The 230686-nt window shown below is 59.2% G+C and carries 209 protein-coding genes, 2 tRNA genes, 1 other RNA gene, 4 pseudogenes and 1 other annotated feature (1 of these 217 only partly in view); of the genes and pseudogenes, 101 read left to right on the plus strand and 115 right to left on the minus strand.

Annotated features, from left to right (window positions below):
- The 4 genes from folM to SSARUM_RS12460 all read left to right on the plus strand — a co-directional run.
- Positions 1–166, plus strand: partial view of a dihydromonapterin reductase gene (folM, locus tag SSARUM_RS12445; protein WP_060387796.1) — the 3' end only. Its footprint begins 557 nt before the window's first position; 166 of the gene's 723 nt are visible here — the last part of the coding sequence; its start codon lies off the left edge, out of view; it ends in the stop codon at positions 164–166.
- 75 nt (positions 167–241) lie between these two features.
- The gene (gene rstA, locus SSARUM_RS12450; RefSeq protein WP_033634655.1) at positions 242–967 is read left to right on the plus strand and encodes a two-component system response regulator RstA; all 726 of its coding nucleotides are present in this window, start codon (positions 242–244) and stop codon (positions 965–967) included.
- Positions 964–2268 carry a two-component system sensor histidine kinase RstB gene (rstB, locus tag SSARUM_RS12455; protein ID WP_033648428.1) on the plus strand — a complete coding sequence of 435 codons (1305 nt, stop codon included), beginning with the start codon at positions 964–966 and terminating at the stop codon, positions 2266–2268. Before rstA ends, rstB begins: the two co-directional genes overlap by 4 nt.
- 34 nt (positions 2269–2302) lie before the next feature.
- Complete coding sequence (locus SSARUM_RS12460; protein WP_060430132.1) at positions 2303–3802, plus strand: carboxypeptidase M32; 1500 nt, start codon at positions 2303–2305, stop codon at positions 3800–3802.
- Between the two features lie 169 nt (positions 3803–3971).
- On the opposite strand, the gene SSARUM_RS12465 is transcribed toward SSARUM_RS12460, so the two are convergent.
- Positions 3972–4877: an alpha/beta fold hydrolase gene (locus SSARUM_RS12465; RefSeq protein ID WP_033648430.1), complete on the minus strand. Its 906-nt coding sequence runs from the start codon at positions 4875–4877 to the stop codon at positions 3972–3974.
- Between the two features lie 185 nt (positions 4878–5062).
- Between SSARUM_RS12465 and asr the strand changes: the two genes are divergently transcribed.
- From asr to SSARUM_RS12475, 3 genes are all read left to right on the plus strand, one after another.
- On the plus strand, positions 5063–5338 hold the full coding sequence (asr, locus tag SSARUM_RS12470; RefSeq protein ID WP_033648431.1) for an acid resistance repetitive basic protein Asr: 276 nt from the start codon (positions 5063–5065) through the stop codon (positions 5336–5338).
- 85 nt (positions 5339–5423) lie between these two features.
- A complete protein-coding gene (gene ydgU, locus SSARUM_RS24665) occupies positions 5424–5504 on the plus strand; it encodes a small membrane protein YdgU (protein ID WP_455677416.1) in 81 nt (26 codons plus the stop codon).
- Between the two features lie 127 nt (positions 5505–5631).
- A complete protein-coding gene (locus SSARUM_RS12475) occupies positions 5632–6444 on the plus strand; it encodes a trypsin-like serine peptidase (RefSeq protein WP_033634660.1) in 813 nt (270 codons plus the stop codon).
- 96 nt (positions 6445–6540) lie between these two features.
- Here the strand turns inward: SSARUM_RS12475 and hrpA are convergent, their stop codons facing one another.
- Positions 6541–10428 (minus strand): ATP-dependent RNA helicase HrpA, encoded by a 3888-nt coding sequence (gene hrpA, locus SSARUM_RS12480; RefSeq protein WP_071998135.1) that lies wholly within the window; start codon positions 10426–10428, stop codon positions 6541–6543.
- Between the two features lie 269 nt (positions 10429–10697).
- On the opposite strand from hrpA, the gene azoR reads away from it, so the two are divergent.
- A complete protein-coding gene (azoR, locus tag SSARUM_RS12485) occupies positions 10698–11303 on the plus strand; it encodes an FMN-dependent NADH-azoreductase (protein WP_033634661.1) in 606 nt (201 codons plus the stop codon).
- Here the strand turns inward: azoR and SSARUM_RS24620 are convergent.
- The 5 genes from SSARUM_RS24620 to SSARUM_RS12505 all read right to left on the minus strand — a co-directional run bounded on the left by SSARUM_RS24620 (position 11300) and on the right by SSARUM_RS12505 (position 15708).
- Entirely contained in the window at positions 11300–11437 is a 138-nt protein-coding gene (locus SSARUM_RS24620) for a hypothetical protein (protein WP_107685448.1), read from the minus strand. The genes azoR and SSARUM_RS24620 overlap by 4 nt on opposite strands.
- Positions 11422–11745 carry a YdbL family probable chaperone protein gene (locus SSARUM_RS12490; protein WP_048321624.1) on the minus strand — a complete coding sequence of 108 codons (324 nt, stop codon included), beginning with the start codon at positions 11743–11745 and terminating at the stop codon, positions 11422–11424. Before SSARUM_RS12490 ends, SSARUM_RS24620 begins: the two co-directional genes overlap by 16 nt.
- 8 nt (positions 11746–11753) lie before the next feature.
- Complete coding sequence (locus SSARUM_RS12495; RefSeq protein ID WP_025302979.1) at positions 11754–11951, minus strand: YnbE family lipoprotein; 198 nt, start codon at positions 11949–11951, stop codon at positions 11754–11756.
- Positions 11948–14560, minus strand: coding sequence for a YdbH family protein (locus tag SSARUM_RS12500; RefSeq protein ID WP_049234360.1), 2613 nt, complete (start codon positions 14558–14560; stop codon positions 11948–11950). The genes SSARUM_RS12495 and SSARUM_RS12500 overlap by 4 nt, the downstream gene beginning before the upstream one ends.
- Positions 14561–14877: 317 nt before the next feature.
- The gene (locus SSARUM_RS12505; RefSeq protein WP_060426105.1) at positions 14878–15708 is read right to left on the minus strand and encodes a LysR family transcriptional regulator; all 831 of its coding nucleotides are present in this window, start codon (positions 15706–15708) and stop codon (positions 14878–14880) included.
- Positions 15709–15847: 139 nt separating this feature from the next.
- On the opposite strand from SSARUM_RS12505, the gene SSARUM_RS12510 reads away from it, so the two are divergent.
- The 3 genes from SSARUM_RS12510 (at position 15848) to hslJ (ending at position 17752) form a co-directional block, all read left to right on the plus strand.
- The gene (locus tag SSARUM_RS12510) at positions 15848–16138 is read left to right on the plus strand and encodes a putative quinol monooxygenase (RefSeq protein WP_060426103.1); all 291 of its coding nucleotides are present in this window, start codon (positions 15848–15850) and stop codon (positions 16136–16138) included.
- A 142-nt stretch (positions 16139–16280) separates the two neighbouring features.
- A complete protein-coding gene (locus SSARUM_RS12515) occupies positions 16281–17273 on the plus strand; it encodes a 2-hydroxyacid dehydrogenase (RefSeq protein WP_016927571.1) in 993 nt (330 codons plus the stop codon).
- Positions 17274–17323: 50 nt separating this feature from the next.
- Complete coding sequence (hslJ, locus tag SSARUM_RS12520) at positions 17324–17752, plus strand: heat shock protein HslJ (RefSeq protein ID WP_033653061.1); 429 nt, start codon at positions 17324–17326, stop codon at positions 17750–17752.
- A 29-nt stretch (positions 17753–17781) separates the two neighbouring features.
- Here hslJ and SSARUM_RS12525 read toward each other — a convergent pair whose 3' ends face one another.
- Both SSARUM_RS12525 and ssmE read right to left on the minus strand, forming a co-directional pair.
- Complete coding sequence (locus SSARUM_RS12525) at positions 17782–18036, minus strand: DUF333 domain-containing protein (RefSeq protein ID WP_015377999.1); 255 nt, start codon at positions 18034–18036, stop codon at positions 17782–17784.
- A 499-nt stretch (positions 18037–18535) separates the two neighbouring features.
- On the minus strand, positions 18536–18868 hold the full coding sequence (ssmE, locus tag SSARUM_RS12530) for a multidrug efflux SMR transporter SsmE (RefSeq protein ID WP_033634669.1): 333 nt from the start codon (positions 18866–18868) through the stop codon (positions 18536–18538).
- A 238-nt stretch (positions 18869–19106) separates the two neighbouring features.
- Between ssmE and nifJ the strand changes: the two genes are divergently transcribed.
- From nifJ to SSARUM_RS12545, 3 genes are all read left to right on the plus strand, one after another.
- A complete protein-coding gene (gene nifJ / locus SSARUM_RS12535) occupies positions 19107–22640 on the plus strand; it encodes a pyruvate:ferredoxin (flavodoxin) oxidoreductase (RefSeq protein WP_060430134.1) in 3534 nt (1177 codons plus the stop codon).
- Positions 22641–22866: 226 nt separating this feature from the next.
- Positions 22867–23805 carry a tRNA 2-thiocytidine(32) synthetase TtcA gene (ttcA, locus tag SSARUM_RS12540; RefSeq protein WP_033648438.1) on the plus strand — a complete coding sequence of 313 codons (939 nt, stop codon included), beginning with the start codon at positions 22867–22869 and terminating at the stop codon, positions 23803–23805.
- A 146-nt stretch (positions 23806–23951) separates the two neighbouring features.
- Positions 23952–24350, plus strand: coding sequence for a VOC family protein (locus SSARUM_RS12545; protein ID WP_033648439.1), 399 nt, complete (start codon positions 23952–23954; stop codon positions 24348–24350).
- A gap of 219 nt (positions 24351–24569) precedes the next feature.
- On the opposite strand, the gene zntB is transcribed toward SSARUM_RS12545, so the two are convergent.
- Positions 24570–25553, minus strand: a complete 984-nt coding sequence (gene zntB / locus SSARUM_RS12550) for a zinc transporter ZntB (RefSeq protein ID WP_033648440.1) — start codon at positions 25551–25553, stop codon at positions 24570–24572.
- Between the two features lie 50 nt (positions 25554–25603).
- Between zntB and SSARUM_RS12555 the strand changes: the two genes are divergently transcribed.
- From SSARUM_RS12555 to SSARUM_RS12565, 3 genes are all read left to right on the plus strand, one after another.
- Positions 25604–26413, plus strand: coding sequence for a hypothetical protein (locus SSARUM_RS12555; RefSeq protein ID WP_223181992.1), 810 nt, complete (start codon positions 25604–25606; stop codon positions 26411–26413).
- Positions 26414–26418: 5 nt separating this feature from the next.
- Entirely contained in the window at positions 26419–27456 is a 1038-nt protein-coding gene (locus tag SSARUM_RS12560) for a hypothetical protein (RefSeq protein WP_060430139.1), read from the plus strand.
- A 194-nt stretch (positions 27457–27650) separates the two neighbouring features.
- Positions 27651–27899, plus strand: a complete 249-nt coding sequence (locus SSARUM_RS12565) for a hypothetical protein (protein ID WP_033648443.1) — start codon at positions 27651–27653, stop codon at positions 27897–27899.
- Positions 27900–28057: 158 nt separating this feature from the next.
- Here SSARUM_RS12565 and SSARUM_RS12570 read toward each other — a convergent pair whose 3' ends face one another.
- Positions 28058–29692, minus strand: coding sequence for a peptide ABC transporter substrate-binding protein (locus tag SSARUM_RS12570; RefSeq protein WP_039565939.1), 1635 nt, complete (start codon positions 29690–29692; stop codon positions 28058–28060).
- A 158-nt stretch (positions 29693–29850) separates the two neighbouring features.
- Positions 29851–30201, minus strand: a complete 351-nt coding sequence (locus SSARUM_RS12575; RefSeq protein WP_015378006.1) for a hypothetical protein — start codon at positions 30199–30201, stop codon at positions 29851–29853.
- 206 nt (positions 30202–30407) lie between these two features.
- Between SSARUM_RS12575 and mpaA the strand changes: the two genes are divergently transcribed.
- The gene (gene mpaA, locus SSARUM_RS12580) at positions 30408–31115 is read left to right on the plus strand and encodes a murein tripeptide amidase MpaA (RefSeq protein WP_047567263.1); all 708 of its coding nucleotides are present in this window, start codon (positions 30408–30410) and stop codon (positions 31113–31115) included.
- Between the two features lie 3 nt (positions 31116–31118).
- Here mpaA and ycjG read toward each other — a convergent pair whose 3' ends face one another.
- Complete coding sequence (ycjG, locus tag SSARUM_RS12585; protein ID WP_033634682.1) at positions 31119–32093, minus strand: L-Ala-D/L-Glu epimerase; 975 nt, start codon at positions 32091–32093, stop codon at positions 31119–31121.
- Between the two features lie 225 nt (positions 32094–32318).
- On the opposite strand from ycjG, the gene tpx reads away from it, so the two are divergent.
- A complete protein-coding gene (tpx, locus tag SSARUM_RS12590; RefSeq protein ID WP_004930536.1) occupies positions 32319–32822 on the plus strand; it encodes a thiol peroxidase in 504 nt (167 codons plus the stop codon).
- 57 nt (positions 32823–32879) lie between these two features.
- Here the strand turns inward: tpx and tyrR are convergent, their stop codons facing one another.
- The 7 genes from tyrR to pspA form a co-directional block, all read right to left on the minus strand.
- Positions 32880–34451: a transcriptional regulator TyrR gene (tyrR, locus tag SSARUM_RS12595; RefSeq protein ID WP_033648446.1), complete on the minus strand. Its 1572-nt coding sequence runs from the start codon at positions 34449–34451 to the stop codon at positions 32880–32882.
- A 312-nt stretch (positions 34452–34763) separates the two neighbouring features.
- A complete protein-coding gene (locus tag SSARUM_RS12600) occupies positions 34764–35825 on the minus strand; it encodes a YcjF family protein (RefSeq protein WP_004930545.1) in 1062 nt (353 codons plus the stop codon).
- Positions 35822–37219: a YcjX family GTP-binding protein gene (locus SSARUM_RS12605; protein WP_033653054.1), complete on the minus strand. Its 1398-nt coding sequence runs from the start codon at positions 37217–37219 to the stop codon at positions 35822–35824. The genes SSARUM_RS12600 and SSARUM_RS12605 overlap by 4 nt, the downstream gene beginning before the upstream one ends.
- Positions 37200–37466 (minus strand): phage shock protein PspD, encoded by a 267-nt coding sequence (gene pspD / locus SSARUM_RS12610; protein ID WP_031299672.1) that lies wholly within the window; start codon positions 37464–37466, stop codon positions 37200–37202. Before pspD ends, SSARUM_RS12605 begins: the two co-directional genes overlap by 20 nt.
- Before the next feature lie 97 nt (positions 37467–37563).
- Positions 37564–37923 (minus strand): envelope stress response membrane protein PspC, encoded by a 360-nt coding sequence (gene pspC, locus SSARUM_RS12615; RefSeq protein ID WP_033643233.1) that lies wholly within the window; start codon positions 37921–37923, stop codon positions 37564–37566.
- Positions 37923–38150 (minus strand): envelope stress response membrane protein PspB, encoded by a 228-nt coding sequence (gene pspB, locus SSARUM_RS12620; protein ID WP_004930553.1) that lies wholly within the window; start codon positions 38148–38150, stop codon positions 37923–37925. The genes pspC and pspB overlap by 1 nt, the downstream gene beginning before the upstream one ends.
- A gap of 63 nt (positions 38151–38213) precedes the next feature.
- Positions 38214–38879 carry a phage shock protein PspA gene (pspA, locus tag SSARUM_RS12625; protein WP_033634686.1) on the minus strand — a complete coding sequence of 222 codons (666 nt, stop codon included), beginning with the start codon at positions 38877–38879 and terminating at the stop codon, positions 38214–38216.
- A 184-nt stretch (positions 38880–39063) separates the two neighbouring features.
- Between pspA and pspF the strand changes: the two genes are divergently transcribed.
- The gene (gene pspF / locus SSARUM_RS12630) at positions 39064–40071 is read left to right on the plus strand and encodes a phage shock protein operon transcriptional activator (RefSeq protein WP_043147532.1); all 1008 of its coding nucleotides are present in this window, start codon (positions 39064–39066) and stop codon (positions 40069–40071) included.
- Between the two features lie 193 nt (positions 40072–40264).
- Here pspF and zigA read toward each other — a convergent pair whose 3' ends face one another.
- From zigA to folE2, 3 genes are read right to left on the minus strand one after another with little or no spacing between them, the layout of a single operon-like run.
- Complete coding sequence (gene zigA / locus SSARUM_RS12635; RefSeq protein ID WP_033648451.1) at positions 40265–41452, minus strand: zinc metallochaperone GTPase ZigA; 1188 nt, start codon at positions 41450–41452, stop codon at positions 40265–40267.
- Positions 41453–41462: 10 nt separating this feature from the next.
- On the minus strand, positions 41463–42023 hold the full coding sequence (locus tag SSARUM_RS12640) for an LbetaH domain-containing protein (protein ID WP_043147533.1): 561 nt from the start codon (positions 42021–42023) through the stop codon (positions 41463–41465).
- Positions 42013–42939, minus strand: a complete 927-nt coding sequence (gene folE2, locus SSARUM_RS12645; RefSeq protein WP_060425807.1) for a GTP cyclohydrolase FolE2 — start codon at positions 42937–42939, stop codon at positions 42013–42015. Before folE2 ends, SSARUM_RS12640 begins: the two co-directional genes overlap by 11 nt.
- A gap of 204 nt (positions 42940–43143) precedes the next feature.
- Between folE2 and sapA the strand changes: the two genes are divergently transcribed.
- The 7 genes from sapA to SSARUM_RS12680 all read left to right on the plus strand — a co-directional run bounded on the left by sapA (position 43144) and on the right by SSARUM_RS12680 (position 51051).
- Complete coding sequence (gene sapA, locus SSARUM_RS12650) at positions 43144–44793, plus strand: ABC transporter substrate-binding protein SapA (protein WP_033648454.1); 1650 nt, start codon at positions 43144–43146, stop codon at positions 44791–44793.
- Complete coding sequence (sapB, locus tag SSARUM_RS12655; protein WP_004930575.1) at positions 44790–45755, plus strand: putrescine export ABC transporter permease SapB; 966 nt, start codon at positions 44790–44792, stop codon at positions 45753–45755. The genes sapA and sapB overlap by 4 nt, the downstream gene beginning before the upstream one ends.
- Complete coding sequence (sapC, locus tag SSARUM_RS12660; RefSeq protein WP_004930580.1) at positions 45742–46632, plus strand: putrescine export ABC transporter permease SapC; 891 nt, start codon at positions 45742–45744, stop codon at positions 46630–46632. Before sapB ends, sapC begins: the two co-directional genes overlap by 14 nt.
- Positions 46632–47624 carry a putrescine export ABC transporter ATP-binding protein SapD gene (sapD, locus tag SSARUM_RS12665; RefSeq protein ID WP_004930587.1) on the plus strand — a complete coding sequence of 331 codons (993 nt, stop codon included), beginning with the start codon at positions 46632–46634 and terminating at the stop codon, positions 47622–47624. The genes sapC and sapD overlap by 1 nt, the downstream gene beginning before the upstream one ends.
- A 1-nt stretch (position 47625) precedes the next feature.
- Positions 47626–48438 (plus strand): putrescine export ABC transporter ATP-binding protein SapF, encoded by an 813-nt coding sequence (gene sapF / locus SSARUM_RS12670; protein ID WP_060430141.1) that lies wholly within the window; start codon positions 47626–47628, stop codon positions 48436–48438.
- Between the two features lie 424 nt (positions 48439–48862).
- Positions 48863–50047, plus strand: coding sequence for a CMD domain-containing protein (locus SSARUM_RS12675; RefSeq protein ID WP_049196658.1), 1185 nt, complete (start codon positions 48863–48865; stop codon positions 50045–50047).
- Positions 50048–50502: 455 nt separating this feature from the next.
- Entirely contained in the window at positions 50503–51051 is a 549-nt protein-coding gene (locus tag SSARUM_RS12680; RefSeq protein WP_033648460.1) for an inclusion body family protein, read from the plus strand.
- Between the two features lie 88 nt (positions 51052–51139).
- On the opposite strand, the gene SSARUM_RS12685 is transcribed toward SSARUM_RS12680, so the two are convergent.
- Positions 51140–52045, minus strand: coding sequence for a LysR family transcriptional regulator (locus tag SSARUM_RS12685; protein ID WP_033634699.1), 906 nt, complete (start codon positions 52043–52045; stop codon positions 51140–51142).
- Positions 52046–52109: 64 nt separating this feature from the next.
- The gene (dacD, locus tag SSARUM_RS12690) at positions 52110–53279 is read right to left on the minus strand and encodes a serine-type D-Ala-D-Ala carboxypeptidase DacD (RefSeq protein ID WP_060430144.1); all 1170 of its coding nucleotides are present in this window, start codon (positions 53277–53279) and stop codon (positions 52110–52112) included.
- Between the two features lie 282 nt (positions 53280–53561).
- On the opposite strand from dacD, the gene SSARUM_RS12695 reads away from it, so the two are divergent.
- A complete protein-coding gene (locus tag SSARUM_RS12695) occupies positions 53562–55868 on the plus strand; it encodes an FdhF/YdeP family oxidoreductase (protein WP_033634701.1) in 2307 nt (768 codons plus the stop codon).
- A gap of 15 nt (positions 55869–55883) precedes the next feature.
- Here the strand turns inward: SSARUM_RS12695 and SSARUM_RS12700 are convergent, their stop codons facing one another.
- Positions 55884–56738, minus strand: coding sequence for a LysR family transcriptional regulator (locus SSARUM_RS12700; RefSeq protein ID WP_033648464.1), 855 nt, complete (start codon positions 56736–56738; stop codon positions 55884–55886).
- A 99-nt stretch (positions 56739–56837) separates the two neighbouring features.
- Here SSARUM_RS12700 and gloA point away from each other — a divergent pair, with 99 nt between their 5' ends.
- On the plus strand, positions 56838–57365 hold the full coding sequence (gloA, locus tag SSARUM_RS12705) for a lactoylglutathione lyase (RefSeq protein ID WP_004930603.1): 528 nt from the start codon (positions 56838–56840) through the stop codon (positions 57363–57365).
- A gap of 187 nt (positions 57366–57552) precedes the next feature.
- Positions 57553–59487: an exoribonuclease II gene (locus tag SSARUM_RS12710; RefSeq protein ID WP_039565908.1), complete on the plus strand. Its 1935-nt coding sequence runs from the start codon at positions 57553–57555 to the stop codon at positions 59485–59487.
- A 75-nt stretch (positions 59488–59562) separates the two neighbouring features.
- Here SSARUM_RS12710 and SSARUM_RS12715 read toward each other — a convergent pair whose 3' ends face one another.
- Both SSARUM_RS12715 and SSARUM_RS12720 read right to left on the minus strand, forming a co-directional pair.
- On the minus strand, positions 59563–60873 hold the full coding sequence (locus SSARUM_RS12715; protein WP_049212557.1) for an MFS transporter: 1311 nt from the start codon (positions 60871–60873) through the stop codon (positions 59563–59565).
- A gap of 30 nt (positions 60874–60903) precedes the next feature.
- The gene (locus tag SSARUM_RS12720) at positions 60904–62067 is read right to left on the minus strand and encodes a M20 aminoacylase family protein (protein ID WP_033648468.1); all 1164 of its coding nucleotides are present in this window, start codon (positions 62065–62067) and stop codon (positions 60904–60906) included.
- A 385-nt stretch (positions 62068–62452) separates the two neighbouring features.
- Between SSARUM_RS12720 and SSARUM_RS12725 the strand changes: the two genes are divergently transcribed.
- From SSARUM_RS12725 to SSARUM_RS12735, 3 genes are all read left to right on the plus strand, one after another.
- Positions 62453–64519, plus strand: a complete 2067-nt coding sequence (locus SSARUM_RS12725; RefSeq protein ID WP_033653036.1) for a carbon starvation CstA family protein — start codon at positions 62453–62455, stop codon at positions 64517–64519.
- 504 nt (positions 64520–65023) lie between these two features.
- Positions 65024–65635 (plus strand): hypothetical protein, encoded by a 612-nt coding sequence (locus tag SSARUM_RS12730; protein WP_043147540.1) that lies wholly within the window; start codon positions 65024–65026, stop codon positions 65633–65635.
- Entirely contained in the window at positions 65632–66096 is a 465-nt protein-coding gene (locus SSARUM_RS12735) for a surface-adhesin E family protein (RefSeq protein ID WP_049233105.1), read from the plus strand. Before SSARUM_RS12730 ends, SSARUM_RS12735 begins: the two co-directional genes overlap by 4 nt.
- A 63-nt stretch (positions 66097–66159) precedes the next feature.
- On the opposite strand, the pseudogene SSARUM_RS24670 reads toward SSARUM_RS12735, so the two are convergent.
- The 11 genes and pseudogenes from SSARUM_RS24670 to fsa form a co-directional block, all read right to left on the minus strand.
- Positions 66160–66336 (minus strand): annotated as a pseudogene (locus SSARUM_RS24670) (VENN motif pre-toxin domain-containing protein); the annotation flags it as partial.
- Between the two features lie 57 nt (positions 66337–66393).
- Positions 66394–66750, minus strand: coding sequence for an immunity 8 family protein (locus SSARUM_RS12740; RefSeq protein WP_071883814.1), 357 nt, complete (start codon positions 66748–66750; stop codon positions 66394–66396).
- A complete protein-coding gene (locus tag SSARUM_RS12745) occupies positions 66750–66980 on the minus strand; it encodes a hypothetical protein (protein WP_223181994.1) in 231 nt (76 codons plus the stop codon). Before SSARUM_RS12745 ends, SSARUM_RS12740 begins: the two co-directional genes overlap by 1 nt.
- Before the next feature lie 452 nt (positions 66981–67432).
- Positions 67433–67825 (minus strand): DUF6911 family protein, encoded by a 393-nt coding sequence (locus SSARUM_RS12750; RefSeq protein ID WP_086556926.1) that lies wholly within the window; start codon positions 67823–67825, stop codon positions 67433–67435.
- Positions 67822–68637 carry a cytidine deaminase-like fold-containing protein gene (locus SSARUM_RS24640; RefSeq protein WP_373275584.1) on the minus strand — a complete coding sequence of 272 codons (816 nt, stop codon included), beginning with the start codon at positions 68635–68637 and terminating at the stop codon, positions 67822–67824. The genes SSARUM_RS12750 and SSARUM_RS24640 overlap by 4 nt, the downstream gene beginning before the upstream one ends.
- 75 nt (positions 68638–68712) lie before the next feature.
- A pseudogene (locus tag SSARUM_RS12760) lies at positions 68713–70092 on the minus strand (VENN motif pre-toxin domain-containing protein); the annotation flags it as partial.
- A 4-nt stretch (positions 70093–70096) separates the two neighbouring features.
- A pseudogene (locus SSARUM_RS24645) lies at positions 70097–70177 on the minus strand (tyrosine-type recombinase/integrase); the annotation flags it as partial.
- Positions 70178–70218: 41 nt separating this feature from the next.
- Positions 70219–70521 (minus strand): hypothetical protein, encoded by a 303-nt coding sequence (locus tag SSARUM_RS12765; RefSeq protein ID WP_060427197.1) that lies wholly within the window; start codon positions 70519–70521, stop codon positions 70219–70221.
- Positions 70508–81394 carry a hemagglutinin repeat-containing protein gene (locus SSARUM_RS12770; protein WP_060430147.1) on the minus strand — a complete coding sequence of 3629 codons (10887 nt, stop codon included), beginning with the start codon at positions 81392–81394 and terminating at the stop codon, positions 70508–70510. Before SSARUM_RS12770 ends, SSARUM_RS12765 begins: the two co-directional genes overlap by 14 nt.
- Before the next feature lie 67 nt (positions 81395–81461).
- The gene (locus SSARUM_RS12775; RefSeq protein ID WP_223181961.1) at positions 81462–83066 is read right to left on the minus strand and encodes a ShlB/FhaC/HecB family hemolysin secretion/activation protein; all 1605 of its coding nucleotides are present in this window, start codon (positions 83064–83066) and stop codon (positions 81462–81464) included.
- A 385-nt stretch (positions 83067–83451) separates the two neighbouring features.
- A complete protein-coding gene (fsa, locus tag SSARUM_RS12780) occupies positions 83452–84117 on the minus strand; it encodes a fructose-6-phosphate aldolase (RefSeq protein WP_033647546.1) in 666 nt (221 codons plus the stop codon).
- A gap of 149 nt (positions 84118–84266) precedes the next feature.
- Between fsa and SSARUM_RS12785 the strand changes: the two genes are divergently transcribed.
- From SSARUM_RS12785 to osmB, 4 genes are all read left to right on the plus strand, one after another.
- Entirely contained in the window at positions 84267–85166 is a 900-nt protein-coding gene (locus SSARUM_RS12785) for a glycyl-radical enzyme activating protein (protein ID WP_060430149.1), read from the plus strand.
- Between the two features lie 4 nt (positions 85167–85170).
- Positions 85171–87603 carry a formate C-acetyltransferase/glycerol dehydratase family glycyl radical enzyme gene (locus tag SSARUM_RS12790; RefSeq protein WP_060430151.1) on the plus strand — a complete coding sequence of 811 codons (2433 nt, stop codon included), beginning with the start codon at positions 85171–85173 and terminating at the stop codon, positions 87601–87603.
- A gap of 50 nt (positions 87604–87653) precedes the next feature.
- Complete coding sequence (locus SSARUM_RS12795; protein ID WP_033647550.1) at positions 87654–88400, plus strand: DeoR/GlpR family DNA-binding transcription regulator; 747 nt, start codon at positions 87654–87656, stop codon at positions 88398–88400.
- Positions 88401–88671: 271 nt separating this feature from the next.
- Entirely contained in the window at positions 88672–88890 is a 219-nt protein-coding gene (gene osmB / locus SSARUM_RS12800; protein WP_004945176.1) for an osmotically-inducible lipoprotein OsmB, read from the plus strand.
- 190 nt (positions 88891–89080) lie between these two features.
- Here osmB and yciH read toward each other — a convergent pair whose 3' ends face one another.
- Together yciH and pyrF are read right to left on the minus strand one after the other, a co-directional pair.
- Positions 89081–89407 (minus strand): stress response translation initiation inhibitor YciH, encoded by a 327-nt coding sequence (yciH, locus tag SSARUM_RS12805; RefSeq protein WP_033647552.1) that lies wholly within the window; start codon positions 89405–89407, stop codon positions 89081–89083.
- A 10-nt stretch (positions 89408–89417) separates the two neighbouring features.
- Positions 89418–90146, minus strand: a complete 729-nt coding sequence (gene pyrF, locus SSARUM_RS12810) for an orotidine-5'-phosphate decarboxylase (protein WP_049212689.1) — start codon at positions 90144–90146, stop codon at positions 89418–89420.
- Between the two features lie 329 nt (positions 90147–90475).
- Between pyrF and bhsA the strand changes: the two genes are divergently transcribed.
- Both bhsA and SSARUM_RS12820 read left to right on the plus strand, forming a co-directional pair.
- Positions 90476–90736, plus strand: a complete 261-nt coding sequence (gene bhsA / locus SSARUM_RS12815) for a multiple stress resistance protein BhsA (RefSeq protein WP_033647554.1) — start codon at positions 90476–90478, stop codon at positions 90734–90736.
- A gap of 172 nt (positions 90737–90908) precedes the next feature.
- Positions 90909–91208 (plus strand): Arc family DNA-binding protein, encoded by a 300-nt coding sequence (locus tag SSARUM_RS12820; protein ID WP_048321648.1) that lies wholly within the window; start codon positions 90909–90911, stop codon positions 91206–91208.
- 58 nt (positions 91209–91266) lie between these two features.
- Here the strand turns inward: SSARUM_RS12820 and lapB are convergent, their stop codons facing one another.
- The 11 genes from lapB to SSARUM_RS12875 all read right to left on the minus strand — a co-directional run bounded on the left by lapB (position 91267) and on the right by SSARUM_RS12875 (position 102134).
- Positions 91267–92439, minus strand: coding sequence for a lipopolysaccharide assembly protein LapB (gene lapB, locus SSARUM_RS12825; RefSeq protein WP_033634721.1), 1173 nt, complete (start codon positions 92437–92439; stop codon positions 91267–91269).
- Positions 92440–92445: 6 nt separating this feature from the next.
- Positions 92446–92748 carry a LapA family protein gene (locus tag SSARUM_RS12830; RefSeq protein ID WP_004930650.1) on the minus strand — a complete coding sequence of 101 codons (303 nt, stop codon included), beginning with the start codon at positions 92746–92748 and terminating at the stop codon, positions 92446–92448.
- Between the two features lie 291 nt (positions 92749–93039).
- Complete coding sequence (locus SSARUM_RS12835) at positions 93040–93837, minus strand: SDR family oxidoreductase (RefSeq protein WP_060430158.1); 798 nt, start codon at positions 93835–93837, stop codon at positions 93040–93042.
- Positions 93834–95357, minus strand: coding sequence for an FGGY family carbohydrate kinase (locus SSARUM_RS12840; protein ID WP_039565871.1), 1524 nt, complete (start codon positions 95355–95357; stop codon positions 93834–93836). The genes SSARUM_RS12835 and SSARUM_RS12840 overlap by 4 nt, the downstream gene beginning before the upstream one ends.
- Complete coding sequence (locus SSARUM_RS12845; RefSeq protein ID WP_039565870.1) at positions 95350–96414, minus strand: ABC transporter permease; 1065 nt, start codon at positions 96412–96414, stop codon at positions 95350–95352. The genes SSARUM_RS12840 and SSARUM_RS12845 overlap by 8 nt, the downstream gene beginning before the upstream one ends.
- A 10-nt stretch (positions 96415–96424) precedes the next feature.
- Positions 96425–97924 carry a sugar ABC transporter ATP-binding protein gene (locus SSARUM_RS12850; RefSeq protein WP_060430161.1) on the minus strand — a complete coding sequence of 500 codons (1500 nt, stop codon included), beginning with the start codon at positions 97922–97924 and terminating at the stop codon, positions 96425–96427.
- A gap of 9 nt (positions 97925–97933) precedes the next feature.
- Positions 97934–98551 (minus strand): DUF2291 family protein, encoded by a 618-nt coding sequence (locus tag SSARUM_RS12855; protein WP_060430164.1) that lies wholly within the window; start codon positions 98549–98551, stop codon positions 97934–97936.
- Positions 98552–98615: 64 nt separating this feature from the next.
- Positions 98616–99548, minus strand: coding sequence for a D-ribose ABC transporter substrate-binding protein (locus SSARUM_RS12860; RefSeq protein WP_033647563.1), 933 nt, complete (start codon positions 99546–99548; stop codon positions 98616–98618).
- 63 nt (positions 99549–99611) lie between these two features.
- Positions 99612–100412, minus strand: coding sequence for a GolD/DthD family dehydrogenase (locus SSARUM_RS12865; protein WP_060430173.1), 801 nt, complete (start codon positions 100410–100412; stop codon positions 99612–99614).
- 10 nt (positions 100413–100422) lie between these two features.
- Positions 100423–101328, minus strand: a complete 906-nt coding sequence (locus SSARUM_RS12870) for a transketolase family protein (RefSeq protein ID WP_033647566.1) — start codon at positions 101326–101328, stop codon at positions 100423–100425.
- 2 nt (positions 101329–101330) lie between these two features.
- A complete protein-coding gene (locus SSARUM_RS12875) occupies positions 101331–102134 on the minus strand; it encodes a transketolase (protein ID WP_043147553.1) in 804 nt (267 codons plus the stop codon).
- A gap of 388 nt (positions 102135–102522) precedes the next feature.
- On the opposite strand from SSARUM_RS12875, the gene SSARUM_RS12880 reads away from it, so the two are divergent.
- Positions 102523–103317 (plus strand): DeoR/GlpR family DNA-binding transcription regulator, encoded by a 795-nt coding sequence (locus tag SSARUM_RS12880; protein ID WP_033647568.1) that lies wholly within the window; start codon positions 102523–102525, stop codon positions 103315–103317.
- 22 nt (positions 103318–103339) lie between these two features.
- On the opposite strand, the gene pgpB is transcribed toward SSARUM_RS12880, so the two are convergent.
- Positions 103340–104101, minus strand: a complete 762-nt coding sequence (pgpB, locus tag SSARUM_RS12885; protein ID WP_033647569.1) for a phosphatidylglycerophosphatase B — start codon at positions 104099–104101, stop codon at positions 103340–103342.
- 279 nt (positions 104102–104380) lie between these two features.
- On the opposite strand from pgpB, the gene ribA reads away from it, so the two are divergent.
- Complete coding sequence (ribA, locus tag SSARUM_RS12890; protein ID WP_019452695.1) at positions 104381–104974, plus strand: GTP cyclohydrolase II; 594 nt, start codon at positions 104381–104383, stop codon at positions 104972–104974.
- Between the two features lie 56 nt (positions 104975–105030).
- On the opposite strand, the gene acnA is transcribed toward ribA, so the two are convergent.
- From acnA to topA, 3 genes are all read right to left on the minus strand, one after another.
- The gene (gene acnA, locus SSARUM_RS12895; RefSeq protein ID WP_033634746.1) at positions 105031–107703 is read right to left on the minus strand and encodes an aconitate hydratase AcnA; all 2673 of its coding nucleotides are present in this window, start codon (positions 107701–107703) and stop codon (positions 105031–105033) included.
- 407 nt (positions 107704–108110) lie between these two features.
- Positions 108111–109085, minus strand: coding sequence for an HTH-type transcriptional regulator CysB (gene cysB / locus SSARUM_RS12900; protein ID WP_033634747.1), 975 nt, complete (start codon positions 109083–109085; stop codon positions 108111–108113).
- Between the two features lie 360 nt (positions 109086–109445).
- Positions 109446–112043 (minus strand): type I DNA topoisomerase, encoded by a 2598-nt coding sequence (gene topA / locus SSARUM_RS12905; RefSeq protein WP_039565854.1) that lies wholly within the window; start codon positions 112041–112043, stop codon positions 109446–109448.
- Positions 112044–112470: 427 nt separating this feature from the next.
- Here topA and SSARUM_RS12910 point away from each other — a divergent pair, with 427 nt between their 5' ends.
- The gene (locus tag SSARUM_RS12910; RefSeq protein ID WP_033634749.1) at positions 112471–112722 is read left to right on the plus strand and encodes a YciN family protein; all 252 of its coding nucleotides are present in this window, start codon (positions 112471–112473) and stop codon (positions 112720–112722) included.
- A gap of 51 nt (positions 112723–112773) precedes the next feature.
- On the opposite strand, the gene sohB is transcribed toward SSARUM_RS12910, so the two are convergent.
- Positions 112774–113820, minus strand: coding sequence for a protease SohB (gene sohB, locus SSARUM_RS12915; protein WP_033634750.1), 1047 nt, complete (start codon positions 113818–113820; stop codon positions 112774–112776).
- A gap of 359 nt (positions 113821–114179) precedes the next feature.
- On the opposite strand from sohB, the gene SSARUM_RS12920 reads away from it, so the two are divergent.
- Together SSARUM_RS12920 and cobO are read left to right on the plus strand one after the other, a co-directional pair.
- Positions 114180–114941, plus strand: a complete 762-nt coding sequence (locus SSARUM_RS12920; protein ID WP_033634751.1) for a YciK family oxidoreductase — start codon at positions 114180–114182, stop codon at positions 114939–114941.
- A gap of 11 nt (positions 114942–114952) precedes the next feature.
- The gene (cobO, locus tag SSARUM_RS12925) at positions 114953–115543 is read left to right on the plus strand and encodes a cob(I)yrinic acid a,c-diamide adenosyltransferase (RefSeq protein ID WP_033647573.1); all 591 of its coding nucleotides are present in this window, start codon (positions 114953–114955) and stop codon (positions 115541–115543) included.
- A 37-nt stretch (positions 115544–115580) separates the two neighbouring features.
- On the opposite strand, the gene rluB is transcribed toward cobO, so the two are convergent.
- From rluB to rnm, 5 genes are all read right to left on the minus strand, one after another.
- The gene (gene rluB / locus SSARUM_RS12930) at positions 115581–116486 is read right to left on the minus strand and encodes a 23S rRNA pseudouridine(2605) synthase RluB (RefSeq protein WP_033647574.1); all 906 of its coding nucleotides are present in this window, start codon (positions 116484–116486) and stop codon (positions 115581–115583) included.
- A 163-nt stretch (positions 116487–116649) separates the two neighbouring features.
- A complete protein-coding gene (locus SSARUM_RS12935; protein ID WP_033634754.1) occupies positions 116650–117447 on the minus strand; it encodes an alpha/beta fold hydrolase in 798 nt (265 codons plus the stop codon).
- 148 nt (positions 117448–117595) lie between these two features.
- On the minus strand, positions 117596–117955 hold the full coding sequence (locus tag SSARUM_RS12940) for a Rap1a/Tai family immunity protein (RefSeq protein ID WP_033634755.1): 360 nt from the start codon (positions 117953–117955) through the stop codon (positions 117596–117598).
- Between the two features lie 114 nt (positions 117956–118069).
- On the minus strand, positions 118070–118690 hold the full coding sequence (locus tag SSARUM_RS12945) for an L-threonylcarbamoyladenylate synthase (RefSeq protein WP_033643268.1): 621 nt from the start codon (positions 118688–118690) through the stop codon (positions 118070–118072).
- Between the two features lie 47 nt (positions 118691–118737).
- Positions 118738–119619: an RNase RNM gene (gene rnm / locus SSARUM_RS12950; RefSeq protein WP_033647575.1), complete on the minus strand. Its 882-nt coding sequence runs from the start codon at positions 119617–119619 to the stop codon at positions 118738–118740.
- 253 nt (positions 119620–119872) lie between these two features.
- Positions 119873–119976: a sequence feature (Trp leader region), on the plus strand.
- Between the two features lie 24 nt (positions 119977–120000).
- On the opposite strand from rnm, the gene SSARUM_RS12955 reads away from it, so the two are divergent.
- The 6 genes and pseudogenes from SSARUM_RS12955 (at position 120001) to SSARUM_RS12980 (ending at position 127094) form a co-directional block, all read left to right on the plus strand.
- On the plus strand, positions 120001–121563 hold the full coding sequence (locus tag SSARUM_RS12955; RefSeq protein ID WP_033647576.1) for an anthranilate synthase component 1: 1563 nt from the start codon (positions 120001–120003) through the stop codon (positions 121561–121563).
- A pseudogene (gene trpD / locus SSARUM_RS12960) lies at positions 121563–123159 on the plus strand (bifunctional anthranilate synthase glutamate amidotransferase component TrpG/anthranilate phosphoribosyltransferase TrpD). Before SSARUM_RS12955 ends, trpD begins: the two are co-directional and overlap by 1 nt.
- Before the next feature lie 3 nt (positions 123160–123162).
- Complete coding sequence (trpCF, locus tag SSARUM_RS12965) at positions 123163–124524, plus strand: bifunctional indole-3-glycerol-phosphate synthase TrpC/phosphoribosylanthranilate isomerase TrpF (protein WP_079656981.1); 1362 nt, start codon at positions 123163–123165, stop codon at positions 124522–124524.
- A 41-nt stretch (positions 124525–124565) separates the two neighbouring features.
- The gene (gene trpB / locus SSARUM_RS12970) at positions 124566–125756 is read left to right on the plus strand and encodes a tryptophan synthase subunit beta (RefSeq protein ID WP_033634762.1); all 1191 of its coding nucleotides are present in this window, start codon (positions 124566–124568) and stop codon (positions 125754–125756) included.
- Positions 125756–126562, plus strand: coding sequence for a tryptophan synthase subunit alpha (gene trpA, locus SSARUM_RS12975; RefSeq protein WP_033647582.1), 807 nt, complete (start codon positions 125756–125758; stop codon positions 126560–126562). The genes trpB and trpA overlap by 1 nt, the downstream gene beginning before the upstream one ends.
- A 217-nt stretch (positions 126563–126779) precedes the next feature.
- Positions 126780–127094, plus strand: a complete 315-nt coding sequence (locus tag SSARUM_RS12980) for a BON domain-containing protein (RefSeq protein WP_033634764.1) — start codon at positions 126780–126782, stop codon at positions 127092–127094.
- A gap of 44 nt (positions 127095–127138) precedes the next feature.
- On the opposite strand, the gene ompW is transcribed toward SSARUM_RS12980, so the two are convergent.
- A complete protein-coding gene (gene ompW, locus SSARUM_RS12985) occupies positions 127139–127771 on the minus strand; it encodes an outer membrane protein OmpW (protein ID WP_004932076.1) in 633 nt (210 codons plus the stop codon).
- 286 nt (positions 127772–128057) lie between these two features.
- Between ompW and SSARUM_RS12990 the strand changes: the two genes are divergently transcribed.
- Together SSARUM_RS12990 and SSARUM_RS12995 are read left to right on the plus strand one after the other, a co-directional pair.
- Entirely contained in the window at positions 128058–128498 is a 441-nt protein-coding gene (locus SSARUM_RS12990; RefSeq protein ID WP_033634766.1) for a YkgJ family cysteine cluster protein, read from the plus strand.
- Positions 128499–128532: 34 nt separating this feature from the next.
- Entirely contained in the window at positions 128533–129285 is a 753-nt protein-coding gene (locus SSARUM_RS12995) for a YciC family protein (protein WP_033647584.1), read from the plus strand.
- Between the two features lie 52 nt (positions 129286–129337).
- On the opposite strand, the gene SSARUM_RS13000 is transcribed toward SSARUM_RS12995, so the two are convergent.
- Positions 129338–131041: a SulP family inorganic anion transporter gene (locus SSARUM_RS13000; protein WP_033647585.1), complete on the minus strand. Its 1704-nt coding sequence runs from the start codon at positions 131039–131041 to the stop codon at positions 129338–129340.
- Positions 131042–131262: 221 nt separating this feature from the next.
- Here SSARUM_RS13000 and SSARUM_RS13005 point away from each other — a divergent pair, with 221 nt between their 5' ends.
- Both SSARUM_RS13005 and yciA read left to right on the plus strand, forming a co-directional pair.
- On the plus strand, positions 131263–131802 hold the full coding sequence (locus SSARUM_RS13005; protein WP_033647586.1) for a septation protein A: 540 nt from the start codon (positions 131263–131265) through the stop codon (positions 131800–131802).
- 76 nt (positions 131803–131878) lie between these two features.
- The gene (yciA, locus tag SSARUM_RS13010) at positions 131879–132307 is read left to right on the plus strand and encodes an acyl-CoA thioester hydrolase YciA (RefSeq protein WP_004932085.1); all 429 of its coding nucleotides are present in this window, start codon (positions 131879–131881) and stop codon (positions 132305–132307) included.
- A gap of 67 nt (positions 132308–132374) precedes the next feature.
- Here yciA and tonB read toward each other — a convergent pair whose 3' ends face one another.
- Positions 132375–133118: a TonB system transport protein TonB gene (tonB, locus tag SSARUM_RS13015; protein ID WP_016927510.1), complete on the minus strand. Its 744-nt coding sequence runs from the start codon at positions 133116–133118 to the stop codon at positions 132375–132377.
- Positions 133119–133354: 236 nt separating this feature from the next.
- A complete protein-coding gene (locus SSARUM_RS13020; RefSeq protein WP_033634769.1) occupies positions 133355–134008 on the minus strand; it encodes an epoxyqueuosine reductase QueH in 654 nt (217 codons plus the stop codon).
- Positions 134009–134183: 175 nt separating this feature from the next.
- Between SSARUM_RS13020 and SSARUM_RS13025 the strand changes: the two genes are divergently transcribed.
- Together SSARUM_RS13025 and SSARUM_RS13030 are read left to right on the plus strand one after the other, a co-directional pair.
- Complete coding sequence (locus SSARUM_RS13025; protein WP_033634770.1) at positions 134184–134480, plus strand: YciI family protein; 297 nt, start codon at positions 134184–134186, stop codon at positions 134478–134480.
- 171 nt (positions 134481–134651) lie between these two features.
- Complete coding sequence (locus SSARUM_RS13030) at positions 134652–135593, plus strand: amidohydrolase family protein (protein WP_033647587.1); 942 nt, start codon at positions 134652–134654, stop codon at positions 135591–135593.
- Between the two features lie 33 nt (positions 135594–135626).
- Here the strand turns inward: SSARUM_RS13030 and SSARUM_RS13035 are convergent, their stop codons facing one another.
- Positions 135627–136493: a LysR substrate-binding domain-containing protein gene (locus SSARUM_RS13035; protein WP_033647589.1), complete on the minus strand. Its 867-nt coding sequence runs from the start codon at positions 136491–136493 to the stop codon at positions 135627–135629.
- Between the two features lie 92 nt (positions 136494–136585).
- On the opposite strand from SSARUM_RS13035, the gene SSARUM_RS13040 reads away from it, so the two are divergent.
- Positions 136586–137542, plus strand: a complete 957-nt coding sequence (locus SSARUM_RS13040; protein WP_048321655.1) for a DMT family transporter — start codon at positions 136586–136588, stop codon at positions 137540–137542.
- Between the two features lie 17 nt (positions 137543–137559).
- On the opposite strand, the gene SSARUM_RS13045 is transcribed toward SSARUM_RS13040, so the two are convergent.
- Together SSARUM_RS13045 and SSARUM_RS13050 are read right to left on the minus strand one after the other, a co-directional pair.
- A complete protein-coding gene (locus tag SSARUM_RS13045) occupies positions 137560–138561 on the minus strand; it encodes a LacI family DNA-binding transcriptional regulator (RefSeq protein ID WP_033647592.1) in 1002 nt (333 codons plus the stop codon).
- A 70-nt stretch (positions 138562–138631) separates the two neighbouring features.
- Positions 138632–139186: a D-lyxose/D-mannose family sugar isomerase gene (locus tag SSARUM_RS13050; RefSeq protein WP_033648124.1), complete on the minus strand. Its 555-nt coding sequence runs from the start codon at positions 139184–139186 to the stop codon at positions 138632–138634.
- A 228-nt stretch (positions 139187–139414) separates the two neighbouring features.
- On the opposite strand from SSARUM_RS13050, the gene SSARUM_RS13055 reads away from it, so the two are divergent.
- The 5 genes from SSARUM_RS13055 (at position 139415) to SSARUM_RS13075 (ending at position 145568) form a co-directional block, all read left to right on the plus strand.
- The gene (locus SSARUM_RS13055) at positions 139415–140449 is read left to right on the plus strand and encodes an NAD(P)-dependent alcohol dehydrogenase (protein ID WP_033634775.1); all 1035 of its coding nucleotides are present in this window, start codon (positions 139415–139417) and stop codon (positions 140447–140449) included.
- Positions 140450–140453: 4 nt separating this feature from the next.
- A complete protein-coding gene (gene xylB, locus SSARUM_RS13060) occupies positions 140454–141971 on the plus strand; it encodes a xylulokinase (RefSeq protein ID WP_060430175.1) in 1518 nt (505 codons plus the stop codon).
- A complete protein-coding gene (locus SSARUM_RS13065; RefSeq protein ID WP_049195458.1) occupies positions 141968–143473 on the plus strand; it encodes a sugar ABC transporter ATP-binding protein in 1506 nt (501 codons plus the stop codon). Before xylB ends, SSARUM_RS13065 begins: the two co-directional genes overlap by 4 nt.
- A 76-nt stretch (positions 143474–143549) precedes the next feature.
- Positions 143550–144527 carry an ABC transporter permease gene (locus tag SSARUM_RS13070; RefSeq protein WP_369783701.1) on the plus strand — a complete coding sequence of 326 codons (978 nt, stop codon included), beginning with the start codon at positions 143550–143552 and terminating at the stop codon, positions 144525–144527.
- Between the two features lie 33 nt (positions 144528–144560).
- Positions 144561–145568 carry a substrate-binding domain-containing protein gene (locus tag SSARUM_RS13075; protein ID WP_033634778.1) on the plus strand — a complete coding sequence of 336 codons (1008 nt, stop codon included), beginning with the start codon at positions 144561–144563 and terminating at the stop codon, positions 145566–145568.
- Positions 145569–145709: 141 nt separating this feature from the next.
- On the opposite strand, the gene SSARUM_RS13080 is transcribed toward SSARUM_RS13075, so the two are convergent.
- Positions 145710–146273: a TetR/AcrR family transcriptional regulator gene (locus tag SSARUM_RS13080; RefSeq protein ID WP_049195460.1), complete on the minus strand. Its 564-nt coding sequence runs from the start codon at positions 146271–146273 to the stop codon at positions 145710–145712.
- 127 nt (positions 146274–146400) lie between these two features.
- Between SSARUM_RS13080 and smfY the strand changes: the two genes are divergently transcribed.
- Positions 146401–147873, plus strand: coding sequence for a multidrug efflux MFS transporter SmfY (gene smfY / locus SSARUM_RS13085; RefSeq protein ID WP_033634780.1), 1473 nt, complete (start codon positions 146401–146403; stop codon positions 147871–147873).
- A 200-nt stretch (positions 147874–148073) separates the two neighbouring features.
- On the plus strand, positions 148074–148565 hold the full coding sequence (locus tag SSARUM_RS13090) for a Dps family protein (RefSeq protein ID WP_039565820.1): 492 nt from the start codon (positions 148074–148076) through the stop codon (positions 148563–148565).
- Between the two features lie 45 nt (positions 148566–148610).
- On the opposite strand, the gene SSARUM_RS13095 is transcribed toward SSARUM_RS13090, so the two are convergent.
- Complete coding sequence (locus tag SSARUM_RS13095; protein WP_025159792.1) at positions 148611–148787, minus strand: YciY family protein; 177 nt, start codon at positions 148785–148787, stop codon at positions 148611–148613.
- Between the two features lie 242 nt (positions 148788–149029).
- Here SSARUM_RS13095 and cls point away from each other — a divergent pair, with 242 nt between their 5' ends.
- Positions 149030–150490, plus strand: coding sequence for a cardiolipin synthase (gene cls / locus SSARUM_RS13100; protein WP_033634781.1), 1461 nt, complete (start codon positions 149030–149032; stop codon positions 150488–150490).
- A 56-nt stretch (positions 150491–150546) separates the two neighbouring features.
- Complete coding sequence (locus SSARUM_RS13105) at positions 150547–150870, plus strand: HI1450 family dsDNA-mimic protein (protein WP_004932139.1); 324 nt, start codon at positions 150547–150549, stop codon at positions 150868–150870.
- Between the two features lie 74 nt (positions 150871–150944).
- On the opposite strand, the gene oppF is transcribed toward SSARUM_RS13105, so the two are convergent.
- The 7 genes from oppF to SSARUM_RS13140 form a co-directional block, all read right to left on the minus strand.
- Positions 150945–151946: a murein tripeptide/oligopeptide ABC transporter ATP binding protein OppF gene (oppF, locus tag SSARUM_RS13110; protein ID WP_025303071.1), complete on the minus strand. Its 1002-nt coding sequence runs from the start codon at positions 151944–151946 to the stop codon at positions 150945–150947.
- Positions 151943–152959, minus strand: a complete 1017-nt coding sequence (gene oppD / locus SSARUM_RS13115) for an ABC transporter ATP-binding protein (RefSeq protein WP_033634782.1) — start codon at positions 152957–152959, stop codon at positions 151943–151945. The genes oppF and oppD overlap by 4 nt, the downstream gene beginning before the upstream one ends.
- An 11-nt stretch (positions 152960–152970) precedes the next feature.
- The gene (oppC, locus tag SSARUM_RS13120; RefSeq protein ID WP_033634783.1) at positions 152971–153879 is read right to left on the minus strand and encodes an oligopeptide ABC transporter permease OppC; all 909 of its coding nucleotides are present in this window, start codon (positions 153877–153879) and stop codon (positions 152971–152973) included.
- Between the two features lie 14 nt (positions 153880–153893).
- Positions 153894–154814, minus strand: coding sequence for an oligopeptide ABC transporter permease OppB (gene oppB, locus SSARUM_RS13125; RefSeq protein ID WP_033654356.1), 921 nt, complete (start codon positions 154812–154814; stop codon positions 153894–153896).
- An 83-nt stretch (positions 154815–154897) separates the two neighbouring features.
- A complete protein-coding gene (gene oppA / locus SSARUM_RS13130) occupies positions 154898–156535 on the minus strand; it encodes an oligopeptide ABC transporter substrate-binding protein OppA (RefSeq protein ID WP_033634785.1) in 1638 nt (545 codons plus the stop codon).
- A gap of 149 nt (positions 156536–156684) precedes the next feature.
- Complete coding sequence (locus SSARUM_RS13135; RefSeq protein ID WP_033654358.1) at positions 156685–158322, minus strand: ABC transporter substrate-binding protein; 1638 nt, start codon at positions 158320–158322, stop codon at positions 156685–156687.
- Positions 158323–159018: 696 nt separating this feature from the next.
- Positions 159019–159663: a YchE family NAAT transporter gene (locus SSARUM_RS13140; RefSeq protein WP_015378089.1), complete on the minus strand. Its 645-nt coding sequence runs from the start codon at positions 159661–159663 to the stop codon at positions 159019–159021.
- A gap of 531 nt (positions 159664–160194) precedes the next feature.
- On the opposite strand from SSARUM_RS13140, the gene adhE reads away from it, so the two are divergent.
- Positions 160195–162867: a bifunctional acetaldehyde-CoA/alcohol dehydrogenase gene (gene adhE, locus SSARUM_RS13145; protein WP_033634787.1), complete on the plus strand. Its 2673-nt coding sequence runs from the start codon at positions 160195–160197 to the stop codon at positions 162865–162867.
- A 119-nt stretch (positions 162868–162986) separates the two neighbouring features.
- Here adhE and SSARUM_RS13150 read toward each other — a convergent pair whose 3' ends face one another.
- Positions 162987–163571 carry a thymidine kinase gene (locus tag SSARUM_RS13150; RefSeq protein ID WP_033634789.1) on the minus strand — a complete coding sequence of 195 codons (585 nt, stop codon included), beginning with the start codon at positions 163569–163571 and terminating at the stop codon, positions 162987–162989.
- A 700-nt stretch (positions 163572–164271) separates the two neighbouring features.
- Between SSARUM_RS13150 and hns the strand changes: the two genes are divergently transcribed.
- Positions 164272–164679, plus strand: a complete 408-nt coding sequence (gene hns / locus SSARUM_RS13155) for a histone-like nucleoid-structuring protein H-NS (protein ID WP_282493287.1) — start codon at positions 164272–164274, stop codon at positions 164677–164679.
- 186 nt (positions 164680–164865) lie between these two features.
- Here hns and SSARUM_RS13160 read toward each other — a convergent pair whose 3' ends face one another.
- The 5 genes from SSARUM_RS13160 to rssA all read right to left on the minus strand — a co-directional run bounded on the left by SSARUM_RS13160 (position 164866) and on the right by rssA (position 170419).
- A complete protein-coding gene (locus SSARUM_RS13160; protein ID WP_033634790.1) occupies positions 164866–165876 on the minus strand; it encodes an NAD-dependent epimerase in 1011 nt (336 codons plus the stop codon).
- 9 nt (positions 165877–165885) lie between these two features.
- On the minus strand, positions 165886–167229 hold the full coding sequence (locus SSARUM_RS13165; RefSeq protein ID WP_033634791.1) for a UDP-glucose dehydrogenase family protein: 1344 nt from the start codon (positions 167227–167229) through the stop codon (positions 165886–165888).
- A 40-nt stretch (positions 167230–167269) separates the two neighbouring features.
- The gene (gene galU / locus SSARUM_RS13170) at positions 167270–168187 is read right to left on the minus strand and encodes a UTP--glucose-1-phosphate uridylyltransferase GalU (RefSeq protein WP_033647598.1); all 918 of its coding nucleotides are present in this window, start codon (positions 168185–168187) and stop codon (positions 167270–167272) included.
- A 212-nt stretch (positions 168188–168399) separates the two neighbouring features.
- On the minus strand, positions 168400–169413 hold the full coding sequence (gene rssB, locus SSARUM_RS13175) for a two-component system response regulator RssB (protein ID WP_043147565.1): 1014 nt from the start codon (positions 169411–169413) through the stop codon (positions 168400–168402).
- 103 nt (positions 169414–169516) lie between these two features.
- A complete protein-coding gene (rssA, locus tag SSARUM_RS13180; RefSeq protein ID WP_033634795.1) occupies positions 169517–170419 on the minus strand; it encodes a patatin-like phospholipase RssA in 903 nt (300 codons plus the stop codon).
- Between the two features lie 118 nt (positions 170420–170537).
- On the opposite strand from rssA, the gene SSARUM_RS13185 reads away from it, so the two are divergent.
- From SSARUM_RS13185 to SSARUM_RS13220, 8 genes are all read left to right on the plus strand, one after another.
- Complete coding sequence (locus SSARUM_RS13185; RefSeq protein ID WP_043147567.1) at positions 170538–171002, plus strand: YchJ family protein; 465 nt, start codon at positions 170538–170540, stop codon at positions 171000–171002.
- A gap of 68 nt (positions 171003–171070) precedes the next feature.
- Positions 171071–171919 (plus strand): formyltetrahydrofolate deformylase, encoded by an 849-nt coding sequence (gene purU, locus SSARUM_RS13190; protein ID WP_016927485.1) that lies wholly within the window; start codon positions 171071–171073, stop codon positions 171917–171919.
- A gap of 175 nt (positions 171920–172094) precedes the next feature.
- Positions 172095–172179, plus strand: a tRNA-Tyr gene (locus SSARUM_RS13195).
- Between the two features lie 96 nt (positions 172180–172275).
- Positions 172276–172360: transfer RNA gene (locus SSARUM_RS13200), tRNA-Tyr, on the plus strand.
- A gap of 47 nt (positions 172361–172407) precedes the next feature.
- A non-coding RNA gene (locus SSARUM_RS13205) (RtT sRNA) lies at positions 172408–172534 on the plus strand.
- Between the two features lie 194 nt (positions 172535–172728).
- Complete coding sequence (locus SSARUM_RS13210; protein ID WP_004932190.1) at positions 172729–173301, plus strand: LOG family protein; 573 nt, start codon at positions 172729–172731, stop codon at positions 173299–173301.
- Between the two features lie 101 nt (positions 173302–173402).
- On the plus strand, positions 173403–174209 hold the full coding sequence (gene xthA / locus SSARUM_RS13215; RefSeq protein ID WP_033647602.1) for an exodeoxyribonuclease III: 807 nt from the start codon (positions 173403–173405) through the stop codon (positions 174207–174209).
- 44 nt (positions 174210–174253) lie between these two features.
- Positions 174254–174655, plus strand: coding sequence for a pyrimidine (deoxy)nucleoside triphosphate diphosphatase (locus SSARUM_RS13220; RefSeq protein ID WP_033647603.1), 402 nt, complete (start codon positions 174254–174256; stop codon positions 174653–174655).
- 21 nt (positions 174656–174676) lie between these two features.
- Here the strand turns inward: SSARUM_RS13220 and SSARUM_RS13225 are convergent, their stop codons facing one another.
- The 5 genes from SSARUM_RS13225 to SSARUM_RS13245 form a co-directional block, all read right to left on the minus strand.
- Positions 174677–174973: a YnjH family protein gene (locus SSARUM_RS13225; RefSeq protein WP_033647604.1), complete on the minus strand. Its 297-nt coding sequence runs from the start codon at positions 174971–174973 to the stop codon at positions 174677–174679.
- Positions 174970–176895, minus strand: coding sequence for a DNA topoisomerase III (locus tag SSARUM_RS13230; RefSeq protein ID WP_033647606.1), 1926 nt, complete (start codon positions 176893–176895; stop codon positions 174970–174972). Before SSARUM_RS13230 ends, SSARUM_RS13225 begins: the two co-directional genes overlap by 4 nt.
- Positions 176895–178004, minus strand: coding sequence for a tRNA 2-selenouridine(34) synthase MnmH (gene mnmH, locus SSARUM_RS13235; RefSeq protein ID WP_048321661.1), 1110 nt, complete (start codon positions 178002–178004; stop codon positions 176895–176897). The genes SSARUM_RS13230 and mnmH overlap by 1 nt, the downstream gene beginning before the upstream one ends.
- A gap of 8 nt (positions 178005–178012) precedes the next feature.
- The gene (gene selD, locus SSARUM_RS13240) at positions 178013–179056 is read right to left on the minus strand and encodes a selenide, water dikinase SelD (protein ID WP_048321662.1); all 1044 of its coding nucleotides are present in this window, start codon (positions 179054–179056) and stop codon (positions 178013–178015) included.
- Between the two features lie 157 nt (positions 179057–179213).
- Entirely contained in the window at positions 179214–179765 is a 552-nt protein-coding gene (locus SSARUM_RS13245; protein ID WP_004932204.1) for an NAD(P)H nitroreductase, read from the minus strand.
- A 160-nt stretch (positions 179766–179925) separates the two neighbouring features.
- Between SSARUM_RS13245 and sppA the strand changes: the two genes are divergently transcribed.
- The 4 genes from sppA to chiD all read left to right on the plus strand — a co-directional run bounded on the left by sppA (position 179926) and on the right by chiD (position 185057).
- Positions 179926–181782 (plus strand): signal peptide peptidase SppA, encoded by a 1857-nt coding sequence (sppA, locus tag SSARUM_RS13250; protein ID WP_060430177.1) that lies wholly within the window; start codon positions 179926–179928, stop codon positions 181780–181782.
- Positions 181783–181875: 93 nt separating this feature from the next.
- A complete protein-coding gene (gene ansA / locus SSARUM_RS13255) occupies positions 181876–182892 on the plus strand; it encodes an asparaginase (RefSeq protein ID WP_033638505.1) in 1017 nt (338 codons plus the stop codon).
- A 22-nt stretch (positions 182893–182914) separates the two neighbouring features.
- The gene (gene pncA, locus SSARUM_RS13260) at positions 182915–183547 is read left to right on the plus strand and encodes a bifunctional nicotinamidase/pyrazinamidase (RefSeq protein ID WP_033654376.1); all 633 of its coding nucleotides are present in this window, start codon (positions 182915–182917) and stop codon (positions 183545–183547) included.
- Positions 183548–183779: 232 nt separating this feature from the next.
- Complete coding sequence (gene chiD, locus SSARUM_RS13265; protein WP_060430179.1) at positions 183780–185057, plus strand: chitinase ChiD; 1278 nt, start codon at positions 183780–183782, stop codon at positions 185055–185057.
- A 46-nt stretch (positions 185058–185103) separates the two neighbouring features.
- Here the strand turns inward: chiD and SSARUM_RS13270 are convergent, their stop codons facing one another.
- Positions 185104–185376 carry a YeaC family protein gene (locus SSARUM_RS13270; RefSeq protein ID WP_033634809.1) on the minus strand — a complete coding sequence of 91 codons (273 nt, stop codon included), beginning with the start codon at positions 185374–185376 and terminating at the stop codon, positions 185104–185106.
- A gap of 63 nt (positions 185377–185439) precedes the next feature.
- Positions 185440–185853 carry a peptide-methionine (R)-S-oxide reductase MsrB gene (msrB, locus tag SSARUM_RS13275; protein ID WP_004932219.1) on the minus strand — a complete coding sequence of 138 codons (414 nt, stop codon included), beginning with the start codon at positions 185851–185853 and terminating at the stop codon, positions 185440–185442.
- 348 nt (positions 185854–186201) lie between these two features.
- On the opposite strand from msrB, the gene gapA reads away from it, so the two are divergent.
- A complete protein-coding gene (gapA, locus tag SSARUM_RS13280; RefSeq protein WP_004932222.1) occupies positions 186202–187197 on the plus strand; it encodes a glyceraldehyde-3-phosphate dehydrogenase in 996 nt (331 codons plus the stop codon).
- Between the two features lie 207 nt (positions 187198–187404).
- On the plus strand, positions 187405–188280 hold the full coding sequence (locus SSARUM_RS13285) for a D-hexose-6-phosphate mutarotase (RefSeq protein WP_033634810.1): 876 nt from the start codon (positions 187405–187407) through the stop codon (positions 188278–188280).
- Between the two features lie 94 nt (positions 188281–188374).
- Here SSARUM_RS13285 and SSARUM_RS13290 read toward each other — a convergent pair whose 3' ends face one another.
- Both SSARUM_RS13290 and SSARUM_RS13295 read right to left on the minus strand, forming a co-directional pair.
- The gene (locus SSARUM_RS13290; protein ID WP_033647613.1) at positions 188375–189139 is read right to left on the minus strand and encodes a MipA/OmpV family protein; all 765 of its coding nucleotides are present in this window, start codon (positions 189137–189139) and stop codon (positions 188375–188377) included.
- A gap of 108 nt (positions 189140–189247) precedes the next feature.
- A complete protein-coding gene (locus SSARUM_RS13295; RefSeq protein WP_154067234.1) occupies positions 189248–189523 on the minus strand; it encodes a hypothetical protein in 276 nt (91 codons plus the stop codon).
- A gap of 42 nt (positions 189524–189565) precedes the next feature.
- Here SSARUM_RS13295 and yeaG point away from each other — a divergent pair, with 42 nt between their 5' ends.
- The 5 genes from yeaG to SSARUM_RS13320 all read left to right on the plus strand — a co-directional run bounded on the left by yeaG (position 189566) and on the right by SSARUM_RS13320 (position 194781).
- A complete protein-coding gene (gene yeaG / locus SSARUM_RS13300; protein ID WP_004932230.1) occupies positions 189566–191500 on the plus strand; it encodes a protein kinase YeaG in 1935 nt (644 codons plus the stop codon).
- A 132-nt stretch (positions 191501–191632) separates the two neighbouring features.
- A complete protein-coding gene (locus SSARUM_RS13305) occupies positions 191633–192901 on the plus strand; it encodes a YeaH/YhbH family protein (RefSeq protein WP_033634813.1) in 1269 nt (422 codons plus the stop codon).
- A gap of 336 nt (positions 192902–193237) precedes the next feature.
- Positions 193238–193468 carry a hypothetical protein gene (locus tag SSARUM_RS13310; protein WP_004932237.1) on the plus strand — a complete coding sequence of 77 codons (231 nt, stop codon included), beginning with the start codon at positions 193238–193240 and terminating at the stop codon, positions 193466–193468.
- Positions 193469–193522: 54 nt separating this feature from the next.
- Positions 193523–193801, plus strand: coding sequence for a hypothetical protein (locus SSARUM_RS13315; RefSeq protein ID WP_043147572.1), 279 nt, complete (start codon positions 193523–193525; stop codon positions 193799–193801).
- An 803-nt stretch (positions 193802–194604) separates the two neighbouring features.
- The gene (locus tag SSARUM_RS13320; RefSeq protein WP_033634815.1) at positions 194605–194781 is read left to right on the plus strand and encodes a GhoT/OrtT family toxin; all 177 of its coding nucleotides are present in this window, start codon (positions 194605–194607) and stop codon (positions 194779–194781) included.
- A gap of 267 nt (positions 194782–195048) precedes the next feature.
- On the opposite strand, the gene SSARUM_RS13325 is transcribed toward SSARUM_RS13320, so the two are convergent.
- Positions 195049–195342, minus strand: a complete 294-nt coding sequence (locus tag SSARUM_RS13325) for a hypothetical protein (protein ID WP_033647615.1) — start codon at positions 195340–195342, stop codon at positions 195049–195051.
- Positions 195343–195567: 225 nt separating this feature from the next.
- On the opposite strand from SSARUM_RS13325, the gene SSARUM_RS13330 reads away from it, so the two are divergent.
- A complete protein-coding gene (locus SSARUM_RS13330) occupies positions 195568–196050 on the plus strand; it encodes a hypothetical protein (protein WP_033654383.1) in 483 nt (160 codons plus the stop codon).
- Between the two features lie 11 nt (positions 196051–196061).
- Here the strand turns inward: SSARUM_RS13330 and SSARUM_RS13335 are convergent, their stop codons facing one another.
- A complete protein-coding gene (locus SSARUM_RS13335; RefSeq protein WP_223479875.1) occupies positions 196062–196214 on the minus strand; it encodes a hypothetical protein in 153 nt (50 codons plus the stop codon).
- 141 nt (positions 196215–196355) lie between these two features.
- Here SSARUM_RS13335 and SSARUM_RS13340 point away from each other — a divergent pair, with 141 nt between their 5' ends.
- Positions 196356–196916, plus strand: a complete 561-nt coding sequence (locus tag SSARUM_RS13340; RefSeq protein WP_033634819.1) for a 3'-5' exonuclease — start codon at positions 196356–196358, stop codon at positions 196914–196916.
- Between the two features lie 77 nt (positions 196917–196993).
- Positions 196994–198187, plus strand: a complete 1194-nt coding sequence (locus SSARUM_RS13345) for a multidrug effflux MFS transporter (protein WP_033647617.1) — start codon at positions 196994–196996, stop codon at positions 198185–198187.
- Between the two features lie 8 nt (positions 198188–198195).
- On the opposite strand, the gene dadX is transcribed toward SSARUM_RS13345, so the two are convergent.
- Positions 198196–199269, minus strand: coding sequence for a catabolic alanine racemase DadX (gene dadX / locus SSARUM_RS13350; protein WP_039565782.1), 1074 nt, complete (start codon positions 199267–199269; stop codon positions 198196–198198).
- Between the two features lie 76 nt (positions 199270–199345).
- Complete coding sequence (locus SSARUM_RS13355; protein ID WP_033647620.1) at positions 199346–200650, minus strand: D-amino acid dehydrogenase; 1305 nt, start codon at positions 200648–200650, stop codon at positions 199346–199348.
- Between the two features lie 541 nt (positions 200651–201191).
- On the opposite strand from SSARUM_RS13355, the gene SSARUM_RS13360 reads away from it, so the two are divergent.
- The gene (locus tag SSARUM_RS13360) at positions 201192–201509 is read left to right on the plus strand and encodes an antibiotic biosynthesis monooxygenase family protein (RefSeq protein WP_033647621.1); all 318 of its coding nucleotides are present in this window, start codon (positions 201192–201194) and stop codon (positions 201507–201509) included.
- Positions 201510–201553: 44 nt separating this feature from the next.
- Here the strand turns inward: SSARUM_RS13360 and zinT are convergent, their stop codons facing one another.
- Positions 201554–202204 carry a metal-binding protein ZinT gene (zinT, locus tag SSARUM_RS13365; RefSeq protein ID WP_043147573.1) on the minus strand — a complete coding sequence of 217 codons (651 nt, stop codon included), beginning with the start codon at positions 202202–202204 and terminating at the stop codon, positions 201554–201556.
- Positions 202205–202501: 297 nt separating this feature from the next.
- Here zinT and SSARUM_RS13370 point away from each other — a divergent pair, with 297 nt between their 5' ends.
- On the plus strand, positions 202502–204037 hold the full coding sequence (locus tag SSARUM_RS13370) for a SpoVR family protein (RefSeq protein WP_004932268.1): 1536 nt from the start codon (positions 202502–202504) through the stop codon (positions 204035–204037).
- Between the two features lie 57 nt (positions 204038–204094).
- On the opposite strand, the gene fadR is transcribed toward SSARUM_RS13370, so the two are convergent.
- Entirely contained in the window at positions 204095–204814 is a 720-nt protein-coding gene (gene fadR, locus SSARUM_RS13375) for a fatty acid metabolism transcriptional regulator FadR (protein WP_033634827.1), read from the minus strand.
- 243 nt (positions 204815–205057) lie between these two features.
- Here fadR and nhaB point away from each other — a divergent pair, with 243 nt between their 5' ends.
- Both nhaB and dsbB read left to right on the plus strand, forming a co-directional pair.
- Positions 205058–206623, plus strand: coding sequence for a sodium/proton antiporter NhaB (nhaB, locus tag SSARUM_RS13380; protein ID WP_033634828.1), 1566 nt, complete (start codon positions 205058–205060; stop codon positions 206621–206623).
- Positions 206624–206743: 120 nt separating this feature from the next.
- Positions 206744–207274, plus strand: coding sequence for a disulfide bond formation protein DsbB (dsbB, locus tag SSARUM_RS13385; RefSeq protein WP_033634829.1), 531 nt, complete (start codon positions 206744–206746; stop codon positions 207272–207274).
- A 676-nt stretch (positions 207275–207950) separates the two neighbouring features.
- Here the strand turns inward: dsbB and SSARUM_RS13390 are convergent.
- From SSARUM_RS13390 to SSARUM_RS13405, 4 genes are all read right to left on the minus strand, one after another.
- Positions 207951–208397 (minus strand): YcgN family cysteine cluster protein, encoded by a 447-nt coding sequence (locus tag SSARUM_RS13390; protein ID WP_025159803.1) that lies wholly within the window; start codon positions 208395–208397, stop codon positions 207951–207953.
- Between the two features lie 121 nt (positions 208398–208518).
- The gene (locus tag SSARUM_RS13395; RefSeq protein WP_004932286.1) at positions 208519–209175 is read right to left on the minus strand and encodes a fumarylacetoacetate hydrolase family protein; all 657 of its coding nucleotides are present in this window, start codon (positions 209173–209175) and stop codon (positions 208519–208521) included.
- 58 nt (positions 209176–209233) lie between these two features.
- Entirely contained in the window at positions 209234–210277 is a 1044-nt protein-coding gene (locus tag SSARUM_RS13400) for a lytic murein transglycosylase (protein WP_060430181.1), read from the minus strand.
- 28 nt (positions 210278–210305) lie between these two features.
- Complete coding sequence (locus tag SSARUM_RS13405; protein WP_033634832.1) at positions 210306–210578, minus strand: YcgL domain-containing protein; 273 nt, start codon at positions 210576–210578, stop codon at positions 210306–210308.
- 136 nt (positions 210579–210714) lie between these two features.
- Here SSARUM_RS13405 and minC point away from each other — a divergent pair, with 136 nt between their 5' ends.
- From minC to minE, 3 genes are read left to right on the plus strand one after another with little or no spacing between them, the layout of a single operon-like run.
- On the plus strand, positions 210715–211410 hold the full coding sequence (gene minC, locus SSARUM_RS13410; protein ID WP_025303113.1) for a septum site-determining protein MinC: 696 nt from the start codon (positions 210715–210717) through the stop codon (positions 211408–211410).
- A gap of 25 nt (positions 211411–211435) precedes the next feature.
- Complete coding sequence (minD, locus tag SSARUM_RS13415; RefSeq protein WP_016927452.1) at positions 211436–212248, plus strand: septum site-determining protein MinD; 813 nt, start codon at positions 211436–211438, stop codon at positions 212246–212248.
- Between the two features lie 3 nt (positions 212249–212251).
- Positions 212252–212521 (plus strand): cell division topological specificity factor MinE, encoded by a 270-nt coding sequence (minE, locus tag SSARUM_RS13420; protein ID WP_004932303.1) that lies wholly within the window; start codon positions 212252–212254, stop codon positions 212519–212521.
- A gap of 237 nt (positions 212522–212758) precedes the next feature.
- Here the strand turns inward: minE and rnd are convergent, their stop codons facing one another.
- The 5 genes from rnd to SSARUM_RS13445 all read right to left on the minus strand — a co-directional run bounded on the left by rnd (position 212759) and on the right by SSARUM_RS13445 (position 219247).
- Positions 212759–213880 carry a ribonuclease D gene (gene rnd / locus SSARUM_RS13425; RefSeq protein WP_033634833.1) on the minus strand — a complete coding sequence of 374 codons (1122 nt, stop codon included), beginning with the start codon at positions 213878–213880 and terminating at the stop codon, positions 212759–212761.
- An 81-nt stretch (positions 213881–213961) separates the two neighbouring features.
- Complete coding sequence (gene fadD / locus SSARUM_RS13430) at positions 213962–215650, minus strand: long-chain-fatty-acid--CoA ligase FadD (protein ID WP_033634834.1); 1689 nt, start codon at positions 215648–215650, stop codon at positions 213962–213964.
- A gap of 208 nt (positions 215651–215858) precedes the next feature.
- The gene (locus SSARUM_RS13435; RefSeq protein ID WP_060430616.1) at positions 215859–216449 is read right to left on the minus strand and encodes a Slp family lipoprotein; all 591 of its coding nucleotides are present in this window, start codon (positions 216447–216449) and stop codon (positions 215859–215861) included.
- Positions 216450–216549: 100 nt separating this feature from the next.
- Positions 216550–217251 (minus strand): tRNA (adenosine(37)-N6)-threonylcarbamoyltransferase complex dimerization subunit type 1 TsaB, encoded by a 702-nt coding sequence (gene tsaB, locus SSARUM_RS13440; protein WP_033647628.1) that lies wholly within the window; start codon positions 217249–217251, stop codon positions 216550–216552.
- Between the two features lie 79 nt (positions 217252–217330).
- A complete protein-coding gene (locus SSARUM_RS13445) occupies positions 217331–219247 on the minus strand; it encodes an ATP-dependent DNA helicase (RefSeq protein WP_033647629.1) in 1917 nt (638 codons plus the stop codon).
- A gap of 133 nt (positions 219248–219380) precedes the next feature.
- Between SSARUM_RS13445 and SSARUM_RS13450 the strand changes: the two genes are divergently transcribed.
- Positions 219381–219725, plus strand: coding sequence for a RidA family protein (locus SSARUM_RS13450; protein ID WP_033634838.1), 345 nt, complete (start codon positions 219381–219383; stop codon positions 219723–219725).
- A 62-nt stretch (positions 219726–219787) separates the two neighbouring features.
- On the opposite strand, the gene mdtI is transcribed toward SSARUM_RS13450, so the two are convergent.
- The 4 genes from mdtI to zwf all read right to left on the minus strand — a co-directional run bounded on the left by mdtI (position 219788) and on the right by zwf (position 223295).
- Positions 219788–220117 carry a multidrug/spermidine efflux SMR transporter subunit MdtI gene (gene mdtI / locus SSARUM_RS13455; protein ID WP_033634839.1) on the minus strand — a complete coding sequence of 110 codons (330 nt, stop codon included), beginning with the start codon at positions 220115–220117 and terminating at the stop codon, positions 219788–219790.
- Positions 220104–220472, minus strand: coding sequence for a multidrug/spermidine efflux SMR transporter subunit MdtJ (mdtJ, locus tag SSARUM_RS13460; protein ID WP_033634840.1), 369 nt, complete (start codon positions 220470–220472; stop codon positions 220104–220106). The genes mdtI and mdtJ overlap by 14 nt, the downstream gene beginning before the upstream one ends.
- Positions 220473–221023: 551 nt before the next feature.
- Complete coding sequence (locus SSARUM_RS13465; RefSeq protein WP_033634842.1) at positions 221024–221665, minus strand: bifunctional 4-hydroxy-2-oxoglutarate aldolase/2-dehydro-3-deoxy-phosphogluconate aldolase; 642 nt, start codon at positions 221663–221665, stop codon at positions 221024–221026.
- 154 nt (positions 221666–221819) lie between these two features.
- On the minus strand, positions 221820–223295 hold the full coding sequence (zwf, locus tag SSARUM_RS13470) for a glucose-6-phosphate dehydrogenase (protein ID WP_033634844.1): 1476 nt from the start codon (positions 223293–223295) through the stop codon (positions 221820–221822).
- A 448-nt stretch (positions 223296–223743) separates the two neighbouring features.
- Here zwf and SSARUM_RS13475 point away from each other — a divergent pair, with 448 nt between their 5' ends.
- The 3 genes from SSARUM_RS13475 to SSARUM_RS13485 all read left to right on the plus strand — a co-directional run bounded on the left by SSARUM_RS13475 (position 223744) and on the right by SSARUM_RS13485 (position 227215).
- Positions 223744–224616, plus strand: coding sequence for a MurR/RpiR family transcriptional regulator (locus tag SSARUM_RS13475; RefSeq protein ID WP_033634845.1), 873 nt, complete (start codon positions 223744–223746; stop codon positions 224614–224616).
- A gap of 189 nt (positions 224617–224805) precedes the next feature.
- Complete coding sequence (gene pyk, locus SSARUM_RS13480; protein ID WP_019452801.1) at positions 224806–226248, plus strand: pyruvate kinase; 1443 nt, start codon at positions 224806–224808, stop codon at positions 226246–226248.
- An 85-nt stretch (positions 226249–226333) separates the two neighbouring features.
- Positions 226334–227215: a leucine-rich repeat domain-containing protein gene (locus SSARUM_RS13485; RefSeq protein ID WP_039565766.1), complete on the plus strand. Its 882-nt coding sequence runs from the start codon at positions 226334–226336 to the stop codon at positions 227213–227215.
- Positions 227216–227264: 49 nt separating this feature from the next.
- Here the strand turns inward: SSARUM_RS13485 and lpxM are convergent, their stop codons facing one another.
- The 3 genes from lpxM to znuA form a co-directional block, all read right to left on the minus strand.
- A complete protein-coding gene (gene lpxM / locus SSARUM_RS13490) occupies positions 227265–228233 on the minus strand; it encodes a lauroyl-Kdo(2)-lipid IV(A) myristoyltransferase (protein ID WP_033638507.1) in 969 nt (322 codons plus the stop codon).
- Positions 228234–228384: 151 nt separating this feature from the next.
- On the minus strand, positions 228385–229707 hold the full coding sequence (gene mepM / locus SSARUM_RS13495; protein WP_033634847.1) for a murein DD-endopeptidase MepM: 1323 nt from the start codon (positions 229705–229707) through the stop codon (positions 228385–228387).
- Positions 229708–229728: 21 nt separating this feature from the next.
- Complete coding sequence (gene znuA / locus SSARUM_RS13500) at positions 229729–230673, minus strand: zinc ABC transporter substrate-binding protein ZnuA (RefSeq protein WP_033654440.1); 945 nt, start codon at positions 230671–230673, stop codon at positions 229729–229731.
- Positions 230674–230686 lie beyond the last annotated feature (13 nt).

Raw genomic sequence — 230686 nt, forward strand, 5'->3', positions numbered from 1 at the left:
CAATCCTGGCGACGACGAGGCTTATCGCCAGCAGGCGCTGGCGAAATCGCTGATGAAGGTCGCGCCGGGCGAGAGCGAAGTGGTCAACCTGGTGAACTACCTGATGGAGAGCCGCTACGTCACCGGCCGCACCCACGGCGTCGACGGCGGCCGGCCGCTGCGCTGAGGCCAAGATCCGCATGGCGCATCGCCGCGGGCCGCGCTATGCTGAAATCCGCTTTTCTTATTAAAACACGGGCATATGCATAAAATTGTTTTTGTGGAAGACGATCCCGAAGTCGGCAAACTGATCGCCGCCTATCTGGGCAAACACGACATCGAGGTGCTGATCGAGCCGCGCGGCGACAGCGCGCAGGCGCGCATCGCGCACGAGCAACCCGATTTGGTGCTGCTGGACATCATGCTGCCCGGCAAAGACGGCATGACGCTGTGCCGCGATCTGCGCCCCACCTTCCCCGGCCCGATCGTGCTGCTCACCTCGCTCGACAGCGACATGAACCATATCCTGTCGCTGGAGATGGGCGCCAACGACTATATCCTGAAAACCACGCCGCCGGCGGTGCTGCTGGCACGCCTGCGTTTGCACCTGCGCCAACACGGCCAACAGCCGAAAGAAGAGTCGGTTCAGCCGCTCACCCAGCACAACGCGCTGCATTTCGGGCTATTGTGCATCGATCCGGTCAACCGGCAGGTCACGCTGGGCGAAGAAACTGTCACGCTGTCCACCTCGGATTTCGATCTGCTGTGGGAACTGGCGACCCACGCCGGGCAGATCATGGATCGCGAGGCGCTGCTGCAAAACCTGCGCGGCGTGAGCTACGACGGCATGGACCGCAGCATCGACGTGGCGATCTCCCGCCTGCGCCGCAAGCTGTACGACAACGCGCTGGAGCCGTTCCGCATCAAGACCGTGCGCAATAAAGGTTATCTGTTCGCCCCTAACGCCTGGGCATCGGTGCAACAATGAGAAAACTTTTCGTCCAGTTCTTCCTGTTGCTGTTCGTCTGTTTTCTAGTGATGGCGATGCTGGTCGGCCTGGTGTACAAGGTGACCGCCGAGCGCGCCGGCCGCCAGTCGATGGACGATCTGATGAAAAGTTCGCTGTACCTGATGCGCAGCGAGCTGCGCGAAATCCCGCTGAAGGACTGGAACAAGACCATCGCCACGCTGGATCTCAACCTGTCGTTCAAGCTGCATATCGAACCGCTCGGCAAACAGGAACTGAGCGAGGATCTGAAAAAGCGGCTGCGGCTGGGGGAAATCATCGCCCTCGACGATCAGTACACCTTTATGCAGCGCATTCCGCGCAGCCACTATGTGTTGGTGGTCGGCCCCATTCCTTATCTGTTCTACCTGCATCAGATGCGCCTGCTGGATCTGGTGTTGCTGGTGTTTATCGGCATGTCGCTGGCGCTGCCGGTGTTTCTGTGGATGCGGCCGCACTGGCAAGACCTGCTCAAGCTGGAAAACGCCGCCCAGCGGCTCGGCGCCGGGCATCTAGATGAACGCACCCACTTCGATCCTACCTCCAGCCTGAGCCGGCTCGGCGTGGCGTTCAACCAGATGGCCGACAACGTCAATACCCTGATCGCCAGCAAGAAACAGCTGATCGACGGCATCGCGCACGAGCTGCGCACGCCGCTGGTGCGCCTGCGCTACCGGCTTGAAATGAGCGATAACCTGTCCGACAGCGAGCAGCAGGCGCTGAACCGCGATATCGGCCAGTTGGAGTCGCTGATCGACGAGCTGCTGACCTATGCCCGTCTGGACCGTCCGCAGGTTGCGTTAAACATTGAACCCATCGATCTGCCAAAGTGGCTCGAGGACAAGGTCGATGATATCCGCCTGATCCATCAGGATCGCGACATCCAGCTCGATATCCCGCACGTCGGCGACTTCGGCGGCGTCGATCTGCGCCTGATGGAGCGCGTGCTCGACAACCTGGTCAACAACGCGCTGCGCTATTCCGAACAGCGGCTGCGCGTTGGCCTGTGGTTTGACGGCGACCTCGCCTGCTTGCAGGTCGAGGATGACGGGCCGGGTATCCCGCCGGAAGAGCGCGAACGGGTGTTTGAACCTTTCGTCCGTCTCGATCCCAGCCGCGATCGCGCTACCGGCGGCTGCGGGCTGGGGCTGGCCATCGTCCATTCCATCGCCGTCGCCCACCAAGGACAGGTGTTCGTCGAAGGCAGTTCGCTCGGCGGCGCCAGCTTCCGTTTCTGCTGGCCGGTGAAGCCGACATTCAGTTTAAAAGCCGATCTGGCGTAATGCCGCCAGACCTTCTCATTGGAGCCGAATAATAATGACATCTGCACATTCCAACACGTCTGCTTACGATCACCTGCGCGCCCTGTTCAGCCGGCTGTCGCGTTTCGGCCACCTGTCCGCCATCGCCGGTTGGGACATGCAAACCATGATGCCGCCGGGCGGCAGCAAGGCGCGCTCCGAAGCGCTGGCCGAGCTGAGCGTGCTGCAGCACCAGATTTTAACGGCACAAAGCACCGGCGCGCTGTTGGATCGCGCGCAGCAAGAGACGCTGGACGAACTCGACCGCGCCAACCTGCGCGAAATGCGCCGCCAATATGAAGACGCCGTGCTGCTGCCGGCCGCGCTGGTCGAAGCCAAATCGCTGGCCGGCGCGCGCTGCGAACACGCCTGGCGCGCCCAGCGCCCGGCCAACGACTGGGACGGCTTCGCCGAAAACCTGCGCGAAGTGGTCAAGCTCAGCCGGGAAGAAGCGCAGATCCGCGCACAGTCGGCCGGCACCAGCCGTTACGACGCCCTGCTAAACCTGTATGAACCGGGCATGCGCAGCAGCGATCTCGACCGCATCTTCGGCGATCTGAAAACCTGGCTGCCGGATCTGTTGCAGCGCGTGGTGGCCAAACAGGCTAACGAGCCCTGCCAGGCGCCGCAGGGTCCGTTCAATGTGGACACCCAGCGCCAGCTTAGCCTCAGCGTGATGAAGCTGCTCGGTTTCAACTTCGACAACGGCCGCGTCGACGTCAGCGCCCACCCGTTCTGCGGCGGCGTGCCGGAAGATGTGCGCATCACCACGCGTTACAACGAGAAAGAGTTTTTGACCGCGCTGCTCGGCATCGTGCACGAAACCGGCCACGCCCGCTACGAGCAGAACCTGCCGCGCGATCTGCTCGGCCAGCCGGTCGCCCTGGCTCGTTCCACCGCTATCCACGAATCGCAAAGCCTGCTGTTCGAAATGCAGCTGGCGCGCGGCGATGAATTCCTGAAGATCTTGCGTCCGTTGGTCACCGCGCAGTTTGGCGAACAGCCGGCGCTGGAAGAGGCCAACTTTATTCGCCTCAACCAGCGCGTTAAACCGGGCCTGATCCGCGTCGACGCCGACGAGGTGAGCTATCCTGCCCACGTCATCCTGCGCTACGAAATTGAAAAAGCGCTGATCGAAGGCGATATCGAGGTGGAAGACATTCCGGCGCTGTGGAATGAGAAGATGCAGGCTTATCTCGGCCTCGACACCATCGGCAACTACCGCAACGGCTGCATGCAGGATATTCACTGGACCGACGGCGCCTTCGGCTACTTCCCGACGTACACCCTCGGCGCGATGTACGCCGCGCAGCTGTTCCACAGCGTGCGTCAGGCCCTGCCTTCGCTGAGCGAAGATATCGCCGCCGGCAACCTGCAGCCGCTGTTCCACTGGTTGCAGCACAATATTTGGCGCCACGGCAGCCGTTTCCCGACCGAAACGCTGATCGCCAACGCGACCGGCGAAGCGCTCAACCCGCGCTACTTCCGTCAGCATTTGGAAACCCGCTACCTGTAATCTCTCCTGGCGCGGCCCCGGCCGCGCCCTTTTCCCGCCTGCATGACCGGATAATGTTTCATAGCGCGCATTCCTTGCCGACAACGCCTTGGCTACAGAGTGGCGGCTGGCTACTCACCATAAGTATGTTGTAACTAAAATAGCAAAAAACGCCGGGCTTTCCGGCCTCTCATCCCAGCGCATGACGGGCGATCATCGCCGCCAGCTGCGGCCTCAATGGCGCGGGCAGGTCATGCCCCATGCCCGGCATGATATGCAATTTGGCGTTGGCGACCGCACGGGCGATCGCAACCCCACCCGCCTTGCGCACCAGCCGGTCGCGATCGCCGTGAATAACCAGCGTCGGCGCGGCTATGCGCCGGCTATAACGACGCAGATCGCCGCTGCCGAGCAACGCGGAAAGTTGCCGCTGCATGCCTTCCGGATCCACGCCCCGCTTCAGCAACCGCGTCACCAGCGTATCCAGCTCCGCCTCCTCCGGCGGATAAAATCGGGTGCCGAGCGCGCGCAGGAAGGTTTTCATCCCCTCGTGGCGCTGCTGCAGCGTCAAATCGGCCGCAGGCCGGCGCACCAACAGCCATAGCAGCGAAGGGGCCGGCGGCGGTAACAGCGGTTGATTGGTGCTGGAGAACAAGATGCATAACGAGGCGACGCGCTGCGGGTATTCGGCGGCCAGCACCTGGGCGATCATCCCCCCCATCGAAGCGCCCAGTACGTGAGCCTGCGGAATGCGTAAATGATCGAGCAGATGCGCCGCGTCCGCCGCCATGTCCGCCAGGGTATAAGGCACCGGCGTTTGCCAACCGAGCTGGGCGCGCAACATCAGCAGCCACAACGGCTGCGTACGTTGTGCCTGCGTTTTGCCGGAAAGGCCGACGTCTCGGTTGTCATAGCGGATCACCCGAAATCCCTTGGCCACCAGGGCGCGGCAGAAGTCGTCAGGCCACAGCAAAAGCTGTGCGCCGATACCCATGATGAGCAGCAGCGGCGGGTGCGCCTCATCGCCCCAGTCCTCATAGGCCAGCGGCACCTCGCCCTGTTCGGTCACGCCACAACGAATTGATATCTCGTTCATGTTAAATCCTTTTTACCGTGCCTGGCGGTCATTATAACAGCAATCCCACTCCCCACCGCCGCCCTGTACATTAGGTTACATGCCGAAACCAATCACTCACGGAAAGGCGGACGCCGTTTGCCTACTATCATTTCAACGGCCCCGCAGTGGGGTTGATACCCAAAAGCCATATTGAGGATTCTGCGATGAAAAAAGTATTAGCTCTGGTTGTTGCCGCTGCAATGGGTCTGTCTTCCGTAGCTTTCGCTGCCGAGGCTGCCACCACCGCACCTGCGGCTAGCGCAACCACCGCCACCGCTGCGCCGGCTAAAGCCCAGGTGAAACACCACGGCAAGAAAGCCCCGGTTCAGAAAGCTCAGGCGGCCAAAAAGCATCACAAAAAAGCCGGTGCGAAAGCCCCGGCCCAAAAAGCCCAGGCGGCTAAAAAACACCACAAGAAAGCCAGCCACAAAAAGGCGTAACAACGTGAGGATCCCCTCACCGTTTCAGGCTTGACGTGTACAACACCCGGTTCGCCGGGTGTTTTTTCATCGGGGGTTCGCATTGATGCTGCGCCGCTACCTGTTCGAGATCGTTCTGACCGCCCTGATCCTTTGCGGACTGATCGCCGTCTTTTTTTACCTGTAGCCTGCCGCATCGCCGGCGGGAAATTATTGAAAAATCAATTATTGCCCATCCACACGGATGCTAAATCAGTCTATAGTTAGCATTCAGTGTGTTTATGGATGATCCGTATTTGTCAGGCAAGAGATCTATGCGCAAATCCGTTTTACTGTTGCTGTGCTCACTCCCGCTCATCGCTGCTCAGGCGGCACGTGCCGACGGCCCGTCCAAGGCCGAGCAAACGCGTCTGTTTTTCGGCAAAGATGAACGCATCAAGGTCACGGATACCACCGCCCAGCCCTGGCAGGCCATCGGCCAGGTCGAAACCGCCAGCGGCAATCTGTGTACCGCCACGCTGATCTCCCCACACCTGGCGTTGACCGCCGGCCACTGTGTGCTGGCGCCGCCGGGGCAACTGGATAAAGCCATCGCCCTGCGCTTCGTGGCGGGTGATAAATCCTGGCGGTATCAAACCGACAATATCGAAACTCTGGTCGACAGCAAGCTGGGCAAAAAGCTGAAGCCGGACGGCGATGGCTGGATCGTGCCGCCCGCCGCCGCCGCTTATGACTTTGCGCTGATCCGTCTGAAAGACAAAAAGCCGCTGCCGATCGCACCGTTGCCGCTGTGGCAAGGCGACAGCAAAGCGCTGACCCAGGCCCTGAAACAGGCCAAGCGGTTGATTACTCAGGCGGGTTACCCGGAGGATCATCTGGATGACCTCTACAGCCACCAAAACTGCAAGGTCACCGGCTGGGCCCAGCAAGGCGTACTGTCGCACCAGTGTGATACCCTGCCCGGCGACAGCGGCTCACCGCTGCTGTTGAAAACCGCCGACGGCTGGCAGTTGATCGCCATCCAAAGCTCGGCGCCGGCGGCGAAAGATCGCTACCGCGCCGATAACCGCGCCCTGGCGGTGCCCGGCATCCGCGAAGCGCTAGACGCCCTAGCGGCGGGCAAATAGCTCTCGTAACGGCGCATCAAGCGCCGTTGCTGTTTCTCTGTTCTCTGAATTTCAACTTGCGCTGCGCCGGCCGTTTGCCGGCCGGCGCGCCCGAACTTAGCCCGAAAGCTGCTCGATAGTTTGCATAATGCGCTTGTCGGAGATCGGGTACGGCGTGCCCAGCTGCTGCGCGAACAGGCTGACGCGCAGCTCTTCGATCATCCAGCGCACCGCTTTCACCTCTTCCTCCTGCTGCCGCTTTGGCGGCAGCTTGTTCAGCCACTGCTGCCACGCCTGCTGCACCTGCTCAACCCGCAGCATCTGCGCGCGATCGCGATGCGGATCGATGGCCAGTTTTTCCAATCGGCGTTCGATCGCCTGCAGGTAGCGCAGCGTGTCCGGCAGGCGTTTCCAGCCGTTGCCGGTGACGAAACCGCGGTAAACCAGGCCGCCAAGCTGGGTTTTGATGTCCGACAACGCCAGCGCCAAGGACATGTCCACCCGGCCTTTCAGCCGTTTGTTGATGTTGAAGACCGCCGTCAGGATCTGCTCAACCTGCCTGGCCACCTCGACGACCGTGTCGTTCAGCTCGGCGCGGATCTGCTCCTGCAGGCGCGCAAAGCCTTCCTCTTGCCAGACCGGGCCGCCGTGTTCGGCGATCAGCTTGTCGATACCGCACGAAATGCAATCGTCAATCAGCTCAAGCACCTTGCCGTACGGGTTGAAGTAGAGCCCCAGCTTGGCCTTGTTCGGCAGCTTTTCATGCAGGTATTTGATCGGCGAAGGAATATTCAGCAACAGCAGGCGGCGCGTGCCCTGCCACATCGCCTGTTGCTGCTCGCTTTCGCTGTCGAACAGGCGGATCGCCACGCTGTCCTTTTCATCCACCAACGCCGGGTAAGCCTTCATCGAATAGCCGCCGCGCTTCTGCTCGTAAAACGCCGGCAGTTGGCCAAAGCTCCAGACATGCAGATTGCTCTGCTCAAGCCCATCGTCGGCCACCGCCGACAGCGTCTCCTGCACCTTCTCTTTCAGCTGCAGGCGCAACGCGGCCAGGTCTTTGCCTTCGCGCAGCGTCTGATTTTTCTCGCCCACCACGCGGAAGGTCATCTTCAGGTGATCGGGTACCTGATCCCACTGCCAGTCATCACGTGACACGGTCACGCCAGTCATGCGCCGCAGCTCGCGCTCCAGCGCGTCCAGCAGCGGCAATTCCAGCGCAGTGACGCGGCCAAGGAACGCCTCGGCGTAGTTCGGCGCCGGCACGAAGTTGCGGCGCACCGGTTTCGGCAACGATTTGATCAGCGCAATCACCAGCTCGCGGCGGATGCCGGGGATCTGCCATTCGAAGCCCTGCTCCTCCACCTGGTTGAGGATCGGCAGCGGAATGTGCACCGTCACGCCGTCGGCGTCGGTGCCCGGTTCAAACTGGTAGCTCAGCCGCAGCTTGAGGTTGCCCTGATGCCAAAAGTTCGGGTAATCGAGCGCGCTGATCTTATTGGCGCCGTCCTTGATCAGCATCTCTTTTTCGAAGTTCAGCAGATCCGGCTGCTGTTTGGCCGCGCTCTTCCACCAACTGTCGAAATGACGGCCGGAAACCACGTCGTTGGGGAGACGGCGATCGTAGAAGCCGAACAGCGTTTCGTCATCCACCAGGATGTCGCGGCGGCGTGATTTATGCTCCAGCTCCTCCACTTCGGCGCGCAGCTTTTGGTTGTCGCGGAAGAAGGCGTGGCGCGTCTGCCAGTCGCCCTCCACCAGCGCATGGCGAATAAACAGCTCACGGCACAGCAGCGGATCAATGGAGCCGTAATTGACCTGGCGCGCCGCGACGATCGGCAGGCCGAACAGCGTGACCTTTTCGCTGGCCATCACCGCCCCCTGCGACTTCGACCAGTGCGGTTCGCTGTAGCTGTGTTTCACCAGGTGCTGAGCCAGCGGTTCGATCCATTCCGGTTCGATGCGCGCAGCGATACGCCCCCACAGGCGGCTGGTTTCCACCAGTTCGGCCACCATGGTCCACTTCGGCGGCTTCTTGAACAGGCCGGAGCCGGGGAAGATGGAGAAGCGGGCGTTGCGTGCGCCGGTGTATTCCTGCTTGTCCGCATCCTTCTGACCAATGTGCGACAGCAGGCCGGTCAGCAGCGCGGTGTGCACGCTGCGGTAGTCGGAAGGCGTGCTGTTGATCGGCAGCCCCAGCTCTTTCACCACCTGGCGCAGCTGGGTGTAGATATCCTGCCACTCGCGCACCCGCAGGTAGTTGAGGAAATCGTTGCGGCATAGCCGGCGGAACTGGCTGGAGGAGTTCGCTTTTTGCTGCTCCTGCAGATAATCCCACAGGTTGACGAACGCCAGGAAGTCCGAGTCCTTGTCGGCGAAGCGGCGGTGTTTTTCATCCGAGGCCTGCTGCTTGTCCATCGGGCGCTCACGCGGATCCTGAATCGACAGCGCGGCGGTGATGATCATCACCTCGCGCACGCTGCCGCTCTTCTGCGCTTCCAGCACCATGCGCGCCAGACGCGGGTCGATCGGCAACTGCGCCAGCTGGCGGCCCTGCGGCGTCAGCTGATAGTGGCCGTTGTCGGCGGTGGCGATCGCCCCCAGCTCTTCCAGCAGGCGCACGCCATCCTGAATGTTGCGCTTGTCCGGCGCCTCGACGAACGGAAACGCGGCAATGTCGCCCAGCCCCAGCGAGGTCATCTGCAGAATGACCGAAGCCAGGTTGGTGCGCAGAATTTCCGGATCGGTAAACGCCGGCCGCGACAGGAAATCCTGCTCGGAGTACAGGCGGATGCACACCCCTTCCGATACGCGGCCGCAGCGCCCTTTACGCTGGTTGGCAGAAGCCTGCGACACCGGTTCGATCGGCAGGCGCTGCACCTTGGTGCGGAAGCTGTAGCGGCTGATGCGCGCGGTGCCCGGATCGATGACGTACTTGATGCCCGGCACCGTCAGCGAGGTTTCCGCCACGTTGGTGGCCAGCACGATGCGGCGGCCGTGGTGCGACTGGAACACCCGGTTCTGCTCGCTGTTCGACAGGCGTGCATACAGCGGCAGCACCTCGGTGTGCGGCAGATTGAGGCGGTTCAGGGCGTCGGCGGTATCGCGGATCTCGCGCTCGCCGCTCATGAAGATCAGAATGTCGCCCGGCCCTTCGCGGCCAAGCTCGTCCACCGCATCGAAAATCGCCTGCAGCTGGTCGCGATCGGTATCGTCGCCGTCGTCGACCACCGGGCGGTAGCGCACCTCCACCGGGTAGGTGCGGCCGGAAACCTCGATGATTGGCGCATTGTTGAAATGGCGCGAGAAGCGCTGCGGATCGATGGTCGCCGAGGTGATGATCACCTTGAGATCCGGGCGCTTCGGCAGCAGTTCGCGCAGGTAGCCGAGAATAAAGTCGATGTTGAGGCTGCGCTCGTGCGCTTCATCGATGATCAGCGTGTCGTACTGCATCAGCAGGCGGTCCTGCTGAATTTCCGCCAGCAAGATACCGTCGGTCATCAGCTTGACCAGGGTATTTTCTCCTACCTGATCGTTGAAGCGCACCTTGTAGCCGACGCTGCCGCCGAGCGGGGTTTCCAGCTCGTCGGCGATGCGGTTGGCGACGGTGCGCGCCGCCAGGCGGCGCGGCTGGGTATGGCCGATCAGCCCTTTCACCCCGCGCCCCAGTTCCAGGCAGATCTTCGGCAGCTGGGTGGTTTTCCCCGAGCCGGTCTCCCCGGCGACAATCACCACCTGGTGATCGCGGACGGCGTTTAATATGTCCTGCTTTTTTTGGCTGACCGGCAGGCTTTCCGGATAGGTAATGCGCGGGCAAGACGCGGCGCGCGCCTGCACTTTTTGACGCGCCGCCGCGATGTCGCTTTCTACTTCGGCGGCCACCGCCAACTGGGCATCGGGATTTTTGATTTTTCGTGCGCCCTGCAGGCGACGACGCAGACGTTGTTGATCGCGGAGCATCAGCTCACCCAGTTGGGCCGGCAGTGCCTCGAGCGGAGATTTCACGTTCGGTGTTCCTTGTTTCTTCGCCGCCAAGGCCAGGCTTGGCAACGGTTTGATGTTTTTTTAGCGATTTTTTTGCTTTAGCCGCACAGCCTATCACAAACGGCTTTCTCCCCCTACTTTCGCGAGTAAAGCCTCGCCATGTCATTCAATAAAATCGAACGAAGATCTCGAAATATTGCGCTATCACTGTTGGAGGAATGTGAATAGCATGTACTCCATGCAAGGGACGCTGAGTCCTGATGTCACTGTCACAACGTAAGGAATTATCGATGAGCAACGTATTGGTTCTGAAATCAAGCATCCTGGCGACCTACTCTCAGTCTAACCAACTGGCCGATTTCTTCGTAGAGCAATGGAGCAACGCCCACAGCGGCGACACCATCACCGTGCGCGATCTGGCCGCACAGCCCATCCCGGTGCTGGACGGTGAACTGGTCGGCGCGCTGCGTCCTTCCGATGCTCCGTTGACCCCGCGTCAACAAGAAGCGCTGGCCCTGTCGGACGAGCTGATCGCCGAGCTGCAGGCCAATGACGTCATCGTGATTGCCGCGCCGATGTACAACTTCAACATCCCGACCCAGCTGAAAAACTATTTCGACCTGGTTGCCCGCGCCGGCGTGACCTTCCGTTACACCGAAAACGGTCCGGAAGGCCTGGTGAAAAACAAACGCGCGGTGATCCTGACCAGCCGCGGCGGCATTCATAAAGGCACCCCAACCGACCTGGTGGAACCTTACCTGCGTCTGTTCCTGGGCTTCATCGGCATTACCGACGTGGAGTTCGTCTTCGCGGAAGGCATCGCCTACGGCCCGGAAGTGGCGACCAAAGCACAGGAAGACGCCAAGGCGGCCCTGTCTCAGGTGGTGTCTGCCTAAGATCCTGCGCAGGGGCGCCGCGCCCCTGCCGGACAAGAAGCAAGTCCTGTCAAACCTGCACTACCCTCATAATAATCATCTATCCGTATCTCTTGGCGCGCCAGACGGCGCGCTTTTTTTATTTCTTCAGCCACTGGCCGTTGATGCCGCGCACATACTCGCCGCTCTGCGCCCGCGTCACCAGCTTCTGCCCGGCCATGCGCGCCACTTCGTCGACGGCGATATGGTTGCCGTCCGCCACTTCCTGATACTTCTCGGCGCGGCCGGCGTTGATGCGCTTCACCAGCGCCAGCGTTTCCGCGTCCTGCTTCACCGGGGCGATATAGCCGCTCAGGGTTTCGCCCACCCGCCCTTGCTGCTTCGCCTCATCCAGCGTCAACGCCATCGCCACGCCGCTGAAAAACCAGGCGGCGCCGGCCAGCCACAAATAACGTTTTTTCATGTCGGCTCCTAGAACAGACCGCTTTGGGTTTTCAGCAGGTTTTCGACGTCCTTATCCACCTTGATATGAATTTCATGCTCGATCTTGACGTTCATATTGATGGTGATCGGATCCTTCGGCGTCGCCACCTCGATGCGCGGCACGCAGCCGCTCAGCAGCGAAACGCACAGCACCGCTGCCAGCGTCGACACACTCATGATTTTCATTGTTGCTCCCCAGGTTGTGAGAGGGCCTGCTCCAGCCACTCCTGTAAATTGTCGCCGAAGCGCAAACTGCGCCACAGCTGAAACACGTTTTCCTGATGCCGATAGTTCAGGATCACCTCGCGCTTGGCGTTCTTCTGCGGGTTGATGCCGTCGATACGCGCGCTCAGCGTCAGTTCGCCCAGGTTGTCGAGATCGACCCGGGCGTGCGAACGGTTGATTTCCATGTAGCGCAGCCAGTCGATCGCCGCGCCGGTCGCCAGGTTGTTGCTGCCGATGGCGTCGGCCATGTCTTTGTCCAGCCGCAGCGTCAGGGTGCCGGCGTTGGCGATCCAGCCGTTTTGCACCAGCCATTTCGGGTGGTTCAGGAACAGCGGCAGCTCACCGTCGACGCGGCCGGACATGGCGAACTGCTTCGGCTTCAGGGCGGTAAACAGCGCGCTGAGATCGACCTTGTCCAGCTTCAGCACCGCGGCGTCATGCTGCGGCAACCGCAGCGCCGACAGGCTGATATGCCCGTTGAGCATGTCCACGCCGACGTTGCTCAACGTCAGCGGCTGCCCTTCGCTATAAGGATAGGTGCCCTGCAGATCGGCGGAAATGTTCTGCATCTCGAACAGGTTGCTGAAAGACTTGATGCGCAGCGACACCGGCTGTTTGGCCCCCAGCAGCCACTGATGCTGCTTGAACCGGTACGATAGGATAAAGTCCAGGCCGCTCATTTCGCCGTCTTTCAGCCACATGCCGCCGTTTTTCACCACCCAGTGGCCGCCGGCCTCGAAGCCCTGCTCGCGGGCGGCGGAAAACGCCGACTGCGCATAAAACTCGCCGTCGCGCAGCGTGAGATTGAGATCCGGCGCGAGCAGCGGCTGGAAGACCTTCAGCGACTGTTTCGGCCACCAGGCTTCACCGCGCAGGCGTTCGCCGTCCCAACGGCCGCGCAGCGCGATCGGCCCGATCTGCTGCGCCTGCAGTTTGCCCTGCAGCTGGAAACTGTCCGGCGAAAGGCCGTTCACCTGCAACGCCAGCACCGGCGCCGGCAGATGGCCGCCGTCGCTGAAGCTGACCTTATCCGCCGCCAGTTGCAGCTCGCCGTTGAACTGCGGGCTTTGTTCATCACGCCGCCAGCGCAGCGGCCGGTTGAGGCTCAGGCGCGGCGCGGCGACCGTCACCAAACCATACTTCAATTTATCGAAACCGGTGGAGAGCTTGTCGAGCACCAGCTCGCTGTCCTGCCAGCGCCCGCTGCCGGCGACGTCCCAGGCGGCCTGCAGCGGCGGCAACCGGCCGTTGCCCCAGTAACGCCACTGCCAGTCGCCCTTGTCCGGCCAGAAATCCTGCGCCTGGCCGTCCAGGTGCAGCTTGAAGCGCCCCCAATAGCTGTCGCTGGCGTTCAGAATCGCCTGCAGGCGGCCGGTGATACCGGCGGCGGTCACCTTCACGCCCGCCAGCGGCAAACGCGCCTCTTCCAGCGTCATTTCCGGCGTCACCTTGCCCCACAGGCGCAACAGCGCCCCTGGCTGCAGCACCAGCGTCGGGTTGAGAATGCTGCCGCCGATCACGCCCGGAATCGACGCGGTGGCGGAGAAGTCGGCCAGATTGGCCTGACCGGTCAATTGGAAGCGCAGATCGCTGTCGGTCAACCCTACCTTGCCCGGCCCGAGGGTGAGCACCGCATTGCCCTTGCCGTTGTGGCCGGCGGTGATCACGTTCAGCCGCGCGCTGATCTCCGTTTCATCCCACCCTTTGCTCCAGTCGTGCAGCGCAACGCTCAGGCCGCCGTTCAACGGCTGCCCGCTGTACGGCCAACGCCACTCGCCCTGCCTGATGCTGACCCGCTGCGGCGCGACTTCCCACGGCAGCACCGCCAGCGGCCGATCGTCGCCTTTTTCGCTTACCGTCAACACGCCCTGCCGCTGTTGCCAGCGCATGTCCAGCAATACCGGTTTTTCCAGATAGGCGGTCTGCATTTCCCCCTGCAGCGCGCCCTGCGTCGGCAGGCTGGCCAGATCCAGCGGAATGGTTATCTTGCCGGCGAGACGCAGCGGTTGCGCGCTGTTGGGCGGGACGACGGTCAGGCTCTGCAACGTCAGCTGCTGTTTTTCATCCAGCTGCGCCTCGGCGCTGAGATTCGGCCCCTGATAATGCAGGCGTTGCCCGTCAGGGCCGGAGGAAAGCTGCAGCTTGCCGGCATAACGCTGCCAGGGAACCAGCGTCAGGTCATTAATGGTGAGGTCCAGCGGCGGCAGCTGTTGCTGCAGCTGATCGAGCGCCAGCGGCGCGCTGTTGGCATCGCCGCCCGGCAGTTTTGACAAACAGGCGCTATCGACGCTGACCTTATCGCTCGACAGCTGCCAGCGGCCCTGGCGATAAGCCAACCGCGTCGGCCCGACGTTGGCCAGCAGGCAATCTTGCGCGGTGAAACGCGCCCCCGCCAGCGCCAGGCCGCCCTGGCGCCAGTGCAATTTGCCCTGCAACTCCAGGCGGCTTCCCGCCGGCAACCAATGCGATAACACGCCCGGCAGCCAGCGCGGCAAAGTTTGCCACAACGCCAGCACCAGAATTGCGCAGCCCGCCACCGTCCCTATGAATACTTTTAATCGCCTGGTCATTAAATGATTGCTTCGTTCCTGAGTTAGGCATTGGTTAAGTCTATGCCTGAATTGACAATAATGATGGCATGAATTTGACATAGGGTGAAGCTGAGCGGGGTCGCAGCGGCGATTTGCACCTTTTTGGCGCAAACGTGTGCGGAGTTGTAGATTTTCGTTACATATGCATCACATAAACAGGACAGTTTTCAGACTTTTGTTATTGTCGTTGCCATTGATGATTAATAGTCTTGCAACCATTCTAATAAAAGTTCAGCTGCTAGCTAACTGTGTACTAGAGAAGCCATTCCCCACACCCCCGTGGGGATTTTTTTGCCTTAATGCCGAATCACGGCGTCAATAAAATCGTGCAATATGCGGCTGTCGCTCGCTTTACGCCAGATAGCATAAATATCGCTGCGCATTTCATTCCCGCATTCTATGTATGCAACCTTTCGCTGCCGCGCCAGGCTTTCGGGCACAAACGCATAGCCTAATCCCGCTGTTACGCAGGCAAATATCACGTCGTAGCATTCCACCTCCAGCAGCGCGGCGGGGATGACTTGCTGCTTCTGCAGCCAGGCGTCCACCAGATGGCGATAGTGGCATTGCCGCGAATAAACATAGAGATCGCTTTTTGCCAACAACGCCGGCCGACATGCCCCGCCAATGAAGACCAAACGCTCCTGGAAAGCACGCCGGCTCTGCATCTGCGGATGTTCGATCGGCCCATCTGAAAACACCACGTCCAGCGCCCCTTTTTGCAGCTGAAACTCCAGATCCAGCGAATAACCCTGCACCACACTCAGCTGAACGCGGCGATTCTGCGCACGGTAATGGGCCAACTTTTGCGGCAAATGATGACTCAACGCGATATCCAGCGCGCCAAGCCTCAGTTCGCCCTGCACCGGATCCTGTTCAAACTGCGCTCGCGCCCGCTCCTCGACCGCCAAAAAACGCTTGGCTTTATGGTAAAGCGCCCGGCCTTCCGGCGTGAGCGACAGCCGATTGCGCTCACGCTCGAACAGCGTGACGCCGCACGCCATTTCCAGCTCTTTTAATTTCTTGGTCACGTTAGAGGGCACGCAAAACAGCCGCTCCGCCGCGGCCGTGAGACTCTCCGACTCCACCACCATGCAAAAGGTGGCTAACTGGGCACGTTTAAACATCTTAAGCCTTCACCAAAAGTGAACGATTCACGAACTTTATTTCACTTTTAGTCAGCCATCAAGTCCGTAAAATCCTCGCTGTCAGCACAATGCTGCCCCTGGAGATATCCAGTTTCATTACCGACCGAGGAAATCAATCATGATTACGCTCAACGTCTTTTTTCAGGTCAATCCGGCCAAGCGGCAAGCGTTTCTGCGCCTGCTCAACACCATGGTGCAGGAATCCAATAAAGAAACCGGCTGCTCTTTTTACCAGCTTTGGCAATGCCAGAGCGATGAGAACAGCTACGCGCTGATCGAAAACTGGGACGATAAGGCGGCGCTTTCAGCACACCAGAAAACGCCTCATTGGATCGCCTTTAACGATGTCGTTAACAGTTATTTGACCCATGATTACGATGAGCATCATTACACGGAAATCGCTCGTTAAAACCGCGTGAACCGGCCCAATGCGGGCCGGTTTCACTCCCCTGTCTGATAGAACAAGCCCCGCGCGGGACAAACTGCTAACCAATTGTCGAATTTACTAAAATCTGTTAAATTGATCACAAAATCACGGTGGAGAAACCACGATGAAATTGGCGATATACAGTACCAAACAGTATGACCGTAAATATCTCGAACTGGTGAATCAGCAGTTTGGCTATGAGCTGGAATTCTTCGACTTTTTACTCAGCAAAAAAACCGCCAAAACGGCCGCCGGTTGCAAGGCGGTGTGTATCTTCGTCAACGACGACGGCAGCCGTGAAGTGCTCGAAGAACTGGCGGCGCTGGGCGTCGAAATTCTCGCCCTGCGCTGCGCCGGTTTCAATAATGTCGATCTGGACGCCGCCAAAGAACTGGGCATCAAGGTGGTGCGCGTGCCGGCCTACTCACCGGAAGCCGTGGCGGAACACGCGGTAGGCATGATGATGTGCCTGAACCGCCGTATTCATCGCGCCTATCAACGCACCCGCGACGCCAATTTCTCGCTGGAAGGGCTGATCGGCTTTAACATGCACAACCGCACTGCCGGCGTGATCGGCACCGGTAAAATCGGCGTGGCGACGATGCGCATTCTGAAAGGCTTCGGCATGAAGCTGCTGGCTTACGACCCGTTCCCGAGCGAACAGGCGCTGGAACTGGGCGCGGAGTATGTCGACCTGAAAACGCTGTACGCGCAGTCCGACGTGATCACCCTGCACTGCCCGCTGACGCCGGAAAACCACCATCTGCTGAATGCCGACGCCTTTGCGATGATGAAAAACGGCGTGATGGTGATCAACACCAGCCGCGGCGCGCTGATCGACTCCACCGCCGCCATCGACGCGCTGAAGCAGCAGAAAATCGGCGCGCTGGGAATGGACGTTTACGAGAACGAACGCGATCTGTTCTTTGAAGACAAGTCTAACGACGTGATTCAGGACGACGTGTTCCGCCGCCTCTCGGCCTGCCACAACGTGCTGTTTACCGGCCATCAGGCCTTCCTGACCGAAGAGGCGCTGACCAGCATTTCGCAAACCACGCTGCAGAACATCAGCCAGTTGGATCGCGGCGAAGCCTGCCCGAACCAGTTGAACGCCTGAGCGTCACCTCGGGGCGCCCTTGCGGCGCCCTGTTTATTTGAGAGAACGCGATGAGAAAAACCACGGTAGCCGCCCTTGCGGCGCTGGCTTTAGCGGGGTGCAGCATGAAACCACATACGGCCGTCACGCCGGGCGATCTGCTGCATCACAACTTCGTGTTGCAGAGCGTGGATGGCGAAACGGCGAAGCCACCGGCGGGCGGCGGCCTGCTCAATCTGGAGTTCGGCGAGAACCTGCATGTCTCCGGCGCGATGTGCAACCGCTTCTTCGGCCAGGGGCAATTACGCGACGGCGTGCTGACGGTGAAACCGCTGGCCACGACGCGCAGGCTGTGCCCTGATGAACAGCGCAACCGCTGGGATCGAGTGATCGGCACCGTGCTGGAAAACGGCGCCGAAGTGACGCTAAACGCCCAGCAGCTGACGCTCAACGGCAGCGGCCACACGCTTATCTACACCCTGCGCGATTGGGTGTATTGATCCTGCGCGCCAGGCCTGGCGCCGCGGGCTTACCCGGCGCAGCTGCCCAGGCCCAGCGTGCGTTCTTCGCACTGCTTGCCGTTCGGCATCTGGCACATGCGCAGCGCTTCACCGTTCAGGTTGTGCGCGATGGTGGTGACGCCGCCGACCGCCGCGCAACCGGCGCTGGTCTGCAACGTATTGATTCTGGCACTGTTGCCCTGCTGTACTGGCTCTTCGTTATTGCTGCTGCAGGCGGCTAAAAGCAGCACGGCGCTGGCAAGCAGCCATTTTGATGTTGTCATTATCCCACTCCTGAACCCGGAACTGCGCTGTGTAAAATCGCCATTGCTGATAACGCGCGTCACTTGGCGGACACGTTTCGCTATCTTTGATGCAAACTTGTTTAATCTAGCTCGATATATAAATAATGAAAATATATTCCAGCCATTATTTGTCGTTTTTTTGCGTCGGCCGGACATTTATTTTGTTTGCAGAATATTTCCGCACCGGCGCGCGGTGCCAAACGTGACGGCGCCACCCGCTGCCAGGCCCCGGCCGCACGCAGGAAGTGATAACGTCACCGCTGCCGACCAGGAAGTTTCTCTCGCGATATCGGTATTCGTTATCTTCGCGTGCTTTCAGTGATACGGCGCATTTTTTGCTACCGGAGAGGACGATATTTGCGTCTATGCTGGCGGCGCTAAGTAATTAGCATTCCACTATTTTCAGTGAATGATGGCTGAATTCTTCAACCGGCGCGACTTGCTGTCGCGCCGGCCTTTTTTCACATTAAAATAACACTCAGTGCACCGTGGCTTTCGACAGTAAATTAATCACCAGCACGCCGGCAATAATTAATCCCATGCCGACGATCGCCGGCCAATCCAATTTTTGCTGATAAACAAATACCGCGGCGACCGACACCAGCACGATCCCCATGCCTGACCAAATCGCATACACGATGCCCAGCGGCATACTCTTGACCACCATCGACAGCCCCCAAAATGCCACGCCGTAGCCCAGCACCACCAGCAGCGACGGCCACAGGCGGGTAAAGCCCTCGGAGGCTTTCAACATGGTGGTGGCGATCACTTCCGCGACTATCGCCATCGTCAAATACATAAATGCGCTCATGATTTTCTTCTGTCAGTTTGCCGATGCGCAATTATGACGTGCCGGAAATAAATTGTCTTTAAACGGTGAAAACAATTTATTGCCGCCGGCCCCCAATCGACGAGGAAATAGGCCTTTGACGATTTGTCACCCGCCACACAAACACGATAAAGCCGCGTTCAAACCCTCTGTTAGACTTTTTTCCATTACTGCGAAAGTGCGCTTTCGCGGCTTTGAGAGCAATGAAAAGGTAACGCCGATGATAACTACAGATGGTAATAATGCAGTCGCTTCCGTGGCCTATCGCACCAACGAAGTGATTGCCATCTACCCTATCACGCCGAGTTCCACCATGGCGGAGCAGGCGGATGCCTGGTCCGGTGATGGCCGGCAAAACATCTGGGGCGATATTCCCCGGGTAGTGGAAATGCAGTCGGAAGGCGGCGCGATCGCCACCGTGCACGGCGCGTTGCAAACCGGCGCGCTGTCGACCTCGTTCACCTCATCGCAGGGTCTGCTGTTGATGATCCCGACGCTGTACAAACTGGCCGGCGAGCTGACGCCGTTTGTGCTGCACGTCGCCGCGCGCACCGTAGCCACGCACGCGCTGTCCATCTTCGGTGACCACTCGGACGTGATGGCGGTGCGCCAGACCGGCTGCGCCATGCTGTGCGCCGGCAGCGTGCAGGAGGCGCAGGACTTCGCGCTGATCTCGCAGACCGCCACCCTCAACGCGCGCGTGCCGTTTATCCATTTCTTCGACGGCTTCCGCACCTCGCACGAAATCAACAAGATCGTACCGCTCAGCGACGATACGCTGCGGCAAATGCTGCCACAGGCGGCGATCGACGCTCACCGCAGCCGGGCGCTGTCGCCGGATCATCCGGTGGTGCGCGGCACTTCCGCCAACCCGGACACCTATTTCCAGTCGCGCGAAGCCACCAACCCGTGGTATGACGCCACCGGCCAGCACGTGATCGACGCCATGGCAGCCTTCGCCGCCCTCACCGGCCGCCACTATCGGCCGTTCGACTATTACGGCCACCCGCAGGCCGAGCGCGTGGTGGTGGTGATGGGCTCCGCCGCCGGCACCTGCGAAGAGGTGATCGACACCCTGCTGACCCGCGGCGAGAAAGTCGGCGTGCTGAAGGTGCGGCTGTTCCGGCCGTTCTCCGCCAAATACCTGCTCGGCGCGCTGCCGGACAGCGTGCGCAGCGTCGCGGTGCTCGATCGCACCAAAGAACCGGGCGCGCTGGCCGAGCCGCTGTATCTGGACGTGATGACCGCGCTGGCGGAAGCCTACAGCCGGGGTGAGCGCGCCACGCTGCCGCGGGTGATCGGCGGCCGTTACGGCCTGTCGTCGAAAGAATTCGGCCCCGACTGCGCGCTGGCGGTGTTCCGCGAGCTGGCCCAGCCGCAGCCGCGCCCGCGCTTTACCGTCGGCATCTTCGATGATGTCACCGGGCTTTCGCTGCCGCTGAGCGACGAAATCCTGCCGCAGCGCGCCTCGCTGGAAGCCCTGTTCTACGGTTTGGGCAGCGACGGCTCGGTCTCGGCCACCAAGAACAACATCAAGATCATCGGCAACGCCACGCCGCTGTATGCCCAGGGCTATTTCGTCTACGACTCCAAAAAGGCCGGCGGCCTGACGGTGTCGCACCTGCGCGTCAGCGAGCAGCCGATCAACTCGGCTTACCTGGTCAGCCACGCGGACTTCATCGGCTGCCACCAGCTGCAGTTTATCGATAAGTACCAAATGGTCGAACGCCTGAAGCCCGGCGGCACCTTCCTGCTCAATACCCCTTACGGCGCCGACGAGGTCTGGTCGCGCCTGCCGCAGGAGGTTCAGGCGCTGTTGCACCAACGCCAGGCGCGTTTCTATATCATCAACGCCGCCAAGCTGGCGCGCGAATGCCGGCTCGGCGCGCGCATCAACACCGTGATGCAGATGGCGTTCTTCCACCTGACGCAGATCCTGCCGAGCGACGTGGCGCTGCAACAGCTGCAGGACGCCATCGCCCGCAGCTACAGCAGCAAGGGCCAGGAGATCGTCGAGCGCAACTGGCAGGCGCTGGGCGCCACCCGGGCCGCGCTGACCGAGATCCCGCTGCAGCCGGTCGACGTCAGCAGCCCGATGCGCCCGCCGGTGGTCTCGGACGCCGCGCCGGACTTCGTCAAAACCGTCACCGCCGCGATGCTGGCCGGGCTGGGCGATGCGCTGCCGGTTTCCGCCTTCCCACCGGACGGCACCTGGCCGGTGGGCACCACCCAATGGGAAAAGCGCAACATCGCCGAAGCGATCCCGATCTGGCAGCCCGACCTGTGTACCCAGTGCAACCACTGCGTCGCCGCCTGCCCGCACTCCGCCATTCGCGCCAAGGTGGTTCAGCCGGCGGAGATGGAGCACGCCCCCGCCTCCCTGCAGTCGCTGGATGTCAAAGCGCGCGATATGCGCGGCCAGAAATACGTGCTGCAGGTAGCGCCGGAGGATTGCACCGGCTGTAACCTGTGCGTCGAGGTCTGCCCGGCGAAAGATCGCCAGAACCCGGAGATCAAGGCCATCAACATGGCTTCGCGCCTCGATAATCTGACGGCGGAGAAAGACAACTACGACTTCTTCCTGCAGCTGCCGGAAATCGATCCGGCGCAGCTGGAGCGCATCGACATTCGCACTTCGCAGCTGATCACGCCGCTGTTCGAGTACTCCGGCGCCTGCTCCGGCTGCGGCGAAACGCCGTACATCAAGCTGTTGACCCAGCTCTATGGCGACCGCTTGCTGATCGCCAACGCCACCGGCTGCTCGTCGATCTACGGCGGCAACCTGCCGACCACGCCGTACACCACCAACGCCGAAGGGCGCGGCCCGGCGTGGGCCAACTCGCTGTTCGAAGACAACGCCGAATTCGGCCTGGGCTTCCGTTTAACGGTCGATCAACATCGCGCGCGAGTGCTGCGCCTGCTGAATGCTCTGGCGCCGCAGCTGCCGGAGCGGTTGGTCAATGCCCTGCAGATGGGCGACGTGGCGCCGGAGCCGCGCCGTAAGCAGATCGCCGAACTGCGCACGCTGTTGGCCAATCTAGAAGGCGAAGACGCGCGCCAGCTGGCGGCCGGCGCCGACTACCTGGTGGATAAATCCATCTGGCTGATCGGCGGTGACGGCTGGGCCTACGACATCGGCTTCGGCGGTTTGGATCACGTCCTCAGCCTGACGGAGAACGTCAACGTGCTGGTGCTCGACACCCAGTGCTACTCGAACACCGGCGGCCAGCAGTCGAAGGCCACGCCGCTCGGCGCGGTGACCAAGTTCGGCGAACACGGCAAGCGCAAGGCGCGCAAGGATTTGGGCGTCAGCATGATGATGTACGGCCATGTCTACGTGGCGCAGATCTCGCTGGGGGCGCAGCTCAACCAAACGGTGAAAGCGATTCAGGAGGCCGAGGCCTATCCGGGGCCGTCGCTGATCATCGCCTACAGCCCGTGCGAAGAGCACGGCTACGATCTGGCGCTCAGCCACGATCAGATGAAACAGCTGACCGCCACCGGCTTCTGGCCGCTGTACCGCTTCGATCCGCGCCGCAGCGCCGAGGGCAAGGCCGCATTGGCGCTGGATTCGCGGCCGCCGAACAGCAGCCTGTCGGAAACGCTGCTGAAAGAACAGCGTTTCCGCCGCCTGAACGCGCAGCAACCGGAAGTGGCCAGCGCGCTGTATCAGGCCGCCGAGAAAGAGCTGCAGGAGAAATACGATTTCCTCAGCCTGCTGGCCGGCAAGGCGGAAAAATCCGCCGCAGAGTAACCTCCCTCAGGGCGCGAGCGATTCGCGCCCTGTTCTTTTACCGCCGGCGTCAGCCGCAGCAAAAACCCGCTGGCATTCCTGCGCGCAATCCGTACCATACAGGCCTCGCGTCGGGCGCGTGGCAGCAGGATGATGAATAATGATCAAAAGCGGCCGGTTGAATGGTAAACTCGCGGCTACAACGCCATGCCCCTAGTGCCCCCCATTGAGAATGAGCACGATTTAAATGTCAGAAAAGCAATCCGTTAGCCAAAAAGAGCAGTACAACCTCAACAAATTGCAAAAGCGCCTGCGCCGCAACGTGGGCGAAGCGATCGCCGATTTCAATATGATTGAAGAAGGCGACCGCATCATGGTCTGCCTGTCCGGCGGTAAAGACAGCTACACCATGCTGGAGATCCTGCGCAATCTGCAGCAGAGCGCGCCGGTCAACTTCTCCCTGGTGGCGGTGAACCTCGATCAGAAGCAGCCCGGCTTCCCGGAGCATATTCTGCCCGCCTACCTGGAAAGCCTGGGGGTGGAGTACAAGATCGTCGAAGAGAACACCTACAGCATCGTTAAAGACAAGATCCCGGAAGGCAAAACCACCTGTTCACTGTGCTCGCGCCTGCGCCGCGGCATTTTGTACCGCACCGCCACCGAACTGGGCGCCACCAAGATCGCGCTGGGCCACCACCGCGACGACATTCTGCAGACGCTGTTCCTCAACATGTTCTACGGCGGCAAGATGAAAGGCATGCCGCCCAAGCTGATGAGCGACGACGGCAAGCACGTGGTGATCCGCCCGCTGGCCTACTGCCGCGAGAAAGACATCGAACGCTTCTCGATCGCCAAGGAATTCCCAATCATCCCATGCAACCTGTGCGGCTCGCAGCCTAACCTGCAGCGCCAGGTGATCGGCGATATGCTACGCGACTGGGACAAGCGTTACCCTGGCCGGTTGGAAACCATGTTCAGCGCCATGCAAAACGTGGTGCCTTCGCACCTGAGCGACATCAATCTGTTCGATTTCAAAGGCATTCACCACGGTAGCGCCGTGGTGGACGGCGGCGATTTGGCCTTCGATCGCGAAGACATCCCGATGCAGCCCGTCGGTTGGCAGCCGGAAGACTCGGACGACTCGGTGCCTGCGCCAGAGCGTTTGAACGTGCTGGAAATCAAATAAGCCCCTCTCGCCGCTTGCCCTCTGCAAGCGGCGACATTCCCCTCTCTCGACGATCTCGATCCTGTTCACAGTTTGCGCAAAATTTACTGGGCGGTGCCGTTTTTACCCTATACTGTTTATTTATACAGTCATATGGAGATCGCGCAATGAATATCACCCCCTGCCTGTCCCACGTCTCGCTGGGCTCCAACGATTTCGAGGCCGCCGCCGCCTTTTACGATCGCACGCTGGCCGCCTTGGGTTGTCGACGCGTGCTGGAGCATCCCGGTGCCATCGGTTACGGCCGCGACTACCCGGAATTTTGGCTGCAGGTGCCGATCGACGGCCAGCCGGCCTCGCCCGGCAACGGCACGCACGTCGGTTTTTTCGCCACCAGCAAGCAACAGGTGGATGAATTCCATCGCCAGGCGCTGCTGGCCGGCGCCGCCGATGAAGGCGCGCCCGGTTCGCGGCCGCACTACGGCGAGGCTTACTACGGCTGCTTTGTCCGTGATTTGGATGGGCACAAGATTGAAGCCAGCTTCTGGGATGAAAGCGCAGCCTGAAGAAAAGAGGAATGCCGAATAAAAAAATGCCGGTGATTAAACCGGCATTGTACGAATCAAATGTGCTATGCAGTAATTCAAAAATAAGAAAGTAAGACAATTATGGAGCGCAACGCCCATCGCTTGACGTTGCATTCACCTGCGAGAGAGATCATGCCCCATTTCCCCCGGCTAAATGTTGATATTGCTCAATGTTAACCGGGTTTTCGTCATTTTTGCCTACAGCCAGCGGCTGCGCTTCAGCCACCAGGCGACGCCAAGCACCAACCCGCCCAGCATCAGGCAAAACGCCGCAAAACCGAGAGGATTGCCGCCGCCCGGAATGCCGCCAAGGTTGACCCCGAACAACCCGGTCAGGAAGGTGGTAGGCAGAAATACCATCGCCAACAATGACATGGTGTAAGTGCGGCGGTTCATCGCATCGGCCATCACCGTGGTGATTTCGTCGGACAAGATGGCGGTGCGCGCGATGCTGCCGTCCAGATCGTCCAATCCCCGCCCCAGGCGATCGGCGATGTCCTGCATGCGGCGGCGATCGTCATCGCTCATCCACGGCAGACGGTCGCTGGCCAGCCGCGCGAAGACGTCGCGCTGCGGCGCCATATAGCGGCGCAGCACGATCAGCTGTTTACGGATCAGCGCCAGCTGGCCGCGCTCCGGCACCTGCTGTTCCAGCAAAGCGTCCTCCAGATCGATGATCTTGTCGTGCAGATCTTCGATAAATTCGCTGGTGTGATCGGTCAACGCATCGGAAATTTCCACCAGCCAGCTGCCGCTGTTGGTCGGCCCGGCGCCGCTTTGCAGATCGTTCACCACCTGATCGATGGAATACACCTTGCGGTGTCGGGTAGAGACAATCAGTTTATCGGTGATGTACACGCGAATGGTGACCAGCTGGTCCGGCCGGGAATTGGCGTTGAAGTTGATGCTGCGCAGGGTGATCATGGTGCCTTCGCCCTGGCGGCTGACGCGCGGCCGTGAGCTTTCGCCGGAGAGCGCTTCGCGCACCGAGTCCGGCAGCAGCGGCGTGGTGCTCAGCCATTCGGCGCTGGCCGGGTGCGCGTAATCAAGATGCAGCCAGCACGGCGCGTCGCAGGTGATCGTGTCATCCTGCTCGATCGGCGTGACGCCGCCCTTGCCGTCCAACTGGTAGGCGTAAACCGCATCGGCGATCTGCAGCTCGCTCCCCTCAATCACATCCATTCATTTATCCCCTCAGTCTTGCTTATGTTGCTGAGTCTAGCGTTAACGCCTTGGAGATCAAAGGCCAAGCTGTAACGCCAGTTTTCACGTTGTCCTATAAGCGTGGTCTATACTTCTGCCGCAAGGAACGCAAGACAGCCCGAGAGGAGACTCGCATGTTACAAATCAGCGCCGCAGATATTTTGAAAATCGTCTTACCGACCGTCATTACGCTGTTTATCGCCGTCGTCAAAACCCCTTTTCGCATTCGGCGGGAAAACCGCGATAAGCTGCTGAACCTGCTCGAATCCGTCGAGAAGCGCCAGAGCGCCCCCATACGCCTGTTGCGATTTCGCGACTATCTCGGCAATAGCAGCGCCGGCCTTACTGCGCTGCAACTGCTGCTGGCATTGCCGGACAGCGTAGCGGCGCTGGAACGTTATCGCTTCACCGGTGGCCGCCAGCAAATCTTGCGCGCCACGTCCGCGGGCTTCGTTTTGCGGCCAAGCGCCAATAACGCTTTCAAGCGTTTCCTGCTTTCGTGCCGCTATTTTTTGCTGTATTTGCTGTTCGTCACGCTGCTGGTACTGTTCCCCGCGTTGACTCAATGGGGACTGCAGCAGTCAGGGGTATTGATTACGCCCCATTCACTCAGCTATCTGCCTAATGCGCGCATCACCGACGGCTGGCAGCTGCTGTTCCCCGGCTTATTATTTATTATCATTATGTTCAGCCTGGCATACCTGACCTTCAGACAGCTGGCACGCGCGGGTAACCTCAGCTCGGAACGCGCCTTTTATCGCTACTACCAACGAGCGCGTGAGGAACAACGATGCCGGGAAGTCCTGAGACAAATGCGCACTGCGCTGCGCCGAGACTGACGAGAATGCGCCGCCTGCGGTGCATCGCAATGGCCGCCCTGCTGCTGTTCAGCCAATCGGTTCGTGCAGAGCCAGTGTTGGAGCGCCTCGCCACGCCCTATCGCGCGCCGACGGCGGCCGGTTCCCTGCCTTATTTTGTCGCTCACGCTCAATCCCCCCAGCCGCGTAGCGCACTGGTGGTGATGCACGGCCATCCACGCGACGCCGCCAGGACGTTGCAAGCGGCGATCGACGCCGCGCAGGACGCGGGAGACAGCAGCTTGCTGGTCGCCCCGCTGTTTCAGGTACCGGTAAAACTCGCCGCCCACTGCCATTCCGCCGGTCTGCCCCAGCCGCAAGACGGCGACGCCCTGTGGCGCTGCGGCTCCTGGGTCGAGGGCGGCTTGGATAATGGCGGGAAGACCGGTTCGTTCAACGCCATGGATAACCTGCTGGCCGATTTGAAACGGCGCTGGCCGTCGCTGCAGTCGATAACCGTGGCCGGTTTTTCCGCCGGCGCCCAGTTCGTGCAGCATTATGTCGGCTTTGCCCAGCCGCCACGCGGAGTGCGTCTGCGCTATGTGGTGGCCGATCCCGGCAGCTGGCTCTATTTTGATCGCCTGCGCCCTCTGCCCACCAGTTGGGGAAACTGCAGCAGTGAAGAAACCTGCCGTTTTCGCTGGCAAACGCTGGACGCCGGCCATTGTCCGCAGGCCAACCGATGGAAATACGGTCTGGAAGCGTTTCCCGCTCACCTGCAGCGCACCGCCGACGCGGCCCGCCGGCGTTACGCCGCCGCCGATATCACCTATCTGGCCGCCGCCGAGGATACCGGCGCCGCGCCGGGCGCCTACTATCGGATACTCGACAAATCCTGCGCCGCCCAGTTGCAGGGCCCCTATCGATTGCAGCGCGCCCTGGCCTACGCCGACTACGATCGGCATTACCTGGCGCCGGAGAAGCCGCATCGATTAACGATCGTTCCCGGCTGCGGGCACAACGTCGCCTGCGTATTTTCCGCCCCGGCGGCCAGGCAGGCGCTTTTCCCCATTAATGCAGACTAATAATAACGGCAATGAAATAAACCTTTGCCGACAAATCAGGCAATATCGCCGATAAAGCGCTGGCAATGCCGTTATTATTATGACTTAACATATTGCTATCATTTTTAATTCAAAATGATAATAATAAATCAACACAAAGCTGTTTCAGCGCAAATTTTAGGGGCATATACTTTTCTCACTACGAGGAGGTAGTTATGTTACGCGACCATTTAAAAATAAACGCCAGCGATACGCTGGAAAAAATCAGCAATATCCATTTGCAAAACCAGGGCCAGGAAGAGATCAGTGAGTTTGTGGTGAAAAACGCCGCCGGCCTGCAGATTGGCAAGGTCTCCGTCCACGATCGTTTCAGCACCCGACGCTCGTACCCCACCAGTTACCGCATCACTCAAACCGACATGAACGGCCGGGTGGTGGTGGATGCCATGCGGGACTGTCTATAAGCGTAACCATTCTCTGAAATAGCGAAAATACTGTGATGATGGTAACCCTGTTTATTATTAAACGGGGTTTATCGCGTGGAATAATTAATTATCTTCTTAGTTTCATCGTCGAAAAAAATAAAGCCCCCGCATTAGACGGGGGCGATAAATAAATCGACTCAGTGTTTGATGATATACATCGTCTGGCTGTAGGCCACGTCTTCCGGATTGGTGATCGGGTAGCCTTTTACCCACGGCTTGATCAGGCGGCCGTTGGTGTACTGGTAAATCGGCGCGATCGGCGCCTGATCGGCAATGATCTGCTCCATCTTGTTGTAATCGGCGGTCACCGCCGCCGGATTGGTTTCCCGCCCCGCCTGCGCCAGCAGCTTGTCATAGTCCGCGTTCTTGAACTTGGCGATGTTGCCGCTGTGGGTCGAGGTCAGCAGCGACAGGAAGGTCGACGCTTCGTTATAGTCACCTACCCAGGAGGCGCGGATCACGTCGAAATTGCCGGTGTTGCGGCTGTCGATGTAGGTTTTCCATTCCTGATTCTGCAGCTTGACGTCAATCCCCAGCTTCTTCTTCCACATCGAGGCCACGGCGATGGCGATCTTCTGGTGGCTTTCCGAGGTGTTATACAGCAGCGTCAGCTTCAGCGGGTTGTTCGGGCCGTAACCGGCCGCCTGCAGCAACGCCTTGGCCTGCGCGTCCAACTCCGCCTGTGATTGCTGTTGCAGCAAGCTCACTTCCGGTTTGAACCCGGCGGTCACGTCCGGCGTGAAGTGATAGGCCGGTTTTTCGCCGGTGCCCAGCACTTTTTCGGCAATAATCTTGCGATCGATGGCATAGGACAAGGCCTGGCGCACCCGCACGTCGTTGGTCGGCGCGCGCTGGGTGTTGAACGCGTAGTAATAGGTGCCGAGCTGATCCGGTGTGTACACCTGCCCCGGAATGTCTTTCAGCAGCTTCTGATACATGTTTTTCGGGAAGGATTCGGTGATATCGATGTCACCTGCCAGGTAACGCTTGGTGGCGTTGGATTCCTGGTTGATCGGCACGAAGGTCACTTTGGTCAGCACGGTATGCGCATGATCCCAGTAATGATCGTTAGGCGTCAGTACCAACTTCTCGTTCACCACCCGCTCCTGCAGTTTGAACGCGCCGTTGCCCACCAGATTGCCGACCTTGGTCCAGTCGTTGCCGTATTTTTCCACCACTGCCTGATTCACCGGGAACAGGCTGAAGTTGGCCGTCAGGCTGACGAAATAAGGCACCGGTTTGTCCAGCTGCACTTTTAGCGTGTAGTCGTCCGGCGCCGACACGCCCAAGCGATCGGCCGGCAATTTGCCGCTGATGATCTGCTCGGCGTTCTGGATCCCCGCCAGCTGCGCGAACCAGGCGAACGGCGACAGGTTTTTCGGCTCTACCAGCCGCTGCCAGCTGTAGACGAAGTCCTTCGCCGTGACAGGGTCACCGTTTGACCACCGCGCGTCTTTGCGCAGATGGAAGATATAAGTCTGGTTGTCGCTGGTCTGCCAACGCGTAGCCACGCCGGGGATCACTTTCCCGCTGGCGTCCTGATTGACCAGCCCTTCGAACAGATCGCGCGCCAGCTGGGCCTCCGGCAGGCCAACCGCTTTGATCGGATCGAGCGAGGCCGGTTCGTCTTTAATATGGCGCACGATTTCCTGTTTGGCCGCCAGCGCGGTGCCCGGGGGAACCTGCGCCGCCATGGCGCTGCTCATACAGGCGCCGATCGCCGCCGCGCAAAGCGCCAAACGAAAACCTCGTTGCATTTTTCTTCCCGTCATTATGATGTTCCCCCGTTAACCATCTGAATTTTTTATCATATAGCACAAGATCCGTCCGGCCTAGCGCTCACGGCCGAGAAGTTGCAAAAAGTGCGATTCAGGCGATAAAAAACCCGTGCGGCGCAGGGCGGCACGGGCGGTGTTTGCAGCAGCGACCGTCAGTCGTACAGGTGGATGCTGTTGATGCGGTAGCTGAACTCTTCGCCTTCTTCTTCATCGAACACGGTGAAAAAGCCTTTCTCGGCCAGCGGACGGGCCGAAATATCGGTTTTTTGCAGCTGGCGCGCGTCGGCGTCGTCGTAGCCGTAATCGAGGTAGAAGGCATCTTTCTGGTAATCGATATGCAGGGTGAACGGATAGTTCGATTCATCCCCGCGCCCGTCGTCGTTTTTCACCACGCCGAACCACTCCCCCTGGCGGATCTGGTTTTCAGCGTCCACGCCGCACAGCAGCGTGATGGTGTCATTTTCATTTTCGCTATAGCTGGCGATGATTCTGGCTACTGGCATGTTAAATCCTCTTGCGGGTGATTGGCTTAGCACTGCCGTTAGTATAACAACAGCGTCAGGCCAGGTGCGGTTTAATTGGCGTTTTCGCCGCCGCCGCGTCACAGATCGCGCAAACGCCGCACAATTGCGATGGGAAAGATGTCTCAAAGCGTAATACACTGAATAAAATGACAATGACTCTCGACCTTTAATCCAGGGACAACACCATGACCGAACATCGACCACGCAGTGAACGTGGCCAGTTGGCCATCGCAGGAGAGAACTACGGCAGCTCGCTGCTGGGCGCGCCGCTGCTCTATTTCCCGGCGGCGAGCAGCGGCCCGCAGACCGGGCTGATCATCGCCGGCACCCACGGCGATGAGAGCGCCGCCATCGTGACCCTGTCCTGCGCGCTGCGCAGCATCGCCCCCGAGCAGCTGCGGCACCACGTGGTGCTGGCGGTCAACCCCGACGGCTGCCAACTTGGGCTGCGCGCCAATGCCAACGGCGTCGATCTGAACCGCAACTTCCCGGCCGCCAACTGGCGCTCCGGCGACACCGTCTACCGCTGGAACAGCGCGGCGCCGGTGCGCGACGTCAAGCTCTCCACCGGCGGGCGCCCCGGTTCCGAACCGGAAACCCAGGCGCTGTGTCACCTGATCCATCGCCTGAAGCCGCACTGGGTGGTGTCGTTCCATGAGCCGCTGGCCTGCATCGAAGATCCCGCCAGCTCGCGGCTCGGCGTTTGGCTGGCGCACAAGTTCGAACTGCCGCTGGTGACCAGCGTCGGTTATGAAACGCCCGGTTCGTTCGGCAGCTGGTGCGCGGATCTGTCGCTGCCGTGCATCACCGCCGAATTCCCGCCGATCTCCGCCGATGCCGCCAGCGAGCGCTACATCGACGCGATGACCGAGCTGCTGACCTACCCGAATTAATCCTTACGGGGCGATATCGACGATCGCCCCGCATTCGAACGCTAGGCCTGGCTCGACGTCACGCGCCAGCCAGGTCGGGCCGTCCAGATCGACGAAGCGCGCCGCCGGCGCCAGCGGCAAGGCGGCGGATATCGCCCGCGACGTGCACAACATGCAGCCGAGCATGATGTCGAACCCTTGTTCGCGCGCGGCCTGCGCCAGCGCCAACGCCTCGGTCAAGCCGCCGGTTTTGTCCAGTTTGATGTTGACCATCTGATAGCGCTGCGCCAGCCGCGGCAGATCGGCGCGGGTGTGGCAGCTTTCATCGGCGCAGATCGGCAGCGGATGAATAAAGTGCTCCAGCGCGGCGTCGTCACCGGCCGGCAGCGGCTGCTCCAGCATCGCCACGCCGAGATCGGCCAGCAGCTGGCAGCGCGCCGCCAGCCCTTCCGCCTGCCAGGACTCATTGGCGTCGACGATCAGCGTCGCCTGCGGCACCGCGGCGCGGATCGCCACCAGTCGTTCGCTGATATAGTGATCGTCGAGTTTGATCTTCAGCAGCGTGGCACCCTGCCGCTCCAGTTCGCGCGCGGCGAAGGCCATCGCTTCCGGCGTGCCGATGCTGACGGTCTGCGCCATACGGATATGCGCCGGAGCCGCCACGCCGCTGCGCTGCCACAGGCTCTGCCCGTGCAGGCGGCACTCCAGATCCCACAATGCCGAATCCAGCGCGTTGCGGGCGGCGCCCGCCGGCATCTGCGCCAGCAGCTGCTCGCGGGTTATGCCTTGTGCGATCGCCGGCGCCATCTCTGCCAGCTGCGCCATCACCGATTCCTCGCTCTCGCCGTAACGCGGGTACGGCGTGCATTCACCGGTGCCGCGCACGCCCTGCTGTTCGATTTCGACCACCACCACCCGGGCTTCGGTGCGGCTGCCGCGCGCAATCACGAAGGCGGTATGCAGCGGCCAGGCTTCCGGGTAAAAACGCATGTCTCTCATAACGGCTCCTGAGCGAAAACTGCGCATTCAGCCAGGCTGATGCGCCGGTGATGTTTTATAGAACAGCCTAATATATACAACTATTTAGCAAACTTTGATATCCAATCCGCCCCGGTTGTCATAAACTGGCGCCAGGGTGTGAACCTGATGTTAAATGCCGTTGCCGGTGCGCCGTTTCATCAGGTTCATACCCTTTGTATAAACACCTGTAAAAGGAATCTAGCAATGACTCAGACAGTACATTTTCAAGGCAATCCGGTCAGCGTAGCGGGCAAACTGCCACAGCAGGGCGAACAGGCCAAGGCCTTCTCACTGGTTGCCAAAGACCTGTCAGACGTAGCGCTGAGCAGCTTCGCGGGTAAACGCAAAGTCCTGAACATCTTCCCAAGCATCGATACCGGCGTCTGCGCGACGTCGGTGCGTAAATTCAACCAGCTGGCCAGCGGCCTGGATAACACCGTGGTGCTGTGTATCTCCGCCGATCTGCCGTTCGCGCAGTCTCGCTTCTGCGGCGCGGAAGGCCTGAGCAACGTGGTCACCCTGTCCACCCTGCGCGGCGCCGAGTTCAAGCAGGCGTACGGCGTCGAAATCGCCGAAGGCCCGTTGGCGGGCCTGACCGCGCGTGCGGTCGTGGTGCTGGATGGCCAGGACAACGTGCTGTACAGCGAGCTGGTGAACGAAATCACCACCGAGCCGGACTACGACGCGGCGCTGGCTGCGCTGAAATAATAAAGCCGGCGAACGCCGGCTTTGGATACCCATTAAAGGCGCCGCAAGGCGCCTTTCTTATTCTTCGCCCTCGGCGCCGCCTTTGCGGCTGCTCAGGCCATACTCGCGCAGCTTGTTGGCGATGGCGGTATGGGAAACGCCCAGGCGCTTCGCCAGCTTGCGGGTGCTGGGATAGGTGCGATACAGACGCGTCAGCACCGAGCGCTCGAAACGCTTGCTGATGTCGTCCAGCGAGCCGTCCAGCACCTCGTCGCCCAGCGACATCTCCACCTCGAACTCCGGCAACACAATATCCTGCGGCCGCAGTTCGTAGCCTTCGGTTTGCGTCAGCGCGCGGTAGATGGCGTTTTTCAACTGGCGCACGTTGCCCGGCCAGCCGTACTTGCTGAGGAAACCGCCCAAATCGCTCGCCAGCTTGGGCCGCGCCACGCCCTGCTCATCGGCGAAGCGCGCCACGAACAGCTCGGTCAGCGGCATGATGTCCTGCGGACGTTCGCGCAGCGGCGGGATGGTGATGGTCAGCACGTTGAGGCGATAATAGAGATCTTCGCGGAATTCGCCGCGCTGCACCAGCTCGGTGAGGTTTTTCTGGGTGGCGCAGATCACGCGCACGTCGACGTGCACCTCATGCTCTTCGCCGACCCGGCGGAAGGTGCCGTCGTTGAGGAAACGCAGCAGTTTGGTCTGCATACGCGGCGACATTTCGCCGATCTCATCCAGCAGCACCGAGCCGCCGTTGGCCTGCTCGAAGAAGCCCTTCTTGCCTTCCAGCGCGTTGGGATAAGCGCCCGGCGCATGGCCGAACAGCTCGCTCTCCACCACGTCATCCGGCAGTGCGGCGCAGTTCAGCGCCAGGAACGGCTGTTTGCCGCGCGGGCTGCGCAAATGGCAGGCGCGGGCCAGAATATCCTTGCCGGTGCCGGTATCGCCGACGATCAGCAGCGGCGCATCGAGCATCGCCAACTTGCGCGCCTGCTCCAGCACGTGACGCATCTTGGCGCTTACCGCGACGATGTGGTCGAATTCGGTATCGTCGTTCACCGACAGATTTTGCAGCTGGCGGCCCATGCGCGCGGTGGACTTCAGCATCACCACCGCGCCGACCGCGGCCGGCTGCTGCTGTTCGTCTTCCAGATAGATGGGCGTGATGTCCATCAGGAAGTCCTGGCTGCGGATCACCACCCGCTCGGAGTGCGGCGCCGTATGCTCGCTCTCCAGCCAGCGGCTGAAGTTATAGCCGCCGATCAGCGCCCCGGCGGTCTGGTTGCGGATCTTGTCTTCGTTCAGGCTGAACAGCGCCTGCGCCGCCGGGTTGGCCAGCTCGACCTTGCCCTTCATGTCGATCGAGAACACCGGTTCCGGCATCGATTCCAGCAGCGCGCGCAGCGCGCGGTGCTCGCGTTCGGAAGGCATAAAGCTGACGGTGCGCACGTCGGTCACGCCGGCGATGCGGCGGATCTCCGCCATCAGCGCGCGGAAAGTATCGAACTCCAGCTGGGAGAAATTGAGGTAAATGCGGCCGATGGGATCGATCTCGATGCCACGTAAGTCAATGCTGCGCGATACCAAAAGATCGAGTAATTCTCGAGTGAGACCGAGGCGGTCTTCGCAAAATACTTCCAAACGCATCAGTGTTGGCCTTATCTCTGCAGGTGCGGGGATCGTTGACGATGATGATACTCCCTCGCACCGGGCGGTAGAAGCGATCTGTCAGCAAAAGTTGACAGAACTCTGATTTATTGCCGTGGTTGCTGATTTTAAACGCAAGCTAATAACAGCATCGGCGTCATTTTAGACTACAAACAGAGAGTTATCACAACCAGAATTAATTTTGCAGAGATTTATCACGCACTCGCAGGGGGATCGACTGTCGTCAAGTCTCGATTACGTCCGGCGTCGGCGCCGTTGAGAAAGCGGCGCTCCTGAGAGCGCCGTGCGGGATTATTTGGCCTTGCCGTCGCTCTTTTTCAGCGTGTCTTTCAACTGGCCGATCAGCTGGCTGCGGAAATCGCCAAGCTTCGGCTTTTCCCCTTCCAGCCACGGCAGCGGGCGGCACAGTTCCATCGCCTTGATGCCCAGCCGCGCGGTCAGCAAGCCGGCGCCGATGCCCTGCGCCGCGCGCGCCGACAGCCGCGCTGCCAGATCCTGCGACATCCAGTCCATGCCCACTTCGCGCACCAGCTCGGAAGCGCCGGCGAAGGCGATGTTCAACAGCACCAGCCGGAACAGACGAATGCGGCTGAAGTAGCCCAGCTCGATGCCGTACAGCGCGGCGATGCGGTTGATCAAACGGATGTTGCGCCAGGCGATAAACGCCATATCCACCAGCGCCAACGGGCTGACGGCGATCATCAGCGTCGATTCGGCGGCGGAGCGGCTGATTTCGCGCCGCGCCTGGTTGTCGAGCACCGGCTGCACCAGTTTGGCGTACAGCTCCACCACTTCACGATCGTTTTGCGTTTCATGCAGCGAGGCCTGCCAGCGCTGCAGCGCCGGATGCCCCTGATCCAGCCCGGCCTGACGCGCCAGCTTCTCGCAGAATTCGCGCCCCTGGCCCAGCCCGTGACTGTGCAACAGCTCGCGCGCCACGTCGCGCTCTTCCGCGCGCTGGCGCAGCCGATACAAACGCCGCCACTCGGTGACCACCGAACCGACGCCGGCGAACACGATCAGGCCGCCGGCCACGCCGCCGCCCATGGCGATCCAGTCCTGCTGCACCCAGGCGGTATGCACCCACTGCACGCCCTGTGCCACCACGCTGACGCCGAACAGCGCCAGGCCGGCGGTGACCATTTTGCGCCACAGGCTGCGTTTCGGTTTCAGCGCGGCGTTAATGATGCCTTCGGCGCGCCCTTCTTCCTCTTCCTGCTGCAGCTCCGGCGCAGCCGGGAAAAAGCTTTCCGCCTGTTCGGCATCGAACGCGACGCCGGCGCGCAACGCCGGCTCCTGCGGCGGCTGCAGCGGCTCGTCGAAATCGATACGCGGTTTGATCGGCTCGCTCATCGCAATTTGTCTCCCAATAAAAATTCCATCACCGCATCCAGACGGATGTGCGGCAACGGACTGTCCACGCTCATGGCGCGTGGACGAAATTCATCGAAGTGGAACCCCTGGCTCTGCCAGAACGCCGGCCCCGGCAGGCGCGCGGGCACTTCGCCGGGGAACACCGTCAGCGGCGCGCCGTCACCGAGGCGGTTGCCCTTCAGCGCCGGAATGCGTTGCCCCTGATGATCGACGATGCCGCTCTCGGTCGCCTGCACCGAGGCCAGGCCGACGCAATCCATGCTGATGCCCTCGAACGCCGCATTCTGCCACGCCTCCTGCACCAGCTGTTGCAGCAACGACACCAGATTGGCGTGCTGATCGGCGGTGATATGATCCGCCTTGGTGGCGGCAAACATCAGTTTGTCGATGGTCGGCGAGAACAAGCGGCGAAACAGCGTGCGCTTGCCGTAATGGAAGCTCTGCATCAGTTGGGTCAGCGCCAGACGCATGTCGTTGAACGCCTGCGGGCCGCTGTTGAGCGGCTGTAGACAGTCGACCAGCACGATTTGCCGATCGAAACGGACGAAATGTTCTTTGTAGAAGTTTTTGACGATCGACTGGCAATAGTAGTTGAAGCGAGCGCGCAACATGCCGATGTTGGTGTGTTTGTCGGCCTGCGCCAGCTTAGATTCGCCGATCGCGGCCACGTCGGGCCACGGGAAAAACTGCAGCGCCGGCGCGCCGGCCATGTCGCCCGGCAGCACGAAACGCCCCGGCTGAATGAAGTGCAGCCCTTCGCTTTTGCAGCGCAGCAGATAATCGGTGTAGGCCTGGGCGATCGCCGCCAGGCGGTTTTCGTCGGCCGGGGCCAGCGGATCGCAGGCTTTGCACAACTCAAGCCAGGGCTTGGCCCATTCTGCGCGTTCGCCCTGCAGCAGCCCGGCCATCTGGCGCGACCAGGCCAGGTAGTCCTGCTCGAGCATCGGCAGATCCAGCAACCATTCTCCGGGATAATCGACGATCTCCAGGTACAGCGTGGAGGTGTCTTTAAAGTGGCGCAGCAGCGAGTCGTTGGAGCGGTAGCGCAGCGCCAAACGGATTTCGCTGACGCCGCGCGTCGGCGTCGGCCAGGCCGGCGGCGTGCCGTAAAGCTGCGCCAGCCCTTCGTCATAGGTGAAACGCTGGATGCCGAGATCGCGCTGCGGGATGCGTTTGACGCCCAGCAGGCGCTCTTCGCGCGCCGGTGAAAACAGCGGCATGCGCGCGCCGCTGTGCACATGCAGCAGTTGGTTGACGAAGGCGGTGATAAAGGCGGTTTTGCCGCTGCGGCTCAGGCCGGTCACCGCCAGGCGCAGATGGCGATCCATTCCGCGGTTGACCAGCGAGGTTAACTCATTTTGCAGTCGTTTCATTGCTCTCCTTGACGTAACGCCCGAATGCCTTGTTCAGGCCTTTACGGAACAGCGGTTCCAGCACCAGCGCCAGCACGAAGCGCACCGGTTTGCGGCCGACGGTCTTCAACAGCCAGCCGGCGGCGCCCGCCGGGCCATAGTTCAATAACGCTATGATGATGACTTTAGCCAATGTCTTCAACATTGCCGCCGCTCCTCGTTTAAATCCACCCGTTCTGGCGGTGTTCGCAACATCGATTTTATTCATGACAATGCCCTCCGGCACAAGACGATTAATTTCACATTCAACGGGATAACGGCGGCGAAGATGCCCGGCCTGCGCAGGCCGGGCATCGCAAGAAGGGTTACAGCTTGCGGAAACGGCTCTGTACGCCGAAGGTATCGGACGTTACGTAGCGCTCGACCTGACGCAGCTGCTGCTCGCCGCTGCCCAACTCATATTCCAGCTGATCGAGCAGCTGGCGCGGCGTCTTCTGATGCTCGCCTTCGAAACGGCTGGCCGGCGCTTCGTCCAACACGAACACCAGCGCGATATAGGCCACCAGCGTGAAGAAAAACAGCCCGAAGAACAGCGACAGCACCACCATCACGCGGATCAGGCGCACCGGCACGTCGAAATAGTGGGCCAACCCGGCGCAGACGCCTTTCACCATGCCTTCTTCGGGAACGCGATAAAGCTTTTTACTGCCCAGCGTCATGCTCATCAGGACTGTCTCCAGTTCGGGTGTTCCGCATCAAGGATCTCTTCCAGCGCCTGAATGCGTTCACGCATGCGTTTGGCGTCTTCCGCCAGCTGCGCCAGGCGCTGCATTTCTTGCTGACTCAGCTGGATGCCGGTCTGTTGCCGATTGCTGTAATGCAGCCAAAGCCAAATCGGCGCGACAAACAGCACGAAAATTGTCAGCGGAATGGCAAGTAATAAAGCACTCATTGTTATTCCTTCTTATCGGGTCCTGGATAGGCGGCCACCTCCGACGTGTGGCCGCGGTTCGCCTTACTCTGAGCGGTTCATCTTGGCTTTCAGCGCCGCCAGCTGCTCACTGATGGCGTCGTCGGCTTTCAGCTCGGCAAACTCTTGGTCCAGCGACTTCTTTTTACCGATGCTGATGCTTTCCGCCTCGGCTTCCATATGGTCGATGCGGCGCTCGAACTGTTCGAAACGCGCCATCGCTTCATCCAGCTTGCCGCTGTCGAGCTGGCGGCGCACTTCACGGGAGGAAGACGCGGCCTGATGACGCAGCGCCAACGCCTGCTGCCGCGCACGGGTTTCGGTCAGCTTGTTTTCCAGCTCGCCGATTTCGCTCTTCATGCGCGCCAGCGTTTCTTCTACGGTCGCCACTTCTTGCGTCAGCGTGGCGATCAGATCGGCCACCTTTTGTTTTTCGATCAGCGCCGCACGGGCCAAATCTTCTTTATCTTTGCGCAGCGCCAGTTCGGCTTTTTCCTGCCAGTCGCCTACCTGGCTTTCGCCCTGCTCAATGCGACGCAGCAGCTGCTTTTTCTCCGCCAGCGCACGCGCCGACGTAGAGCGAACTTCAACCAGCGTGTCTTCCATCTCTTGGATCATCAACCGCACCAGCTTCTGCGGATCTTCCGCCTTGTCCAGCAGGGTGTTGATGTTGGCGTTCACAATGTCGGCAAAACGAGAAAAAATACCCATAATTCACTTCCTCTTGGTTCTGATGGCGTCTGAAGCGCCGCGTTAAGTCGTACAGCTTGCCTGAAGATATAATCAAAACCCGTGCCAACTTTTATATCATTGATAAATAATGGATATTATTTTTTGACTCTCTGCGTGCTTGCTGTAGAGTGATTATTTTCACCAAACATTGGCGAATTTCATCATGAACGAGCAGCCAGAGAATTTGTTGGGCGAGGCAAACGCCTTTGTCGACGTATTGGAGCAAGTCTCCCAGGTGGCAAAGCTGAACAAACCGGTGCTGGTGATCGGCGAGCGCGGTACCGGCAAGGAGCTGATCGCCCACCGCCTGCACTACCTTTCCAACCGCTGGCAAGGGCCGTTCATCTCGCTCAACTGCGCGGCGCTGAATGAAAACCTGCTGGATTCCGAACTGTTCGGCCACGAGGCCGGCGCCTTTACCGGCGCCCAAAAGCGCCATCTGGGGCGCTTCGAGCGCGCCGACGGCGGCACGCTGTTTCTCGATGAGCTGGCGACCGCGCCGATGCTGGTGCAGGAGAAGCTGCTGCGGGTGATCGAATACGGCCAGTTGGAGCGCGTGGGCGGCAGCCAGCCGCTGCGGGTGGATGTGCGCCTGGTGTGCGCCACCAACGACGATCTGCCGGCGCTGGCGGCGGCGGGCAAATTCCGCGCCGATCTTCTGGATCGGCTGGCGTTCGACGTGGTGCAGCTGCCGCCGCTGCGCCAACGGCGGCCCGATATCATGCTGTTGGCCGAGCATTTCGCCATTCAAATGTGCCGCGAGCTGGCGCTGCCGCTGTTTCCCGGCTTTACCGAGCATGCCAGGCGAACGTTGCTCGAGTATGGCTGGCCGGGCAACGTGCGTGAACTGAAAAACGTGGTCGAGCGCTCGGTTTATCGCCACGGTGACAGCGACAGCCCGCTTGACGAAATCATCATCAACCCGTTTGCGCCGCGTGAGGCGGCGCCGGTCGCGCCCGCCCCTGAAGGCGCCGGCGCGTTACCGGCGCTGCCGCTGGATTTGAAAAACTGGCAGCTGGAGCAGGAGAAGGTATTGATCGAAGCGGCGCTGCAGCAGGGGCGTTTCAATCAGCGCAAGGCGGCGCAGTTGCTGGGGCTCACCTATCATCAGCTGCGCGGCATGCTGAAAAAACATGCGCTGCTGCAAAACGGCGAAGCGGACGATGAATAACAGGCAAAAAAAAAGCCAGCACCCGAGCTGGCTTAAAAAACACTGGAAGCAATGTGAGCAATGTCGTGCCTTCCACATCAGAGCCGCAAACTGTGGCCTTCCGTGAACTGCCAGGCGATGATAATAGTTATCAGTATCGTCTGTAAAGCACTTTGTTGAGAATTTTTCTCATTTCCACACGAAGATTGCGCAATTACCACTCAGGGAACGGGTCAGCCATGTCCAGCCAGTAGTCCACGCCGGCGGCCATTTCATCGTCGCTCAGCAGGCATTCGTCCAGCAAACGCACGATCGTCGCCTGCTGCAAATGCTGGCCGATAAACACCAGCTCCTGGCGCATGTCGCCGAACGGCTCCACCCATTTTTCCTGAATGTGCGCCCGCGCTTCGGGATCCTGCGGCCAGTTCTTTTGCGGGATGGCGCGCCAAAAGGTGCCCGCCAGGCCGTAGTGGGCGATGCCGCCGGCCTGGCTCCACTGCCCGGCCTGCCGCGGCCGCGTCGCCAGCCAGAAAAAGCCTTTCGAGCGCAGCAGCTTGCCGCCGCCCCAGTCGCCGTTGATCACGCGGTAAAACTTGTCCGGCGCAAACGGCCGCCGCGCCTGATAGACGAAGCTGCTGATGCCGTAGTTTTCCGTTTCCGGCACGTGTTCGCCGCGCAGCTCTTTCAGCCAGCCGGGCGCCTGCTGCGCCTTTTCAAAGCTGAAGCTGCCGGTATTCAGCACCGCCTCCAGCGGCAGTTTGCCCGGCGCGATCGGCACAATGCGGGCATCGGGGTTCAGGCTGGCCAACAGCGCCATCACTTCGCCCTGCTGGGCTGGCGTCAACAGATCGGTCTTGCTGACCAGCATCACGTCGCAAAATTCAATTTGCTCAATCAACAGATCCGCCACGCTGCGCAGATCGTCCTCGCCCAGGCTTTGGCCGGCCTCCTGCAGGCTTTGCGCCCGTTGGTACTGCTGGATGAAATTCACCCCGTCGACCACCGTCACCAGAGTATCCAGCCGGGCGAACTGCGACAGGCTTTCCCCTTGTTCATCCTCGAAGGTAAAGGTTTCCGCCACCGGCAGCGGCTCGGAGATGCCGCTCGATTCGATCAGCAGGTAATCGAAACGCCCGTCCTGCGCCAGCTCACGCACCGATACCAGCAGGTCTTCGCGCAGCGTGCAGCAAATGCAGCCGTTGCTCATCTCCACCAGCTTCTCTTCCTGGCGATCGAGATGCACCGCATTTTCCACCAGCGCGGCGTCGATGTTTACTTCGCTCATGTCGTTGACGATCACCGCCACGCGCATGCCCTGCCGGTTGTTCAGGATGTGGTTCAGCACCGTAGTCTTGCCGGCGCCGAGAAAGCCGGAAAGCACGGTCACGGGAAGTTGTTTCATGGGAGCCTCATTAAAATTCATTGCGTAATGCCTGATAGCCGCGCACCAGTTCGACGTTGGTGGCGGCCACTTCTTCCGAAAACTGCAGCGCGCCGCGATCGACCTGGCGATAGCGCGACAGGTCGCTGTCCGGCCCTACGCGCTCGGTCGAGGGGATATAGCGGTTTTCCGGCAGCGTCACGCCGTCCACCACCGCGTTGTAACGCACCACGCAGCCGGACTGGATGTGGCAGTTGAACAGCACGCTGTTGAAACCGATAAACACCCGATCGTCGATGCGACACGGGCCGTGGACAATGGCGCGGTGGGCGATCGAGCTGTAACGGCCAATGGTGACCGCCGCCCCGCTCTTGGAGTGGATCACCACGCCGTCCTGAATATTGGAGTGCGAGCCGATGACGATCGGCTCCATGTCGCCGGTGGCGTTCAACTCGTCGGCGCGGATCACCGCATAAGGGCCGACGTAGACGAAATCTTCGACGATCACCCGGCCGCAGATAATGGCGGTGGGATCGATGTAGGCCAGCGGCGAGACCTGCGGCAGGTGGCCGCTGGGATTTTTACGCAGCATGATTTTCTCCCCGCCAGCTCAGCTCCGCCACCGCATTGTGGGCATGCAGGCTCTCCTGATGCTCGACGCGCAGCGAGAAGGCGCGGTAATCGCACTGGCTGCACAGCATGCGATACAGACGGCGCGCCGCATCTTCGCAAAACATCAGGTTCTGACCGTTGGCCAGCGCGAAGGCCTGCTCGTCGCGGCGTTTCACCAGCGTTTGTACCGGCGTGCCCAGCGCGTGTTCGATGCGGTCGATCAATTTCACCGGTTCGAACGCCCGTTCATTCTCGGGCGTCACGGTGACCCAGGCCCAACTGCGCTGGCTGTGAGGGGTGGCCGGCATTCCCTGCTCCAACAGCCACTCGCTCACCTGCCGTTGGCTGATCCGCTCCGCCGCCTGTTCAAAATCAAACTGAAACTGTTGCTGCGCCAACTGACGGCTGAGCGCCGCCGAACTCGGGCAGGTCGAGGAGTAAGGCACGCCGACGGTCAGCGCCAGCGTCAACCTGTCCGTCAGGGTGGCCTCGATGCGCAGCGGGTAAGCCTTCCAGCCGCGCTGCGGCGACAGCAACGCCGGGCGCGACAGCAGCAACTCGCCGCTGAGCGTCAGGCTGGCGCGATCGCTGTGTTCCGGCTGCGAATCCAGAAAGGCCTGCAGCGTTCGGCCGAGGCGCTGCGGCGTCAGCTCGCCCTGCGTCAATTCGTCCAGCGCCAGATACAGCCGCGACATGTGAATGCCGCGTTCGCCCGCCGCTTCGGCACGCAGGTTGATGCCGGCGTCGACCTTGGCCATCAGTGGCTTGCCGGCCAGCTCCAGCGGCAGCGCGATCCCTTGCATCCCGACCCAATCGAGCCCGACATCACTCATTTCGCCGCGCCATGCCTGAGCGTCCGGCAGCGAACGGCGTGGTGGAAGTGCAACTTCGTTCATACATCCCCTTGCGTTATTGTGACTTTGCCGGGGAACGGTATCATGATTTTGTAATGTTATAACATATCAAATAAGATTTTTTTCACGATCGCGAACGACCTGATTAATCAAGTCGCAGAAAACTCAGTGATTTTGCTCAATGGATTGGGCTGCCGGTCAGAGTGCGATACACTAACGCTATTGCTGATTAACCCATGAGCCTCTATGCGTGGTTTACCCCTTTGGATAGTGTCGTTGTGCTTTACCGGCTCCGCCCTGGCCACAACAACACCGCCCGCGCCCGCCGCGGCGCCGCTGCCGGACATTCGCCAGAGCGGCTTTGTCTATTGCGTCAGCGGCATACTGAATACCTTCAACCCGCAAATGGCCAGCAGCGGCCTGACGGTGGATACCCTGGCCGCCCAGCTGTACGATCGCCTGCTGGATGTCGATCCCTACACCTACCGGCTGATCCCCGAGCTGGCGCAAAGCTGGGAAGTGCTGGACAACGGCGCCACCTACCGCTTCCATCTGCGCAAGGACGTGCCGTTCCAGACCACCGCCTGGTTCACCCCCACCCGCAAGATGAACGCCGACGACGTAGTGTTCAGCTTCGCGCGCGTATTTGACCAAAAACACCCTTATCACGACGTCAACGGCGGCGAATACCCCTATTTCGACAGCCTGCAGTTCGGCGATTCGGTGCAGAGCGTGAGAAAGCTCGACGACTACACGGTGGAGATCCGCCTGCAGTCGCCGGACGCCTCGTTCCTGTGGCACCTGGCGACCCACTACGCGCCGGTGCTGTCCGCCGAATACGCCGACACGCTGACGCGCGAAGGCCATCAGGAGCTGATCGACCGAGAGCCGGTCGGCAGCGGCCCGTTCCTGCTCAACGAATACCGCTCGGGGCAATATATTCGCCTGGCGCGCAACGCCGCCTACTGGAAAGGCCTGCCGCGCATGCCGCAGGTGGTGATCGATCTGGGCGCCGGCGGCACCGGCCGCCTCTCCAAACTGCTGACCGGCGAGTGCGACGTGCTGGCCTATCCGGCGGCGAGCCAGCTGTCTATCCTGCGCGACGATCCGCGCCTGCGCCTGACGCTGCGCCCGGGGATGAACATCGCCTATCTGGCGTTCAACACCCGCAAGCCGCCGCTCGACAACCTCAACGTGCGCCAGGCGATCTCGCTGGCGATCAACAACCAGCGGTTGATGCAATCGATCTATTACGGCACGGCGGAAACCGCCGCCTCGATCCTGCCGCGCGCCTCCTGGGCCTACGACAACGACGCGCACGTCACCGAGTACGATCCGGCCAAATCGCGCGAAATGCTGCGGCAGGCCGGCGTCGGCCAGCTGAACCTGAAGCTGTGGGTGCCGACCGCCTCGCAGTCTTACAACCCGAGCCCGCTGAAGACCGCCGAACTGATCCAGGCCGATCTCGGCCAGGTGGGCATCAACGTCACCATTGTGCCGGTGGAAGGCCGCTTCCAGGAGGCGCGCCTGATGGAGATGAACCACGATCTGACCCTGACCGGCTGGGCCACCGACAGCAACGACCCGGACAGCTTCTTCCGGCCGCTGCTGAGCTGCGCGGCAATCCGTTCGCAAACCAACTATGCTCACTGGTGTGACCCGGGCTTCGACGAGGTGCTGCAGAACGCGCTGCTGTCGCAGCAGCTGTCTCAGCGCATCGACAACTACCGCAAGGCGCAGAAGATCCTCGAGCAGCAATTGCCGGTGCTGCCGCTGGCCTCTTCCCTGCGGCTGCAGGCCTACCGCTACGACATCAAGGGATTGGTGCTGAGCCCGTTCGGCAACGCCTCGTTCGCCGGGGTGTACCGTGAATCCGCGCCGGAGGTGAAAAAGTGATTATCTTTACCCTGCGCCGCATTCTGCTGCTGCTGATCACGCTGTTCTTCCTGACGCTGGTCAGCTTCAGCCTGAGCTATTTCACGCCGCGCGCGCCGCTGAACGGCGCCGCCCTGCTGGACGCCTATCAGTTCTACTTCGTCAGCCTGCTGCACTGGGACTTCGGCGTTTCCAGCATCAACGGCCAGGCGATCAGCGAACAGCTGCGCGAAGTGTTCCCGGCCACCATGGAACTGTGCCTGCTGGCCTTCGCCCTGGCGCTGTTTATCGGCATTCCGCTGGGCATCATCGCCGGCGTGCTGCGCGGCAAGTGGCAGGACACCGCCATCAGCACCTTCGCGCTGCTGGGCTTTTCGATGCCGGTGTTCTGGCTGGCGCTGCTGCTGATGCTGTTCTTCTCGCTGCATCTGGGCTGGCTGCCGGTATCCGGCCGTTTCGACCTGCTGTATCAGGTGAAGCCGATCACCGGTTTCGCGCTGATCGACGCCTGGCTGTCGGACTCGCCGTACCGCGCCGAGATGATCGGCAGCGCCCTGCGCCACATGATCCTGCCGATCGCCGCGCTGGCGGTGGCGCCCACCACCGAAGTGGTGCGCCTGATGCGCATCAGCACCGACGACGTGCTGAGCCAAAACTACATCAAGGCCGCCGCCACCCGCGGTCTGTCGCGCTTCACCATCATTCGCCGCCACGTGTTGCACAACGCGCTGCCGCCGATCGTGCCCAAGCTGGGGCTGCAGTTCTCCACCATGCTCACGCTGGCGATGATCACCGAAGTGGTGTTCAGCTGGCCGGGCCTCGGCCGCTGGCTGATCAACGCCATTCGCCAGCAGGACTATGCGGCGATCTCCGCCGGCGTCATGGTGGTCGGCACGCTGGTGATCACCATTAACGTCCTGGCCGATATTCTGGGTGCGGCAACCAACCCGCTGAAACATAAGGAATGGTATGCCCTTCGATAACGTATACCGCGAGAAAAAAATGCCGAGCCCGCTGCGCTACACCTGGCGGATTTTCTACGGCGACGCGCTGGCGATGATCGGTTTTTACGGGGTGATCGCCCTGCTGCTGCTGTCGCTGTTCGGCAGCCTGCTGGCGCCCTACGCGCTGGATCAGCAGTTCCTCGGCTATCAGCTGCTACCGCCGTCTTGGTCGCGCTACGGCAACGTGTCGTTCTTTCTCGGCACCGACGATCTCGGGCGCGACATCCTCAGCCGCCTGTTGACCGGCACTGCCGCCACCTTCGGCTCGGCGCTGGCGGTGACGCTGGCCGCGGCGTTCTGCGGGGTGATCCTCGGCGTGTTCGCCGGCGTCACCCACGGGCTGCGCTCGGCGGTGCTCAACCACATCCTCGATACCCTGCTGTCCATTCCCTCGCTGCTGCTGGCGATCGTGGTGGTGGCGTTTATCGGCCCCAAACTTGAACACGCCATGCTGGCGGTGTGGCTCGCCTTGCTGCCGCGCATGGTGCGCACCATCTACAGCGCGGTGCACGACGAGCTGGAGAAAGAGTACGTGGTGGCGGCGCGGCTCGACGGCGCTTCCACGCTGCAGATCCTGTGGTACGCCGTCATGCCGAACATCGCCGCGGTGCTGGTGACCGAGTTCACCCGCGCGCTGTCGATGGCCATTTTGGACATCGCCGCGCTCGGCTTCCTCGATCTCGGCGCGCAGCTGCCTTCGCCGGAATGGGGAGCGATGCTCGGCGATTCGCTCGAGCTGGTGTACGTCGCCCCCTGGACGGTGATGCTGCCCGGCGCGGCCATCCTCGTCAGCGTGCTGCTGGTTAACCTGTTAGGCGACGGTATGCGCCGCGCAATCAATGCCGGGGTGGAATAATGCCGTTACTCGATATCCGCAATCTGACGATTGAATTTATGACCGCCGAAGGGCCGGTCAAGGCGGTCGATCGCGTCAGCATGACGCTGACCGAGGGCGAGGTGCGCGGCCTGGTGGGTGAATCGGGCTCCGGCAAGAGCCTGATCGCCAAGGCCATCTGCGGCGTAACCAAAGACAACTGGCGCGTCACCGCCGACCGTTTCCGCTTCGACGACATCGATCTGCTGCAGCTGAGCCCGCGCGAGCGGCGCAGGCTGGTGGGCCACAACGTCTCGATGATTTTCCAGGAGCCGCAGTCCTGTCTCGATCCTTCCGAGAGCATCGGCCGCCAGCTGGCGCAGGCGATCCCGGGCTGGACTTATAAAGGCCACTGGTGGCAGCGCTTCAACTGGCGCAAACGCCGCGCCATCGAATTGCTGCACCGCGTCGGCATCAAGGATCACGACGACATCATGGGCAGCTTCCCGTACGAGCTGACCGAAGGCGAGTGTCAGAAAGTTATGATCGCCATCGCGCTGGCCAACCAGCCGCGCCTGCTGATCGCCGATGAGCCGACTAACGCCATGGAGCCGACCACCCAGGCGCAGATTTTCCGCCTGTTGGCGCGCCTCAATCAGAACAACAACACCACCATCCTGCTGATCAGCCATGATTTGCAGATGATGAGTAAATGGGCCGACCGGGTGAACGTACTGTACTGCGGGCAAACAGTGGAAAGCGCCCAGTGCGAAGAGCTGCTGGCGGCACCGCACCACCCTTACACCCAGGCGCTGATCCGCGCCATGCCGGATTTTGGCCGCTCGCTGCCGCACAAGAGCCGGTTGAACACGCTGCCGGGCGCCATTCCTTCGCTGGAACACCTGCCGATCGGCTGCCGTCTGGGGCCGCGCTGCCCTTACGCGCAGAAGAAGTGTATCGAAACGCCGCGCCTGCGCCCGGTCAAAAACCACTTCTTCGCCTGCCACTTCCCGCTGAACATGGAGGAGCAATAACATGGAAACGCTGTTGGAAGTGCGCAACCTGAGCAAAACCTACCGCTACCGCACCGGGCTGTTCCGCCGTCAGCACGTCGAGGCGGTGAAATCCGTCAGCTTTGCCCTGCGCGAAGGCCAGACGCTGGCGGTGATCGGCGAGAACGGCTCCGGCAAATCCACGCTGGCGAAGATGCTCTCCGGCATGGTGGAACCGACCGCCGGCGAACTGCTGATCGACGATCATCCGCTGGAATTCGGCGATTATCGCTATCGCAGCCAGCGCATTCGCATGATTTTTCAGGATCCGAGCACCTCGCTCAACCCGCGCCAGCGCATCGGCCAGCTGCTGGACGCGCCGCTGCGGCTGAACACCAGTCTGGAACCCGCCGAACGCGAGCAGCGCATCAACCAGACGCTGCGCCAGGTCGGCATGCTGCCGGATCACGCCTACTACTATCCGCACATGCTGGCTTCCGGGCAGAAACAGCGCGTCGCATTGGCGCGTGCGCTGATCCTGCAGCCGAAGGTGATCGTCGCCGATGAGGCGCTGGCCTCGCTGGACATGTCGATGCGCTCGCAAATCATCAACCTGATGCTGGAACTGCAGGAAAAACACGGTATTTCCTATATCTACGTCACTCAGCACCTCGGCATGATGAAGCATATCAGCGACCAGGTGTTGGTGATGCACGAAGGAGAAATCGTCGAACGCGGCAGCACCGCCGAGGTGTTGGCGGCGCCGCTGCACGAATTGACCAAGCGCCTTATCGCCAGCCACTTCGGCGAGGCGCTGACCGCCGACGCCTGGCGGCGCGACGGCGGCCGTTTTTGAGGCCCGTCCTGGCCTGCAATAAACCCGCTGCGGCGGGTTTTTTATTGCCGCACGCGCCTGCCGCTACGCCAGAAAACGCAAATACAAATTACATTCTTGTTATATATCCTTATATTTTATTCCTTTCAGTTATTGATTAGTCCGTAACATTATTTTATCTCGCCAGGGCGATCGGTGAGGATATCCCCTACGTTGAGCCTCTCATACGACAGGATATCGCACTGATGAACAGCCTTCGCCATCGCCGCCTCTCGCAGTTTCTGCTTACGCTGGCCGCCGGTTTCTCTGTTTACGGCCACGCGCTGTGCTGCGATGAGCTGCGCTGAATCCGCCTTTCGCCCCGCCAGCGGGCATGTTGCCTCTTTGTCCAGCCGCCGCTGCCGTACGCACCGGTGGCTGTTGCTCATGATTAAGGATTGACCCTATGGAACGACTCCGTCGACAACATAATGCCCAGTGGTATCACGAAACCCAAAGCAGCGTACGGGGCGATGCGCCGCTGGAGCCGCAGGCGGCCACCCTGCGCGATCGTTTTCTGCTGGGGCTGGGCGCCTTCGCCGACGAAGCGCTAAATGCTGCGCTCAGCGCCCGCGCCGGGGTATTCAACGCCTCGCTGGCCGGTTACCACGCGCTGTTTCCCGACCAGGTGTCGCTGTCTCGATACGTGACATTGTCACCCTACGATCGCCTCAGCACCGCGTTGACCGTCGCTCAGGTGACGGGCGTGCAATCGCTTTGTAGCCACTACGCCGCCCGCCTCGCCCCGCTGCACAGCCCGGACGCCTCCCGGGAAAGCAATATCCGTCTCGCCCAGATCACCCAATATGCCCGCCAGCTCGCCAGCCAGCCCACGCTGATTTGCCGCAGGGCGCTGCAACAGCTCGGCGACGTCGGGCTGAGCCCGGCGGATATCGTAACCTTCTCTCAGACGATCGGTTTTGTCAGCTATCAGGCGCGCGTAGTGGCGGGCGTCGCGGCGTTGGCCGGCCGCCCGGCGGTGGTGGTGCCCGGCTTCCCGAACGTCGAAGACGCCGATGGCGTCGCTTTCAGTGCCGACGAGTTGAGCTGGACTGCGCGTCTGCCGACAATCGACACGGAAGCCGCCGCCGCCGAACAGCTTGACGTGCTGGATCAGAGCCACCCGCAGGCGCGCGCCGAATCTTATTATTTGCTGTTGGCGCACGATGCCGCCGCGCTGCGCGAGCGTAACGGCGTGTTTAACGGCATCAATGCCGAAGGATACGGGTTATCGGGCCGATTGAAAGCGCTGGCGACGCTGGCGGTCTCGCGCATCAACGGCAGCCGCTACTGCGCGGCTACGGTGGCGCATGAATTGCAGGATGACGGACTGACGCAGGCGCTGTTCGCCGGGCTGCCTCAGGGGTTGGCGCATACCGACGATACGGTCAAACGCGCGGTGATCCACACAGCCACCGAGCTGACGCGCGCACCGGAGAAATTCACCCCGCAGAGCGTGCAGCCACTGTTCAACAGCGGCCTGAATCAGGCGCAGGCGCTGGAAGTGATCCTCACCGCCGCGCTCTACGCCTGGGAAAACCGCCTGCGCCAAACGCTGGGCGATGCGGAGCCGGCACAGCCGGCGCAGTGACCTATCATCGAGTTGACGGCTAATTTCGCCGTTAACTCTCTTTGATCCATTTTGGCTAAAAACTTCACCAAAAGATGAACTGATAAAGTAAAAATCCGAAAAAATAATATTTATCAGAATTATGATTCGTTTCTTCCTGCCGTTCGCGAAAATAACGACTCGTCAAAATTATGTCTGCAAACAAAGCAATAGAAAGATTGCGCCCTCGCTCAATTATGTAACCGTTCTCATCGCAGAAGCAGTAAAACAAGGTTTTAACCCTGCTAATTAATAGAGGAACACATTAACGCCTCTAACTTTTCAGCAGTGGTGGCCTTGCTGTTTAGTTTCTATGATTAAGCCGATAGCGACGTTGTGATTTCCATTTCAAATATTCACTAAAAATAAACGCTCGCCGTCAACCCCATTATTTTTTGATTTTCCATCACAGCAAAAAAATATTGTGAGGTAACCCCATGTCTGAGCAAGAACTTAAATCCAGCAACAGTATCGTTAACGTGATTGTCGTCATCGATACCGATGCCCTGATAGAAGCATTCGAGAATAACAACCCCAGTCAGGACTCCGGCAACCCAACAGGTATTGGCCATCAATACGCCTATATGGTCGTCACCTCCGATCAGGTGATCGGCGGCTCCGGCACGGCAGACCTGAACTTTAAAGCCAATGTCGGCGACGTCATTCGCTGGACCGGCACCTCAGAATCCGCCAATTTCGACGCCAGTGTGCTGATCTACGGGCTGCCGCAGTTCGGCAGCGGTACCCAGGTCTTTTCCAACCCGACCTTCAAAATGTACACCCGCAGCTCGATGATGCCGGCGCAAAATACCGTGTTCCCCGTCACCTTCACCAACCAAACCTATTGGTTCATCCAGGCGGACATCAGCAATACCGGCACGGAAAATTATTGCATCCAATTTGGCCTTTATTATCGGCCAAACGGCGGCGATCAAAAATTACTGGGTTATTTCTATTGGGATCCGACTATTACCATCAGCAATTAACCTTATTCCATCGACCGTTAGGCGCCACATGATTATGGCCCCTCGGGGCCATAATCGTTGCGGAAACATCGGGTAAACTTAAACGTCTCTATTCATTTTGCCGACGCAGCCACTCGCTGGCGGCGTCGAAGAATTTTTGCGCCAACGGCGTGGCGCGCTCCGCCATATCGACCACCACCGCCGCATGACGCGGCATGGCGCCGATGGCCACCGGACGACGCTGCAACGCCGGCATCAGTGGCGATTGCAGTTGGCCGCGCGGGAACAGCCCGCAGCCCAGGCCGACGAAAATCCCCTCCAGCAGTTGGAAGATCGAGGCCGTCTCCAGCCGTGTGTGCAGCGTCAACCCGGCGTCGCGGAAGTGTTGATCGAGATAGCGGCGGAAATAACGCGTCGGCTCGGCCAGGCACAGCGGCAAAGCGGCCACCGCTTCCAGCGGCAACGGCGTGTCGCCCACCAGCTTCGGGAAGTGTTGCGGATGAAATACCAGCTCGACGCCGGTTTCCACCAGCGGTTGCGATTGGAAATGCAGCTCCTTTAAGGTCGACAGCTCGAAAAAGCCGATGCCGATGTCGACGGTATGCGCCGTCAGCGCCTCCAGCAGCTGATCGGCGCTCAGCACCGCCAGCCGGTAATCGAGATGCGGGTAACGCTCGCTGACCGCCTTGAGCATTTCCGATACCGAGATACTGCACTGCGGCACCACGCCAAGGCGCAGCGTGCCGTGCAAGCCGTGCTTGAGCGACTCCACCTCCAGCTTCAGCCCCTGGTAAACCGAGACGATCTCACGCGCCCACGCCAGCACCCGCTCGCCTTCGGCGGTAAAACCGCCGAAATGGTTGCCGCGGTTAATCAGCGAAACACCCAGCTCTTTTTCCAGATTTTTCAATCGCATGGATAGCGTCGGCTGGCTAACGAAGCTGGCCTCCGCCGCCCGGCCGAAGTGACGTTCTCGTTCTAAATTACACAAATAAATCAGTTGTTTAATATCCATAGCGCGGCTCAATGATCGGCATTCGCACCAGTATACCACCGGGCACCGTCGTCCGCCCGGCGAGTCAGAGCTTCAGCTTCACGTAATCCACCAGGCGCGAGAACACGCCGCCCTGCGGCACCGCCTGCAGCGCCACCAGCGGCAAGGTTTTCACCACCTGGCCATTGTCGCTGATGCGGATCTCGCCAACGGTCTGCCCTTTGCCAATCGGCGCTTCCAGCCGTGCGGCATTGATCACGTACTGCGCCTTCAGCTTGTCCGCCTCGCTTTTCGGCAGGCTGAGCGACTGCTCTTGCGCGCTACCGACCGGTAACCGGTGATTCTCGCCGTACCAGACCGGCTCTTCCCCCAGGCTCTGCCCGGCGCTGAACAGGTGTACGGTGGCAAAGTCGCGCAGCCCCCAAGTCAACAGCTTACGCGCCTGCTCCTCACGCCCTTTAGCGCTTTTGCCGCCCATCACCACGGCGATCAGGCGGCGATCCCCTTCGGTGGCGGAGGCGATGATGTTGAAGCCGGCCGAGGCGGTGTGCCCGGTTTTCAGCCCATCGACGTGCAGCGTCTTATCCCACAGCAGGCCATTGCGGTTCTGCTGCGTGATGCCATTCCAGGTCAGCGACTTCTCGCTGTACATATGGTATTCCGCCGGTTCACTCATAATGATGGCGCGCGCAATCACCGCCAGATCGCCGGCGGTGGTGAACTGCCCCGGCGCATCCAGCCCGTGTACCGTTTCGAAATGGGTGTTCTGCAGGCCCAGCTGCGCGCTCTTCTCGTTCATCAGCTTGACGAAGTTGGCCTGGCTGCCCGCCACATAATCCGCCATCGCTACGCAGGCGTCGTTGCCGGAATCGATGATGATACCGCGGCTGAGATCGCGTACCGTGACCCTGTCACCTGGCTTCAGGAACATCAACGAAGATCCTTTGAACACCGGGTTGCCCTGCGCCCAGGCGTCTTTCCCCACGGTGACGACATCGTCGAGGCCAATCTTGTGCTGATCGAGCGCGTGGTCGATCACCAACCCGGTCATGAGTTTGGTCAGGCTGGCCGGGTTGCGCCGTTCGTCGGCATTGCCAGCGGCCAACACCTGGCCGGTGGTGTAATCCATCAAGACGTAAGAGGCGGCGTCTATCGCCGGCGGGGTCATGGTAGGAAAATTGGGCGTCGTTTCCGCCGCCTGCGCCGCTAAAGGCAGCAATATGCCGCCGATTACCACTGATACTGAACGCTTCACGCTGTGTTCCTCAGGCCCGCAGGCTGAATAAAATGCCAATATAATCCGCGAGATAGACTGCATGAATTCACTTTCAGACGAAACCATTACTCTTTTGCAGCGGGTGTCTTTATGCAACCATTTGTTTACGGCACTGCCCGCCGGCGATAGATGCGCTCTATGCCGCCATTGCCCCATTCGATTAGACGCCACCCCGCAGCGCCCCTAAACTTGTGACATAAATACGCAAGACGCATAAAAAAGCGTTTACTTTTTAGCTACAACCACCTGCGAAGTGTCACCATGAAATTCAAACCGTCAATCAAGCCTTATACCGGCCCGGCGGGCGGCTGGGGTTCGCTTGAAGCCACCACCCGCTTTGTCCTCGACAGTAAACAAACGCTAAAAAACATGCGCAACCTGATGCGCGTCAACAAGGCTCGCGGCTTCGACTGCCCCGGTTGCGCCTGGGGCGACGACAACCACAGCACCTTCAGCTTCTGCGAAAACGGCGCCAAAGCGGTCAGTTGGGAAGCGACGCGCAGCGCCGTGGAGCCTGAGTTCTTCGCCGCCCACAGCGTCAGCACGCTGCAGCAGCAGAGCGACTATTTCCTCGAGTATCAGGGTCGCCTCACCCATCCGATGCGCTACAACGCCGAAACCGACCACTATGAGCCTATCCATTGGCCGGATGCGCTGGCGCTGATCGCCAAGCACATCAACGGCATGGACAACCCGAACCAGATCGAGCTGTATACTTCGGGCCGCGCCAGCAACGAAGCGTCGTACCTTTATCAGCTGTTCGGCCGCATGCTCGGCACCAGCAATTTCCCCGACTGTTCCAATATGTGCCACGAGGCGAGCGGCGTTGGGCTGAAGCAGAGCATCGGCGTCGGCAAAGGCACCATCCGCATCGATGACTTCGAAAAGGCCGATGCCATCTTCGTGTTCGGTCAAAACCCCGGCACCAACCACCCGCGCATGCTGCACAGCCTGAAAAACGCCGCCCGACGCGGCGCGCGCATCGTCAGCTTCAACACCCTGCGCGAACGTGGGCTGGAAAGGTTCGCCGATCCGCAGGATCCGGTACAGATGCTGACGCCAAAATCCTCGCCGATCAGCTCTTCCTATTACCAACCGAATCTGGGCGGTGATATGGCGGCGGTGCGCGGCATGGTGAAAGCCCTGCTGGAAACCCACCGCCAGCGTCTGGCCGCCGGCGAGCCCGCCCTGTTCGACCTGGCGTTTATCGAACGGCACAGCGTTGGCGTAGAGGCTTATCTGGCGCAGGTGGACGCCACCGAGTGGCAAACCATTACCGCGCAGTCGGGCCTTAGCGAGGCGCAGTTGCGCCAGGCGGCGGCCACCTATCAGGGCGCCGAACGGGTGATCTGCACCTGGGCGATGGGCGTGACGCAGCATAAACACTCCATTGCTACGGTGCGCGAAATCACCAACCTGCAGCTGCTGTTCGGGCAACTGGGCAAACCGGGCGCCGGCCTGTGCCCGGTACGCGGCCACAGCAACGTCCAGGGTAACCGCACCATGGGGATCGACGAGAAGTCGCCCAAAGCGCTGCTCGACAGCCTGGAGCGCCACTTTAACTTTACCGCCAACCGCGCGCTGGGCCACAACACGGTGGAAGCGATCGAAGCGATGCTGCGCGGCGAAGTGAAAGTGCTGATCGCGCTGGGCGGCAACCTGGCCGCCGCGGCGCCGGACACCGAGCGCACCGCCCGCGCCCTGCGCAACTGCGATTTGACGGTGCATATCAGCACCAAGCTTAACCGCAGCCACCTGGTGACCGGCAAAGACGCGCTGATCCTGCCGACGCTCGGCCGCACCGAACTGGATATGCAGGCCAGCGGCTCGCAGTACATTACGGTCGAGGATTCGTTCAGCATGGTGCACGCCTCGGAAGGCATCGGCAAACCGCTGGCGGAGACCCAACGTTCGGAGACGGCGATCGTCTGCGGCATCGCCGACGCGGTGCTGGGCACCCAGCAGTTGGACTGGCTGGAACTGGCCGACGACTACTCGCTGATCCGCGATCATATCGCCGCCACCATTCCCGGCTTTGAGGATTTCAACCGGCGCTGCGACCAGCCCGGCGGTTTCTACCTGGGCAATGCCGCCGCCGAACTGCGCTTCGCCACGCCAAGCGGCAAGGCAGAATTCAGCGCCGCCGCGCTGCCGACCACCCTGTTCCCGCAGCTGGGCGGCGAGCAAGCGCCGTTTACCCTGCAGACGCTGCGCTCACACGATCAGTACAACACCACCATCTATGGTCTGGATGACCGTTATCGCGGCGTTTACGGCCAACGCGAAGTGTTGTTCATCCATCCGGAGGATCTGGCGGCGCTGGGCCTGCAGGATGGCGAACGGGTAGAGATTGAAACCCTGTGGAACGATGGCGTGGTGCGTAAAGTGGACGGGTTCAAGCTGGTGAGTTACGACATTCCGCGTGGCAACCTGGCGGCCTACTACCCGGAAACCAACCCGCTGGTGCCGCTGGCCAGCTTCGGCGACGGTACCGGCACGCCGACTTCGAAGTCGATTCCGGTGGTGATCCGCCGCAGCGAACAGCAACCTTCGCTGCGCATCGCCTGAAAACGCGCGCCCGGTTCACCCCGGGCGCGCCAATATCGCCAGGATGGTCTGCAACTCGTCGGACAGCTGATGCCGTCGCCAGACGAAGTACAGGTCGCTCACCCCCTCCTCACCCATTTCCACCACCTTCAGCCCCGGCGCCGGCAAGATCAGCGGCAGCAACGAACCGGGTACGCAGGCGACGCCACAACCGGCCTGCACGCAGGCCGCCATCGCGGCATAAGACTCCATTTCCAGCGTCATGCGCGGTTTCAGCCCGCGCGAGGCCAGCCAGTGATCGACCTTCAGGCGAAACGAACATTCGCGGCTGAAGGTGTAAAACTCCAGCGGCGCCAGCGTGGCGGCGTCGGGTTCCCCGGCATCGGCCGGCATCAGCAATACCAGCCGTTCGTCGAATGCCTTTTGGCTGGCCAGCAGCGGATGTTCTATCGGGCCGTCGGTGATCGCCAGATCGAGATCGCTGTCGATCAACATGCGTTCCAGCACCAGCGAGTCGCGGCTCAGCACGTTGATGTGCAGATGAGGCTGTAAACGGCGCAGCCGGGCAATGCGCGCCGGCAAATGGCTGACCAGCGAGAAATCCAGCGCCCCGAGGTTCAGCAGCCCATGTTGGTGCTCGCCGGCGAACAGCTGCTTGCTGCGCTCCGCCTGCGCCACAATGTCGCGCGCCTGCTGGTAGAACAGCCGCCCTTTGGGATTGACGTATAGCCGGTTCTTGTCGCGGAAAAACAGCTCGCCGCCCAGCGACTCCTCCAGCTCGCGCAGCCGCAGCGTGACGTTGGAAGGCACGCAGTGCAGCTCGCGCGCGGCGGCGGCGATGGTTTTATGTTCCACCACGGTGCAGAAAAACTTCAGCTGGCTCAGCTTCATCTATCATTCACTTTTAGTTAGTGTTTTAGTTAAAAACAATCACTTTAGATTAGCATCGATTTCACCTACAGTCTGCCGACACCCTGAGGAGGATCTCTGATGCCACTGAATGACCTACTGACGCTGCCCGGCGTGGCGGCCCAACCGGATGCGGTAACCGACGGTTACGTGTTCAACCACACCATGATCCGCGTGAAGGATCTGACCAAGGCGCTGGATTTCTACACCCGCGTGCTGGGCTTTACCCCGGTTTATCTGGAAACGTTCGAAGAAGCCGCCTTCACCATCTGCTACCTGACGCGCAGCCCGCGTGAACAGATCCCGCAGGACGACGACGAGCGCAAACGCTGGGCGCTGAGCCAGCCGGGCATTCTCGAGCTGACCCATAACCACGGCACCGAAAATCAGGCGGATTTCCACTATCACAACGGCAACGGCGAGCCGCGCGGCTTTGGCCACCTGTGCGTCACGGTGCCGGACGTGCGCGCCGCCTGCGAGCGGTTTGAGCGCCTCGGCGTCACCTTCCAGAAACGCCTGCATGAAGGCCGCATGAACTACGTGGCGTTCATTCGCGATCCGGACGATTACTGGATTGAAATCCTGCAGCCGACGCCGCTGCAAGACTGACGGTCACCCGCCCTCCACCCCGGCCCTCGCGCCGGGGTTTTTCATCGATAGCGTTTCGATTGACCAATCTTGCGCAAAATCGCGCGGCAACGCGGGGTTCAGTGACGTTAGGCTTGCTCGCAGCGGGTGATTCGCGTAAAACTGTCAGCCGCAAATCTTGCCACTCACAACCCATTCACTGGACGATATGTTTCAAGATAACCCGCTGCTGGCGCAGCTTAAACAGCAACTTCACTCTCAAACCCCGCGCGTTGAAGGCGTCGTGAAAGGGACTGAGAAAGGCTTTGGCTTTCTTGAAGTAGACGGTCAAAAAAGTTACTTCATTCCGCCGCCGTACATGAAGAAAGTCATGCACGGGGATCGCATTATCGCCACCCTGCACACCGAGAAAGAGCGCGAAATCGCCGAGCCGGAAACCCTGGTCGAGCCGTTCCTGTCGCGCTTTGTCGGCCGCGTGCAAAAGCGCGACGACCGTCTGTCCATCGTGCCCGATCATCCGTTGCTGAAAGAGGCGATTCCGTGCCGCCCGGTGCGTGAGTTGACCCACAACTTCCAGGCCGGCGACTGGGCGGTGGCGGAAATGCGCCGTCATCCGCTGAAAGGCGATCGCGGCTTCAACGCCGATCTGACCCAGTTTATCACCGACGGTGAAGACCATTTCGCCCCGTGGTGGGTGACGCTGGCGCGTCACAACCTGGAAAAAGAGGCGCCGGAGATGCTGGCTCTCAGCGAACCGGCCGCCGCGTCGGCGCGTGAAGATCTGACCGCGCTCGAATTCGTTACCATCGACAGCGCCAGCACCGAAGACATGGACGATGCGCTGTACGTGACCGACAACGGTGACGGTTCGCTGCAGTTGACCATCGCCATCGCCGATCCGACCGCCTACGTCGAACAAGGCAGCAAGCTGGACGATATCGCCCGCGTGCGCGCCTTCACCAACTACCTGCCTGGCTTCAACATCCCGATGTTGCCGCGCGATCTGTCGGACAACCTGTGCTCGCTGCGCCCTAACGAGCGCCGTCAGGTGCTGGCTTGCCGCGTGACCATCGCCGCCGACGGCGCGCTGGGCGAAGATATTCAGTTCTTCGCCGCCGAGATCGAATCCAAAGCCAAACTGGTGTACGACGAAGTGTCCGACTGGCTGGAAGGCATTGCCGGCTGGCAGCCGCCGAGCGACGCCATCGCACAGCAGGTAGCCCTGCTGAAACGCGTTTGCGACGCGCGCAACGCCTGGCGCCACCAACATGCGCTGGTGTTTAAAGATCGCCCGGACTACCGCTTCGTGCTGGGTGAAAAAGGCGACGTGCTGGAGATCGTTACCGAGCAGCGCCGCAGCGCTAACCGCATCGTTGAAGAGTGCATGATCGCCGCCAACGTCTGCGCCGCCATCGTGCTGCGCGATCGCCTGGGCTTCGGCGTGTACAACGTGCACACCGGTTTCGATCCTGCGCTGGTCGAGCAAGCGGTCACCGTATTGCAGGCCAACGGCGTGGAAGCCGAAGCCGACAAGCTGCTGACCCTCGACGGTTTCTGCGAACTGCGCCGCCACCTGGACGCGCAGCCGACCCAATTCCTCGACAGCCGCATCCGCCGCTTCCAGACCTTCGCGGAGATCAGCACCACGCCGGGGCCACACTTCGGTCTGGGGCTGGAGGCTTACGCCACCTGGACATCACCGATCCGTAAGTACGGCGATATGGTCAACCATCGCCTGCTGAAGGCGATCATCAACCAGCAGCCGGCGGAAAAACCGCAGGATGACGTGACGGTACAGCTGGCGGAGCGCCGCCGCCTCAACCGCATGGCGGAGCGCGACGTTGGCGACTGGCTGTACGCTCGCTTCCTGCAGGACAAGGCCGGTACCGATACCCGCTTCAACGCCGAGATCATCGACGTGACCCGCGGCGGCCTGCGCGTGCGCCTGCTGGACAACGGCGCGGTTGCCTTCATTCCGGCGCCGTTTATTCACGCGGTGCGCGACGAAATGCAGTGCAGCCAGGAAACCGGCACCGTGCAGATCAAGGGTGAAGTGGTTTACCGCCAGAGCGACACCTTGCAGGTCACCATCGCCGAAGTGCGCATGGAAACCCGCAGCGTGATCGCCCGCCCTGCGGCCTGAACGCCAACCTGAAACGGTAGCAGCGCCAAACGCCGACGGTGAAAACCGCCGGCGTTTTTTTTCGCCTCATTCCGGCTAGCGCAGCGGCTCGCCGCCGGTTTCGCGCAGCAGCGGCAGCACCGCCAGCGAAGCCAGCGTCGCCAGCATCAAATAGACGGCGGGCGCCAGCAGCGAGCCGCTCAGCGCGATCGACTGCGAGGCGATGTACTGGGCAAAACCGCCGAAGATCGCCACCCCGAGGCTGTAGACCAACGCAAACCCCAAAGCGCGAATGCGCTGCGGGAACAGCTCCGAAATCATCAGCATGGTCGGCACCGAACCGAGCGTGGTCAACCCGACCAGCAGCGCGACAATCAGCAACAGCACCGCCGGATGCGGCACCGCGCTCAGCCACCAAAACGCCGGCAGGGCCACGATCAGAATCGCGATCCGCGACCAACGGATCAGCGGCAGGCGGCCGTAACGATCGCACCAGTGCCCGACCAGCAGGCTGCCGCCGAAGGTGACAAGCCCCGCCAGCAGCATCGCGGCATAGCCGTAGGCCTGCGCCATCCCCAAGTATTTCACCGCGTAGGTGCCGAGATAATACATCGAGATGTAAGTGGCGACGGTGGCGCCGATGGTCAGCATCACGCCGAGCACCACCGCCCGCGAGTGCTTGCGCAACTGCGCGGGTGGCTCGTGCGCCCGCGGCACCGACGGCCGATCGCTCTCCAGCCCTAGACGCAGCCAGCAACCGAGCGGCGCCAGCGCCACGCCGATAAAGAAAGGAATACGCCATCCCCACTCGGCCATGGCGTTCGGCTCGCCGGAAAGCACCGGCAAGGCCGCGCTGAGCGCCAGCGCGGTGACGCCGCCAACCACGGTGGCGATGCCCTGCGTCGCCAACGACCAGCTGGAATAGAAGCCGCGCCGGTTGGGCGGCGCCGACTCCACCAGCAACGACATCGACGCCCCTACCTCGCCGCCCGCCGCCACGCCCTGGATCAGGCGCGCCGCTACCAAGGTGACGGTTCCCCAGTAGCCGGCGCTGGCGTAGGTCGGCGCAAAGCCGATCATCGCCGTGCCCAGGCTCATCAAGGAAATCGTCAGGATCATCGCCGGTTTGCGGCCGCAGCGATCGGCATAGGCGCCAATCAGAATGCCGCCCAGCGGCCGCATGAAGAAGCTGACGCCAAACGTCGCGAACGCCAACAGCAATGCCAAATGCGGATCGCTGGACGGTGGAAAGAACAATACGCTGATGTAAATAACGAAGAAGTTATAAATACCGAAGTCGAAAAACTCCAGCGCATTACCGAAAGAGGCGGCGAATATGATCTTTTTGCCGCTGGCGTTCGGAGCCGATATTATTGCCGTTTGAGTTTCAGCCGTATTTTCACTCATCATTATCTTCCCTGTTATTATTTTTCGCGTTTATTTTAAATACGCTTCCGCCAACGCTGCCCAATAATGGCTGCCGGCCGCCAGACAGCCGTCGTTAAAGTCATATCCCGGGTTATGCACCATGCAGCTGCCTTCGCCATCGCCGTTGCCGATGATCAGGTAACAGCCCTGCGGGTGCGCATCGAGCATGAAGGCGAAATCTTCGCTGCCCATCAGCGGCCGGGCGCCATAGTGCGCGCGAGCGGCGCCGAACTGCTGCTGTGCCACGCGGTGGGCGAAACGGGTTATCCCTTCGTCGTTGACCAGCACCGGCGTGCCGTTAACGTGTTCCACCACCGCGTGAGCGCCGAAGCTTGCCGCCTGCGCCTCGATCAGCGCCGGAATGCGCGCCAGCAAGGTTGCGCGCGCCTGGCGATCCAGCGAGCGCACGCTGAGCTTCATCTCCGCGCTGTCCGGGATCACGTTGGCCGCCTCACCGGCCTTGATGCTGCCGACGGTGATCACCGCCGCTTCCAGCGGATCGATATTGCGCGAGACGATGCTCTGCAGGGAAACGGTGATATGCGAGGCCACCAGCACCGGATCGATCGTCAGCTGCGGGATGGCGCCGTGGCCGCCACGCCCCTGCACCCGCACGTTGAACTGATCCATCGAGGCCATAAACGGGCCGTGCTGGAAGAAGAACTCACCGAGCGGCATGCCCGGCATGTTGTGCATGGCGAAGATGGCGTCGCAGGGGAAGCGCTCGAACAGCCCCTGTTCCACCATGCGCGCGCCGCCGTTCAGCATCTCTTCCGCCGGTTGGAAAATCAGGTGCAGCGTGCCGTTGAAGTTGCGCGTATGCGCCAGGTAACGGGCGGCGCCGAGCAGCATGGTGGTATGGCCGTCATGGCCGCAGGCGTGCATGCGGTTGGCCACGCTGCTGCTCCAGGGTTTGCCGGTGTTCTCCTCGATCGGCAAGGCATCCATATCGGCGCGCAGCCCGAGGCTTTTCACGCCGTCGCCCGCCCGCAGCGTGCCCACCACGCCGGTGCCCGCCAATCCGCGGTGCACCTCATAACCCCACGAACTCAGATAATCCGCGACCAGATCGCTGGTGCGAAACTCTTCGAAACCCAATTCGGGGTGCTGATGAATATCGTGCCGAATAGCCGTGAGCTGCGGTAAATACCCTTCGATGATTTTATTTATCATAATTACATTCCTTTCGTGATTTTATTATTTATTTGGTGAATGAATAAACCTGAGGGTGAAAATAAAGGTATAACACGGCATGAATAATTTTATTTCGGCTCGCCTCGACAGATAAAATAATAATCCGCCAGACGCCGTATCCAGATAAAAAACGACAATGATTCGCTGTACGCGCCGCGAAAATGCAGAATGAATAACTGCCCGGGATTCTGTGGGCGGCAGCCTGCGCCAACGCTGTTTCATCACTTTGTTTTTACACTAAAACCCCACCTGCTTCACATTTCTCATCCGACCTGCCGCGGTTCAGCGGCAAAACTTCTACTGTTAAAACGTCATTCCAAATAACAACGTCGATTTTTACCTCTGTACGCCAAGGAGTTGTTTCATGAAAAACATCAGGTCCGGACTTATCTGGCTGCTGGTGGCGTTGGTCGGCGCCTTCGCCTTCGCCATGCTGGCGCTCAGCCGCGGCGAACACGTCAACGCCGTCTGGCTGGTGGTCGCCGCCGTCGCCTGCTACAGCATCGCCTACCGCTTCTATAGCCGGTTCATTGCCGACAAGGTCTTTGAGCTGGACGACCGCCGTCTGACCCCGGCCGAACGCCGCAACGACGGCCTGGACTATGTGCCCACCAACAAATGGGTGCTGTTCGGCCACCACTTCGCCGCCATCGCCGGCGCCGGGCCGCTGGTGGGGCCGATTCTGGCCGCGCAGATGGGCTTCCTGCCGGGGACCATCTGGATCCTGGTCGGCGTCATGCTGGCCGGCGCGGTGCAGGATTTCCTGGTGCTGTTCATTTCCACGCGCCGCGACGGGCGTTCGCTGGGGGAAATGGCCAAGCAAGAGTTGGGCGCCTTCGCCGGGGTGATCACCATGCTCGGCGCGCTGGGGGTGATGATCATCATCCTGTCGGCGCTGGCGCTGGTGGTGGTAAAAGCGCTGGCCGACAGCCCGTGGGGGCTGTTCACCATCGCCGCCACCATCCCGATCGCGCTGTTCATGGGCATCTACATGCGTTTTATCCGGCCGGGCAAAATCGCTGAAATTTCGGTGATCGGCTTCGTGCTGATGCTGCTGGCGATCATTTACGGCGGCAACGTGGCGCAAGATCCCTACTGGGGGCCGTTCTTCACGCTGCACGGCACCACCCTGACCTGGGTGCTGGTGATCTACGGCTTCGTCGCTTCGGTGCTGCCGGTGTGGCTGCTGCTGGCGCCGCGCGACTACCTTTCCACCTTTATGAAAATCGGCGTCATCATCGGCCTGGCCATCGGCATCGTCTTCGCCATGCCGGAGATGAAAATGCCGGCGGTCTCGCGCTTCATCGACGGCAGCGGCCCGGTGTTCGCCGGCGCCCTGTTCCCGTTCCTGTTCATCACCATCGCCTGCGGCGCCATTTCCGGCTTCCACGCGCTGGTCTCCAGCGGCACCACGCCCAAGCTGGTGGAGCGCGAAAGCCACATTCGCTTTATCGGTTACGGCGCCATGTTGATGGAGTCTTTCGTCGCCATCATGGCGCTGATCTGCGCCTCGGTGCTGGATCCGGGGGTTTACTTCGCCATGAACTCACCGGCGGCGCTAATAGGCACCACGGTGGAAAATGCTTCGCAGGTCATCAACAGCTGGGGCTTTATCGTCACGCCGGAAACGCTGGCGCTGATCGCCAAAGAGGTGGGTGAGAACTCCATCCTGTCGCGCGCCGGCGGCGCCCCGACCTTCGCCGTGGGCATGGCACACATCATCAGCGAGGTGTTCAACAGCCGGGCGATGATGGCCTTCTGGTACCACTTCGCCATTCTGTTCGAAGCGCTGTTCATTCTGACCGCCGTCGACGCCGGCACCCGCGCCTGCCGCTTTATGGTGCAGGATCTGGTGGGCGTGGCGGTGCCGCAGCTGGCCAACAACCGTTCGTGGTTCGGCAACCTGGCGGGCACCACGGTGGCGGTGGCCGGCTGGGGCTTCTTCGTGTATCAGGGCGTGGTCGATCCGCTCGGCGGCATCAATACCCTGTGGCCGCTGTTCGGCATCGGCAACCAGATGCTGGCGTCAATGGCGCTGATCCTCGGCACCGTGGTGCTGTTCAAAATGAAAAAACAGCGTTACGCCTGGGTCACCATTCTGCCGACCGCCTGGCTGTTCGTCACCTCCATGACCGCCGGCTGGCAGAAGATCTTCCATGAGAAACCGAGCATCGGCTTCCTGGCGCAGGCGAAGAAATTTTCCACCGGCATCGAGCAAGGCACGATCATTGCGCCGGCCAAATCGCTGAAAGACATGGAAACCATCGTATTCAGCAACCAAATCAACGCCGCGCTGTGCGGGTTCTTTATGCTGGTGGCGGTGACCATGCTGATCGCCGCCTTCTTCGCGATCCGCCGGGCGTTGCGCTCCGAACAGCCGACGACGCATGAGGTCAGCGCCGCGCTGCGGGAGGAGACCGGCCGCGGCTGAGTCTCGCCGTTAGGAGAAACGGCCGGCCTCTTGAGCAGTGCACTGCTTAAGGGGTTGGGCCGTTACCGCGCCGGTGGGCAATATTGCGTTTACGGCGGCATCCGCCTCCGCCTCACCGATCAACGGACTGCTGCAGCTGTTTTATTTCTTGCCTGCCTAGGCTATTTCTATTTTTTGCTTTCGCTCAGTTGCGTATGGCACGACTGGCACCCGGCCATGCCGTTCGCCTGACGCTAGACCACAACGTGCAGTAAAGACACGAGATAGGAGGTAGGAGATAGGAGATAGGAGATAGGAGATAGGAGATAGGAGATAGGAGATAGGAGATAGGAGATAGGAGATTTTCAGGGACTACTCGGGAACATACATACCAGAAGCTTCGGTGCAATGGGCATTTACCGAAGTGCAAAGAAACTGAAGTATCACAAGGGTATCATTGCTGATCTTCCATTATCGTTATGTTATATTTCAGATTGTTTTAAAACGTAACATAAGGAAATGATTATGAAAAAGAGACATATGGCATGCTTGCTCTATATATTGATGGGAATTGCAGAATACGCAAACGCTAACTCAACAATTCAAGCACTCGCAAACTGCGATGCATCATTTTTTAAAGAAATACAGAATGATGGGAATTTAAAGTCGCTCATCCCTTCGTTAGATATATCCATGTTAAAAACCACCGGAAAATTATCGTTCCCGACCACATTTACATCCCCGGAAGGCATTGAGGTTAATAGTTTTATTGTTACTTATACCGACTTTGATAAATACAAAGAAATTAGCACATTTGATGTGAAAGGCCAATTCTACTATTGGGGATTTGAGTCCCTTCAATCCTTTAATGAGATTGTGAAAATTCTATCCCAGAAAATCAACCTAGTTAAAATTGGAAATATTTACACCTACAACCCAATGATACGAAACACCGTTGATGGCCAATGGATGGCTAATAACTCAGCCGTTGACGGTGTAGCACCAGAAGAGAACTCAGCAGAAAAATTGTTTATAATAGAAGACAATAAAGAGAAAGGTGTTGTGAGTATCATGTGTACATTACAAGGGAAAATTACTGACAAAGACTTATATCTTACTGGGTTATTGAAAAAATGAAAAAATACAACCAATTGATCATCACACTCTTAGGTTTCGCACTCATATCAGGTTGTAGCAGCGAAAAATCAAAAGACACATCTCCACCACCAGGGTATACCAAATTATTCCAGGGAAGCGACTCGATTACCTACCTGAAGAAAATGGACTCGTGGCATTACCAGGGCAATAGCGACATTATTCAATTTGAGATGATTATTTCATTCTTTAAAGAGGATACGGTAGTTGGTAAAAAGTTTCAATCCATAAAAGAAAAAATACTTTATGATTGCAATACCGAAAATAAGTACACAAAACTCCCCATTGGCTTCTTCTCTGACAAATATGCAACGGGAAAAGCGATTGTTCCCTACCCACTCAGTTCGAGCAGGTGGCTTATCGCAGAAAATAACAGTCTTGACGCTATTGGATGGCAAAATTATTGCGTGAAATATAAGAAGGCCATCGACGCACAAAGTTGACAATCCACTTTAATAAAAGAGGCTTATTTCGAGCCTCTTTTATGACATATATCAAACACACTAATCCTTCTCCTTGTTGAATATCGGGCTGATGCTGCCGTCGTTGGCATGTTCGGTATCCCGGTTTAGCTGCGCCACATCCTGTTGCTGTTTGTCGGTGTCACGGACTATCAGCGTTCCCTCACTGACCCCGGCTTTTGTCGTACCCTCGGCGTGCCCGCTGTTGTTGGCACCCGACAAGGTGCCGCCGGCAGTTACACATAAAAGCAACTACCCCAGCCAAGGACAGGCAACTACTTACGGATGGTAAGGCTGGTAATCTTCGAATTCCCAAGCAAAAACACGAGAGAGTTTCTGAGCAATCTCCATCCAGTCATCGCCTTCACATTGATCGATGTAATCGGTGATGGTTTTGGTTATCTCATCCAAATCGTATTTACGTACCAGCAACGTGTGACGCATCAGTTCCGGCAGCCAGTGGTGCTTGCAGAGCCATTCAGGGGTGCAGATAAAAACATCAAAATGATTGATTCCCTCCTCCCCTACTGGCCCTATACATAAATGAGCTAAAAATTGAAAACAATCATTCTGCTCAGGTTGATAGCTTGATAAATCAAACCAATCACAGCCAATACTTCTTAGAGATGCCTTCATTATTTTCCACCCAAAATGTTTAAGTGACCGTTACCAATCTTATCCATTTTTCCTGTTTCAATATTCTTTGTATAACTTTCAAAGTTGGCCTGAGTTCCTGTTGGATTTAACGAACCTGGAGTATTTGGCTTTTCTTTTGGCGAACGGTAAATTCTGGTTCCATCGGCACTTACTAACCCTGTACCATCACTCGTTGGTCGTGCCCCTTCCCCAACCCAAATTTTACCCAAGCAATCGGCTTCTTCTTTGCTGCCTGAGCCAATTAGGAGGCGCTGATACCCGCCGTGTTGGTGGCGCCTTGTGCTGCACCTCTGTCTCCCGGCTGCAAGCCGGCGGCGGCGTTTTTCGCCTCAGCAGACGCGATCACTACACTCGAGTTTACCCCGGTCCTCATGACAACTGACGTTTCAGCATCACACACTCTAGATCACCACCGTCACCGATAAGACCACCTGGCGCGAACTCTGCCAGGCCAGCCAACAGCGGCAAGATTTGGGGGCCGACCAGGCGCGAGAGAACGGCGAGCAGGTTATCGCTGGCGACTGGCTAAGTCAGCCCGGGATCACCGAGGCGGAACACCTGGAGGTCTCTGCTGCGCCCGGTGTGATCCGGTTGCGGCGGCGAGAAGTGGGAGGATTTAGAGATTAGAAGCACAACCCCGGTCAAGACCGGGGTTACTGTTTTAATTCAGAAGATCCATTGAAACATTGCCTGTATCAAAGAACTCTTTAAAGATCCTGACAACAAGATCAAAGTCCTTAGTAAGCTGCCGCTTCGGCCAGTAATTACCAAGAATCATGACATTTTCCCCAGAAGAAGAAGTTTGATCCCATATAGACCTTACATCGCTCCCAGACTCATCATATTCAAGCAAAGTCACCAGATAAAAGCCATTCTCTGCCTCAACACTGAGTCTTTCAGGCCCAACTTCTGGAGCATTAATGATCCTAATATTTACACTACCACTACTATTCTTCAAAATATTTAAAAAATCGAGCACATCGGGCCATAAAGGGGACTCATTTCTGGCATATTTCTCACCAGCCAATAGACACGAAAGTTCATAATTCATCATTTTGCCGGCCCTCGGTTCTCTATTTTTTTCATCCCTTGCTGCCAAAAAAGAACGTTACCAGTTGCTTCTTCGTATATCGTCAGTGACTTTAATCCGGCCTTTTCTGCCATAGTTCTTACATCACTCAGACAGTAGTTACATACTTCCTTACCAGCTACACTCATCGCCATTTCACGCCCTTGAGTCATTCCTTTATCAAAGGCTTGCTGAATCACACCTATTTCTGCATGAGCGGTGCCCATATTTCCATTAGGGTAATTTTTATCAGGCCTCTTATCTATCTTGGCCTGTACCACATCGTTGATAAGAGTCGGTTTATTAAAATCGGCTAACTGTGAAGGTCTAATACCTTGGTTAGTATCAGTAAACTTACTACCATCTACGTTCCCTTTCGCCACGACCTTCAGATTCGCATCAACAATCTTACCAAGCTGTTTCGCTGCCGCTGAACCAAGCACAGGAGTCAATGAGGCCGCTACAATCTTCATCCCATCATAGGTTTCGATGTAAGCCTCTGCCGTAGCCTTATCTACGCCAAGCTGCACCATGGCATAGTTCACCATCGCATCTTTCACCTGTTGCTGACTCTGCGCATCAACACTGGTGATATTCAGCAGGTTCACTATCTGGCCGTAAGCATCCGCGTATTGCTGGCTCACCTTCGAGTTATACGGCCCGGTTTCATACTCACCCTTGGCCGCGATAACCTCCAGTCTCGCCGCACCACAGGCCGCACTGGCTGCCGCACCATTTCCGCAGGCCTCTATCACCTTCTTGTCGCTGGCGATATCCTTTTCACGCAGTTCATTAATCGTCTGCTGGGCCTGCTCACGCTCTGCCGGATCTTTGCTGTTCTAGAGTTTCTGCTTCGCTAACTCAAGCTTCGTCTTTTCTTCCACACTCAGATAGTTATTCTCAACTGCATTCTTACCCGCCTGCCCGCCGGTCACGGCTCCCGCAGTATCCCCCGTCGCCAGACCGCCTGCAAGCCCTGCAGCCAACTGACTCAGCGCGCTCAGCTGCTGTTTCTCGCTTTCGCTCAGCTGCTGCGCCGTTTTGCCCGGGAACAGCTGGCCGGCAATGTAGCGCGCCGCCAGTTCACCGCCGCCCGCACCCAGCCCCCCTGCTGCGGCTGACTGGTTATTCAGCTGCGCGGTCACCGCGTCCAGCACTGCATGCGCCATCGCATTGGCGGCCATGTTGTCTTCACCGACCCGCTTCTTGATTTCCGTCGCTAGGTACGGCGAGGCGCCGCTTGCCAGCGCCCCCGCCAGGTTATTGCCTGCCAGCGCCGTCAGCGCCCCCGTCACCGCCTGCGCCGCCTTCTGCAGGTCGCTGCCGGTGCCATATTGCCGCATCGCGTTGTCGTATGCCCGCTGCATCACCGCCGCATCGGTCGTCGGTTTACCGCTCTTCTCAAGCTGCTCCCTGGCCTGCGCCAGCGCCACCGGGTCTTTCTGCGCCTTCAGCCCGGCGATATCTCCCTGCGTGCGGATGACGTCCATCGCCTGGCCGCCAATCTCCCCAATCAACTGCGCCTGCTTGAGCCGGTTTTGCTCCTTCTCCTTGTTGAATATCGGGCTGATGCTGCCGTCGTTGGCATGCTCGGTATCCCGGTTCAGCTGCGCCACATCCTGCTGCTGTTTGTCTTTGTCGCGAACTATCAGCGTACCTTCGCTGACCCCGGCCTTCGTCGTGCCCTCGGCATGCCCGCTGTTGTTGGCGCCCGACAGCATGCCGCCGGCCATGTTGGTCAGCAGGTCTTTGCCCACCGGCCCGCCGGTGCTGAAGCTGCCGCCGCTGTGCGTCGCGCTGTAGTCCGCCTGGTTGTGAATGTCCTTCCAGCCCAGCGTGCCGGTATCGAAGCGGTTCTTCTCTTTGTCCGCTTGGCTTGCAATAACGGCGCCGTCGAGCTGGGTGTGTTCTTTGACCTTGACGTCATACCCGCCCTTGCCGGCAAACAGCCCGGTCTGCTCTTTCACCGAGTCGAAGTTGCTGTGCAGCTTGTCCTTGCTGGCGCTTACGTTGGCTGAGCCGGTCATCGAGCCGAAGGTGAAGCTGCCGCCCGCGCTGGCGTTTTGCTGTTTGGCGTCATAGCGGTCGCTGTCTTGTTGGCTTTGCAGCGTCAGGTCACGGCCCACGTCGACGGTAACCTTTTCTCCGCTGGCCTGCGCGCCGGTCAGCCGGGTGTCGCGGCCGCTGGTCACCTTGAGATTACTGCCGGTATCCAGGGTAGTTTCGGTATGGGTCAGGCCGTTGCCGTTCTCATGCCAGTGCAGGTCCGTTCTCCAGTATCTGCGTCGCCATCGCGTGACGGAACAAATGGCAGCTCCCTTTGTCGATGCCTGACGCTCACGGCACCACCGCATTGGGATGCCGTGAGCCCCGCTACCTTACTTCAATGTCTTTAATAACTCATCCAGTAGTTCAGAAGCATCGTGTTTATATTCTGATTCCCAACGTGTTTGCCAGTCTGCGGGACGGCCTTCACTCTCCCATTCAGACAGAGCAAGTGCATTGATAATTTCTAGTTCAAACCATATTTTCTGATAATTATCTCTATTGTGCTCATTTTCAAATAGCTCATTTAGCTGAGGCAAATCTTCTGCGTAACTGACGAACCTCGCAAAGCTAATGACATCACTTAATGAATGAAGCGCATACTCACAGATATCATTCTTCTCATTTATCGCCATATTTAACCGTGACCACTCTACCAGATTCGTTCGTAACTACGGATACTTTACTCTCAGGATCAAAGTGTACTGTTGTTCCGCCTCGGCTAGGAGTCGATTTTCCATTTTTAATGGTATTCTCAACAACAGAAGGCGTTATTCCTCGATCCTGCATTCTGTCTAAGGCGTGCCCTGAATATTCTCGATTTCTGATCGTACCCGGCTGATTCCTTACAGGTTGATAAGATGGGTTACTTGGCTGATTCATCGGATTGCGCTTACTTCCCATTGGGAGAGTGGCAGATACTTCATCACTGGCCTTGTTAATCAGCCTGGACGCTTCAGCAACATCCCCTTTCTTCAGCGCTGTCTCTGCCGCCTTGATCGCTTTGCCCGCGGCATCACCCGCACCCGGTATAATCCCTATCGCCGCTACCAAGTAATCCAGCGCACTCTGCGCTTCCGCAAAGCTCTTGATATCCCCAACCACCGGCACAAAATCTGCACCTGTCGACAGGATATCTTTCAGTTCTTCCCGGCGCTCAGTATACATCTTCACCGAGCACGCTTCCGCGCTCATTCCGGCACAGTTTTGCTGCTTATAACGTTCGTTCTCTGCGTCGACACGTTCTTCGGCTACCTGCTGAGGTGTCTTACCCTGAGATACAGCGTCAACAAGATCACTCAGCGCGTTATTCTCCACCGCATTCTTCCCAGCCTGCCCGCCGGTCACCGCTCCCGCAGTATCCCCCGTCGCCAGCCCGCCTGCAAGCCCCGCAGCCAGTTGGCTCAGCGCGCTCAGCTGCTGTTTCTCGCTTTCGCTCAGCTGCTGCGCCGTTTTGCCCGGGAACAGCTGGCCGGCAATGTAGCGCGCCGCCAGTTCACCGCCGCCCGCACCCAGCCCCCCTGCTGCGGCTGACTGGTTATTCAGCTGCGCGGTCACCGCGCCCAGCACTGCATGCGCCATCGCATTGGCGGCCATGTTGTCTTCACCGACCCGCTTCTTGATTTCCGTCGCCAGGTACGGCGAGGCGCCGCTTGCCAGCGCCCCCGCCAGGTTATTGCCTGCCAGCGCCGTCAGCGCCCCCGTCACCGCCTGCGCCGCCTTCTGCAGGTCGCTGCCGGTGCCGTATTGCCGCATCGCGTTGTCGTATGCCCGCTGCATCACCGCCGCATCGTTCGTCGGTTTGCCGCTCTTCTCAAGCTGTTCCCTGGCCTGCGCCAGCGCCGCCGGGTCTTTCTGTGCCTTCAGCCCGGCGATATCCCCCTGCGTGCGGATGACGTCCATCGCCTGGCCGCCAATCTCGCCGATAAGCTGCGCCTGTTTGAGCCGGTTTTGCTCCTTCTCCTTGTTGAATATCGGGCTGATGCTGCCGTCGTTGGCATGCTCGGTATCCCGGTTAAGCTGCGCCACATCCTGCTGCTGTTTGCCGGTGTCGCGAACTATCAGCGTACCTTCGCTAACCCCGGCCTTTGTCGTGCCCTCGGCGTGCCCGCTGTGGTTGGCGCCCGACAGCATGCCGCCGGCCGTGTTGGTCAGCAGATCCTTGCCCACCGGCCCGCCGGTGCTGAAGCTGCCGCCGCTGTGCGTTGCGCTGTAGTCCGCCTGGTTGTGGATGTCCGTCCAGCCCAGCGTGCCGGTATCGAGGCGGTTTTTCTCCTTGTCAGCTTGGCTTGCAATCACAGCGCCGTCGAGCTGGGTGTGTTCTTTGACCTTGACGTCATACCCGCCCTTGCCGGCAAACAGCCCGGTCTGCTCTTTTACCGAGTCGAAGTTGCTGTGCAGTTTGTCCTTGCTGGCGCTAAAATTCGCCGAGCCGCTGCCGGCGCCGATCGGCACGCTGATCCCGCCGCTCATCTGGGTCTGCCTGGCATCATAGCGGTCGCTGTCCTGCTGGCTTTCCAGCGTCAGGTCACGGCCCACGTCGACGGTAACCTTTTCTCCGCTGGCCTGCGCGCCGGTCAGCCGGGTGTCGCGGCCGCTGGTCACCTTGAGATTACTGCCCGCATCCAGGGTGGTTTCGGCATGCGTCAGGCCGTTGCCGTTCTCATGCCCCTTGCCGGCATTGACGCCGGCCGAGACGCTGATGCCGTACCCGCCCGAGCCTGCGCCGATGCCGACACCGACGTTGCCGCCTTTGCTGCTGTTCTTGCCGACGGTGCTTTCGCTGTTCTGCGCCGACTGCAGGGTAATGTCCCGCGCCGCATCGAGCGACAGATCTTTGCCCGCTTTCAGCTGGCTGCCGGTGACGACGATATCGCCACTTTGCGCGTTGTGGTTCTTGCCGCTCGCCGTTATCGACAGGTTTTGCCCGGCGGTGAGCGTGCTGCCCTGCGACTGGCGGCTGTCGGTGCGGGTTTCGCTTTTCGACGATTGGCTGCCGTAGGAGGCGCTGATACCCACCGTATTGGTGGCGCCCTGCGTTGCACCTTCGTCTCCCGGCTGCAAGCCGGCAGCGGCGTTTTTCGCCTCCGCCGAGGCGGTCAGCGCATTATCCCGCTCCCAGGCCTGTGCAGCCTGCACGCCGGACAGCGCAGCCTTGGTGTTTTGCAGCGCGGTCAGGCGCCCATCGCCTTCTTTTCGCGCCTGCTGCGCCGAGCTGACGGCGGTGTTGAGCGCGCCGCCCACGGTGCCCGACAATGCCACGCTCAGGCCGCTCTGCTTCTGCTCGTAGGTCTCTTTACGCGTGCGCGCATCAACGCCGGGATCGATAGTCACGCTGTCGCCGGTAAGAGCCAGATCCTTGGCCGCCACCAGATCGGCGCCGCCGATGTGCAGTTGGTTGCCCGCCGTGACGTTGACGCTGCCCTGACTGCTGCCGACGGTGCTGACGCTTTGGCTTTGGGTCCGGCCTTTCTCGTCGATTTCGTGTTTGCTCGACTGTTTGCCAATGGTGAAGCCGATGCCGCCGCTGCCCAGCAGGCCGCTTTTTTTCTTCTCTTCCAGCCGGTAATGCGTGTCGGTCTCGGTGGCCGCGCCGATGTCGACGTTACGGCCGGCCTGCAGGTTCACGTCCTGGTCGGCGGCAATGGCCGAGCCGGTGACCGTCAGATCGTTGCCGGCGCTGACGCTGACGCTGTTGCCGCTGAGCAGGCTACCTTTCTCGCGTGTGGTGGCGTCATGCGCCACACTGTGGCTGCTGCTTTTTTTCAGGAAACCTTTTTTCTGTGACCGCTCTTCACTGAGGGCCGACTCGCGTTCGGTGGCGGTATTGAGGGTCACATCCTGCTTCGCCTGCAGGGCGATGGCGCCCTGTTCGCTGTGCAGGGCGCTTGCCGTGGCGATGATGCTGCCGTCCTGCGCTACCACCGTGACGCCGCCCTGTCCGCTGAGGGTGCTGCCCACCACGTTTTCCCGCAGGACTTCTTCGGCGCGCTCACCTCTGGTTTTCCGGCCGCGACTTTCCTCGTTGGAGACGCGATGCTCGCTGTCGGTGGTGTGGTTAAGGATCACATCATTTTTCGCCTGCAGGGCGATAGCGCCTTGGTCGCTGTGCAGGGTGCTGCCGGTAACCGTGACGTCGCCTTCACGCCCGATCACGGTCACACCCTCGCGCCCGCTGAAGGTGCTGCCGGTGCTGATTTCGCGCTCGGTTTGCTCTTCGCGATGGCTCTTGGTTTTGCCTTCGCGCTTGTTTTCGCTGTCCTGGTCCTGCGTGCGGGTACGCGCGTCTTTAATGCTCACGTCCCGTGCGCTGACGCCAATACGCCCCTCTTTACTGTCAATCTGCGCGCCTTCGGCCAACAGGCGGTTGCCCGCCACCAGGGTGACGCCCTGGTCTCCGCCGAGTGCGCTTACTGTCAGGCGCTCTTCCTGGCGGTCGTTGCTGACTGATGAAGTACGGCTGTTGGCGTCCAGGTGCGTGGTGTTGGTGGTCGTCTCGGCCCGGATGTTGATATCGCCGCCGGCCTGCACGCGGGTGCTGCCGGCGGCGCTGGCCTGGCTGCCCGTGAACGTGACGTCTCGCCCGGCATTGAGCGAGAGGTTGCCGCCAGCGTTAAGCTGACTCCCCAGAGCCTGCTGCCATTCGCCGCTGACGTGCGCCATCCGGGAGCCTGCCGCTTCCGTGCCGCCGCGGGTGCGGTTACCCATTGAACCGGAGATAACCTCAAGATCGGCGGTATGGCTGCTTTTGGCGGCGGTGATGGTCAGATCGTTACGCGCGCTCAGGCTGAGCGTATCGGTCGCATCCAGTTTCGCTCCGGTGAGCGTGATATCGGTGCCACGCAGGCGAATGTCGCCGGCGCTCATGGTCGCCTGGCGCAGCGCGTCCTGCAGGTTAGTGCTCATGGCCAGACTGTCTGCCTGCACGTCAATGCTGCCTGCCCTGACGTCGCCGCCCTGATGCAGGAACTGCCCGGCGTCAACCGTCAGGGCTTTTTCGGCAAACAGGTTGCCGGCATTGGTGATGCTGTTTGCCGAGAGTTGCAGATCACCGCCACCAATTAGCGCGCCATCGCCGGTCAGGCGCAGCGTAGCCTGTGCCAGATACACCTTCGGCACCCACACCGTTTGCGGGCCGCCTTCCGTTTGCACCGTCTCGCTCACCAGCCAGACGATATCCTGTTGCAGCGCCGCAATCTGCTCCGGCGTCAACGCCACGCCCGGCACCAGATGGAAGTCCTGGGCAACTTTGCTGCCGTTGTTCATCAGTTGCTGGTACTGCTCCATCGCATCCCAGCCCTTGACAGACGGTTTGCCGGTCAGCGCCAGCACCTGCTCGCGCACCAGACGCTGCTCGTAGAAGCCGTCCCCCAGGCGCTTATGGGCCTGCGCGGGGTCATACCCTACGCGCTCGAGCATATAATCACTGCTGATAAAGTTGTCGCGGCGGGTAAAGCGTTCATCGGTTACCACCAGGAACGGGCTGCCGATCGCCGTATGTTGACTAAACAAGCCGTTATTGGGGATGGCGGTGGCCACATTGCCCAGATGCTGTAACTGCGTCAGCGCCAGCTCAGACGGCAGCAGTGGGCGCCCCAGCGGCGAGGACGGCGTGGCGCCCGGTCTTGTCATTTGCTCGCCCGGCGCCAGCGTCGTATCGCCGTCAGGTCGGGCAGCGCCGTCTACCGTGAAGGCCAGCGGATTGCGCTCAAGCTCGGCGCGTTCGGCATCTACCGCCTTTAACGCCGCATCAAGTTGACTGATTTGCGCCTGATTGACCGTGGTGTTGGTGATGCGGGCTCCGTTGATGGTGACCGTGCCATTGCCGGTGATCAGCCCGTCAACGGTCGCCAGCGCCGTGGTTTCGTCCCGGTTGAACGTGGGGTACCAGTGATGCGTGTCCTTGTCATAATGGTCAACGATAGCCGCCTGACGCCGCTCGTTAACCGAGTAACCGCGGTTGTCCACGCTGCCGCCGCCGTCCTGCGTCAGGTTGCCGTTGGCGGTAATGACGCTGGCGTCATTGAGCAACGTTCCCGTGATGCGCAGCACCATGTTGCCGCCGGCCAGAATACGCGCGCCGATCCCCTCACTCACCAGCTTGTCGCGCGTCACCGTGCCGCTCTCGGTACGTTCGCGGAAGTTGTTGTAATCGGTGATGAACGGCGCGCTGTCGATATCGACATGCTTTTCGGGATCCCAGGTCATCACCTGCGTCCAGTCGTGCTCCCAATGGAAGCCGTTTTGATAAGGCGTCGGGATGGTCGCCAGCTGATTGCCCCCACGCGTTTCATAGAACGTCATCGCATAGCTGCCATCGGCATTCGGCTTGAGCGCCAGGTAGTTGACCCACAGGTCGGTCAATTGGCCCTTATTGTCCTTGACCCGCACCTGTGCGCGCTTGCCCGCCACATCAATGGCCAGCAGTGTGCCGTAGCGGTTGGTTTGCGCCGCCGCGTCATCCTGATAGGTCAGCTGCTGGGTGGTCGGCGCCAGGGTGCTTTTATCGGGATTGACCTTTGAACCGTAGGAGCGCCAGTAGTAGTTGTAGCGGTGCCATTTGTAGTCGCTCTTCTCGGCGTTACGCTCAATCACCAGCCCTTCGCGCAGGTTGTTCAGGCGACGCGCTTCCACGGTGGCGTCACCGTCCGCTTCGATAAAGCTGGCCCGGTTTTCAATCAGGTCATCGCTGTGCAGGTGCAGACGGTCGGCGCTGTAAATCAGCGCTCCCTCCCGGTTGGTCAGCCGCTCACCGGCCTGCACCGTCAGGCTGTGGGTCGCCGCCATCACCGCAGGCGCACCGTGGTTGTCGATAATGCGCCCGTTCACGGTGATGTCGTCGCCCATCAGCGCCGCGGCGTTGTCCAGGGTATCGACGTTCAGCGTCATGCTGTCTGCCTCAAGGCGCCCGGTGTTTTGCAAGGCTCCGGTCGTCAGCTGCAGCGTTTTGCCCACCAGCGCCGCCGGATTGGTGATGCTGGCCGCATTGAGCGCCAGCTTGCCGGGCAGCAACCAATCCGCCAGGTTGGTAAAGGCGCCGCTCAGGGAGAACATCACCGTACCGTTACTGCTGATCGTTTCGCCGGCCTGATGGGTGTAGTCCTGCTGCGCGGACAGCGTCAGCGCCTGCAGCCCCAGCAGGGTACCGTTCTGATTATCCAAGGTACGCGCATGCAAGGTAAGTTGCCCGGCGCTCTCCACGCGCCCGCCCTGGTTGAGCAGCGCCAGCGGCGAGTCGGTCCGTGACCGGTCAGTATTGATATTGAGGTTGCCGTTGGCCAGGATCCGCCCCTGGCGGTTGTCCAGCTGCGTTACCCCCGAGAGGGTCATCTGGCCGCTACTCTGCAGGCGGCCTGCGGTATTGTCGATATCACGAGAGGTGATATCGGTGCGCGTGGTGCCCAGTATCAACCCGCCATCGCGATTGTTCAGGCGCTCGGCCTGCACATCCAGTTCCGCCTGGCTGCTGAGCGTGCCCTGACCGCTGTTATCGAGCGTCCCGGCCTTGAGCGCCAGCCCGTGGGTTGACACCAATTGCCCACCCCGGTTGTTGACCTGCGCCCCCTCAAGCGTGAGCGCGTCGCCGCTGTGCACCTTGCCATGCTGATTGTTAAGCCGGTCGAGTCGGTAGGTGCCCGCCCCCTGACTGATGAGCGTACCACCGGTATTGTCCAGTTGCTTTGATGCCACCGCGATGCCGCCGCGGCTGCTGAATACGCCGCGTGTATTATTGATACCGGCGGCCGACACCTCTTGCCCGCCATTGCTGCGCACTGCACCGCCGGTATTTTCCAGCAAACCAAGAATGCGCAGCGCCACGCGTTGCTGGCCGTCTATCGTCCCACCGGCATTGTTCAGCGTTTGTGCGTCAAGTTGAAGCGCCTCGCCACTTTGCACTTTCCCATCGCGGTTATTCAGCGCATCACTCAGCGCAAGGCGTTGTTGTTTCTGGCTGTAGAGCAGCCCGCCCTGCGCATTGTCGAGTGCGCGGGCGGCGATAGTCAGCCCCTCGCCGGCCAGCCACTGACCGCCAGCGTTATTGATGCCGCCGGCGTGTTCGCCGTCTTTGGTACCCGTAACAGCAAGCTGCCCCTGCGCCGAAACCTTGCCGTTGCGATTATCGATATCCTGCTTGATGCGCAGCGCCAAGTCGTGTGCCGACTGCAGTACACCTTTAGCGTTGCCCAGCCAGTTCGCCGCAAGTTGTGCTCCCTGCAAGCTCTGCACACTGCCTTCCGTATTGTCAAAACCGCCGCTGATCGCCTGCCAGCCGCCCTGACTGCCCATCCAGCCCTGCGTGTTGACGATATCCTGTGCCTGCAACACCTGAGACGATTGACTGAAAACTCGCCCCTGGCGGTTATCCAGCTTGCCGGTGAACTGCATGTTCAGGCTATCCAGCGCGTTGATGGCGCCCTGAGCATTGAGCAGACTGGCGGCGCGCACCTGCGTGCGGCCATTGCCGGTCAAGGTGCCGTTTTGGTTATCCCAGCCCCCCGCCAGATTCAGAGAAAGCGCCTGGCCGCCCAGCACCACCCCTGCGGCGCGGTTGGTCAACTGGCCTCCCTGCAGAGACAGATCGCCGCCGCTCTGCAGGGAGCCGCCGTCATTATCGAACAGGCTGCTTGCTCCGCCGTTAACGGCAAGGGCCTGCTGCGCGGTCAGTTTGCCGGAACGGTTGAGGATATTGCCTGCGGCGTCAAGCGTCAGGCCTCCGCCGGACTGCAGCCGCCCGCCGGTATTGTCGAGCGACTGCGCGTTGGCGGTGACCTGCCGGCCACCTTGTACGGTGCCGCCCTGATTGTCCCAATCGCCATCAGTGTTGACGGCGAGTGCGCTGCCGCCTTCAAGCCAGCCGGCGGCGTTGCTCAACCCTTGCTTCGCCGTCAGGTTCGCATCCTGCCTGGCGACCACCTTGCCCTGAGCGTTATCGAGACGCTGCGCCGTTAGCGTGAGCGACTCGCCGCTGATTTCCCCCTCGCGGTTGCCAAGCACGCCCGACGCAGTGAGAGAGAGTCTCTGCCCGCCCAGCAGCTTGCCGGCCTCGTTGCGGATGTCTCGCGCTGACACCGTGGTTTGCCCATTTCCCTGCACCCTACCGTGATGATTGCTCAGCTCGCCCTCACTGCTCACCGTCAGCATCTCACCGGCGCCAAGCAGCCCCTGCGTGTTGTCCAGCCCCTGACGGGCATGCAGGTTAAGCCGTTGTCGGCCAATCACCTTGCCCTGCGTGTTGTCGAGACGGTCAGACTGCACCGTCAGCACCGTGGCACTGATTTCGCCGCCGCGGTTGGTGGCGTTGCCCGAGGTCTGCAGGGTTGATGCATGACCTGAAAGCAGCTTACCGCCGTCGTTGTTGAGATTGCTCGCCGTTGCCGTGACGGCCGTTTCGCCTTGCGCCGTGCCGCCACGGTTGTCCCAGTCGCCGGCGTGCACATTCAGCGCCTTGCCGGCGCCAATCAGGCCGCGTTGGTTATCCAGGCGGCCGGCCGTCATTTCGAGATTTCCCTGGCCGATGACCTGCCCCTGCGCGTTATCCAGCCGTTGTACCGCCAGACGCACGTCATCGCCGCTCAGGGTGCCGGACTGGTTATTCAGATCGCTACCTGCCTCAAGCGTCAGGCCGTTCCCGGCCAGCAGGTTGCCCCCGGCATTATTCACCGCGCCATCAGCATGGAGCGTGAACCCCGCCTGGGTTTTTATCGTGCCGCGCTGGTTATCGAGGCGGCCGGCGTCGAGGCGAAGAGCTGCGTTGCTGCCCATCGTGCCACCGCCATTGTCGAGCAGGCCACCCACTCGCCAGTGCTGCGCCGTTTCCCCCAACGCCACCAGGCGACCGCGCTGATTGACTAACTGACCGGCCGAAAGCCGGAGGCTCTGCGTCTCGATGGTGCCGTCACTGTTATCCAGCGCGCCTGCCAGGGTGAAACGGCTCTCACCGTCACCGGTCTGAGACCAGGTAGCCTGTTGGTTGAACAGGTTGTCAGCATCGACCGCCCAGCGCCCGGCCTTGACCTTGGCCTGCTGCGCATCCACATTTCCCTTCGTGCTCACGGCCAGCTCACCGCTGTCTACGGTGGACTGGCGCAAGGCCACGCCGCCCTCGCGGGCCGCCAGCGCGGTGCGGCCGGCCGCAACCTGCGCGCCGCTGATATCCACCCGGCGCCCGGACGCGTTGACGTTCTTTTTACCGAGCAGACTGCCACTGGCGCGGATATCGCCCTGGCTATCAAGCTGCAGATTGGCATCATGGACCAGCGTGCTTTCGGCATTACTGCCCGCCAGCAGGTGGCCGCTGCTTTGGATGCCGCGCGCGGCGTTCAGGTGCACATTCCCGGCCGCCGCCAACGTACCGGATTGCGTTAACATTCCCTCGCGACTCTGCACGGCCAGTTGGCCACCGCTATACACTTTCCCGTGCGTCTCGATGTCGCCTTTTGCCGCCAATTGAATATCGCCGCCGGCCTGGGTGGCCGCATCCGGCGCATCAGAGCGCCAACTGAGCTTGCCTTCGCTGCTCACGGTGAGCGTTTTGCCCGCCCGGACCTGTCCGCCCTGGTTACGCACGCCGACGCCGGCTTCGGTGCCGATCATGCGGATACTGCCGCTGTACATGCCGCCCATCTGCCCCATGTCGATGGCAAGCTCAGGCCTGGCACTGCCGTCATCCGAAAGCGGCGCGGCGGTTTTACCGTCCGCGCTCACGCGGTTACGACCGGCCACCAGCGTCACACCTTCTTTAGCCCAGACGCCGGCGTTGACCTCCACCGCGCGCGCCAGAATGTCGACGTACTCGGTATCATGACGGGTATCGCCGTTGAGCCCACCGCCCTCGATGCGCACCACGCCGCGCTCGACCTGGTAGCCCGCCACGCTGCCATCGGCGTTCAGTTGCGGTTTGCCGGTGGTCAGCGTCATGCGCCCAGCGTTGATGGTGCCGCAGCCGTTGCAGACAATGCCGGCGGGGTTGGCCACAATCACCTGCGCCTTGCCGCCGGCCACTTCCATAAAACCGCGCAGCTGGCTGGGATTGTTGCTGTTGACTTCGTTGAGGATGACGCGAGCCGGCGCGGAATTGGGATTGAGATTAGGGTTACCCTGGATCATCCCGGCCATCTGGGTCGCGGTCATCACCGCCGAGTTGTTGAGGATGGCGCCTTTGGCGTCGACGTCGAACTGCTGATACTGATTATGTGAAACCCCAGCCTGGTTGGGGGCGGTGATGTTGACCTGCGGCAAGCCATTCTGGGTAGTGATGACCTCCGGCCGCTGGGAAGGATTGGCACCGCCGTCCGCGACAATGCCGTCTGCCATGACGGGGCCGGCGAACATCAACAGCCCAAGCAGCCACACTGACCGACGCACGGTGACCCACAGACGACTTCCACCCGTTATTCCTGAACCGATGCGCTGCCCCGGCTCGCTGCTGCAGCTGCGGGCCAGTTCGGACACCACCCGCAACTCCCCGTGGGTGCGGCTGAAGATAAGGCGATAGCAATGTTTGTTCATAGGTCACATCCGTGAGAAAAGTCAGTCCGTTCAGATCAGCGCAGCAACGCTGCCGGTATCGCGATGTTCAGATTTCCAGATTTACGCTAAAACCCGCGGTCGCGCCGGAGGTATGGAACCCCGCAGGCTTGTAGAGCGGAACGCCGGCAAACAGGTCATAGCTGAATCGCCCCCACAGCGCGCCGCGCACGCCGAGCGCGCTGCCCGCCAATTGATGGCCAACCAAGTGGCGAGTGTTTGGGCCGTCCACCCGGCCGTAGTCGGCGGCCAGATACAATTCATGCCCGCGAGAAAACACGTTCCAGGCGATTTCATTGCGCCATAGCAGGCCCTTTTCGCCGGACAGCATCTGTTCGCCGTCAAAGCCACGCACCGTGTAACGCCCGGCAATGGCCATCCGCTCCTGCGGCGTCAGCGCATTCGGGCTCCACTGCCCCCTTACGCTGGTATACACCCGCCAGGGCTGATCGCCCCAGGAGAACGGCTGATTGATGCCCAGGTCGCCGAGCAAAATGCCGGTACGTGCGCTGCCTTCATGACGCGACTCTTCCGGGGCAGGCAGGGCATTGAATGCGCCGGTGCCGCGGCGCCAGTTGATATTGGCGTCCAGCGTAGTGGTACCGAAGTAGCTGCGCTGATTCAGCCCCAGCTCCCAGCCGGCGGTCCGACGTTTTTGCGACACAATATCAACGTCGTCCACGGCGTTAGTCGAGTGCTTGCGGTAGCCGCGCAGGTTGAGCGTTAACTTGTGCGACTGGTCGCGGTACAGCAACCGGGAGACGGTCAACTGAATGTTGTCGCTCTTGCCGCTGTAGCGCAGCACCTCATTGGCGTTGGGGATGTTCTGGTGATAGGTGTAGTCGTTGTAATTGGCCGAGAAAGCCCAATATCCCACCGGGAAAAAGTAGTTCAGCGTATGTGAACGGTTGCCGAACGGCCCGTGCTGAAACACATCCTTGCCGATGTTGGCGTAAAACAGGTCATTCTGTGCAAACGGCGCATCGATAGCCAGAGTGGCCGAACCGAGATAACGCCCGGTACTTTTGGAGCCGCTGTCGTCCAGCCCCAGGCTGAGCCGCACCGGGCGCCCTTCGTGCCAGTTGACCTGCAGGTCACTGGTTCCGTCCTCGGCGCCGGGTACGATTTTAATATCGGCATTGGCGCTGGGCACCCGCCTGAAGTTCTCCAGCCCCTGTTCGATATCGCGCAGGCTGAGAATATCGCCGCGTGAGGCCGGAATAGCGTTCCACAGCCGCCCACGCCAGGAGACCGGCTCCTCAAAGCGGATATCACCGATACGCCCCGGCTGCAGCGTGAGCGCCAACACGCCCGTGGTCAAGTCCTGCTCCTGCGCCATCACGCGTGTGGTGACATAGCCCTTGGCCAGTATGGCGTTTTGTACCTTGTTGATGGCAAGCACAATGCCCTGGCTGCCCAGACAGCGGCCCCTGGCATCCGCCGCGGCGTTCAACGCCCATTGAAAGCGATCGGCAGACTCGCCGACCAACGTTAGCCGATTGATGATGAAGCAAGGGCGTTCATCGGTTGGGTAATCGGGCAGCACAACGTCGGGACGGGAAAGGCGCGCATCGGCCTGTGGGGCATTTTGCTGTTGCAGGGCGCGTTCGCGCTCCTGCTGGCGCTGCTGTTCGCGGGCATCAATGGACGCCATTCCATCGCTGGTAGACGCCGAAGCGGAAAACAGGGGTACAACGCCGATCAATAATCCCGACAGCCCGCAGCGGATAGAATAAAGTAAAGCACGAGCAGTATCTGAATCTGAGCGCATCCTTGGCTCCTCACCGTTACTTATAGTTATTTATTTGGTCAAAATCATAAGTTAAGTAAATTAATGTAAATAAACTTACTCTGGGGCGAATTATGAGCTTCGGGGGGGAAAAATCAACAGCTTTATGGCACTGCGATTCACAAAACCATAAGGGAGGCGGCGGGCATAAGAAGAATGGCGAAACGGCGGGAGGATGACGCCATGATGCGCCATCCTTTAAAATTAATTGTCGATCGGGAGGAGAATCAGTAAACGAGACGGACAGCTATCAGCCCAGCAAATTGCTGCCGAACGCCCCCTGCCAATCCTGTTCGAATTTCTCGACCGCGGCCTGCACCGCCGGCGCGCTCAGGAACTGCTCCGCCACATCCACCGGCAGCGTGATCGCCTGGCAGCCCGCCAACAGGCATTCCAGCGCCTGGCGCGGCGTCTTGAAGCTGGCGGCCAGCACCTGCGCCGACGGCGCGTGCAGGCTCAGCAGCTGCTGCAGCTCGTGCACCATTTCGATGCCGTCGCCGCCCTGCGCGTCCACCCGATTGACGTAAGGCGCCACGTATTCCGCCCCGGCCAAGGCCGCCAGCAGCCCCTGCCCGGCGCCGTATACCGCCGTGCCCAGCGTTGGGATGGACATCGTTTTAAGCTTCTTGATCGCCGCCAGCCCCTCGGCGGTTGCGGGGATCTTGACCACCAGCCCCGGTACGCGCTGGCTGAGCAGCGCCGCCTCCGCCACCATGCGCTCCGCATCGGCCGCCATCACCTGCGCGAACAGCTTGCCGGTGCCGCCGAGGGCGTCGCGCAGCGCGGGCAGCACTTCCCAGATCGGCTTGCCTTCCTTCGCCACGATGCTTGGATTGGTGGTGACGCCGTGCAGCGGCAGAATGCGCGCCAGGCGTTTTACCGCCGTCACATCGGCGGTATCGAGATAAAGCTCCATCACGGACTCCTGTGTCATGTTCTGTGGGCGGATTCAAACTCTGATCATCATAGGGCAAAAACCCCGCCAACCTTTGACCAAAATCAATCCAACCTTCATTCGAAACACCTTTAATGGCGAAAGATTCAGCAACGCCAAACGGGTGACTCATGTTCTTCAATCTGCAGCGCTACTCGACCCATGACGGCCCCGGTATCCGCAGCGTGGTCTTTTTAAAAGGGTGCCCGCTGAGCTGCCGCTGGTGCCAGAACCCCGAAAGCCGCTCGCGCCACGCGGATCTGCTGTTTGACGAACGCCTGTGCCTGAGCGGCTGTACGCTGTGCGCCGAGCGCTGCCCGCAAGGCCTGCAGCGTGACGAGGGCGCGCTGACGCTGCGGCGCGAAGCCATCAGCGCAGACGACTATGCGGCGCTGGCCGCCGCCTGCCCGACCGGCGCGCTCAGCCTGTGCGGCAGCGCGGCCAACCTCGACGATATCATGGCCGAGGTGATGCGGGATAAGCCTTTCTACCTGCGCAGCGGCGGTGGTGTAACGCTGTCCGGCGGCGAACCCTTTATGCAGCCGGAGGTCGCGGCAGAGCTGCTGCGGCGCGGCCGCGAAGCCGGCATCCACACCGCCGTCGAATCCTGTCTGCACGTTCCGTGGCGTTACATCGCCCCTTCGTTGCCCTGGCTGGATCTGCTGTTGGCCGATCTCAAACACACCGATGAAGCGCGTTTCAAAACCTGGACCGGCGGCTCCGCCCGTCGGGTGATGAACAATTTCCGCCGGCTGGCGGCGCACGGCGTGCCAATGACCGTGCGCGTGCCGCTGATCCCCGATTTCAATGCCGATCGCCACTCTGTCCGCGCGATTGTCGACTTCGCCGCCGACGAGATCGGCGTATCGGAGATCCATTTTCTGCCGTATCACACGCTGGGCATCAACAAGTATCACCTGCTCGGCGAACCTTACCGCGCCGCCCGCACGCCGCTGGACGCGCCCGATCTGCTGGCCTTCGCCGAAGCGTACGCCGGCGCCAAAGGCCTGAGCGCCATTTTGCGAGGATAACGCCATGACTACGTTGGATTTGAAAACCCTCAGCGCCCGTATCCAGGCGCATAAGAACGCGCTGATTCACATCGTCAAACCGCCGGTGTGCACCGAACGCGCTCAGCACTATACCGAGGCCTATCAACAGCATCAGGATCGGCCGCTGCCGGTGCGCCGCGCGCTGGCGCTGGCCAACCATCTGGCGAAGCGCAGCATCTGGATCGCCAACGACGAGCTGATCGTCGGCAACCAGGCCAGCGAGCTGCGCGCCGCGCCGATCTTCCCCGAATACACCGTCGGCTGGATAGAAAACGAGATCGACCAGTTGGCCGACCGGCCGGGCGCCGGCTTCTCGGTAAGCGAAGAGAACAAGGCGATTTTGCACCGTCTTTGCCCCTGGTGGCGCGGCCAAACGGTGCAGGATCGCTGCTATGGCATGTTTACCGACGAACAGAAGGCGCTGCTGGCCACCGGCATCATCAAAGCCGAGGGCAACATGACCTCCGGCGACGCCCACCTGGCGGTCAACTTCCCGCTGCTGCTGGAACTAGGCCTCGACGGCCTGCGTGAAAAGGTGAACGCGCGCCGCAGCCGCCTGCGCCTGACCGAGTGGGAAGATCTGCATAAAGCGCAGTTTCTCAACGCCATCGACATCGTGCTGGCGGCGCTGAGCGAGCACATCCTGCGCTTCGCTCACCTGGCGCGCGACATGGCGCAGCGCGAAACCCGCGACTGGCGGCGCACCGAGCTGTTGGCTATCGCAGACAACTGCGATCTGATCGCCCATCGCCCGCCGCACACCTTCTGGCAGGCGCTGCAGCTGTGCTATTTCATCCAGCTGACGTTGCAGATCGAATCCAACGGCCATTCGGTTTCCTTCGGCCGCCTCGACCAATATCTCTATCCCTGGTATCGGCGCGACGTCGAGCTGGAGCAGAACCTGGCGCGGGAAGACGCCATCGAGCTGCTGCACAGCTGCTGGCTGAAGCTGCTGGAGGTCAACAAGATCCGCTCCGGCTCGCACTCCAAGGCCTCCGCCGGTAGCCCGCTGTACCAGAACGTCACCATCGGCGGCCAAAAACTGCTCGACGGCCGGCCGTGCGATGCGGTCAACCCGCTGTCCTACGCCATCCTCGAATCCTGCGGCCGCCTGCGCTCCACCCAACCCAACCTCAGCGTGCGTTACCACGCAGGAATGAGCGCCGATTTCCTCGACGCCTGCGTACAGGTGATCCGCTGCGGCTTCGGCATGCCGGCGTTCAACAACGACGAAATCGTCATTCCCGAGTTCATCAAGCTGGGGGTTGAACCGCAGGACGCCTACGACTATGCCGCCATCGGCTGCATCGAGACCGCCGTCGGCGGCAAATGGGGCTATCGCTGCACCGGCATGAGCTTCATCAACTTTGCCCGCGTGCTGCTGGCGGCGCTGGAACAGGGCCGCGACGCCACCTCCGGGCAGATTTTCCTGCCGCAGGAACAGGCGCTGTCCAAAGGAAACTTCGCCGATTTCGAGCAGGTGATGGCCGCCTGGGACCGACAAATCCGCTACTACACGCGCAAGTCAATTGAGATCGAATGCGTGGTGGACAGCGTGCTGGAGGAGAACGCCCACGATATTCTCTGTTCCGCGCTGGTGGATGACTGCATCGAACGCGGCAAAAGCATCAAGCAAGGCGGCGCCAAGTACGACTGGGTTTCCGGCCTGCAGGTCGGCATCGCCAACCTCGGCAACAGCCTGGCGGCGGTGCGCAAACTGGTGTTCGAACAAGGGGCGATCGGCCAGCAGCGGCTGGCGGCGGCGCTGGCCGACGACTTCGCCGGGCTGGATGGCGAACAGCTGCGCCAGCGGCTGCTCAACGCCGCGCCCAAATACGGCAACGACGTGGACGAGGTCGATCGGCTGCTGGTGCGCGCCTACCAAACCTACATCGAGGAACTGAAGCAGTATCGCAACACCCGCTTCGGCCGCGGGCCGATAGGCGGCGGCTACTACGCCGGCACCTCGTCTATCTCGGCCAACGTGCCCTTCGGCGCCGCCACCCTCGCCACCCCGGATGGGCGCAAGGCGCACCAGCCGCTGGCGGAAGGCGCCAGCCCGGCGTCCGGCACCGACCACCTGGGGCCGACCGCGGTGTTCAATTCGCTCGCCAAGTTGCCTACCGAGGCAATCCTCGGCGGCGTGCTGCTCAACCAAAAGCTGAACCCGGCGACGCTGGACAACCCGCGCGATCGGGAAAAGCTGATGCTGATGTTGCGCACCTTCTTCGAGAGCTATCGCGGCTGGCATGTGCAGTACAACATCGTGTCGCGCGAAACGCTGCTGGCGGCGAAGCAACACCCTGACCAATATCGTGATTTAGTGGTTCGCGTAGCTGGCTATTCCGCCTTCTTTACCGCATTATCCCCTGAGGCGCAGGATGATATTATTGCGCGCACAGAACATACTCTTTAAACCTTTGACTCTTAGCGGCCGCACCTTGGCGGCCGCATCATCAGGCCGATATGAATTTACGACAACAGACCATATTGCAGTTGGTTAACGATCGCCGGCGGATCAGCGTCAATGAGCTGGCGCGCGCCTCGGGCGTCTCGGAAGTCACCATCCGGCAGGATCTCAACCTGCTGGAAAAGCGCAGTTATCTGAAGCGGGTACACGGTTCCGCCGTGGCGCTGGAGAGCGACGACGTCGACGCCCGCATGATGTCCAATTTCACCCTCAAACAACGGTTGGCGCAATATGCCGCCGCGCAGGTCAACGACGGCGAAACGATATTTATCGAGAGCGGCAGCGCCAATGCCCTGCTGGCGCGCTACATCGCCGAACGCAAGCGCATTACGCTGATCACCGTCAGCCACTATATCGCCAACCTGCTGAAAGAAACCGACTGCGACGTGATTGTGCTGGGCGGCATGTACCAGAAGAAAAGCGAGACCGTGGTCGGCCCGCTTACGCGGCTGTGCATTCAGCAGGTGCATTTCAACAAGGCGTTTATCGGCATTGACGGCTTTCAGGCCGAAACCGGCTTTACCGGCCGCGACATGATGCGCGCCGACGTGGTCAGCGCGGTGCTGGCCAAGGGCGTGGAGAATATCGTGCTGACGGACTCGAGCAAGTTCGGCCAGATCCAGCCCAACCCGCTGGCGCAGACCGGCCAGATCAGCCGGGTGATCACCGATTCGCGCTTGGCGCTGGAGTATCAGCATCAGCTGAAACGCCAGGGCGTACAGGTGGAGCTGGTCAACGAATAACGCAGGTCACTGCCGCACCGCGCGGGCTACACCGCGCGCCTTCCCCTTGCGCAGCGGGATTTTAAGACTATTTACCTGTTTATCCTTCCCGAGAAACCTATACTCAGTTTCGGCGCCTTTTGGGCCGTAACTTGCTAATTATTCGGCCGTTAACAAAAAATGCCATTTTTTTATATCGATACTGTACGGGAATCAACGGCAGGCCTGATTTATGGTTAACGCCTATACTTATAGGGCACTTCCATATAGCCAATGCTAAGGAGAAGTCATTATGATGATTATCAATAAACGTTTCGCCACCGCCGCGCTGGCACTGACTCTGGCGTTTTCACTCAGCGCCTGTTCCAACATGTCCAAACGCGATCGCAACACCGCTATCGGCGCCGGCGCCGGTGCAGTCGGCGGCGCAGTGCTGACAGACGGCAGCGCGTTGGGCACGCTGGGTGGGGCTGCGGTAGGGGGCATCATCGGTCACCAGGTTGGCAAATAACCTGACCGAGAGACCTCGGCCGACAGGCTGGCAAAAGCGCCTCGGCGCTTTGACGTATTAACCAGAATAACGATGATTTCAGGTCTGTTTTACTTTAAGTCTATGGTTCTTTTACCGTTAACGGGCTAACCCCCGGCAGCAACAACCTCAAGCCATGCCGCAGTATTGCACCGCGGCATGGCGATTCACCTCAACCGCCCGCCAGTTTGACCTTCATGCCTTTGGCTTCCAGCAGCTGTTTAAGCAGATCGCGTTTATCGCCCTGGATCTCGATAATCCCGTCTTTCACCGAACCGCCGCAACCGCATTTCTTTTTCAGCTCGGCCGCCAGTTTGTCGAGCGCGGCATCATCCAGATCGACGCCGGCGATCAGGCATACCCCCTTCCCCTTGCGGCCGCTGGTCTGACGCTGGATGCGCACGATGCCGTCGCCCTTGGCGCGTTGCGGTTTAACGTCTTCCTGCTTGATGCGGCCGGTGTCCGTGGAATACACCAGGCGGCTGTTATCGTCATTCATCATTGCTTCCTCAGGCCAAAGAGGCGCGGATCGCGCGCAGCGTCGCGGCCGGATCCGCAGATTGGGTGATCGGACGCCCAATCACCATGTAGTCCACGCCGGCGGCCTGGGCCTGAACAGGGGTCATGATACGGCGCTGATCGCCCGCCGCGCTGCCTTCAGGGCGGATCCCCGGCGTAACCAGTTGGAAAGCCTGCCCGCAGGCCGCTTTCAGGCGCTGCGCTTCGTGTGCCGAACAGACCACGCCGTCCAGCCCGCAGTCGCGGGCCAGGCGCGCCAGGCGCTCGGCGTGTTCCGCCGGGCTGGCCTCGATGCCAATGCCGCGCAGGTCTTCCGCTTCCATGCTGGTGAGCACCGTCACGGCGATCAGCAGCGGCGCATCCGCTCCGTAAGGCAGCAGTGCTTCTTTAGCGGCGGTCATCATGCGCGCGCCGCCGCTGGCATGGACGTTGACCATCCAAACGCCCAGCTCGGCCGCTGCCGCAACCGCATGCGCGGTGGTATTGGGAATATCGTGGAATTTCAGGTCGAGAAACACGTCGAAACCGCGCCCGTGCAAATCGCGCACCAGCTGCGGCCCAAACAGCGTGAACATTTCTTTGCCCACTTTCAGCCGGCAGTCTTGCGGATCGATACGGTCGGCGAACGCCAGCGCAGCGTTCTTATCGGCGTAATCTAACGCCACAACGATTGGAGATGATTTTAAGTCATTGTTATTAGCGTTATTTTCAGACTTCATTTCTTCTACCTTATGTAAAATGGACATAATCAGGTACTCACCCGCGAAACTGACCGCCGCATTCTACATGCCGGGGGCCAGAAATCCCAGCCGCAGCGCGTACCGCCGCTCTGTCATGTTACCTCTCACCTTTGTCATGGCGCGTCAACAAAAGCGCGTCAGCGATAAACCACGCAGCGTAAAACGTCGTAAAGATGCGTAAATTATCAATCAAACATTTTGAACAACTTGCTCAGCATTATCAGATTTTCAAACGGCCCAGATGCTTTATTATTCACCACATCGGAAGCGAATGGCTTCCTTCCTCAATAAACAGACTGGAGTCACCTATGAAAACCATCAAATATTTTGCAGCCGCTGCCGCTATCGCACTGACCTCTTTCGCTACCTTCGCCGCTGAGCCGGTCAACAGCCAACAGGCTGACAGCCTGACCGCCACCGGCATCGTTTCCGCGGGCCATGCGACCACCCTCAGCAGCCTGGAGAAAAAACTGGCCGCTAAAGCCGATGCCCAAGGCGCCGGCAGCTACCGCATCATCTCCGCCGGCGGTAACAACATGCTGAGCGGCACCGCGATCATCTATAAATAATGTTTCCGGTACAGGGCCCGCACGCTCGGGCCCTGCCTCTGTTTCTCGCCTAAAAAACCCGCGTTTGCCTCACCCTTCTTTGTTGCAGAAATATTAAATTTTTATTACACACTAGACACCCGATCGCCAGTGGCTTAGCTTGAAGGCATCTTCCTGCAGAAAGGCTTTCAAAATGAGCGAGATATCGACACTTACCATCAAAATTCCTCTGGAACTGAAGGAAAAAATCCGCGCCGCCGCCGCTGAAAACGAATTTTCGTTGAGCGTGGAAGTATGCCAGCGCCTGGAAAACAGCTTCAACGCGCCCGCCGCCAAGGCAGAAAAGCTGGCCAAAAAGGCGGATGAACTGCACCACGGCGAGATCGACAATCAAAGCACCGAAGAAGAGGTTGAACAGCCGCTGAGCCAGAAAGAACTGAAGAAACTGCGCCAGCTGTTGAAAACCGGCGCCAAAGGCGGCAAGAAAAAGTAAGCGGCAAACGAAAAAACGGGGCGATAATCGCCCCGTTTTGTTTTGCCCCGCCGCCGCGTTATTGCCCGTCCAGACCGCGGATCGGTTTGACCGATGACCAGGCTCGGCACGACGGGCAATGCCAATAGAGCGAGTGCGCGGTGAAGCCGCATTTGTGGCAGCGGTAACGCGGCTTGGTACGAATTTGCTCGCCGACCATATCGCGCAACAGCAGCAGGCTCTCTTTCGCCCGGCCGTCTTCGGCGTCCGCCAGGTGATAATCCATCAGCCGATAAAACACGCGCATGGTCGGATGGCGCTGCAGCTGGCGGTTGATATAGACCTGGACCACGTCGCGCCCTTCGTGCTGTTCGATGATCTCGGCCAGCATCAGATCGGCGGTGGCACCGGTGTTCTCTTCCACGCAGCGTTTCAGGAATTCAACCCAGCTGTGCTGTTGTTCCGGCAGATGCGTGTAGCATTCCTGCAGCATCGGCAGCGTTTCGCTGACCAACTCTTTATCCTGGCTCAGCACGCGTTGCAGCGACTCTGCCGCTTTGGCGTAGTCGTTTTGCGCCATATAGATGCGCCCGAACATGATGGATACGCGCGCACACTGTTTATCGGCTGCGTCCGCACGTTTGAGCAGGCTCATCGCCCGATCGAGATCGTCGCTACCCATCGCCTGCAGCGCCAGTTCGCAATAGAAGTGCGCGATCTCGACGCGCTGTTTCTCTTTACCCAGCTTGACCAGCTTTTCCGCCACGTCGATCGCTTTTTGCCAATCGCTGGTGGCCTGATGGATCACCAGCAGTTGCTGCAGCGCCGATACGCGAAAATCCGCTTCGTCAGTCAACTGGCTGAACATGTCTTCCGCGCGATCGTACAGCCCGGCCGCCATATAGTCGCGGCCCAGCTGCTGTACCGCCAGCAGGCGCTGTTCAAAGGTCAGGGAGGCGCTTTCCATCAAGGCCTGGTGGATGCGGATGGCGCGGTCGACTTCGCCGCGCGAACGGAACAGGTTACCCAGCGTCAGGTGGGCTTCAACGGTGTTGCTGTCCTCTTTCAACATGTCGAGGAACAGATCGACCGCCTTGTCCTGCTGGTTGGAAAGCAGAAAGTTCACCCCTGCCACGTATTCACGCGACAGGCGGTTGGCTTCTTGCTGTTTATCCTGCTGAGCGCTTCTGCGCCCCATGTACCAACCGTACGCGGCAGCCACGGGCAGCAACAGAAACAGCAGTTCTAACATAGAGGATTATTCCTTGCTGACAACGGGCTGAGCCGCCGGTTCAGCGGGCTGCTCAAGCTGCAGCTCCAGCCTTTTGATCTTGCGCTCGGCGCGGCCCAGCGCAATGCGCGTGCGCAGGTAAAACAGGCCGCAAATGATCCAGCCGAGAACAAAACCGGCGCCAAACAGCGTGGCCAACAGGGTCGATACGCGATAGTCACCCTGCGCAACCAGATAGTTGAAATTGACCACCTGATCGTTATGCGCACCCAAGGTGACGGAAATCACGAAGATCACCAGAACCAACAAAAAAATCAGCAAATATTTCACATTCTTTCCCGCGATGCCGAGTGAATCGGATGAACGATGCCAAAACGTGGCGTCCCTAACTCTTAAGTTAGCATTTCCCACTGCGGCAGGGAAACCCTGCGGCACGATAAAACCACATATCTGCTGGCATATTCGGCAGTAAACGGCCTTAGCGAACAAATTGATGAGAAAGCTTCTCAAAACGTCGAATTTATAAGGATATGGGGGCGACGGCGCGGATTGCAATGGCGGGAAAATGTAAGCGGTTAATGCGGCGCCGTTCCGACGCCGCGTTTTTGTGACACAGTCACGTCATGACATGATTAACCCGCCGTCCACATTGATGGTTTGGCCGGTGATGTAGTCGGCATCGCCCGAGGCAAGAAAGGCCACGAGACCCGCCACGTCCTCGGGCTGACCGGCGCGCCTGAGCGGAATGCCCGCCACCCACTCGGCCATTAACTCCCCTTTGCCGTAGGTTTTTTCCGGCCCACTGAGAATTTCGCCCCAAACGCGGTCGTTATATTCCCACATCTCGCTTTCAATGATGCCGGGGCAGAATGCATTGACGGTAATGCCATGCGGTGCCAGCTCGAGCGCTAAACTTTGCGTAATGCCGATCACGCCCATTTTGCTGGCGGCGTAATGCGGTGTGTAAATGAATCCGTTACGCCCCTGACCGGAAGAGGTGTTGATCAGCCGCCCCTGGCGCTGGCCGACCATATATTTAGCCGCTTCCCGGCAGCAGAGCCACACTGCAGTGGTATTTACCGCCAACACTTTCTCAAAATCGCTTTTGGGCATCTGGTCAAAACGATCGATAGTGATCACCCCGGCGTTTTGAATGGAAACGTCGATCGCGCCGAATCGCTCCCAAGCCTGACGATAAAAATCAACCACCTGCGCCTCATCGGTGACGTCGAGGATCACCGGCAGAATCTCCACACCATAACGCTGGCGCAGCGTTTCCGCCGTGGTCAGAATGCGTTCCGCATTCGATGCAATCACCAGATTGGCGCCCAAACGGGCGAAGCGCTCAGCGATGCCGGCCCCAATGCCGCGGCATGCGCCGGTAATCACCACGGTTTTCCCCGTGAAATCACGATTCATGGTTGTTCTCCTGTCATCAATGAGCTCGCCTGCGGCCGCCACAAGGTGCGTTGCACCGCCTGCCGCCAGGCGCTGTAGTTTTCCTGCAGCTGCCGGTGGCGCTGCATATCGGGTTTAAATTCATCATGTTGGGGCAACAATGCCGCCAGTTGCCGATCGGTAGTCCCCCACAGGCTGCGCATCGCCATCAGCGCCGCCCCCAGCGCCGAGAGTTCCGCCGTGTTGCTGCGCCACACCGGGCAACCCAGCAGATCGGCCTGAAACTGCATCAGCCAGTCATTGCGGCTGGGGCCGCCATCGGCCATTAACCCCTGCAATGCAAAACCCGGCTGTTGCCGCAATACGCCGATCACATCGGCGATTTGATAAGCCACCGACTCAAATGCGGCCCGCACCAAATGTTCCCGCCGCGTGCCGCGGCTGAGGCCGCAGATCACGCCGCGCGCCTGCTCATCCCACCAGGGTGCGCCGACCCCGGTCAGTGCCGGCACAAAATAGACGCCACCGCTGTCGGCCACGCAAACAGGCAGTTCACTTAACGGCGTCTCGCCCCCCGCCGACATGGCGGTGATATCCAGCATCCAGGCAATGGCGTCGCCGGTGTGGGGAATATTGCCCTCCAGCGCATACTGCATACGCTCGCCATCGTGCCAGGCGACGGTCGTTGCCAGAGCGCTCGTGTCGCATTGCGCTTCGGCGATCGGCGCCATCACCGATGAACCGGTGCCATAGGTGGCCTTAACCTGCCCCGCCTGGCCGAGCGCATGGCCGTACAGCGCCGCATGCGAATCACCGACCATCGCGCCAATCGGAATGCCGTCGGCAATGCCTTCCAATCCCAACGTCGCGCCGAACACATGGCTGGAGGGAGAGATCGTCGGCAACGCCTGGCGGGGAATGTTGAACAGCGCCAGCATCCGCTCGTCCCAATCGCCGGAGGCAAGGTTCAACAGCTGGGTGCGAGCGGCATTGGAGGTATCGCAGCCGAATGCCTGTCCTCCGCTCAACTGCCACAGCAGCCAGGCATCGATGGTGCCAAGGCAAATTTCTCCGTTCTCCGCCATCCGTTGCCCCCCTTCGCAGCGATCGAGCAACCAGCGCATTTTCGCCGCCGAGAACAGCGGTGAAAGCGGCAGGCCGGTGGCGCGACGCACCACTTCGGCCTGCCGATCGTGCCGCAGCCGTTCACAGAAATCGGCGGCACGCGCGCATTGCCAGGTTAGGGCCGGACCGATCGGCTGGCCGTCGGAACGCCGCCAACCGATGGCGGTTTCACGCTGGTTGCTGATGGCGATACCGGCAATACGGGATGCGCCGGCCAACGCAATCGCTTCCCGCAGCACCGCCAGAGAGGCTGCCAGTAAGGCCTCACCCCGCTGTTCCACCCAACCGGGCTGCGGCGTCTGCAGCGTCAACGGCCTGCTGGCTCTGGCGACGATCGCCCCCTGCGCATTCACCACCACGGCCTTGGCGTTGCTGGTGCCTTCGTCCAACGCGACAATGCAATCCGCTTTAACCATGGCTCACCTCAGCCAGCGGCTGCACCGCTTTTTTCTCCTGCCGCTGCATCAAAATGACCTTGCTCTGCAAACGCTGCTGGAACTGGTCAATCACCACGGCGGTAACGATCACCAGCCCTTTAATCACCATTTGCCAGAACTCGCTGACGCCCATCATCACCAGACCGTCCGCCAGAAAAACGATCACAAAGGCGCCGATGATCGAACCGAATACCCTGCCGCGGCCACCGCTGAGCGCCGTACCGCCCAGCACCGTCGCGCCGATGGCGTCCATCTCGAACATATTGCCGGTCATCGGGTGCGCGGTTTGCAACTGAGAAGCGATGACCAGCCCCACCAGCGCCGCACACAGCCCGGAGAAGGCATAGACGAACATTTTCACTTTGACGATCGGCACCCCCGACAGCCGCGCCGCCGGCTCATTGCCGCCAATCGCATAGATATAACGGCCCAGCGGCGTTTTCTTGGTGAGATAGACCCCCAACAACACGATGGCCAACATCAGCCAAATCGGGTTGTAAATCCCGAGAAAGGTGCCGGATCCCAGGGCCGCGAAACCGGTGTTGCCCAGCGCTTCCATGCCCACCAGATTGGGATAGGTTTTGCCGTCCGCCGTCAGCAATGCCGCCCCACGCGCCACGTACATTGCGCCCAGGGTACAGATGAATGGCGCAACGCCGAGCCGCGTAATCAGCGTGCCGTTGACCAACCCCAACAATACGCCCAACAGCGCCACCGCGCCGATCACTTCGAAAACGTTGAGAAACAGCCGGTTGCCATCCCACAGCGGGATACCGACGGTCAACAGCGCACCGGCGATCATCCCGCACAGGCCCGCCACCGCGCCGACCGACAAATCGATGCCGCCGGTGAGGATCACCAGCGTCATGCCAACCGCCAGCAGCCCGGTAATCGCCACGTGCTGCGTCATGATCAGCAGATTGGAGACGGTCAGAAAATTCGGCACCATGCCGCTGAAGAACAGCACCACCAGCAACAGGGCGATGAAGGTGCGCGCCTGCAGCAAATACATATACAACCGATACTTGGTTTGCATTGCCTTATCCTTATGCGTGTGGGGTTGAGGCGCGGATCAGCGTTTCGCGATCGGCCCGTTCGCGCGGCAGATCGGCCGTCAGTTTCCCGTCCGCCATCACCATCACCCGGTCGGCCAGTGAGACCACCTCATCCAGCTCCGACGAAGAGAACATCACCGCCAGCCCCTGGCGTGCCATCGCGCCAATCAGGTGATAAACGTCCGTTTTGGCGCCGACGTCGATTCCGCGCGTCGGCTCATCGAGAAACACTACCTGCGGCCCGGTCAGCAGCGCCTTGCCCAACACCACTTTCTGCTGATTGCCGCCGCTCAGGCTGGTGATTGGCAGCTCCCGGTCACTCACCTTGATCGCCAGTTTTTCGATCATGCCGTCGACCAACGCACACTCCCCGGCCGCCGCCAACGGCCGCAGCGCGTTGCGCACCAGGCTGGCCAGGGTCATGTTGGCCTTGATCGACATCATCTGCACCAAACCCTCCGCCTGCCTGTCTTCCGGCACCAGCGCCATGCCCAACGCCATGCGCTGACGAAACCCCAACCGCTCCACGCTTTTGCCGTTGAGCAGAATGCGGCCTGCCGTCTGGCGCATCACGCCGTTGATCACCTTGAACAGTTCGGTGCGGCCGGCGCCCAACAGGCCATAAATGCCGATCACTTCCCCTTTGCGCAGTGAAAAACTGACGTCGTTAAGGCAATAGCCGCCGTTTTCACGCGGCAGCGTCAACTGCTCAACCTTCAGCACTTCATCCCCTTGCTCTGCCGCGCAATAATCAAAGTGCTTGCTCTTTTCCCCGACCATCTTTTCGATGATCCACGGGATGCTGACGTTGCAGACCGGCTCGGCGGCAACAAAACGCCCATCGCGAAACACCGTGATGCGATCGCCAATCTCCATCAGCTCTTCCAGACGGTGAGAAATGTAGATGATGGTGACGCCGCGTTTTTTCAGATCGGCGATCACCCGAAACAGCGTGCGCACTTCAGCCTGGCTCAGCGCCGACGTCGGCTCATCCATGATCAGCACCCGGGTGTCCTTCGCCAAGGCGCGAGCAATTTCCACCAGCTGCTGATGTCCGATGCCGAGACTGCCCAACGGCGTATGCGGATCGATGTCCAACTCCAGCCGCTGCAGCAAGGATTTGGCCAGCTGATATTGATAGTCCACATTGATGCGGCCACGCTGGAAGAACTCGTTGGCCATAAAAATGTTGTCCATCACCGACAGGTTGGGGAACAGGTTCAGCTCCTGGAAAATAATGCTGATCCCGAGCCGCTCCGCCTGCTGCGTGGAAGTTAGCTTCACCGCTTTACCCTCCAGCTCGATGGTGCCGGAGGACGGGGTTTCCACCCCCGCCAGCAGCTTCATCATGGTCGACTTGCCGGCGCCGTTTTCGCCGATCAGCACGTTGACCTGATTGCGAAACACTTGATAACTCACGCTATCCAACGCGGTGACGCCAGGATAGAGACGCGAAACGTTGCGCGTTTGAATAATGACCGGATCGCTCATCACGCCCCCTTAAGGTTGAATGCGTACCGGCGTGATCAACAGCGGCTCGGCAGGCGCCTGCCAGCTGCTGAATACGCCGTACACGGTAATGTGGTCACCCACCTTGGGCGGGGATCCGGCCAGTTCGTCGATCGAAGCCTGATTAATCGCCCTGGCAAAATCGCCGAACAGCGCTTGGTCATTGAAATCGCTGTAGCTCAGCCCGCGATAGCTGTCGCGCAATGCCGTACCGCGATAAACCGGCCCGATCTGCACCTCCACGCTGCTGAGCGGTGCATCGGTCAGCTTGAGCGTTAATTTTCCGCTGCGCGAACGGGTGTTGACCGCCGCGACTTCACCGCTGACCTTAACGTTGAAATAACATGGAAACTCCGGTTGAGCGCGGTACCCCAGCAGACCGCAGGCGCTGTCAAAATCCTTGGCCTGGGCGATCCGGGCAAGCAGCTCGCCCAGCGGCTGCGCCGTTTTGACCGCTTGCGGAGCGATTTGGCCGCGGTAAATTTCCGCCGCCTGCGCCACATGCGAATTCACCGGGGAGCGAAGCTCCGCCAGCTTTTTCTCCGAAACGATACGGCAACCGCTCAACGCCAGGACGACGGTGACGGCCAGCGCAATGCGCATCGACATAACAACACCTCCGGTCGCACCCCGCCGCCGGGACGGGGTGGTGAAAGACGCCGCTCAGCGCGGATTACGGTTTGAAGTTGAAGTCACTGACCCGTTGCGCATTGTCTTTGCCGATCAGGATGCCGCGGAACATCACGCGCTCCTTGCCGGTATAGCTGCCGGATTGGAAATAACCGTCGAGGATTTCAACGCCCTGCGCGGCGATCGCCTGCGCCTGCAACATCACGCTGGCGTAGAGGCTGCCGTTGAGAATGGCGTCGCGTTCATCGTTGCTGCCGTCGATGCCCACCACGGTGACATCATGCCGGCCGGCGGCCTTCAGCGCCGCCACTGCGCCCAGCGCCACCGGGCCGTTGCCGCAGATCACGCCTTTGATGTCCGGATGCGCCTGCAGAATGCTGTCCATGATGCGTTTCCCCTCCAGCAGATTGCCCTTGGCATCCTGCCGCGCCACGCTGACCATCTCAGGGTATTGGTCGATCACGTTGTGGAACGACTGCGAGCGCGTAACGCAGTTATTGTCCGCCAGGTTGCAGGTCAGCTCGGCGTATTTGCCGGTTTCCCCCATTTTTTCTACAAACTGGTTGGCGACGTCCGAGCCGGCCTGGAAGTTGTTATGGGTGATCTGCGCCAACGCCACGCCATCGACCGGGATCTCGCGGTTGATCAGTACCACCGGAATACCGGCGTTTTTCGCCTGCTGCACGGCGGCGACGCTGGCCTGGGAATCGGCGTTATCCAAAATGATGCCCTGTACTTTGCGGCCGATAACCAGGCTGATCAGCTCCCCCTGGCGCTTAACGTCTTCGCCGTGCGACAACACCAGCGTCTGGTAACCGAGCGACTTGGCCTTGCTCTCGGCCCCCTTGGCCTCTGCGGAGTAATAAGGGTTATCCAGCGAATTGACGAGAATGGCGATCGTGCCCTTTTCCGCCGCCATGGCAGAGGTGCAGGCAAAACCGGTGAGCAGGGTAAGGTAAGTGGCTATTTTTCTCATGATGGTGTTCTCTTATCGTTGTGTTGAACATCGTCTGGTGTTGGCGATCGCTGCGGTTGCCGCTTACCAAATGGTAAAACCGCCGTCGATCATCAGGTCCGCGCCGGTGATCATGTCGCTGCCGTTGCTGGCAAAAAATAGGATCGCCGCCGCAATTTCGTCGGTATAAGCAAAACGCCCCAGCGGGATCAGTTTTTTCATTGCCTCGCCCTTCTCGCCGCGCCAGGCTTTCTCTCCCATAGGCGTCAGCACCACGGTGGGCGATAACGTGTTGACGGTGATGCCGTGCGGCGCCCACTCTTTGGCCATCACCTTGGTCATGCCCAGCAGCCCCGCCTTGGCGGAGGTGTAAGCGCAGTGATCGTCAATGGCGATGGAGGCCGCCTGCGACGCGATGTTGATGATTTTCCCGCCGTGGCCGGCGGCTATCGCGCGGCGCGCCAGTTCTTGCGAGCACAGGAAGGGCCCGGTGAGGTTGACCGCCAAGTGGCGCTGCCACTCCTCGAGCGTCACTTCCGTCGCCGGCTGCAAATTGACGTAGCCGGCGCAGTTGACCAAGATATCGAGCCGGCCAAAGCGCCGCTGAGCCGCGTTGAAGGCGGCAGCCACCGAGCCGGGTTCGGTCACGTCGCACACCTGGCAGAACACCTGTTCTTCACCCAACTCCCGCAGCGCCGCCGCGGCCTTGTCCTGTTCAAAGGCCGGATACATCAATACCAGGCGCGCGCCCTTCTCCAGCAGCAGGCGATTGGCGGCCATCGCGATGCCGCCCAGACCGCCGGTGATCACCGCTACCTTCCCTGCCAGCGACATCTGGCTATCGACACCGTAGCGTAAATTAACGTCGTATTCGTTCCGCTCCATCGCATTCCCCCTATGGCGTTAACTGAGCATGCAACCCTGCGGCGTCGATGGCGTATTGCCGCCGCAGCGCCGCCCGGCTGCTGCTGTGGGTAAATTCATAAGCCGGCACGCCCAGCGCGGTAAACGGCCGCGGCAGCTGATGCCGCAGCAACAGCTCACCGATGATGGTGCCCAGGCCACCGCTGAGGGCGTGCTCCTCCATGGTCAGCACCCGGCGGTGCGAACGCATCAACGCCACTACCGCCGCCTCATTGAGTGGCCAGAGCGAAGGCAGCGAGACGATGGTCGGGTTATCGCCCAATTCCAGCACCTTCATCGCCTCGTGCGCCACCGTCCCCAGGCAAAACACCAGGCTGTCAGATCCTTGATGCAGCACCTCCGGCTCTCCGGGGCGGAAGTGATAGCTCGCGTTCAGCACCGGCAGCTTGTCGCTGTCCATACGGATATAGGCCGGGCCGGGTTGCGCGATGACATAACGGACAATCTCTGCCGCTTGTCGCGCATCCGCCGGCGCATAGACGCTGAGATTACCCAGCGTGCGGGCGATGGCGATATCGTTCATGCAGTGGTGCGTCGCCCCCAGCGGCCCATAGCCGAATCCGGCATTCAGGCCGAGCATTTTCACGTTGGTTTCCGTGTAGCAAACATCGTTTTTCATCTGCTCGTTAGAACGGGCGAACAGGAAAGGCGCGGCGTTGGCGGTAAAGACCGTGCGGCCGCTGAGCGCCATGCCGGCGGCCATGCCCACCATATTTTGTTCGGCGATGCCGACGTTCACCACACGCTCCGGATAAGCCTGCTCAAAGGGCGCGATTTTCGACGTGGACGTGGAGTCCGCCACCATCACGCTCAGATCTGCCCCCGCCAGCTGCTCTTCGATCAACGCCGTCACCACGGCATCGCGTAAATCCTGCATGTTCACCCCTCCAGTTCCGCCAGCGCCTGCGCCAGCTGTTGTTCGTCCGGTACCGCGTGATGCCAGGCGGCAACGTTAGCCATAAACGACACGCCGTGCCCCTTTTCGGTATTGGCCAAAATCACCCGCGGCTTGTCCTGGCTCGGGCGTTGGATCGCCGCCACCAGCGCCGCCGGATCGTGCCCGTCGCACTCCAGGGTTTCGAAACCGAAAGCGCGCCATTTTTCCGCCAGCGGCTCCAGCGGCATGATGGCCTCTGTCTTGCCCGCCAGCTGCAGCCGGTTGCGATCGACGATGGCAATCAGGTTATCCAGCTTGAATTTGCTGGCCGCCATCGCCGCCTCCCAGTTTGATCCCTCCGCCAGCTCGCCGTCGCCCAGCAGCACGAAAGCGCGGCGATGTGCGCGCCCGGCCAGTTTGTTGCCCAGCGCCAGCCCCACGGCGATAGGCAGGCCATGCCCCAAACCGCCGGAGTTGATCTCCACCAGCTCCGGCAGCTTCTGCCGCACCGGATGCCCGGCCAGCAAGGTGTCGTCGCCCATGAACTGATCGAGCACCGCCGGATCGAGCAGGCCCATCGCCGCGCAGCTGCAGTAAAAACCGCCGGCGCCGTGCCCTTTAGACAAAATGAACCGATCCTGATCGGGCCGGGCATTGCCGCGATCCATCACCGCCATATACAAGGTGCAGATGATGTCGATTTCCGACAGATCGGCGCCGGTATGGCCCTTGCCTGCCTTATGGTTCATGGTCACCACATATCGGCGCGCCAGGCGCGCCGTGTTTTTAATCGCCTGGAAGTCCATCGTCACCTCTGCTTGAGCACATTGATTATCGTTATCGCCTCTAAAACGATCCGCTAACCCGCCATTGATTTTCGAATGGAAATCATATTCAGCAAAAACGATAATTAATGTGGGCAAGATCAAATTTCAAGCAAAAGCACGCAGCAGGCGGAATCACAATTCATAAAAAGCAATGAATAACAATGAAATAAAAGCATTAAAACAACTTAAAATTCGTTTTACCCGGTGACTTTCGCTGACACCATAGACTTTCGAATAAAAATCAATAGGGATTGACCGGGTTTATCCATAGCTTTATCAATAATCGCGAGCTAAAATTCAGCGCATCAATAAGGAGTTGCCGTGGCAAACCGCCCGGCGGGAACTGACAGGTGCAGGAGTCTTTCGATTGAAAAGCAAAAGCGAACAGCTGGCGGAAATGCAGCAACGGCGCGAAAAGATCCTCGATATGATCCGCGAAGACGGCTCGGCGACGGTCAAAATGCTGACCGATACCTTCAAGCTGACCGAAGCGACCATTCGCACCGACCTGCGGGTCCTGCAGCAACAAGGTTATGTGCAGCGTTTCCACGGCGGCGCAACCCTGGTCGATGGCAAGCAAAACACCCATGCCATGCTGTTGGAACGCCAGGTCAACCTGACCGCCAAGGATCGCATCGGCAAGCTCGCCGCCGGTTTTATCGAACCGGGCGACACCATCATTCTTGATTCGGGCACCACCACCACGGCTATCGCCAATCACCTGAGCCACATCAAGAAACTGTCCGTTATCACCACCGGCGTCAATATCGCGCTGCAGCTGGGCGGCGAACCGGGCGTGAACATTTTGCTGACCGGCGGCTCGTTCAAATTTCCGACGCTTTCCACTTCCGGGGACAAAGCCGCTGGCTTCTTCGAGAACGTTCTGGCCCAGAAACTGTTCCTCGCAACGGCCTGCATCTCACCCCGCCACGGCCTCAGTTTCCCAAGCGAGACCGACATCAAACTGAAAACGGCGATGATCAACGCAGCCAACACGGTGTATGTGGTTGCCGACTCCAGCAAAATCGATAAGGTGTCGATGTTCGCATTGCCCTGTGACTGGCAGCATATCGACTATTTGATCACCGACGACGGTATCAGCAATACCGCCATACAGGCCTTTGAGAAGGTGGGAGTAAAGGTGTTGGTGGCAGGCGCCTGACGGGCGCCTGCGAGAAGAATGCTTATTCCGGCTTGCGCGCCGCGATTTCCTGCTGCTCTTGCGGCGGCGGCGTCAGCGGACCAAACCAGCGCTGCGCCAGCCAGCAGGTGACCACCACCAACAGCCAACTGATCAGCGTGGCCATCGCCAGATCGCGTGGCCAGTGCATGCCCAGCAGCAAACGGCTGCCCATCACCCCCGTTGCCCACACCATCAGCAGCGCGACGGTTTTATAATGGCGGCGCGGCCACAGCAGCCCTACGCCCAACAGCGCCCAGGTGGCGGCGAACATCGTATGCCCCGACGGGAAAGCGAAGCCGGTTTCAAACTGCCAGTGCTTGCGCAGCCAGTTCGGCACCAGGGTCTGATCCTGCAATTGCTCGCGCACCAGCGCGCTGCGCTCTTTGCGATGCAGCGAATAGAAGTATTTGCCGTCCACGCCGTGGTTTTGCTCCAGCCATACCACAAACGGCCGCGGTTCTTGCACCCGATCCTTGATCAGCGACTTGATCCCCTGCCCAATCACCAACGCGGCGGAAAGCAGGATCGCCAGACCGATGGCCGCCTTGAGCCGAAAGCGCAGACACCACAAAAACCAACCGCAAAGGATAGCGCTGGTCAAAATGCCCCACGGCGAGGTCACGGTTTCGGTCACCCAGTACAGCGCTTTCAGCAGCCGATCATTGCCGCCGGGCTGCCAGTGCCAGCCGGATACCCAGACCGCCAGCGGCATCAACAGCAGCAGCAGCGCGCCGCCCGCCGTGCGTTTTGCTATCTCATACATTCCCGTTTTCCTCTGCGTGAATCAGACTGCAGTGTAACAAGAGTGTAATCTTGATAACACGCGAAAAATTAAACAGATAGGCAACCTATCGCAATAATAGGTAGCCGGAAAACGCCATCTGCTGGTTTGCTGAGCACCGCCCGGCAAGAAGTTGTGGCAAAATAGCCGATAATTAACGAAATAGAGATCGGCGCAGCACGTTTTAGTCTTGGTCAATTTACCGAACCGGACTTAGGATGCGCGACAATGATTGAATCGTAGGTTTTTGTGGAGAGTGACATGCAGCTTAAACGGGTGGCAGAGGCTAAACTGCCGACACCTTGGGGCGATTTCCTGATGGTAGGATTCGAAGAACTGGCGACCGGGCATGACCATCTGGCGCTGGTATTCGGTGATATTTCCGGCGAAGCGCCGGTGCTCGCGCGCGTGCATTCCGAATGTCTTACCGGCGATGCCCTGTTCAGCCTGCGCTGCGACTGCGGTTTTCAGCTGGAAGCCGCGCTGGAGCAAATCGCCGAAGAAGGCCGCGGCATTCTGCTTTATCATCGCCAGGAGGGCCGCAATATCGGCCTGTTGAACAAGATCCGCGCCTATGCCCTGCAGGATAAGGGCGCAGACACCGTGGAAGCCAACCACCAGCTCGGCTTCGCCGCCGACGAGCGCGACTTCACCCTGTGCGCCGACATGTTCAAACTGCTGGGCGTCGACGCGGTACGCTTGCTGACCAACAACCCGAAAAAGGTCGAGATCCTGACCGAAGCCGGCATCAACATCAGCGAGCGCGTGCCTCTGATCGTCGGCCGCAACCCGAAGAACGAACACTATCTGGCGACCAAGGCCGCCAAAATGGGCCATTTGCTCGACCAGAAGTGATCGCCGCCGCGGCGGAAACAATCAGGGCGCCTTGCGGCGCCCTTTTTATTGCTTAATTACAGCATTTTCCTGATCACATAATGCAGGATGCCGTCGTTTTCGTAGTAGGTCAGCTCATTGCCGGTATCGATGCGGCAACGGGTGTCGATCACTTCCTTGCGCCCGTCGGCATAGGTGATGTGCACCGGCACCGTCTGGCCCGGCTGCAGCTGCTGCAGGCCGCCGACGCTGATCTGCTCATCCCCGGTCAGCCCCAGGGTTTTGCGCGTCACCCCTTGCGGGAACTCCAGCGGCAAAATCCCCATGCCGATCAGGTTGGAGCGGTGAATGCGCTCGAAGGATTCGGCGATCACCACCCGCACGCCCAGCAGGCGCGGCCCCTTCGCCGCCCAGTCGCGGCTGGATCCGGAACCGTATTCTTTACCGGCGATCACCGCCAGCGGCACCTTTTCCTGCTGATACTGCATGGCGGCGTCGTAGATAGACAGCTGCTGCTGCGACGGGATATGGCGGGTATAGCCCCCTTCCACACCCGGCACCATTTCGTTGCGAATGCGGATATTGGCGAAGGTGCCGCGCATCATCACTTCGTGGTTGCCGCGGCGCGAGCCGTAAGAGTTGAAATCCTGCGGCGCCACGCCGTGCTCGCTCAGGTAACGCCCCGCCGGGCTGTCGCGCTTGATGTTACCCGCCGGCGAGATGTGGTCGGTGGTCACCGAGTCGGCCAGAATCGCCAGAATGCGCGCGTCTTTGATGTCCTGCACCGGATCCGGCGTCACCTTCATGGTGCTGAAGAACGGCGGATGGCGGATATAAGTAGAATCCTCCTGCCACTGATAGGTCGCCGAGCCGGTCACCTGGATCGCCTGCCAGTTAGCGTCGCCGTCGAACACTTCGCCATATTCCTTGTGGAACATCTCGGTGCGCACTTCTTCCACCGCCTGAGCGATGTCCTGGCTGCTCGGCCAGATGTCCTTCAAATAGACCGGTTGACCGTCGTTGCCCTCGCCCAGCGGCTCTTTGGTCAGGTCAATCTTCATGCTGCCCGCCAGCGCATAAGCCACCACCAGCGGCGGTGAGGCCAGCCAGTTGGTTTTCACCAGCGGGTGGATGCGCCCTTCGAAGTTGCGGTTGCCCGACAGCACCGCGCCCACGGTCAGATCGCCCTCTTTTATCGCCTGCTCGATCGGATCCGGCAGCGGGCCGGAGTTACCGATGCAGGTGGTACAGCCATAGCCCACCAGATTGAACCCCAGCTCTTCCAGATAGGCGGTAAGTTTGGCGCTATCGAAGTAGTCGGTCACCACTTTGGAACCCGGCGCCAGCGAGGTTTTTACCCAGGGCTTGCTGCGCAGCCCTTTCTTGACGGCATTTTTCGCCAGCAGGCCGGCCGCCATCATCACGCTCGGGTTGGAGGTGTTGGTGCAGGAGGTGATCGCCGCGATCACCACCGCGCCGTCGCGCAGTTCGTGCTGCTGCCCGTCCAGCGTAAAGGTTTTGCTGTCGGCTTTGGCCTTTTGACCGCCGATATCCAGCTCGGTGGCGGCCTTGAACGCCTGCGGCACATTTGGCAGCGCAACGCGATCCTGCGGGCGTTTCGGCCCGGCGAGGCTGGCTTCCACCGTCGACATGTCCAGCGCCAGCGAGCTGGTGAAGACCGGTTCATCACCGGGGTTGCGCCACATGCCCTGCGCCTTGGCGTAAGCTTCCACCAGCGCGATTTGTTCTGCGCTGCGGCCGCTGAGCTTCATATAGCCGAGCGTAACGTCATCCACCGGGAAGAAGCCGCAGGTGGCGCCAAATTCCGGCGACATGTTGGCGATGGTTGCCCGGTCCGCCAGCGGCAGATCGGCCAGGCCATCGCCGTAAAACTCGACGAACTTGCCGACAACGCCGTGCTTGCGCAGCATTTGGGTGACGGTCAGCACCAGGTCAGTGGCGGTAATGCCCTCGCGGAGCTTGCCGGTCAGCTTGAAGCCGACCACGTCGGGGATCAACATCGACACCGGCTGGCCCAGCATCGCCGCTTCCGCTTCGATGCCGCCGACGCCCCAGCCGAGGATGCCGAGGCCGTTGATCATGGTGGTGTGGGAGTCGGTGCCCACCAGCGTATCGGGATAAGCCACGCGGCGGCCGCTTTCGTCGCTGTGCCAGACCGTTTGGCCGAGGTATTCGAGGTTGACCTGGTGACAGATGCCGGTGCCCGGCGGCACCACGCGGAAGCGGTTGAAGGCTTTCTGCCCCCAGCGCAGGAAGGTGTAGCGCTCGTGGTTGCGCTGCATTTCGATACGCACGTTGTCTTCAAAGGCGTTGTCATCGCCAAATTCATCGACGGTGACCGAGTGGTCAATCACCAGATCCACCGGCGACAGCGGGTTCACCTGATCGACGTTGCCCCCCAACCGCCGCACCGCTTCGCGCATCGCGGCCAGATCCACCACCGCCGGAACGCCGGTAAAATCCTGCATCAGCACGCGCGCCGGGCGGTAGGCTATCTCACGGTCGGCATGGCCGGTTTGCAGCCAGGCGACGATGGCCTTGAGGTCGTCAACCTGCACGGTATCGCCATCCACATGGCGCAGCAGGTTCTCCAACAGCACTTTCATTGATTTCGGCAACCGGTCGATATCACCCAGCTGCTTCGCCGCCAGCGGCAGACTGTAATAGTAATATTCGCTATTCAGCGCAACCAGCTTATCCATACTTGTTTCACGAAGATCGGACGACATAGCTCCTCCATTTCTTATTGTGATAAAACAGGGTAATCACTGAGGTCTTGTTTAAAGATACCACAAAGATAAGTTAACGTTTTGATAACAACACGATTTGATCACAACGATAGGCGGGAACAATCAGCGCAAAGGAAGTCCGAACGCCGCCAAGGGGTTAGGCGGTGCGCCAACGAAAACGCTGCAACGAGGCGGCGCTTTGGCGAGGAAGACCTCGCGGCTTTAGCGGGGGTTAGCTACGCCTTAGCAGCACATCCCGAAGGATATGAAAGTCAGATGCCTGATAGAGAGTGTTCCTGGAGGACGGCGACTTTTCAGGATGATCAACAAGCAAGGTGCGGATTTCCGGGCTAAAAAAACCCGGTTTGGCAGGCGCCTCTCCGGGTTTGATTTGATATCGTCAACGATTACTTAATCGGCAGCTTGATGTCCTTGAACATCGCCTCGATCTCTTCGTTGGAACGTAGCGCCACCGCGCTGTCGACCACGTCACGCGTCAGGTGCGGCGCGAATCGCTGAATGAAGTCGTACATGTAGCTGCGCAGGAAGGTGCTGCGGCGGAAGCCGATTTTAGTGGTGCTGTAGGTGAAGATATCACTTGCATCCACCGTCACCAGATCCGGATCCTGCACCGGATCCACCGCCATGCTGGCGATCACCCCCACCCCCAATCCCAGACGCACATAGGTTTTGATCACGTCGGCGTCGGTGGCGGTAAAGACGATGCGCGGCGTCAGGCCGGCGCGGTTGAAAGCGGTATCCAGCTCCGAACGCCCGGTAAAGCCGAAGGTGTAAGTGACGATCGGGTAAGCCGCCAGCTCTTCAATGCTGATGCTGCTTTTGCCCGCCAAAGGATGATCGGGCTTCACCACCACCGCGCGGTTCCAGTGGTAGCACGGCAGCATGATGAGATCGTCGTACAGGTGCAGCGCTTCGGTGGCGATGGCGAAATCGGCGGTGCCTTTGGAGACCGCTTCGGCGATCTGCGTCGGCGAGCCCTGGTGCATGTGCAGCGAGACACGCGGGTAACGCTCGATAAAGCCCTTGATGACGTTGGGCAAGGCGTAGCGAGCCTGGGTATGCGTGGTGGCGACGTACAGCGAGCCTTTGTCCGGGTAAGTATGTTCACCGGCGACGGCTTTGATGGCATCCACCTTGGACAGCACTTCACGCGCGATGCGAATGATTTCCTGGCCGGCCGGGGTGACCTGGGTCAGGTGTTTGCCGCTGCGGGCGAAGATCTGGATGCCCAGCTCATCTTCAAGCATGCGCACCTGCTTACTGATGCCGGGTTGCGAGGTATAGAGCCCTTCTGCCGTCGAGGAGACATTCAGGTTGTGGTTAACCACTTCCACAATGTAACGAAGCTGCTGCAATTTCATATCTTATACCATCCTAGGTTAAACACTGCGGCTTACCCGCAGCCAGGTATATCGGTGTCGCCCCGGTATGCTGAAACTCACAAGCCATAAACACCGTGTTTTACCCTGATGGTGAAGAAAACGCCGTTGTTAATAAGCTTTAATAATAAAAAAACTTTTTATATAACCACTATACCACGTTGCAGCTTCAAGTATAGATCCGCGTCACACTATGATAACGATTATTTTGCATTGGTATCAACGTGAAACGGCGGTGACAGAGGGGTAAAAACAGCAAAGGATAGATCCGTTTCCCCCTTTTCACCAATAAAAAACCAGCCGCCAGGGCTGGTTTTTCATCTTGCGGGCGGGACATTGGCCTTACTTCTTGCCTTCGACCCACTTGCCGTCCACGTAGAACGCGGACCAACCGGTCGCCTTGCCGTCTTTTTCAGAAGAGACGTACTGCTGTTTGGTTTTGCGACTGAAACGCACCAGCGTTTTATTGCCTTCGGCGTCCGCCACCGGCGCATCGGCCAGATAGCGCAGCTTCTCCGGCAGGCGATCCTTGAAGCGAGCCAGCTCTTCCACCAGCGGCGCGCGGGTCTCGCGCGATTTAGGGAAGGTGTTGGCCGCCAGGAATACACCGGCAGCGCCGTCACGCAGCACGAAATAGGCGTCGGACTTCTCGCACGGCAGCTCCGGCAACGGCACCGGATCTTCCTTCGGCGGCGCGACGTCGCCGTTACGCAGGATCTTGCGGGTGTTTTTGCAGTTCTCGTTGGTGCAGCCCATGTACTTGCCGAAACGCCCCATTTTCAGGTGCATTTCCGAGCCGCACTTGTCGCACTCCACCACCGGGCCGTCGTAGCCTTTCAGACGGAATTCGCCCTCTTCGATCTCGTAACCGTCGCACGCCGGGTTGTTACCGCAGACGTGCAGCTTGCGCTGGTTGTCGATCAGATAGCTGTCCATCGCCGTACCGCATTTTTTGCAGCGGCGGCGGGCGCGCAGCGCGTTGGTTTCCGCCTCGTCGCCTTCGAGGATGTTGAGCACTTCCGCTTCCGGCACCAGGTTGATGGTGGTTTTGCAGCGCTCCTTCGGCGGCAGCGCGTAGCCGGAACAGCCGAGGAACACGCCGGTGCTGGCAGTACGGATGCCCATCTTGCGGCCGCAGGTCGGGCAGTCGATGCTGGTCATCACCATCTGGTTAGGCCGCATGCCGCCTTCTTCCGGATCCTTCTCCGCCGTTTCCAGCTGTTCGCTGAAGTCGACGAAGAACTCGTCCAGCACCGCTTTCCACTCGGCCTGGTTGTTGGCGACCTCATCGAGGCCATCTTCCATGCGCGCGGTGAAGTCATAGTTCATCAGCTCGCGGAAGTTTTCTTCCAGGCGATCGGTGACGATCTCGCCCATTTTCTCAGCATAAAAGCGGCGGCTTTCCACCCGCACATAACCGCGATCCTGAATGGTCGAAATGATGGAGGCGTAGGTGGACGGGCGGCCGATGCCGCGTTTTTCCAGCTCTTTCACCAGCGAGGCTTCGCTGTAGCGCGCCGGCGGCTTGGTGAAGTGCTGGCTTGGGATCAGTTTCTGCAGATCCAGTTCGCTGCCGATTTCGACGTATGGCAGGGTGCGATCTTCATCGCCCTTGCGCAGCGCCGGCATGACCTTGGTCCAGCCATCAAAGCGCAGCGTACGGCCCTTGGCGCGCAGCTGATAATCGCCGGCTTTCACCGTCAGTGTGGTGGAATCGTATTGCGCCGGCGTCATCTGGCAGGCAACGAACTGGCGCCAGATCAGCTGATACAGCTTCTGCGCGTCCGCTTCCATGTCCTTCAACTGCTCGGCGTGCACGTTCACGTCCGAAGGACGGATCGCTTCGTGCGCTTCCTGCGAATTCTCTTTGCTGCTGTACTGATTCGGCGCCTTCGGCAGGTATTTGTCGCCGAAGTTGTCGCCGATGTAACCACGCACCATGTTGAGCGCATCCTGGCTCAGGTTGGTGGAATCGGTACGCATATAGGTGATGTGGCCGGCTTCATACAGCCGTTGCGCCATCATCATGGTTTTTTTCACGCCGAAGCTCAGGCGGGTACTGGCGGCCTGTTGCAGCGTGGAGGTAATGAAAGGCGCGCCCGGTTTGCTGCTGGTCGGTTTGTCTTCGCGATCGAGCACCGTGTAGCGGGCTTTTTCCAACAGCTTGACCGCGGCGTGAGTCTGCTCGCGGTTGACCGGTTTGAACGGCTTGTCGTGCGCGTGGGTCACTTCCATCTGCAGCGCGGTTTCACCCTTCGCCAGCAGATCGGCATGCAGCTCCCAGTACTCTTCCGGCACGAAGGCCTTGATGTCGCGCTCGCGCTCAACCACCAGGCGCACCGCCACCGACTGCACGCGGCCGGCGGACAGGCCGCGGGCGATTTTCTTCCACAGCAGCGGCGAGACCATATAGCCCACCACGCGGTCCATGAACCGGCGCGCCTGCTGCGCGTTGACGCGGTCAATGTTCAGCTCGCCCGGCTGTTTGAACGCCTGCTGGATCGCGTTTTTGGTGATTTCGTTAAACACCACGCGGCTAAAGCGTTTGTCATCCCCACCGATCACTTCCCGCAGGTGCCAGGCGATGGCTTCCCCTTCGCGGTCAAGGTCGGTTGCGAGATAAATGTGGTCGGCGTTTTCCGCCAGCGATTTTAACTCGGCGACCACTTTTTCTTTACCCGGCAGGATTTCATAATGCGCTTTCCAGCCGTGGTAAGGGTCGACGCCCATGCGATTTACCAGCGCCGCCTTCTCATCTTTTTTAACTTTTTTCTTGGCTTTGTCTTCGGTTGAGTCAGCGCTCTTTTTGCTGGCTGAGCCACTGGTCGGCAAATCACGGATATGACCGACGCTGGACTTCACCACGTAGTCACTTCCTAAATATTTATTAATAGTTTTGGCTTTTGCCGGGGACTCAACTATTACGAGAGCTTTACCCATATTTACCTTTACCTAATTTATTTCTTCTAAAAAGAAGTCTTTTATCTCGCCGTGCCGCGGCAATTCGTGTCTCTTTTTTTATATTGCGGCAGTCTGGCAAGAGATCAACAGATTTTTTTCTTTTGGTTGCCCAACCGCTCAACCTGAACGCAAGTTGTTGATCCTGCCTGCTATTCACCCATGCCCCAGAAGTATGGCTGTGTGAGTTTTATTCATGGCGTAAACAAAACCTTCCACCCGACGCCGCAAAATCCCACACTGTACCTGATAAAAAGCGTCACGCAACCTAATTAGCACGGAAAGACCGATTTCGCCAACCGGCGGCCGCGCATGGCCATCCAGACGGCAAATAAACCTTAGTCGGTTTGCGGATAAAAGCGAACCGGCGTTAGAATATGCGCAGAGCTTTTAGTTTGGAGTCTAATAAATGCGCACAAATACTGCCCCTATCGGCCGCGAGGCCCTGCTGGCGGAAGCAAATAACATCATCCGCCAACACGAAGATTATCTGCACGGCATGATCGCCACCGACGTTGAACAAAAAAACGGCGTTTTAGTTTTCCGCGGCGAATACTTTTTGGATGCCGACGGATTGCCCACCGCCAAAACCACCGCGGTATTTAATATGTTTAAACATTTGGCCCATCTGCTTTCGGAAAAATACCACCTGGTCGATTGAGAAAAGAAAACGGGGGCGCCCGGCCCCCGCTGATTCACGCTATCGCCGCCGTTACAGCAGCGGCTTTTCCCCACGCTGCCACCAGCGCAACAGCAAGCGATCGACGCTTTCCGCCGCGCTGCCGGTAAAGCGATCCATCAGGCGTTTGCGGCGCGAATAGCGCACGGCGATCACTTCGTGGTTATCCAGCTCGGCGATCAGCAAGTCATCGCTGGTGCCGATAGCGTCAATCAGGCCCTTCTCTTTCGCCTGTGAACCGAACCAGTGCTCACCGGTGGCGACGCTGTCGATGTCGAGCGACGGGCGCTGCTCATGCACGAAGCGTTTGAACAGCTCGTGGGTTTCGTTCAGATCTTCGCGGAACTTCTCGCGCCCCTGTTCGGTGTTTTCACCGAACAGCGTCAGCGTGCGCTTGAACTGCCCGGCGGTGTGCAACTCCACGTCGATGTCGTTCTTCTTCAGCAGGCGGTGGAAGTTCGGGATCTGCGCCACCACGCCGATCGAGCCGATGATGGCGAACGGCGCCGCCACGATGCGATCCGCGACGCAGGCCATCATGTAGCCGCCGCTGGCCGCCACTTTATCCACCGCCACCGTCAGGCGAATGCCGCCTTTACGCAGGCGCTCCAGCTGCGAGGCCGCCAAGCCGTAGCCGTGCACCACTCCGCCAGGGCTTTCCAGCCGCAGCAGGACTTCATCCTGCGCCGACGCCACCGCCAACACCGCCGAGATCTCTTCGCGCAGCGAGGTCACCTCGTGCGCGTCCATGCTGCCCTTGAAATCCAGCACATACAGACACGGCTTGGCCACCTCGACCGCGCCGGACTTGGCGCGCTGCTTTTTCAGCTTATCGTCGGCCTTGGTCTGTTTCTTGAACTGTTTCAGCCAAACCTTTTGCTCGGCGGCATCCATGCGCGCCAGGCGCATGTCACGCTGCATCTCGCGATACTGTTCACCGAGATCGGTCAACTGCAGCTCCCCTTTCTGGCGGCTCTTGCGTTGCCCCAAACTGACAGCCAGGATGGCCAACGCGGCGATGGCGAGCACCACCGTGGCAACCTTGGCCAGAAACAGGCCATAAACAGATATAAACTCCACAGATTCCGCCTTTATTTACAGGTTGTTAGTATGATTCTTCCCATTTTAGCCAACCGCAGCGGCTGCTGTCGCGGCTAAATGAAAATTCATTGCGCACGGAGCATCACTATGGGGACGATTTGCGGCCGAACCAAGCCGTCGCCGCCGCGCTTTTGTTACAAAAGAATGCCATTTCAGCCTGCTACGCATTGAAAATGCCGGCGGATTAAGGCATATAACACCCATTATTCATCAATATGATGAGACGCATTCGCTGCGCGGCCCGCAGACGGTCGAGCCTTCGCTCCCGCCCCGGCCGCGCGTTTCACTCTTGCTCCCCGATATCTGCGGGAGAACGGCCACCCAGGCGAGGATTTATCGTGCATTACCAACCCAAACAAGATCTGCTCGAACAACGTATCATTCTGGTCACCGGCGCCGGCGACGGCATCGGCCGCGAAGCGGCGCTGACCTACGCGCGCTTCGGTGCCCGGCTGGTGCTGCTGGGGCGCACCGAGAGCAAGCTGCTGGCGGTACAACAAGAGATCGCGGCCCAGGGCGGCGCCCCGGCGTTGGTGGTGACGCTGGACTTGCTGCACGCCACGCCGGAGCAATGCCGGCAGATAGCCGACGATCTGGCGCGCCAGATCCCCCGCCTTGACGGCGTGCTGCACAACGCCGGCCTGCTCGGCGACATCGCGCCGATGGCCGACCTGTCGATGACCATGTGGCAAGAGGTGATGCAGGTTAACGTCAACGCCACCTTTATGCTGACTCAGGCGCTGCTGCCGCTGCTGCTGAAATCCCACGCGGGTTCGCTGGTGTTCACCAGTTCCAGCGTCGGGCGCACCGGCCGCGCAGACTGGGGCGCCTATGCGGTGTCGAAGTTCGCCACCGAGGGCATGATGCAGGTGTTGGCCGACGAGTATAAAAACCGCAATCTGCGGGTGAACTGCATCAATCCGGGCGGCACCCGCACCAAAATGCGCGCATCTGCCTTCCCACACGAAGACAAGAACAAGCTGAAAACCCCGGCCGATATCATGCCGCTGTATCTGTATCTGATGGGCGAAGACAGCCGCCGCAAAACCGGCATGAGCTTCGACGCCCAGCCGAACCGTAAACCCGGCGCGGCCGAATAAGGAGCGTTTTCATGGCGGAAGATCGTCATCAACAGCGCCAGCAGCGCCTGAAAGAACAGGTCGATGCGCGCATCGCGGCGGCGCAGGACACGCGCGGCCTGCTGCTGGTGTTTACCGGCAACGGCAAGGGTAAGACCACCGCCGCCTTCGGCACCGTCACCCGGGCGGTCGGCCACGGCATGCGCGCCGGGGTGATCCAGTTCATCAAGGGCGAATGGCCCAATGGCGAAAAGAATCTGCTGCAGCAACACGGCGTTGAATTTCAGGTGATGGCCACCGGCTTCACCTGGGAGACGCAGAACAAAGCCGGCGATACCGCCGCCTGCCAGGCGGTGTGGCAACACGGCAAACGCATGCTGGCCGACAGCAGCCTGGATCTGGTGCTGCTGGACGAAGTGACCTACATGCTGACCTACGGCTATCTGGAACTGGAAGAGCTGAAGGCCGCGTTGCTGGAGCGCCCTGCGCACCAAACGGTGATCCTGACCGGGCGCGGTTGCCATCGCGATCTGCTGGAACTGGCGGATACGGTCACGGAGATGCGGCCGGTGAAGCACGCGTTTGATGCGGGCGTGAAGGCGCAACAGGGGATCGATTGGTAACAAAAGTTCTGGCCCCGAACGGGGCCAGAATGAGAGATTAGCCGCGTTTGCTCGGCTTGCCCGGTTTACCCGGCTTGCTGCCTGGCGCACTGCGGCGGCCGCTGCCGGCCACCTGCGAATGGCGCTTGACCGCGCGGCGGATCTGGTTGGCCTTCACGCGGCGGCGCTCACGCTCCACCGGCATCTTGCTGACCGTTTCCGGCTTCAATTCCACCAGCTCGCGCAGGTAGTTGATCGCCGGCAGATCCAGCTCGGCCCAGCCGCCGCGCGGCAGGCCTTTCGGCAGATCGATGTCGCCATAACGCACGCGGATCAGGCGGCTCACCTGCACGCCCACCGCTTCCCACAGGCGACGCACTTCACGGTTGCGGCCTTCGGTCAGGGTCACATTGTACCACTGGTTGAGGCCTTCACCGCCCTGGAAGCTGATGGTGCGGAAGGCGGCCGGGCCGTCTTCCAACTGCACACCCTTGCTCAGCTGCTTCACTTTCGCATCGTCGACCTGGCCGAACACGCGTACCGCGTACTCGCGCTCCACTTCACGGCTCGGGTGCATCAGACGGTTGGCCAGTTCGCCATCGGTGGTGAACAGCAGCAGACCGGAGGTGTTGACGTCCAGGCGCCCTACCGCCACCCAGCGCGAACCGCGCAGCTTAGGCAGACGATCGAACACCGTCGGGCGGCCTTCAGGATCGCTGCGGGTACACAGCTCGCCTTCCGGTTTGTAGTAGGCCAGCACCCGGCAGACCACGTCTTCAGACTCTTTGATCGACAGGACATGACCGTCCAGGCGAATTTTCATCGCCGGCGTCACTTCAACGCGATCGCCCAGCTTGGCGACCTTGCCGTCGACGCTGACGCGCCCGGCTTCAATCATGGTTTCGATTTCACGACGCGAGCCATGCCCGGCGCGCGCTAAAACTTTCTGTAACTTTTCGCTCATTGAGCAACCTCTAATGTCGCCTTCACAGGCGTCGGGGGGATAACCGTCGCGGCCAACCGCCACAACGGTAACAATACATTTATCAGGATCGAACCGCGCATTATACAGGCTTTCTAAGGTGTTGAAACCCACTTTATCGGCGGCGACCTCCCTCGGGCGGCGTTTACGGCGCCAAAAAATCCTCCACCGCCCACAGCACCGCGTCGGGCCGTTCCAGAATGCCGAGGTGAGTGCGAGCCTCCCCCAAACGCACCACGGAGAAAAACGGCTGCTCGGCGGCAAATGCCTGCTGGCGCCGCAGATAGTCGTCGCGGCGATCCAGCGAGTAGATGTGGCGACACGGCGGCGGCGCGCTCATTCCCGCCAGACGTTGCAGCGGCGAGCCGAATTGCCGGTAGGCCTGTTCGATGGCCACGCCGGCGGCACGCCAGAGCCGGTAATCTTCTTGTGCCATCTCGACCTCCAGATGGCGTTTGACCCGTTCGTGGCGGATGCCGCCCTGCCAGAAGGCGAACAAGGCGTCGCGCGCCGCCAGCCACTGCTGCGGCTGCTGCATGCGGCTCACCGCCGTAAAGAACGCCGGTTCCGGCTGCGTCATGATCCAATCGAGAAACACCATGCCCCGCACCCGCTGCGGCAACGCTTCGGCCAACGCCACCGCCAGCCAGCTGGCGTGCGCCACCGACAGAGTCACCACGTTGTCCAAACGCAGCGCCGTCAGTAGCTGACGCACATCTTCCAGCAAATCGTCCGCCGCGAGCGACATCTCCGCCGTTTTTGACGACAGGCCGTGGCCGCGCCAGTCGATGCTGATCACCCGATAACGTTCTGCCGCCAGGGCGATGAAGGGATCGAACACGGTTTTCGGCTCGCACCAGCCGGGCAGCAGCACCAGCGTGAGCGGCCCTGAGCCGATATCCTGATAATCGAGAGCGATGTTGGCGCTGTGAAATGTGGTCATATAACCTCCTGCGCGTCTCTCCCCGACCCGTTCGGGGGATGCCGACGATGCTAAGGTGACAGCGCCGCGGAGATTGATCTATTGAAGTTCGTGCGGAAAGTATGAGAGCGCACCTTATGAAAAAATGCGCACTAAATGGAATGCAAATTTAATGGCGCACGCAGGGATAGGCGGCGCTTAACGCCAGCATGATCACCGAAGGCGCAGAGTAATGCAACTGCTCGGGATGCTCGTTCAAATAGCGCATCACCGCATCGGCGGCCGTGCCGATACTCATCCCGGCTTCCGGGCAAATATTGCGGTTGCCCTGCATCGAATAAGTATCGAATACGCCGGCGACGTATCCCATAAACATGCCGCCGTTAAGCGCTTCGGCAACGGTGGCCTCACCGTTTTTATTTTTTACGTAACCGCCGGATTCCGCCAGCAAGGAACTGCCCGAATAAAAACCCGCATTTGCCATCGAGGAAAATAATAAGGCCGCTAAAAAAGAAACCCGTTTAATCATTGGTGCGCATCCTGCCCATTATCAATTCTGAAGTAGCAAGAATAGCTGCTTTCACCCGAAATAGCGTCGCTTCAGCCGATTTTCAGACAATGGGCAAGTCGGCGACGGTTTACATCAGCGGAAAGGCGCCGCGTCGCCCGCCCCTTCACGCACCACTTCCGGCGAGGATTCGGTCAGATCGATAACCGTAGTCGGCTGTTGACCGAGGAAACCGCCGTGGATCACCAGATCGACCACCTTGCCCAGGTGATCGCTGATCTCTTCCGGATCCGATTCGGCAAAATCATTGCCCGGCAGCATCAGGGTGGTGGACATCATCGGTTCGTTCAGCGCCTCCAGCAGCGCCAGCGCGATCGGGTTCGACGGCACGCGCAGGCCGATGGTTTTACGCTTTTCATTCATCAGGCGGCGCGGCACTTCCTTGGTCGCTTTCAGAATGAAGGTGTAGTTACCCGGCGTATTGTTTTTAATCAGGCGAAACGCCGTATTATCTACGTGCGCATAGGTCGACAACTCGGACAAATCGCGGCACATCAGGGTAAAGTTGTGGTTGCCGTCCAGCTGACGGATGCGGCAAATGCGCTCCATCGCCGCCTTCTCTTCCAGCATGCAACCCAGCGCATAGCCGGAATCGGTGGGATAAACGATCACCCCGCCCTTGCGCAACACCTCGACCGCCTGGTTAATCAAACGCGGCTGCGGGTTGTCCGGGTGAATATAAAAAAGCTGACTCATGACTTGCTCCTAAAATGATGCCCGCGCGCGTTGCCACGCGCGTAAAATCAGACCGCCTCGCCAGGCTGCGGCCAATCGCGCCACACCGGCTCGACGCCGCCCGGCAGCCACAGTTTGCGGCCCAGTTCGATCCACGAACAAGGCTGATGAAAATCAGAGCCTTGCGAGGCCAACAGGCGGTAGTCCTGGGCGTATTTCGCCAATTGCGAGCGCTCATGCGGCGCCTGCTGACACTGCGCCACTTCCATGGCGTCGCCGCCGTGTTCGGCGAAATGCGCCAGCAAACGTTTCAACCACTTCGCGGTCAGATCGTAACGGCCGGGATGCGCCATCACCGCCTGGCCGCCCGATTGATGAATCGCATCAATGGCTTGTTCTATTGTACACCACTGCGGCGGCACGTAGCCGGTTTTGCCCTTGGCCAGGTATTTCTTGAACACCTGCGCCATGTTGCCCGCCACGCCAATCTCCACCAGATAACGGGCGAAATGACCGCGGGTCACCGCGCCGTCGCCCGCCAGCCGCTGGGCACCGGCATAGGCGTCGGGAATGCGCGCCTTACCCAGACGCACGCCGATCTCCTGCGCACGCCGATTGCGCCGTTCGGTTTGTTCCGCCAACAGCGCCACCAGCGCCGGGTGCGCGACGTCCATGCCCAATCCAACGATATGGATCTCATGATTTTCCCACAGCGTCGAGATTTCCACCCCGTTGACCAGCCACAGTGGTAACGCCTGCTCCGCAATGGCGGCGGCGGCCTCGGCCAGGCCTGCGGTGGTGTCGTGATCGGTGATCGCCAGCACGCCCACGCGCATCTCGACCGCCCGCTGCACCAGCTGCGTCGGCGTCAGGTAGCCATCGGAGGCGGTTGTGTGGCTGTGGAGGTCGTACAGAGTAAAGGCGGTGGATGGGGGGTTACTGTCTGTCAAAACGGCTATCCGGCAATGGCTTGGTTTTCTATCATACCCGCGATCGGCGGCCGGACGGAAATCTATTCTGCCCCGGCCGCGGACGCCAGGCGGAATGATGAATATAATTCACGCTGACCGCTAAAACATTGTGCAAAAAGAGGGTTGACTTTGCTCTCTCGAACCAGTTAACTAGTACACAAGTTCACGGCAATGGCCGTGTCGGATGAGCGTTAACAGAGAGAGTCTACAAATGAACAACTACATTTCTCTTCACGGTTGGTGGCGTACCTCCCTCTTGCGGGCGGTGTAATCGCGCATAGCTGTCATCTGACAATGCAGATTTCCTGAGCCCGCACCTGATGCGGGCTTTTTTATGGACAGAATTCACTGGAACCACCGATGATGAACATCAAACCACAAATGACATTGCTGAAGGCGCAAGCCAGCTACCGGGGCGACCCCACCACCATTTTCCACCAGCTGTGCGGCGCCCGTCCGGCCACCCTGCTGCTGGAATCGGCGGAAATCAACAGCAAACAGAATCTGCAGAGCCTGCTGGTGATCGACAGCGCGCTGCGCATTACCGCACTGGGCCACACCGTCAGCGTGCAGGCGCTGAGCGCCAACGGCGCGGCGCTGCTGCCGCTGCTGGACGAAGCGCTGCCGCCCGAGGTGCGCAATCAGGCGCGCCCCAACGGCCGCGAGCTGAGCTTCCCGGCGATCGACGCGGTGCAGGACGAAGACGCCCGCCTGCGTTCACTGTCGGTGTTCGACGCGCTGCGCACGCTGCTGACCCTGGTGGACTCCCCGGCGGACGAGCGCGAAGCCGTGATGCTGGGCGGCCTGTTCGCCTACGATTTGGTCGCCGGTTTCGAAGACCTGCCGGCGCTGCGCCAGGATCAGCGCTGCCCGGACTTCTGCTTCTATCTGGCGGAAACCCTGCTGGTGCTGGATCACCAACGAGGCTCGGCCCGTCTGCAGGCCAGCGTCTTCAGTGAGCAGGCGAGTGAAGCGCAGCGTTTGCAGCAACGCCTGGAACAGCTGCAGGCCGAATTGCAACAAACCCCGCAGCCGATCCCGCACCAAACGCTGGAAAACATGCAGCTGAGCTGTAACCAGAGCGACGAAGAGTACGGCGCGGTGGTCAGCGGGCTGCAGGAAGCGATCCGCCAGGGCGAGATTTTCCAGGTGGTGCCGTCGCGCCGCTTCTCCCTGCCGTGCCCGGCGCCGCTGGCAGCCTACCAGACCTTGAAAGACAACAACCCCAGCCCGTACATGTTCTTCATGCAGGATGATGACTTCACCCTGTTCGGCGCTTCGCCGGAGAGCGCGCTGAAATACGACGCGAGCAATCGGCAAATCGAAATCTACCCGATCGCCGGCACCCGCCCGCGCGGCCGGAGTAAGGACGGTTCGCTGGATCTGGATCTCGACAGCCGCATCGAGCTGGAAATGCGCACCGACCACAAAGAGCTGGCCGAGCACCTGATGCTGGTCGATCTGGCGCGCAACGATCTGGCGCGCATCTGCCAGGCCGGCAGCCGCTACGTCGCCGACCTGACCAAGGTGGACCGCTATTCGTTCGTCATGCACCTGGTTTCCCGGGTGGTGGGCACCCTGCGCGCCGATCTCGACGTGCTGCACGCCTACCAGGCTTGCATGAACATGGGCACCCTGAGCGGCGCGCCGAAGGTGCGGGCGATGCAGCTGATCGCCGCCTCCGAAGGCACGCGCCGCGGCAGCTACGGCGGCGCGGTAGGCTACTTCACCGCCACCGGCGATCTGGATACCTGCATCGTCATTCGCTCCGCCTACGTTGAAGACGGCATCGCCACCGTGCAGGCCGGCGCCGGCGTGGTGCTGGATTCCGTCCCGCAGGCGGAAGCCGACGAGACCCGCAACAAAGCCCGTGCCGTGCTGCGTGCCATCGCCACTGCGCACCATGCCAAGGAGGTGTTCTGATGGCCGATATTCTGCTGCTCGACAACGTCGATTCCTTTACCTACAACCTGGTCGATCAGCTGCGCGCCAGCGGCCACCAAGTGGTGATTTACCGTAACCAGATCGCCGCCGAGGTGATCATCGAACGCCTGGAGCACATGACCCAGCCGGTGCTGATGCTGTCGCCCGGCCCCGGCACCCCGTCCGAAGCGGGCTGCATGCCGGAACTGCTGCAGCGCCTGCGCGGCCGGCTGCCGATCATCGGCATCTGCCTCGGCCACCAGGCGATCGTCGAAGCCTACGGCGGCCAGGTCGGCCAGGCGGGCGAGATCCTGCACGGCAAGGCCTCGGCGATCGTTCACGATGGCGAAGGCATGTTCGCCGGCATGGCTAACCCGCTGCCGGTGGCGCGCTACCACTCGCTGGTCGGCAGCAATATCCCGGCCGATCTTACCGTCAACGCCCGTTTCGGCGAGATGGTGATGGCGGTGCGCGACGACCGTCGCCGCGTGTGCGGCTTCCAGTTCCACCCGGAATCGATTCTGACCACCCACGGCGCGCGCCTGCTTGAGCAGACCCTCGCCTGGGCGCTGGCGAAGTAATATAAGGAACACGACGATGCAACCTATTCTTGAGAAACTGTACCGCGCCGAGTCGATGAGCCAGCAGGAAAGCCAACAGCTGTTCAGCGCCATCGTGCGCGGCGAATTGGAGCCGAGCCAACTGGCGGCGGCGTTGATCAGCATGAAAGTCCGCGGCGAGCGCCCGGAAGAGATCGCCGGCGCCGCCAAAGCGCTGCTGGACGACGCTCAGCCGTTCCCGCGCCCTGACTACCCGTTCGCCGATATCGTCGGCACCGGCGGCGACGGCACCAACAGCATCAATATTTCCACCGCCAGCGCCTTCGTCGCGGCGGCGTGCGGCGCGAAGATCGCCAAACACGGCAACCGCAGCGTCTCCAGCCGCTCCGGCTCTTCGGATCTGCTGGCGGCGTTCGGCATCCGCCTGGATCTGCCGGCGGAAGAAGCGCGCAAGGCGCTGGACGATCTCGGCGTGTGTTTCCTGTTCGCGCCGCAGTATCACACCGGTTTTCGTCACGCCATGCCGGTACGCCAGCAGCTGAAAACCCGCACGCTGTTCAACGTGCTGGGCCCGCTGATCAACCCGGCGCGTCCGCCGCTGGCGCTGATCGGCGTTTACAGCCCGGAACTGGTGCTGCCGATCGCCGAAACCCTGCGCGTGCTGGGTTATCAGCGTGCGGCGGTGGTTCACGGCGGCGGCATGGACGAGGTAGCGATCCACGCCACGACGCACGTAGCGGAATTGAACAACGGCGAAATCAGCAGCTACCAGCTCACGCCGCAGTCCTTCGGATTGGAAACCTATCCGCTGGAAGCCTTGCTGGGCGGCACGCCGGAAGAAAACCGTGACATTTTGGCGCGGCTGTTACAAGGTAAAGGCGAGCCGGCGCACGCCGCGGCCGTCGCGGCCAACGTCGCGTTGCTTCTGAAGTTATTCGGACATGAAGACCTGCGCCAAAATGCGCGGCAGGCACTGGATATGATCAACAGCGGGCAGGCCTATGAGCGTGTCATCGCACTGGCGGCAAGAGGATAAATGATGCAGGAAACCGTGCTACACAAGATTGTCCGCGACAAAGCGCAATGGATCGCGGCGCGACAACAGCAACAGCCCCTGGCCGGCTTTCAGAACGACATCGTACCGAGCGAACGCAGCTTCTATCACGCGCTGCAGGGCACCCGGACGGCTTTCATTCTCGAATGCAAGAAGGCCTCGCCTTCCAAGGGACTGATTCGCGAGAACTTTGATCCGGTAGAGATCGCCACGGTGTATAAAGATTTCGCCTCGGCGATCTCGGTGCTGACCGACGAGAAATACTTCCAGGGCAGCTTCGATTTCCTGCCGCTGGTCAGTAAAACCGTCAGCCAGCCGGTGTTGTGCAAAGACTTTATCATCGATCCGTATCAGATTTACCTGGCGCGCTACTATCAGGCCGACGCCATCCTGCTGATGCTGTCGGTGTTGACCGACGAGCAGTATCGCCAGCTGGCGGCGGTGGCCCACAGCCTGAATATGGGCGTGCTGACCGAAGTGATCAGCGAAGAAGAGCTGCAGCGCGCGATCGCGCTGGAAGCGCGCGTGGTCGGCATCAACAACCGCGATCTGCGCGATCTGAGCATCGATCTGAACCGCACCCGTCAGCTGGCGCCGCGCGTGCCGCACGGCGTGACGGTGATCAGCGAATCGGGCATCAACAACTACGGGCAGATCCGCGAGCTGAGCCATTACGCCAACGGCTTCCTGATCGGCAGCGCGCTGATGTCGGAACCCGATCTGCGCGCCGCCGTGCGCCGCGTGATCCTGGGCGACAACAAAGTGTGCGGCCTGACCCGTCCGCAGGACGCCGCCGCCGCCTATCAGGCCGGCGCCATCTACGGCGGGCTGATTTTCGTCGGCCGCTCGCCGCGCTATGTGGACATCACCCGCGCTCGCGAAGTGATCTCCGGCGCGCCGCTGAAGTACGTCGGCGTGTTCTGCGACGCCCAGGTCGATACCGTGGCGTTGACCGTTGAGCGCCTCGGTCTGCACGCGGTGCAATTGCACGGCGCGGAAGACCAGGCCTATATCAACGCCCTGCGCGCCCGCTTGCCGGCCGATTGCCGCATCTGGAAAGCGCTGAGCGTGAAAGATCGGGTGCCGGCGCGCGATCTGCAGCATGTCGATCGCTATCTGCTCGACAACGGCGCCGGCGGCACCGGCCAACGCTTCGACTGGTCGGTGTTGCAAGGCGAAGATCTGACTAACGTGATGCTGGCGGGCGGCCTGCGCGCCGACAACTGCGTCGAGGCGGCCAAGCTCGGCTGCGCCGGGCTGGATTTCAACTCCGGCGTGGAAAGCGAACCGGGCATCAAAGATCCCGCGCGCCTGGCCTCGGTCTTCCAGACCCTGCGCGCCTACTGAATACGGCTCAACATTAATAACGGATAATAACGGGAACTCTCATGACGCTGCTTAACCCCTACTTCGGCGAATTTGGTGGCCAATACGTGCCGCAAATTCTGATGCCGGCTCTGAAACAACTGGAAGAAGCCTTTGTCAGCGCCCAGCGCGATCCGGCATTCCAGGCGGAATTTATCGATCTGCTGAAGAACTACGCGGGCCGCCCGACGGCGCTGACGCTGTGTAAAAACCTCACCGCCGGCAGCAACACCAAGCTGTACCTGAAGCGTGAAGACCTGCTGCACGGCGGCGCGCACAAGACCAACCAGGTGCTGGGCCAGGCGTTGCTGGCCAAGCGCATGGGCAAAACCGAGATCATCGCGGAAACCGGCGCCGGCCAACACGGCGTCGCTTCGGCGTTGGCCTGCGCGCTGCTCGGCCTGAAATGCCGCATCTATATGGGCGCCAAAGACGTCGAGCGCCAGTCGCCTAACGTGTTCCGCATGCGGCTGATGGGCGCGGAAGTGATCCCGGTGCACAGCGGCTCCGCCACCCTAAAAGACGCCTGCAACGAAGCGCTGCGCGACTGGTCCGGCAGCTATGAAACCGCGCACTATATGCTCGGCACCGCCGCCGGTCCGCATCCGTACCCTACCATCGTGCGTGAATTCCAGCGCATGATCGGCGAAGAAACCAAAGCGCAGGTGCTGGAGCGCGAAGGCCGCCTGCCGGATGCGGTCATCGCCTGCGTCGGCGGCGGCTCCAACGCCATCGGCATGTTCGCCGATTTTATCGATGACGCCGACGTTGGGCTGATCGGCGTGGAACCTGCCGGCCTGGGCATCGAAACCGGCCAGCACGGCGCGCCGCTGAAGCACGGCCACGTCGGCATCTACTTCGGCATGAAGGCGCCGATGATGCAGACCGCCGAAGGCCAGATTGAAGAATCCTATTCAATTTCCGCCGGGCTGGACTTCCCGTCCGTCGGGCCGCAGCACGCCTACCTGAACAGCACCGGCCGCGCCGAATACGTGTCGATCACCGACGACGAAGCGCTGGAAGCGTTCAAGGCGCTGTCGCGCCATGAAGGCATCATCCCGGCGCTGGAATCCTCGCACGCCCTGGCGCACGCGCTGAAAATGATCCGTGAAACGCCGCAGAAAGAGCAGATCCTGGTGGTCAACCTGTCCGGCCGCGGCGACAAAGACATATTTACCGTTCACGACATTTTGAAAGCACGGGGAGAAATCTGATGGAACGTTATCAGCAACTGTTCACGCGTCTGGAAAGCAGCAAGGAAAGCGCCTTCGTCCCGTTCGTGACGCTGGGCGATCCTAATCCGGCGCTGTCGCTGCAGATTATCGACACCCTAATCGAAGCCGGCGCGGACGCGCTGGAGCTGGGCATCCCCTTCTCAGATCCGCTGGCGGATGGCCCCACCATCCAGAGCGCGACGCTGCGCGCCTTCGCCGCCGGCGTCACGCCTACCCAGTGCTTCGAGATGCTGGCGGCCATCCGCCAGAAGCACCCGACCATTCCCATCGGCCTGCTGATGTACGCCAACCTGGTGTTCCATAAAGGCATCGATGCGTTTTACCAACGCTGCGCCGAAGTGGGCGTGGACTCGGTACTGGTCGCCGACGTGCCGTTTGAAGAGTCTGCGCCGTTCCGCGCCGCCGCCGCGCGCCACGGCATCGCGCCGATCTTCATCTGCCCGCCGAACGCCGATGACGATCTGCTGCGGGAAATCGCGTCGCACGGCCGCGGCTACACCTATCTGCTGTCGCGTGCCGGCGTCACCGGTACCGAAAGCCGGGCGCAGCTGCCGTTGCATCACCTGGTGAACAAGCTGCGCGAGTACCACGCCGCGCCGCCGCTGCAAGGCTTCGGCATCTCCGAACCCGAGCAGGTGAAGGCCGCGCTGCAGGCCGGGGCCGCCGGCGCGATCTCCGGCTCGGCAATCGTCAAAATCATCGAACAGCACCATGCCAACCCGGCGGAGATGCTGACCAAGCTGGCGGCCTTCGTCAGCAATATGAAGCGCGCCACCCGGGCGTGATCCTCTTCAGCGAGCGCCCTGCCGGCGCTCGCTTTAACAGCTTGTTTCACCTCAAAGTTTGTTCCATTTATTTACAGCAAAAATTTGAACAAACCCAGGTCTTGTCTCACAATGAACTTTGTTCGCTATGCATTTCTTCGTTTGATTTGGGGAATGCGCCCGCTGCGGCGAAAAACCGTAGCGAATTTCAACCATAACATTGCATGGAGAGTAATTTATGAAGCTTTTTAAAACCCTTTCGGCCTTGTGCATGGCAGCCGTTGTGGCGGTCGCGGTGAGCGCTTGCGCGCCGACGGCAAAATCTGAGGGAACGGGTGGTTATATTGATGACACGGTGATCACCACCAAAGTGAAATCGGCACTGCTGGCGGATAAAAACATCAAGTCACGCGAAATCAGCGTGGAAACCTTTAAGGGACGCGTGCAGCTGAGCGGCTTCGTGACGTCCAGCGATGACGCCAACCGTGCGGTGCAGGTCACACGCGGCGTGGCCGGCGTGAAATCGGTTGAAAACGTAATGCAGATTAAATAATACCGACACAGGGAGGCGCAACGCCTCCCTGCTTGGAGCCTTCATCAGAAGCGGTACCCCGCCCCGAACATGAACACCCACGGATCCAAACGCGTATCGAAGCTGTGGTGCCCGCCATTCGCATCGTTGAAGCGAGTTTTGGTTTCGATATTCATCCACCACACCGACATGTTCAGCATCCAGTGCTCATCCAGGTTGTAATCCAGGCCGGCCTGCGCCGCCACACCCCAGGAATCTTTCAGATCGAGATTGCTCAACCCGGCGCTTTTGCCGTAGTCGTTGAACTTCTCATCGAAGAAAGTGGTGTAGTTAACGCCGACGCCCAGGTAAGGACGCAGTTTGTCCTGCTTATCGCCGAAGTAGTATTGCGCCATCAGCGTAGGCGGCAACTGGTGAACGGTCGCCAGATCGGTGCCGCCCAGCGTCACCTTGTGGCGGAATGGCGTTGCGGCCAACAACTCAACGCCGATGTTGTCCGTCACCATATAACCGAAGGTCAGACCGAGCTGGGTGTTGTTTTTCGCATCCAGCGAACCCAACCCCAGCACGTTGTCCGAACCCGCATTTGGACGCACCGTCGCGGTGCCCGCGCGGAACAGGAAATCACCGGCCTGATGCGCACTTGCCAACATAGGCGCCATCATCGTCGCCAATACCATCAGAGTTGTCTTTTTCATTATCCATTCCATTTGTGTGGTTAATCGCTCGAGGGGGAATATACCTACTTTCGGGTATTTGTGATCCCATCGAGATCACATCTTATGTGTAAAAATTTAAAATCCTACTAAAAACAAGGTTACCTAACCACCTAATAAATCAAGGATTGATCTGCATCAAAAAATCGATTTTGTTGCAAATTATCTACATGTTCAAATTTCGGTTGCGGAGAAAATTGCGGCTGAGGTAATTTCATTTTCCGTGTTGGTTTTGGTTGGTGCCGTGAGGAGTCGGCGGGCAATCAAGATGAGCGAAATCCTTAATCCCTGTGTCAGCTGCGGCGCATGCTGCGGTTATTTTCGAGTGTCATTCTATTGGGCCGAAGCCGAAGACGGCGGCGGCACAGTCCCTCTTTCCCTGACGGAGCCTTTGACCCCGTTCCTGCGCTGCATGCAGGGGACCAACAGCAAGTCCCCCCGCTGCAACGCGCTGGACGGCGAGATCGGCAAAGCCGTGTCCTGCTCGATCTACCTCAATCGGCCCAGCCCGTGCAGAGAGTTCGATCAGTCCGGTGAAAACGGCCTGCGCAACGAAGCCTGCGATCGCGCCCGGGAACGTTACGGCCTGCCGCCCTTGCCGGTGCCCCTGCCGCTGTCGCTGCCTGAGACGACGATCGTTGAAGAAATAGGCGTAGTGCAATTCGCGGGGTGCCACAGCGGCGTGGAACAGGGTACAATCACCCACTGATTTATCTCTGTTTTCCCGACGCCAAGGAGTCTGCATGTCTATCACGGCCAACGCTTTGTACCGTGACAGTTTTAACTTTTTACGTAACCAACTGGCCAGCATCCTGATGCTGGCTTTGTTGACGGCGTTTATCTCCGTGCTGCTGAATCAGGCCTTCAGCCCCGATGCCGAACAGTTGGCGACGCTCGCTGCCACCACCAGCGATTTCGCTTCGTCTACCGGTATGGGCATTCAGGAAGTGATCCAGCAGATGACGCCGGAACAGCAGATGGTGTTGCTGAAAGTGTCGGCGGCCGCCACCTTCTCCGCGCTGGTCGGCAACGTGCTGCTGGTCGGCGGGATGTTGACGCTGATTCGTCTGGTGTCGCAAGGGCAACGCACCAGCGCCCTGCGCGCGCTCGGCGCCTCGGCGCCCGACTTGCCGCGCCTGCTGCTGCTGCTGTTTATCTGCACCCTGCTGATCCAGCTTGGCCTGACGCTGTTTGTGGTGCCGGGCGTGCTGATGGCGATCGCCTTCGCACTGGCGCCGGTGATCGCCTCGGTCGACAAGAAAGGCGTGTTCGCTTCGCTCAAGCTGAGCAGCAAACTGGCCTTCGCCAATGCGCGCGTGATCGTGCCGGCGATGATGCTGTGGCTGGCGGCCAAACTGCTGGTGCTGTTTTTGGTGAGCCATCTGTCGGTGCTGACGCCGAACGTCGCCAGCGTGGTGTTGACCGCGTTGAGCAACCTGGTGTCTGCCCTGCTGCTGATCTACCTGTTCCGCCTGTATATGCTGCTGCGCGGCTAACGCCGGCGTCAGCGAAAATCAAGGGGCACGCTTCGGCGCGCCCCTTTTTTGTTTACCCCATCACGGCGGCTTCCGCCTGCTCCTTACTCTGAATCAGCTTCAGCGCCAGATACAGATCCGGCACCAAAATCAGCTCTTTGTCGCGCCCTAAGCGGTTGATGCGGAACCAACGCGTCAGTTCGGTGCGACGCCCCGCCAGCACCAGCCTAACGTTACGCTGTAACAGATCGCGTTTCAGTTCGTCGATGGCCGCCAGCACGCTGATATCGGCATGGGTAAAACTGGCCACCGCGTCCACCACCACCCAACGCGGCTGGAACGGCGTGCCGTCGACCAAATTGAGAATACGGCGTTTGAAGTACGCCACGTTGAAATAGGTCAGCGGCGAATTGAAACGATACATCATGACGCCGGGCACCGCCTTCACCCCATTGTTGTTGCCCATGGAATGGATCATGCCTTCGTCGTTGACGCCCAGCAGCTGTTCCGTCGGCCGGAAGACAGTGCGCAGAAACTGCATCAGCCCCAGTAACACCGCCAGCCCGATGCCGCTGATCACCCCTACCAGCAGCACGCTGAGAAAGGTAAACAGCGCCAGGCGGAACGCCTGCGCGTTGCGGCGGCGCAAGATCCAGATGCCACGGATGTCCAGCAGCGACCAGGCCGCATACATCAGCACCACGCCCAATCCCGCCACCGGAATAAACTGCAGCGGCGCCATCAGGAACAGCAAGACGAAGGCGATGACCGCGGCGGCGATGATCGACACCAGCTGGCTCTTGCCGCCGTTGGCGTCATTCACCGCGGTGCGCGAGTCTGCGCCGCTGATGGCGAAACCTTGCGACAGCGCAGAGACGATATTCACCAGCCCCAGCGCGCGAAACTCGGCGTCGGCGTTCACCTCATAACCGTTTTTGGCGGCAAAGCTGCGGGCGGTGAGCATCATGCTGACAAAACTCACCACCGCCAGGTTAAGCGCCGGGATCACCATGTCGCGCAGCAAGCCGGGCTGGAAGTCCGGCCACTGGACGATCGGCAACACGCCGCTGAAACCGCCCACCGTCACCACGCCATGCTGCTGCAGGCCGCCGGCCCAAGTGACGAACGCCGCCAGCACGATGGCAAACAGCGGCGCCGGCCAGTTAGGCCGCCATTTTTTAAATCCGAGCAGCGTCACCAGCGTCAACAACGACACCGCCATCGTCAGCCAGTCGCTGTGCAGCAGGTTACCGGGCAGCGCGTAGATGCGCTCGATCAGCTGCGCCGGGCGCACCGTGAACCCCAACACCTTGCCGATCTGATCGACCATAATGGTGATCGCCACCCCGTTCAGCAACCCGCTGAGGATCGGCCGCGACAGCAGATCCGCCAGCGCCCCCAGCTTGAACCGGCTGGCCAGCAGGCACCAGCCGCCCATCATGGCGGTCATCATGATGGTCAGTTGCCAATGGCGCTCCATATTACCCGCCGCCAGCGGCGTCACCACCGCGGCGATCACCGCACAGGTGGCGGCGTCGGGCCCGACGATCAGCTGGCGCGACGAGCCGAACAGCGCATAGGCCACCATCGGCAAAATACAGGAATAGAGCCCCACCACCGGGCTGACCCCGGCCAGCTCGGCATAGGCGATGGCCACCGGCAAGGCGACGGCGGCGACGGAAAGGCCGGCGCGAATATCCGGCTTGAGCCAACTGCGTTGATAGCCCAATAAATGCGTCAAACCAGGCGTCAGGGCCTGGAGAGATTTCCACTGCATGCTGTTTTCCGCGGTAAATTATCTGGTTATTATGCTACTTACTATGCGGCCTGTGGCGCGCGCTGGCAATGCGCCCGCGCTTTCTCACGTAAGTTTATGCAAATTCCTGCTTTCGCGGCAGAAATCCGCCGGCCAAACGCCGATAATCGGCAGCGCCCGGCGGTACACAGAGCTCGCCGAATCCGGTATAGTCGGCCGATGAACAGATGATGGATTGATTTATGAAGCAGTTTCTTGATTTCCTCCCGTTAATTGTCTTTTTCGCTTTTTACAAGCTGTACGACATTTACGTCGCTTCCGGCGCGTTGATCGTCGCTACCGCACTGGCGCTGGTGTTCACCTGGGTTAAATACCGCAAGGTCGAGAAGATGACGCTGATCACCTTCCTGATGGTGCTGGTGTTCGGCACCCTGACGCTGGTGTTCCACAACGATTTGTTCATCAAATGGAAGGTCACGGTGATTTACGCGCTGTTCGCGCTGGCGCTGCTGATCAGCCAATGGGTGCTCAAAAAACCGCTGGTTCAGCGCATGCTGGGCAAAGAGTTGACGCTGCCGGACAAAGTGTGGAGCAACCTCAACCTGGCCTGGGCGGTCTTCTTCCTGGCCTGCGGCCTGGCGAACATCTATGTCGCCTTCTGGCTACCGCAAAACGTCTGGGTCAATTTCAAAGTCTTTGGCCTGACGGTGCTGACGCTGGTCTTCACCCTCCTCAGCGGTATCTATATTTACCGGCACATGCCGGAAGAACAGAAAAAATAGTTACAAAATTGTTAATGCCTGCGGCGCTTGCCGCGGGCAGTATGATGTTATTCCCTCCCTTTAAAAGCAGACTGCTATGACACAACAACGACCTTTACCCAGCGGCGAGCTGGTGCTGCGCACGCTGGCGATGCCGGCCGATACCAATGCCAACGGCGATATCTTCGGCGGCTGGCTGATGTCGCAAATGGATATCGGCGGCGCCATCCAGGCAAAAGAGATCGCCGAAGGGCGCGTGGTGACCGTGCGCGTGGACGGCATGACCTTCCTGAAACCGGTGGCGGTAGGCGACGTGGTTTGCTGCTATGCGCACTGCATCCGTACCGGGCGCAGCTCGATCACCATCAATATCGAAGTGTGGGTCAAGAAAGTCTCCTCCGCCCCGATCGGCCAGCGCTACCGGGCGACCGAAGCGGTGTTCACCTATGTGGCGGTCGATGCGGAAGGCAACTCGCGCGCGCTGCCTGAAGGCAAAATGAATTTCCGCGTCGGCTTCGAAGAATAAACTGACGCTACGCCGCAAATGCAAAAAGGGTCGCCGAGGCGACCCTTTCTTTTTGTGTTGACCGAACTCAGTTCAATTCAGTCGTGCCGTTCAGCTTGAAGCGGATAGTGACGGTGCGATCTTTCGCTTCTTTGGCTTCATAGCGCCACTTGCGCATCGCCTGCTTCACTTCACGCTCAAACATGTTGCGCGGCTCGGCCGACAAGATACGCACGTTGCTCACGCGCCCGTCGCTGTCGATATCGAACTGTACCCGCACGTTGCCTTCGATCTGCAAAGCCTGGGCCCGCGGCGGATAGAGCGGATTGGCGCGGCTGATCGGCCTTGGCCCGACCTCGCGCGAGTTGCCCTGCACCGGCGCAGCAGGCGCCTGTTTCACCGGCGCTTTATCGATCGGCTTGGCCGGCGAATCGTTGTTGAACGGCGACGGCTCGCGCGGCTCGACTTTCTTCGGCTCCGGTTTGACCTGTTTTTCGACCTTCGGCTTAGGCTTAGGCTTCGGTTTCGGCTTGACCGGCTCCGGCTTCACGATCGCCTTCGGCGGCGGCTCCACGATAGGTTCCGGCTCTGGCTCCGGCTCAGGTTCGACCTGCGGCGGCTCCGGCTCGGCCGGCGCCGGCGGTGGCGGTTCGGCCATCGCGGCGGTGTTGACCATCATGACGCTGATCGGCGCGTCCTCTGGCTTCGGCAGCTCCACCACTTCTTTTACCGAAGCGTAAAGCAATCCCGCCACCAGGGCGCTGTGCAGGCCTACGGACAAGACGAAAGGCACGGATATACGGCGATTAAGGAACATCTTTTTTAGCGGCATAATGATTCTGTTTCCTCTGGTTCGCCAAGTTTAAATGCAAATAGCAATCATATTCAATAACGAAAGGCAAACTATCGCTTTAATCGTCAGTATGCGCGGCTAAAACCAGCAAACTCATAAGGATATTAACCTGGCCGTTGCTTTTTTATCGCCGGAACACCACGCTTGATTAACGTTTCGCCTGGCGTCAAAAAGTAAAAAACCCGCCGTAGCGGGTTGATTGCGGTGATTAAGCGTTATTCTTCATCGCCATAGTAAAGCACGCCCAGCTTGATCAGCGGCCGCCCTTGCGCCTTGCGGTGCAGGTTGGTGTCGCGCAGCGAATAGACGCAGCCGCAGTATTCCTGCTGATAGAAGCGTTCGCGCTTGCTGATCTCTATCATGCGCGACGAACCGCCCTTCTTGCGCCAGTTGTAATCCCAGTACACCAGGTCAGGATACTTTTCCGCCGCGCGAATGCCGCAGTCGGTGATCTGCTGCATGTTCTTCCAGCGCGAAATGCCGAGCGAGCTGGAGATGGTGTCGTAACCGTGCTCATGCGCATACAGCGCCGTGCGCTCGAAACGCATGTCGAAACACATGGTGCAACGAATGCCGCGCTCCGGCTCATTCTCCATCCCCTTGGCGCGGGCGAACCAATTGTCGGTATCGTAATCGGCATCGATGATCGGCACCCCGTGCTTTTCGGCGAAGCGGATGTTCTCTTCCTTGCGCAACAAATACTCTTTTTGCGGATGAATATTGGGGTTATAGAAGAAAATGGCGTACTCGATCCCGGAGGCTTGGATCGCTTCCATTACCTCGCCGGAACAGGGCGCGCAGCACGAATGCAGCAGCAGTTTGCTTTTGCCCGCCGGCAAATCGAGTTTTTCCCTTACCAGTTCCGTCATGTCCTCACCTCAATGGCATATCAGTTTAAGCGCGCCGCACTATACGAATAAAAAGTAGCGGCTTCAAGGCATAAGCGCCAATCCGCCGGGAAATTCGCCCTACGCCGTTCCCCTGTCGCGCCTTTTGCGCTACCTTGGTAGCACCGTTTTATAGCCATGATTTTAAAGGTGAAACATGCTTTATCTGATCTACGCGCAAGACGTCCCCAACTCGCTGGAAAATCGTCTGGCGGTGCGTCCAGCACACTTGGCGCGCCTGCAGGCGCTGCGCGACGCCGGTCGCCTGGTGGTCGCCGGCCCTAACCCGGCCATCGACAGCAACGATCCCGGCGCCGCCGGCTTTACCGGTTCGACGGTGATCGCCGAATTCGAGTCGCTGGCGCAAGCCCAGGCCTGGGCGCAACAGGATCCCTATATCGCCGCCGGTGTCTATGCCGACGTGACGGTGAAACCGTTCAAGCAGGTGTTCTGATCTCCAGCCCCCCAATACCGGGAACGCCCGTTCGCGCGCCGTTCCCGGATCAATGCGTGCTCTCACCCTAACCCGTCGGTAGAAAAAATGCTCTCCCTTCAGGAGGCGTCGCGTCGCCTGCCTATACTCTCCTGAACCCGCGGCATCGCCGCGAACTCCGGAGATCGACCGATGCGACTCGACGTACACGCTCACCTGTGGAGCACAGAGTATCTGGATCTTTTGCAAGCGCATGGCGTGCACGACGTCGCCGCCTATCGGCAACTGGGCGCCGGCCGCACCGAGCGCGAACTCGACGCGCGCTTCGCCCTGCTGGACAGCGCCGGCATCGACATGCAAATCCTGTCGGCGACGCCGCTGTCGCCGCATCTGGAAGACGAACAGGCGGCCGTTGATGCCGCACGCCGGATCAATGATGAATATGCGGAACTGGTAGCGCGTTATCCCACCCGCTTTCGGGCTATCGCTTCTTTGCCGCTGCCGCATATCGACGCGGCGTTACGCGAGCTTGAAAGGGCCTTTACCCAGCTCAATATGCTGGGCGCCTGCATCACCACCTCGGTGCTCGGGCTGTCTATTGCCAACCCGCTGTTCGAGCCGCTCTATCAGGAACTCAATCGCCGCCAAAGCGTGCTGGCCATTCATCCCGCCGGCCGCGGCGCGCATTCGCCGCTGATCGCCGATTACGCTTTGACCTGGTCGATCGGCGCGCCGATCGAAGATACGGTCGCCGCCATGCACTTTATTCTCCACGGCATCCCCCAACGCTTTCCGGAGATGAAAATCATTGTGCCGCACCTGGGCGGCCTGCTGCCGATGACGCTGGAGCGTCTCGACCAAACCGTCGCGTGGGAAGCGCCGCATACGCCGGAACCGCCAAGCCGCGCCGCCCTGCGCATGTGGTACGACACGGTAGGCCACGATCAGGTGCCCGCATTGCAAGCGGCGGCGGCGACCTTCGGCGCAGAGCGGCTGCTGTTCGGCACCGATTTCCCGTTCCAGCCGGGCGACCTGTTTCAAACCACGGTGGACTACATCCGCCGTGCGGGATTGCCGGAGGCAGACGTGAACGCCATTTTGGATCGCAATGCGGCGGCGGTGTTTGGGCTATAGGATGTGAGGCGGCTCTCCCAGGTTTGGCCGCGCTTACTGCGCGATGCGTTCACCGGCCTGAAAATACTCGCCGATGACTTTCTCCAGCATCGTCGTCGCAGGCTCGCCGTCGGCGGCGAAAGAGCGCAGCAGCTGCACCTCATACGGCGCGACCGGTGGCAACTCTTCGAGTATCCGCATCGCGCCAGAGAGCCGCGCCCGATCGAGCAACGTGACGGCCAGCCCCGCCTCTACGCACGAGGCCACCACGCTGGCCGAGGGACTGCTTAAAATGACCCGCCATGGCCGCCCCGCGGCCGTCAACGCCTCGAGCATCGCTTCGCGATAAGGGCAGTCGGCGGCATGCAACGCCAGCGGCAACGGCCGGTTAGCCTGCAGCGCCAGCGAACGGCCTCCGGCCCACACCGGCGCAGTCACCGCAAGCGGTGTCTGGCACCGTCTCCCCGAGGGTTGAACCACCAGCGCAAGATGCAGCCGATTACGGCCAATTTGTTCCGCCAGCGCCTGGCTGGCGGCGGTAGAGACTTCCAGCTCCACTGCGGGAAAACTGTCGGCAAACCGCGGCAAAATATGGCGTATCACATGAGAAGCGTACTCATCGGGCAATCCCAATTTGATATGGCCGCTCAGCGGCGCGCCCTGCAGCTCCCGCAGAATATCGTCATGGGCGTTCAGCAGCACGAGCGTCGAGGCCAGCAGCCTGTTTCCCAGCGGCGTCAGCGCCACGGACTGATTGTCACGCTCCAGCAGGCGCCCGCCCGCCAGCTGTTCCAAGCGCTGGATATGCACGCTCACGGCGGCGGGGCTGCGATTGACAAATGCCGCCGCCGCGCGAAATTGCCCCAAACGCGCAATGGCGTGAAAAGTGCGCAAGAGATCGATATCCAATGTCGGCCGCATGATTTAACTCCGTTAAACGACTAAACAAAAATTATTCGATTTATTAAATTATAGCCACTCACTACCATCGGGCGGAAAAGGAGGTGACCACCATGTCCCTGCCACAATTCCACCCCTCTTCCCACTGCGGCAAAGCCGCCCTCTGGCTGGCTGCGGCCGAGGTTCTGCTGATCGTGGCCTGGAGCTCCGGTTTCGTCGGCATCCGCTTCGCCGCCGATTACGCGCCGGTGTTGCTGGTGGCGTTCTGGCGCAGCGTGGTGGTCGCGTTCGCGCTGCTGCCGTTTAGCCTGAGCGCCATAAGGCGCGCATCTCCGCTGACGGTAGCTGTTCACGCCGGGATCGGGTTGCTCGCCATGACCGGTTACCTGACCGGCGTCAGCAAAGGCATTGAATATGGCGTGCCGGCCGGGCTGGCCGCGCTCATCGCCGATTTGCTCCCTCTCGGCACGGCGCTGCTGAGCATGCTGGTGCAACGTCGCCTGCCCGATGGCCGCGTCTGGTTCGGGTTAACATTGGGGGTTAGCGGGGTAACGCTGGCGACCGGCAGCGCCATCTCATGGGGAAACGCCCCAATGTGGAGCTACTTGTTGCCGCTGGCGGGGATGCTGTCGCTGGCGCTGGCGACGCTGTGGCAGCAACGGCTGCCGCAGACGCAGACGCAGACAATGAGTTTGCCGGCCGCGCTGGGCATACAAAGCGCGGTTTCAGCACTGGCTTTCGCCGCGATGGCCGGCGCTGAAGGCCCGTTGCTGCCAACCATGACGACGGGCTTTGTGATCGGCGTGCTTTGGACCGCGCTACTGGCGACGCTGGGCGGCTACGGTCTGTACTGGTTTTGTCTAAGGCTCACCTCTGCGCTGCGCGTGACGAGCCTGCTGTTTCTCAGTCCCTTCGTCACTTTCTGCTGGGCATGGTTAATGTTCGATGAGCCCCTTTCCTGGCCGATGCTGCTGGGCGCGGCGGCCGCAGGAAGCGGTTTGTGGTTGCTAATCCGTCCCGCCGGGGGGATGAGCCGTAAACGGCGCAACGCGCTAAAAAATGACGGGTAAAGCGAACGGCGCCGCCGCTACGCGATGAGTTTTCCCCGCACCACCACCTTGCCCGGTTTGATCTCGGGGTCGGCAATACGACGGATCGCCAGATTCAACGCTTGCCAGGCGATCTCTTGCAAATCGTGCGACACGCAGGGGAAATGAAAACCGTAGATCTCGGCATGCGAAACCTCATCGATGCTGAACAGCGCCACGTCCTGCATCAACGGCAGCCGATGCTCGATGCAGGCCTTGATAATGCCCAGGGAGATCTGGTTATTGCAGCCGACGAAAAAGTCCGGCGCGCGGTTATTGGCCAGCCATCGGCTCGTCTCTTGCCAGGCGACATCCATAAAGAAATCGGCATACAGCACTTCAAGCGACGCCACCTTGCCTTGTAATGCCGCTTGCAAGCCAGTTACCCTGTCACGCGCGACGTTGGAGTTTTCCGGCCCGGAGACCACCACTACCCGCTGCGCCTTCTGTTCCAGCAGCCAGCGCCCCGCCTGGAGGCCGCAGTCCAGGTTATCGATATACACTCCGCTGCAGTGGCGATTATCCAGCTCCCGGTCGATCAAAACCACCGGGATATTCAATGTTTCCAACCGTTTTAGATAGGAAGGCTGGTACAGATGATCGTTGGAAATGACCGAGAGAATGATCGCATCGACGTTGTAGCCAATCAGTTTGTCGATGATTCTGTCTTCGCTTTCCTGAGACTCATAGGAGTCGAACACCAGGGTGTCATACCCCATTTTTTGCGCTTCAAGCGTCATCAGCCGCGTCAGGCCGCCAAAGAACGGGTTGGCCATATCAGGGTTGACGATGCCAATGGTTCTGCTGCTTTTCGCCCGCAGGTTGCGCGCCGCGGCATTGACCACATAACCGAGTTCGGCAGCGGTCTCCCGAATGCGGCGCAGCGTTTCCGGATGAACCTTGTCCGGCTGTGAAAATGCCCGCGACGCGGTGATTTTACTGACGTTTGCCTGTGCGGCCACGCTAGCCAGCGTCGCTTTCCGTCCTCGACCCACTGCCAAATGCAGCTCCTTAGCTTTGAGTATCATTTTGTACCATTCACAACATCATGACAGAACTTTCATCGTGGCGCTAATGGTTTACGCCCGCCAGGCGGTTAATCCGGGGATCGGTAAAGATATCCAGTTCGTCACGGCTCTCGGAAGAGAACTCGGACACCACCGCCCCCCGCTTTCCAGCCTGAAACCAGTGCCGGGTATTGGGCGCGATGGTGTATTGCTCGCCCGGCCGCAAGAGGATATAGCGATTGCAGGTATACCAAGGCTCCGCGCCCTCTGGCACCCGGCATACCGGTTCGCCGCCGGCGTCATTAAGCGTCAGGTTTTCATCATCGACAAACAGAAACACCTCGCCCCAACGGCAGCGAAACGTCTCTTGCTTACCCGGCGTGCCGGCGAAAGGAGGATGCAAATGTTCCGGGCAAGTCTGCTCTGGAAACAGCACCAACTCTTTCGCACAATAGCGAGGCGAGTTGACATAGGTCAGCAGTTGCAGCCCTGACACGGGATAGTCGGCCAGGCCAAATGTCGCAATTTCAATACGTTGCTGTTCTTCTTCGGTCAGAATAATGTCCGCCTTGCGCAAATATTCCAGCGTAGCGGCCATGGCGGTTTGTCGTTTGTTCATCATTTCCCCTGCAAAGTAACGGTATCGATATCAACACGCTGATATTAAAACCGTCATTGCATCGCCGATTTTGTGATCGTTATCCCCATATTGAATAACAACCCACCAGCAAAATTAACTCTCGTCGAGTAATTCCAACATCGATCACAGTTTACCCCCTCGCTTTGGCCCAATATCGCCGCATTGAAATGATACCGTTACCATAAAAATGATTCACCAGGAGGCAATATGAAAGCATTAGTGTTGGCCAAAGCGGGGGAAATCGCTATCGAGGACGTCCAGCTTGCCGAAACGCTGGGCCCCGATGATGTGCAGATAAAAATTCATTCCGTGGGCATCTGCGGCAGTGATGTGCACTATTACCAACATGGCCGCATTGGCCCGTTCGTGGTTAACGCCCCGATGGTGCTCGGCCATGAAGCCTCCGGCGTGGTGCTCGCGACAGGTAAAAACGTCACTCACCTCAGCATCGGCGATCGCGTTTGCATGGAGCCCGGCATTCCCGATCTCAACTCGGCGCAGACGCGCGCCGGCATTTACAACCTTGACCCGGCCGTTCGCTTTTGGGCGACGCCGCCGGTACACGGTTGCCTGCGCGAAACCGTCATCCACCCTGCCGCCTTCACGTTCAAATTGCCGGACAACGTCAGTTTCGCTGAAGGCGCCATGGTGGAACCCTTAGCCATCGGCATGCAAGCGGCCACCAAAGCCGGGATCAAACCCGGCGATATCGCGCTGGTGATCGGCGCCGGGCCGATCGGCGTGGTCACCGCCCTCGCGGCGCTGGCGGGCGGCTGCTCGGACGTCATTATTTGCGATCTGTTCGACGAAAAACTCGCCGTGGCGGCCAGTTACGAGGGGCTGCACGCCGTCAATATCAAAACCGGCGACCTGGCGGGGAAAGTGGCCGCGCTCACCAGCGGCAATGGCGCCGATGTCGTGTTTGAATGCAGCGGCGCAAAACCGGCTATCGCAACGCTGGCCGAACATGCGGCGCCAGGGGCGACCGCGGTGTTGGTCGGCATGCCGATCGATGCCGCGCCGCTGGATATCGTCGCCGCGCAGGCCAAGGAAATCACCTTCAAGACCATTTTCCGCTACGCCAACATGTACCCGCGCACGCTGCGGCTGTTGAGCAGCGGCAAGCTGCGCGTCCAGCCGTTGATAAGCCAAACCTACAAGTTCTCCGACAGCGTGGCGGCCTTCGAACGCGCGGCGGCGGGACATGCCTCAGACATCAAAATCATGCTGGAAATGGAGTGATCCTATGGCGCTCTATGCTGGCATAGACTGCGGTACGCAAGGCACGAAAGTCGTGATTGTCGACAGCACACAGGGCGTGATCCTCGGTGAGGGCAACGCCCCTCACCGTCTCATCAGCCAAGCCAATGGCCGGCGCGAACAGGAGGCCGACTGGTGGATTGAGGCGCTAGTCATCGCTTTTCGCCAAGCCGTGACTCACGCCGGCATTGATGCACGGGAGATTCACGCTCTGGGGGTCTCGGGCCAACAACATGGGTTTGTGCCGCTGGACGCAGACGGCAACGTGCTGCACAGCGTCAAGCTGTGGTGCGATACCGAAACCGCAGAAGAAAACGAACGGCTCCTGCAACAGCTCGGCGGAGCCAACGGCTCGCTGGAAACGCTTGGCCTGCGGATCGCCACCGGCTATACCGCGTCAAAAATCCTTTGGTTCAAGGCGCACCATCCGGCGCTGTGGGCACAACTGCATACCGTGTTGTTGCCCCATGACTACTTGAACTTCTGGCTGACCGGGGAGCGCGTAGCGGAATATGGCGACGCTTCCGGCACCGGGTTGTTCGATGTGCGCACCCGTCGCTGGAGCAAAACCGCCGTCGATCTCATCGACGACAGCGGCCGCCTGTGGCAAGCCCTGCCGCCGCTCAAAAGCGCGGAGTGCTGCATCGGCACGGTGCGTCCCGCTGCCGCTGAAAAACTCGGCCTCGGCCCGGCAGTGCGGGTCTCGACCGGCGGCGGCGACAACATGATGGCGGCCATCGGTTCCGGCAACATCGAGGCCGGCACCCTCACCCTGAGCCTGGGCACCTCCGGCACGCTGTTCGCCTGGTCCGCCGCCCCCGTCACGGCGGAATCGGACATGATTGCCGGCTTCTGCTCCAGCACCAACGGGTGGCTGCCCTTGATTTGCACCATGAACGTCACCTCGGCCACCACCGCGGTACAAACGCTGCTGGACCAAGATCTTGCCGGCTTTAACGCTTTGCTGGCGCAGGCTTCGCCCGGCGCAGGCGGTGTCGAGATGCTGCCGTTCTTCAATGGCGAACGCGTTCCGCCATTGCCCCACGCGCGCGCCAGCCTGCATAACCTCGATAGCGACAACTTTACCCGCGCCAATCTCTGCCTGGCGGTGGTCGAAAGCGCCACGTATGGGTTGCGCTATGGCATCGAGCTATTTCGCCGTCAGGGCATCGAAGCGCGCGAAATCCGCCTCACCGGCGGCGGCGCCCGCAGCGCCGCCTGGCGACAAATCGTCGCGGACGTAATGGGATGCCCGGTGGTCTGTCTGAAAGCCAAAGAGACCGCGGCGCTGGGCGGCGCCATTCAGGCGATGTGGGCGACGATGTTGGCCGACGATCCGCGCCGGAACGCCGCCGCATTGCTGGCCGAACTGTGCCAACGCTTCGTTGCGCTGGATGAGGCCACGCGCACGCCGCCAAACGCCGGCAGGCAGGCGCAATACGAGACGCTTTATCAACGCTACCTGCAACGCTTGCAGCAGAACTACCCGGAGGTGCAACTGTGACGCGAGATCCCCATACGCCAGCGCCCGCCTACCTGCTGGAGGTCAGCGGCGTCAGGAAAGCCTTCGGCCCGGTCGTGGCGCTCAAGAATGCGGAGTTTTGCCTGCGGCGCGGATCCATCCATGCCCTGTGCGGCGGCAACGGCGCGGGTAAATCCACCTTTCTCAGCATTCTGATGGGCTTTATTCAACCCGATGGCGGCGACATTTTTATCAATGGCCAACGCTGCGAATTTCATCATCCGCGGGAAGCCCTCAATGCCGGCATCGCCATCGTGCAGCAGGAGCTGAGCGCGATCCCGGATCTGACGGTGGCCGAAAACATTTGGCTGGGCCGCGAGCCGAGACGCCTGGGGTTCGTCGATTTCGCAACGCTCAACCAGCGCACGACCAGCCTGCTCAAAGAACTCGATTTCAAGATCGACGCCCGAGAAAAAATGCGCAACCTGAGCGTCGCCGAACAGCAGCTGGTCGAGATCGCCAAGGCGCTGTCGCATGCCAATGCCGACATCATCATCATGGATGAACCCACCTCGGCGATTGGCGAAGAGGATGCGCAGAAAATCTTTCAGACGCTTCAGCAACTGGCGGCAAAAGGTAAAGGCATTATTTACGTCTCTCACCGTTTGTCAGAAATATTCCAAATCGCGGACAGCTACACCATTTTCCGCGACGGCGCCTATATCCATGAAGGCTATATCGCCGACATTACCCGTGAACAGCTGATCGAACACATTATTGGCGGCGAGTACGACAGCGAGTTCGCCAAATTCAATCAGCCCGGCGAACAGGTCTTGCTGGCGGTCAATAACCTGTGTTGGCGCAGCAAGATAAAAGATATCAGCCTGCAGCTGAAGCACGGTGAGATCCTGGGCATCTATGGGCTGGTGGGATCGGGCCGCAGTGAATTTCTCGACCTTATCTTCGGCATTCAGCATGCCGACAGCGGCACGATTCGCCTGGGCGACAAGACGCTGAACCGCCACTCTCCGCGCGAGGCCATCGACAGCGGTATTGCCTACGTGACAGAAGATCGCAAGGAAACCGGCCTGGTGCTGTGCCGTTCCGTCAGTGAAAACATCAATATCGCCTCTTTTGCCGCCATCAGCCGGATGGGGTTTGTCAGCGAGAAACGGGAGCAGGCGCGAACCCGCGACATGATCCAGCGCTTCAACGTTAAAACCCACGACGGCGAACAGCCGGTGGGCAACCTGAGCGGCGGCAACCAGCAAAAAGTGGTGCTGGGCCGTTGGGCGCTGCTGGATCCGGAGGTTTTGCTGCTCGACGAGCCGACGCGCGGTATCGACGTCGGGGCCAAGAAAGAGATCTATCGATTTATGTCGGAGTTCGCCTTGCAAAACAAAGGAATCATTATGGTTTCCTCCGAGCTTTCGGAAATTATCGGCATGAGCGATCGCATATTGGTGTTTCGTGACGGGCAGTTGGCCGGCGAGCTTTCGGCAGCCGATGCGACCCAGGCAGCACTGATGAAACTTGCGGTTTAACAGAGAGAGAAAAAAAATGAGCAGCGCCCACTCCTTATCACCAGGAATTTCATTTTTCACCCGCAATAAGCGCCGTATGCACAAATACGGCATTATCATCGCCTTTTTCGCCCTGTGCTTGATCGTGGCGCTGATTGGCGAATATCAGGTCGCTCAGGGGGCCTGGAGCAGCAACTATTTTCTCAGCAATGAAAACACCCTGATCGTCCTGCGCCAGGTCTCGATCAACGGCATTCTGGCGATCGGCATGACCTTCGTCATTATCACGGCAGGCGTCGATCTCTCCGTGGGCTCGGTGCTGGCGTTAAGCGGGATCGTCGCCGCTCGCTTCGCCACCAACAACAGCGGATTGGCTATCGGCGACACCGCGACCGCCGTCATGGCGCCGCTGATTGTGGCGCTGGGCATCGGCATCGTCTGCGGCCTGATGAACGGCACCGTGTTAGCCCGTTATCGGCTGCAGCCGTTTATCGTCACCATGGGCATGCTCTCCGCGGCGCGCGGTTTAACCATGCTGACCACCAACGGCAATCCGGTATCGCAATTGAACAGCGATTTCCGCTGGTTAGGCAATGGCTATGTCGGCGGCGTTCCGGTGCCCGTCATCATCTTCATCGTGCTGTTCGCCCTCGCCTGGCTCGTGCTGAATAAAACCCTCTTCGGGCGCTACATCTACGCCGTCGGCGGCAACCCGAAGAGCGCGCGCACCTCGGGGATTAACGTGACCCGCATCAAAATACTGGTGTATACGCTGTGCGGCGCGCTGGCCGGCATCGCCGGCCTGATCCTCACGGCGCGCACCGGTTCGGCGCAGACCAATGCCGGCGCAGGGTATGAGCTGGACGCCATCGCAGCGGTGGTGATCGGCGGCACCAGCATGGCCGGCGGCGTCGGTACGCTGGTCGGCACCTTCTTCGGCGTGCTGATTATCGGGGTGATGAATAACGGCCTCGATCTGCTCGGCGTGCAGTCGTATTACCAACAAATTATCAAAGGCGCATTGATCGTCCTTGCCGTATTGCTCGACCCCTCGCGTAAGCAACAGCGCGATTAATAACATCAGACCCAACTCTACCAGGAGAAAACCATGAATAAGACCAAGATAGCGTTGTTTGCCTCTGCCCTGATGCTGGGCAGCCTGTCGGCAGCCCAGGCCGCCCCGGTTAAAATCGCGGTATTGATGTACGGCAACAAAGCCGAATTCGTGCAATTGATGGAAAGGTTCGGGAAGGAACACCCGGCGGTGAAAAGCGGCGAAGCCGTGCTGACCTTCTACGATGGGCGTTATGATGCATCGGTGCAAAACGATCAGGCCGCCACCGCTATCCAGACGCGCGCCGATGCCATTATCGTCAACCCTATGGATTTTGAGGCCAATATCGATATCGTCACCAATGCCAACGAGGCCAAAATCCCGGTGGTGGTCACCAATGCGCGCCTGAACACGGACGCGATGACGTCTGAAGTGGTGTCTAACGACGAGTTGGGGGGATATCTGGAAGCCAAAGCCGTACTGGACAAACTCGACTGCAAGAACCATAAGGTGAACGTGGTGATTATCGAAGGCCCGAAAGGCGGCAGCGGCGAGATCCAGCGCGGCAAGGGCAATGATAAAGCGATAGCCGAGTGCGGCGCCGGCCAGGTCACCGTGCTTGAACGCAAAACGGCCAACTGGTCACGCGCGGAAGCGCAGCCGCTGATGGAAAACTGGCTGCAGAAACATCGGGGTAAAATCAACGGCGTGATTGGCCAAAACGACGAGATGGCGCTGGGCGCTATCGAGGCGATTAAAGGCGCCGGCCTGAATGTGAAGGACTTCGCGATTGCCGGCGTTGACGGCGTTTCCGACGCGATTCATGCGGTGCAGGCCGGTGAAATGGTCTCTATCCTGCAAGATGCCAAAGGCCAGATGCAGGGGTCCATCGACGTCGCGCTGCGCGCCGTGAAAGGTGAAAGCTATCAGCCGCAGTCGGATATCTGGAAACAGTACGCCAAGGATCTGAAATGGGAAGGCGGCACGCAGAAGCATTACTACATTCCGTGGACCGTCGTCACCGCAGAGAACGCCCAATCGCTGTTGGACGCCCGTAAATAATCCCCCCGCCCCCTGCCTCCAGGGGGCATCGCTTGGGCGCTTGCCTGCAAACAAAAAAAAGCCAGCACGGAGTGGCTGGCTTAAAAGTTCTTCGAGGGAATATCTTGTTCGATAACCATACGCCCTTCACTGCGGGCTTTACTAGCTATCAGTGCGATAGGCATCCTCAGTTAAAATCAACGCCTGCATATCGGCGAACATCGTTTCCCATTCCGCCTGGTCGATATCCATCAAACCAAAGTAACGCAGCATAAAGGCGCCTTCTGTGGCGAGAAACGCCAGGCGCGCGCGCTTGCCCTCTTCGGTGGTCAAATCGAGCCCGGCGATGCGGCTGCGATACCATTCACGCGTGCTCGCCAGATGCTCCGGCGTTTGAATCAGCGTCGCCATCAGCCCGGCGGCCTTGGCGCTGGCGGTCTGATCCGAACTGTGGGTGGCCAGCATATGCGCCCGCACAGCGGTCTGCGGTGAAGGATCGTCGCCGGCGATAGCCGTGAACAGCGTTTCATAGGCACTGCCCCAGCGATCGAACATGGCATCAATCAGGGCGTCTTTGCTGCCAAAGCAATACTGCACCCCGCCCTTGGAGATCCCCATCGCTTTGGCGACGGCGTCGATGGTCAAGCCGGCGGCGCCCTGGGTGGCGACGATTTCTTCGGCGATGTCCAAAACCTTGTCGCGATCGATGCTGCGTTGACGTCCCATTAAGAAACCCTTCTTTTCAATACGAACGTATGGATATATATTATCACCAGTATACCACCCGGCATCGCCGGTGGGTTACCCGAATGGCGGCGCCTCCGCGCGGCCCACTTTAACTGGATTATGACTTATGTACGCCAAGAACCGCTGGTTGATCCTGACGATGGTCGCCAGCGCCCTGTTCCTGATCGTCATCGATATGACGGTGTTATATACCGCCCTGCCGCGCTTAACCCAGGCGCTGGACGCCAGCGCCTCGCAAAAACTCTGGATCGTCAACGCCTACCCGCTGGTGGTGGCCGGCCTGTTGCCCGGCGCCGGCATGCTGAGCGATCGCATCGGCCATAAACGGCTGTTTCTCGCCGGACTGCCGGTGTTTGCCGTCGCGTCGCTGTGCGCCGCGTTCTCGCCCACCGCCGAGTGGCTGATCGCCGCCCGGGTGTTCCTCGCCGTTGGCGCGGCGATGATGATGCCCGCCACGCTGTCCATCGTGCGCCACGTCTTTACCGACGAACGCGAACGCGCGCTGGCGATCGGCATCTGGGCCTCGGTGGCCTCCGGCGGCGCGGCCATCGGCCCGGTGGTCGGCGGCCTGCTGCTGGAGTATTTCTGGTGGGGTTCGGTGTTCCTGATCAATGTGCCGGTCGTGCTGCTGGTCTGGCCGCTGGCGTGGAAACTGATCCCGCGCTGCGGTGGCGATAACCCGCGCCCTTCGGACATCGTCGGCTCGGTGCAGATCATGATTGGCCTGGTCGGCGCTATCTATGCGCTGAAGGAGCTGAGCAAGCCGACGCCTGATGTGAGTGCCTTGCTTGTGGCAGCCCTGATCGGCGTGTTGTTCCTGGCCCTGTTCGTGCGTCGTCAGCAGCGCAGCGCCCACCCGATGATCGATTTCTCTCTGTTCCGCAACCGGCTGTTCGCCGGCGGCATCGGCGTGGCGCTGCTTTCGATGGTGGCGCTGATCGGCATCGAACTGGTGCTCAGCCAACGCCTACAGCTGGTGCTCGGCCTCAGCCCGCTGCAGGCGGCGCTGTTTATTTTGCCGATCCCGCTGGCCTCGGCGCTGGCGGGGCCCGTAGCCGGCCTACTGTTGCCGCGCTACGGCGAACGCAGCATCATCCTCGGCGGTTTTGTCCTGACCACTCTCGGCATCGCCGGTCTTGCCGCGTTATACCAGAGCGGCATGGCATTGCAATTGGTCAGCCTGGCGCTGGTGGGTTTTGGCCTCGGTGGCGTGATCACCGCCGCTTCCACCGCCATCATGCTGAACGCGCCGGAGGAAAAATCCGGCATGGCGGCGTCGATCGAGGACGTCTCCTACGAGCTGGGCGGCGTGCTGGGCGTGACGCTGCTCGGCGGGTTGATGACGGCGGTTTACAGCCATAGCCTGGCGCTGCCGGCGGAGCTGCCGGTCAACCCGCTGGCATACGACAGCATCGACGAAGCCCTGCGCCTGGCGGCCGGGATGGCGGCCGATCGCGCGCAGCAGCTGACGCAGCTGGCGCGTCTGGCCTTTGATCGCGCGTTTATTACGGTACTGATCGCCGCCGCGCTGTTAATGGCGCTGGGCGCCGGGGCGGTAAAACTGGCGCTGCGCAAGTAACCGATAAAAGCGGCTTTTTTCGCCGGCGGAACCTGCGTAAACTGATTCGGCAATTTGCTCGACGGATTTGTCGTCATCGGTTTGAACGATGGCAATAATGCCTGTTATCGTGTTTAACCCTGCGATAAATCCGGTTACTGTATCCCCTATGGAAATTGATTCTGTCTACTATCGGAACAGATAATCAGGAGAAGATTATTATGGCAACGGCAAAGAAAGCAGCGAAAACCCATATCGGCCTCGACAGTAAACAATCGGCAAAACTCGCCGAAGCGCTGAACGCGCTGTTGGCGAACTATCAGGTGCTGTATATGAACGTACGCGGCTATCATTGGAACATTACCGGCCCGCAGTTCTTTGAACTGCACGCGAAGTTCGAAGAGACATATAACGATCTGCTGACCAAGGTGGACGAGCTGGCGGAACGTATTCTGACGCTGGGCTCGCAGCCGCGTCATGCTTTCAGCGACTATCTGAAAACCGCCGACATCAAGGAACACACCAACGTGACCGATGATAAGGGCACGCTGCGCGGCCTGTTGGAAGGGTATTCAATCTTGCTGCAACAGCAGCGTGAGCTGCTCGCGGTAGCGGCAGACGCCGGTGACGAAGGCACCGCGTCGCTGATGAGCGATTACATCAAAGAGCAGGAAAAACAGGTCTGGATGCTCAACGCCTATCTGGGCAAATAACCCTGGCGCCATAACAAAACAGTCCCTTACGGGACTGTTTTCGTTTTACCACTCGCAGGATACCGCAAACAGCAGCGCGCGCCGATGCTGATCGTCCAGGCGGCGCCGCACCCGGATGATATGGCGATTGCTGCACGACTGGCGCTCCAGCCAGCGATGCCGGCGGCGTTGGCTCTGCCGCAACATGCGCCAGCGGCCCACTTCATTTCTACTGCGTCTCATAATTCCGTCACTCGTTCGTCTAATGCCAACCGCGGGCATTATAGCCCTTTCCGCCCGTGATCCAAGCCGCCGTTATCGGCGGCACAGCGGACGCCGCGCGGGCAAAAGCCGCCCTTTCATTTTCAGCAAGTGCCTTAACTTCATCATATTTATGTAACATAAGCGCCGATAAAAGGTTTCGCCTTGCCCGATCTGTGCGTACACTCATCATTGGTGGTTTGCGAACGGGATTTTTCGCCTTTATGACAACATTTTATACCGTAATCAGTTGGCTCATGGTGTTCGGCTACTGGCTGCTGATCGCCGGCGTGACGATGCGCATTTTGATGAAACGCCGTGCGGTTCCCTCTGCCATGGCCTGGCTGCTGGTTATCTATATTCTGCCGCTGTTCGGCATCGTGGCCTATTTATCGTTCGGCGAGCTGCATCTAGGCAAACGCCGGGCCGAGCGCGCCAAGGCCATGTGGCCGTCGACCGCCCGTTGGCTGAAGGAGCTGAAAGAGAGCCGCCGCATCTTCGCCACCGAATACAGCGAAGTCGCCGAACCGCTGTTCCAGCTGTGCAACCGCCGCCAGGGCATCGACGGCGTCAAGGGCAACCAGCTGCAGCTGCTCACCACCACCGACGACACGCTGAAAGCGCTGATCCGCGACATCGAGCTGGCGCGCCACAACATCGAAATGGTGTTCTATATCTGGCAGCCCGGCGGCCTGGTCGATCAGGTGGCCGAATCGTTGATGGCCGCCGCGCGGCGCGGCGTACACTGCCGCCTGATGCTCGACTCCGCCGGCAGCCTGCAATTTTTCCGCAGCCCCTACCCGGCGATGATGCGCAATGCCGGCATCGAAGTGGTGGAAGCGCTGAAGGTCAACCTGCTGCGCGTGTTCCTGCGCCGCATGGATCTGCGTCAGCACCGCAAAGTGGTGCTGATCGACAACTACATCGCCTATACCGGCAGCATGAACATGGTCGATCCGCGCTACTTCAAGCAGGATGCGGGCGTCGGCCAGTGGATCGACCTGATGGCGCGCATGGAAGGCCCGGTGGCCACCACCATGGGCATCGTCTATGCCTGTGACTGGGAGATTGAAACCGGCAAGCGCATTCTGCCGCCGCCGCCGGACGTCAACATCATGCCGTTCGAACAGGAGAGCGGCCACACCATTCAGGTGATCGCCTCCGGCCCCGGCTTCCCCGAGGAGATGATCCACCAGGCGCTGCTGACCGCGGTCTATTCCGCCCGCGAGCAGCTGATCATGACCACGCCGTACTTCGTGCCGAGCGACGATCTGCTGCACGCCATCTGCACCGCCGCCCTGCGCGGCGTCGAGGTCAGCATCATCGTGCCGCGCGACAACGATTCGATGATGGTGCGCTGGGCCAGCCGCGCGTTCTTCTCCGAGCTGCTGGAGGCCGGCGTCAGGATCTATCAGTTCGAAGGCGGCCTGCTGCATACCAAGAGCGTGCTGGTGGACGGGCAACTCAGCCTGGTCGGCACCGTCAATCTGGATATGCGCAGCCTGTGGCTGAATTTCGAGATCACGCTGGTGATCGATGATGACGGCTTCGGCAGCGATTTGGCCTGCGTGCAGGAAGATTACATCGCCCGTTCCAAACTGCTGAACGCCAAAGAGTGGCTGAAGCGGCCGTTCTGGCATCGCCTGGTCGAGCGCCTGTTCTACTTTTTCAGCCCGCTGCTGTAAAAGCCGCGACGAGCGTGCTTTAATAGCGCCAAATCATTTGTTATCAGGATTTTTTTATGGATTTGAATAACCGCCTTACCGAAGACGAAACGCTGGAACAGGCCTACGACATCTTCCTCGAATTGGCCGGCGACAATCTGGATCCGGCGGATATTCTGCTGTTCAACCTGCAGTTTGAAGAGCGCGGCGGCGCCGAACTGTACGACCCCTCCGAAGACTGGAGCGAGCACGTGGATTACGATCTGAACCCGGACTTCTTCGCCGAGGTGGTGATCGGTCTGGCGGACAGCGACGGCGAGCCGATCAACGACGTGTTCGCCCGCGTGCTAATCTGCCGCGAGAAAGACCACAAGCTGTGCCACATTCTGTGGAAAGAGTGATTCGCCGATAGCATATCGGATAAAAAAAAGCCCCGCTCATTCAGCGGGGCTTTTTGTTGCCGGCTAGCGGCGCATTACAGCGGATCGACCTTCAGGCACGAAACCGCATGGCGGAAACTGCCCTCCAGCAGCGGGCGCGTCTTGGCGCACTCCGGCCCGGCGATCGGGCAGCGGGTGCGGAACACGCAGCCGGTCGGCGGGTTGATCGGCGAAGGCAGCTCCCCTTCCAGCAGTTGGATCTGCTTTTCCTTCTCCTTGTCCGGATCCGGGATCGGCACCGCCGACATCAGCGCTTTGGTGTAAGGGTGCTGCGGATTGTGGTACACCTCGTCATAAGTGCCCAGCTCCACCGCATGGCCCAGATACATCACCAGCACGCGATCGGAAATGTGCTTCACCACCGCCAAGTCGTGGGCGATAAAGATCAGTGACAGCCCCATCTCGCGCTGCAGCTGCTGCAGCAGGTTCACCACCTGTGCCTGAATCGACACGTCCAGCGCGGAGACCGGCTCGTCGCAGATCACCAGCTTCGGCTCGAGGATCAGCGCGCGCGCGATGCCGATACGCTGGCACTGGCCGCCGGAAAACTCGTGCGGGTAGCGGTTGATCAGGTTAGGCAGCAGGCCGACCTTCAGCATCATCGCCTTGACCTTGTCCTTCACTTCCTGACGCGGCATTTTCGGGTAGTAGGTGCGCAGCGGCTCGGCGATGATCTCGCCGATGGTCATGCGCGGGTTGAGCGAAGCCAGCGGATCCTGGAAGATCATCTGGATATCGCTGCGGGTTTTGCGCCAGTCGGCGTCGCTCATGCCCAGCAGATCTTTGCCCAGCCAGGCGACGCGCCCGCTGGTGGCTTTCACCAGGCCGATGATGGCGCGCGCGAAGGTGGACTTGCCGCAGCCGGACTCGCCGACCACGCCCAGGGTTTCCCCCTCGAACAGCCGCAGCGTGACGCCATCGACCGCTTTCAGGGTTTTCGGCGGCTGCCAGAACCACTGTTTGTCGTCATGAATGTCGAAGTGCACTTTCAAATCGGCCACTTCGAGCAGCACTTTCTTGTCGGTTACCGCTGTCATACCAACGCCTCCACCGGTTTAAAGCAGGCGCGCAGGCGCCCTTCCCCAAATTGCTCCAACGGCGGAGCGCTCGCGCACTGCTCCATGGCGTACGGGCAGCGCGGCTGGAACGGGCAGCCTTTCGGCAACCGCAGCAGGTTCGGCGGGTTGCCGGGAATGGTCAGCAACGCTTCGCCTTCGGCGTCGAGGCGCGGCACCGCGTTCAACAGGCCGATGGAGTACGGATGGCTCGGCTGGTAGAACACCTCGCGCGCGCTGCCGTATTCCATGGTGCGGCCGGCGTACATCACCAGCACCTTGTTGCAGATGCCGGCCACCACGCCCAGGTCGTGGGTGATCATGATGATCGCGGTGTTGAATTCGCGCTTCAGCTCGTTGAGCAGCGTCATGATCTGCGCCTGAACGGTCACGTCCAGCGCGGTGGTCGGTTCGTCGGCGATCAGCAGCTTCGGCCGGCACAGCAGCGCCATGGCGATCATCACGCGCTGGCGCATGCCGCCGGAAAACTCGTGCGGATACATGCGCATGCGCTTGCGCGCTTCCGGCATTTTCACCGCGTCGAGCATGCGTACCGACTCTTCGAAGGCTTCGCTTTTGCTCATTTTCTTATGCAGCATCAGCACTTCCATCAGCTGTTCGCCAACGCGCATATAAGGGTTGAGCGAGGTCATCGGGTCCTGGAAGATCATCGAGATCTCTTCGGCCCGCAGCTTGTTGAGCTGATTTTCCGGCAGGTTGAGAATTTCGCGGCCGTTGAATTTGGCCGAACCGCCGATGCGGCCATTGCTGGCCAGCAACCCCATCAGGGCGAACGCGGTCTGCGATTTGCCGGAACCGGATTCACCGACGATGCCCAGCGTTTCGCCGGCGCGCAGGTCGAAATTCAGATCGTTCACCGCCGTCACGTCGCCGTCCGGGGTGGAGAACGTGACGCGCAGGTCTTTCACGTCCAGCAGCGGCGACGTTTTGACCCCGGCGCCGGTTTGCAGTTGAGGATGTTCAATGGTGCTCATGATTGCACTCCTTAACGATCTTTCGGGTCGAGGGCGTCACGCAGGCCATCGCCGATAAAGTTGAAACAGAACAGAGTGACAACCAGGAAACCCGCCGGGAACAGCAGCAACCACGGTGAAACTTCCATTGAGTTGGCGCCGTCGCTGAGCAATGCGCCCCAGCTGCTGAGCGGCTCCTGCGTGCCCAGCCCCAGGAAGCTGAGGAAGGATTCGAACAGGATCATGCTCGGCACCAGCAGCGAGGCATACACCACCACCACGCCGAGCACGTTCGGCACGATATGCCGCAGCACGATATTGCGCGTGGAGACGCCGCACACCAGCGCCGCTTCGATGAACTCCTTGCGCTTCAGGCCGAGGGTTTGGCCGCGCACGATACGCGCCATATCCAGCCACGACACCATGCCGATCGCCACGAAGATAAGCAGGATGTTCTGGCCGAAAAAGGTCACCAGCAGGATCACGAAGAACATGAACGGGAAGGAGTTGAGGATCTCCAGCAGGCGCATCATCACCGAGTCGACCTTGCCGCCCAGATAGCCGGACATCGCGCCGTACAGGGTGCCGACGATCACTGCCACCAGCGCCGCCGCCACGCCGACCATCAGCGAGATGCGCCCGCCGATCGCCACGCGCACCAGCAGATCGCGCCCGGAGGAGTCGGTGCCGAAATAGTGCCCCGATTCCACGCTTGGCGCGGCGGACATCATCGCCCAATCGGTATCGTCGTAGGCAAATTGCGACAGCATCGGCGCCAGCACCACAAACAGCGTGATCAACACCAGAATGAACAGGCTGCTGACCGCCGCGCGGTTGTGCATAAAGCGCCGGCGCGCGTCTTGCCACAGGCTGCGTCCTTCCACTTCCAGCTTCTCGCTGAAGTGTTCCAGAGCTTCGCTGTTCTTTTTAGTCAACATCATTCGCGTGCTCCAGATTAATAACGGATTTTCGGATCGATGACCGCATACAGCACATCGACGATCGCGTTGAACAGAATGGTCAGTGCGCCCACCAGAATGGTCAGGCTCAATACCAGGGAGTAGTCGCGGTTCAGCGCGCCGTTAACGAACAGCTGGCCGATCCCCGGCAGACCGTAGATGGTTTCGATCACCATCGAACCGGTGATGATGCCGACGAACGCCGGCCCCATGTAGGACAGCACCGGCAGCAGCGCCGGCTTCAGCGCGTGGCGGAAAATGATGCGACGCATCGGCAAGCCTTTGGCGCGCGCGGTGCGGATGAAGTTGGAGTGCAGCACTTCAATCATCGAGCCGCGCGTGATACGGGCGATGCTGGCGATATAGGCAAGCGACAGCGCCACCATCGGCAGGATGATGAATTTAGGCGCGCCGCCGTTCCAGCCGCCGCCCGGCAGCCATTTCAGCGTGATGGCGAAGATCAGCACCAGCAGCGGCGCCACCACGAAACTGGGTATCACCACCCCGGTCATGGCGAACCCCATCACCGTGTAGTCCCATTTGGTGTTCTGATTCAGCGCGGCAATCACGCCTGCGCTCACCCCCAGCACCACCGCCAGCAGAAACGCGGCCAGGCCGAGTTTGGCGGACACCGGGAAAGAGCCGGCGACCAGATCGTTGACCGAATAGTCCTTGTATTTAAAGGACGGGCCGAAGTCTCCCTGCGCAAGCTGCGCCAGATAATGACCGTACTGTTTCCAGATCGGGTCGTTCAAATGATATTTGGCCTCGATATTCGCCATAACTTCTGGCGGCAATGCGCGCTCACCGGTAAATGGACTGCCGGGCGCCAGGCGCATCATGAAGAATGAGATGGTGATAAGGATAAATAGTGTCGGGATCGCTTCCAGCAAGCGACGAAGTATAAATTTAAGCATTGCCCTAACCCTGTGCGACAGCCTGATGACGGCTTATTATTCTCAACATGGGCCGGCGGCCTGCGCCGCCGGCTCTTACCGTATCAATGCTTGATGATGTACAGGTTTTTGTCGTACACGTTATCAAGCGGGTCTTTGCCGGTGTAGCCACCGACGTAAGGTTTCACCAAACGGGCGTTCACGTAGTAATACAGCGGAACGATGGCGGAATCCTTATCCAGCTGAACTTCCGCTTTCTGATACAGATCGGCGCGCTCGTCTTTGGTCTTCGCGGTCAGCACGTTGGCCATCAGCTTGTCGAACTCGGCGCTCTTGTAGTGCGGGGTGTTACTGCTGCTGTCGGACAACATCATGTTCAGGAACGAACTCGGTTCGTTGTAGTCGGCGCACCAGCCGGCGCGCGCCACGTCATAGGTGCCCTGATGGCGGGTATCCAGGAAGGTTTTCCACTCCTGGTTCACCAGCTTCACGTCCACGCCCAGGTTTTTCTTCCAGATGGAGGCGGCGGCGATCGCCAGCTTCTTGTGCAGGTCTGAAGTGTTGTACAGCAGGGAGAAGGTCAGCGGTTTGCCCGGGCCGTAGCCGGCTTCCGCCAGCAGTTTCTTCGCCGCTTCGTTGCGTTTTTCCTGCGTCCAGCCGAACCACTCCGGCGGGGTCAGCTTGGCGCCGTCGGTGTATGGCGGCGTAAAGCTGTAGGCCGGCAGATCGCCCTGGTTTTTCACCTTGTTGACGATGATGTCGCGATCCATGCCCAGCTTCAGCGCTTCACGTACGCGCGCATCGGTGAACGGCGCCTTCTGGTTGTTGATTTCGTAGTAATAGGTGCACAGGTAAGGATCGACATGCACCTCTTTCGGGATCTCTTTTTTCAGCTTCTGGAACAGTTCGATCGGCATGTTGTTGTAAGTCATGTCGATTTCGCCGGTGCGGTAGCGGTTAACGTCGGTCACTTCCGACGAAATAGGCAGGAACGTCACTTTATTGATGATGGTTTTGGCGTTATCCCAATATTCCGGGTTGCGTTCCAGTACGATGCGTTCGTTGACAATCCAGTCTTTCAGTTTGTAGGCGCCGTTGCTGACGTAGTTGGCCGGCAGCGTCCACTTCTCGCCAAACTTCTCCACCGCGTCTTTGTAAACCGGCTTCATGGCGTAGTGCGGGGTCATTTCAACCAGATAAGGCACCGGCTCGCTCAGGGTCACCTGGAAGGTGTGGTCGTCGATGGCCTTCACGCCCAGCGTCGACTTGTCTTTTTTACCGGCGATGATGTCATCGACGTTTTCCACGTGGGCGTATTGCAGGTAGCTGGCGTAAGGCGACGCGGTTTTCGGATCCACCACGCGCTGCCAGCTATAGACGAAATCTTGCGCCGTTACCGGCTTGCCGTTGGACCATTTGGCGTCTTTACGCAGGTGGAAGGTCCAGACTTTGAAATCCTTGTTATCCCAGCTTTCCGCGACGCCCGGCACGATGGAACCGTCCGGGCTGTTGTTCGCCAGGCCTTCCATCAGATCGCGGGTGACGTTGTTTTCCGGCACGCCCTCGATTTTGTGCGGATCCAGCGACTGCACTTCGGAACCGTTGTTTTTGACGATTTCTTGCTTGTCGGCCAGTTGCACGCCTGCAGGAACCTCGGCGGCAAAGGCGGAGGTGGTTGCTGTGATGCCCAGCGCGGCGATGACGCCGGCGGCAATGAGCGTTTTCTTCGTGATGTTGGTCATACTTATCGACTCCAGTTTTTTATTATCACAGGCTCTTCGTGGAGCCTGCGTTGCCCGTAAGCGGACTCTGTTTTCCCGCCGCCGCGGAACGAATGCGGCGGCCGGCCTTCCCTATATTCCTCCGCGAACTAGCGCCAGGAATACCCCTTTTACTGCTTGATAATGTACAGATTTTTAACGTCGGTATAGTCCAGCGGATCTTTGCCGGTGAACCCGCCCACCGTCGGCTTGATCAACCGCGCGCTGACGCGGTAATAAACCGGGACCAACGCGGAGTCTTTGTCCAGCTGCGCTTCCGCCTGCTGATAGAGCGCGGCGCGCGCGGCCTCATCCGGCGCCTTCAGCGTGGCGGCCATGATGGCGTCGAACGCCGGGCTCTTATAGAACACGGTATTGATGCTGCTGTTGGACAGCACCAGGTTCAGGAACGCGCTGGGCTCGTTGTAATCCCCGCACCAGGTGGCGCGCGCCACGTCGTATTGCCCCTGATGACGGCTCTCCAGCGACGTTTTCCATTCCTGGTTGCGCAGCGTGACCTCAGCGCCCAGGTTCTTCTTCCACATCGACGCGGCGGCGATCGCCTGCTGTTTGTTTTGATCGGAGGTGTTGTACAGCAGCGAGAATTTCAGCGGCTTGGCGTCGCTGTAGCCCGCTTCCGCCAGCAGTTTCCTGGCTTCAGCGTTGCGCTGTTCCTGGCTCCAGCCGGCCCACGCGGGTTGCGTGAAGTTAGCGCCTTCCGTGAAGGTCGGCGTGAAGCTGTAGGCCGGGATCTGCCCCTGGCCCATGATCTTGTTGGCGATGATGTCGCGATCCAGCGTCATCTTCACCGCCGTACGCACGCGCGCATCGGTGAACGGCGCCTGCTTGTTATTGAGCTCGTAATAGAAGGTGCACAGATAAGGGTTAACGTGCAGCTGTTCAGGCATTTCGCGCTTCATCTTGACGTACAGGTATGGCGGAATGGCGCTGTTGGTGATATCGATCTCGCCGCTGCGGAAGCGGTTAACGTCGCTGACTTCCGAGGTAATCGGCAGGAAGGTCGCCTGATTGATCACCGTCTGCTTGTTGTTCCAGTAGCTCGGGCTGCGCTCCAGCACGATGCGCTCGTTCACCACCCACTCTTTCAGGCGGTAAGCGCCGTTACCGACGTAGTTGGCAGGCAGCGTCCATTTATCGCCGAATTTCTCCACCACCGCCCGTTTGACCGGTTTGAGCGACGTGTGGCTCAGCATGCTGATGAAATACGGCACCGGCTCGCTCAGCGTCACCTGCAGCGTTTGATCGTCCAGCGCCTTGACGCCGAGGGTCTGCGGGCTCTTCTTACCGGTCAGGATGTCGTCGATATTCTCGACTTTGGTGTATTGCAGGTAGCTGGCATAGGGCGAGGCGATTTTCGGATCGGCCAGACGCTGCCAGCTGTAGACGAAATCTTGCGCGGTCACCGGGCTGCCGTCGCTCCACACCGCGCCGGGACGCAGGTGGAAAGTCCACTGCTGATAATTCTGGTTTTCCCAGCTCGCCGCCGCCGCCGGCACCACATGCCCGTTGGCGTCGGTGCTCACCAGCCCTTCCAGCAGGTTAAGAATGATATTGCTTTCCGGTACGCCCTCGACCTTATGCGGATCCAATGAAGCCACTTCGCTACCGTTATTGATCACAATATTCTGCTGCTGCGCCAACTGAACGCCGGCCGGCACCTGCGCCGCCCAACCGCTATTTACGGCGCCGACGCTCAGCGCGCCGCTAATCAACAAGGTCAAAGAAGTACGCTTCAGGGTTTGCTGCATAATCGAGGCTCCTTTTCACCGACAAGCATCGCTTATCGAAGTTTGTGAAGTGTTTATAAGAATTCTAAATAAACGGATACCAGCAAAAATCATTCCCGTTTTTATGGCGCATTTCAGTTAATTGACCACGGGAAAGTTGCTCGGAAATTAGCAGAAGCCAAATTCCATAGCCAATAAATTTTACGAAAATGTTAAGCAATTCTCTTTTATCGCACGAAGCCCGATCCGTCCCCTGCGTTCGAGGCCAAGAAAAACCAATGTCATTGATATGATTTTAAAGGCAAAAAAACCGAATTCATTTCAATTGAAACCGTCAGCACGATCTCACCGCCGCAAAAAGAAACATTCAGTTAACAATCCAATCATTCAAAGAACAAACACCTGTCTACGGGCGGTTAATCACTAATAACACCTGGATGAAAGTGAGACAAGCCCCACAGAATGATGTGACTAATTTAACAACAGCTTTACCGTTGAACAGGGGCAAAATGCGCGAAAAGGGGGGAGGAAAAGTGTTTGAAATAGCGCTCAGCGTTTTTTTTGAGCAGCAACATGAGATTTATGCAACATAAGAGTGCAACGGCATAATTTTTATTCACTCTGTGCACTATAATAATGCGAACCAATAAATAATTTAAACTTTAAAATTAATTTTAGCTGCGCCGACGCGAAAGGTACGCGGCTAAACAAAGGGTATTACAACAGGCCGGGGAATATCGCCTTAATGCCGGTAACGATAAACTCGATGCCGAGCGCCATCAGCAGCAGACCCATGATACGGGTGATCACGTTGATGCCGGTCTGCCCCAGCAAACGCACCAACAGCGGCGCGGCGCGGAACAACAGCCAGCAACAAAAGGCGAACAAGGCGATCGCCACCGTAAAGCCGAGCAGGCTTTGCCAGTTGTGATAACGGGAACTCCACACGATGGTGGAACTGATCGCCCCCGGCCCCGCCATCAGCGGCAGCGCTAACGGCACCACGCCGATGCTTTCGCGGATCGCGCTCTCCGATTTCTCCTGTTTGTTTTGCTTGTCTTCCCCCAGCTTGCCGCTGATCATCGACATGGCGATGGTCACCACCAGAATACCGCCGGCGATGCGGAACGAATCGATAGAGATGCCGAACATCCGCAGGATCCCTTCGCCCAGGAAAAGCGACGTCCACAAAATGATGGCGACCGACAGGTTGGCGGTCAGGTTGGTTTTATTGCGCCCCGCTTCCGCCTGGTAGCTGGTCATGCTGATAAACACCGGCAAGATGCCCACCGGGTTGACCAGCGCAAACAGACCGACAAAGAACTTGATAAAGCCGGAAAGATCCAACAGAGATTGGCCCACAGATGCTCCGCATTAATCGCTATAAAAAAGGTGTGCTGCCTATGCGCGCTAATGTAATGGAATTGGCGCGGGTAATCCATCCGGCCCAAGCAGCATTTTTGACTGTCAGCAAGTTATGCAACGAAACAAATGTCCTTTGTTAAAGTGATGTATGGCCTTTTGATTTTTTATGTTGAAAAAAGAGTCATCGCTCGCAGTTATCAAGAATGATTCCCAACACCGGCAAGCTGAAAGGTGTCAGCTTGCACTTTTCATGATTTAGATCACAAATCGACTACCCAACAGTAGGTAAGCTCTTAGTCGTAGTCAGGGAGTAGAACAAAGTCGGCGGCAGCCCAGCCGGTTCCCTTCTCCTCACTGCCTGCCCCTCCGGTTGGCGTAGGGTGAAGCTCTTTAAGCAAATCAGCAGCATGCGAAGAAATAACGCGGGAAAGCCCCGGTATTCAAATCACCGTTTATTCCCGTTATGACTATACTAGTGGCTCGCACGGCTTATTTACTGAAAGAGTTTAACATTATCAGGAGAGCATTATGGCTGTAACGAATGTCGCTGAACTGAACGAGCTTGTCGCACGTGTCAAAAAAGCCCAGCGCGAATATGCCAACTTCACTCAAGAGCAAGTGGATAAAATTTTCCGCGCTGCCGCCCTCGCCGCTGCTGATGCCCGTATCCCGTTGGCCAAAATGGCCGTGGAAGAATCCGGAATGGGTATCGTCGAAGACAAAGTGATCAAAAACCACTTCGCTTCCGAGTACATCTACAACGCCTATAAAGATGAAAAAACCTGTGGCATCCTGTCTGAAGATGACACCTTCGGTACCATCACCATCGCCGAGCCTATCGGCCTGATTTGCGGTATCGTCCCTACCACCAACCCAACTTCTACCGCGATCTTCAAAGCGCTGATCAGCCTGAAAACCCGTAACGGCATCATCTTCTCGCCGCACCCGCGTGCGAAAAATGCCACCAATAAAGCCGCCGATATCGTGCTGCAAGCCGCTATCGCCGCCGGCGCGCCGAAAGACATCATCGGTTGGATCGACCAACCGACCGTCGAACTGTCCAACCAGCTGATGCACCACCCGGACATCAACCTGATCCTGGCCACCGGTGGCCCGGGCATGGTGAAAGCCGCCTACAGCTCCGGCAAACCGGCCATCGGCGTCGGCGCCGGTAATACGCCGGTGGTGGTAGACGAAACCGCAGACATCAAGCGCGTGGTCGCGTCTATCCTGATGTCCAAAACCTTCGACAGCGGCGTTATCTGCGCTTCCGAACAGTCGGTCATCGTCGTCGACTCTATTTATGATGCGGTACGCGAACGCTTCGCTTCCCACGGCGGCTATCTGCTGCAGGGTAAAGAACTGAAAGCGGTGCAGGACATCATCCTGAAAAACGGCGGTCTGAACGCGGCCATCGTCGGGCAATCCGCACCGAAAATCGCCGAGATGGCAGGCATCAAAGTGCCGGCCAACACCAAAGTGCTGATCGGCGAAGTGAAGCTGGTCGACGAGTCCGAACCTTTCGCCCATGAAAAACTGTCGCCGACGCTGGCGATGTACCGGGCCAAAGACTTCGAAGACGCCGTCGCCAAAGCCGAAAAACTGGTCGCCATGGGCGGTATCGGCCACACTTCCTGCCTGTACACCGACCAGGATAACCAAACGGCTCGCATTGCCTACTTCGGCGATAAAATGAAAACGGCTCGCATCCTGATCAACACCCCGGCTTCTCAGGGCGGTATCGGCGACCTGTATAACTTCAAACTCGCGCCTTCGCTGACGCTGGGTTGCGGCTCCTGGGGTGGTAACTCCATCTCTGAAAACGTCGGACCTAAACACCTGATCAACAAGAAAACTGTAGCGAAGCGAGCAGAAAACATGTTGTGGCATAAACTTCCGAAATCGATCTACTTCCGCCGTGGCTCGCTGCCTATCGCGCTGGAAGAAGTGGCGACCGACGGGGCAAAACGCGCCTTCATCGTGACCGACCGTTTCCTGTTCAACAACGGCTATGCCGACCAGATCACCAAGGTGCTGAAGTCTCACGGCATCGAAACCGAAGTGTTCTTCGAAGTGGAAGCCGACCCGACACTGAGCATCGTGCGTAAAGGCGCCGAGCAGATGAACTCCTTCAAACCGGACGTCATCATCGCGCTGGGCGGCGGTTCGCCGATGGACGCTGCGAAAATCATGTGGGTGCTGTACGAACATCCTGAAACCCACTTCGAGGATCTGGCGCTGCGCTTCATGGACATTCGCAAGCGTATCTACAAGTTCCCGAAAATGGGCGTGAAAGCGAAGATGATCGCTATCACCACCACCTCAGGCACCGGTTCGGAAGTCACGCCATTCGCCGTCGTGACCGACGACACCACCGGGCAGAAATACCCGCTGGCCGACTATGCGCTGACCCCGGACATGGCGATTGTCGACGCCAACCTGGTGATGAACATGCCGAAATCCCTGTGTGCCTTCGGCGGTCTGGATGCGGTCACCCACGCGCTGGAAGCCTACGTCTCGGTGCTGGCGAACGAATACTCCGACGGCCAGGCGCTGCAGGCGCTGAAACTGTTGAAAGAGTATCTGCCGGCCAGCTATAAAGAAGGCGCGAAAAACCCGGTTGCTCGTGAACGCGTGCACAACGCCGCCACCATCGCCGGTATCGCTTTCGCCAACGCCTTCCTTGGGGTTTGTCACTCCATGGCGCACAAGCTGGGTTCGGAGTTCCACATTCCGCACGGCCTGGCCAACGCGATGCTGATTTCCAACGTTATTCGCTACAATGCGAACGACAACCCGACCAAGCAGACGGCCTTCAGCCAGTACGACCGCCCTCAGGCGCGCCGCCGCTACGCTGAAATCGCCGACCACCTCGGCCTGAGCGCCCCGGGCGACCGCACCGCGCAGAAGATTGAGAAACTGCTGGCCTGGCTGGACGAGCTGAAAACCGAGTTGGGCATCCCAACCTCCATCCGCGAAGCGGGTGTGCAGGAGGCGGACTTCCTGGCGAAAGTCGACAAGCTGTCGGAAGACGCGTTCGACGACCAATGCACCGGCGCCAACCCGCGCTATCCGCTGATTGCCGAACTGAAGCAAATCATGCTGGATACCTTCTACGGCCGCGAATTCAGCGAAGCGGTAGAAGAGGAAGCTGCCGCTCCGGCTGCCGCCAAAGCCGCGGTAAAGAAGCCCAAGAAATAACGGTTCCGTGAACCGATAAAAAAACCCGCCACACGGCGGGTTTTTTATTGCGCCCGAGGCGCTGCATTTCGACTCAGGTCACCAAAACGCTTCAGCGGGCTTTGGCGGCGTTTTCTCCCCTACTCCAGGGAGTGAATCGCTTCTTTATAATGCTTGCGGCAGACGGAGACATAGCTCTCGTTACCGCCAATCACCACCTGCTCACCGGCGTGCATCGCCTGGCCGTTTTCATCCAACCGCAACACCATATTGGCTTTGCGCCCGCAGTGGCAGATGGTTTTCAATTCCACCAGCTTATCAGCCCAGGCCAGCAAATATTGGCTGCCGATAAACAGCTCACCGAGAAAATCGGTACGCAGGCCGTAGCACAATACGGGAATGTCCAGTTGGTCCACCACATCGCACAATTGCTCAACCTGGGCCTTGGTCAGGAACTGGCTTTCATCCAGCAGCACGCAATGCACCGGCTGCTGTTGATGCTCCTGCTGAATCATGGCGTACAGCATCGAGTCGTTGTTATAGAGCTGGGCCTGCGAGGATAAACCGATGCGCGAGCTGACTTTGCCCACCCCAAAGCGGTGATCGATCTCCGCAGTGAACACCAGCGTGCGCATACCACGTTCTTGATAGTTATATGAAGACTGTAGCAGCGCGGTGGACTTGCCGGCATTCATCGCAGAGTAATAAAAATAAAGTTGAGCCATGGCCCCGCAACTCCGATGGTATAAGAAATATTCAAATGTTGATTAGGACGGTGAGTGTACCATAACCCGCCCCCCGGCTCAGCCCAAAGCGAGCGAATATTGCGTTCGCCGTAATAATGCGCTTTCAAGCGAAACATATCCTTCTGTCGGCCCGTTCTTTTTACCGCTATTTACAGGATAATGTATGCCTGTCATCACTATTAATTCTTGCTAATGGTTAAGCCGGTCATTTGCCGATTAATGCATAATCCCCCCTTTCACCTCGGCAGGCGCCGCGACCGCGGCGGAGTGCTTGCCTATTATACGTGAGGCCAATACAGGGCATTTAATCACCTTCGTTCTCCCCCGACGTTTCCTGACGCAATCTTTACCCAGATACCCCTATTGTTTACAATGTCTGCCTCGTCATGACGTGATTAAGCCCACAGAACCCATTGTAATATTGATATAAATTACAGCGATAACTTATCGATGAAAGCCTTGTGCCACGCGCATTTTAAAGCATGCCTGCTGAAATTTTGACTTAAGTGCGGTGAGGGTAATAGTTAACAGCCCTTCCTATATTAGTCGGACAGATCCGATTAACGGTTTTTTAAAAGGTAAATTTGAGTATTCAAGTCAATTTGGCTATTGCAGAAAGGAAAATAGCACTCTATTATTATCGAGACGCCCCCCACCAATATAATTTGAGACTAGGACAATGAGCGAAGCATTAAAGATTTTGAACAACATCCGCACTCTGCGCGCCCAGGCAAGAGAATGCACACTGAAAACGCTGGAAGAAATGCTCGAGAAACTGGAAGTTGTTGTGAACGAACGTCGCGAAGAAGACAGCCAGGCTCAAGCAGAAATCGAAGAACGCACTCGTAAACTGCAGCAATACCGCGAAATGCTGATTGCTGACGGTATCGATCCGAATGAACTGCTGCAAACCATGGCTGCCAACAAGGCTGCCGGCAAAGCAAAACGTGCAGCACGTCCTGCTAAATACCAATATAAAGACGAAAACGGCGAACTGAAAACCTGGACCGGCCAAGGCCGTACCCCTGCGGTGATTAAGAAAGCTATCGAAGAGCAAGGTAAATCTCTGGATGATTTCCTGCTGTAATAGCGATTCAGTCCGTATCTGAAAGGCTCCCTGCGGGGGGCCTTTTCATTTTAAAGCTTATAGCCGTGATCCCGCCTCATCCCTTTTCTTTTAGTAAATATCCTAATTCGCATTTTCCTCCTTGCACGAAATCCCAGTGAAAAAAAAGGGCCCTAAGGCCCCTTTATCGCATTTACCCTCGTTCAATTATTGAACCTGGTAGAATGCCTTATACCAATCAACAAAGCGCTTCACACCCTCTTCAACGCTGGTTTCCGGCTTAAAACCAATGTCACGATAAAGCTCTGCGGTATCCGCGCTGGTATCCATCACGTCGCCAGGTTGCATCGGCAGCATATTCTTGCGGGCCGTTACCCCCAAAGCCTGCTCCAATGCCGTGATATATTCCATCAGTTTAACGGGGGAGTTATTGCCGATATTATAAACATGATACGGCGCGGAACTGGTCGCCGGCGATCCCTGTTCAACGGTCCATGACGGATCTGCCTGCGGAATAACCGCCTGCAGCCGCACAATCGCCTCGGTGATATCATCAATGTAAGTAAAGTCACGGTGCATTTCACCGTGGTTATATACATCGATGCTCTCCCCCGCCAATATGGCCTTGGTAAACTTGAACAGCGCCATATCCGGACGCCCCCAGGGACCATATACGGTAAAGAAGCGCAGCCCCGTCGTCGGAAGACCGTATAAATGAGAGTAGCTGTGTGACATCAGCTCATTGGCTTTTTTGGTTGCCGCATACAGTGACACAGGGTGGTCGACAGAATCTTCGGTAGCAAACGGCAGCTTGCGATTGAGGCCATAAACAGAGCTGGAGGACGCGTAAAGTAAATGCTCGACCTTATTATGCCGGCAGCCTTCCAGCACGTTCAAATGGCCGATCAGGTTGGCGTCCGCATAAGCCAACGGGTTGACCAGCGAATAACGCACGCCGGCTTGCGCGCCCAAATGAATGACGCGCTGAAACTGATGCTCAGCGAACAATGCCGCCATGCCTTCGCGATCGGCCAAATCCAGCTTGATAAAGCGGAATCCCGGCTTATCCGCCAGTCTGTCCAGACGGGCCGTTTTCAGGCCCACGTCATAATAGTCATTCAGGTTATCGATGCCGACAACCTGATGCCCGGCGGTCAACAAACGCTCTGCAACGTGATAACCAATAAACCCTGCGGCGCCTGTAACCAGGAATTTCATGGTCACTCCTTAAATAACCGGTTTAATCGATGCGCCGCGGCCAATCGCATAGTAGGTAAAGCCACGATTCGCCAAACGCTCCGGATCGTACAGGTTACGTCCATCGAAGATCACCGGCTGTTTCAACGCACCCTTGATCACGTCGAAGTCCGGTGCGCGGAAATTCTGCCATTCGGTGCAAATCACCAGCGCATCGGCGCCGTGCAACGCAGCCTCTTTGGTGCCCATCAGTTTCAGATCGTCACGCTGGCCATAGATGCGCTGAACTTCGTTCATCGCTTCCGGATCGTAGGCTTGAACGGTGGCGCCGGCAGCCCACAGTTGCTCCATCAGCACGCGGCTGGAGGCTTCACGCATGTCATCGGTATTCGGCTTGAACGCCAGACCCCACAGTGCGAAGGTTTTGCCCTTCAAATCGCTGCCGAAATAGTCTTTGATAAAGCTGCTCAGCTTGTCTTTCTGTTGGTAGTTGACCTGCTCTACCGCCTGCAACAGCTTCGGTTGGTAACCGATCTGCTCCGCCGTGCGGATCAAGGCCTGCACATCTTTCGGGAAGCAAGAGCCACCGTAGCCACAGCCAGGGTAGATGAAGTGATAGCCGATGCGTGAATCGGAACCGATGCCCTGACGCACTTTCTCGATGTCCGCGCCCAGCATTTCCGCCAGGTTGGACATTTCGTTCATAAAGCTGATTTTGGTCGCCAACATGCAGTTGGCGGCGTATTTGGTCAGCTCCGCGCTGCGGATATCCATCATGATCATACGATCGTGATTGCGGTTAAACGGCTCGTACAGCTCGCGAATAGGTTCGATCACCTCTTTATTATCGGTACCGATCACGATGCGCTCAGGGCGCATGCAGTCAGCCACCGCAGCGCCTTCCTTCAGGAATTCAGGGTTGGACACCACGTCGAACGGCACGTTGCTGCCGCGCTTAGCCAGCGTTTCCGCCATCACCTGACGCACCTTGTCCGCCGTGCCGACCGGCACGGTGGATTTGTCGATCACCACTTTGCGATCGGTCATGTGCTCGGCGATGGTGCGCGCCACCGCGGTGACATATTTCAGATCGGCGGAGCCGTCCTCATCCGGCGGCGTGCCGACGGCGATAAACTGGATATTCCCGTGCGCCACGCCCGCTTTGGCATCGGTGGTGAAATGCAGGCGCCCGGCCTCATAGTTTTGCTGCACCAGCGGCGCCAGGCCCGGCTCAAAAATCGGGATATTCCCTTTTTTCAGGTTTTCGACTTTTCGCTCATCAACATCGATGCACATAACGTCATGGCCAACTTCAGCCAGCACCGCGGCCTGTACCAGCCCCACATAACCAATACCAAAAACTGTTACTTTCATGTGAAAATCCTAGTTTTTCAAATTAAGACGAAAGATAAAATCACTTCTTGTCAGCGGCAACAACCTGTTGCAGCCACTGAGAAAATTCTTTGCCCAGGCTGGCATGACGCATGCTGTACTCTACAAAAGCCTGCATGTAACCCAGTTTATTACCGCAGTCATGGCTCACGCCTTTCAGGTGATACGCTTCCACCGTTTCCTGCTGCATCAGCATTTCGATGCTGTCAGTCAGCTGAATTTCATCGCCGGCGCCTGGAGGCGTTTTCGCCAACAGCGGCCAAATATCGGCGGACAACACGTAACGCCCGACAATCGCCAGGTTGGAAGGCGCTTTATCCGGCGACGGCTTCTCGACCACGCTGACCATCGGCGCGCTTTCGCCCGGTTGCAGATCGACGCCCTTGCAGTCGGCTACGCCGTAGTTTCCGACATCCTTATGCGGCACGGGTTCAACCATGATTTGGCTGACGCCGGTGGTTTCGAAGCGCTGCAGCATTTCGTGCAGGTTGTCTTTTTTCGGATCGGCGCTGTATTCATCGAGGATCACGTCAGGAAGCACCACCGCGACCGGCTCATCGCCCACCATCGGGTAGGCACACATAATTGCGTGCCCCAGGCCTTTGGCATTGCCCTGACGAACCTGCATCACGGTAACGCCTTTCGGGCAGATCGACTGCACTTCATCCAGCAATTGGCGCTTGACGCGTTTTTCCAGCATCGCTTCGAGTTCGAAACTGGTATCAAAATGGTTTTCGATCGAGTTCTTGGAGGAGTGGGTGACCAGCACAATCTCGTTAATCCCCGCCGCAATGCACTCATTGACGACGTATTGGATCAGCGGTTTATCAACCAGAGGCAGCATTTCTTTCGGAATGGCTTTGGTGGCCGGCAACATCCGCGTACCCAAGCCTGCAACCGGGATCACGGCTTTTCTGACTTTGCGATTTACAGCAGGCATTATTTCCTCTCTTAAAGCTAAGACGCTCATTTTATGAGCTTGGCTCGATATAAAAAAACCTTCGGAGTATACCAGCTTATACGCGCCGAGCATTAGCCGGAACACAAATAGAAAACATTTAGGACTATTACCCGTTCGGATAATCGGGAGAATAAATAAACGGTTTAATTACCGATAAGTGAATAGCTTAAGATCTCGCCGATCGCTGCCTGTTATTCAGCGCTGAGCATCAGCCGCAATCGGCCACCGCTGCCCCATACCTGACACTGCCAGGCGGCACAGCGCTGACTGATCTGATTCATGTAGGTAGCTCCCAGCGTCCCCAGCGGCACGCCGTTGTTCAGCTGGATTTGATTGTCACCGGTATTGACGTTGGCATGCAGCCCGGCAGAAACCAGGATCAGGTTTTTATTTTCGGTGTGATAATATCCCAACAACAGAGGGAATTGACCGTCTAATTTCCCCTGCCGCAATAATTGATTAACCTGCTTTAACAATGCCGACATTTGCGGCAGACGATGCTGTTGATTAGCCAGATGATCTTGCAGCAGCCCATTAAATAACGCGCGCAACAGCAAAGCCGCCAATACGCCATTATCGCCGGCGCGCGTGACGTCCAGACAATAGAATGCCAGATCCTTTTCTGACAAGGCGGCGATATCCAGCACCAGGCCGGGATTTTCGCCGGTGGTTAACTGCCGATAGTTGATCCGGCAATGCGCAATGGTCTGCTGTACCGGCGGCTGCAATTGTTTAAGCAGTTTGACGGCTTCGGAAGGATTCTTGCTCAGCGCGTCCCAATCCTGAAACAGTTCAACCTCTTCAATCGCCTGAGAGGTGAACATATTGGGGTATAAGCACGCCAGCACCGCTTCACGCAGGCGGTTGAGATCGGTCAGCGGCTTGAGCAGCACATCCTGCACGCCCAACCGCAGCACCTTGGCGATGTCAGCCATCTTGTCGGTGGCCGAGATCACCAGCACCGGGATCTGTACCCCCTGCAAACGCAGGTGTTCAACGAATTCGATACCGCCCATTTCCGGCATCGCGAGATCGCACAGAATCAGATCCGGCTTGAAGTCATCGACGGCACTCAACGCCTGTAAACCGTTGGTCGCCTCGCCGGTTTCAGCGCCCAGCGAGGCCAAATAACCGACCAGCACCGAACGAAAAACCTGTTCGTCCTCAACGATCAAGATGCGCTTGTGAGTAAGTGGTAATGCCATCAGCCGAGCCTCGTCCCTTTCCATAGTGTAATAGTGGCTCAAAAAGGTCACTTATGCTCGTCTGAAACAGACTGACCGCGCAATGCCAACCGAGAACCGAGAATTATCTATTTTTTATCAACGGCAACAACCGATCCAGTTGTTTTTCCACCGCCAGCAATCCCGCTTCGATCGCTTCATTGGCGCGGTGGAAATCCAGCGTCGAGATTTGCGGGCAAAAAGGTTGAATCAGCACATCCGGCGGATCGCTCGCCATCCGGTTGCGCTTCAGGCGATTTTCCAGCATTTGAATCGAGGTGCCCATGACCTCCATCGCCGTGGGCGCCGCCGCCGGTTTGCGCTGCCGCATTCTGCCGATGCGCTCCCGCAGACGCCCGCGCCAGGTGGCCGCAGGCGCATCGTCCGGGCTTTCTTCCTCGATACGTATCGAGAACAGATCCTGCTGCATCAGGTGCGCGTCATGCTGCAGATCGACCGCGATGACGATATCGGCACCCATGGCGCGACAAAGCGACACCGGCACGGGATTGACCACCGCGCCATCCACCAGCCAATAGCCGTCGGCCCACACCGGTGCCAACAGGCCAGGCATGCTGCAGGAGGCGCGTATCGCCTGATGAATATCACCTTCGGTCAGCCACAGCTCACGCCCGGTGCTGAGATTGGTCGTCACGGCGCCGAACTTCAGCGCACATTCGGCGATATCATTGATCTTCAACAACTGTCCGACGGCGTTAAACACCCGCTCGCCGCGCAACAGGCCGCCACGGTGCCAGGAAAAATCCATCAGGCGAATCACGTCCCAATAGCTGAACGATCGCACCCACTGCTCCATCGCCGGCAAACGGTGGCTGGCGAACGCCGCCCCCACCAACGCGCCGACGGAGCAACCGGCCACGATATCAACCTCAATCCCCAGTTTCTTTATCGCATTAATCACGCCGATGTGCGCCCAGCCTTTGGCCGAGCCCGCCCCCAGCGCCAGTCCGATCTTGATTTGCCGCATAGCGCCATCCTCGCGGTGAAAGGTGTTCTCTGCTTTCAGGGTAGATTGTCACTGACGAATATTGTTAGGTAACATATGCGCTAAATTCATTTTCTGCCTCGTGTTCTCAGGAGTTATTTTGCCCGAATCATGCCCATGCGGCAGCGGACAGGCGTATAACGCGTGCTGCGCCCCTTTTATCAGCGGCAATCAGCCGGCGCCCACGCCCGGTCAGCTGATGCGTTCACGCTTCACCGCCTACGTGAGTCATAACGTCGACTATCTGATCGCCACCTGGCACCCCGGCTGCGGCGCCGAAGCGTGGCGCAATGCAATCGTCGACAGCTTTAAAAATACCGAATGGTTAGGCCTGACGATCGTGGAAGAGAAAGCCGGTCATGAGCCGGAAGAAGGCTTCGTCGAATTCATCGCCCGCTTTATCGATGGCGAAAGCGGCGAACCGCAGGCGATGCATGAGCGCTCGCGCTTCCTTCGTCGCGATCAACGTTGGTATTATATCGACGGCACCAAACCCCAGCCCGGCAGAAATGCGATGTGTCCCTGTGGCTCAGGGAAAAAATACAAGAAGTGCTGCGGGCGCTAGCCGGCCGGCGCTTCACGTTTACGCCTGCGCAGACAGGCCGTTCAGTATCAGACAGGATCCTCAAACCCATGCCACACCAAAATGTACAACGGAAAGTGTTACGCACCATCTGCCCGGACGCCAAAGGGCTGATCGCCAAGATCACCAACATCTGTTACAAGCACGAACTCAATATCGTGCAGAATAATGAGTTCGTCGATCACCGCACCGGGCGTTTCTTCATGCGCACCGAGCTGGAAGGCATTTTCAACGACAACACGCTGCTGGCCGATCTGGACAGCGCGCTGCCGGAAGGTTCGCTGCGTGAGCTGCACAGCACCGGGCGCCGGCGCATCGTGGTGCTGGTCACCAAAGAGGCCCACTGCCTGGGCGATCTGTTGATGAAAAGCGCCTATGGCGGCCTCGACGTTGAAATCGCCGCCGTGATCGGCAACCACGACACGCTGCAATCGCTGGTGGAGCGTTTCGATATTCCTTTCCATCTGGTGAGCCACGAAGGCCTGACGCGTGAACAGCATGACCGCGAAATGACGGCCAAGATCGATCAATATCAGCCGGATTACGTGGTGCTGGCCAAATATATGCGCGTGCTGACCCCGGCCTTCGTGCAACATTACCCGAATCAGGTGATCAACATTCACCATTCGTTCCTGCCGGCGTTTATCGGCGCGCGCCCTTATCACCAGGCCTATGAGCGCGGGGTAAAAATCATCGGCGCCACCGCCCACTACGTTAACGACAATCTCGACGAAGGCCCGATCATCATGCAGGACGTGATCCACGTCGATCACACCTATTCCGCCGAGGATATGATGCGCGCCGGCCGCGACGTGGAGAAAAACGTGCTTAGCCGCGCGCTGTATCAGGTGCTGGCGCAGCGCGTCTTCGTCTACGGCAACCGCACCGTTATTCTCTAATCGCTCAATAAATCGGTGCATTTCGTTCAGGGATGCACCGCCAAGAATAAAAAAACGGCAAACGATTCATTTTCTGCATTTCAATGCTTTACACATCCGCTTCATTTGATATGATGCGCCCCGCTTACCGAGACAGCGCTCTCGCAAGCAAGGCCAGTTAAATAGCCATGTATATGGTGGGGTTCCCGAGCGGCCAAAGGGAGCAGACTGTAAATCTGCCGTCACTGACTTCGAAGGTTCGAATCCTTCCCCCACCACCATCTTCTCTCCGCCAGGAGCGAAGACGCAGTAAAGAAACCGGCCAGGTTTCTTCCAGATAAAACTGGAACGACAATTTGTAAATCCATGAATACCATGGTGGGGTTCCCGAGCGGCCAAAGGGAGCAGACTGTAAATCTGCCGTCACAGACTTCGAAGGTTCGAATCCTTCCCCCACCACCATCTCTTTATAGAAAATCCCAAATAAACTTAAAGCACATCGCACCCATAATGCTCCGCACTGGGGAAGGATGAGAAGCTTCGATAAGGTTCGAGTCTCACGCAGTGAGACAACGCGCTTCAGCGCGGCCCGCAGGGTGAGTCGCGCAGCGACGAATTATCCTTCCCCCACCACCATCCTTTGCAGAAAATCCCCAAATCGACTTAAAGCACACCGTATCCAATGCTCTCGTATCAATAAAACTCAATTTGTCTCCCCTTATTCCCCGCTTTCACTCGATGTTTTATTTCCTCACTCCCAACCGTAACTTGAACTAAGACCGACAATTCGCTATACCACTGGCTTCTTTAGTGCAGTAAGGAACAGGTGGATGCGAAACAATATTTGCGTTTTTTGTGGCGCCAGCGAAGGCGTCAATCCCGCTTATGCCGAGCAGGCTCGTCAACTGGGGCAGCTGCTGGCCGCACAGGGGCGCCGTTTAATCTACGGCGGCGGCAAAAAAGGATTGATGGGGATCGTGGCGGACGCGGTGTTGGCGGCGGGCGGTGAAGCTGTCGGCATTATCCCCGAGCGCCTGGTTGAAGCGGAAACCGCGCATCGCGGCCTGACTGAATTGGAAGTGGTGCCGGATATGCATACGCGCAAAGCCCGTATGGCGGCGCTGGCGGACAGTTTTATCGCCCTGCCCGGCGGCATCGGCACGCTGGAAGAGCTGTTTGAAATCTGGACCTGGGGGCAAATCGGCTATCACAACAAACCGGTCGGCCTGCTCAACGTCAACGGGTTCTACCGCCCGCTGAGCCAGTTCCTCGAGCACGTCGCCGATCAGGGCTTTATGCGCCACGACTACCTCGGCACCCTGCACATCAGTGAATCGGCGCAAACGCTGCTGCAACAGTTTGACGACTATCAACCCAAAAATTACGACCGCTGGGCGAAATAAAGCCGCTGCGCAGCCAGCGGTCCCGCCGCTGTCTGCGTTACATTTCCCGCCAAACTCTGCTACTATCACAGCACATTTTTCTCGTGAAAACGGCACCGCTCATGAAGTTTGTCTCTTTTAATATCAATGGACTGCGCGCGCGTCCGCATCAGCTGGCGGCAATTATCGAACAGCATCAGCCCGACGTGATCGGCCTGCAAGAAACGAAAGTTCACGACGACATGTTCCCGCTGGAAGAAGTCAGCCAGCACGGCTATCACGTGTTCTATCACGGGCAAAAAGGCCATTACGGCGTAGCGCTGCTGACCAAAGCGGAGCCTCTGGCCGTGCGCCGCGGTTTCCCGACCGATGAAGAAGATGCGCAGCGTCGCATCATCATGGCCGATCTGGCTACGCCGCAGGGCACGCTGACGGTGATCAACGGCTACTTCCCGCAAGGTGAAAGCCGCGACCACCCGATCAAATTCCCGGCTAAAACACGCTTTTATCAGGATCTGCAAAACTACCTGGAGCAGCAGCTGTCGGCGGAATCCCCAGTGTTGATTATGGGTGACATGAACATCAGCCCAAGCGATTATGACATTGGCATCGGCGAAGACAGCCGCAAACGCTGGCTGCGCACCGGCAAGTGTTCCTTCCTGCCGGAAGAGCGCGAATGGATGGAGCGCCTGCTGAACTGGGGGCTGGTGGACACCTACCGCCACGCCAACCCGGGGCGCAGCGACGAATTCTCGTGGTTCGACTACCGCTCCAAAGGGTTCGACGACAACCGCGGCCTGCGTATCGATCTGCTGCTGGCCAGCACCCCGCTGGCTTCGCGCTGCATCGCCACCGGCATCGATTACCAAACCCGTGGGATGGAGAAACCTTCCGACCATGCGCCGGTGTGGGCGGAATTCACGCTGTAAACCCATCACCCCGGCGCTCGCCGGGGTTTTACTCTGTGAAGCCAATGAAAATTATCGACGTGGTAGCCGCCATTCTGGAACAGAACGGCCGCATTTTGCTGGCCCAGCGCGGCGCAGGCAGCGATCAGGCCGGTCTGTGGGAGTTTCCCGGCGGCAAGGTTGAAGCCGGCGAAAGCCAGCCAGAGGCGCTGGCGCGCGAGCTGGATGAAGAGTTGGGGATTTGCGCCCGTATCGGCGAGCATGTGGGCAGCAATCAGTGGCAGCAAGGCGAACGCCTCATCCGGCTGCATGCCTGGCGAGTCGCGGCGTTCTCCGGTGAATTGCAGCTGCATTGCCACTCGGCGCTGGTCTGGGTCACGCCGCAACAGGCGCAGGAATACGCCCTGGCGCCCGCCGACGTTCCACTGCTGGCGGACTATATCGCCGCGCAAGGCGATGCGCGCTGAGCGCGGCGATGGGTTACATCGTCACTTCTTCAATCGCACCCAAATCAAGGGGTTGGTGCCGATGGTGTTAGGCTCACGCACGCACTGCAGCACTTCCCCTTCGACTTTGAGCACCGCCCCTTCGGAATAATTCTGGTTCTGGTAGACGCAACAGCGGTTGCAGGGCTGCGCCGGCGGCGGGTTGACGCCGTTTTTGGCCGTGCCCCAAATCTCCGGCGAAACCGGCAACACCACGTCCACATCGCCGCGATTGGCGGCGGCCAGGCCGGAAAACGCCAAGACTGCGGCGACTAAAACCCCACTGAGTCCATGCTTCATTCACTCTTCTCCTGCGCCTTGCCGGCGCTTTTCCTGCGTTTTTTGCCCCCGCTGGAAGGCGGCGGCGGCAACCCACGAAACGCCATGCTCGCCCGGCTCTGCTTGGCCTGATAAATCAGCTCTTGCAGCGTGCCGACCAACGGCTGCATAAAGTCCTGATAGCGGCAGGATTTCTCGCTGATTTGCGTCAGCGTGGCTTCCCAGTTGGCCGTCATATCAGGACGCGCAGCAAGATCCGGCAGCGAGTGAATCAACGCGCGCCCGGTTTCGCTGGAGTGAATATAGCGCCCCTTCTTGTACAGAAACGCCCGTTTGAACAGCAATTCGATGATCCCCGCTCGCGTCGCTTCCGTACCTAAACCATCGGTCGCCCGCAGGATTTTCTTTAACGCTTTATCTTGTACGAACCGCGCGATGCCGGTCATGGCCGACAACAGGCTGGCGTCGGTAAACGGCCGCGGCGGCTGCGTCTGGCGCTCCACCACTTCACCGCGCTCGCACAGCAGCTCATCGTCCTTGGCCACCACCGGCAGCGGCGCGCCTTCGTTTTCCTCGTCGCGCTCCTTGCTGCCCAGCAGCGTACGCCAACCGGCCTCCGCCAGGAAACGCGCCTTGGCGATGAATTTGCCGCCGGCGATATCCAGCTCGATCACGCATTTGCGGAACACCGCATCCGGACAGAATTGCATCAAGTACTGGCGCGCCACCAGCCCATACACATTCCGTTCATCCTGCGTCAGATTCACCTTGCCGGCGCGGGCGGTGGGAATAATGGCGTGGTGCGCATCGACCTTTTTATCGTCCCAGCAGCGGTTGCGGCGATCGCTGTCGATCACCGGCTGCGGATACAGCTCAGGCTGGTGCACGCTGATGGCGTTCAGCACCGCGTGGCGGCCGGCGAAATGTTCTTCCGGCAGATAGCGGCAGTCGGAACGCGGATAGGTGATCAATTTGTGGGTTTCGTACAGCCGCTGGCAAACGTCCAGCACCTGTTGCGCGCTGAGGTTATAGCGCCGGGCCGCCTCGATTTGCAGCGTAGAGAGCGAGAACGGCAGCGGCGCGGTATCTGATTCCCGTTTATCATTATAGGACGTGACCAGGGCAGGCTGCCCCTCGATGCGCTTGACCACGTGCTCCGCCAACGGCCGGTGCAGCAAACGCCCCTCTTCATCCTGATAAGGTTCGCAGGACTCGCTGGGTTGCCACAGCGCCACAAAGCGCTCTTCTTTCGGCGTGACGATGTGCGCCTTGACCTCAAAGAAGTCTTTTGGCACGAAGTTTTCGATCTCTTCATCGCGGCGCACCACCAATCCGAGCACCGGGGTCTGCACCCTGCCCACCGACAGCACGCCGTCGTAACCGGCGTTGCGGCCCAGCAGCGTATAGGCGCGGGTCATATTGATGCCGTACAGCCAGTCGGCGCGCGAACGCGCCAGCGCAGACACGCACAACGGAATGAAATCACGGTTGTCGCGCAGACGCTCGACAGCACGCTCCACCGCCTGCGGATTGAGATCGTTGATCAGACAGCGGCGCACGTTCTGGCGCTTCTCCGCCGTCAAATCCAGGTAGTCCAGCACCTCATCCACCAGCAGTTGCCCCTCGCGATCCGGGTCACCGGCGTGAACCACTTCATCGGCTTCGTGCAGCAGCTTTTTAATGGCGTTGAGCTGTTTGCTGACCGAAGGGCGTGGCTGCAAGCGCCATTTTTCGGGGATGATTGGCAGATCCGCCAACGACCAGCGCGCATAGCGGCTGTCATAGGCGTCAGGCTGGGCCTGCTCCAACAGATGGCCGACGCACCAGGTCACCACGTCGTTGTTGCCACAGGCGATATAGCCGTCGCCGCGGCGATGCGGCTTGGGCAAGACGTCGGCAATGGCGCGCGCCAAACTCGGTTTCTCGGCTATGAACAGTCGCATTAATCACCGTTTTTCTGGCTGAACGTCATCAAGAATTCTCTTACTTCTGCATAGTTCCCGCGGAAGACGATCCGCTGGGCTTTCTTTTCCAACTGATAGCAATACATCGGATCGTAGTACTGCTGCAACAGAGGCGCCAACCACTCGCGGTGCGCGTCGCTCTGGCCGCTGAGGCGCTGCGCCCGCAGCGCCGCCTCCAGCCGCTGCGTCAACTGCTGGAAGCGCTCCAGGCCCAAACGGCGGCGAATGGCGAACAGGCCATGATGCAAATAGTCGTCGTACTGCCGCCAGCCCTCTTCCATGCCATAGGCCTGTTCGAACTGTTCGCGCATACCGTCGATATATTCGGCCTGCAAGCGCGCCAGACGAATATCGAACGGATCGTCGATCACCGCCACCGGCGCCTGCTGCATGCCGTTGAACAACGGCAACGGCAGATTGTTGCTGCCGATGATCCGCCCTTCGTCTTCCAGCACCCAACGGCGGCTGCCACCATGCTGTTTTTTCAGCAATAACACAGCCAGACGATTCTCAAAATCTATCTGCGAGCTCTGCCCCACCAGCGTTCGGCCAAAAGATGAACCGCGATGGCGCGCCGCGCCTTCCAGATCGACGCCGTCGGCCAGTTCGTTGACCAGCAGCGTCTTGCCGCTGCCGGTATTGCCGCCCACCAGGACCATCGGCAATTGCGCGCTTTGCGTCAGTACACCGAGCAGATAATTGCGCAGCGCTTTATAACCGCCAGTGATACGCGGATAATCCACGCCAGCCTCGTGCAGCCATTGCTGCACCAGCTGCGAGCGCAGCCCGCCGCGGAAGCAGTAAATATAGCCTTCGGGCCGCGCTGCGCAGGCCGCCAGCCAGGCGGCGGTGCGCTGTTCGCGCAGTTTGCCGTTCACCAGGCTGTGGCCGAGCGCGATCGCCGCCTGCTGCCCATGCTGCTTATAGCAGGTGCCGACCGCCTGGCGTTCGCTGTCGATCATCAGCGGTAAATTCACCGCCTGTGCGAAGGCACCCTGCTGAAATTCGATCGGTGCGCGCACGTCAATCAGCGGCACGTCCTGCAGGAAAATGCGTGGGTAATCGTCGCTGTCCGGCCTTCCTTGCATGTGGGACACTACACGACCTCGATCAGCGGCTTATCGGCCGATGCCACATGCAGCTCACCGATGGCGTTGAGGGTGATACCGTGCTGCCCGGCAATCGCCAGCACCTGCACTTCCGCCTCTGGCAATACCGCCAACAGCAAACCGCCAGAGGTTTGTGGATCGCACAGCAGCTGGCGCTGCAAATCGCTCATCTCGCCCACCAGATGGCCATAGCTGTCGAAGTTGCGCCCGGTGCCGCCCGGCACGCAACCTTCGGCGATATACGCTTCGACGTCCGGCAGCTTCGGCACCCGATCGAACCAGACCGTCGCCTGCAGACCGGAGCCCTGGCACACCTCGCTCAGGTGGCCCAGCAGGCCAAAGCCGGTGATATCGGTCATCGCCGTGACGCCCGCCACCTCGGCAAAGTCGGCGCCCGGCTTGTTCAGGCGGCACATCACTTCGGTCGCCAGGCCCTGATGCTCAGTGCGCAGTTTGCTTTGTTTCTCGGCGGTCGTGAGCACGCCGATGCCCAGCGGCTTGGTCAGATAGAGTTTCGCCCCGGCCTGTGCCGCGCTGTTTTTCTTCACCCGCTCGGTATTGACCACGCCGGTGACCGCCAGGCCGAAAATAGGTTCCGGCGCATCGATGGAATGGCCGCCGGCCAGCGCGATCCCCGCCTGCTGGCAGGCGAAACGGCCGCCGTCGATCACCTGCTGCGCTACCTCCGGCGGCAGCTTGGCGATCGGCCAGCCGAGAATGGCGATCGCCATGATCGGTTTGCCGCCCATCGCATACACGTCGCTGATGGCGTTGGCTGCCGCAATGCGGCCGAAATCGAACGGATCGTCGACGATCGGCATGAAAAAGTCAGTGGTGCTGATGATGCCGACGCCGTTGCCGATGTCGTACACCGCCGCGTCGTCGCGGGTTTCATTGCCGACCAACAGGCGCGGATCGACAAACTTTTCTCGCTCGCTGTGCAAGATGGTTTCGAGAACTTTCGGTGAGATTTTGCAGCCGCAGCCAGCGCCATGGCTGTACTGGGTTAAACGGATCGCTGGCGATGTCATAGTCCACTCCCTTCGGTAACGGCACTCAAGATAACATAGGGTAGCGCTTGCCGAAGGGATTGATAAGAGCAGGTCGCCTATAAGCGAACGGCCTGCTCAGAAACCATGCGATTTTGCGGGGTTTGGCGCATTTTCGCCGCGCCCCGCGGGAGAAAACTCAGAAATAGCTGACGAAAGGCGTGCTGTCCGGCGGCGTCACCTTGGTGGCGGCCTTCAGCTGCGGCGTGCCCAGATAGAGGAAACCGACGATCTCGTCCTGCTCGCGGCAGCCGAAGGCTTCGCGCACCAGCGCATGCTCGGTCCAGGCGCCGGTGCGCCAGATGCCGTTAAAGCCCTGCGCCAGCGCCGCCATCTGCATCGCCTGCACCGCGCAACCGGCGGAAACCACCTGTTCCCAGCGCGGCACCTTGGTCTCTTCAGTGCAGTGCGCAATGACGGTGATGATCAGCGGCGCGCGGAACGGCGCCTTGGTGGCCTTTTCGATCGCCGCTTCGTCCAGCTGATCCTGTTTCGCCGCCGCCTGCAGCAGCTGGCTGAAGCGCTCCAGACCCTGATTTTCGATCATCACGAAACGCCACGGCTGCAGCGCGCCGTGATCGGGCGCACGCAGGCCCGCGTTGATGATATTTTGGCGCACTTCCCCCGCCGGCGCCGGTTCCGCCAGGCGCGAAGCCGAGCGGCGATTCAATAAAAGATCCAGAGCATCCATCGTAAACTCCTGATAACAATTTTCATTCCGGCCACGTTAACATAGCTAAACGACGAGTTACAGCCTCGGCGATAGCGTCTGTGTGCCACGATTTAAAGCTGACATTTCCCCGGCCGCTCATTAGGATAGCGGAACATTCTCGACTCTTGTTGGAGAGCACATGCGCACATTGTGGCAAATTATTGCCGGCATTTTCCGGTGGACATGGCGTCTGCTGAATTTTATCAGGGAACTGATCCTTAACCTGTTCCTGGTCTTGCTGATCCTGGTTGGGGTTGGCATCTATCTGTCCTTCCAAAGTTCCTCCACCACGACGGCCCCGGCGCGCGGCGCGCTGCTGGTCGATTTAAGCGGCGTGGTGGTCGATCAGCCCTCGGTAAACAACCGGGTGCGGCAATGGGGCCGCGAGCTGTTGGGCGCCTCCAGCAGCCGTCTGCAGGAAAACTCGCTGTTCGACGTGGTCGATAGCATCCGCAAGGCCAAAGACGATAAAAACATTACCGGCATGGTGTTGCAGCTGAATGACTTCGTCGGCGCCGATCAGCCGTCGCTGCGCTATATCGGCAAGGCGCTGCGCGAGTTCCGCGACAGCGGCAAACCGATCTTCGCCATCGGCGACAGCTACAACCAGACGCAATACTTCCTGGCCAGCTACGCCAACAAGGTCTATCTGTCGCCGCAGGGCGCGGTCGATCTGCACGGTTTCGCCACCAACAACCTGTATTACAAGTCGTTGCTGGACATGCTCAAGGTCACCACCAATATCTTCCGCGTCGGCACCTATAAATCGGCGGTCGAACCACTGATCCGCGACGATATGTCTCCGGCGGCGCGCGAAGCGGACAGCCGCTGGATTGGCGGCCTGTGGCAGAACTATCTGGAAACCGTCGCGGCCAACCGCCAGCTGACGCCACAGCAGCTGTTCCCGGGCGCCGCCGGCGTGCTGAGCGGCCTGCAGGCAGCCGGTGGCGACACCGCTCGCTATGCGCTGGACAATAAGCTGGTGGACGAGCTGGCCTCGCGCACCGCGATCGAAAATCAGCTGGTCAAGACCTTCGGCTGGGATAAACAGGCGAACGATTTCAACGCCATCAGCATCTACGACTATCAGCCGAAGCCGGACGCCAATCAGGGCGGCAAGATCGCCGTGGTCTTCGCCAATGGCGCCATCATGGACGGCCCGCAGACGCCGGGTAACGTCGGGGGTGATACCACCGCCGCCGAACTGCGTCAGGCCCGTCTGGATCCGGCCATCAAGGCCGTGGTGTTCCGCGTCAACAGCCCGGGCGGCAGCGTCAGCGCATCCGAAGTGATCCGTTCCGAACTGGCCGCCGTGCGCGCCGCCGGCAAACCGGTGGTGGTTTCGATGGGCGGCATGGCCGCGTCGGGCGGCTACTGGGTTTCGACGCCGGCCGACTACATCATCGCCAGCCCGAGCACCCTGACCGGTTCCATCGGCATTTTCGGCATCATCAACACCTACGAGAAAACCCTGGATACGCTGGGCGTGCACACCGATGGCGTGGCGACCTCGCCGCTGGCCGACATTGCGGTCACCAAGGCGCTGCCGCAGGAGTTCTCGCAGATGATGCAGCTGAACATCGAAAACGGGTATAAGAACTTCCTCGATTTGGTCGCCAAATCGCGCAAGATGCCCCCGCAGCAGGTTGACCAAATCGCCCAGGGCCACGTCTGGCTCGGCAGCGACGCCAAGGCCAACGGCCTGGTCGATCAATTGGGCGATTTCGACGACGCGGTGAAAAAAGCCGCCGAGTTGGCGAAGCTGCAGCAGTGGCAGCTCAACTGGTTCGTCGATACCCCAAGCCTGAGCGATATGGTGCTCAGCCAGTTCGGCGTTTCCGTTCACGCCATGCTGCCGGCGGCGATTCAGGCCATGCTGCCCGCTCCGCTGGCCTCGGTCGCCAACGCGGTGAAAGAACAGCCGGGTTTGTTCAATAACCTGAACGATCCGCAAAACCGTTATGCGATCTGTCTCACCTGCGGAGAAGTCCGCTAACAAATAATTCTGCAGCCCGGCCATCGCCGGGCTTTTTTTCTGCCGCCATGCCCCTATAATTCAGCCCATCTTATCTTTGTTAAAATCATGACCATGCAAAAGAAATCCATTTACGTCGCCTACACCGGCGGCACCATCGGCATGCAGCGTTCCGATCACGGCTATATCCCGGTTTCCGGCCACCTGCAGCGCCAGCTGGCGCTGATGCCCGAATTCCATCGCCCGGAAATGCCGGATTTCACCATTCATGAATATGCGCCATTGATTGACTCTTCGGATATGACACCGGAAGACTGGCAGCACATCGCCGACGACATCAAGCAGAACTACGATCGCTACGACGGCTTCGTGATCCTGCACGGCACCGACACCATGGCGTTCACCGCGTCGGCACTCTCCTTCATGCTGGAAAACCTGGCTAAACCGGTGATCGTCACCGGCTCGCAGATTCCGCTGGCGGAGCTGCGTTCCGATGGCCAGACCAACCTGCTCAACGCGCTGTATCTGGCGGCCAACCATCCGGTGAATGAAGTCAGCCTGTTCTTCAACAACAAGCTGTTCCGCGGCAACCGCACCACCAAAGCGCACGCCGACGGCTTCGACGCCTTCGCCTCCCCGAATCTGCCGCCGCTGCTGGAAGCCGGTATTCACATTCGCCGCCAGCAAGGCATCGACAGCCCGCCATGCAACGGCGCGCTGCGGGTGCACGACATTACGCCGCAGCCGATCGGCGTGGTCACTATCTATCCGGGCATTTCCGGCGCGGTGGTGCGCAACTTCCTGCTGCAGCCGGTCAAAGCGCTGATCCTGCGTTCCTACGGCGTCGGCAACGCGCCGCAGAAGGCCGAGCTGATCGACGAGTTGCGCGCGGCCTCAGAACGCGGCATCGTGGTGGTGAACCTGACGCAGTGCATCTCCGGGCGCGTCAATATGGAAGGCTACGCCACCGGCAACGCGCTGGCGCACGCCGGGGTGATCAGCGGTTTCGACATGACGGTGGAAGCCGCCCTGACCAAGCTGCACTACCTGCTGAGCCAGCCGCTGACGCCGGAACAAATCCGCGCCCTGATGCAGCAAGACCTACGCGGCGAGCTGAGCATCAACGGTTAACCTACTGAACTCTGGAGCGGCGATGAAAACGGCCCTGTTGTTGATCGATCTGCAAAACGATTTCTGCCCCGGCGGCGCGCTGGCGGTCACGGCGGGCGACGCCGTCATCCCGGTGGCCAATCAGGCGATCGCCGCCTGTCTGGCGCGTGGCGAGCCGGTGGTGGCCAGCCAGGACTGGCATCCCGCCAATCACCGCAGTTTTGCGGTGAACTCCCATGCGCAGGTCGGCACCCTTGGAGAGCTGGAAGGCCTGCCGCAGGTGTGGTGGCCGGTGCACTGCGTGCAAGGGAGCCACGGCGCCGATTTTCACCCCCAGTTACAGCGGCAACATATCAATGCCGTTTTTCGCAAAGGGCAGGATACGGATATCGACAGCTACAGCGCATTCTTCGATAACGGCCACCGAGCACAGACCGAACTGCACGGCTGGCTGCAATCGCAGGGCGTCCGGCGGCTGGCAATCATGGGTCTGGCGACCGACTACTGCGTGAAGTTCAGCGTGCTGGATGCGCTGGCTGCCGGCTATCCAACGCAGGTGATCGTCGACGGCTGCCGCGGCGTGAATCTGCAGCCGGACGACAGCGAGCGGGCGCTGCAGGACATGGCGTGCGCCGGTGCGCAACTGGTTACCCTGTCACAATTCCTCGCCAACTAAATCCTCCAGGGCGCCATCAGCGCCCTCTCTGCGCGGTGGCGAAAATTTCGACGCCGCTCACAATATCGCCCTTCTTCTTCCCCAACGGCTTGTGACCGGCAGGCGCTTTTGCTGTTATGGCTGCGACGCTTTTGGCGTCAATCGGTTATACGCATCCGGGGCCCACTGAGCCCGGCTTTATTGTGACCGCCTCTGGCGGTACGGTCGGCCTTGCCGACCCAAGGAGAAAGACATGAAAATAACCCGAAAACTGCTGCCTTTACTGGCGGCGGTGCAGTTGGCTATGGCCGGCGCAGGCACGGCCCAGGCGGCTTATCTCTCCGTCGGCTACTTCAACGGCGGCGGCGACGTCACCGCCGGCCCCGGTGGCGACATCGACAAGCTGGACGTCACGCAAATCACCCACCTCAACTATTCGTTCGGCCTGATCTACAACGGCGAGAAAGACGAAGCCAATGCAGCGCTGAAAGACCCCGCTCGCCGCCACCAGATCTACCTGTCGCCGAAGGTGATGGCCGATCTGCAACGGCTACCGACGCTGCGCAAGCAGAACCCCGAGCTGAAAGTGCTGCTGTCGGTCGGCGGCTGGGGCGCACGGGGTTTCTCCGCCGCCGCCGCGACTGCGGAAAACCGGGCGATATTCATCCGTTCCGCGCTGCAGGTGATCGCCCAGTATCAGCTGGATGGTATCGATCTGGACTGGGAATATCCGGTGAACGGCGCCTGGGGGCTGGTGGAAAGCCAACCGGCAGACCGCGACAACTTCACCCTGCTGTTGAAAGAGCTTCATCAGGCGCTGGGTAAAGGCAAGCTGTTAACCATCGCCGTCGGGGCCAACGTCAAAAGCCCACAGGAATGGGTTGATGTGAAAAGCATTGCCCCTTACCTCGACTACATCAATCTGATGACCTACGACATGGCTTACGGCACGCAGTACTTCAATGCCAACCTGTACGATTCAAAGCGTTGGCCAACCGTGGCGGCCGCCGATCGCTATAGCGCCGATTTCGTGGTCAAGAATTATCTGGCTGCCGGCCTGAAACCGGCGCAGATGAACCTGGGCATCGGTTTCTACGGCCGGGTTCCGAAACGGGCGACCGAGGCGGGTATCGACTGGGACAAGCCGGACGCCGCCAAACATCCGGTGACGGAACCTTACTTCAGCGCGCGAGAAACCGCCCTGTTCAACGCGCTGGGGCTGGATCTCAGCAAAGACACTTACTTTAAATACCACGATATCGTCAGTAAATTGCTCAACGATCCGCAGCATCGTTTTCGCGAGCACTGGGATGACGACGCCAAAGTGCCTTACCTGACGCTACAATCCGCCGAAGGCAAGCCGCTGTTCGCAATCTCCTACGAGAATCCGCGTTCGGTGGCCATCAAGGCCGAATACATCAAAAGTCAGGGATTGGGCGGTGCGATGTTCTGGGAATACGGCGCGGATGACGACAACCGGCTGGCGCAGCAGCTGGCGGAATCGCTGGGGATTAAGGGCGAAAAACGGTGAATCGACGGGGCGATGGCGACATCGCCCCGCTTTCATTAGGGAAGCCTTACTGCGGTTTGAGTTTGGCCAACGGCTCGGCAACGAACTGCTGTTTCAGCTCTTGCTTGCTCTTCATCACGATCTGCCCGTCGGTGCCGATGCTCATGTGCTGCGGATCGACGTTGTTCATCGACTGCCACAGCATCACCGCCTGCAGGCTGTTTTCTTTTTGCTCCGGCGTCAGCGCCACGCCGTCCGGCCATTTGCCTAGCTCAACCGCCTGTACCAGGCGCTGGTATATCTCGGGCGTCATCGCCGCAATCAGATCTTTCACGTCCATCAGAGCCCTTCTCGCTTACGGATGAATAATTAGCTGAATCGATTTTGTTGGTTAAATTACCACTTAACCGGCCGTTTGATCGCCATTTTCGCCATCGGTAAAGCTCAGTGAAGCGGAATTGACGCAGTAGCGATCGCCGGTCGGCTGCGGGCCATCGGGGAAAACGTGCCCCAGGTGTGCGTCGCAATGGCCGCAGCGGATTTCAACACGATGCATATTATGTGAATTATCATCAAGATAACGGATAGCATCGGCGGAAACCGGCTCATAAAAGCTCGGCCAGCCGCAGCCGGAATCGTATTTGGTTTCGGAATAGAACAGCGGCTGGTTACAGCACAGGCAATGGTACACGCCCTCGCGCTTGTTGTGCAGCAATTTGCCGCTGAACGGCGCTTCGGTGCCGCGCTGTTGCGTCACATAACGTTGGATTTCATTCAGTTCCGTGACCGGATGACCGGGGGTTGTCTCTTTAGCCATTTGTGCTTATCTCTGAATGTGGATAATGTCAACGAAAACAATGATTAATAATAACAAAAAATTAACACCGCTGCAGGGGTTTTTGGCCTAAACTGTAGCCCATAAAGGCCACGTCACGATGATATGTGATAGCGATCACACATCTTGCGTATGCTGACTTTATACTTGGCGGCTTGTCCCCATATAACGGATGAGGCCGAGCGCAAATGGACTGTGCAATAAGCGTGCAAAACCACCCTTCCGGTTTGACTTGCCGCAAGAATTGACACGATTCCGCTTGACGCTGGGTAAGGTTTTTGTAATTTTACAACCAACCTTTTATTCACTAACAAATAGCTGGTGGAATATATGACTATCAAAGTAGGTATCAACGGTTTTGGCCGTATCGGTCGCATTGTTTTCCGTGCTGCTCAAGAGCGTTCTGACATCGAGATCGTTGCAATCAACGACCTGTTGGACGCAGAGTACATGGCTTACATGCTGAAGTATGACTCTACTCACGGCCGTTTCAACGGTACGGTAGAAGTTAAAGACGGCCACCTGGTTGTTAACGGCAAAACCATCCGTGTTACCGCAGAGAAAGACCCGGCTAACCTGAAGTGGAACGAAGTGGGTGTTGACGTGGTTGCTGAAGCGACCGGTATCTTCCTGACCGACGAAACCGCACGTAAGCACATCACCGCCGGCGCCAAAAAAGTGGTTCTGACTGGCCCATCCAAAGATGCGACCCCAATGTTCGTGCGCGGCGCCAACTTTGATAAATATGCCGGCCAGGACATCGTGTCCAACGCCTCTTGCACCACCAACTGCCTGGCGCCACTGGCTAAAGTCATCAACGACAACTTCGGTATCGTTGAAGGCCTGATGACCACCGTTCACGCGACCACCGCAACTCAGAAAACCGTTGATGGCCCGTCCCACAAAGACTGGCGCGGCGGCCGCGGCGCATCCCAGAACATCATCCCTTCTTCTACCGGCGCAGCGAAAGCGGTTGGCGTTGTTCTGCCAGAGCTGAAAGGCAAACTGACCGGTATGGCGTTCCGCGTACCGACGCCAAACGTATCCGTTGTTGACCTGACCGTGCGTCTGGAAAAAGCGGCTACCTACGAAGAAATCAAGAAAGCCATCAAAGACGCCGCTGAAGGTTCTATGAAAGGCGTTCTGGGCTACGTTGAAGACGATGTGGTTTCCACCGATTTCAACGGCGAAGTGCTGACTTCCGTGTTCGATGCCAAAGCCGGTATCGCACTGAACGACAACTTCGTGAAACTGGTTTCCTGGTACGACAACGAAACCGGTTATTCCAACAAGGTTCTGGATCTGATCGCTCACATCTCCAAGTAATGGCATGATGTTAAGCTGATAATGAGGGCGACATTTTTGTCGCCCTTTTTTTACCCGTCATCTTTCGAGTCACCGCGTTGTTGGCTGCACACACTCATCCCAGTCACTTACTTAAGTAAGCTTCTGGGAGTTCCTGCGCTTGCCGCCTAGCTGTGACCCGAAAGCTATAGGGTTCATGTGTATCTCCGGCAAACAATAGGTCATGAAATGAACGAGAAAATTTTCACCCTGCCCGTTTCCGAACAGATTTCGCCATACATCAGCCAGCGGCAACTCGATGAGCTGGGCGTGGTTGTGGTGTCGCATCCGAAAGTGCGCGCGGCCGTCGCGCTGCAAGGCGCCCATTTGCTGGCCTGGCAGCCCAGCGGTGAGCAGCCGGTGATTTGGCTCAGCAACAATACCCCCTTCGCCAAAGGCAAGGCCATCCGCGGCGGCGTGCCGATCTGCTGGCCGTGGTTCGGCCCGGTGGCGCAACCCTCCCACGGTTTTGCCCGCAACCAGCCCTGGAGCCTGACGGCGCACGATGAAGATGACAACGGCGTCATCCTGACCTTTACGCTGAAGGACAATGAGCAGACCCGCAAACTGTGGCCGCACGCCTTCACGCTGATTGCCCGCTTCAAGCTGGGTGCGGAGTGCGAAATCGAACTGGAATCGCACGGCGATTATCAGGCCACGGCGGCGCTGCACAGTTACTTCCAGGTCGGCGACATCGATCGGGTCAGCGTGGCGGGTCTGGGCGAGCCTTATATCGACAAGGTGGCGGGCGGCGCAGAGGCGCTTCAGGAAGGCGAAGTGACCTTCGTCGGCCAAACCGACCGCGTCTATACCCGCCCGGAGGCCTTCAGCCAGATCCGCGATCCGGCGCTCGCGCGCACCATAGAGGTTCACCACCATCATATGAGCGACGTCATCGCCTGGAACCCCGGCGTGGAGCTCTCCTGCAGCATGGGGGATATGCCGAACGACGGTTACAAGACCATGGTCTGCATCGAGACCGGGCGCGTCAGCAAACCGCTGGTCGCCGCCGGCGAGCAGCCCGCCCGTTTGGGCGTGACCTTCCGCAGCCGTAAGAAGGCTTGAGGCGCCGCGCGCGACAGCGCACTGCAGATGTGCAAAAGGGGCGCCTGCGCCCCTTTTTGATGCACGCCACGCACGATAATCGTGCAATGCGTGATTAGAAGGTGTAGCTCACACCCGTCATCAACAAACCGGTGTAGGATTTATCCACCATCGGGCTGTCTTTCACTTCATCCGACAACTTCACATAGCGGCCGAGGAAGAAGGCGTTCCAGCTTTTGTTGATCTGGTAATTGGCGCTCAGTTCGAGATACGGCGCCCAGCTATCGCCTGGGGTGTAGCTGTCCAGGCCGCTGCGGCGCGATTCATTGGCGCTAACTCCGTAGTAATATTTGTTCTGGTTTTTGCTGTTCCACATCACGCCTACGCCCGGGACCAGCGTCAGCGCGTCCAGATCAAACTTGTACAGATAAGCCACGTCGCCCACCAGCCCGTTGCTGTAGTTCAACGTGTCGCCGGTGAAGGTGGTGCGGAGGGTGCCCCACTCCGCGTGGTGCGAATAAGCCAGGCCGGCCATCAGCGTGCCGCGGCGTTTGTCGAGACGCTTCATGCGATCGTCATCGCTGTCGCCAGGGCGGTAGCCCCATGGCGTGTAGTAACCCATGATGCTCAGCTGGTTTTCTTGATCTTTCCACAGGTAGTAACCGGCGGTCAGAGTACGGAAGTAGAAGTCGTCACCTTCATAGTCGATGACGGGCACCGGATATACGCGATCCTGATAACCGCGATACGCGTCCGGGCTAACCAGCGCGCCGGCGCCGAGTGACCAGGTTCCCGCCTGAGCACTTTGCGCACAAACCATTGCGGAAGCGATAATTGCTAGCGTTTTGAGTTTTGAAATCTTCACTGGTTCTTTTTCCATAAATTACAGGGTTAATAGCCGCAATAGTTTATGTGAAAATTTAGTTGCGCGCCTAATCTTTACAATAGAAAACGACCAAGATCGAATAACTTATAGCGGAATTATGAATTAATCATGGCGGAACGATGACGTTTCATCCTGCAGGCCGCGCCAGACAAGGCATTTGGCTTCCACTGTAATAACTGAGTCATTGATATGACTTAAAAAAAGCTTTTTCTGCGGCAGGAAATTTTCCGGCAAGCAAACTAAGCTTAAATCAGAAGGTGAATTTATCCTGAGCCCAGTGGCAAACAGCGCAACTCGCGATAATAAGCGCACCAAGTTGGCATACGGGTTGCTGTACTCAGGCGTATTCTCATCTTCCGGGGGCCAGAACACTATCACACGCTCTCTTTAACCTGTGCTAATAACGAAAGGACGGGCATCATGAACATATTTGACCACTATCGCCAGCGCTACGAAGCTGCCAAGGACGAAGAGTTCACACTGCAGGAATTTCTTACCATTTGCCGGCAAGATCGCAGTGCCTATGCCAACGCGGCCGAACGTCTGCTGATGGCTATCGGTGAACCTGTGATGGTCGACACTGCGCTAGAATCACGCCTGTCGCGCCTGTTCTCCAACCGCGTGATCGCACGCTATCCGGCCTTTGAAGAATTCTACGGCATGGAAGAGGCCATCGAACAGATCGTCTCTTACCTGAAACACGCCGCGCAGGGCCTGGAAGAGAAGAAACAGATCCTTTACCTGCTCGGCCCGGTGGGCGGCGGTAAATCCTCGCTGGCGGAGCGTCTTAAGGCGTTGATGCAGCGCGTGCCCATCTACACCCTCAGCGCCAACGGCGAACGCAGCCCGGTCAACGATCATCCGCTGTGCCTGTTCAACCCGCAGGAAGATGCCTCGATCCTGGAAAAAGAGTTCAACATCCCGAGTCGCTATCTCGGCACCATCATGTCGCCGTGGGCGGCGAAGCGCCTGCATGAGTTCGGCGGCGACATCACCAAGTTTAAAGTCGTCAAAGTGCGCCCTTCCATCCTGGAGCAGATCGCCATCGCCAAAACCGAACCGGGCGATGAGAACAACCAGGACATCTCGGCGCTGGTCGGTAAAGTGGACATCCGTAAGCTGGAGAATCATGCGCAGAACGATCCGGACGCCTACGGCTACTCCGGCGCCCTGTGCCGCGCCAACCAGGGGATAATGGAATTCGTCGAGATGTTCAAAGCGCCGATCAAGGTGCTGCACCCGCTGCTGACGGCGACCCAGGAAGGCAACTACAACGGCACCGAGGGCATCTCCGCCCTGCCGTTCAACGGCATCATTCTGGCGCACTCCAACGAATCCGAGTGGGTGACCTTCCGTAACAACAAGAACAACGAAGCGTTCCTCGACCGCGTGTACATCGTCAAGGTGCCTTACTGCCTGCGCGTGTCGGAAGAGATCAAGATTTACGACAAGCTGCTGGATCACAGCGAGCTGACCCACGCGCCCTGCGCGCCGGGCACCCTCGAAACGCTCGCGCGCTTTAGCGTGCTGTCGCGGCTGAAAGAGCCGGAAAACTCGAGCATTTACTCGAAAATGCGCGTGTATGACGGTGAAAGCCTCAAGGATACCGATCCGAAAGCCAAGTCCTATCAGGAGTACCGCGACTACGCCGGGGTTGACGAAGGCATGAACGGCCTCTCCACCCGTTTCGCCTTTAAAATCCTCTCGCGGGTATTCAACTTCGATCACGCCGAGGTGGCGGCCAACCCGGTACACCTGTTCTATGTGCTGGAGCAGCAGATCGAACGCGAACAGTTCCCGCAGGATTTGGCCGAGAAATACCTGGAGCACCTGAAAGGCTATCTGATCCCGAAATACGCCGAATTTATCGGCAAAGAGATCCAGACCGCCTATCTGGAATCCTACTCGGAATACGGGCAGAACATTTTTGACCGCTACGTGACCTACGCGGACTTCTGGATCCAGGATCAGGAGTATCGCGATCCCGACACCGGTCAGCTGTTCGACCGCGAGTCGTTGAACGCCGAACTGGAGAAAATCGAGAAACCGGCCGGCATCAGCAACCCGAAAGATTTCCGTAACGAAATCGTGAACTTCGTGCTGCGCGCCCGCGCCAACAACAACGGCCGTAATCCGAACTGGACCAGCTACGAGAAGCTGCGCACCGTGATCGAGAAGAAAATGTTCTCCAATACCGAAGAGCTGTTGCCGGTCATTTCGTTTAACGCCAAAACATCGACGGACGAGCAGAAGAAACACGACGACTTCGTCGACCGCATGATGGAGAAAGGCTATACCCGCAAGCAGGTGCGCCTGCTGTGTGAATGGTATCTGCGGGTCAGAAAATCCTCATAACGCCTCAGGTAAGCGGCATTATCAGGGCCATGTCCACAGTCATGGACGTTGCAGCGCAGCCCAGGGAGGGGCTGGCATATTGCGCTGTCGCGGCCGGGACATGAAGAGTTGGCAACGTCGTTTGGGGGAAGTATGGCCTATTTCATTGACCGGCGGCTGAACGGCAAAAACAAGAGCATGGTGAACCGCCAGCGCTTCTTGCGCCGTTACAAGTCGCAAATCAAACAGTCGATTGCCGAAGCCATCAACAAGCGTTCGGTCACCGACGTAGACAGCGGGGAGTCGGTCTCCATCCCCACTGACGATATCAACGAACCGATGTTTCATCAGGGGCGCGGCGGCACTCGCCATCGCGTTCACCCGGGCAATGACCACTTCGTGCAGAACGATCGCGTTGAGCGGCCTCAGGGCGGCGCAGGCGGTGGCGGTGGCCAGGGCAACGCCAGCCAGGACGGTGAAGGCCAGGATGAATTCGTCTTCCAGATCTCCAAAGACGAGTACCTCGATCTGCTGTTCGAGGATCTCGCCCTGCCCAACCTGAAAAAGAATCAGTACAAGCAGCTGACCGAGTTCAAAACCCATCGCGCCGGCTATACCGCCAACGGCGTGCCGGCCAACATCAGCGTCGTGCGTTCGCTGCAGAACTCGTTGGCGCGACGTACCGCCATGACCGCCGGTAAAAGACGCGCGTTGCACGAGCTGGAAGACGCGCTGACCCAGCTGGAAAACACCGAACCGGTGCAATTGCTGGAAGAGGAGCGGCTGCGCAAGGAAATTGCCGAACTGCGCAAGAAAATCGAAAGCGTACCGTTTATCGATACCTTCGACCTGCGCTACAAAAACTATGAGCGCCGGCCGGAGCCTTCCAGCCAGGCGGTGATGTTCTGCCTGATGGACGTGTCCGGTTCGATGGATCAGGCGACCAAAGACATGGCCAAGCGCTTTTACATTCTGCTTTATCTGTTCCTGAGCCGAACCTACAAGAACGTCGAGGTGGTCTATATTCGCCATCACACCCAGGCGAAAGAGGTGGACGAACAGGAGTTCTTCTATTCGCAGGAAACCGGCGGCACCATCGTCTCCAGCGCGCTGAAGTTGATGAACGACGTGGTCGAAGAGCGTTATGACCCGGCGCAATGGAATATCTACGCCGCGCAAGCGTCGGACGGCGACAACTGGGCTGACGACTCACCGCTGTGCCATGAGCTGTTGGCGAAGAAGATCCTGCCGATGGTGCGTTATTACAGCTACATAGAAATCACTCGCCGCGCTCACCAAACGCTGTGGCGCGAATATGAGGATCTGCAGGCAAGATTCGATAACTTCGCCATGCAGCATATCCGCGAACCGGACGATATCTATCCGGTATTCCGCGAACTGTTTCGCAAACAGACCGTGTGAATAACGTCGCGTGAATGTCACCACAGCCGGAAAACGCCGTTTTCCGGCTGTTTCTTTTTCGCATTATATATTTACATCACCTATGTTTGATTTTTAGGCAATGGAATATCAATAATAAGTCAGATTCCCCAGAACGGCCGTCTCTATTATTTGTTCTTCTGAGGTTATTCCTAAACATTCGCCTCTGTGCCCACACAGCTTGATAGGAATATTCCCATTCAGTTATCGTTACCCCGTCGCTTAAGTCTCTTCCTAAGCGAAATTTGCCTCATTTTATTTTTCTATGGCTTCTCAGCCCGCTGCGGCGGGCATTTACCTGTCAGCAGGTTAGACATCATGATCGATTACACCCTCTATGGCCTCAACAAGCACGATGTTGATGAATACCATAAGCAAATATGCTGCCTGCTTGGCAAAAACGTGCTGCTGGTGCTGACCGCCAACAAGCCGATAACCAAACAGAACCTGCTCGCCAGCCTTATCCAGGAGATAGAAAAACAGCCCGATGATTATTTTCAGCGGTTGCATCGTGCAGCCATAGAAATGATCGGCGTTAACGGACGCTAAGGCGATATACGTAAGGCAGGCATCTACGCCATTATTGCCGCCGCCGTCGTGTCGATGATGCTGTTGATTATTAATATCGATAGCGATATCAGCGAAGGGATAGCCTGCCGCAGAATGTCATCTTTTAGTCCGAAAACCCTTTCTGCCCTTGCTGTATTTCGCGCCGGCCGCCTCATCAATCAAACCCGCCACCTCATCGGCATGGAAACCAGCGAGGTCAACGCATTTCCACCGTATGAATCGCCGAATATCCCCTGCGCGGAGCCGTCCCAGAATCAGCGTACCAGCACGATAATGGGTTGCGTGCTCATTGCCGACTCCTTCATCTCATAGACTGCGCCGTAGACAGATGAATGGCTCCCCCTAAGGGAGGCGCGTGGCTGCCTTCGACGCCACGCAGTCCCCATTTTCTATAGTCAGCCTCAGGCGTTCAGCAATGGCGACGACGAGTTAGCGTTCCCGGTTTTCCGGCGTCGCCACGGCCTTATCGAAGCGGCTTACGCCGCAAGGGTGGAGAAAAAAACGATTAAAACTAGGATTTTTACCCATGTCGATCTAAAATTTCGCGCAAAAACAAAGAGAAGTAAATTTAGCCCAACGGGAAAAGGAATGAAGTTGTGAAGGAAATGATCTCCATCGTTTTTATGGCATGCCTGCTGGCGCTGCTGTTTTCGTGGCTGTTCGTCTACGGTCTTAACATTCATTAAACCCGCAACGTCCACAATCCCCTCCCTGGCCGGCTGGCGGCGCATCGTGACAGATGTGCTAAAACCGGCACCTGAAGGGTTCATGTACCGCCAAACCCACGCCAACTCACCTTAGCCGTCCGTCCGCCAATACATCATTAATTTTTATGAGTCATAACCCCCATCGCGTTCCCCCCTTCACCGGCTCTTTTACTGCTTAGGGGAGTCACCTCCAGAAAAAGGGTTTGCCTGACGCGAAATGTTACCGGTAACTATGCTGTTGATTTCTTTTGGTTATAAACGTAAAGCAGTTAATACCCCTACGTTCTTTATAGAAATAAATTATGCATTCTTATGGATAAAGGTTTGAATAAACGGCCTTTGGTCATTGATTATCACCCGCCAAGCTCCTAGAATTCGCGCGTAAAAATACAACTGGGATCGGGTTTCATGTCGTCGCTGTGGGTTGCAACGCAATACTGTTATTTTATCGGCCTGTTAGTTTCTATGATTTTCACCTACCTGGTTAGCCGGGACACCGTCAAAATTCGCTGTATCAGCGCACTGACCATCGGGTTAACCTGGCCGTTAAGCCTGCCGGTGGTGTTGCTGTTTTCGCTGTTCTGACGCCCCCAATACCTCGCGTGGGTTTTTAAACAGGCATGCTAATGAAAAGAGGCCGACCACCGGCGCAGTGGATTTTTGGCGCGGAATAAAAAAACGCCAGCGCAAGGCTGGCATGAAAACTGGAAGCAATGTGAGCAATGTCGTGCCGGATCGGGGGGCACAGAAGGAGACAACCCTTTTCCCCTCACCGGCGATTCAAATGATAATACGTCTCATTATTGAATGTAAAGTCATTTCCCTGCGTAACTCTTCCCCCCTGGAAAAATATCAGCCGCGCGGCGCACGCCAGCGTTGATACAGCCGCCCTGCGCCCCACACCAGCAGCCAGAGAAAAATATTCAACCCCAACCATAACATCAGCAAGTAGAAGAACGTCTGATAACCGGGTATGCCCCGATCGGCTGAAAACGGGTTAAAGTGGAAAAATTTAACGATCGCAAACGGGTTAAGATTGAAACGGTCAAACACGGCCGCCGTCAACAACGGCGGCAACAACGTATAAAACGCCAGGCTGAACAGCAGCAGGATTTTTGTGCCCGAGGTGTTTTTATAATCTTTCATATCAATGTATTACGTCTTCCATTGTGGTGCGAACACCGCCAGGCGTTCACACGCCAATCGACCCCGCAAGCGCAAAAGAGTTCCAGGCAAACGCGGAAATAAAGCCGATCCGGCGTTTAATTGTCATTTAGCGCTCGGGTGATATATACCCTGTGGATTTTAAATTACGATGTCGCCGCGCCGCCTTCAACCGCAGCGTTCGCATGGCATCATCAGGAGGCATTAATGAAACCGGACGCACTCTCTCTGCCGCCGAACCCGAAAAAGCTCAAGGTCATCTACGGCTGGTATATTTACGTGATCTATAGCCTGCTGGTTTTCAACATTTACATGGCGGTCTACAACGTCTGCGTTCGGCATCCGATCGAGGCCCCGCTGCTGTCGCTGTTTCACAGCCTGTTCCTCGCGCTGATGCTGCAGCAGGTGCTCAAGAAGAACGTCGTTTTCGCCTGGGTCTTGCTCAGCTATTTTATTCTGATGCGCCTGTATTACGCCAATGTGCTGCATGTTGAGTTCACGCTGGTGAGCCGTGGCCTGGTGCTGCTGATTCTGACGCTGCTGCTTACCGGCGCCGTGGCCGTCGGGCAACTGGCCACGCCGCCGCAGCGGCATGACTGGCTGGCGCGGCTGGGCTGGCGGCAATGGGGAGCGCTCACGGCGCTGGCGGCCATCCTGACGCCGCTGATTACCACCGACTATCTGGGATAAACAGGGGGCTATTAGGGGATGTGCGGTTCGGAAATGTCTACGATACGGCAGATTTTAGTGTAGTTACCCGCCTTCTCACAGATCTTGTCCGTGACGAACATGCCAAGGTAGCCCAGCAGCAGCAAGTAGCCGACCATGCACAGAATAAAGATAAGCGTTCTCACCGATAGCGACCAACCTGACAAGAGTATCCCGAATATCATAACCTGAACGCGGCGCTTTAAAAGGATTTCATGCGCACACAGCCCTCATCGGCGCACGTTCTGTAGTAACATTAAGCCACCACGCAACCGCCGGATACGCCGATGCACCATCTGATGTTAGACATTGAAACCCTGGATATAAAACCCAGCGCCGTCATTCTGGTGGTGGCGGCGGTGTTTTTCGATCCCCGAACCGGGGAGCTGGGCGCCGAATTCGAAGCCGCCGTCAGCAGCCAGAAAGACCAGCCGGGCCGTACCATTAGCCTGGATACGGTCGCCTGGTGGGCGAAACAGTCCGATGAGGCCCGCAAACAGGCCTTCAGCGGCACCGAGAGCCTGAAACGCGTGCTGAGCAGCCTCAGCCGCTTTATCCATATGAACAGCACCGACACGGTGAAAGTCTGGGGCAACGGCAAAGAGTTCGACTGCGCGATCCTCGAACACGCCTTCCAGCAATTAGAAATGCCCTGCCCGTGGAAATTCTGGGATACCCAGGACGTGCGCACGGTGATCACGCTGGCGGAACTGCACGGCTTTAACCCGAAAAAAGCCCGCCCGTTCGAAGGTATGCCGCATCGCGCGCTGGATGATGCTCGCCACCAGGCCCGTTATGTGGCCGATACCGTCTCGGCGCTCTATTACCGCCAAGGGGCGCAGCGCTGACCCGCTTTGCCCCTTTTCATTTGCCGCCAGAGTCTCTACTCTAGCCCTCTTTGTCACTTGGACATGCCTTTCCTGTTATGCAAAAGTTTCTGTTTATGCTTCTCAGCCTGGTGCTGCTCGGCCCATTAGGCATCGATCTTTACCTGCCGACCATTCCCGCCATTGCCGTCGGCCTGGGCAGCAGCGAAGCGCTGATCCAATCCACCATTTCACTGTTTATTCTGGTGCTTGGCCTCGGCCAGGTCATCGCCGGGCCGCTGGTGGATAACTATGGCCGCAAGCCGGTGGCGCTGGCCGGCATTATCCTCTACATGATCGGCGCCGCGATGGCGGCGCTGGCCACCAGCCCGACGATTTTCATCGCTTCGCGTCTGCTGCAAGGGGTGGCGGTTTGCTGCACCGCCGTCGTCGCCTTCAGCGGCGTGCGCGATCGCCTGAATGGCGACGATGCCGCCCGCGCTTTCGGCTTTCTCAACGGCACGCTGAACATCATCCCTGCGCTGGCGCCGCTGCTCGGCGGCCTGCTCGCCGAAGCCTTCGGCTGGCGCGCCCCCTTCTGGTTCCTGGTCGGCTACGCGCTGCTGGTGTTGGTGCTGATCGCGCTGCGCCTGCCGGAAACTCGCCCTGCCGACACCGTGCCGGTCAAAGGGTTGCCGGTGCGCCAATACGCGCGCATCCTCAGCGATCGCCGTTTCCTCTCCTTTGCGGTGGTGAACTCCGGGGCGATGGGCATGGCGCTGACCTACGTTTCTCTGGCGCCGAACGTGCTGATGGGCACCGCCGGCCTGACCCCGCTGCAATTCTCGCTGGTGTTCGGCGCCAACGGTTTCTGGATCATGCTGGTCAGCTTCTTCGCCAACCGCATCATCCACAAGGTCGGCCGCCCGGTTTGTCTGGCGACCGGCGGCATGTTGATGGGGCTGGGCTGCCTGGGCCTGCTGCTGGGCGTCATGCTACTGCCCGCGACGGCGCAAGCGCACTGGCTGGCGTATATGTTGCCGGTCGCCAGCGCCTGCGCCGGGTTGGCATTCGTGATGGGCCCGGCCACCAGCTACGCGCTGGAGCCGTATTCCAATGAGGCCGGCGTCGCGTCCGCGCTGGTCGGTTTCGTGCAGATGGCGGGCGGTGCCGCGCTGGGTCTGGTGGCGATGGCGTTGCCGCTGCAACCGAAGCTGTCGCTGGCGCTGGTGATGCTGGCGGGCTGCCTGCTGGCGCTGCACGCGCGGCGGCTCAGCAAGCAGATTAAAGGGCAGATCAGAAAAGTCGCCTGAGCCGCGGCTCAGGCTTCAATGGCGACCGGCACCCGTGCCGCTAACGCCGACAGCAGCTCATAGCCCAACGTTCCTGCCGCCGTGGCCACCTCGTCCACCGGCAGGCGTTTCCCCCACAGCTCCACTTCGGCGCCCAGCTCGACTTGCGGACAGGGCGTCAGATCCACCGCCAACATATCCATCGATACCGTTCCCAGGGTACGTGTCAGCACGCCGTCAACCCATACCGGCGTGCCGGTCGGCGCATGACGCGGATAGCCGTCGGCGTAACCGCAGGCCACCACGCCAATACGCTGCGCGCCGGCGGCGCTGTAACGGCCGCCGTAACCCACGCGATCGCCAGACTTCAGCTGCTGAATGCCGATGATCTCGCTGCTCAGCGTCATCGCCGGCTGCAACCCCGTCGCCGCAACGTCATTCCAGCACCCGCTCGGCGAAGCGCCATACAGAATGATCCCAGGGCGTACCCAACTGCCGTGGGTAGAAGAATGCCACAGCGTGGCGGCCGAGTTGGCCAGGCAGCGCGGCAGCGGGATATCGGCAGCGGCCGCCTCGATGGTAGCCATCTGCTGGGTCACGCCTTCCGGGCCGTCGGCGGTAGCGAAATGGCTCATCAGCGTAAGCTCGCCGATGTTGGCAACCACCTGCGCCCTGCGCCACACCTCGTGCAGCCGCTCGGGTGCGAACCCCAGCCGATTCATGCCGCTGTTCACTTTCAGATAGACATTGAGCGGTGCGCTCAGCGTGGCATCGGCGATCGCCGCCAGCTGCCAGTCGCTGTGCACCGCCGTCGTCAGGCGATAACGATCGAGCAACGCCAAATCCTGCGGCTGGAAGAAACCTTCCAGCAGAAGAATCGGCCCTTGCCAACCCGACTCACGCAGCAGCACCGCTTCGGCCAGATCCAGCATGGCGAAGCCGTCGGTTTGCGCCATGCTACGCCAAACGTGTTTGATGCCGTGGCCATAGGCGTTGGCCTTGACCACCGCCCAGACTTTGGCGCCGGGGGCGAAACGGCGCACCACCTGCAGGTTATTTTCAATTGCGCCAAGATGCATCGTGGCGGTTATCGGACGGGGCATCGCTTCTCCTTGGGGCAGCGTACAGCGGCCACGCGCGCCTGCGCGTGGCCGGGAAAGTCTATGACAGCGTCGACGATTAACGCGCGGGATGCACGTCGTTCAGCGGAACCGCGTGTTGCTGGCGAAACCCGGCGCTGTAACGCGCCACCGCCAGATCATCGGAAGGGATCGCCGGCGTAATGCCGGACATCAGATCGGACAACAACTGCCCGGAACCGCAGGCCATCGTCCAGCCCAACGTGCCATGCCCGGTATTGAGATACAGGTTCTTCAGCGAAGTGCGGCCGACAATGGGCGTACCGTCCGGCGTCATCGGCCGCAGGCCGGTCCAGAACGTCGCGTCTTCCACTCTGCCGCCGTTCGGGTAGAGATCGCGCACCACCATCTCCAGCGTTTCGCGCCGTTTTTGCTCCAACTGCGTATTGAAACCGACGATCTCCGCCATGCCGCCGACGCGGATGCGCTGATCGAAACGGGTGATGGCGATTTTGTACGTCTCGTCCAACACCGTGGAGAACGGCGCCGCCGCTTCATCGGTGATCGGAATGGTCAGCGAATAGCCCTTCAGCGGATAAACCGGGATAGAAACCAGGCCGCGCAGCAGCGCCGTGGAATACGAACCGAACGCCACCACGTAGCTGTCGGCTTTAAACACGTCCTCGCCGCACTGCACGCCGGCGATCTTGTCGCCCTCAACCAGCAGGCGGTCAACGCTGCGGTTGAACAGGAAGGTTACGCCCGCCTGCTGCGCCATTTTCGCCAGCTGCTGCGTAAACAACTGGCAATCGCCGGTTTCGTCGTTCGGCAGTTGCAGGCCGCCGGTCAGCTTGTGCGCCACCTGCGCCAGCGCCGGCTCGACGCTGCCGAGTTGGCCGGCTTCCAGCAATCTGTAAGGCACACCGGCATCTTCCAATACCGCAATGTCTTTCGCTGCGTTTTCGAACTGTTGTTGGGTGCGGAACAGCTGCAGCGTGCCGCCCTGGCGACCTTCGTACTGGATGCCAGTCTCCTGACGCAGCGCCTTGATACAATCGCGGCTGTATTCCGCCAGGCGCACCATGCGGCCTTTGTTAGTCATGTAGTGTTCGGTGTTGCAGTTTTTCAGCATCTGCCACATCCAGCTCAGCTGGAAGCTGCTGCCGTCGAGGCGGATCGCCAACGGCGCATGGCGCTGGAACATCCACTTGATGGCCTTCAGCGGCACGCCCGGAGCCGCCCAGGGAGCAGCATAGCCCGGTGAAATCTGCCCGGCGTTCGCCGCGCTGGTTTCCAGTGCCGGGCCAGGCTGACGATCGATCACCGTCACCTCATGCCCTGCCTTCGCCAAATACCAGGCACTGGCTACGCCCACCACTCCACTACCTAAAATTACCACTCGCATCGCTGACTCCAGCCCAAGGCATCACAAAGCATAATCTTCTGCTCACAGGAAATTAACTCAGTGAAAAAATCCGTCCAACAACTTCGTCATCAAACGTGACAATATTCACAATTAATTTATCGTCGATGAGCCGAGCATTTGCAATAGCCGCTCGTAAATAGCGATAAGATGCGGTTTAGAAGGGATTATAGCGTCAGACCGTCGCTGAATCGATAGCAACGCTATCAATGACAGCAGTCAAAAAAGGCGTAATAAGCAACATAGATTTAACAGAATATAAAAACACCAGCCAACATATAAACAGAATAAAAAGCCGATAAAATAAAAAATACCAACATAACAGACAAAATGAATCCCCTCTCCCCGCAGCAGAAAAAACGCGTAAAATTTCGGCAAAAAATTAACCTTGTTTTCACTACTGGATTAAAACAGCCGAGCCCTTAGCCCCGCCCGTTTAGGTTGAACGCGGCAGCACGATATGAACGTTGAAGCCAGAAGCAGATCCTAAAGTTCACATTGTCGCTTTTCTGGAGAACCCCTTATGTTCATCGCCATCTACCGGTTCTCAGTCAAAACCGGACACGAACACGCCTTTCGCCTGGCCTGGCTTGAGTTGACCCAAGGGATCTATCTGCAGCGCGGCAGCCTCGGCTCGCGCCTGCATCGAGATATGAGCGGGAAGTTTATCGGCTATGCGCAGTGGCCAAGCCGAGCCGCATGGGAAAGCGCCGGTGATATTCAGCTGGATGAGCGCTATCGTCACGCCCGGGAACGAATGCGCGCGACGTTATTGGCGGATGAAACGTTATTTGAAATGGCAGTGACGGACGATTACCTGCAAATCAGGCCGTTTGCCTGAGCACAAGCCCACGCAAGCGGGCTTGTGGTTGCAGGTGAGTGGCATCAATGATGCAGCATCTCGTCCACGACTTCTTTGGTCTGCAGTTGGAATGGGTAATAAGTCGGCCAGTTGTCCATCTCTTTCAGCAACGCTTCCTGCGACGTGTTGCCCATAAAGATATGGAAATGCGCCGATTTACGCGGGCCGATAATATGATCGCTGAACTGCACGAATTTCGGCGCCAGGCTGCCGGCATCCTGGCATTCGAACAGATAACGCACGCCCTTTTTACCGGAAACATACGTCAGGATCTTATGCCCGGCGTACTTATACTGACAGGCGCTGGATTGGTCGCCGCGATGAAACTCCATGACGCCGTTCTCAATGCCGATGGTATCCACATCGGTGGCGTACCCTTTGCGGTAATATGCCTTCACTTCTTCGAAGGTCTTGCTCTTATCCTGCTCCGCCTTCTTCTTGAACACCGGATCGAGATCCCCATTGAGCAGATAAGGATACACGGATTGCCAGACGCCCTCCCAATCCGCCAGATTGCGATCTTTGACGTCCTTATCGTCGAACACGCCCGACTCCGCTTTTTTTTCCACTTCCGTCAGCGGCTTGCCATGTGAATGATGCCCGTGGGCAAACGCCTGCCCGCTGATAAACAACGTGGCCAGCGCCACCGCCAGTTTGCCAAAATGCCTCGCCAAAATGCGCTCCTTGTCCGTCATTGAGAAAATGAAAAGTTACAATATAACATAACAAATTTCAATCCCTGTCGCGCAGCAGGCAGTGTGTTGCGCGCCCTTGCCGCAGGGCTATACTCGGAGAGGGAGCCAAGTGCTGAGGCGCTTTCTGCCGGGACGGGCGCCGGATTGACCGCCGCTCGCTCCCTTGCGTACCGGCATTTTTATTTCACTGATTTGCAATGGTTAATTATGACTTGAACTATGCTTGATACAGGGTCTGCCGTTTGAGCAAGACCCGTGAATAATGAGGGTGCGCTGATGACTACTTCAACACATGAAAAGGTCAAGGATGACAAACGTCTGAGCGATGGACCGGACTGGACGTTCGAACTGCTGCAGGTGTATTTGGAGCAGATTGACCGCGTCGCCAAGCATTACCGGCTCGACACCTATCCCCATCAGATCGAGGTGATCACCTCCGAGCAGATGATGGACGCCTATTCGAGCGTCGGCATGCCGATCAACTATACCCATTGGTCCTTCGGCAAGAAATTCATCGAAACCGAACAGCGCTACAAACAGGGCCAGCAAGGGCTGGCGTATGAAATCGTCATCAACTCCAATCCCTGCATCGCCTACCTGATGGAGGAGAACACCATCACCATGCAGGCGCTGGTGATGGCGCACGCCTGCTATGGCCACAACTCGTTCTTCAAGAATAACTATCTGTTCCGCAGTTGGACCGACGCCAGCTCCATCGTCGATTATCTGCTGTTCGCCCGCCACTACATCAGCCAGTGCGAAGAACGCTACGGCGTCGATGAAGTGGAGCGGCTGCTGGACTCCTGCCACGCGCTGATGAACTACGGGGTCGACAGATACAAACGCCCGCAGAAAATCTCACTGGTGGAAGAGAAAGCACGCCAGAAAAGCCGCGAAGAGTATCTGCAAAGCCAGGTGAACACGCTGTGGAAGACCCTGCCACGCGTCGAACGTGAAGAGTCGCCGGAGCAGGCGCGCCGCTATCCGAGCGAGCCGCAGGAAAACATCCTCTATTTTATCGAGAAAAATGCGCCGCTGCTGGAACCCTGGCAGCGTGAGGTGCTGCGCATCGTGCGCAAAGTCAGCCAGTATTTTTATCCGCAAAAACAGACTCAGGTGATGAACGAGGGCTGGGCCACTTTCTGGCACTACACCATCCTCAACCATTTGTACGACGAGGGCCGTGTGACCGAGCGGTTTATGCTGGAGTTTTTGCACAGCCACACCAACGTGGTGTATCAGCCGCCGTACAACAGCCCGTACTATAACGGCATCAACCCTTATGCGCTGGGCTTCGCCATGTTCCAGGACATCAAGCGAATCTGCCAGTCGCCAACCGAAGAAGACCGCTACTGGTTCCCGGACATCGCCGGCAAAGACTGGCTGGACACCTTGCACTTCGCCATGCGCGACTTCAAGGACGAGAGCTTTATCAGCCAGTTCCTGTCGCCCAAAGTGATGCGCGATTTCCGGTTGTTCACCGTGCTGGACGACGATCGCAACAACTATCTGGAAATTGCCGCGATCCACAACGAGGCCGGTTACCGGGCGATCCGCCAGGAGCTGTCGGCGCAATACAACCTGAGCAATCACGAGCCGAACATTCAGATCTGGAACGTGGATCTGCGCGGCGACCGCTCGCTGACGCTGCGCTACATCCCACAGGAACGCGCACCGCTGGATAAGAGCCGCCGCGACGTGTTGAAGCACCTGCATCGCCTGTGGGGCTTCGACGTGATCCTCGAACAGCAAAACGAAGACGGCAGCGTGGAGTTGCTCGATCGCTGCCCGCCGCGGCCGACGCCGCTGTAACCGCCACAACGACGAAGGGCGCCGCATGGCGCCCTTCGTTATTTCATCGACACGCGATTAGCGACGCGCTTCGGTCAGATCGCTCGGCATGGTGCCCTGCATGCTCTGCCAAATCGCCCCGCTGTCTTTACCGTAGTTGCGCACGGTATCCATCACCTGGTCGTACAGCTTCTCATGGCACAGCGTGGACAGCTTGCTGTAGAAGGCCAGCGCCAGCTTGCGCGCTTCCGGGTTGGAGAAGTAGTAACGGCCCACGCGGGTATACAGCCCTTTCAGGCCGTTGAAAATCAGGCCGTAGATCGGGTTGCCGGAAGCGAACGCCAAACCGCGGAAGATCTCGTAATCGAGCAGATTGAAAGCGTCCGCCTGATCTTCCACCTCGGCGGCTTTCGCCAGCACTTCCTGCGCCTGCTCAGGATGATTGCGCACCGCGGCGCGAATAAAGATCGACGCGATATTGGTGCGCACGGACAGCAGGTTATCGATCAGCTGCGGGACGCTTTTGTGATCGAGACGGGCTACGGTCTCAAGGATATTGAGGCCGGACGTTTCCCAGAAATTGTTCACTTTGGTCGGTTTGCCATGCTGAATGGTCAACCAGCCATCGCGGGCCAGACGTTGCAACACTTCACGTAACGTGGTGCGCGTGACGCCAATCAACTCCGAAAGCTCACGCTCCGCGGGCAAAATAGAGCCAGGGGGGAAGCGATTATTCCAAATACTCTCAATAATGTACTCTTCCGCGAAACCGGCAGGACTCTGCGCCTTTATGACCATGTGTTTGACGTTCCGTTGCGACGATAAAATCAGTAAAAGTAATCAGCTCATCATACCAGATCGCGCTGACATGACATAGCGTGAGCGAAAAACAATAAACGAAAGTGTGCATAACGTGGCAAAAAACGAGCAAAAACACCGGCCGGCAGAAATTTGCCGCCGTAAAACAAGCTCCGGTTGCGCCCGCCCCCGCCGCATTGTTAGGGTACGTGCTACGACTGATTTAAGGATGCATAAAGGACAATGGAAACAACCTTGCGCAGCGCCCTGCTCAAAAATTTTCTGGGGCAATCTCCCGACTGGTACAAACTGACCATTCTCATTTTTCTGGCGATCAACCCCCTGGTGTTCTTTTTCGCCAGCCCGTTTATCGCGGGCTGGCTGCTGGTGGTCGAGTTCATCTTTACCCTGGCGATGGCGCTGAAATGCTATCCGCTGCTGCCGGGCGGCCTGCTGGCGCTGGAGGCGGTGGCCATCGGCATGACCAGCCCGGCGCAGGTTTCGCAGGAAATCGAACATAACCTGGAAGTGCTGCTGCTGCTGATCTTTATGGTGGCCGGCATCTACTTTATGAAGCAGCTGCTGCTGTTCGTGTTCACCAAGCTGCTGCTCAATATCCGTTCGAAAACGCTGCTGTCGCTGGCGTTCTGCCTGGCCGCCGCCTTACTTTCCGCCTTCCTCGACGCGCTGACGGTCGTGGCGGTAGTGATCAGCGTGGCCACCGGCTTTTATTCCATCTATCACAACGTGACCTCGAATCGCCCCGATGGCGACATCGGCGATGACAGCGATTTCGCCGGTGAAGAGCGTAAACAGACGCTGGAGCAATTCCGCGCCTTTCTGCGCAGCCTGCTGATGCACGCCGGCGTCGGCACCGCGCTCGGCGGGGTCATGACCATGGTGGGCGAGCCGCAGAACCTAATCATCGCCAAAAACGCGGGCTGGGGCTTTATCGATTTCTTCCTGCGTATGGCGCCGGTCACGCTGCCGGTGTTGGTGTGCGGCCTGCTGGTTTGTTGGCTGGTAGAACGTTTTCGCCTGTTTGGCTATGGCGCGCAGTTGCCGGAGGCGGTGCGCGACGTGCTGAAAGAGTATGACCGCAAGGCCACCGCGGGCCGCAGCAAGCAAGAACGGCTCAAACTGGTGATGCAGGCGCTGATCGGCGTTTGGCTGGTGCTGGCGCTGGCCTTCCACCTGGCGGAAGTGGGGCTGATCGGCCTGTCGGTGATCGTGCTCGCCACCTCCCTGTGCGGCGTGAACGATGAGCACGCCATCGGCAAAGCGTTCCAGGAAGCGCTGCCGTTCACCGCTCTGCTGACGGTGTTTTTCACCGTGGTCGCGGTGATCATCGAACAGCACCTGTTCAGCCCGGTGATCCAGTTCGTGCTGCGCGCCGAGCCCGCCTCTCAGCTTTCGCTGTTCTATCTGTTCAACGGCCTGCTGTCGTCGGTTTCCGACAACGTGTTCGTCGGCACGGTTTACATCAACGAGGCGCGCACCGCGCTGGAAACCGGCGCTATCGGGCTGAAGCAGTTCGAGCTGCTGGCGGTCGCCATCAATACCGGCACCAACCTGCCATCGGTTGCCACCCCTAACGGGCAGGCGGCGTTTCTGTTCCTGCTGACGTCGGCATTGGCGCCGCTGGTGCGTCTGTCGTATGGCCGCATGGTGTGGATGGCCCTGCCTTATACGGTGGTGCTGACGGTGGTTGGCTTGCTGTGCGTCCAGTTCACGCTGGAACCGGCGACCGAGCTGTTGACGCAGTGGCATTGGCTGACGCTGCCGCCCATCGACGCCGTCGGCCACTGAGACGGTGCCGGCAGGGTGAACCGACTATTTTTACGCTGAATCCAGCCCAGGAGGCTGGCAGCGAGGAGGAATTGGTTTACACTGCCGGTTCAATTGCTTACTGCATGGAAGAATCTAGATATGTTGCAATTCTTTAACCGCTGTTCACAAGGACGCGGCGCCTGGCTGCTAATGGCCCTGACAGCGTTGGTGTTGGAACTGGTCGCGCTCTATTTTCAGCACGTTATGCTGCTGCAGCCGTGCGTGATGTGCATTTATGAGCGTTGTGCGCTGTTCGGCATTCTCGGCGCCTCGCTGGTGGGCGCCATCGCGCCGAAAACCCCGCTGCGCTACGCGGCGATCTTGCTGTGGATCTACAGCGCCTGGGAAGGCCTCCAGCTGGCGTGGAAGCACACCATGATCCAGTTGCACCCTTCGCCGTTCAATACCTGCGACTTCTTCGTGAGCTTCCCTTCGTGGCTGCCGCTGGACAAATGGCTGCCGGCGGTGTTCCACGCTTCCGGCGACTGCTCCGTGCGCCAATGGCAATTCCTGACGCTGGAAATGCCACAGTGGCTGGTCGGCATCTTCGGCGCCTATCTGCTGGTGGCGCTGATTGTGCTGATCGCACAATTTGTTCGCCCACGTCGCCGCGATCTGTTCGGCCGCTGATCGGCTGACAAACAAAAACGGCGCCGAAAGGCGCCGTTTTTTTAGGTATTGCTGTCACATTCCGAGATAAAACCCTCTCAGGTATGTGTAAGGAAGTAAACGAGCACGATCAGCGCTCCAGCCACGGCAAACAGACGGACCATTTTCATTGTTATACTCTCGAACTTGCGGGAGAGCGGCCAAATTACCCAACTTATCGTTTGAAAAGAAGCATCCTGGCGCGGTTAAGCGCGTAATTTACATAACATTAAACTTCTGCGACGCCGGCGGGTAAAAACAGGCTGCGCCAGCGCGGCCCTCCCTACCTACAGGCATCAATAAATTACCGTTACTTATGAACGACTGCACCTTTGTCACATTCAGAGCACAATATTTTGGTGAAGTTTACCCATAAAATCCTTATAGTATCGGCAAAGTGAGTACTACCGATTTCCCTGGTGTTGTTGTGTGTCTTGCCCCTCATCTTTGCAGGGGCTTTTTTCCCCCTACCTCCTATTACGCAAGCCCCTATCATCCTTGAATCAAATGTTGAAATTTCCCTCTGTCCGGCCTCGAGCGTCAACGCCATTCGCACGCCAATGATTAAAATCGTTAGCTCAATAATTCAAGAGGGCGGCATGTCTGAACACGCCGCCCTCTTGCATGAAGCCCCATTTTGCCCTGCAGGCGCCCGCCTTTATCTGGCCCAGTCCGGCTTGTTGAGGATATGGTCCTGCCAGTCCACCACTTCGCTCTCGCGCACCGCGATATGCCGCACCGTGATGCGCTCGCCGTGCATCGCCGCCTTGGAGCCGCTCAGCAGCGGATGCCAGGGGAACAGCGGCTTGCCTTCGCCGATCAGGCGATAGGCGCAGGTCGGCGGCAACCAATCGAAGGTGGTGAGGTTCTCGCGCGTCAGTTTGATGCAGTCTTCTTCCAGCTCGAAGCGCCGCTCGTAGTTGCGGCATTGGCAGGATTTGATGTTGAGCTGGTTGCAGGCTACGTTGGTAAAATAAATCTCGTCGGTATCTTCGTCGATCAGCTTATTCAAACAGCATTGCCCGCACCCGTCGCACAGCGATTCCCACTCTTGTTCTGACATTTCCGCCAGCGTTTTCTGTTGCCAAAAAGCGAGTTGTGACATGTTAGCGTCCGGTTTCGGTAAATGGATAAGTCACCTGCGCACAGGTTCGAGGGGGGACTATATAGACATTTTAGCCACAAGATGCAAGCTTTGCCGCCGACGGCGCCGGCGGCAAGAGAGATCAGATCACGCGGGTACTGAGCGTTTTGCCGTTCAGGCTGATTTTCAGCATGTCGCCGGAGGCCATCGGGCCCACGCCCTGCGGCGTGCCGGTCAGAATGATGTCGCCAGCGCGCAGCGTGAAGAAACGGCTCATGTAACTGATAAGCGGCAGGATCGGCGTGATCATGTCACGCGTATTGCCCTGCTGGCGCAGTTGATCGTTAACGGTCAACGACAGCTCGGCGTTTTGCGGATCGCCAAATTCCGCCACCGGGATAAACCCCGACATCGGGCAGGAACCATCGAAAGCCTTGGCCTTTTCCCACGGCTGACCGGCCTTTTTAAAACCCGCCTGCAGATCGCGCAGCGTCAGATCGAGCGCCACGCCGTAGCCGGCGATCGCCCGCGCAACGCGGTCTTCGTTGGCCTGTTTCAACGGCGTGCCGATCAATACCGCCAGCTCCACCTCATGGTGCACCGCACCGAACTCTTTGGGGATAGCCACCGGCTGGCGAATATCGCACAGCGCCGTTTCCGGTTTGATGAACACCACCGGCTCGACGGAAACCGCACTGCCCATTTCTTTGATGTGATCGGCGTAGTTGCTGCCGACACAAACCACCTTGTTCACCGGAAAATCGAGCAGCGAACCCTGCCAGTCTCTATGTTGATACATACCGCTTCTCCCAAACTGTGGAGGCTTGGCGCGCCAAGCCGATTATTGATGTGCCGGATCAATGCCCGATCGCGTCCGCCATCATACCCACGGCGATGGCGAAATAGTAAGAGCGATTCCAGTGCATGAGGGTGCGGAAATTATCATAGACCAGGAACGTCCGCCCCTGGAGATCATCCGGCGCGATGATCCAACCGCGCTGGACGGCATGCGGCAATGCACTGCCATCCGCACGACGCACCCCGCGCTGTTGCCAGGCGTTGACGCTGCGCGCCTGCGCGTCTTTCAACCCCAGCTCGGATCGCTTGAAACCGGCGGGCAGTTTAACCTCGCGCCCCCAGCCGATACCGGGCTGCCAGCCCTCTTTGGACAAATAACTGGCCGTAGACGCAAAGACGTCATCAATGTTATTCCAGATATCGATGCGCCCGTCACCGTCGCCGTCCGCCGCGTAGCGCAAGAAGGAGCTCGGCATAAACTGGCATTGCCCCATCGCGCCGGCCCAGGAGCCTTTCAGCGGCGTATCGCCGACGTGCCCCTGCTCGACTATCCGCAGTGCCGCCATCAGCTCCTGGCTGAAAAAGGCCTCGCGGCGCCCTTCAAACGCCAGCGTCGCCAGCGCGGACACCACATCTTCCCGCCCCTGAATCTTGCCGTAGGCGCTCTCCATGCCCCACAGCGCAATGATATAGCGCCCTGGCACCCGGTAGCGCTCGCTGGCGCGCGCCCATTGCGCCTGGCGCTGCCGATACAGTTCGCGCCCTTGGCGCACCTTGGCGGGCGACATCACCCGCCGCAGGTAGTCGTCCAGGGTGACCTTTTGCTCCGGCTGATTGCGATCGGCCTTGATCACCCGATCGACGAAATGGATTTGCGCAAAAGCGCGGTCAAGGGTGCCCTGGCTGATGCCCTGCTCCCGCGCCCGGCGCTTGAGCTGCACGACATACGCCGGGAACTGCGCCGGATCGCGGCCGCTCGCCGCCAGCGTCACCTCCTGTGCCGCCAGCGTCACCTCCTGTGCCGCCTGCGGCGCGCCGGGCATCAGCACACCGCCCAGCGCCAGCCAGGCGGCCAATACGGTTCTTCTCGCCGAACGTGTCATCGCGCCTCCCTTGCCCGTGGCGACTGTCTCAGGCCTTGTCGCCCGCCAGATGCTGATTGAGCAGGTTTTCAACCGGCGGCGGGAACTGCAGGTAATAGCCTTCGTCTTTCAACGCCTGCTTCACCTTTTCGATATCCGCCGAGGCCAATTTCTTGCGCTCATCGAGCGAAAGCATCATGGCGAATTGCGGCACGCCGAAACTTTTCATCAGATCCTCTGGCACACGAGAGAAATCGTCTTTTTTTTCGACATAAAGATAAGTTTGATCGCGTTTCGGGCTTCTATAGATCACACAAAGCATTTTTTTAACTCTATTTAATTGAGGGAGCGTCTTGCCTGGATATAACTCTGACTATAACATGCTTATAGTACATCGGAATATCGCACCCCGAGTGGTATTCCGGGGATTTAAAGTTGCTGAGACTGAGTCAGGATAGATGTCACAATCGCCAATTGAGCTAAAAGGCAGCAGTTTTACCCTATCGGTTGTTCATTTGCATAATTCGCAGCCCGAGGTAATACGTCAGGCGTTACAGGAAAAAGTTGAGCAAGCGCCCGCTTTTCTGAAAAACGCCCCTGTTGTTATCAACGTCGCAACGCTGGAAGGCGATGCGAACTGGAAAGAACTTCAACAGGCTGTCGCGGCAGCAGGTCTGCGCGTTGTGGGTATCAGCGGTTGCAGAGATGAGCGTCAAAAGCGCGCGATAGCCCGCGCCGGGCTGCCGCTGCTGAGCGAAGGCAAAGGCCAGAAAATGGCGGCGCCGGAGCCTGCACCTGCGCCCGTGGTGGCGGATAACGCCCCCGCCAAAACGCGCATCATCAGCACGCCTGTCCGTTCCGGCCAACAGATTTACGCCCGCAACTGCGATCTTATCGTGACCAGCAGCGTCAGCGCCGGCGCCGAACTGATTGCCGACGGCAACATTCATGTCTACGGCATGATGCGCGGTCGCGCACTGGCAGGCGCGTCAGGCGACACGCAATGTCAGATTTTTTGCACCCACCTGGCGGCTGAGCTAGTCTCTATCGCAGGGCAGTACTGGTTGAGCGACCAAATCCCGTCCGATTACGTCGGGCAGGCCGTACGACTCAGCCTGTTGGATAACGCTTTAACCATACAACCTTTAAATTAAGCCCTTTTGACAAGGAATCCATTTCATGGCACGCATTATTGTTGTTACATCGGGTAAAGGGGGCGTTGGCAAGACCACTTCGAGCGCGGCCATCGCTACCGGCCTGGCCCAGAAAGGCAAGAAAACCGTCGTGATCGATTTCGATATCGGCCTGCGTAATCTTGACCTGATCATGGGCTGCGAACGTCGGGTAGTGTATGATTTCGTGAACGTGATTCAGGGCGATGCCACGCTGAATCAGGCGTTAATCAAAGACAAACGCACTGAAAACCTCTATATCCTGCCTGCTTCGCAGACGCGCGACAAAGACGCGTTGACCCGCGAAGGCGTTGAAAAAATTCTCAACGATCTCGGCGAGATGGATTTTGACTTCGTGGTGTGCGATTCACCGGCCGGTATCGAAACCGGTGCGCTGATGGCGCTGTATTTCGCCGACGAAGCTATCATCACCACCAACCCGGAAGTATCTTCGGTACGCGACTCCGACCGTATCCTGGGCATCCTCTCCTCCAAGTCACGCCGCGCCGAGAAAGGCGAGTCACCCATCAAGGAACACCTGCTGCTGACCCGTTACAACCCGGGCCGCGTCAGCCGTGGCGACATGCTGAGCATGGAAGACGTGCTGGAAATCCTGCGCATTCCACTGGTGGGTGTAATCCCGGAAGACCAGTCCGTGCTGCGCGCTTCCAACCAGGGTGAGCCTGTCATTCTGGATGCCGAGTCAGACGCCGGTAAGGCGTACGACGATACCGTTTGCCGCTTGTTGGGGGAAGAACGCCCATTCCGCTTCATTGAAGAAGAGAAGAAGGGTTTCCTGAAACGCCTTTTTGGGGGATAAACCATGGCCTTATTAGACTTCTTTCTGTCCCGCAAAAAACAGACAGCCAATATAGCCAAGGAACGGCTGCAGATTATCGTCGCAGAGCGTCGTCGCGGGGACAGTGAGCCCCCGTATCTGCCTGATCTGAAACGCGATATTCTGGCGGTTATTTGCAAATACATTCAGATCGATCCTGAAATGCTGCACGTGCAGTTCGAGCAGAAAGGGGACGATATTTCGGTACTTGAACTTAACGTGACATTACCGGAATCGGAAGAAGCAGCTAAATGATTGCGACGCATTAATTACCCCCTGTATATTTTATGCAGGGGGTAACTGTATGTGCATCCAGTTATTAAGCTTTATCGGCAGCAAAAAAGCGATTTTTCCCTTTGGGACTATTCCCAATTAACTTTGCCGCCGCCTCGTTTAAAGTAAATTCTGGCCAGATTTACCTTCAACGCATTATTTCCTGCCTATATTCACCCGAGCAGAGTTTCCCTACCCTGCCCTAGTGATAATCAGCGATTAATAATCTTTCAGGATGTCCTGCAGCGGTGCCATTAATAGATCGCCGCGCCAGCCGCTGATTAATTCAGGGCGACTTTCGCCGTCTTTCAGTTGCCAATGCCAGTTCAGCAATTGGTTAATTTGGCGACGGGATGCCAGCAGTTCGCTGCTCAACCCGCTTTGCTCGCTGACGGTAGCGATCGCCGCCTTGATGTCTTTGAACACCTTCTTGTAGCCCGGCTGATCGATCAGGTTTGCCAACGGCGCCGGCAGCTCGGATTCGTCCAGCGCTTCGGCCTCCGCCACCAGCGCCAGCAGCGTTTTACCGTGATAACGGATCTCCGGCCCGCTCAGGCCCAGCGAATCCAGTTCTCCCAGCGAAGACGGCATATAGCGCGCCACCTGCCACAGGTTTTCCTCACGCACCACGAAGTTCACCGCCAGATCGCGCTCGCGCGCCTGGCGCAGCCGCCATTCTGCCAACTTCTGCAAACAACCGAGCTGACGCGGGCGCAGCTGCCAGGCATTGCTGATTTCGCGATAGGCCAATTCCGGCGCCAGCGCCTCGCTGCGGCGCTGGCACAGCAGCAGGCACTCGTTGTTAGCCGCCGCGGTCCAACCGGCCTCTTCGGTCTCCTGCACCAGCTGTTTGGCCATCGGCAGCAGATAGAACACGTCGGCGGCTGCGTACACGCACTGCCTTTCGGTCAACGGACGCGCCAGCCAGTCGGTGCGCGACTCGCTCTTGTCCAGCTCAACCTTCATATACTCCGCCACCAGCGTCGCGAAACCGCAGGAGAGCGGCCGGCCGGTAAACGCCGCCAGGATCTGGGTATCGACCATTGGCGTCGGCAGCGTTTTAAAGGCGTTGAGAAACACTTCAAGATCTTCACTGCCGGCATGCAGGAACTTCACCACGGCGGTATCGGCCAGCAGGTCGACAAACGGCTGCCATTGCTTGATCGGCAGAGGATCGATAAGGGAGAGTTGTTCACCGTCGTAGAGCTGGATCAGGCCCAGCTGCGGATAGTAGGTGCGCGTTCTGACAAACTCGGTGTCCAGCGCAATCTGGGCATGCTTTCTCGCCTGCTCGCAGACCTGCTGCAATCCGGCATCGGTAGTGATCAACTGATAATTCAAAACATCATTCTCTTGTAGGATTCAAACACAACAACGCCGGCATTCACCGGCGTTGTCGATAGTCAGGCGCAAGAGCGAAACCTAGGCGGCATCGGCCGGTTTCGGCGTTTTTAGCTCATCGCGCAGTTCTCGCCGCAAAATCTTGCCGACGTTCGACTTCGGCAATTCATCGCGGAACTCAACAATTTTAGGCACTTTATACCCGGTCAGGTGCCGACGGCAATGGGTCAACAGCTCTTCCTTGGTCAGCGAGGCGTCTTTCTTCACCACGCAGATCTTCACCGTCTCGCCGGAGACCTCGCTGGGTACCCCGATCGCCGCACATTCCAGCACCTTCGGATGCTGGCTGACCACGTCCTCGATCTCGTTCGGGTAAACGTTGAAACCAGAGACCAGGATCATGTCTTTCTTACGGTCGACGATGCGCACAAACCCCTGCTCGTCCACGGTCACCACATCACCGGTCGCCAACCAGCCATCTTTCAGCACTTCGTCGGTAGCTTCCGGGCGTTGCCAATAGCCTAACATAACTTGCGGGCCTTTGACCCACAGTTCGCCCGGTTCTCCCGGCGGCACATCCTGGCCATTGTCGTCCAACAGCCGAATATCCGTCGACGGCACCGGCAAACCGATGCTGCCGCTGTAGTGTTTCAGATCGTAAGGGTTGCCGGCCACCAGCGGCGCGCACTCCGTCAGGCCATAGCCTTCCAGCAGGTGTTTGCCGGTGGTTTTCTCCCACTTCTCGGCCACCGCTTTTTGCACCGACATGCCGCCGCCGACCGAGAAACGCAGCGTGGAGAAGTCGAGTTTGTGGAACTCTTCGTTGTTCAGCAACGCGTTGAACAAGGTATTCACCCCGCTCATGGCGGTGAACGGGTATTTGCCCAGCTCCTTCACCAGCCCCGGAATATCGCGCGGGTTGGTGATCAGCAAATTGCGCCCGCCCAGATCGATAAACAGCAGGCAGTTCACCGTCAGCGCGAAAATGTGGTACAGCGGCAACGCCGTCACCACCAGTTCCTGCCCTTCACGGAACAGCGGCGAGTAGGCGGCTTTGGCCTGTTCGAGGTTGGCCTGCATGTTGCGGTGCGTCAGCATCGCGCCTTTCGCTACGCCGGTGGTGCCGCCGGTGTATTGCAGGAAGGCCAAATCGGTATTAATGATGTCCGGCTTTATATATTGCAGACGGCGTCCGCGCTGCAGCGCGCTGCGGAATGAAATGGCGTCCGGCAGGTTATATTTAGGCACCAGGCGCTTGATGTACTTGACCACAAAGTTGACCAGCGTGCCTTTGGCGGCCGAAAGCTGATCGCCCATGCGCGTGAGGATCACGTGCTTGACCTGAGTGTTGAACACCACTTTTTCCAACGTATGGGCAAAGTTGGAGACGATGACGATGGCGCTGGCGCCGCTGTCGTTCAACTGGTGTTCCAGCTCGCGCGGGGTATACAGCGGGTTGACGTTAACCACCACCATACCGGCGCGCAGAATGCCGAACAGGGCGATGGGGTATTGCAACAGGTTAGGCATCATCAGCGCGACGCGGTCGCCCTTCTTCAGGCCCAGTTCATTTTGCAGGTAAGCCGCGAAAGCCCGGCTGCGCTCTTCCAGTTTGCGGAAGGTCATCACCTCGCCCATGTTGATAAAGGCGGGCTGATCGGCATAGCGCTGCACGGCATGCTCAAACATTTCGATCAACGACGAATAGCGATCGGCATCAATCTCTGCGGGCACATCTGCCGGATACCGTTTTAACCAGACCTTATCCAAGGTATTACTCCTGAAATCATTACTAATTATCATCGCAGCCTCAAACTCGCAGCCTAACCATAACAATATTTTAACTCAGCAGACCAGTGCAGGTTTTAAACATTATTCAGGTTGCGATGTACGTCACTAATTGTCGGATATTCCTTATCCCAAAAAGCAAAAGGGCGGCCTGAGCCGCCCTGTCAAATGTGTTCACATCAAGCGTATGCTACTCGGTTACGATGGTTTGCACCTGTGCCGGGCCAGGATTGTACCAACCATAGCCTGCGCCCCAACCGGGTCCCCACGGGCCACCGCGCCAGCCCCAGGGGCCCATTGGCGCAGGCGGCATCACCACCTGCTGCACCAGGTGCCAGCGTTTGAAACCGGTCACGTTCATCGTCACGAAGCGATACGGCGTCATACCGATACGCCCCTCTTTCAGGCCGGTAATGGGGCCGACGACGGTCACCAACTGGCCTTTGAAATCAACAGGTTCGAGGAAGCCGTTTACCGTGGCCAGCAAGCGGCCGCGCGACGGTTCACCCAAAATCGGCCGCGCACCGCTGTCGAGCGGCACCGCCGCGATCTCCAGCACCGTGTGCCCTTGCTCGTTGGCGACGTTTACTACGGTGCCGCCGAAGCGGGCTTCCGCGCCGGTAAACAGATTAGGTGCATTTTGTACCGAGGAAAGCTGAGTCACCGGCGAAGGGGTGGAACCTTTGATCGCATCCGGTACGGTGACGCACCCGGACAGAACCAGCGCGCCGCAGGCGACGGCCAGCAGCGACAGCTTTTTACTTGCAGTGCGGATTAACATGGTCGCAATCTCCTGAAATGGCTGTAACTTTGACCGCGTTTCATCGTTCAAGTTGCAGGCTTTCATCGCCCGGCCTCAACAACAGCACAATAGGCCGCGCTTACTCGCGGCCCGGCAGTTTTTTCCAGGTGACTTCATTGCGCAGATAGGTCGGCTCGGCGTTTTCCACCGCCACCGCCAGCCCCTGTTGCCAGGCGTGCAGCGCCAGCGGCAGCATGTCTTGCGCCTGCGGCAACAGCATCTGCCCGTCACGCACGCTCAGCGTAGACCCCTTGACCAGATCGGGATAGGTTTGCCAGCCGGTGCCGACATGGGCCCATTCGCCCTGCAGGCGCTGCGCACGCTCCAGCGCCTGCGCCGGCGACAACACCGCCTCGCCTTCGCTTTCCAACCAGCTACCGTCCGCTTGGCGTTCGAACTGCCCCCAGTAGACTTCACCCATGCGCGCATCTATCGCCGCCAGCACCCTCTCCGCGCCGCAGACGCGCCAGGCGCCCTGCGCCATGGTTTGCAGCGTGGAAATACCGAGCATCGGCAGATCGGCGCCCAGCGCCAGGCCCTGAGCGATACCAATGCCGATGCGCACCCCGGTAAAGCTGCCGGGGCCGCGGCCAAAGGCCAGCGCATCGAGCTGGTTGAGCGCCAGGCCGGATTCCGCCAGCACCTGCTGCACCATAGGTAAAATACGTTGCGTATGCTCGCGTGGGCACAGCTCAAACAGGGCGTGGATTTCGCCTTGATTCCAGACGGCGACGGAACAGGCTTCCGTCGCGGTATCGATCGCTAAAATTCGCGTGGACATGCCAACCTCTGGCGGGAATAAAACTGGGTTTTTCATACAGGGCGCGCATTGTAGCACAGCCCCGTAAGCCCTTCATCTTTCACGTGGCCGACGTGTCGGCGGCCTGCAGGAAGGCGATCGCCTGCTTCAAATCGCGGGTGCGCGGCGTAGGCGGCAGGCTATTGAGGAACACCTCGCCGTAGGGCCGCATGACCAGACGGTTATCGCAAATCACCAGCACGCCGCGATCGTCGGTATCACGGATCAAACGGCCGACGCCCTGTTTCAGGGTGATGACCGCATCCGGCAGCTGCACGTCATTGAACGGATCGCCGCCGCGCAGGCGGCAATCTTCAATGCGCGCCTTCAGCAGCGGATCGTCAGGTGAGGTAAACGGCAGTTTATCGATGATGACGCAGGACAGCGCATCGCCGCGCACGTCCACCCCCTCCCAGAAGCTGCTGGTCGCCACCAGCAGCGCGTTACCGGCGGCGACGAACTGCGCCAGCAGCTGCCCTTTGCTGGTTTCCCCTTGCAACAGCACCGGCAACGTCATCGTGGCGCGGAACTCTTCCGCCAGCTCGCGCATCATCTGGTGCGAGGTGCATAAAAAGAAGCAGCGGCCGTTGTTGGCTTCAATTAATGGCCGCAGCATGCGCGCCAGCTGGCGCGCCCCGCCGCGCTGATTCGGCGACGGCAAAAAGCGCGGCACGCACAGCAGCGCCTGCTTGGCATAGTCGAACGGGCTCGGCAACAGCAGCGTTTTGGCCTTGGTCAGCCCCAGCCGTTCGGTGAAGTGGCCCAACCGATCGTTGACCGACAGCGTGGCCGAGGTAAAGATCCAACTGCCCGGCTTCTCGTCCAGCATTTCGCGGAACCGATCGGCTACCGTCAGCGGCGTCAGCGCCAGCACGAAATGGCGCGAGTTGCATTCATACCAATAGCTGTAGCCAGGCTCCGTCACCGCCTTCAGCCGCTTGAGGCGCGCGCGGTACAGCGTGGCGCGCTCAAAGGCGGCGTCCAGCAGCGCCGAACGCCCCAGCGACAGTTTCATCACGTCATAACACAGCTCCAACGCGTCATCGAGCAGCAACAGAGCGCGCTGCACGTTCGGTTCGCCGAGCACGTCACGCAGATTGCCGCGAAAACCCGGCTCGCCCAGATTCAGACGGAAATCTTGCGTGCTCAGGCTGAGACGGTCGGCGCTTTTTTGCAGTTGAGCGGCGTCGCGCACCTCGGTGCGGTAGGCGATGGTGATGTCCTTCGCCAGATCCAACAGTTGGCGGCTGGTGAGCTGTTGGCCGAAATACTGGCTGGCGATGTCGGGGATTTGGTGCGCTTCGTCGAAAATCATCACCTCGGCTTCCGGGATCAGCTCGGCGAAACCGCCCTCTTTCACCACCATATCCGCCAGGAACAGGTGATGGTTTACCACCACCACATCCGCATCCATCGCGCGGCGGCGTGCCTTGACCACGAAGCAATCCTGATACAGCGGGCAATCGCTGCCCAGGCAGTTGTCATTGGTGCTGGTCACCAATGGCCAGACGAAGCTGTCTTCCGCCACTTCGCTGCAGGTGCTGATGTCGCCCTCTTTGGTCTGCGACGACCACTTGCGCAGCTGCACCAGATCGATCAGCGTCTGCCCCGCCAGCTCGCCGCCAGCCATCGACTGCTGCTCCAACCGCTCGAGACACAGATAATTGGAGCGCCCCTTCAGCAGCGCCAGCTTGCCTTTGTACTTCAACGCCTTGGCGACGGTGGGCAGATCGCGCGCATACAGCTGATCCTGCAACGCTTTCGAACCGGTAGAGATGATCACTTTGCGATCGGCGCGCAGCGCCGGCGCCAGATAAGCGAAGGTTTTGCCGGTGCCGGTGCCGGCTTCCACCACCAGCTCCTGCTTGAAATTGATTGCCTCGGTGACGGCTTGCGCCATCTGCCGCTGCGGCTCACGCGGTTTGAATCCCTTGATAGCCTGCGCCAATGCGCCGTCTGTTGCAAAATCGTCTGTCACGCTGTCTCTCTGCCGGTGTCATTCAGCGGTGATTATGCCAAGCCTGCCGCCCGGCTACCACCCACTTTATCGCCGCGCTTTTTCATTACCGGCTGTGCTACCCTTAGCGGGACTATGATATGGAGATAAGCAAATGAATATCGAAAGAATTGATCCCGATCAGCGCTGGTCCGAAGCCGTGGTGCACAACGAGACCGTTTACTACACCAGCGTGCCGGAGAACCTGGACGACGACGCGACCGCGCAGACCGCCAACGCCCTCGCCGCCATCGACGTGCTGCTGGCGCGCGTAGGTTCGGACAAAAGCCGCATTCTGGACGCCACCATCTTCCTGGCCAACAGCGCCGACTTCGCCGCGATGAACGCTGCCTGGGACGCCTGGGTGGTCGCCGGCAGCGCGCCGGTGCGCTGCACCGTGCAGGCACAGCTGATGAATCCGAAGTACAAGGTGGAAATCAAAATCATCGCCGCGCTGTAAGCCTGAGCGCAGACGAAAAAAAACCGCAGACGGCAACGCCTGCGGTTTTTTATTGCCCGTTATCAGGACAGTTTAAGGATCACCATCCCCATCAGCAGCAGCGCCAGGCCAATCCAGCCTTTGGCGTTCAACCGCTGGCCGAACATGATCCAGCCTGCGGCGATGGTGGCGGCGATACCGAAACCGCCCCACAGCGCATAAGCGATCGACAGATCGATGCCCTTCACCGCCTGCGCCAGGGCGCTGAACGCGCCGAGCACCGACAGCAGCGACAACAGCCCCAGCCAAATTTTACGGAAGCCGTCCGACATCTTCAGGAAGATGTTGGCGATGATTTCCAGCACGATCGCCAGCCCCAGGAACCCAATGTGGTACAACTCAAACTGTTGCATGGTTGTTACCTCGCGGGCTGACCTGTTTTCGCTCTTTGCGGGTACCGGATTTCACCAGCATGATGCCGGCGATCAGCGTAGCCAGGCCCAGCACCTTCAGCGCCGAGATTGGCTCGTCGAACCACAGCACGCTGAACAGGGTAATGAACAGAATACCGATGCCTTCCCACAGCGCATAGGCCACGCCCAGCGCCACGCGTTTTACCGCTACGGACAGCAACACATAAGACGCGGTGATCATCACGTACATCACGATGTGCCCGATCATGCCGCCATTGACGCTGGCGTATTTCATCGACAAGGTGCCGATGATTTCGGTCATGATGGCCAAACCTAAAAAGATCCAATAAATCATAATTTTTCTCCCAAACGGCGAATAACGCGCGCCAAGGCATATTTATCCCGATTTATCTCGTCAAACGGCGCATTGCGGCGCGCAAGACGCAGAGATCCCTGGGGATAAACTGACCCAAACGCAAAAAAGAATGTTTGCCCGGCTGAACGGTAGAGCGAAGGCGAAAGCCCGCTACCGGCACCGGTTAAGGGAGAAAGACGCTATAGCTCGCTGCACCAGTGATGCTCACTGGCAAGGATCGCAGACAGGAAGAGTTGGCACGTAGAGGTTCTGAGGGTAATTCCGTTAATAGTCATCATAATCGTTCTCTATTATCAGCCGCACACCGTGCGATTTGCCCAATATCCTCATGAAAGTAAAATTTTCGACTGAGATATTTTTACCACAGCCAAAATAAGAAAGCAAACTGCCGTTTTCATAAAAATCGAAAAAAAACGGGTTAAAAATAAGAACGTTAATCACGATAAAAATTAAAAAAAGCTCAACGGAGCGTTGAGCCTTGCGATATTCGCGGGCGCGCAAATAAGCGCCAATCCCAGGCGCGGCGCGGGTTACAACGCGGCCCCGCTGACGGCGCTGCGCGCCAGTTCAGTGATGCGCGCGTAGTCGCCGCTTTCGAGCGCGTCCGCCGGCACCAGCCAGGAACCACCGATGCAAAGTACGCTGTTCAGCGCCAGATAATCGCGGTAGTTGTTCGGCGTAATGCCGCCGGTCGGGCAAAAACGCACCTGCGGGAACGGGCCGCCGATCGCCTGCAGTGCCTTCACGCCGCCGTTGGCTTCCGCCGGGAAGAATTTGAACTCGCGCAGGCCGTGATCCATGCCCTGCATCAGCTCGGAAACGGTGCTGATGCCCGGGATGAGCGGGATTGGCCCCGCCGTCGCCGCCTGCAGCAAGGCTTCGGTCAGCCCCGGGCTGATGGCGAACTGCGCTCCCGCCTCGGTCACCTCCCGCAGCTGCTGCGGATTGATCACCGTACCGGCGCCGATGATGGCCTCCGGCACCTCTTTGGCGATAGCGCGGATCGCCTCCAGCCCGCAGGCGGTGCGCAGCGTCACCTCCAATACCCGCACGCCGCCGGCAACCAGCGCTTTCGCCAGCGGCACCGCCTGCTCCAGCTTGTTGATCACGATAACAGGCACCACCGGCCCTGCCGTCAGGATCTGCTCGGCGCTGGTTTTCCAGTTTTTCATCGTTATTTCTCCATTACTCGCGGTTAACAATGGCACGCCCCTGCCACAGGGCTCCGCGCAAATGCGCGGACGTCCGGCCGTACCGTAAGTGATGTGGCCCACGCGCAGATCGCAGGCAAAAAAAAGCCGGCAGACAGGCTGCCGGCATTGCGCATTACTCGAACTCGTTCCAGGAACGGCCGTCGCGGGTGATCATCGCCACCGAGGCCACCGGCCCCCAGGTGCCCGCCTGATAAGGCTTCGGCGCCTCGTTGTCGGCTTTCCATGCGTCCATGATGGAGTCGACCCACTTCCAGGCCTCTTCCACTTCATCGCGGCGCACAAACAGCGCCTGAATGCCGCGCATGGTCTCCAGCAGCAGGCGCTCGTAGGCGTCCGCCACGTGCTCCTGGTTGAAGGTTTCCGAGAAGCTCAGATCCAGCTTGGTGGTCTGCAGACGGTGCTTGTGATCCAGCCCCGGCACCTTGTTCAGCACCTGAATTTCGATGCCTTCGTCCGGCTGCAGGCGGATGGTCAGCTTGTTCTGCGGCAGCTGTTGGTAAGAGTCGCTGAACAGGTTAAGCGGTGGGTTTTTGAAGTACACCACCACTTCCGAGCATTTGGTCGGCAGACGTTTACCGGTACGCAGGTAGAACGGCACCCCGGCCCACTGCCAGTTGTCGATATCCACGCGGATGGAGACGAAAGTTTCGGTGCTGCTGCTCTTGTTCGCCCCTTCCTCTTCCAGATAACCCGGCACTTTCTTGCCCTGGACGAAACCGGCGGTGTACTGACCGCGCACGGTGGTTTCCCGTACATTGGTCTGATCGATACGGCGCAGCGAACGCAGTACCTTCACCTTCTCGTCGCGGATACGGTCAGTGGTCAGATCCGCCGGCGGCGACATGGCGATCATGGTCAGGATCTGCAGCAGGTGGTTCTGGATCATGTCGCGCATCTGGCCGGCCTGGTCGAAGTAACCCCAACGCCCTTCGATGCCCACCTCTTCCGCCACGGTGATCTGCACCGAATCGATGGTGCGGTTATCCCAGTTGGATGCGAACAGCGAGTTGGCGAAACGCAGCGCCAACAGGTTCAGCACCGTCTCTTTACCGAGATAGTGGTCGATACGGTAAACCTGGGATTCGTTGAAGTACTCCGCCACCTGGTCGTTGATCACGCGGGAAGACGCCAGATCGGTGCCCAGCGGCTTCTCCATCACCACGCGCGCCGGCTCATGGTTCAGTTTGGCTTCGCCCAACCCTTTGCAGATGGCGCCGAAGGTGCTTGGCGGCATGGCGAAGTAGTTGATGGTGGTGCGGTGTTTCTGATCCAGCATTTTACCCAATTTGGTAAAGTTCTTGCTGTCGTTGACGTCCAGATTGCAGAAGTCCAGGCGTGCGCTCAGCGTGGCCCAGAGTTCATCATCCAGTTTTTCCTTCATGAAGGTGCCAAGCGCTTCCTTGACCACTTCGGTATAGGCTTTTTTATCCCACTCCGCGCGGCCGACGCCGATGATCCGCGTTTCCGGGTGGATGTGTCCGGCTTTCTCTAACTGGTACAGGGAAGGCAGCAGCTTACGGCGCGCCAAATCACCTTTCGCGCCGAAAATAACCAGGTCACACGCCTGGGCTGTAGAGGTTACCGCCATGTTCATCTCCTCGTTGCAGGATATTTGTAATTTTCTTACATTACTAATGTACTCTGTTTGACTACGGCCAGCAAACCCAGCGCAGAAGCAGAAAAAAAGACCTCAATATTCCAGTGGAAAGCGCCAATGTGCGCCAGCGCCCCAGTCCCGGGCAAAACTGTAATTTTTCGTCTTTTTTGACGCTCTGTTACCATTATGAAAGTTAGACACAGGTCATATTCTGGTGAAAAAAGCCTGCATACGCCCTGTCGAGACTGCCAACGGTTACCAGCACGTAGTATATTTTCACTAAACCGGCATTGATTTCTCCTTTGTTTGAAATCGTCATACCCTATCGATTCCAGGTTACAGCCGCTCGTTTGGCGTCTGCTTGCACGGCAAACACGGGCGAGATTCGACGCTGTTGCTTGAAAGCCACAGGGATAAAACCATGAGTGACTCTCGTTATATGAATACGCTGGACAAAATCCAGAGCCATCTGGAACTCCTGAGCAAATCTGAAAGGAAAGTCGCCGAGGTGATCCTGGCCTCCCCGCAGACCGCCATTCACTCCAGCATCGCCACGCTGGCGCGCATGGCCGACGTCAGCGAACCCACCGTCAACCGTTTTTGCCGCCGCCTTGATACCAAAGGCTTTCCCGACTTCAAACTGCATCTCGCCCAAAGCCTGGCTAACGGCACGCCCTACGTAAACCGTAATGTCGAGGAAGACGACAGCGTCGATGCCTATACCAGCAAGATCTTCGAATCGGTCATGGCCAGCCTGGATACAGTAAAGGCAAATTTGGATATTGCCGCAATCAATCGTGCGGTTGACCTACTCACCCAGGCAAAAAAGATCTCTTTCTTCGGCCTGGGCGCCTCCGCGGCGGTAGCGCACGATGCGATGAACAAATTTTTCCGCTTCAACATTCCGGTGGTCTACTTCGATGACATCGTCATGCAGCGCATGAGCTGCATGAACTCCGGCGAAGGCGACGTGGTGGTGCTGATCTCACACACCGGCCGCACCAAGAATCTGGTGGAGATGGCCCACCTGGCGCGAGAAAACGACGCCACGGTATTGGCTATCACCTCGCGCGACACCCCGCTCGCCCAGGCAGCGACCCTCGCTCTGCTGCTCGACGTGCCCGAAGACACCGACGTTTACATGCCGATGGTGTCACGGATCGCGCAATTAACGCTCATTGACGTGCTAGCCACCGGATTTACCTTGCGCCGAGGGGCTAAATTCAGAGATAACTTGAAGCGGGTCAAAGAAGCGCTCAAAGAATCGCGCTTTGATAAAGGCGTGGTCATTCCCAACAGTTTTGATTCGTGACCCGACGAAGAAAAAATCGCCGTTCAACAGACATTTGAATGACGGCATCAGAGGCGGTACCCTGTTAACATGCTCATGCGGGTAACCCGGGTGAAATATCAGTGTTGTAAAATTACATTTCACGCCTGGTTTCGTTATCCGACGTTATCGCAACACCAATATTTGCTTCACCAGTCAACGGAGTAATACATGTCCAGACGGCTCAGAAGAACCAAAATCGTTACCACCCTGGGTCCGGCTACTGACCGCGACAATAATCTGGAAAAGATCATTGCCGCCGGCGCCAACGTAGTTCGGCTTAACTTCTCCCACGGCAGCCCGGAAGATCACCAGGCTCGCGCTGACAAAGTGCGCGAAATCGCCGCAAAACTGGGACGTCACGTCGCTATACTCGGCGATCTGCAAGGGCCGAAAATCCGCGTCTCCACCTTCAAGGAAGGCAAAATCTTCCTCAACGTGGGCGATAAATTCCTGCTGGACGCCAACCTGTCAAAAGGCGAAGGCGATAAAGAAAAAGTCGGTATCGACTATAAAGGCCTGCCTGCCGACGTGGTGCCGGGCGATGTCCTGCTGCTCGACGACGGCCGCGTTCAGTTGAAAGTGCTCGAAGTTCAGGGCATGAAAGTGTTTACCGAAGTGACGGTCGGCGGCCCGCTGTCCAACAACAAGGGCATCAATAAGCTCGGCGGTGGCCTGTCGGCCGAAGCGCTGACCGAAAAAGACAAGGCGGACATCGTGACCGCCGCCAAGATTGGCGTCGACTATCTGGCGGTTTCCTTCCCGCGCACCGGTGAAGACCTGAACTATGCCCGCCGCCTGGCGCGCGACGCCGGCTGCAACGCCAAGATCGTGTCCAAGGTTGAGCGCGCCGAAGCGGTCTGCAGCGACGAAGCGATGGACGACATTATTCTGGCCTCCGACGTGGTGATGGTTGCCCGTGGCGATCTCGGCGTCGAAATCGGCGATCCGGAACTGGTCGGCATTCAGAAGAAACTGATCCGCCGCGCCCGTACCCTGAACCGCGCGGTGATCACCGCAACTCAGATGATGGAGTCGATGATCACCAACCCGATGCCGACCCGCGCCGAAGTCATGGACGTGGCCAACGCCGTGCTGGACGGCACCGACGCCGTTATGCTGTCGGCGGAAACCGCCGCCGGCCAATACCCGGCGGAAACCGTGGCGGCGATGGCGCGCGTTTGTCTGGGCGCCGAGAAGATCCCGAGCATCAATGTTTCCAAACACCGCCTGGACGTGCAGTTCGACAACATCGAAGAAGCGATTGCCATGTCTTCGATGTATGCTGCCAACCACCTGAAAGGCGTTACCGCGCTGATCGCCATGACCGAGTCCGGCCGCACCGCGCTGATGATGTCACGCATCAGCTCCGGCCTGCCGATCTTCGCCATGTCGCGTCATGAGCATACGCTGAACCTGACCGCGCTGTATCGCGGCGTGACGCCGGTGTATTTCGACAGCCACAAAGACGGCGTGATCGCCGCCAATGAAGCCGTCAATCGCCTGCGCGACAAGGGCTTCCTGGTCTCCGGCGATCTGGTGATCGTTACCCAGGGCGACGTGATGGAAACCGTCGGCACCACCAATACCAGCCGTATCCTGCGCGTCGAGTAATCCACGCCGCAGACGAAATGCCGGCCGGCTCACGTTGGCCGGCATTTTTTTTGCCCTGACACCGCCATAAAAGACGGAGAACGCCATGCTCCACCAACACACTCCCGCAGCGAGCGGTGATGAGCTCGATCTCGACGGCCACGGCCTGACGCAGCTCGACGAGTCGCCGTTAGCCGGCCACGCGCTGCGCAAGATTAGCCTGTACGACAATCAGCTGACGGCCCTCCCTGTCGCCCTCTTCCGGCACCGAAATCTGCGGGTGCTGAATATCTCCTGCAATCAGCTCGACCGCCTGCCGCCGGAGATTGGCCAGTTGCAACAGCTCGAGATGTTCGACTTTGGCCACAATCGCGCAAACGAACTCCCCGAAGAACTGGGGCAGCTGCATCGGTTGAAATACCTCTATCTGAGCGATAACGGCTTTAGCGATCTGCCGCGCTCGCTGGCGCAGCTGCAGCAGTTGGTTTACCTCAACGCGACCGACAACCATTTAACCGTTTTGCCACAGGCGATACCGAGGCTGGCGGCATTGCAGGAGCTGCGTTTATACAACAACCGCATCGGCAACCTGCCCGCCGAAATCGGGCAACTGCACGCGCTGCGCGAACTGCATATCATGAAAAATGCCCTGACCTCGCTGCCGGCGGAAATGGCTCAGCTCGGTGAGCTGGAGATACTCGACGCGGCTAACAATGCCATCGCCGAGCTGCCGCAGGCCTTCTGCCGGCTGCCGCGGCTGAGCGAGCTGAGCCTGCGTTTCAATCAGCTGACGCGTCTGCCGGATAATATCGGTGAGCTGACGGCGCTGAGAAGTCTGGATCTGCGCGCCAACCGCCTGAGTGACCTGCCGGAAAGCCTCGGCGAACTGAGCCGCCTGCGCAAGCTGGACCTGCGCTGGAATGATTTCACCCGCACGCCTAAAGTCGTCGACATCCTGCGGGCTCGCGGCTGTAGGGTGCATATATGAAGAGACGCCGGCCGGATTGCGGCCCGGCCGGCGTTAGCGGCAGAAAGGATTAACGATACAGATCGTCGCGCGAGTAAGGTTCAATCTCCCCTTCCTTGCGCGTCTTCAGCAGTTTGAGGATCCAGGTATACTGTTCCGGATTCGGGCCCACCAGATTTTCCACTTCTTCATTCATGCGGCGGGCAATGCGCGGATCGTCGGCTTCGGCCAGATCGTCCATCGGCTCGCGAATATAAATATCCAGCATGCTGGTTTTGCCGTCGTACACCGGGAACAAAGGCACGATCGCCGCGCGACACACCTTCATCAGCCGCCCCACCGCCGGCAGCGTCGCCTTATAGGTGGCGAAGAAATCGACGAACTCGCTGTGCTCGGCGCCGTGATCCTGATCGGGCAGATAGTAGCCCCAATACCCCTGCCGTACCGAACTGATAAACGGTTTGATGCCGTCGTTGCGCGCGTGCATGCGGCCGCCGAATTTACGCCGCACGGCATTCCACAGGTAGTCGATCAGCTGATTACGCTGATTGTGGAACATCGCGGCCATCGGTTGGCCGCGCGCGGCCATCAGCATCGCCGGCACATCCACCGCCCAGCCGTGAGGCACCAGGAAAATCACGTTGCGCCCTTCCGCCCGGATCTTGTCCAACACCTCTTCACCGTGCCAACGCACGCGCTTGAGCACTTTCTCGGGCTTGGTGCAAGCCAGCTCCGCCATCAGCACCATCGACTGCGGCGCACAGGCGAACATCTGGTCGATAATGTGCTCGCGGTCGCTTTCCGGCAGCCCCGGCAAGCAATACAGCAGGTTGATGCGGGCACGACGGCGCGCGCCCTTCGCCAGCTTGCCGGCCAGTTTGCCGACCGCACCCAGCACCGGATCGCGCAAGCGCGCGGGCACCAGCGAAATGCCGGCCATCAGGCCGGTTCCCAACCACACGCCCCAGTAGCGCGGATATAAAAAGGCTTTTTGAAACTGCGGGATGAACTCTACGTTCGATTTCTTCTCGTTTTGCATGCACATGCTCTTAGCTTAGCGATTCGGCTAATCATAATTGCCATCACCGATTTTGCAATTAACAACCGCGAACCGCCCAGATAAAACAGCATCGGCCCGCAATCAGGCCGATGAAATTAGCGGCGCCGAAGCGCCGGAAAAAGGGCGGGCGTTAATCCAACTGCAGTTGAGGAACCACTTCCTTCACCTGCGCCAGATAATCGCTGCGATCTTTGCCGCTCAGCCCTTCGGAACGCGGCAGCTTGGCCGTCAGCGGGTTCACCGCCTGTTGGCCGGTCCACAGTTCAAAGTGCAGGTGCGGCCCGGTGGAGCGGCCGGTGTTGCCGGAGAGCGCAATGCGATCGCCGCGTTTCACCTTCTGGCCCGGTTTCACCAGCAGCTTTTTCAGGTGCATATAACGCGTGGTGTACTGACGGCCGTGGCGGATCGCCACATAGTTGCCCGCCGCGCCGCTGCGTTTGGCGATCACCACTTCACCGTCGCCGACCGCCAGCACCGGCGTGCCGACCGGCATGGCGAAATCGACGCCTTTGTGCGGCGCCACGCGGCCGGTCACCGGGTTCACGCGACGCGGGTTGAAGTTGGAGGAAATGCGGAACTGTTTCATGGTCGGGAAACGCATGAAGCCGCGCGCCAAGCCTGAGCCCTGGCGATCGTAGAATTTGCCGTCTTCGGCGCGGATCGCGTAGTAATCCTTGCCGCCGGTGCGCAGACGCACGCCCAACAGCTGGCTTTGCGATTTCTTGCCGTCGAAATGTTCGCGCGACATCAGCACGGAGAACTGGTCGCCTTTGCGCAGCTTGCGGAAATCGAGCTGCCACTGCAGCGCCTTAATCACCGAGTTGATTTCGTTACGGCTCAGCCCGGCGTCGCCGGCGCTGCTGACAAAGCTGCCGTTGACCCGGCCGCTGATCACGTTGTTGCGCCATTCGCCCTGCTGCGCCTCTTTCGACTCTTTGAAGCTATTGCCGACGCGGTCATAGGTGCGGGTTTCGCGGCGGGAAACTTCCCAGGTCAACTGCTGCAGATCGCCCGCATCGTTCACGGTCCACGACAGCTGTTGGCCGATCTTCAGATTACGCAGATCGCGGTTTTGCGAGGCCAGCAGCGTGACATCCGACATATCGATGCCGTACTGCGTCAGAATGCTGCCGAGGGTGTCGCCGGTGGAAACCACATATTCATGCACGCCATCGTCGCCGGCATCTTTCTGATCCAGCTCATCCTGCGGGATTTCGTCATCGGGGGTGGGTTGGTCGGCATCAATCGGTTCACTGGCTTCGGGGAGCAATGACCGCATCTGGCTGGATTCTAACTCGACGCTCTTGGCAATGGGGTTGTGTTCTGGGTGGTAAACAAAAGGCCGCCAAACAGCGACGGCCAATGTGACGACTGTCAGCGACCCCAGCATGACGCGGTGGGGCCGTGGCAGGTTGTTATACGCCAGAGCGATAGTTCGGACTATCTGCTGCACTCGATATTATCCTCATAAGCTTTACTTCAGGCAGCTCACGTACTGGTTTGACAGCTGAGTCAGGAATTTCCCGTAGCTGTCCTTCCCCAGCGCGATGCCGACGCCCAGCGGGTCCAGCGTTCCGGAACGCACTTTGGTACCCTTGGCGACGGCATTGATTACGGCCGGCCTGAATTGTGGCTCAGCAAAAACGCATACCGCTTTCTGCTCAACCAACTGTGTTCGAATTTGGTGTAGGCGCTGTGCTCCAGGCTGAATTTCGGGATTGACGGTGAAATGGCCCAGCGGACTCAAACCGTAGTGTTTCTCAAAGTAGCCGTAAGCATCATGAAAAACAAAATAACCCTTACCTTGCACAGGCGTAAGCATGTTACCAACATTTTTGTCAGTTTGCGTCAGCAGATTCTCGAACTGGCGCAGGTTTGCGTCTAATTTGTCCTTATTTTGCGGCATAAGTTCCAACAATCTGTCGTGAATCGCGATCGCGGTCACTTTTGCTATCTCCGGCGACAGCCAAACGTGCATATTGTACTCGCCGTGATGATGCCCATGATCGTCATCGGCATGGTTATGCGCTTCGCCTGCATGATCATGATCGTCGTCCTCTTCGCCTTTCATCAGCAACGGCTTCACCGCCGGCAGTTCGCTGATGGCCAGCTTGCGGGTCGCCGAGATCGGCACCAGCGCCTTGTTCAGGAACGCCTCCATGTCCGGCCCAACCCACAGCACCAGGTCCGCGGAACGCAAGCGCTGGATATCGGAAGGACGCAACGCAAAATCGTGCGGTGAAGCGCCATCCGGCAGCAACACTTCGGTCGGCGTCACGCCGTCGGCGATGGCCGAAGCGATAAAGCCCAACGGACGAATCGAGGTCACCACCGCCGCGGAAGCGCTGCTCAGCGGGCCGGCCATCAACAGTGCGCTGGCCAGCAGCGTGCGCTGCAGCCATTTATTTTTCTTTGCCATCATCAGTAATCCC

Origin of the sequence: Serratia sarumanii (assembly GCF_029962605.1) — a bacterium.
Taxonomy (GTDB): domain Bacteria; phylum Pseudomonadota; class Gammaproteobacteria; order Enterobacterales; family Enterobacteriaceae; genus Serratia; species Serratia sarumanii.

What these genes read in the sequence shown, in the direction of transcription:
- mdtJ (WP_033634840.1), bottom strand. Translation starts at nt 220,472, where the DNA reads ATGATTTATTGGATCTTTTTAGGTTTGGCCATCATGACCGAAATCATC.
- tsaB (WP_033647628.1), bottom strand. Translation starts at nt 217,251, where the DNA reads ATGTCCACGCGAATTTTAGCGATCGATACCGCGACGGAAGCCTGTTCC.
- SSARUM_RS12465 (WP_033648430.1), bottom strand. Translation starts at nt 4,877, where the DNA reads ATGAACGAGATATCAATTCGTTGTGGCGTGACCGAACAGGGCGAGGTG.
- SSARUM_RS12785 (WP_060430149.1), top strand. Translation starts at nt 84,267, where the DNA reads ATGTTCTTCAATCTGCAGCGCTACTCGACCCATGACGGCCCCGGTATC.
- pncA (WP_033654376.1), top strand. Translation starts at nt 182,915, where the DNA reads ATGAAAACGGCCCTGTTGTTGATCGATCTGCAAAACGATTTCTGCCCC.
- SSARUM_RS12875 (WP_043147553.1), bottom strand. Translation starts at nt 102,134, where the DNA reads ATGGACTTCCAGGCGATTAAAAACACGGCGCGCCTGGCGCGCCGATAT.
- ssmE (WP_033634669.1), bottom strand. Translation starts at nt 18,868, where the DNA reads ATGAGCGCATTTATGTATTTGACGATGGCGATAGTCGCGGAAGTGATC.
- SSARUM_RS12855 (WP_060430164.1), bottom strand. Translation starts at nt 98,551, where the DNA reads ATGTCGATGCGCATTGCGCTGGCCGTCACCGTCGTCCTGGCGTTGAGC.
- nhaB (WP_033634828.1), top strand. Translation starts at nt 205,058, where the DNA reads ATGGAAACAACCTTGCGCAGCGCCCTGCTCAAAAATTTTCTGGGGCAA.
- yciH (WP_033647552.1), bottom strand. Translation starts at nt 89,407, where the DNA reads ATGAATGACGATAACAGCCGCCTGGTGTATTCCACGGACACCGGCCGC.
- SSARUM_RS13435 (WP_060430616.1), bottom strand. Translation starts at nt 216,449, where the DNA reads ATGTTAATCCGCACTGCAAGTAAAAAGCTGTCGCTGCTGGCCGTCGCC.
- SSARUM_RS12910 (WP_033634749.1), top strand. Translation starts at nt 112,471, where the DNA reads ATGCGCACAAATACTGCCCCTATCGGCCGCGAGGCCCTGCTGGCGGAA.
- SSARUM_RS12940 (WP_033634755.1), bottom strand. Translation starts at nt 117,955, where the DNA reads ATGATTAAACGGGTTTCTTTTTTAGCGGCCTTATTATTTTCCTCGATG.
- galU (WP_033647598.1), bottom strand. Translation starts at nt 168,187, where the DNA reads ATGCCTGCTGTAAATCGCAAAGTCAGAAAAGCCGTGATCCCGGTTGCA.
- SSARUM_RS13390 (WP_025159803.1), bottom strand. Translation starts at nt 208,397, where the DNA reads ATGTCACAACTCGCTTTTTGGCAACAGAAAACGCTGGCGGAAATGTCA.
- minD (WP_016927452.1), top strand. Translation starts at nt 211,436, where the DNA reads ATGGCACGCATTATTGTTGTTACATCGGGTAAAGGGGGCGTTGGCAAG.
- rssB (WP_043147565.1), bottom strand. Translation starts at nt 169,413, where the DNA reads ATGGCATTACCACTTACTCACAAGCGCATCTTGATCGTTGAGGACGAA.
- SSARUM_RS13395 (WP_004932286.1), bottom strand. Translation starts at nt 209,175, where the DNA reads ATGTATCAACATAGAGACTGGCAGGGTTCGCTGCTCGATTTTCCGGTG.
- pgpB (WP_033647569.1), bottom strand. Translation starts at nt 104,101, where the DNA reads ATGTATGAGATAGCAAAACGCACGGCGGGCGGCGCGCTGCTGCTGCTG.
- SSARUM_RS13150 (WP_033634789.1), bottom strand. Translation starts at nt 163,571, where the DNA reads ATGGCTCAACTTTATTTTTATTACTCTGCGATGAATGCCGGCAAGTCC.
- znuA (WP_033654440.1), bottom strand. Translation starts at nt 230,673, where the DNA reads ATGGCAAAGAAAAATAAATGGCTGCAGCGCACGCTGCTGGCCAGCGCA.
- mpaA (WP_047567263.1), top strand. Translation starts at nt 30,408, where the DNA reads ATGACCGAACATCGACCACGCAGTGAACGTGGCCAGTTGGCCATCGCA.
- SSARUM_RS12510 (WP_060426103.1), top strand. Translation starts at nt 15,848, where the DNA reads ATGATTACGCTCAACGTCTTTTTTCAGGTCAATCCGGCCAAGCGGCAA.
- SSARUM_RS12515 (WP_016927571.1), top strand. Translation starts at nt 16,281, where the DNA reads ATGAAATTGGCGATATACAGTACCAAACAGTATGACCGTAAATATCTC.
- rstA (WP_033634655.1), top strand. Translation starts at nt 242, where the DNA reads ATGCATAAAATTGTTTTTGTGGAAGACGATCCCGAAGTCGGCAAACTG.
- hslJ (WP_033653061.1), top strand. Translation starts at nt 17,324, where the DNA reads ATGAGAAAAACCACGGTAGCCGCCCTTGCGGCGCTGGCTTTAGCGGGG.
- SSARUM_RS12475 (WP_033634660.1), top strand. Translation starts at nt 5,632, where the DNA reads ATGCGCAAATCCGTTTTACTGTTGCTGTGCTCACTCCCGCTCATCGCT.
- SSARUM_RS12525 (WP_015377999.1), bottom strand. Translation starts at nt 18,036, where the DNA reads ATGACAACATCAAAATGGCTGCTTGCCAGCGCCGTGCTGCTTTTAGCC.
- trpCF (WP_079656981.1), top strand. Translation starts at nt 123,163, where the DNA reads ATGCAGGAAACCGTGCTACACAAGATTGTCCGCGACAAAGCGCAATGG.
- SSARUM_RS12680 (WP_033648460.1), top strand. Translation starts at nt 50,503, where the DNA reads ATGTCTGAGCAAGAACTTAAATCCAGCAACAGTATCGTTAACGTGATT.
- SSARUM_RS12740 (WP_071883814.1), bottom strand. Translation starts at nt 66,750, where the DNA reads ATGAAGGCATCTCTAAGAAGTATTGGCTGTGATTGGTTTGATTTATCA.
- SSARUM_RS12575 (WP_015378006.1), bottom strand. Translation starts at nt 30,201, where the DNA reads ATGCCAGTAGCCAGAATCATCGCCAGCTATAGCGAAAATGAAAATGAC.
- oppF (WP_025303071.1), bottom strand. Translation starts at nt 151,946, where the DNA reads ATGACAGCGGTAACCGACAAGAAAGTGCTGCTCGAAGTGGCCGATTTG.
- yciA (WP_004932085.1), top strand. Translation starts at nt 131,879, where the DNA reads ATGACACAACAACGACCTTTACCCAGCGGCGAGCTGGTGCTGCGCACG.
- pspB (WP_004930553.1), bottom strand. Translation starts at nt 38,150, where the DNA reads ATGAGTGCTTTATTACTTGCCATTCCGCTGACAATTTTCGTGCTGTTT.
- SSARUM_RS13330 (WP_033654383.1), top strand. Translation starts at nt 195,568, where the DNA reads ATGAAACCGGACGCACTCTCTCTGCCGCCGAACCCGAAAAAGCTCAAG.
- SSARUM_RS12695 (WP_033634701.1), top strand. Translation starts at nt 53,562, where the DNA reads ATGAAATTCAAACCGTCAATCAAGCCTTATACCGGCCCGGCGGGCGGC.
- SSARUM_RS12720 (WP_033648468.1), bottom strand. Translation starts at nt 62,067, where the DNA reads ATGATAAATAAAATCATCGAAGGGTATTTACCGCAGCTCACGGCTATT.
- SSARUM_RS12545 (WP_033648439.1), top strand. Translation starts at nt 23,952, where the DNA reads ATGAATATCACCCCCTGCCTGTCCCACGTCTCGCTGGGCTCCAACGAT.
- SSARUM_RS13030 (WP_033647587.1), top strand. Translation starts at nt 134,652, where the DNA reads ATGCGACTCGACGTACACGCTCACCTGTGGAGCACAGAGTATCTGGAT.
- SSARUM_RS12735 (WP_049233105.1), top strand. Translation starts at nt 65,632, where the DNA reads ATGAAAAAATACAACCAATTGATCATCACACTCTTAGGTTTCGCACTC.
- selD (WP_048321662.1), bottom strand. Translation starts at nt 179,056, where the DNA reads ATGACATCGCCAGCGATCCGTTTAACCCAGTACAGCCATGGCGCTGGC.
- SSARUM_RS13285 (WP_033634810.1), top strand. Translation starts at nt 187,405, where the DNA reads ATGAACGAGAAAATTTTCACCCTGCCCGTTTCCGAACAGATTTCGCCA.
- SSARUM_RS13405 (WP_033634832.1), bottom strand. Translation starts at nt 210,578, where the DNA reads ATGCTTTGTGTGATCTATAGAAGCCCGAAACGCGATCAAACTTATCTT.
- SSARUM_RS12605 (WP_033653054.1), bottom strand. Translation starts at nt 37,219, where the DNA reads ATGAAACGACTGCAAAATGAGTTAACCTCGCTGGTCAACCGCGGAATG.
- SSARUM_RS12715 (WP_049212557.1), bottom strand. Translation starts at nt 60,873, where the DNA reads ATGAGTGAAAATACGGCTGAAACTCAAACGGCAATAATATCGGCTCCG.
- SSARUM_RS12730 (WP_043147540.1), top strand. Translation starts at nt 65,024, where the DNA reads ATGAAAAAGAGACATATGGCATGCTTGCTCTATATATTGATGGGAATT.
- SSARUM_RS13135 (WP_033654358.1), bottom strand. Translation starts at nt 158,322, where the DNA reads ATGCAGCAAACCCTGAAGCGTACTTCTTTGACCTTGTTGATTAGCGGC.
- SSARUM_RS13040 (WP_048321655.1), top strand. Translation starts at nt 136,586, where the DNA reads ATGTCCCTGCCACAATTCCACCCCTCTTCCCACTGCGGCAAAGCCGCC.
- minC (WP_025303113.1), top strand. Translation starts at nt 210,715, where the DNA reads ATGTCACAATCGCCAATTGAGCTAAAAGGCAGCAGTTTTACCCTATCG.
- acnA (WP_033634746.1), bottom strand. Translation starts at nt 107,703, where the DNA reads ATGTCGTCCGATCTTCGTGAAACAAGTATGGATAAGCTGGTTGCGCTG.
- SSARUM_RS12980 (WP_033634764.1), top strand. Translation starts at nt 126,780, where the DNA reads ATGAAGCTTTTTAAAACCCTTTCGGCCTTGTGCATGGCAGCCGTTGTG.
- SSARUM_RS13360 (WP_033647621.1), top strand. Translation starts at nt 201,192, where the DNA reads ATGTTCATCGCCATCTACCGGTTCTCAGTCAAAACCGGACACGAACAC.
- SSARUM_RS12865 (WP_060430173.1), bottom strand. Translation starts at nt 100,412, where the DNA reads ATGGAGCGGAACGAATACGACGTTAATTTACGCTACGGTGTCGATAGC.
- lapB (WP_033634721.1), bottom strand. Translation starts at nt 92,439, where the DNA reads ATGTTAGAACTGCTGTTTCTGTTGCTGCCCGTGGCTGCCGCGTACGGT.
- bhsA (WP_033647554.1), top strand. Translation starts at nt 90,476, where the DNA reads ATGAAAACCATCAAATATTTTGCAGCCGCTGCCGCTATCGCACTGACC.
- SSARUM_RS12995 (WP_033647584.1), top strand. Translation starts at nt 128,533, where the DNA reads ATGTCTATCACGGCCAACGCTTTGTACCGTGACAGTTTTAACTTTTTA.
- osmB (WP_004945176.1), top strand. Translation starts at nt 88,672, where the DNA reads ATGATGATTATCAATAAACGTTTCGCCACCGCCGCGCTGGCACTGACT.
- gloA (WP_004930603.1), top strand. Translation starts at nt 56,838, where the DNA reads ATGCCACTGAATGACCTACTGACGCTGCCCGGCGTGGCGGCCCAACCG.
- pspF (WP_043147532.1), top strand. Translation starts at nt 39,064, where the DNA reads ATGAACGAGCAGCCAGAGAATTTGTTGGGCGAGGCAAACGCCTTTGTC.
- SSARUM_RS12600 (WP_004930545.1), bottom strand. Translation starts at nt 35,825, where the DNA reads ATGAGCGAGCCGATCAAACCGCGTATCGATTTCGACGAGCCGCTGCAG.
- SSARUM_RS12570 (WP_039565939.1), bottom strand. Translation starts at nt 29,692, where the DNA reads ATGACGGGAAGAAAAATGCAACGAGGTTTTCGTTTGGCGCTTTGCGCG.
- SSARUM_RS13325 (WP_033647615.1), bottom strand. Translation starts at nt 195,342, where the DNA reads ATGAAAGATTATAAAAACACCTCGGGCACAAAAATCCTGCTGCTGTTC.
- SSARUM_RS12495 (WP_025302979.1), bottom strand. Translation starts at nt 11,951, where the DNA reads ATGAAAATCATGAGTGTGTCGACGCTGGCAGCGGTGCTGTGCGTTTCG.
- SSARUM_RS13020 (WP_033634769.1), bottom strand. Translation starts at nt 134,008, where the DNA reads ATGACGGAACTGGTAAGGGAAAAACTCGATTTGCCGGCGGGCAAAAGC.
- purU (WP_016927485.1), top strand. Translation starts at nt 171,071, where the DNA reads ATGCCACACCAAAATGTACAACGGAAAGTGTTACGCACCATCTGCCCG.
- SSARUM_RS12675 (WP_049196658.1), top strand. Translation starts at nt 48,863, where the DNA reads ATGGAACGACTCCGTCGACAACATAATGCCCAGTGGTATCACGAAACC.
- SSARUM_RS12795 (WP_033647550.1), top strand. Translation starts at nt 87,654, where the DNA reads ATGAATTTACGACAACAGACCATATTGCAGTTGGTTAACGATCGCCGG.
- minE (WP_004932303.1), top strand. Translation starts at nt 212,252, where the DNA reads ATGGCCTTATTAGACTTCTTTCTGTCCCGCAAAAAACAGACAGCCAAT.
- SSARUM_RS13050 (WP_033648124.1), bottom strand. Translation starts at nt 139,186, where the DNA reads ATGAACAAACGACAAACCGCCATGGCCGCTACGCTGGAATATTTGCGC.
- SSARUM_RS12935 (WP_033634754.1), bottom strand. Translation starts at nt 117,447, where the DNA reads ATGACCACATTTCACAGCGCCAACATCGCTCTCGATTATCAGGATATC.
- pspC (WP_033643233.1), bottom strand. Translation starts at nt 37,923, where the DNA reads ATGAGCATGACGCTGGGCAGTAAAAAGCTTTATCGCGTTCCCGAAGAA.
- SSARUM_RS13220 (WP_033647603.1), top strand. Translation starts at nt 174,254, where the DNA reads ATGAAAATTATCGACGTGGTAGCCGCCATTCTGGAACAGAACGGCCGC.
- SSARUM_RS12500 (WP_049234360.1), bottom strand. Translation starts at nt 14,560, where the DNA reads ATGACCAGGCGATTAAAAGTATTCATAGGGACGGTGGCGGGCTGCGCA.
- SSARUM_RS12955 (WP_033647576.1), top strand. Translation starts at nt 120,001, where the DNA reads ATGATGAACATCAAACCACAAATGACATTGCTGAAGGCGCAAGCCAGC.
- trpB (WP_033634762.1), top strand. Translation starts at nt 124,566, where the DNA reads ATGACGCTGCTTAACCCCTACTTCGGCGAATTTGGTGGCCAATACGTG.
- SSARUM_RS13055 (WP_033634775.1), top strand. Translation starts at nt 139,415, where the DNA reads ATGAAAGCATTAGTGTTGGCCAAAGCGGGGGAAATCGCTATCGAGGAC.
- sppA (WP_060430177.1), top strand. Translation starts at nt 179,926, where the DNA reads ATGCGCACATTGTGGCAAATTATTGCCGGCATTTTCCGGTGGACATGG.
- asr (WP_033648431.1), top strand. Translation starts at nt 5,063, where the DNA reads ATGAAAAAAGTATTAGCTCTGGTTGTTGCCGCTGCAATGGGTCTGTCT.
- SSARUM_RS13005 (WP_033647586.1), top strand. Translation starts at nt 131,263, where the DNA reads ATGAAGCAGTTTCTTGATTTCCTCCCGTTAATTGTCTTTTTCGCTTTT.
- SSARUM_RS13165 (WP_033634791.1), bottom strand. Translation starts at nt 167,229, where the DNA reads ATGAAAGTAACAGTTTTTGGTATTGGTTATGTGGGGCTGGTACAGGCC.
- SSARUM_RS12860 (WP_033647563.1), bottom strand. Translation starts at nt 99,548, where the DNA reads ATGAGAAAAATAGCCACTTACCTTACCCTGCTCACCGGTTTTGCCTGC.
- SSARUM_RS12870 (WP_033647566.1), bottom strand. Translation starts at nt 101,328, where the DNA reads ATGCAGGATTTACGCGATGCCGTGGTGACGGCGTTGATCGAAGAGCAG.
- SSARUM_RS12770 (WP_060430147.1), bottom strand. Translation starts at nt 81,394, where the DNA reads ATGAACAAACATTGCTATCGCCTTATCTTCAGCCGCACCCACGGGGAG.
- SSARUM_RS13080 (WP_049195460.1), bottom strand. Translation starts at nt 146,273, where the DNA reads ATGGGACGTCAACGCAGCATCGATCGCGACAAGGTTTTGGACATCGCC.
- SSARUM_RS13245 (WP_004932204.1), bottom strand. Translation starts at nt 179,765, where the DNA reads ATGGATGCTCTGGATCTTTTATTGAATCGCCGCTCGGCTTCGCGCCTG.
- SSARUM_RS13370 (WP_004932268.1), top strand. Translation starts at nt 202,502, where the DNA reads ATGACTACTTCAACACATGAAAAGGTCAAGGATGACAAACGTCTGAGC.
- ompW (WP_004932076.1), bottom strand. Translation starts at nt 127,771, where the DNA reads ATGAAAAAGACAACTCTGATGGTATTGGCGACGATGATGGCGCCTATG.
- fadR (WP_033634827.1), bottom strand. Translation starts at nt 204,814, where the DNA reads ATGGTCATAAAGGCGCAGAGTCCTGCCGGTTTCGCGGAAGAGTACATT.
- SSARUM_RS13400 (WP_060430181.1), bottom strand. Translation starts at nt 210,277, where the DNA reads ATGACACGTTCGGCGAGAAGAACCGTATTGGCCGCCTGGCTGGCGCTG.
- SSARUM_RS12460 (WP_060430132.1), top strand. Translation starts at nt 2,303, where the DNA reads ATGACATCTGCACATTCCAACACGTCTGCTTACGATCACCTGCGCGCC.
- SSARUM_RS12835 (WP_060430158.1), bottom strand. Translation starts at nt 93,837, where the DNA reads ATGAATCGTGATTTCACGGGGAAAACCGTGGTGATTACCGGCGCATGC.
- rssA (WP_033634795.1), bottom strand. Translation starts at nt 170,419, where the DNA reads ATGCGGCAAATCAAGATCGGACTGGCGCTGGGGGCGGGCTCGGCCAAA.
- SSARUM_RS12850 (WP_060430161.1), bottom strand. Translation starts at nt 97,924, where the DNA reads ATGAGCGATCCGGTCATTATTCAAACGCGCAACGTTTCGCGTCTCTAT.
- SSARUM_RS12560 (WP_060430139.1), top strand. Translation starts at nt 26,419, where the DNA reads ATGCGCCGCCTGCGGTGCATCGCAATGGCCGCCCTGCTGCTGTTCAGC.
- adhE (WP_033634787.1), top strand. Translation starts at nt 160,195, where the DNA reads ATGGCTGTAACGAATGTCGCTGAACTGAACGAGCTTGTCGCACGTGTC.
- xthA (WP_033647602.1), top strand. Translation starts at nt 173,403, where the DNA reads ATGAAGTTTGTCTCTTTTAATATCAATGGACTGCGCGCGCGTCCGCAT.
- SSARUM_RS12725 (WP_033653036.1), top strand. Translation starts at nt 62,453, where the DNA reads ATGAAAAACATCAGGTCCGGACTTATCTGGCTGCTGGTGGCGTTGGTC.
- SSARUM_RS13450 (WP_033634838.1), top strand. Translation starts at nt 219,381, where the DNA reads ATGAATATCGAAAGAATTGATCCCGATCAGCGCTGGTCCGAAGCCGTG.
- SSARUM_RS13345 (WP_033647617.1), top strand. Translation starts at nt 196,994, where the DNA reads ATGCAAAAGTTTCTGTTTATGCTTCTCAGCCTGGTGCTGCTCGGCCCA.
- trpA (WP_033647582.1), top strand. Translation starts at nt 125,756, where the DNA reads ATGGAACGTTATCAGCAACTGTTCACGCGTCTGGAAAGCAGCAAGGAA.
- zwf (WP_033634844.1), bottom strand. Translation starts at nt 223,295, where the DNA reads ATGGCGGTAACCTCTACAGCCCAGGCGTGTGACCTGGTTATTTTCGGC.
- fsa (WP_033647546.1), bottom strand. Translation starts at nt 84,117, where the DNA reads ATGGAGCTTTATCTCGATACCGCCGATGTGACGGCGGTAAAACGCCTG.
- ribA (WP_019452695.1), top strand. Translation starts at nt 104,381, where the DNA reads ATGCAGCTTAAACGGGTGGCAGAGGCTAAACTGCCGACACCTTGGGGC.
- oppA (WP_033634785.1), bottom strand. Translation starts at nt 156,535, where the DNA reads ATGACCAACATCACGAAGAAAACGCTCATTGCCGCCGGCGTCATCGCC.
- zntB (WP_033648440.1), bottom strand. Translation starts at nt 25,553, where the DNA reads ATGGATGTGATTGAGGGGAGCGAGCTGCAGATCGCCGATGCGGTTTAC.
- oppD (WP_033634782.1), bottom strand. Translation starts at nt 152,959, where the DNA reads ATGAGCACCATTGAACATCCTCAACTGCAAACCGGCGCCGGGGTCAAA.
- sapC (WP_004930580.1), top strand. Translation starts at nt 45,742, where the DNA reads ATGCCCTTCGATAACGTATACCGCGAGAAAAAAATGCCGAGCCCGCTG.
- SSARUM_RS12640 (WP_043147533.1), bottom strand. Translation starts at nt 42,023, where the DNA reads ATGCTGCGTAAAAATCCCAGCGGCCACCTGCCGCAGGTCTCGCCGCTG.
- SSARUM_RS13035 (WP_033647589.1), bottom strand. Translation starts at nt 136,493, where the DNA reads ATGCGGCCGACATTGGATATCGATCTCTTGCGCACTTTTCACGCCATT.
- SSARUM_RS13310 (WP_004932237.1), top strand. Translation starts at nt 193,238, where the DNA reads ATGATCGATTACACCCTCTATGGCCTCAACAAGCACGATGTTGATGAA.
- SSARUM_RS13320 (WP_033634815.1), top strand. Translation starts at nt 194,605, where the DNA reads ATGTCGTCGCTGTGGGTTGCAACGCAATACTGTTATTTTATCGGCCTG.
- xylB (WP_060430175.1), top strand. Translation starts at nt 140,454, where the DNA reads ATGGCGCTCTATGCTGGCATAGACTGCGGTACGCAAGGCACGAAAGTC.
- SSARUM_RS13210 (WP_004932190.1), top strand. Translation starts at nt 172,729, where the DNA reads ATGCGAAACAATATTTGCGTTTTTTGTGGCGCCAGCGAAGGCGTCAAT.
- smfY (WP_033634780.1), top strand. Translation starts at nt 146,401, where the DNA reads ATGTACGCCAAGAACCGCTGGTTGATCCTGACGATGGTCGCCAGCGCC.
- SSARUM_RS13090 (WP_039565820.1), top strand. Translation starts at nt 148,074, where the DNA reads ATGGCAACGGCAAAGAAAGCAGCGAAAACCCATATCGGCCTCGACAGT.
- SSARUM_RS13000 (WP_033647585.1), bottom strand. Translation starts at nt 131,041, where the DNA reads ATGCAGTGGAAATCTCTCCAGGCCCTGACGCCTGGTTTGACGCATTTA.
- SSARUM_RS13270 (WP_033634809.1), bottom strand. Translation starts at nt 185,376, where the DNA reads ATGGACGTGAAAGATCTGATTGCGGCGATGACGCCCGAGATATACCAG.
- SSARUM_RS13355 (WP_033647620.1), bottom strand. Translation starts at nt 200,650, where the DNA reads ATGCGAGTGGTAATTTTAGGTAGTGGAGTGGTGGGCGTAGCCAGTGCC.
- SSARUM_RS12775 (WP_223181961.1), bottom strand. Translation starts at nt 83,066, where the DNA reads ATGGCGTCCATTGATGCCCGCGAACAGCAGCGCCAGCAGGAGCGCGAA.
- ansA (WP_033638505.1), top strand. Translation starts at nt 181,876, where the DNA reads ATGCAAAAGAAATCCATTTACGTCGCCTACACCGGCGGCACCATCGGC.
- SSARUM_RS13465 (WP_033634842.1), bottom strand. Translation starts at nt 221,665, where the DNA reads ATGAAAAACTGGAAAACCAGCGCCGAGCAGATCCTGACGGCAGGGCCG.
- SSARUM_RS13475 (WP_033634845.1), top strand. Translation starts at nt 223,744, where the DNA reads ATGAATACGCTGGACAAAATCCAGAGCCATCTGGAACTCCTGAGCAAA.
- SSARUM_RS12710 (WP_039565908.1), top strand. Translation starts at nt 57,553, where the DNA reads ATGTTTCAAGATAACCCGCTGCTGGCGCAGCTTAAACAGCAACTTCAC.
- SSARUM_RS13075 (WP_033634778.1), top strand. Translation starts at nt 144,561, where the DNA reads ATGAATAAGACCAAGATAGCGTTGTTTGCCTCTGCCCTGATGCTGGGC.
- SSARUM_RS13070 (WP_369783701.1), top strand. Translation starts at nt 143,550, where the DNA reads ATGCACAAATACGGCATTATCATCGCCTTTTTCGCCCTGTGCTTGATC.
- cls (WP_033634781.1), top strand. Translation starts at nt 149,030, where the DNA reads ATGACAACATTTTATACCGTAATCAGTTGGCTCATGGTGTTCGGCTAC.
- SSARUM_RS12505 (WP_060426105.1), bottom strand. Translation starts at nt 15,708, where the DNA reads ATGTTTAAACGTGCCCAGTTAGCCACCTTTTGCATGGTGGTGGAGTCG.
- SSARUM_RS13340 (WP_033634819.1), top strand. Translation starts at nt 196,356, where the DNA reads ATGCACCATCTGATGTTAGACATTGAAACCCTGGATATAAAACCCAGC.
- rstB (WP_033648428.1), top strand. Translation starts at nt 964, where the DNA reads ATGAGAAAACTTTTCGTCCAGTTCTTCCTGTTGCTGTTCGTCTGTTTT.
- cobO (WP_033647573.1), top strand. Translation starts at nt 114,953, where the DNA reads ATGGCGGAAGATCGTCATCAACAGCGCCAGCAGCGCCTGAAAGAACAG.
- SSARUM_RS13095 (WP_025159792.1), bottom strand. Translation starts at nt 148,787, where the DNA reads ATGAGACGCAGTAGAAATGAAGTGGGCCGCTGGCGCATGTTGCGGCAG.
- chiD (WP_060430179.1), top strand. Translation starts at nt 183,780, where the DNA reads ATGAAAATAACCCGAAAACTGCTGCCTTTACTGGCGGCGGTGCAGTTG.
- nifJ (WP_060430134.1), top strand. Translation starts at nt 19,107, where the DNA reads ATGATAACTACAGATGGTAATAATGCAGTCGCTTCCGTGGCCTATCGC.
- SSARUM_RS12750 (WP_086556926.1), bottom strand. Translation starts at nt 67,825, where the DNA reads ATGATGAATTATGAACTTTCGTGTCTATTGGCTGGTGAGAAATATGCC.
- SSARUM_RS13160 (WP_033634790.1), bottom strand. Translation starts at nt 165,876, where the DNA reads ATGAAATTCCTGGTTACAGGCGCCGCAGGGTTTATTGGTTATCACGTT.
- ttcA (WP_033648438.1), top strand. Translation starts at nt 22,867, where the DNA reads ATGTCAGAAAAGCAATCCGTTAGCCAAAAAGAGCAGTACAACCTCAAC.
- SSARUM_RS13315 (WP_043147572.1), top strand. Translation starts at nt 193,523, where the DNA reads ATGATGCTGTTGATTATTAATATCGATAGCGATATCAGCGAAGGGATA.
- sapD (WP_004930587.1), top strand. Translation starts at nt 46,632, where the DNA reads ATGCCGTTACTCGATATCCGCAATCTGACGATTGAATTTATGACCGCC.
- SSARUM_RS12840 (WP_039565871.1), bottom strand. Translation starts at nt 95,357, where the DNA reads ATGGTTAAAGCGGATTGCATTGTCGCGTTGGACGAAGGCACCAGCAAC.
- ydgU (WP_455677416.1), top strand. Translation starts at nt 5,424, where the DNA reads ATGCTGCGCCGCTACCTGTTCGAGATCGTTCTGACCGCCCTGATCCTT.
- SSARUM_RS12990 (WP_033634766.1), top strand. Translation starts at nt 128,058, where the DNA reads ATGAGCGAAATCCTTAATCCCTGTGTCAGCTGCGGCGCATGCTGCGGT.
- SSARUM_RS12700 (WP_033648464.1), bottom strand. Translation starts at nt 56,738, where the DNA reads ATGAAGCTGAGCCAGCTGAAGTTTTTCTGCACCGTGGTGGAACATAAA.
- pspD (WP_031299672.1), bottom strand. Translation starts at nt 37,466, where the DNA reads ATGAATAAAATCGATGTTGCGAACACCGCCAGAACGGGTGGATTTAAA.
- azoR (WP_033634661.1), top strand. Translation starts at nt 10,698, where the DNA reads ATGAGCAACGTATTGGTTCTGAAATCAAGCATCCTGGCGACCTACTCT.
- SSARUM_RS13305 (WP_033634813.1), top strand. Translation starts at nt 191,633, where the DNA reads ATGGCCTATTTCATTGACCGGCGGCTGAACGGCAAAAACAAGAGCATG.
- rluB (WP_033647574.1), bottom strand. Translation starts at nt 116,486, where the DNA reads ATGAGCGAAAAGTTACAGAAAGTTTTAGCGCGCGCCGGGCATGGCTCG.
- SSARUM_RS12845 (WP_039565870.1), bottom strand. Translation starts at nt 96,414, where the DNA reads ATGCAAACCAAGTATCGGTTGTATATGTATTTGCTGCAGGCGCGCACC.
- folE2 (WP_060425807.1), bottom strand. Translation starts at nt 42,939, where the DNA reads ATGAACGAAGTTGCACTTCCACCACGCCGTTCGCTGCCGGACGCTCAG.
- pyrF (WP_049212689.1), bottom strand. Translation starts at nt 90,146, where the DNA reads ATGAAGTCTGAAAATAACGCTAATAACAATGACTTAAAATCATCTCCA.
- SSARUM_RS12765 (WP_060427197.1), bottom strand. Translation starts at nt 70,521, where the DNA reads ATGGCGATAAATGAGAAGAATGATATCTGTGAGTATGCGCTTCATTCA.
- SSARUM_RS12565 (WP_033648443.1), top strand. Translation starts at nt 27,651, where the DNA reads ATGTTACGCGACCATTTAAAAATAAACGCCAGCGATACGCTGGAAAAA.
- tyrR (WP_033648446.1), bottom strand. Translation starts at nt 34,451, where the DNA reads ATGCGTTTGGAAGTATTTTGCGAAGACCGCCTCGGTCTCACTCGAGAA.
- cysB (WP_033634747.1), bottom strand. Translation starts at nt 109,085, where the DNA reads ATGAAATTGCAGCAGCTTCGTTACATTGTGGAAGTGGTTAACCACAAC.
- mdtI (WP_033634839.1), bottom strand. Translation starts at nt 220,117, where the DNA reads ATGCAACAGTTTGAGTTGTACCACATTGGGTTCCTGGGGCTGGCGATC.
- sapA (WP_033648454.1), top strand. Translation starts at nt 43,144, where the DNA reads ATGCGTGGTTTACCCCTTTGGATAGTGTCGTTGTGCTTTACCGGCTCC.
- SSARUM_RS13230 (WP_033647606.1), bottom strand. Translation starts at nt 176,895, where the DNA reads ATGCGACTGTTCATAGCCGAGAAACCGAGTTTGGCGCGCGCCATTGCC.
- SSARUM_RS13025 (WP_033634770.1), top strand. Translation starts at nt 134,184, where the DNA reads ATGCTTTATCTGATCTACGCGCAAGACGTCCCCAACTCGCTGGAAAAT.
- SSARUM_RS13105 (WP_004932139.1), top strand. Translation starts at nt 150,547, where the DNA reads ATGGATTTGAATAACCGCCTTACCGAAGACGAAACGCTGGAACAGGCC.
- SSARUM_RS12790 (WP_060430151.1), top strand. Translation starts at nt 85,171, where the DNA reads ATGACTACGTTGGATTTGAAAACCCTCAGCGCCCGTATCCAGGCGCAT.
- topA (WP_039565854.1), bottom strand. Translation starts at nt 112,043, where the DNA reads ATGGGTAAAGCTCTCGTAATAGTTGAGTCCCCGGCAAAAGCCAAAACT.
- zigA (WP_033648451.1), bottom strand. Translation starts at nt 41,452, where the DNA reads ATGAAACAACTTCCCGTGACCGTGCTTTCCGGCTTTCTCGGCGCCGGC.
- SSARUM_RS12945 (WP_033643268.1), bottom strand. Translation starts at nt 118,690, where the DNA reads ATGAGTCAGCTTTTTTATATTCACCCGGACAACCCGCAGCCGCGTTTG.
- oppB (WP_033654356.1), bottom strand. Translation starts at nt 154,814, where the DNA reads ATGCTTAAATTTATACTTCGTCGCTTGCTGGAAGCGATCCCGACACTA.
- SSARUM_RS13485 (WP_039565766.1), top strand. Translation starts at nt 226,334, where the DNA reads ATGCTCCACCAACACACTCCCGCAGCGAGCGGTGATGAGCTCGATCTC.
- hns (WP_282493287.1), top strand. Translation starts at nt 164,272, where the DNA reads ATGAGCGAAGCATTAAAGATTTTGAACAACATCCGCACTCTGCGCGCC.
- pspA (WP_033634686.1), bottom strand. Translation starts at nt 38,879, where the DNA reads ATGGGTATTTTTTCTCGTTTTGCCGACATTGTGAACGCCAACATCAAC.
- oppC (WP_033634783.1), bottom strand. Translation starts at nt 153,879, where the DNA reads ATGATGTTGACTAAAAAGAACAGCGAAGCTCTGGAACACTTCAGCGAG.
- sapF (WP_060430141.1), top strand. Translation starts at nt 47,626, where the DNA reads ATGGAAACGCTGTTGGAAGTGCGCAACCTGAGCAAAACCTACCGCTAC.
- SSARUM_RS12685 (WP_033634699.1), bottom strand. Translation starts at nt 52,045, where the DNA reads ATGGATATTAAACAACTGATTTATTTGTGTAATTTAGAACGAGAACGT.
- SSARUM_RS13225 (WP_033647604.1), bottom strand. Translation starts at nt 174,973, where the DNA reads ATGAAGCATGGACTCAGTGGGGTTTTAGTCGCCGCAGTCTTGGCGTTT.
- gapA (WP_004932222.1), top strand. Translation starts at nt 186,202, where the DNA reads ATGACTATCAAAGTAGGTATCAACGGTTTTGGCCGTATCGGTCGCATT.
- pyk (WP_019452801.1), top strand. Translation starts at nt 224,806, where the DNA reads ATGTCCAGACGGCTCAGAAGAACCAAAATCGTTACCACCCTGGGTCCG.
- ycjG (WP_033634682.1), bottom strand. Translation starts at nt 32,093, where the DNA reads ATGAGAGACATGCGTTTTTACCCGGAAGCCTGGCCGCTGCATACCGCC.
- SSARUM_RS12820 (WP_048321648.1), top strand. Translation starts at nt 90,909, where the DNA reads ATGAGCGAGATATCGACACTTACCATCAAAATTCCTCTGGAACTGAAG.
- msrB (WP_004932219.1), bottom strand. Translation starts at nt 185,853, where the DNA reads ATGGCTAAAGAGACAACCCCCGGTCATCCGGTCACGGAACTGAATGAA.
- lpxM (WP_033638507.1), bottom strand. Translation starts at nt 228,233, where the DNA reads ATGCAAAACGAGAAGAAATCGAACGTAGAGTTCATCCCGCAGTTTCAA.
- yeaG (WP_004932230.1), top strand. Translation starts at nt 189,566, where the DNA reads ATGAACATATTTGACCACTATCGCCAGCGCTACGAAGCTGCCAAGGAC.
- SSARUM_RS12490 (WP_048321624.1), bottom strand. Translation starts at nt 11,745, where the DNA reads ATGAAAAAACGTTATTTGTGGCTGGCCGGCGCCGCCTGGTTTTTCAGC.
- dadX (WP_039565782.1), bottom strand. Translation starts at nt 199,269, where the DNA reads ATGCCCCGTCCGATAACCGCCACGATGCATCTTGGCGCAATTGAAAAT.
- dsbB (WP_033634829.1), top strand. Translation starts at nt 206,744, where the DNA reads ATGTTGCAATTCTTTAACCGCTGTTCACAAGGACGCGGCGCCTGGCTG.
- tonB (WP_016927510.1), bottom strand. Translation starts at nt 133,118, where the DNA reads ATGCCGCTAAAAAAGATGTTCCTTAATCGCCGTATATCCGTGCCTTTC.
- mnmH (WP_048321661.1), bottom strand. Translation starts at nt 178,004, where the DNA reads ATGCAAGGAAGGCCGGACAGCGACGATTACCCACGCATTTTCCTGCAG.
- tpx (WP_004930536.1), top strand. Translation starts at nt 32,319, where the DNA reads ATGACTCAGACAGTACATTTTCAAGGCAATCCGGTCAGCGTAGCGGGC.
- SSARUM_RS13290 (WP_033647613.1), bottom strand. Translation starts at nt 189,139, where the DNA reads ATGGAAAAAGAACCAGTGAAGATTTCAAAACTCAAAACGCTAGCAATT.